Origin of the sequence: Plantibacter flavus (assembly GCF_900177615.1) — a bacterium.
Lineage (GTDB): Bacteria > Actinomycetota > Actinomycetes > Actinomycetales > Microbacteriaceae > Plantibacter > Plantibacter flavus.
The window spans coordinates 1-173885 of sequence record NZ_FXAP01000007.1 but is presented as its reverse complement, the minus strand read 5'-3'; the positions used below and the strand labels follow the sequence as shown (position 1 = coordinate 173885).

At 64.4% G+C, this 173885-nt stretch carries 183 protein-coding genes; 70 read left to right on the top strand and 113 right to left on the bottom strand.

Features of this window, described 5'->3' with window-relative positions:
* From B9Y95_RS20815 to B9Y95_RS19045, 10 genes are all read left to right on the top strand, one after another.
* Positions 1 to 190 (top strand): hypothetical protein (locus B9Y95_RS20815; protein WP_200811446.1); only part of this gene is annotated, 190 nt, incomplete at its 5' end.
* A 152-nt stretch (positions 191 to 342) separates the two neighbouring features.
* On the top strand, positions 343 to 789 hold the full coding sequence (locus B9Y95_RS19085) for a hypothetical protein (protein ID WP_085514243.1): 447 nt from the start codon (positions 343 to 345) through the stop codon (positions 787 to 789).
* 124 nt (positions 790 to 913) lie between these two features.
* Positions 914 to 1930: a hypothetical protein gene (locus B9Y95_RS19080; protein WP_085514242.1), complete on the top strand. Its 1017-nt coding sequence runs from the start codon at positions 914 to 916 to the stop codon at positions 1928 to 1930.
* A gap of 107 nt (positions 1931 to 2037) precedes the next feature.
* Positions 2038 to 4257: a relaxase MobL gene (gene mobL / locus B9Y95_RS19075; RefSeq protein WP_085514241.1), complete on the top strand. Its 2220-nt coding sequence runs from the start codon at positions 2038 to 2040 to the stop codon at positions 4255 to 4257.
* A gap of 149 nt (positions 4258 to 4406) precedes the next feature.
* A complete protein-coding gene (locus B9Y95_RS20810) occupies positions 4407 to 5045 on the top strand; it encodes a hypothetical protein (RefSeq protein WP_085514240.1) in 639 nt (212 codons plus the stop codon).
* 91 nt (positions 5046 to 5136) lie between these two features.
* Complete coding sequence (locus tag B9Y95_RS19065) at positions 5137 to 5463, top strand: hypothetical protein (protein ID WP_085514239.1); 327 nt, start codon at positions 5137 to 5139, stop codon at positions 5461 to 5463.
* Positions 5464 to 5613: 150 nt separating this feature from the next.
* A complete protein-coding gene (locus B9Y95_RS19060; protein ID WP_085514238.1) occupies positions 5614 to 7386 on the top strand; it encodes an AAA family ATPase in 1773 nt (590 codons plus the stop codon).
* Positions 7387 to 7472: 86 nt separating this feature from the next.
* Complete coding sequence (locus tag B9Y95_RS19055) at positions 7473 to 9761, top strand: hypothetical protein (RefSeq protein WP_085514237.1); 2289 nt, start codon at positions 7473 to 7475, stop codon at positions 9759 to 9761.
* A gap of 160 nt (positions 9762 to 9921) precedes the next feature.
* On the top strand, positions 9922 to 13929 hold the full coding sequence (locus tag B9Y95_RS19050; RefSeq protein ID WP_123539833.1) for a type IV secretory system conjugative DNA transfer family protein: 4008 nt from the start codon (positions 9922 to 9924) through the stop codon (positions 13927 to 13929).
* Between the two features lie 117 nt (positions 13930 to 14046).
* Positions 14047 to 19608, top strand: a complete 5562-nt coding sequence (locus tag B9Y95_RS19045; protein WP_123539834.1) for a hypothetical protein — start codon at positions 14047 to 14049, stop codon at positions 19606 to 19608.
* 399 nt (positions 19609 to 20007) lie between these two features.
* On the opposite strand, the gene B9Y95_RS20565 is transcribed toward B9Y95_RS19045, so the two are convergent.
* Positions 20008 to 20589: a hypothetical protein gene (locus B9Y95_RS20565; RefSeq protein WP_143736592.1), complete on the bottom strand. Its 582-nt coding sequence runs from the start codon at positions 20587 to 20589 to the stop codon at positions 20008 to 20010.
* Between the two features lie 30 nt (positions 20590 to 20619).
* Here B9Y95_RS20565 and B9Y95_RS20560 point away from each other — a divergent pair, with 30 nt between their 5' ends.
* The 3 genes from B9Y95_RS20560 (at position 20620) to B9Y95_RS19035 (ending at position 23029) form a co-directional block, all read left to right on the top strand.
* On the top strand, positions 20620 to 21936 hold the full coding sequence (locus tag B9Y95_RS20560) for a hypothetical protein (RefSeq protein WP_143736591.1): 1317 nt from the start codon (positions 20620 to 20622) through the stop codon (positions 21934 to 21936).
* Between the two features lie 99 nt (positions 21937 to 22035).
* Complete coding sequence (locus B9Y95_RS20555; protein WP_143736590.1) at positions 22036 to 22380, top strand: hypothetical protein; 345 nt, start codon at positions 22036 to 22038, stop codon at positions 22378 to 22380.
* A 106-nt stretch (positions 22381 to 22486) separates the two neighbouring features.
* On the top strand, positions 22487 to 23029 hold the full coding sequence (locus B9Y95_RS19035; protein WP_159453466.1) for an HU family DNA-binding protein: 543 nt from the start codon (positions 22487 to 22489) through the stop codon (positions 23027 to 23029).
* Between the two features lie 82 nt (positions 23030 to 23111).
* Here the strand turns inward: B9Y95_RS19035 and B9Y95_RS19030 are convergent, their stop codons facing one another.
* From B9Y95_RS19030 to B9Y95_RS18990, 9 genes are all read right to left on the bottom strand, one after another.
* On the bottom strand, positions 23112 to 23405 hold the full coding sequence (locus tag B9Y95_RS19030) for a hypothetical protein (protein ID WP_085514233.1): 294 nt from the start codon (positions 23403 to 23405) through the stop codon (positions 23112 to 23114).
* Between the two features lie 13 nt (positions 23406 to 23418).
* Positions 23419 to 24138 carry a hypothetical protein gene (locus B9Y95_RS19025; RefSeq protein WP_085514232.1) on the bottom strand — a complete coding sequence of 240 codons (720 nt, stop codon included), beginning with the start codon at positions 24136 to 24138 and terminating at the stop codon, positions 23419 to 23421.
* A gap of 47 nt (positions 24139 to 24185) precedes the next feature.
* Positions 24186 to 24575, bottom strand: coding sequence for a hypothetical protein (locus tag B9Y95_RS19020; protein WP_085514231.1), 390 nt, complete (start codon positions 24573 to 24575; stop codon positions 24186 to 24188).
* 76 nt (positions 24576 to 24651) lie between these two features.
* Entirely contained in the window at positions 24652 to 25212 is a 561-nt protein-coding gene (locus B9Y95_RS19015; protein ID WP_159453465.1) for a pyrophosphohydrolase domain-containing protein, read from the bottom strand.
* Between the two features lie 99 nt (positions 25213 to 25311).
* Positions 25312 to 26166 carry a hypothetical protein gene (locus B9Y95_RS19010; protein ID WP_143736589.1) on the bottom strand — a complete coding sequence of 285 codons (855 nt, stop codon included), beginning with the start codon at positions 26164 to 26166 and terminating at the stop codon, positions 25312 to 25314.
* 143 nt (positions 26167 to 26309) lie between these two features.
* Entirely contained in the window at positions 26310 to 27014 is a 705-nt protein-coding gene (locus B9Y95_RS19005; protein WP_085514228.1) for a hypothetical protein, read from the bottom strand.
* A 26-nt stretch (positions 27015 to 27040) separates the two neighbouring features.
* A complete protein-coding gene (locus tag B9Y95_RS19000) occupies positions 27041 to 27499 on the bottom strand; it encodes a hypothetical protein (protein ID WP_085514227.1) in 459 nt (152 codons plus the stop codon).
* Positions 27496 to 28614: a hypothetical protein gene (locus B9Y95_RS18995; protein ID WP_085514226.1), complete on the bottom strand. Its 1119-nt coding sequence runs from the start codon at positions 28612 to 28614 to the stop codon at positions 27496 to 27498. The genes B9Y95_RS19000 and B9Y95_RS18995 overlap by 4 nt, the downstream gene beginning before the upstream one ends.
* A 91-nt stretch (positions 28615 to 28705) precedes the next feature.
* Positions 28706 to 28996 (bottom strand): hypothetical protein, encoded by a 291-nt coding sequence (locus B9Y95_RS18990; RefSeq protein ID WP_085514225.1) that lies wholly within the window; start codon positions 28994 to 28996, stop codon positions 28706 to 28708.
* Between the two features lie 316 nt (positions 28997 to 29312).
* Here B9Y95_RS18990 and B9Y95_RS18985 point away from each other — a divergent pair, with 316 nt between their 5' ends.
* Both B9Y95_RS18985 and B9Y95_RS18980 read left to right on the top strand, forming a co-directional pair.
* Positions 29313 to 29543, top strand: coding sequence for an SOS response-associated peptidase family protein (locus B9Y95_RS18985; RefSeq protein ID WP_085514224.1), 231 nt, complete (start codon positions 29313 to 29315; stop codon positions 29541 to 29543).
* 2 nt (positions 29544 to 29545) lie between these two features.
* Complete coding sequence (locus B9Y95_RS18980) at positions 29546 to 30094, top strand: hypothetical protein (RefSeq protein WP_085514223.1); 549 nt, start codon at positions 29546 to 29548, stop codon at positions 30092 to 30094.
* Between the two features lie 33 nt (positions 30095 to 30127).
* Here the strand turns inward: B9Y95_RS18980 and B9Y95_RS20550 are convergent, their stop codons facing one another.
* Positions 30128 to 30766 (bottom strand): helix-turn-helix domain-containing protein, encoded by a 639-nt coding sequence (locus tag B9Y95_RS20550; protein WP_159453464.1) that lies wholly within the window; start codon positions 30764 to 30766, stop codon positions 30128 to 30130.
* A 291-nt stretch (positions 30767 to 31057) separates the two neighbouring features.
* Here B9Y95_RS20550 and B9Y95_RS18970 point away from each other — a divergent pair, with 291 nt between their 5' ends.
* Positions 31058 to 31642 carry a hypothetical protein gene (locus B9Y95_RS18970; RefSeq protein ID WP_085514221.1) on the top strand — a complete coding sequence of 195 codons (585 nt, stop codon included), beginning with the start codon at positions 31058 to 31060 and terminating at the stop codon, positions 31640 to 31642.
* Between the two features lie 9 nt (positions 31643 to 31651).
* Complete coding sequence (locus tag B9Y95_RS18965; RefSeq protein ID WP_085514220.1) at positions 31652 to 31942, top strand: hypothetical protein; 291 nt, start codon at positions 31652 to 31654, stop codon at positions 31940 to 31942.
* A gap of 44 nt (positions 31943 to 31986) precedes the next feature.
* Here the strand turns inward: B9Y95_RS18965 and B9Y95_RS18960 are convergent, their stop codons facing one another.
* The 27 genes from B9Y95_RS18960 to B9Y95_RS18835 form a co-directional block, all read right to left on the bottom strand.
* The gene (locus B9Y95_RS18960) at positions 31987 to 32202 is read right to left on the bottom strand and encodes a histone-like nucleoid-structuring protein Lsr2 (RefSeq protein ID WP_085514219.1); all 216 of its coding nucleotides are present in this window, start codon (positions 32200 to 32202) and stop codon (positions 31987 to 31989) included.
* A 19-nt stretch (positions 32203 to 32221) separates the two neighbouring features.
* Positions 32222 to 32605, bottom strand: coding sequence for a hypothetical protein (locus B9Y95_RS18955; protein ID WP_085514218.1), 384 nt, complete (start codon positions 32603 to 32605; stop codon positions 32222 to 32224).
* 377 nt (positions 32606 to 32982) lie between these two features.
* Positions 32983 to 33507 carry a DUF6611 family protein gene (locus tag B9Y95_RS18945; RefSeq protein WP_085514216.1) on the bottom strand — a complete coding sequence of 175 codons (525 nt, stop codon included), beginning with the start codon at positions 33505 to 33507 and terminating at the stop codon, positions 32983 to 32985.
* Positions 33504 to 33743, bottom strand: a complete 240-nt coding sequence (locus B9Y95_RS18940; protein ID WP_085514215.1) for a hypothetical protein — start codon at positions 33741 to 33743, stop codon at positions 33504 to 33506. Before B9Y95_RS18940 ends, B9Y95_RS18945 begins: the two co-directional genes overlap by 4 nt.
* Positions 33740 to 34216 (bottom strand): hypothetical protein, encoded by a 477-nt coding sequence (locus tag B9Y95_RS18935; protein ID WP_085514214.1) that lies wholly within the window; start codon positions 34214 to 34216, stop codon positions 33740 to 33742. The genes B9Y95_RS18940 and B9Y95_RS18935 overlap by 4 nt, the downstream gene beginning before the upstream one ends.
* Positions 34213 to 34542 carry a hypothetical protein gene (locus tag B9Y95_RS18930; protein ID WP_085514213.1) on the bottom strand — a complete coding sequence of 110 codons (330 nt, stop codon included), beginning with the start codon at positions 34540 to 34542 and terminating at the stop codon, positions 34213 to 34215. The genes B9Y95_RS18935 and B9Y95_RS18930 overlap by 4 nt, the downstream gene beginning before the upstream one ends.
* 56 nt (positions 34543 to 34598) lie before the next feature.
* On the bottom strand, positions 34599 to 34919 hold the full coding sequence (locus tag B9Y95_RS18925; protein WP_085514212.1) for a hypothetical protein: 321 nt from the start codon (positions 34917 to 34919) through the stop codon (positions 34599 to 34601).
* On the bottom strand, positions 34916 to 35671 hold the full coding sequence (locus B9Y95_RS18920) for an N-6 DNA methylase (RefSeq protein ID WP_085514211.1): 756 nt from the start codon (positions 35669 to 35671) through the stop codon (positions 34916 to 34918). The genes B9Y95_RS18925 and B9Y95_RS18920 overlap by 4 nt, the downstream gene beginning before the upstream one ends.
* Before the next feature lie 85 nt (positions 35672 to 35756).
* Positions 35757 to 36974, bottom strand: a complete 1218-nt coding sequence (locus B9Y95_RS20545) for a helicase associated domain-containing protein (protein WP_143736588.1) — start codon at positions 36972 to 36974, stop codon at positions 35757 to 35759.
* 983 nt (positions 36975 to 37957) lie between these two features.
* On the bottom strand, positions 37958 to 38566 hold the full coding sequence (locus tag B9Y95_RS18915) for a type II toxin-antitoxin system PemK/MazF family toxin (RefSeq protein ID WP_159453463.1): 609 nt from the start codon (positions 38564 to 38566) through the stop codon (positions 37958 to 37960).
* A 68-nt stretch (positions 38567 to 38634) separates the two neighbouring features.
* Complete coding sequence (locus tag B9Y95_RS18910) at positions 38635 to 38949, bottom strand: hypothetical protein (RefSeq protein ID WP_085514209.1); 315 nt, start codon at positions 38947 to 38949, stop codon at positions 38635 to 38637.
* A 15-nt stretch (positions 38950 to 38964) separates the two neighbouring features.
* Positions 38965 to 39537 (bottom strand): hypothetical protein, encoded by a 573-nt coding sequence (locus B9Y95_RS20805; RefSeq protein WP_085514208.1) that lies wholly within the window; start codon positions 39535 to 39537, stop codon positions 38965 to 38967.
* Positions 39538 to 39657: 120 nt separating this feature from the next.
* Entirely contained in the window at positions 39658 to 42633 is a 2976-nt protein-coding gene (locus B9Y95_RS18900) for a UvrD-helicase domain-containing protein (RefSeq protein ID WP_085514207.1), read from the bottom strand.
* Between the two features lie 100 nt (positions 42634 to 42733).
* Positions 42734 to 42982: a hypothetical protein gene (locus B9Y95_RS18895; protein ID WP_085514206.1), complete on the bottom strand. Its 249-nt coding sequence runs from the start codon at positions 42980 to 42982 to the stop codon at positions 42734 to 42736.
* Positions 42983 to 43154: 172 nt separating this feature from the next.
* Positions 43155 to 45095, bottom strand: a complete 1941-nt coding sequence (locus B9Y95_RS18890; RefSeq protein WP_085514205.1) for an AAA family ATPase — start codon at positions 45093 to 45095, stop codon at positions 43155 to 43157.
* 126 nt (positions 45096 to 45221) lie between these two features.
* Positions 45222 to 46910, bottom strand: coding sequence for a hypothetical protein (locus tag B9Y95_RS18885; RefSeq protein WP_085514204.1), 1689 nt, complete (start codon positions 46908 to 46910; stop codon positions 45222 to 45224).
* A gap of 94 nt (positions 46911 to 47004) precedes the next feature.
* Complete coding sequence (locus B9Y95_RS18880) at positions 47005 to 48237, bottom strand: AAA family ATPase (RefSeq protein ID WP_085514203.1); 1233 nt, start codon at positions 48235 to 48237, stop codon at positions 47005 to 47007.
* Positions 48238 to 48578: 341 nt separating this feature from the next.
* Positions 48579 to 49067, bottom strand: coding sequence for a hypothetical protein (locus B9Y95_RS18875; RefSeq protein WP_085514202.1), 489 nt, complete (start codon positions 49065 to 49067; stop codon positions 48579 to 48581).
* A 245-nt stretch (positions 49068 to 49312) separates the two neighbouring features.
* A complete protein-coding gene (locus B9Y95_RS20915) occupies positions 49313 to 49459 on the bottom strand; it encodes a hypothetical protein (protein WP_170169583.1) in 147 nt (48 codons plus the stop codon).
* Positions 49460 to 49740: 281 nt separating this feature from the next.
* A complete protein-coding gene (locus B9Y95_RS20800; RefSeq protein ID WP_159453462.1) occupies positions 49741 to 49896 on the bottom strand; it encodes a hypothetical protein in 156 nt (51 codons plus the stop codon).
* Positions 49893 to 50168, bottom strand: coding sequence for a hypothetical protein (locus B9Y95_RS18870; RefSeq protein ID WP_085514201.1), 276 nt, complete (start codon positions 50166 to 50168; stop codon positions 49893 to 49895). Before B9Y95_RS18870 ends, B9Y95_RS20800 begins: the two co-directional genes overlap by 4 nt.
* Positions 50143 to 50529, bottom strand: coding sequence for a hypothetical protein (locus tag B9Y95_RS18865; RefSeq protein ID WP_085514200.1), 387 nt, complete (start codon positions 50527 to 50529; stop codon positions 50143 to 50145). The genes B9Y95_RS18870 and B9Y95_RS18865 overlap by 26 nt, the downstream gene beginning before the upstream one ends.
* A gap of 237 nt (positions 50530 to 50766) precedes the next feature.
* A complete protein-coding gene (locus B9Y95_RS18855) occupies positions 50767 to 51354 on the bottom strand; it encodes a hypothetical protein (RefSeq protein WP_085514198.1) in 588 nt (195 codons plus the stop codon).
* A gap of 106 nt (positions 51355 to 51460) precedes the next feature.
* Positions 51461 to 51859 (bottom strand): hypothetical protein, encoded by a 399-nt coding sequence (locus tag B9Y95_RS18850; RefSeq protein ID WP_085514197.1) that lies wholly within the window; start codon positions 51857 to 51859, stop codon positions 51461 to 51463.
* Between the two features lie 41 nt (positions 51860 to 51900).
* On the bottom strand, positions 51901 to 52884 hold the full coding sequence (locus B9Y95_RS18845; protein ID WP_085514196.1) for a hypothetical protein: 984 nt from the start codon (positions 52882 to 52884) through the stop codon (positions 51901 to 51903).
* A 21-nt stretch (positions 52885 to 52905) separates the two neighbouring features.
* Entirely contained in the window at positions 52906 to 53211 is a 306-nt protein-coding gene (locus B9Y95_RS18840) for a hypothetical protein (protein ID WP_085514195.1), read from the bottom strand.
* Positions 53212 to 53290: 79 nt separating this feature from the next.
* Positions 53291 to 54358, bottom strand: a complete 1068-nt coding sequence (locus B9Y95_RS18835) for a hypothetical protein (protein ID WP_085514194.1) — start codon at positions 54356 to 54358, stop codon at positions 53291 to 53293.
* Positions 54359 to 54611: 253 nt separating this feature from the next.
* Between B9Y95_RS18835 and B9Y95_RS18830 the strand changes: the two genes are divergently transcribed.
* On the top strand, positions 54612 to 55022 hold the full coding sequence (locus B9Y95_RS18830; protein WP_123539837.1) for a LysM peptidoglycan-binding domain-containing protein: 411 nt from the start codon (positions 54612 to 54614) through the stop codon (positions 55020 to 55022).
* 63 nt (positions 55023 to 55085) lie between these two features.
* On the opposite strand, the gene B9Y95_RS18825 is transcribed toward B9Y95_RS18830, so the two are convergent.
* From B9Y95_RS18825 to B9Y95_RS20795, 27 genes are all read right to left on the bottom strand, one after another.
* Positions 55086 to 56576, bottom strand: a complete 1491-nt coding sequence (locus B9Y95_RS18825) for a DEAD/DEAH box helicase (protein WP_085514192.1) — start codon at positions 56574 to 56576, stop codon at positions 55086 to 55088.
* A 472-nt stretch (positions 56577 to 57048) separates the two neighbouring features.
* Complete coding sequence (locus B9Y95_RS18815; RefSeq protein WP_085514190.1) at positions 57049 to 57396, bottom strand: glutaredoxin family protein; 348 nt, start codon at positions 57394 to 57396, stop codon at positions 57049 to 57051.
* Positions 57397 to 57520: 124 nt separating this feature from the next.
* On the bottom strand, positions 57521 to 57835 hold the full coding sequence (locus B9Y95_RS18810; protein WP_085514189.1) for a PDDEXK family nuclease: 315 nt from the start codon (positions 57833 to 57835) through the stop codon (positions 57521 to 57523).
* Complete coding sequence (locus tag B9Y95_RS18805) at positions 57828 to 58313, bottom strand: hypothetical protein (protein WP_085514188.1); 486 nt, start codon at positions 58311 to 58313, stop codon at positions 57828 to 57830. The genes B9Y95_RS18810 and B9Y95_RS18805 overlap by 8 nt, the downstream gene beginning before the upstream one ends.
* A complete protein-coding gene (locus B9Y95_RS18800; protein ID WP_085514187.1) occupies positions 58310 to 58816 on the bottom strand; it encodes a hypothetical protein in 507 nt (168 codons plus the stop codon). The genes B9Y95_RS18805 and B9Y95_RS18800 overlap by 4 nt, the downstream gene beginning before the upstream one ends.
* A 15-nt stretch (positions 58817 to 58831) precedes the next feature.
* Positions 58832 to 59260, bottom strand: a complete 429-nt coding sequence (locus B9Y95_RS18795; protein WP_148071503.1) for a hypothetical protein — start codon at positions 59258 to 59260, stop codon at positions 58832 to 58834.
* A gap of 212 nt (positions 59261 to 59472) precedes the next feature.
* A complete protein-coding gene (locus tag B9Y95_RS18790) occupies positions 59473 to 59757 on the bottom strand; it encodes a hypothetical protein (RefSeq protein ID WP_085514185.1) in 285 nt (94 codons plus the stop codon).
* Between the two features lie 107 nt (positions 59758 to 59864).
* Positions 59865 to 63092, bottom strand: a complete 3228-nt coding sequence (locus tag B9Y95_RS18785; protein ID WP_200811445.1) for a hypothetical protein — start codon at positions 63090 to 63092, stop codon at positions 59865 to 59867.
* Positions 63093 to 63198: 106 nt separating this feature from the next.
* Positions 63199 to 64857: a DNA primase family protein gene (locus tag B9Y95_RS18780; RefSeq protein ID WP_085514184.1), complete on the bottom strand. Its 1659-nt coding sequence runs from the start codon at positions 64855 to 64857 to the stop codon at positions 63199 to 63201.
* Positions 64858 to 64983: 126 nt separating this feature from the next.
* On the bottom strand, positions 64984 to 65391 hold the full coding sequence (locus B9Y95_RS18775; RefSeq protein ID WP_085514183.1) for a hypothetical protein: 408 nt from the start codon (positions 65389 to 65391) through the stop codon (positions 64984 to 64986).
* 37 nt (positions 65392 to 65428) lie between these two features.
* On the bottom strand, positions 65429 to 65725 hold the full coding sequence (locus B9Y95_RS18770) for a DUF4190 domain-containing protein (RefSeq protein ID WP_123539838.1): 297 nt from the start codon (positions 65723 to 65725) through the stop codon (positions 65429 to 65431).
* A 209-nt stretch (positions 65726 to 65934) separates the two neighbouring features.
* On the bottom strand, positions 65935 to 66840 hold the full coding sequence (locus B9Y95_RS18765) for a hypothetical protein (RefSeq protein WP_085514181.1): 906 nt from the start codon (positions 66838 to 66840) through the stop codon (positions 65935 to 65937).
* Positions 66837 to 68033 (bottom strand): hypothetical protein, encoded by a 1197-nt coding sequence (locus tag B9Y95_RS18760; protein WP_143736587.1) that lies wholly within the window; start codon positions 68031 to 68033, stop codon positions 66837 to 66839. Before B9Y95_RS18760 ends, B9Y95_RS18765 begins: the two co-directional genes overlap by 4 nt.
* Before the next feature lie 182 nt (positions 68034 to 68215).
* On the bottom strand, positions 68216 to 69325 hold the full coding sequence (locus B9Y95_RS18755) for a tyrosine-type recombinase/integrase (protein WP_159453461.1): 1110 nt from the start codon (positions 69323 to 69325) through the stop codon (positions 68216 to 68218).
* 38 nt (positions 69326 to 69363) lie between these two features.
* On the bottom strand, positions 69364 to 69891 hold the full coding sequence (locus B9Y95_RS18750) for a hypothetical protein (protein ID WP_085514178.1): 528 nt from the start codon (positions 69889 to 69891) through the stop codon (positions 69364 to 69366).
* 994 nt (positions 69892 to 70885) lie between these two features.
* A complete protein-coding gene (locus B9Y95_RS18745; RefSeq protein ID WP_085514177.1) occupies positions 70886 to 71512 on the bottom strand; it encodes an aminoacyl-tRNA hydrolase in 627 nt (208 codons plus the stop codon).
* A gap of 51 nt (positions 71513 to 71563) precedes the next feature.
* Positions 71564 to 72148, bottom strand: coding sequence for a hypothetical protein (locus tag B9Y95_RS18740; RefSeq protein ID WP_085514176.1), 585 nt, complete (start codon positions 72146 to 72148; stop codon positions 71564 to 71566).
* A 190-nt stretch (positions 72149 to 72338) separates the two neighbouring features.
* A complete protein-coding gene (locus B9Y95_RS20530; RefSeq protein WP_143736586.1) occupies positions 72339 to 73265 on the bottom strand; it encodes a hypothetical protein in 927 nt (308 codons plus the stop codon).
* 230 nt (positions 73266 to 73495) lie between these two features.
* Positions 73496 to 74059, bottom strand: a complete 564-nt coding sequence (locus tag B9Y95_RS18720; protein WP_085514172.1) for a hypothetical protein — start codon at positions 74057 to 74059, stop codon at positions 73496 to 73498.
* A 307-nt stretch (positions 74060 to 74366) separates the two neighbouring features.
* Positions 74367 to 74762, bottom strand: coding sequence for a hypothetical protein (locus tag B9Y95_RS18715; RefSeq protein WP_085514171.1), 396 nt, complete (start codon positions 74760 to 74762; stop codon positions 74367 to 74369).
* 304 nt (positions 74763 to 75066) lie between these two features.
* Complete coding sequence (locus B9Y95_RS18710; protein WP_159453460.1) at positions 75067 to 75837, bottom strand: CPBP family intramembrane glutamic endopeptidase; 771 nt, start codon at positions 75835 to 75837, stop codon at positions 75067 to 75069.
* A gap of 22 nt (positions 75838 to 75859) precedes the next feature.
* Positions 75860 to 77794 (bottom strand): DHH family phosphoesterase, encoded by a 1935-nt coding sequence (locus B9Y95_RS18705; RefSeq protein ID WP_085514169.1) that lies wholly within the window; start codon positions 77792 to 77794, stop codon positions 75860 to 75862.
* A 113-nt stretch (positions 77795 to 77907) separates the two neighbouring features.
* Positions 77908 to 78489 carry a hypothetical protein gene (locus tag B9Y95_RS18700; protein WP_085514168.1) on the bottom strand — a complete coding sequence of 194 codons (582 nt, stop codon included), beginning with the start codon at positions 78487 to 78489 and terminating at the stop codon, positions 77908 to 77910.
* Positions 78486 to 79184: a hypothetical protein gene (locus tag B9Y95_RS18695; RefSeq protein WP_085514167.1), complete on the bottom strand. Its 699-nt coding sequence runs from the start codon at positions 79182 to 79184 to the stop codon at positions 78486 to 78488. Before B9Y95_RS18695 ends, B9Y95_RS18700 begins: the two co-directional genes overlap by 4 nt.
* Positions 79181 to 79603 (bottom strand): hypothetical protein, encoded by a 423-nt coding sequence (locus tag B9Y95_RS18690; RefSeq protein ID WP_085514166.1) that lies wholly within the window; start codon positions 79601 to 79603, stop codon positions 79181 to 79183. The genes B9Y95_RS18695 and B9Y95_RS18690 overlap by 4 nt, the downstream gene beginning before the upstream one ends.
* 75 nt (positions 79604 to 79678) lie before the next feature.
* A complete protein-coding gene (locus tag B9Y95_RS18685) occupies positions 79679 to 80944 on the bottom strand; it encodes a replication-associated recombination protein A (RefSeq protein ID WP_327083107.1) in 1266 nt (421 codons plus the stop codon).
* Between the two features lie 70 nt (positions 80945 to 81014).
* Entirely contained in the window at positions 81015 to 81518 is a 504-nt protein-coding gene (locus B9Y95_RS20795) for a hypothetical protein (protein ID WP_159453459.1), read from the bottom strand.
* Between the two features lie 322 nt (positions 81519 to 81840).
* On the opposite strand from B9Y95_RS20795, the gene B9Y95_RS20790 reads away from it, so the two are divergent.
* The gene (locus B9Y95_RS20790; protein ID WP_159453458.1) at positions 81841 to 82392 is read left to right on the top strand and encodes a nuclease-related domain-containing protein; all 552 of its coding nucleotides are present in this window, start codon (positions 81841 to 81843) and stop codon (positions 82390 to 82392) included.
* On the opposite strand, the gene B9Y95_RS18675 is transcribed toward B9Y95_RS20790, so the two are convergent.
* The 8 genes from B9Y95_RS18675 to B9Y95_RS20525 form a co-directional block, all read right to left on the bottom strand.
* The gene (locus B9Y95_RS18675; protein ID WP_085514163.1) at positions 82389 to 82742 is read right to left on the bottom strand and encodes a hypothetical protein; all 354 of its coding nucleotides are present in this window, start codon (positions 82740 to 82742) and stop codon (positions 82389 to 82391) included. The genes B9Y95_RS20790 and B9Y95_RS18675 overlap by 4 nt on opposite strands.
* Positions 82743 to 82971: 229 nt before the next feature.
* A complete protein-coding gene (locus B9Y95_RS18670) occupies positions 82972 to 83622 on the bottom strand; it encodes a SufD family Fe-S cluster assembly protein (RefSeq protein ID WP_143736585.1) in 651 nt (216 codons plus the stop codon).
* Between the two features lie 43 nt (positions 83623 to 83665).
* Complete coding sequence (locus B9Y95_RS18665) at positions 83666 to 84142, bottom strand: hypothetical protein (RefSeq protein WP_085514161.1); 477 nt, start codon at positions 84140 to 84142, stop codon at positions 83666 to 83668.
* 59 nt (positions 84143 to 84201) lie between these two features.
* Complete coding sequence (locus B9Y95_RS18660; protein ID WP_085514160.1) at positions 84202 to 84681, bottom strand: hypothetical protein; 480 nt, start codon at positions 84679 to 84681, stop codon at positions 84202 to 84204.
* 318 nt (positions 84682 to 84999) lie between these two features.
* Positions 85000 to 85422, bottom strand: a complete 423-nt coding sequence (locus tag B9Y95_RS18655; protein ID WP_234994178.1) for a DUF6283 family protein — start codon at positions 85420 to 85422, stop codon at positions 85000 to 85002.
* Positions 85406 to 85891, bottom strand: a complete 486-nt coding sequence (locus tag B9Y95_RS18650) for a hypothetical protein (RefSeq protein ID WP_085514159.1) — start codon at positions 85889 to 85891, stop codon at positions 85406 to 85408. The genes B9Y95_RS18655 and B9Y95_RS18650 overlap by 17 nt, the downstream gene beginning before the upstream one ends.
* 178 nt (positions 85892 to 86069) lie before the next feature.
* The gene (locus B9Y95_RS18645; RefSeq protein WP_085514158.1) at positions 86070 to 86531 is read right to left on the bottom strand and encodes a hypothetical protein; all 462 of its coding nucleotides are present in this window, start codon (positions 86529 to 86531) and stop codon (positions 86070 to 86072) included.
* 126 nt (positions 86532 to 86657) lie between these two features.
* Entirely contained in the window at positions 86658 to 87068 is a 411-nt protein-coding gene (locus B9Y95_RS20525; protein WP_143736584.1) for a hypothetical protein, read from the bottom strand.
* 2534 nt (positions 87069 to 89602) lie between these two features.
* On the opposite strand from B9Y95_RS20525, the gene B9Y95_RS18625 reads away from it, so the two are divergent.
* From B9Y95_RS18625 to B9Y95_RS18610, 4 genes are read left to right on the top strand one after another with little or no spacing between them, the layout of a single operon-like run.
* Positions 89603 to 89902, top strand: coding sequence for a hypothetical protein (locus B9Y95_RS18625; RefSeq protein WP_085514154.1), 300 nt, complete (start codon positions 89603 to 89605; stop codon positions 89900 to 89902).
* On the top strand, positions 89899 to 90246 hold the full coding sequence (locus B9Y95_RS18620) for a hypothetical protein (protein ID WP_085514153.1): 348 nt from the start codon (positions 89899 to 89901) through the stop codon (positions 90244 to 90246). The genes B9Y95_RS18625 and B9Y95_RS18620 overlap by 4 nt, the downstream gene beginning before the upstream one ends.
* 38 nt (positions 90247 to 90284) lie before the next feature.
* Positions 90285 to 90920, top strand: a complete 636-nt coding sequence (locus B9Y95_RS18615) for a DUF2510 domain-containing protein (RefSeq protein ID WP_085514152.1) — start codon at positions 90285 to 90287, stop codon at positions 90918 to 90920.
* Between the two features lie 36 nt (positions 90921 to 90956).
* Positions 90957 to 91610 (top strand): PDDEXK family nuclease, encoded by a 654-nt coding sequence (locus B9Y95_RS18610; protein ID WP_085514151.1) that lies wholly within the window; start codon positions 90957 to 90959, stop codon positions 91608 to 91610.
* 86 nt (positions 91611 to 91696) lie between these two features.
* On the opposite strand, the gene B9Y95_RS18605 is transcribed toward B9Y95_RS18610, so the two are convergent.
* Entirely contained in the window at positions 91697 to 92182 is a 486-nt protein-coding gene (locus B9Y95_RS18605; RefSeq protein ID WP_143736583.1) for a hypothetical protein, read from the bottom strand.
* 225 nt (positions 92183 to 92407) lie between these two features.
* Entirely contained in the window at positions 92408 to 92959 is a 552-nt protein-coding gene (locus B9Y95_RS18600; RefSeq protein WP_085514149.1) for a hypothetical protein, read from the bottom strand.
* A 39-nt stretch (positions 92960 to 92998) separates the two neighbouring features.
* On the opposite strand from B9Y95_RS18600, the gene B9Y95_RS18595 reads away from it, so the two are divergent.
* Together B9Y95_RS18595 and B9Y95_RS18590 are read left to right on the top strand one after the other, a co-directional pair.
* A complete protein-coding gene (locus B9Y95_RS18595) occupies positions 92999 to 93421 on the top strand; it encodes a hypothetical protein (RefSeq protein ID WP_085514148.1) in 423 nt (140 codons plus the stop codon).
* Positions 93422 to 93742: 321 nt separating this feature from the next.
* Entirely contained in the window at positions 93743 to 94006 is a 264-nt protein-coding gene (locus tag B9Y95_RS18590) for a hypothetical protein (RefSeq protein WP_085514147.1), read from the top strand.
* A gap of 99 nt (positions 94007 to 94105) precedes the next feature.
* On the opposite strand, the gene B9Y95_RS18585 is transcribed toward B9Y95_RS18590, so the two are convergent.
* From B9Y95_RS18585 to B9Y95_RS18560, 6 genes are all read right to left on the bottom strand, one after another.
* Entirely contained in the window at positions 94106 to 94474 is a 369-nt protein-coding gene (locus B9Y95_RS18585) for a hypothetical protein (RefSeq protein ID WP_085514146.1), read from the bottom strand.
* A gap of 604 nt (positions 94475 to 95078) precedes the next feature.
* Positions 95079 to 95408 carry a hypothetical protein gene (locus B9Y95_RS18580; RefSeq protein ID WP_085514145.1) on the bottom strand — a complete coding sequence of 110 codons (330 nt, stop codon included), beginning with the start codon at positions 95406 to 95408 and terminating at the stop codon, positions 95079 to 95081.
* A 387-nt stretch (positions 95409 to 95795) separates the two neighbouring features.
* Complete coding sequence (locus tag B9Y95_RS18575; RefSeq protein WP_085514144.1) at positions 95796 to 96125, bottom strand: hypothetical protein; 330 nt, start codon at positions 96123 to 96125, stop codon at positions 95796 to 95798.
* 174 nt (positions 96126 to 96299) lie between these two features.
* Positions 96300 to 96530, bottom strand: a complete 231-nt coding sequence (locus B9Y95_RS18570; protein ID WP_085514143.1) for a hypothetical protein — start codon at positions 96528 to 96530, stop codon at positions 96300 to 96302.
* Positions 96531 to 96857: 327 nt separating this feature from the next.
* Complete coding sequence (locus tag B9Y95_RS18565; RefSeq protein ID WP_085514142.1) at positions 96858 to 97340, bottom strand: hypothetical protein; 483 nt, start codon at positions 97338 to 97340, stop codon at positions 96858 to 96860.
* A 129-nt stretch (positions 97341 to 97469) separates the two neighbouring features.
* A complete protein-coding gene (locus B9Y95_RS18560) occupies positions 97470 to 97874 on the bottom strand; it encodes a DUF3846 domain-containing protein (RefSeq protein ID WP_085514141.1) in 405 nt (134 codons plus the stop codon).
* Between the two features lie 317 nt (positions 97875 to 98191).
* Between B9Y95_RS18560 and B9Y95_RS18555 the strand changes: the two genes are divergently transcribed.
* Positions 98192 to 103015, top strand: a complete 4824-nt coding sequence (locus B9Y95_RS18555) for an LPXTG cell wall anchor domain-containing protein (protein WP_085514140.1) — start codon at positions 98192 to 98194, stop codon at positions 103013 to 103015.
* A gap of 421 nt (positions 103016 to 103436) precedes the next feature.
* Here the strand turns inward: B9Y95_RS18555 and B9Y95_RS18550 are convergent, their stop codons facing one another.
* Together B9Y95_RS18550 and B9Y95_RS18545 are read right to left on the bottom strand one after the other, a co-directional pair.
* Positions 103437 to 104081 (bottom strand): RES domain-containing protein, encoded by a 645-nt coding sequence (locus tag B9Y95_RS18550; protein WP_159453457.1) that lies wholly within the window; start codon positions 104079 to 104081, stop codon positions 103437 to 103439.
* A complete protein-coding gene (locus B9Y95_RS18545; protein ID WP_085514138.1) occupies positions 104078 to 104869 on the bottom strand; it encodes a hypothetical protein in 792 nt (263 codons plus the stop codon). Before B9Y95_RS18545 ends, B9Y95_RS18550 begins: the two co-directional genes overlap by 4 nt.
* 152 nt (positions 104870 to 105021) lie before the next feature.
* Between B9Y95_RS18545 and B9Y95_RS18540 the strand changes: the two genes are divergently transcribed.
* The 3 genes from B9Y95_RS18540 to B9Y95_RS18530 all read left to right on the top strand — a co-directional run bounded on the left by B9Y95_RS18540 (position 105022) and on the right by B9Y95_RS18530 (position 106903).
* Positions 105022 to 105486: a hypothetical protein gene (locus B9Y95_RS18540; protein ID WP_085514137.1), complete on the top strand. Its 465-nt coding sequence runs from the start codon at positions 105022 to 105024 to the stop codon at positions 105484 to 105486.
* Between the two features lie 119 nt (positions 105487 to 105605).
* On the top strand, positions 105606 to 106178 hold the full coding sequence (locus B9Y95_RS18535; protein ID WP_143736582.1) for a hypothetical protein: 573 nt from the start codon (positions 105606 to 105608) through the stop codon (positions 106176 to 106178).
* A gap of 86 nt (positions 106179 to 106264) precedes the next feature.
* Positions 106265 to 106903 carry a hypothetical protein gene (locus tag B9Y95_RS18530; protein ID WP_085514135.1) on the top strand — a complete coding sequence of 213 codons (639 nt, stop codon included), beginning with the start codon at positions 106265 to 106267 and terminating at the stop codon, positions 106901 to 106903.
* 43 nt (positions 106904 to 106946) lie between these two features.
* On the opposite strand, the gene B9Y95_RS18525 is transcribed toward B9Y95_RS18530, so the two are convergent.
* Positions 106947 to 107504, bottom strand: a complete 558-nt coding sequence (locus B9Y95_RS18525; protein WP_085514134.1) for an SLOG family protein — start codon at positions 107502 to 107504, stop codon at positions 106947 to 106949.
* 367 nt (positions 107505 to 107871) lie between these two features.
* On the opposite strand from B9Y95_RS18525, the gene B9Y95_RS18520 reads away from it, so the two are divergent.
* The 6 genes from B9Y95_RS18520 (at position 107872) to B9Y95_RS18495 (ending at position 112336) form a co-directional block, all read left to right on the top strand.
* Positions 107872 to 108270 carry a hypothetical protein gene (locus B9Y95_RS18520; protein ID WP_085514133.1) on the top strand — a complete coding sequence of 133 codons (399 nt, stop codon included), beginning with the start codon at positions 107872 to 107874 and terminating at the stop codon, positions 108268 to 108270.
* 61 nt (positions 108271 to 108331) lie between these two features.
* The gene (locus B9Y95_RS18515; protein WP_085514132.1) at positions 108332 to 109585 is read left to right on the top strand and encodes a ParM/StbA family protein; all 1254 of its coding nucleotides are present in this window, start codon (positions 108332 to 108334) and stop codon (positions 109583 to 109585) included.
* Positions 109586 to 109657: 72 nt separating this feature from the next.
* Complete coding sequence (locus B9Y95_RS18510; RefSeq protein ID WP_085514131.1) at positions 109658 to 110338, top strand: hypothetical protein; 681 nt, start codon at positions 109658 to 109660, stop codon at positions 110336 to 110338.
* A gap of 9 nt (positions 110339 to 110347) precedes the next feature.
* Positions 110348 to 110845 (top strand): hypothetical protein, encoded by a 498-nt coding sequence (locus tag B9Y95_RS18505; RefSeq protein ID WP_085514130.1) that lies wholly within the window; start codon positions 110348 to 110350, stop codon positions 110843 to 110845.
* Positions 110846 to 110887: 42 nt separating this feature from the next.
* Complete coding sequence (locus B9Y95_RS18500; protein WP_143736581.1) at positions 110888 to 111313, top strand: hypothetical protein; 426 nt, start codon at positions 110888 to 110890, stop codon at positions 111311 to 111313.
* A 207-nt stretch (positions 111314 to 111520) separates the two neighbouring features.
* Positions 111521 to 112336: a class F sortase gene (locus B9Y95_RS18495; RefSeq protein ID WP_159453456.1), complete on the top strand. Its 816-nt coding sequence runs from the start codon at positions 111521 to 111523 to the stop codon at positions 112334 to 112336.
* 102 nt (positions 112337 to 112438) lie between these two features.
* Here the strand turns inward: B9Y95_RS18495 and B9Y95_RS18490 are convergent, their stop codons facing one another.
* The 10 genes from B9Y95_RS18490 to B9Y95_RS18445 form a co-directional block, all read right to left on the bottom strand.
* Positions 112439 to 112948 carry a hypothetical protein gene (locus B9Y95_RS18490; RefSeq protein WP_085514127.1) on the bottom strand — a complete coding sequence of 170 codons (510 nt, stop codon included), beginning with the start codon at positions 112946 to 112948 and terminating at the stop codon, positions 112439 to 112441.
* 647 nt (positions 112949 to 113595) lie between these two features.
* Positions 113596 to 113793, bottom strand: coding sequence for a hypothetical protein (locus tag B9Y95_RS18485; RefSeq protein WP_085514126.1), 198 nt, complete (start codon positions 113791 to 113793; stop codon positions 113596 to 113598).
* 28 nt (positions 113794 to 113821) lie between these two features.
* Complete coding sequence (locus B9Y95_RS18480; RefSeq protein WP_085514125.1) at positions 113822 to 114301, bottom strand: hypothetical protein; 480 nt, start codon at positions 114299 to 114301, stop codon at positions 113822 to 113824.
* A 136-nt stretch (positions 114302 to 114437) separates the two neighbouring features.
* On the bottom strand, positions 114438 to 114737 hold the full coding sequence (locus tag B9Y95_RS18475; RefSeq protein ID WP_085514124.1) for a hypothetical protein: 300 nt from the start codon (positions 114735 to 114737) through the stop codon (positions 114438 to 114440).
* Positions 114738 to 114959: 222 nt separating this feature from the next.
* Complete coding sequence (locus B9Y95_RS18470; RefSeq protein ID WP_085514123.1) at positions 114960 to 115493, bottom strand: hypothetical protein; 534 nt, start codon at positions 115491 to 115493, stop codon at positions 114960 to 114962.
* 49 nt (positions 115494 to 115542) lie between these two features.
* On the bottom strand, positions 115543 to 115812 hold the full coding sequence (locus tag B9Y95_RS18465) for a hypothetical protein (RefSeq protein WP_085514122.1): 270 nt from the start codon (positions 115810 to 115812) through the stop codon (positions 115543 to 115545).
* Between the two features lie 341 nt (positions 115813 to 116153).
* Entirely contained in the window at positions 116154 to 116666 is a 513-nt protein-coding gene (locus tag B9Y95_RS18460) for a single-stranded DNA-binding protein (RefSeq protein ID WP_159453455.1), read from the bottom strand.
* A 353-nt stretch (positions 116667 to 117019) separates the two neighbouring features.
* On the bottom strand, positions 117020 to 117367 hold the full coding sequence (locus B9Y95_RS18455; RefSeq protein ID WP_085514120.1) for a hypothetical protein: 348 nt from the start codon (positions 117365 to 117367) through the stop codon (positions 117020 to 117022).
* Positions 117368 to 117369: 2 nt separating this feature from the next.
* A complete protein-coding gene (locus B9Y95_RS18450) occupies positions 117370 to 117717 on the bottom strand; it encodes a hypothetical protein (RefSeq protein ID WP_085514119.1) in 348 nt (115 codons plus the stop codon).
* 201 nt (positions 117718 to 117918) lie between these two features.
* Positions 117919 to 118290, bottom strand: coding sequence for a hypothetical protein (locus tag B9Y95_RS18445; protein ID WP_085514118.1), 372 nt, complete (start codon positions 118288 to 118290; stop codon positions 117919 to 117921).
* 138 nt (positions 118291 to 118428) lie between these two features.
* On the opposite strand from B9Y95_RS18445, the gene B9Y95_RS18440 reads away from it, so the two are divergent.
* Positions 118429 to 118935, top strand: coding sequence for a single-stranded DNA-binding protein (locus B9Y95_RS18440; protein WP_085514117.1), 507 nt, complete (start codon positions 118429 to 118431; stop codon positions 118933 to 118935).
* Between the two features lie 79 nt (positions 118936 to 119014).
* On the opposite strand, the gene B9Y95_RS20520 is transcribed toward B9Y95_RS18440, so the two are convergent.
* From B9Y95_RS20520 to B9Y95_RS18415, 5 genes are all read right to left on the bottom strand, one after another.
* Positions 119015 to 119614, bottom strand: coding sequence for an HAD domain-containing protein (locus tag B9Y95_RS20520; protein ID WP_143736580.1), 600 nt, complete (start codon positions 119612 to 119614; stop codon positions 119015 to 119017).
* Complete coding sequence (locus B9Y95_RS18430) at positions 119611 to 119967, bottom strand: hypothetical protein (protein ID WP_085514115.1); 357 nt, start codon at positions 119965 to 119967, stop codon at positions 119611 to 119613. Before B9Y95_RS18430 ends, B9Y95_RS20520 begins: the two co-directional genes overlap by 4 nt.
* 16 nt (positions 119968 to 119983) lie before the next feature.
* A complete protein-coding gene (locus tag B9Y95_RS18425; RefSeq protein WP_085514114.1) occupies positions 119984 to 120382 on the bottom strand; it encodes a hypothetical protein in 399 nt (132 codons plus the stop codon).
* Entirely contained in the window at positions 120379 to 120777 is a 399-nt protein-coding gene (locus B9Y95_RS18420) for a hypothetical protein (protein ID WP_085514113.1), read from the bottom strand. The genes B9Y95_RS18425 and B9Y95_RS18420 overlap by 4 nt, the downstream gene beginning before the upstream one ends.
* Before the next feature lie 61 nt (positions 120778 to 120838).
* Positions 120839 to 121156: a hypothetical protein gene (locus B9Y95_RS18415; protein ID WP_085514112.1), complete on the bottom strand. Its 318-nt coding sequence runs from the start codon at positions 121154 to 121156 to the stop codon at positions 120839 to 120841.
* Between the two features lie 615 nt (positions 121157 to 121771).
* Between B9Y95_RS18415 and B9Y95_RS18410 the strand changes: the two genes are divergently transcribed.
* The 9 genes from B9Y95_RS18410 (at position 121772) to B9Y95_RS18370 (ending at position 132846) form a co-directional block, all read left to right on the top strand.
* Entirely contained in the window at positions 121772 to 122860 is a 1089-nt protein-coding gene (locus B9Y95_RS18410; RefSeq protein ID WP_159453454.1) for an ATPase, T2SS/T4P/T4SS family, read from the top strand.
* Positions 122853 to 123968, top strand: coding sequence for a type IV pilus twitching motility protein PilT (locus tag B9Y95_RS18405; RefSeq protein ID WP_085514110.1), 1116 nt, complete (start codon positions 122853 to 122855; stop codon positions 123966 to 123968). The genes B9Y95_RS18410 and B9Y95_RS18405 overlap by 8 nt, the downstream gene beginning before the upstream one ends.
* 42 nt (positions 123969 to 124010) lie before the next feature.
* Entirely contained in the window at positions 124011 to 125474 is a 1464-nt protein-coding gene (locus B9Y95_RS18400) for a type II secretion system F family protein (protein ID WP_085514109.1), read from the top strand.
* Positions 125474 to 125953: a prepilin peptidase gene (locus B9Y95_RS18395; RefSeq protein ID WP_085514108.1), complete on the top strand. Its 480-nt coding sequence runs from the start codon at positions 125474 to 125476 to the stop codon at positions 125951 to 125953. The genes B9Y95_RS18400 and B9Y95_RS18395 overlap by 1 nt, the downstream gene beginning before the upstream one ends.
* A 185-nt stretch (positions 125954 to 126138) precedes the next feature.
* Positions 126139 to 126639, top strand: coding sequence for a hypothetical protein (locus B9Y95_RS18390; RefSeq protein ID WP_085514107.1), 501 nt, complete (start codon positions 126139 to 126141; stop codon positions 126637 to 126639).
* 113 nt (positions 126640 to 126752) lie between these two features.
* Positions 126753 to 127571 (top strand): hypothetical protein, encoded by an 819-nt coding sequence (locus tag B9Y95_RS20515; RefSeq protein WP_123539842.1) that lies wholly within the window; start codon positions 126753 to 126755, stop codon positions 127569 to 127571.
* On the top strand, positions 127568 to 129130 hold the full coding sequence (locus B9Y95_RS18380) for an RCC1 domain-containing protein (RefSeq protein WP_123539843.1): 1563 nt from the start codon (positions 127568 to 127570) through the stop codon (positions 129128 to 129130). Before B9Y95_RS20515 ends, B9Y95_RS18380 begins: the two co-directional genes overlap by 4 nt.
* Positions 129131 to 129169: 39 nt before the next feature.
* On the top strand, positions 129170 to 132076 hold the full coding sequence (locus tag B9Y95_RS18375) for a hypothetical protein (RefSeq protein WP_085514104.1): 2907 nt from the start codon (positions 129170 to 129172) through the stop codon (positions 132074 to 132076).
* A 2-nt stretch (positions 132077 to 132078) separates the two neighbouring features.
* Positions 132079 to 132846 (top strand): hypothetical protein, encoded by a 768-nt coding sequence (locus tag B9Y95_RS18370; protein ID WP_085514103.1) that lies wholly within the window; start codon positions 132079 to 132081, stop codon positions 132844 to 132846.
* Between the two features lie 320 nt (positions 132847 to 133166).
* On the opposite strand, the gene B9Y95_RS20785 is transcribed toward B9Y95_RS18370, so the two are convergent.
* The 4 genes from B9Y95_RS20785 to B9Y95_RS18355 form a co-directional block, all read right to left on the bottom strand.
* Complete coding sequence (locus B9Y95_RS20785; protein ID WP_159453453.1) at positions 133167 to 133304, bottom strand: hypothetical protein; 138 nt, start codon at positions 133302 to 133304, stop codon at positions 133167 to 133169.
* A gap of 40 nt (positions 133305 to 133344) precedes the next feature.
* A complete protein-coding gene (locus tag B9Y95_RS18365; RefSeq protein ID WP_085514102.1) occupies positions 133345 to 133971 on the bottom strand; it encodes a thermonuclease family protein in 627 nt (208 codons plus the stop codon).
* A gap of 83 nt (positions 133972 to 134054) precedes the next feature.
* A complete protein-coding gene (locus B9Y95_RS18360) occupies positions 134055 to 134756 on the bottom strand; it encodes a hypothetical protein (protein ID WP_085514101.1) in 702 nt (233 codons plus the stop codon).
* A gap of 57 nt (positions 134757 to 134813) precedes the next feature.
* The gene (locus B9Y95_RS18355) at positions 134814 to 135482 is read right to left on the bottom strand and encodes a hypothetical protein (RefSeq protein WP_085514100.1); all 669 of its coding nucleotides are present in this window, start codon (positions 135480 to 135482) and stop codon (positions 134814 to 134816) included.
* A gap of 155 nt (positions 135483 to 135637) precedes the next feature.
* Between B9Y95_RS18355 and B9Y95_RS18350 the strand changes: the two genes are divergently transcribed.
* Entirely contained in the window at positions 135638 to 136231 is a 594-nt protein-coding gene (locus B9Y95_RS18350; RefSeq protein ID WP_085514099.1) for a hypothetical protein, read from the top strand.
* A gap of 633 nt (positions 136232 to 136864) precedes the next feature.
* On the opposite strand, the gene B9Y95_RS18340 is transcribed toward B9Y95_RS18350, so the two are convergent.
* Together B9Y95_RS18340 and B9Y95_RS20780 are read right to left on the bottom strand one after the other, a co-directional pair.
* Positions 136865 to 137296 carry a hypothetical protein gene (locus B9Y95_RS18340; protein ID WP_085514097.1) on the bottom strand — a complete coding sequence of 144 codons (432 nt, stop codon included), beginning with the start codon at positions 137294 to 137296 and terminating at the stop codon, positions 136865 to 136867.
* A 63-nt stretch (positions 137297 to 137359) separates the two neighbouring features.
* Entirely contained in the window at positions 137360 to 138382 is a 1023-nt protein-coding gene (locus B9Y95_RS20780; protein WP_085514096.1) for an ATP-grasp domain-containing protein, read from the bottom strand.
* A gap of 292 nt (positions 138383 to 138674) precedes the next feature.
* Here B9Y95_RS20780 and B9Y95_RS18330 point away from each other — a divergent pair, with 292 nt between their 5' ends.
* The 6 genes from B9Y95_RS18330 (at position 138675) to B9Y95_RS18310 (ending at position 143026) form a co-directional block, all read left to right on the top strand.
* Positions 138675 to 138998 (top strand): hypothetical protein, encoded by a 324-nt coding sequence (locus B9Y95_RS18330; protein ID WP_200811444.1) that lies wholly within the window; start codon positions 138675 to 138677, stop codon positions 138996 to 138998.
* 53 nt (positions 138999 to 139051) lie between these two features.
* Positions 139052 to 140032 (top strand): hypothetical protein, encoded by a 981-nt coding sequence (locus B9Y95_RS18325; RefSeq protein WP_143736579.1) that lies wholly within the window; start codon positions 139052 to 139054, stop codon positions 140030 to 140032.
* Positions 140033 to 140196: 164 nt separating this feature from the next.
* Entirely contained in the window at positions 140197 to 140370 is a 174-nt protein-coding gene (locus B9Y95_RS20775; RefSeq protein WP_159453452.1) for a hypothetical protein, read from the top strand.
* Positions 140371 to 140432: 62 nt separating this feature from the next.
* Positions 140433 to 140879 carry a macro domain-containing protein gene (locus B9Y95_RS18320; protein WP_085514093.1) on the top strand — a complete coding sequence of 149 codons (447 nt, stop codon included), beginning with the start codon at positions 140433 to 140435 and terminating at the stop codon, positions 140877 to 140879.
* A 126-nt stretch (positions 140880 to 141005) separates the two neighbouring features.
* On the top strand, positions 141006 to 142364 hold the full coding sequence (locus tag B9Y95_RS18315) for a hypothetical protein (protein WP_143736578.1): 1359 nt from the start codon (positions 141006 to 141008) through the stop codon (positions 142362 to 142364).
* 482 nt (positions 142365 to 142846) lie between these two features.
* Positions 142847 to 143026, top strand: coding sequence for a hypothetical protein (locus B9Y95_RS18310; RefSeq protein WP_143736577.1), 180 nt, complete (start codon positions 142847 to 142849; stop codon positions 143024 to 143026).
* A 12-nt stretch (positions 143027 to 143038) separates the two neighbouring features.
* Here B9Y95_RS18310 and B9Y95_RS18305 read toward each other — a convergent pair whose 3' ends face one another.
* Complete coding sequence (locus tag B9Y95_RS18305; RefSeq protein ID WP_085514090.1) at positions 143039 to 143431, bottom strand: hypothetical protein; 393 nt, start codon at positions 143429 to 143431, stop codon at positions 143039 to 143041.
* A 121-nt stretch (positions 143432 to 143552) separates the two neighbouring features.
* Here B9Y95_RS18305 and B9Y95_RS18300 point away from each other — a divergent pair, with 121 nt between their 5' ends.
* Positions 143553 to 143825 (top strand): hypothetical protein, encoded by a 273-nt coding sequence (locus B9Y95_RS18300; protein WP_085514089.1) that lies wholly within the window; start codon positions 143553 to 143555, stop codon positions 143823 to 143825.
* A complete protein-coding gene (gene dnaE, locus B9Y95_RS18295; RefSeq protein WP_234994177.1) occupies positions 143822 to 147118 on the top strand; it encodes a DNA polymerase III subunit alpha in 3297 nt (1098 codons plus the stop codon). The genes B9Y95_RS18300 and dnaE overlap by 4 nt, the downstream gene beginning before the upstream one ends.
* 36 nt (positions 147119 to 147154) lie before the next feature.
* Here the strand turns inward: dnaE and B9Y95_RS18290 are convergent, their stop codons facing one another.
* The 4 genes from B9Y95_RS18290 to B9Y95_RS18275 form a co-directional block, all read right to left on the bottom strand.
* Positions 147155 to 147670: a hypothetical protein gene (locus tag B9Y95_RS18290; RefSeq protein ID WP_085514088.1), complete on the bottom strand. Its 516-nt coding sequence runs from the start codon at positions 147668 to 147670 to the stop codon at positions 147155 to 147157.
* Between the two features lie 914 nt (positions 147671 to 148584).
* Positions 148585 to 149481 (bottom strand): hypothetical protein, encoded by an 897-nt coding sequence (locus tag B9Y95_RS18285; protein WP_085514087.1) that lies wholly within the window; start codon positions 149479 to 149481, stop codon positions 148585 to 148587.
* A 662-nt stretch (positions 149482 to 150143) separates the two neighbouring features.
* Entirely contained in the window at positions 150144 to 150356 is a 213-nt protein-coding gene (locus B9Y95_RS18280; RefSeq protein WP_085514086.1) for a hypothetical protein, read from the bottom strand.
* Between the two features lie 208 nt (positions 150357 to 150564).
* Complete coding sequence (locus B9Y95_RS18275; RefSeq protein ID WP_143736576.1) at positions 150565 to 150777, bottom strand: hypothetical protein; 213 nt, start codon at positions 150775 to 150777, stop codon at positions 150565 to 150567.
* Positions 150778 to 151104: 327 nt separating this feature from the next.
* Between B9Y95_RS18275 and B9Y95_RS18270 the strand changes: the two genes are divergently transcribed.
* Positions 151105 to 151941: a hypothetical protein gene (locus tag B9Y95_RS18270; RefSeq protein ID WP_143736575.1), complete on the top strand. Its 837-nt coding sequence runs from the start codon at positions 151105 to 151107 to the stop codon at positions 151939 to 151941.
* 166 nt (positions 151942 to 152107) lie between these two features.
* On the opposite strand, the gene B9Y95_RS18265 is transcribed toward B9Y95_RS18270, so the two are convergent.
* The gene (locus tag B9Y95_RS18265) at positions 152108 to 153139 is read right to left on the bottom strand and encodes a replication protein RepA (RefSeq protein ID WP_143736574.1); all 1032 of its coding nucleotides are present in this window, start codon (positions 153137 to 153139) and stop codon (positions 152108 to 152110) included.
* A gap of 433 nt (positions 153140 to 153572) precedes the next feature.
* Between B9Y95_RS18265 and B9Y95_RS18260 the strand changes: the two genes are divergently transcribed.
* Together B9Y95_RS18260 and B9Y95_RS20770 are read left to right on the top strand one after the other, a co-directional pair.
* A complete protein-coding gene (locus B9Y95_RS18260) occupies positions 153573 to 154346 on the top strand; it encodes a ParA family protein (protein ID WP_085514082.1) in 774 nt (257 codons plus the stop codon).
* A gap of 307 nt (positions 154347 to 154653) precedes the next feature.
* Positions 154654 to 154794, top strand: a complete 141-nt coding sequence (locus B9Y95_RS20770; protein ID WP_159453451.1) for a hypothetical protein — start codon at positions 154654 to 154656, stop codon at positions 154792 to 154794.
* A gap of 14 nt (positions 154795 to 154808) precedes the next feature.
* Here B9Y95_RS20770 and B9Y95_RS18255 read toward each other — a convergent pair whose 3' ends face one another.
* Complete coding sequence (locus tag B9Y95_RS18255) at positions 154809 to 156257, bottom strand: helix-turn-helix domain-containing protein (RefSeq protein ID WP_143736573.1); 1449 nt, start codon at positions 156255 to 156257, stop codon at positions 154809 to 154811.
* A 330-nt stretch (positions 156258 to 156587) separates the two neighbouring features.
* On the opposite strand from B9Y95_RS18255, the gene B9Y95_RS20505 reads away from it, so the two are divergent.
* A complete protein-coding gene (locus tag B9Y95_RS20505; protein ID WP_143736572.1) occupies positions 156588 to 156917 on the top strand; it encodes a hypothetical protein in 330 nt (109 codons plus the stop codon).
* A 206-nt stretch (positions 156918 to 157123) separates the two neighbouring features.
* Here B9Y95_RS20505 and B9Y95_RS18250 read toward each other — a convergent pair whose 3' ends face one another.
* Positions 157124 to 157372, bottom strand: coding sequence for a hypothetical protein (locus B9Y95_RS18250; RefSeq protein WP_085514080.1), 249 nt, complete (start codon positions 157370 to 157372; stop codon positions 157124 to 157126).
* 271 nt (positions 157373 to 157643) lie between these two features.
* On the opposite strand from B9Y95_RS18250, the gene B9Y95_RS18245 reads away from it, so the two are divergent.
* The 12 genes from B9Y95_RS18245 to B9Y95_RS18190 all read left to right on the top strand — a co-directional run.
* Positions 157644 to 158189: a hypothetical protein gene (locus tag B9Y95_RS18245; protein ID WP_085514079.1), complete on the top strand. Its 546-nt coding sequence runs from the start codon at positions 157644 to 157646 to the stop codon at positions 158187 to 158189.
* A gap of 115 nt (positions 158190 to 158304) precedes the next feature.
* Positions 158305 to 158703, top strand: a complete 399-nt coding sequence (locus tag B9Y95_RS18240) for a hypothetical protein (protein ID WP_085514078.1) — start codon at positions 158305 to 158307, stop codon at positions 158701 to 158703.
* 150 nt (positions 158704 to 158853) lie between these two features.
* A complete protein-coding gene (locus B9Y95_RS18235; RefSeq protein ID WP_085514077.1) occupies positions 158854 to 159339 on the top strand; it encodes a hypothetical protein in 486 nt (161 codons plus the stop codon).
* A gap of 121 nt (positions 159340 to 159460) precedes the next feature.
* A complete protein-coding gene (locus tag B9Y95_RS18230) occupies positions 159461 to 161680 on the top strand; it encodes a DNA topoisomerase (RefSeq protein WP_085514076.1) in 2220 nt (739 codons plus the stop codon).
* A 184-nt stretch (positions 161681 to 161864) separates the two neighbouring features.
* Positions 161865 to 162731: a hypothetical protein gene (locus B9Y95_RS18225; protein WP_085514075.1), complete on the top strand. Its 867-nt coding sequence runs from the start codon at positions 161865 to 161867 to the stop codon at positions 162729 to 162731.
* A gap of 51 nt (positions 162732 to 162782) precedes the next feature.
* Entirely contained in the window at positions 162783 to 165077 is a 2295-nt protein-coding gene (locus B9Y95_RS18220) for a hypothetical protein (protein WP_200811443.1), read from the top strand.
* Positions 165078 to 165118: 41 nt separating this feature from the next.
* Positions 165119 to 168481, top strand: a complete 3363-nt coding sequence (locus B9Y95_RS18215; protein ID WP_085514074.1) for a hypothetical protein — start codon at positions 165119 to 165121, stop codon at positions 168479 to 168481.
* Positions 168482 to 168690: 209 nt separating this feature from the next.
* On the top strand, positions 168691 to 169071 hold the full coding sequence (locus tag B9Y95_RS18210; protein ID WP_085514073.1) for a hypothetical protein: 381 nt from the start codon (positions 168691 to 168693) through the stop codon (positions 169069 to 169071).
* Positions 169072 to 169212: 141 nt separating this feature from the next.
* On the top strand, positions 169213 to 170508 hold the full coding sequence (locus B9Y95_RS18205; RefSeq protein WP_200811442.1) for a hypothetical protein: 1296 nt from the start codon (positions 169213 to 169215) through the stop codon (positions 170506 to 170508).
* A gap of 46 nt (positions 170509 to 170554) precedes the next feature.
* Entirely contained in the window at positions 170555 to 172381 is a 1827-nt protein-coding gene (locus tag B9Y95_RS18200) for a phage tail tip lysozyme (protein WP_085514072.1), read from the top strand.
* Positions 172382 to 172446: 65 nt separating this feature from the next.
* A complete protein-coding gene (locus B9Y95_RS18195; protein ID WP_085514071.1) occupies positions 172447 to 173331 on the top strand; it encodes a hypothetical protein in 885 nt (294 codons plus the stop codon).
* A gap of 1 nt (position 173332) precedes the next feature.
* Positions 173333 to 173885, top strand: a 553-nt coding sequence (locus tag B9Y95_RS18190; RefSeq protein ID WP_143736571.1) for a hypothetical protein, incomplete at its 3' end; no start/stop codon positions are given.

Below are 173885 nucleotides of genomic sequence, written 5' to 3'. Positions count from 1 at the left end.
GGCGAGGGTGCTGTCGGTTGACGGCCTCGACTACCGGTACCTCGTGCTCGTCGACGTCCAGGCGAAGTCCTCCGACGGCCTCGGCACTGCAGTGCGGGTCGCCACGATCTTCCTGACAGTGGATGGAGACGGCGCAATCTCCGACGTCAGTGGATACGCGTCGATGTCACCCGCTCGCAGCTCAGGCTAGGGGCGACCCACCTTCATCGATTCCGCGGCCGCCCGGTTCCTTTGGAACGGGCGGCCGCAGCCGTCTGCTGATAGTCTTTTCCTCATACACGAGGAAAAACGAACACTGGGCGCTGATGCTGGCCCAGCAGAACTACTCGATCAGGAGATGACATGGGACCGCTGAAAATCAGACCGAGCACGAACACCCGACTGAAGGGGAAGGCCGTCCCGATCGGTGTGGTCCTACTGACTCGAACCGTCACGCTCGTCGGGTTGATCTTCGCCTACTACGTCCTCGCGTTCTTCTCGGCCGTGCAGATCGTCCCCATGACGATGGGCTTCGTGAAGGCTGGAACGGGCGTGACCCTCGACATGCCGGTGGAAACGGTGCTGTCAGCGTGGATCGTCCCGGCACTGTTCCTCGTCGGGCTGCTCTTCGCGTTCGTCCTGTTCCTCATGCGCGGCCTGTGGCGACTCCGGAAGCGCGCCGTCCAGGCCGTATCCCGATGGGCTCTCGGTGAGGCGCCCCCGGCTATGGGTGAGGCGCCCCCGGCTATGGGTGCGGCAGAACTCCGACCCAAGAGCCCACGTACCAAGACCAGCACGAAGGCTGCTTAGGCAGCCGCGCAGAGCGACCAGGAGACGACAGATGAAGATTGCACCCCTGCGGACCAACGATCCGTGGTTCGGCCGAATCATGAAGGATGGCCAGGTGGCCTCGGAGTCCCTGCGAGGAGTCCCAATGGAGAGCACCGTCGAGGTGGAGCTCGTGGAGCTGTTGCACGGTGGCCCCGAGGAGAACTTCCGACCGTACCTACATCTCCGCGGCGAACTCACCTCGGTGGTTCCGGAAGTCGAACTGCCCTACGGCGTCGACGAGCTGGTTCTGCGACGAGGTTCGGGACTCCCGATCGACGCGTTCTACAACTTCAACCCCCGACAGCTCGGCGATCTCGTCGCCAAGGGGTACTTCACCGACCAGTTCCGCGTCCCTGAAGAGATGTCGGGGATCCCCTGGGCCATCCCTGGTTCCGCAGACTTCATGATCGTCGCACCAGAGCTGGAGGATCAGCCACCCCTGGTCTTCATGACCGTCCACAACCAGAGCGAGCTCGACCTCGACGAGCAAAACAGCGGCTACGACCTCTCGTCGTACTTCCCGAACTACGAGCAGGCCCCGGTCGTGGCTGCCGAGGTGTCACGGCAGTCCGAGCCGGCGCGAGGGGGATCCGCCCACGACATCTTCAGCGACGTGCAGTTCGAGGAGTATCGACCAGGTGCGATCGCGCCAGAGCGGTCGCACGACGGAGGCGAATGGCGCAGCGACGTCCCGGCGGGAGTATTCGAGCGCTTGGTCTCCGAGATCCAAGGGAGTCGTGTCGACGAGGCGTTGACGGAGGATGCCGTCCTTGCGGTCGAGGCGCCGTCGCCTGGTAGTGCTGAGGAGCTCTACAACACGATCGTGGCGCCCGCCATCGAGCGAGCGCGGTCGGGCGAGCTGTACCGCGCCGAGGAGACGGCCGACACGATTCAGGAACAGCCTCAAGAACCCGCGGCGGGGGGCGAGCTCGCTGTGGACGAGAACGGCTTCCTCGACCTGGGCGAACCGGATCCCGAGCTCGCCCCACTGCCCATGGAATCGGCTGAGACAGCTCAAGCTGCTCGACGGACGGCCGCCGTTCGCTCTGCTCGGATTCGCTCCGAGCTGCTGGAGGAAGAGCCCCTCGAGACTGCCGCTGAATCTCAGCACGACCTGTAGGCCGCCGGCATCAGACCGGCACGCGACGAGGGGTCCGATCGAAGCATCGCTTCGCATACGGGCCCCTCGTCTTCGAATCACCAGCAAGCTGAACGGGAGGCACGCACATGGGTCTGAAGCAGGACGTCGTCGTCGTCAACGAATTCACCATCCCACTGCCCTCGAGCAATGGGAAGATGCGAGGCACCCGCGGCGGGACCCCCGGTGAGTTCGTGAGCCGGTACATGGCGCGGGAGCTGGCCACGGAGTCACTCGCACCCATCCGACGCCAACGCACCGACGACTTCATCATGCGTTACATGGCCAGAGAGGCCGCTACCGAGAGCGTCTCCGTACGCGATCGCGGGACGCTCAAACGCAAGATGACCGACGCTCAGGGACAAGGTGGAGTTGCGTTCGGTTACGGGCAGGTCTCACTGTCCCATGACCAATTGCACGCAGCGAGTGCAGACATCCAGCGCCTGTTCGAGAGTGGGCACACCGTCATGAAGACGGTGCTCTCGTTCGATCAGGAGTACCTCCGCAAGCACGGCATCATCCCCGAAGACTTCGTCTGCGAGAAGCGCGGCGACTACCGGGGCCACATTGATCAGATGAAGCTGCGCTTGGCCGTGATGCACGGTCTCACACGCATGGGTCGGACCCTCTACGACGATCTCCGCTACGTCGGTGTCATTCAGGTCGATACCGAGCACGTGCACTGTCACCTGGCGATGGTGGACGCCGGCCGCGGCTCGATGGCCACGGATGGAACACAGCGAGGCAAGATCGGTGACCGTGCGAAGAGCTTGCTGCGACGCGGGGTAGACGCTTGGTTAGACGCCAAGCAGGTCGTGCGCCATCTCACGAGCGCCATCGGATACGAACGACGCAACGTCACGACCTTCGTCAAGCGCTGGGCACACCAACAGATGCTCCGTGAGTCGCTGCCGCAGTTCCTCCTGGCTTGCCTCCCCGAAGACCGGCGCCTCTGGCGCGCTGGGACAAATCACGAGGCTATGCGCAAGCCGAATCGAGTCGTGCATCAGATCGTTCGAGAAGTCCTTGATCGTGACGGTTCACCCATGACGCAAGCGATGTCCGAGGTCCGGGCATATGCCGATCACCGACGGGAGGCGGAGAGCCTCAGTCAGGAGCAGTGGAGCCGTCTCGTGTCGACGGGGGAGGACCGCATCGTCGAGCGATCTGTGAACGCGGTCTATGGACTGCTCCGCGCGCTGCCCGACGACGCCCTCCGGGTACGCACACCGATGCTCGACGCCATGGGAGCAGACTACGAGGTCATCGCGAAGCGGGCACACGCCCAGACTGACGACGATGACATCATCGGTTTCGGCTTCCGTCTGCGGTCGTTCGCCTCCCGACTCGATCACCACACGGAGCAGCGCCAGCACTATCACGAGATGTCCCGGGTGTGGGAGGCCGCTGATGACCAGGGACAGGCTGCAGCCAGCTCCCGTGCTCTCTATGAGCTGTACCTCGAGGAGGAGGAGTATCACGCGAGGTGCGCGTCCAAGTACCGCAGCTTCCTCAGCTTCACCCCACCGAGCGCGACCTGGTACCAGGACTGGCAGGAGGTCTCTGAGTACGGAGAGCGGGTGATCTCCCTCGAATCGATGAGGCGTGACCAGTCGCTGAGGCGAACCAAAGACGAGGTCGAAGCCGAGCGCATCGGTCGCGAGGTCTATGGGCAGGCCGGCGGCCGCTTGGTTGCACGAGGGGATGCCAGCGCGGTGCATGTCTTGGCTGAACGAGTGCGCCGAATGCGCGCGAAGTATGCAGGCATGGTCGAGGACCTCCGTGTGAAGCTCGCGGGCAAGGGGCTTCGTCTCGCCGTGACGGGCGACCCTGCGTCTGGGCGAGACACTGCAGAGGTCACCGCTGCTCCCGAGTACCCGTTCGAAGAGGTCAAAGGTCTCGACCTGCACCACATGCGGTACGACTTTGCCGAGGACGTCGCCGTCGGCGATCGAACGTTGCGAGCGTTCAGGCAGGCGAGCGAGAAGCGCACCGCTGCTTTGGACGCCGCGGTCGCTTACCTCGTCGCATCCGGCCAGAGCGACTCGGTGGCGGAACTGCCGGTCTCCGACGTTCGGGCAATGGCCAATCTCGCCCTCACGATGACGGACGACGGGACGGGCATGCTTCCCAGTCATGTCGCCGAGCTCGCACGCGAGCGCGCAATCCTCCGCCGGAGCCGGACGGTCCAACTTGACGCCAACCTCGCCGCGGAGTTGGCCGCCCAGGTCGACGAGGTCGTACTGCTGTCCCACCCGGAATCTGAGCCGGCCGCAAGCGTCGCCACCATCGTGCCGGAACGAGACTAGTCGGGCCCGGAAACATTCATATTTGCTGATAAACCAGGCTTATGGTACTTTTGCCACATCTTCTACTGATCGATTCGGTGGAAGTACCAACCACTCAACCGGGACCGCGAGCCGATCGGCTCAGGACCACTGCATCAAGGGGGAACGACATGGTCGACATGCGCAAGGAAGTTCACGGGGCGAATTCGTTGAAGGATGTCGACCTCGTCGTCATCAGCTACGACAACCGCGTCGCCAGCAAGGACGGTGTGGTCACGACCCACTACCTCGACGTGCGTCTGCACCCCGAGGACAAGCGGGCGAAGGGGCAGACGTCCCTGGCTCTGGTGTCCAAGAAGGACGAGAAGTCGCCGACCGGCTACAACAACTCGAGCCGCTACACCGCCAGCCAGTTCGCGTCGATCTCGGAGGCCGCCGGCGCCAACGTCACCGACCTCACCGACAGCGCGGGCACGGTCGTCGGCAAGATCTACGGCGTCAAGGCGGATCTGCTCATCAACAACGGCGAGCTGATCGCGAACTCGAAGACCCTCGCACCTTCGGAGCTCTCCGTGGAGCCCAACGCCGCCGGCCAGGACATCCGGACTCAGATCTTCGCCAGCATGAAGGCCGCCAAGGACGCGAAGGCAGCAGCTGCCCCCGCTGTCGCCGCTGAGGCCGCGCCGGCCGAAGCGGCTTCCGCGGCGCCCGCGAAGCCGAAGACCGCTCGCAAGCCCCGCGTCGCGAAGCCGGAACTCGCCACCGTGGCCGCCGGCGCCCCCGCCGCGGACCAGCCGGAACTCGGCTAGCAGGGGCCGAAAGACCCCGCCGCCCGACTCACCTCGGGTGGCGGGGTCTTTCGCGTATCCCCACCAGATCATTACGAACCGAAGGAGCAACGTGGACATGACCGACCATCGAGAGGAACCGCCTTTCCGGCTCAACGTTGGCGAGATGATCGCTCACGGTCAGCTCGAGGCGGGGGCAAGCGTGACAAACGCCTCGCCACTCAACGCCGTCGCGGGGGTGCTGGAACACGCCGAGCAGGGTCTCACTGAGACCGATGCGACTCGTGATGCTCGCATGGATCGCTTCCCAGAGCTGCGTGACGTCACGATTCCGACGGGAAGCGCTCTCCGATTTCCCGAGCTCTTCGACGAAGTCGAGGGGGATCGCCCGGGCGATACCGGTCACCCTCCGGTAGATGAGTCCGAGATCGACCACTGATCACGCAGGGACTCAATAGGCCATCCCGCACGGACACCTCCGCCGTGGGATGGCCTATTCTCTTGCCACGCCGAGACCGCGTGGTACGCTTTGCCTGGTTTATCAGCTAAAACGAGCGCTTCGGGGCTCCCAACTGAAGAGGCAGGCCGAATGTTCACGGAGACCACGCTCAACGAGCGCTACAGGACCTTGGCCGAGTTCAGCACGGCACTCTTGCCGGCCGAGCGGGAGATCATCGGGCGAGACTACGAGATCGCACAGCTGATGGCAGCTATGAGCCGTCCAGAGTTGTGCAACGCTCTTCTGCTCGCCCCTCCGGGGTCCGGCAAGACGGCGCTCGTTCAAGCAGCGATGCTCCAGGACATCAACCGCAGCTACCGCGAGGTCGATCTGGCACGAATGATCGCTCGAGTCGACAACGCCGATGAGATGGCGGGACAGATCAAGTCGCTCTTCGACGAGGCCGAGCGATACTGCGCTGAGGAGGAGCGCGAGCTGGTGCTCTTCATCGATGAGTTCCACCAACTCGTGCAGCTGAGTCGTGCCGCGGTCGAAGCGCTGAAGCCGGTGCTGGCCGCATCAGGTGCCCGCGGTATCCGCGTGATCGCGGCGACGACGAACGATGAGTTCGACGAGTACATCAAGCCGAACCAGCCGCTAGTCGAGCGTTTGCAGCGCATCATCGTGAATCCGCCGGATCGCGCGACGACGGTGGCAATCATGAAGGGTATGGCTGCGCGATACGACGTCGCCGACCAGTTCTACGACGACCACATCTTCGAGCTCATCCACGAATACACCGAGCGTTACGTCCCTGCCGCCTCTCAGCCTCGCAAGTCGATCCTGGTCCTTGACGCCATGGTCGGCTGGTACAAGTTCCAGGCGCGGCCGCTGGACCGGCAGCTCCTCGCGGACGTGCTCATGGAGTCTGTCGGCGTCAACGTCGCCTTCCGCATTGACGCGGCCAAGATCAAGGCCGATCTGGACACGAAGGTGTTCAGCCAGGACTGGGCGACGTCGACCGTCGCCCGTCGACTCCAGCTGTGCGTCGCAGACCTGCAGGACAAGACGAAGCCTGCCTCCTCATTCCTCTTCGCCGGCTCGACTGGTGTGGGGAAGTCCGAGCTCACGAAACAGCTCGCCCAGCTGATGTTCGGCGACGCCCGCGAACACCTCATCCGATTCGACATGTCGGAGTACGCCAGAGACGAATCCCTCGACCTCTTTCGCAAAGAGCTGACGAGTCGGGTCTGGCACGTGGGACACGCGGTCCTGTTGTTGGACGAGATCGAGAAGGCGTCACCGCTGGTCACCCGCATGCTGCTCCAAGTGCTCGATGACGGCCGCCTCTCCGACGCGAACGGACGGCAAGTTTCGTTCCTGAACACCTACATCGTGCTGACGACGAACGCCGGTTCGGAGATCTTCAAGACCATCGCCCAGTACAACGTCGATGACACCGGATCCGGCGCCGAGCTCAAGGACAAGATGAAAGAGATCCGGCGCTCGATCACGAGCACGCAGGGGGAGAATCGCTTCCCCCCTGAGCTGCTCGGCCGCCTGGATGCGATCGTCCCGTTCCAACCCCTTTCACGAGACACCCAGCGCACGATCGTGACGTCGAAGCTGCGTGCATTCGTGCAGGAGGTGTTGACGAAGCACAACACCAAGGTGCTCATCCACCCCGACGTGATCGAGTATCTCGTGGAGGACAAGTCGGACACCGACTCCGACGCCGGCGGTGCACGAGCCGCGATCGCGCGCCTCACCGACGAGGTGGCTACGGGGGTAGCGGAGTTCATCAACAAGCACCCGCGCCAGCGATCCGTCTCCGTTTACATCGACGGCGTGCTGAAGAGCGCGGAGAAGACGCTCCTGAAGAGCGATGCACGAGTGATGGTGGCACTGCCGCCGAGTAGCTGAATCAGTCGATGAAAAACCGACCAGGATACCCCTCAAAACATTCATGTATGCTGGTAAACCAGGAGATCAGGGAGAGGAACAGACCAATGGCATTCGGTCGTAACAAGAGCAAGGGGTCGACCGCTGAGGCGTCGATCGACACTGCAGACGGTGCGCGCAACGCGTCGGCATCCACCCAGCAGAAGCAGAAGAAGCGCAAGCCAGCGGAGCTCCTCTCGAGCGTCGTGAACGAGAGCGCCCCGGGCGCGGCGATCGACCTCCTGAAGGGGAACGACGCGTTCGCGCTCCCCAACGGCACCGCGTGGGTGGGTCTGCTGTTGTCGGCTGACGCCATCGGCGGACTCAGCATGAAGCAGAAGAACGACGCCACCAAGGGTTCGATCATCGAACTCATCGCTGCTGACAAGATCCAGGTCGTCGCGACGAAGGCCATGCTCGATGACGAGTTCCTGGGCATCGTGCCGACGGTCGACACCCTCGACCGCATGAGCGAGTACCGCCTGCTCACGGATGCCCGGTACTTCTGGGCGGTCTTCCACACCTCCGGCGGCGAACTGGCCGCGGACGCCATTCAGGACACGTCGGCCTCATATGCCGAGGCAGTACAGCTCTCTCGTGGTGAGACCAGCCTCGCGGCTGTGCTCCCCGAGGTGTGGGCTTGGGGCGGCGGCAACGTCGAGCCTGAGCTGACCTCCGTCGTCCCTGCTGAGGCGGAGCTCGCGCTCGTCGGCGCATCAACGCCGTCCGCCAGCTCGGCAACGTCGACGCTGGCGGACGACCCTCTGGGGGATGTGTTCGCCCTGAGCGGGGGAGAGACCTTCGGCGGCGGCGATGACGAGGTCGACTACTCCGCTCTTGCGGCTGACGACGCCAGCTCGGGTGACGACTCGCACGACTTCGAGCCGTTCGAGGCGCAGTTCGAGACCGAGGGCGTGGGGTTCTCGTCGACGGATGAGAACGACGATCTCGACGCGTCCTGGAACGTCGACCTGGAGACAGGAATCGTTGACGGACCCGCTCTGACGGCGAGCACGGAACAGCCGTCCGGAAACGAAGAGGCTGCCGGCTACTTCCAGTACCTCGAGCAGAACCGCGATCGCGTCGTCGACGAGGACGAGGTGCGGGACACCATTGCTCGTCGCTTCCTCAGTAGTGACCTCGACCTCGTCGTCGACCTCGCGGAGTTCGAGCGCACATTCACGACATCCGCGGCCGCGATCACCCTGGAGATCACGAACGACCCCACCGACTGGCTCGGCTCTCAGGTGGCCCAGCTGAGTCGGCAGGCCAACGCTGAGCTGCAGCAGGTGCACCAGGCCAACGCCGACCAGCTCCGCGAGCTGTTCGTTGCCACGATGAGCATGCACGTCGAGAAGACGATGACGCTGGTGTCGCCCGAGATCCCCGGCTCGCAGTTCGCCAACCTGATGGACGGGGCGAAGAAGGACTACGACGCGGCTCGCCTCGCAGGCCCGCAGGAGATCTCCAACCAGCGGCGTGAGATCACCGAGCGTTTCAATGCGGCAGCAGACAGCCGTGCAGAAGCTGCGGCGGCGCACGCACGCAGCGTCTACGAGGACAAGAATCGGCCGAAGCTGGAGCGCGACCTCGCCGAGGCCGGACTCGAGGTCGATCGACGCCTCGAGGAGCGCTACGAGCACGACCGCCAGACGGTCCTGGAGATGCGGCGCAAGGAGGCCAACGTCCACATGGACGTCGGTACGACTCAGATCTTCGAGGTTCTGCGGGAGCGCCAGGATGTCCTCCGCGAGGGCGAACGAGAGCTTCTGGAGCGGTGGAACAACCGCCTCATCGCGTTCATCGACGAGAACCGTCAAGCAGACATCGCCCGCGCGATGGCACTCGCCCAGGAGCTGAGCCGTGACCGGTCTGTGGCACAGCTTCGCGAGGAGCACACGGCCAGGCTCAACGAGATGCGTAGCGAGCGAGAGGACTTCGAGCGTCGCCTGAACGAGGAACTCACGCGGGTCCGACAGGAGGCTGTCGCCCAGCTCACCGCTCGAGAAGCCGAATGGGGTGGGGCCATCACGCTGGAGAAGGAGCGCACCCGTTCGAGCAGCGCCGTGGCCGAACAGTTGACCGCGCAGCTCTCCGCGCTGGGGGCGCAGTACGAGGCTCAGTACGCCGGCAAGATCACGACGCTCGAGGCTGACAAGCTGTCTGCCGCACAGGAGCTCGAGCGTGCGGCTGCGAACCAGAAGCGGTTCAACAGCACCCTGATCACGCTTGTCATCGTGCTCGGCATCGCAGCTCTCGCCGTGGGTGTCATCCTCGGATGGTCCTGGGGCGCGTCGCAGGCTCCCACAATCTCACAGAGCGCCCCGGCCGTGGTTTCGGCCGTCAAGTTGCTCTGATCTGACCGACGACGCGATCAGGGTCCCTGATCCCCTGGTCGCGTCGTCTACCCCAACTGCAGGGCACGTCATCCTCATGGTGACGTGCCCTGCAGTCTGCGTATAGGGTGGTTCATATTCCCTTGTAAACGAGGAAAAACGATAGGCATGGTGCGTAACAGTGGCTAAGAAGTCGACTCACCCGAAGGCATCCAACTGGGAGAAGCTCTCGGGCCGCACCGCGGAACAGACCCTCCGCAACCGTGACGTGTTCGAGGACCAGCAACTGGACCGGTCGAACATCGACGGTCTACAGACCAGGACGAGTCGCACCACGGTGTCCCTCATCGTGGCGGGAGTCGTCGCCGTGCTGACGTGGGGTGTGTTCTCAGCCGTGGCCTTGCTCATCGTTGTCGCCGGACCGATCTTCAACAGCGGCGGGATCAGCGGAACACCGGCCTACTACAAGATCGCGCAGGTCAACGGCTCAACGGTCTTCCACTGCTACCAGATCACCGACGCCAACGGTGAGGCGATGCTCGATCAGCCCTGTTACAAGACCGAGGAGGAGGCCATCGAGAATCCGCCGGAGTGGTGGACCACGATGCAAGCGGCCGCCAGCGAACCGGACGGGGTCGACGGCGGCGCCAAAGTCGTGATGGCGCCGGCTTCCGACTTCCCGGGACAGCTGCTGACGTTCGACATCTGGAAACTCCTCGTCTCAGCTCTCGCGGGGCTGCTCACCTTTGGGATCCTGCACCCAATCCTGATGCGCAACCTCGACGCTCAGAACCTCATGAATGACACCCAGGACATCAACCAGTACCAAGGTGACCAGCACATCGCCCTGCCGAACGAGGTCATGCGGAAGTTCGACTGGTTCCCCGACGCCGGCGCGCACTCGAGCGTCCAGCTCAGCTCGATGATCAGCCACGTGATGATCACCAACAAAGGGCTCCGGAAGGTCGACCTGGCTGTCCGAGCTGACAAGGATCTTCTCGACGACGACGGCGACGTCGAATACCTCAAGGGTGAGATCCTCCGGGATGAGAACGAGGCCGCCATCACCCGATCGATGCCGATGATCGACGAGGCTTTCGGCGACGCACTCTTCGACGCCTCGGGGATCCCGGAGGGGAAGACGCTTCGGAAGACCTACGACACGAGTGTCATCCCGTACAACGCGGACGGATCGGACCGCGACAAGCTCGGCAAGTTCAAGACGGTCGCGGACCTGATCAACAGCGATTGGACGATGCCTGAGTACGAGGTGCAGCGCCCCGGAGGCGCGTACCTGGTCGACACCGCGCCGGTGAACACCATGGTGCTCGCCATCACCCGCGGTGGCAAGGGGCAGACCTACATCGAGCCGGTCATCGACATGTGGCTGCGGGAGAAGCGGCCCAACAACATGGTGATCAACGACCCCAAGGGTGAGCTGCTCGTCAAGAACTACGTGGCGGCGACGATGCGTGGCTTCCAGGTCGTGCAGTTCAACCTGATCAACGCGATGAAGACCGACATCTACAACCCACTGGGGATGGCAGCCGACGCCGCTCGCGAGGGTGACGCCACCAAGTGCGCGCTGTACGTCGAGAACATCGCCGACGTGTTCTTCCCCATGGACGGCGGCGAGGACCCCGTGTGGCCGAACGCCGCGAACAACGCCTTCAAGCGAGCCGCCTACGGCCTCATCGACTACTACCTCGAGGAGGAGCGTGAACTTCGCGCCTTCGCCTCACGAACCAATATGGACCCGAAGATCCTCGACCGCCGGCTCGACGAGATGTGGGGGACGGTGACGCTCTACAACTGCTACCAGCTCTTCGTTCAGCTAACCGCCAAGAAGATGAAGAACCCCCTGAAGCTGCTGGAAGCGCGGGCGAAGCGAGGCGAGTTCGGAGACCCGCAGGGCGACGACTTCCAGGAGGACGAGTACGAGGCGGAGCGCGAGGTCGCTCTGCGGAAGGCGTTCCTCTGGGAGGACAAGGACGAGTTGGACATGCTGACGCTCTTCTTCAACGCGACCGGTGGGCTACCGCAGAACTCGATGCGCACCCTCGTGAGCAACGCCGACAACGCCCTGCGCGCCATGGGTGCCGCGGAGAAGATGCTCGCGTCGGTCTACGGGATCGCGATCACCGCCATGTCCTTCTTCACGGACCCGACGATCTCGACGCTGACTTCCGGCGCACCGTCCCAGAACGTGGATCTCGGGGGACTGTCCTTCCCTCGGCGGATGGGTGTCCGGTTCGGGATGAACTACCTCAAGCGCGACCACCTCATCGGGGCGCAGGTGAAGTGGGATGCGTTCGCGGACGCCGGCTTCGAGACCAACCTCGGCGCCGACTTCGAACACGAGGACATCGTGTCGCGCGAGGGATGGGCGCGCTACTACTTCCAGGGCAAGTTCGCCACCGACGTCGCATACCTCCGTCTTCGGCTCGTGAACGCTCAGACCGGCATGCTCATCCGCACGTTCCACTTCCGATTCACGAAGGACTACCAGACCTCCCTCAACGGTCGGTACTTCATCACCGACCCCGTCACCAGCGAGAAGATCGTGAAGAACGGTCTGCTCGTGGAACTGCGGCGCGACGAGGCGTCCGGCAAGTTCGTTCCGGCTCACACGACCTACCCACAGATGCGTCTGACGAACATCACCGCGGGTCTGCCGGAGAAGGAGCTTGGTGAGGCGCAGGCGATCATCTCCAACATGGTTCGCTATTCGGAGAAGCCGAAGGTCGTGTTCCTCGTGACGCCGCCGCACCTGATGAAGTACGCGAAGCTCATCCTGATCCTCGTGAAGCAGCTCGTCGACCTCAACTTCGACAAGTCGTACATGACCAAGAGCAATCAGAAGCCGCTCTACAAGACCCGGTTCATGCTCGACGAGCTCGGCAACCTTCAGTCCGAGGGTCACGGAATCTCCGGCTTCGAAACGATGCTCTCGATCGGCCTCGGCCAGGAGCAGCAGTTCACGATCATCCTGCAGACGCTGCAGCAGCTTCGCGACGTCTACGGCGAGTCGGTCGACAAGATCGTCCAGGGCAACACCTCCAACATCGTCTTCCTGAAGAGCACCGACGACTCGATGCTCGACACTCTGCAGAAGATGTCGGGCACCACGCACCGGACGTACCGCGATTCGAAGACGGTGACCAAGGACACCGAGCGGATGATCAAGGGGCTCAACGTTGAGGGCAAGGTCTCCTACACGATGAACACGAAGGAGGAGCCGGTCATCAGCTACAACGACATGGCGTATATCTCCGAACGCAACAGCATCGTGTTCCGCGCCGGCGACTCACCCGTGTGGAACCGAAACGAAACGATCCTGCCGATGTCATGGCGTCTGTTCAAGGACACCATCGTCCACCCGGGCCACGAGTACACGCTGCAGACCATCCCGACACTCAGCTCGGCCCTGGACTTCGATGTGCGGCTGAACCAGCCGGACTTCGACAAGATGCTCGCCAAGCGCATGCTGCAGGCGGAGAACGCCGTGGGCTGCAAGGTCATCTACCAGGAGGCCTACGACTACAAGGACGTCGACATCGCCCGGCTCGATCCTGACGTGTACAGCGACGAGGTCATGGAACTCGTTGACGCATCGCTCCGCGAGAGTGTGGCAGAGGAGACGGGACTGGACGCGGAGGAGGTCGACCTGGACGATGCCCCCGAGGGCTTCTACGCGAACGGTGACTGGGAGGCAGATCTCGAGATGAAGGCTGCTGCTCAGGCGGCACAAGCCGACGCCGCCGTTAGGCAAGCCCTGCTGTTCGCTGGTGGACAGATCAGCCGGGAGATGCTCGTCCGGGCCGACGGTCGCGCGCTCGACGGCCCACTCGACCGTGAGATCGCCGAGGCGTACAAGGCGACGCGCTCCTACATGGAGCGGGACTTCGCGCACTTCAGCGTAGGTAGCGGGGGTTCTCTCCGATCGGCCGACGGTCAGACCTTGTACATCGACAAGCTCGATGAGTCCGAGTCACTGCGCCAGCTGAATGCGGCCGCCAAGGACCCGGGTGCGCGGGTGTACAGCGAGGACGATCTGCAGAGCCTGGTCGGCTACCAGGTGACACCGGAGTTCTACGAGTTCCTGGCTTCGCTGGACGGCTGGAGCTCGGTCGCCGGCGGCGAGTTCGAGCGCGCCATGATGCTCGCAATGCGCGATCGAGACGTTTAGAATCGCCTGATTTACCAGCCAAAACCGATATAGTGAGGGGGATAGCAACACTTACCGAGGCCGGTTTCAACCAGCCTGAACCAAGGGGGAACTCCAATGGATCCACGAAGCCCGGGGATGCGCCGATACCTGTACGAGCACCTGTTCCAGCAGACGATCGAGCGCACACAGGACGCGACGGGGAAGGTCATCATGGTCTCCGCCGCTCGAGACCTGCGATCGAAGGTCGAGCAGCGGCTCGCAGCTGAGGGTCGCTCGATCGCGGATGGAGACCTCGGCATCCCGCCGGTCCTCCGGGCCATCGAGGAGACGATGCAGGAGAACGTTCGGGGCTACCCCGGCATCTTCGCCGACACGAGCCCCGCGTCTCCTGCCTACGTGCAGATGAAGGACGCATTCTTCGATATCGCAGGGTTCACCCGCAAGGGCGCGGACGGCGTGACAGTCGTGCAACCGAACACCGGCGTCGCCGGAGCGCGACTGCCCGTCTCGCCCTACGACCAGCGATGGGCCGTCCGGAGCACGATGAAGCAGGCGGGGTCGCAGCCTCGGTACCTCCTCGACAACGAGATCGAGCAGTTCGCAGGAGGGGATGTGAGCCGTCTCGGAGAGCTGCGGACGGACCAGCTGCGCATCTACTCCCTGGGTGAGGACGGGAAGCCCGTCGAAGCGGGGGAGGCCTACAGCCACGACGACGCCAGCGGCATCACCGAGCTGATGTCCCGGATGAGCGAGCAGGAGTACCGCCATGTACGCAGCTGGGTCATCGAAGGCGCACGCAACCAGGACGGGTCGCTGAACCCCCGACGATTCATGACGGCCGATGCGCTCGGCCGCTCAGCTGCAATCCTTGACGAACTCCGCGCCCAGGGAGTCGGGTACACCGTCAGTCGCGATCGGAACCCCGGTCAGATCAAGGCCGAGATCGAGGGGACCAAGATCTCGGTGCGGCTCACGGAGCTGCGTGAGAACGAGCACTTCGTCGGCCGCGTCTACGACGATGGCGTCTCAACCTACTACTCGACGAACGTGAAGGCAGACGGGTCCCAGAAGACGCTGCCCTACACTCCGTCGGCATCCGAAGCGGTCGCATTGCTGCGGGTCGCGCAGGGTAAGCCCGTGGAGCGCTTCGACGGCAAGGGGTTGGTCGGTGAGGTCGGCGTCCACACGGAGGTCGAGTGGAGCCGCCAGCAGGGGCGTCGCGTTCCGGTCGAGGTTCAGGACGCATACTTCACGAAGAACGACCGAGCGTCGATGTCCGTCGTGGGCGACTTGCTCGTCGACGGCAAGATCCCCGAGCCCGGTGCGAAGGTGCTCGTTCGGCGTTCGGCCAGTGCACGGACAGCAACGGCGCGTTTCTTCGCCGATGCAGAGCGCGGCGAGGAGTACCTGCTGGAGTCAGTCACCAGTGCACGTGAGAACCTCGCCGCGTCGCTTGAGGTCGACCGTCTGGTGCGCGAGCACGAGGAGCACGCCGAGGCAGCGGCCGCCGGTGAGTGGTTCCCTGAGTTCAGTGGCGATGCTGAGGTGTCAGCCATTCAGCGCTCGTACTGGGATGTTCTTCGAGGGGCGCAGACGACGCTGCTTCGCTCCGGCGCAACCGAGGAGGAGTACCAGGCCAAGGTCGGTGTCATCGGCGAGCTCCAGGTCGATTCGGACGAGTCACGTGCCATCCACGACCTGCTCGTGGGCGACCTGGCCTACGTCGGCTCGGGCGAACAGAAGGTACGCGATCACGCGGCCGATGTCGTCGACGAGCTCATCGGATCCTTCGAGCAACACGATCACGTTCTCCTCGATGGAGAGATCGTCACCCGACGCTTCGACCCGGTCCGAGTCGCGAAGCACATGACGAGCGAGTTCGGGACCTGGCGCAACAACGCGAACATCGTCGCAGCGCTGCGTGTCACGGGCATCACCGGCGACGAGCTGATGGGGTCCAGTTTCTACGCCACCGCTGTCAAGGACCGCCTGGTCCAGTTCAACCGGGATGCCTCCGTCGAGCCGAACATGCACCCGGATCCCTTCGTCAGCGCCATGGGTGCGGTGATCGGTCTAGCCATCGAGCGCAACGGTGGCCACGTGACGAGCCTGGAGATCGACGACCAGGGCATCGCCTCGTGGACAGCCGAACGATTCGGTCGCACGGGCGCCCGCGAGGTGGTCCAGGGCCAGATCGGTCAGTTGTTCGGTCGTGGTGAGCACGGAGAGGTCGTGACGCGGTTCGCCGGCGGCGACAACTACCTGTTCGTCCCCGGCTACGAAGCGCGCATCTCTTCACAGCGGGCTGGCGAGGAACTGAGCGTCGAAGAGCGGACGCTGCTCCGCGGCTACGAGCAGACGATGACCGATCAGATCGAGTACCAGATCGCCAATGACATGCTCGTCATGCGCACCGAGGTCGGGGAGCCCACCTCGCTGAACAGCGTCTACCGCCGTCTCTACGACGTGCGCCACGAAGCCGACTTCATCGAGCGTTCAGCGGCGGAAGGTCTCGACGAGCAGTGGGTGAACGCGATACTCGCCACGGAGGCGCGTCGAGTCCGCTACCCGAGCGAGATCGCATCTGGCTCAACTGTGCACGCTGCGTGGCGCGCAGAGAACTCCGCGCAGGCGGCGGACCCGGCCAACGACAACCGCTTCGACGCGTGGGTCCTGACCGGTGGTCGCAACATGGCGATCATGACCGAAGAGGGCGACGGATTCTTCGACCCAGTGATGACCAACGGCGCTGTCTACCAGGGCATCACCCGGTACCTGGTCGAGGGTGCAACGGTCGACGCCTCGACAGGGAAGATCATCCAAAGCACAGACCTCGACGACCGCGCGCCGCTCATGAAGCTGCCGGAGACCGAGATGATGAAGTTCGACCCGTACGACCGTCAGCAGATGTCGGCCTCGAACCTCTTGAACGCGGCCGCCGTGACCGAGCCTGTTGGAGTGGCGATGATGACCTTCGGCGGATGGACCGCTGATGACCCGATGGTCGTCAGCAAGGACTTCGCTGAGAAGCACGCGATCCGTGGCGCCGACGGCTCCGCTCGTTCGTTGGTCCCGGGCGACAAGCTCAGCGACATGCACGGTAACAAGGGCGTCATCTCGCTTGTCGTCGATCGCGACGCAGTCGCGGGGGAGGACTTCGACGCAACCGATCAGAACATGAACTACGCCGTCCAGGTCTTCAAGATGAACCCCGAGCTGGACGTAGTCATGAGCCCCTTCTCCGCCGTCTCGCGGTTCAACGGGGGTACTGCCCGTGAACTCATGCAGGAGCCTGGCGATTTGGCGCTCCCGTGGAAGGGGACGACGAAGGACACGATGGGCAAGATGCGCCTCGTCGTGACCCACAAGGACGTCGAACGCGGCACCCGCGTCTACGACGAGGCTGCACTGCGGGAGGGGCGTGGCCGCAAGGCGTCGAGTCAGCTCGCGTGGGCTCTGGGGTCCCAGGGATGCGACCAGGTGATGAGTGAGTTCTACGGACCCAACAACTCGGCGGTGGCCAACTTCCGCGAGATGCTCGTGACGATGGGCCTCGACATGGAACCGGACGGCACGATGCGCGTCGGCTACGACGACATGGCAGAGGGTTCCGAGCGTCGGCTGTTCCCGATGCCTGAGTTGGAGATCACCGCTCGGGGGACGCTGAACGCCGGCAAGATGAAGGCTGACTTCGGTCAGTTGATCGGTGATCGCGGTGGCGACCTGGAGCTGCCCTTCCCACTCCGTTTCCCGACAGGTGAGCGGATTCCCACGGCCACGGACACCACGTGGAAGCTGCCGGTGATGAGCTCGCACCTCCGCAGTGGTCAGGATCTCGACGACGGGCAGAGCACGGCGCACGACTACACGAACCAGTACCTGGCCGTGTACGAGATGGCGACCCGGTACCGCTTCGCCAAGGACGAGCTCACCCGCAACGGCGAAGCGCTCACTCCCGATCGCCGTAACGCGCTCGAGGCGCAGGTCGCGGAGGCTCCGCGGCGTGCACAGGCCGCGTTCGACACGATCACGGACGATCTCAAGCACAAGCGTTTCTCTGGGAAGCGCAACGTGTTCAAGGAGGGGCTGATGTCTTCCCGCCTCCCCAACTCGGCCACGGCAGTCTGGACGAGCGACCCTCGTCTGGATGTCGACCAGCTCGCTGTTGGGCCGGCCATGGCCGAGGCTCTCGGGTTGGAGGACAACGACTACGCGCTCGTCTGGCGTGACCCGGTGCTTCGTGACGCCGGCGTGCGCTACCTGCGGGTGCGCGTTGACGAGCGCCTCACCGGTGTGGCCATCAACCCGGTCATGGACAAGTGCTTCGACGGAGACTTCGACGGAGATTCGGTCGCCGTGGTGCGGTTGACCAGCGACGCTGCGCGAGCCCAGGCGATGCAGAAGCTGACCGTGGAGGCCAATCTCCTCGACCTCGGACAGTTCGGTGACGACATGCTGCACCCGCTGGCGATGCAGGACTCCTTGGACGTGAAGGTGAGTCAGTTCGTGGCACCAGAGCTCGCTCAGCAGTTCGCGGACTTGAAGATGCGGGCCAACGAGGTCCAGAGTGACCTTGAGGAGGGCAGCATTGACCAGGCGACAGCATGGGAGCACCGACACGAACTCGTCGGCAACCTGTCTGACTACTACCGGGAAGCGATGCAGGGCCAGTACGGTGACGCGATCCTGCGCTTCGGCGAGGCCGGCGACCACGTGAAGAGCGTGATCGAGGCGTGCATCGATACTGGCGCCAAGGGTTCGATGAGCAAGATCGGCGACTACTGCCGACACCTGGGCGTCGACCCAGTCACGATGGTCGATCTCGGCGACACGCAGCACACACGCGCTGAGGACGAAGGCGTGATGATGGCGACGGCGGTGAAGTCGCACGGAACCGGTATCGCAGGGACCTTCTCCCAGCGCGGTGTGAAGGCACTCCGCAACGGCGACCTGAAGGCGGTGCTCGAGCTCACGTACCCGGTGACCCAGTCCGTGCTGCAGGCGAAGCACGACCCCGAGGAGGCCCGGCAGAAGTACAACATGCTGATGGGCCCGGCTCGGGCACTGTGGAAGGGCCGCAAGCTGGAGGTGTCGCCGGGCGCGGATGGCAACCGTGAGTGGATGGTGGCGCGCGACGACAACGGACAGGAGCTCCAGGCGGACACGGAGACGTGGAAGGCCCAGTTCCTGGACCTGTACACGGCGAAGGATGGTCTCAACGTGTCGGTCAACACTGGCAACGTGGACAAGGTCGCGGCGGCCCTCACCGGACCGACTGGCCTGATCGTTGACATCGAGGACCCCGAGGACAAGAGCCTGGAGGGCCTCGGTTCGACCATGGACCGCCTGGCCTACGGTGGCACCTTCGATGATGTCCTGGCCGCGGCCACGGCGCGAGAGAACATCTTCTCCGGATCGGAGAACGGTCACTTCGCACCGTACGCCGTCCGGAGCAACCAGCGGGCGATCTCCGATTGGGAGAAGGCGACCGAGGCGGGTCTCGAAGTCGAAGCACCTGACGTGAAGCTGCTCGTCAACCGCGACGTGCTGTCGGCCCATGACGCTCGCGCTCGTGCACGAGGCGAAGGGCGCCGATCACCGGTGGCGACGACGGTTCGTGCCCCGCGGGCTCGCCCGGTCTTCACGGCCGCAGCTGCGGACACCTCCTCCGAGTTGGTGGAGGACTTCCAGCCGTAGGCGCGAGAAGCAAGAACCCCCTGTCGAGGTGACAGGGGGTTCTTGTGCGTTCAGCCCGAGGCCGAAAATTCGCAGTATTGACTGATAAACCAGTAAACTGCGAACGTCGGCACGGCGTCGACTGAGGCGTATGGAGGCATGCTGATGGCAGACCAGAGTCGCAAGTTGAACATCCCGATCTACGATGCCGAAGTGGCGCCGGAAGGCGCTTCTCACGGTGACGATGTTCTCGATGCGGAAGTAATCGAGCCGAGCCCAGCACTCGGTGACCGCGTGCGAACGAGCTTCTCTCAGGGCGCCCGTTCGGCCACTCGCGCGGCACGCAGTATTCGCGACAACGGAGTGCGGGACACGCTCTTCACCCAACCGGCAGACGCCGTCCGTGATGCAGCCGGCCGTTCAGGCGAACGCGTGCGTGAGCGACAGGATGGGCGGGCCCGTCGCGACGAACAGCACCAGGCGACCAGGGCACAGGCTGCCGAGGAGAAGCAGGCCCGCGCTGACCGCGCGAAGCTCGAACGAGAGGCCCGCGCTGATCCGCTCACACGACTGAAGCTCGACACCGCGCGCGCCGGCGAGCAGTACATGGCGAGCCTCGTGCAGTCGGGCATCCTGGGTGTTGCTGAGACCAAGCAGACGCAGCGTAAGCAGCTGAGCGGTATGCATCAGGTATACGCGTCCATGATGGTGCTCCAGTGCGTCCAACCGCTCCAGCAGGGCATCAGCACACAGACGGTGGCATCGGTCCTCGGTATGGGTGCGTCGATGTGGATGCTCTCGCCCAACTTCCGCACCCAGCTCGGGTCCTTCGCCGATCAGATGGGCGACGTAATTCGTGAGCGCATCGCCAACAGGGGTGACAAGAAGGACGGGAAGGCGCTCGGCAAGCTGGACAAGCTCGCGAGCAAGGGTCGTGCCGACCAGCTGTCGTCGAAGTGGCAACGTCGCCTGGACAAGATCGCCTTCGCCGAACGTGGCCACCGCCTACCGTTCACGGCCGAGAGCGCAGCCATGACCGAGGTTGCCCTGGCCGAAGCCGCCTACGCCGACATGCGTCGACCGGGCGTGGATCCATCGTCCGTGCGTGACCGCTACGACTCGGCACTTTCAGCCCTCTACGAGTACGTCGACGACGACGGGATCCGCCGCGAGGACGTGTCCCGTTCGATGCGCGTGATCGTCGGTCAGCGGGTGGCACGAGAGCCGCAGCTCGCGAGTGTCTTCAGCGAGCTCGGTCACGGTCGATTCGCCAAGAGCGAGCCCAGGGAGGTGTTCCTCGAAGGAGGTGTCGAGCGCGCGACCGTGTGGACTGGTGACTTCGTCGACTCCTACGAGGGGCGGACTATTTCGTCGGGGTCGTTCCGTCTTCGGCCGCCCGCGAGCATCAGCGAACACCGGGTGCTCATCGCAGAGACGCTCGCGGCCGAGATGGCCACAGCGACCTCCGTCGGCGAGCTGAATGACGCCCTTTCCCAGTACGTCGTGGCGTCGTCGGCGTCAAAGTACCCTGACGTCGTCGACCAGCTCGAGGACCCGGCCACGCGCACGCGCTTCTCGAAGGCGCGAACGATGTTCGCGTCGATGTCGGACGATGGCCTGTCGGGTGAGGAGCAGCGTTTCGCGTACACGGCCGCGTACGTGGACGCCGTTGAGACCACTCATCGATTGAACCCCGAGATGGGTGCTCAATGGGCCGCTCAGTACGGGGAGAACTGGCGCGAGGACGTTGCCGAAGCGATCCGTCGGTACAACGACCTCGGCGCACAAGCGGCCAGCGGATCCGGCACGAACGGAGCTCCGCAAGCAGCGCGCGCCACCCCGCGATCGCCAGGTCCGTCGACGAGCGGAGCCCCGCGGCGGCCGAGCGCTCGTCCGGCAGGTGCGGCGGGCACGAGGCAGGACCCCTCGCCCGAACGGGCACGAACTCGAGGGGCGGTGGAGGAGATGGTGTACGCCGGCGACGTGGAGGACGCTCTCCCGGTTGACGGCATCATCGACGGCGAGTTGGTGGGGGACATCGGACAGCTTGGAGCGGGTGCCAACCGGCGCGCGATCACGTCGGCGCCAGAGCGGGCGGCTGGCCGCGAACTGGACGTTGCCGGTTCAGCTTCGGCGCAGCAGCAAGCGCAGGAGGCCATCACAGGAGGGGCAGGGAAGGTCTCCTCAGCCGCCGCATACGACCAAACGGTCGCCCTGACAGGCACCGCGTCGAGAGTCCGTCGTGCGCTCGTAAACCAGCACTACAACGAGGTGGAGACCGGCGGCTTCACCGGCTTGGGTAGGGATGACGCTACACCTCTTCAGGATGTGGACTTCAACCTGGGGTGATCAATTGTCCACCCACTAGGATCACGGGTGAGACCGCCCTAGAAACTGCTTTACAACCGCACGTACGAGGGTAAACACCCATTTAGGAAGGGGTACAACATGGACATTACGGGGCTTCCCAGCGAGGCAGAGGTAACGTCGATGTTCGGTTTCGTGACAAACGAAGACCGGGAACGGTGGAACAAGATGAAGGCGGCATCTGACGAGCAGATGGAAGGCGCACGGAACGGTCTGACGGCGAAGGGGCTGGCATCCCAGTCTGCAGCTCCGATGATCGGTATGGCCGAGCGCTCCATCAACGCACAGATGACCGGCGAGGCCAACGCCCAGCGTCGCGCCGAGCGTGATGGGCGCAAGGAGCGCGTCGAGCTCACCGAAACACGGACCCGGTTCTTCGAGAACGACGCACCCGCGTCGTCACCGGATCGCGAGATGGGCTACTAGCTCACTCGCGCAACACAGCCACCGGGGCACCCCAGCCGGATTGCTCGGCCGGGGTGCCTCGCACACGACTGACAGCAAGCAGAACCAGGTGGAGACAGGACAAATGATGAAGAGCGCAGATCGCGAAACAGGCGTTGCTGACGCAACCGACCCAGAGGGAGTCCCCGACATCGTGGACGAGTCGGAGGAGAACGAGGACGGTGAGTCGACAGACGAGAACGCCCGAGCTCCGCGCTTGGCCAAACGGCAGCTTCTTGCCCGAGTAGCCCACGAGACCGGGATCCCCTACAGCGTCGCAACGAAGCTGTACGAGGAGATGATCGCGCAGATCCTCGCCTCCGTCGGCGAGGGTATTCCCGTCACGCTGACAGGCTTCGGTCGCTTCTACGCGCAGGGCCACAAGGGTCACCGCGTCCAGTTCGCGGACCAGGACGGCTCGACCAAGGTCAACAACTACGCCGTCTTGAAGTTCTCCGCCACGAGCGCGGTGAACCGCAAGGTCTACCGGAAGGTCGGACCCAGCATCAACGACGAGACCCCCGCGCAGCAGCGGCGGCGTGAACGGCGCGAGCAACGCGCGGCCGAAGCGGCCGAAGCAGCCGCGAAAGCCGCCGCCGAGGCAGCGCGTCGCGAACTCATGGGCGAGTAGCGGCGCTTCTGGCGACACAGCCGTGCGGAAAGACGAAGCCCCGAGGGAGTGATCCCTCGGGGCTTCTCGGTGTGCGGTGCGCTCAGCCAGCACTGACGCTGACGCCTGACCTGATGACGAACGGGCCCTCGTAGCCGCCCCAGGACGGCGCTGGGTTCGACGGGTCTGCTCGGTGTCGTGTGATCGCAAGGAGGTTCGCACCATAGTCCTGGAGGAAGGCGCTGTCGGGCCGGCTGACGTAATCCGTGAAGAGGCGGAGCATCTCGGCCGCCGCATCCTCGAGGGATTGACCTGTCCTCGGAGCGACGGTGAGCTGAACTCTCGCGTCCAGGACCGTGGTCTCGATCTGCGAGGGCTCGTTCGTGGTCTGTGTCACGTTGATCTCCTGTTCAGGGTTCGGAGGTGGACCCGCTGGCGCTCCTCGCAGCAGCCCACTGATCGTGAAGCGGGTGGTGGTGCTTGAGATGGGCTGGCGCTCTCCGATACATGTCTGAGTGCGTGAGCATCGTGTCGCCCAGGATGGTTCCCGGAGTGGTGCCGGGTCGGTACACGCTCGTCGGTGAGACACCGTCGAGCCGGCCGACGACGAAGACCCGGTTCGGCGAATGGGGCCACTGGTCCTCGTAGGCGGTCCAGAGCTCCTGGTACAGCGGAAGCAGCTCATTGAGCATGTTCACGTCGGGCGATGCCACCCAGACCTCGTCCCGAGGGCGGAGAAGGCCGGCGTTGCGAGGTGAGTCAGCGGGCTCGTAGATGCACGGGAAGCCGTCGGGGAGCCTGATTGACGATCTCAGGTGCCGCTCCAATGCCGCAGCTCGGACGCGATCCTCCCAGTGAGGCGAGGAGCTGAGCAGCAGCTGCTCGAGCACCGGCCGGTCGGCATCGGCCGCGGCCGCGAGCACCGGGTCCTCTCGCATGAGCCGCCGCACGTCATGGTCGCCCATGCGGTATCGCTGCGAGTATGGTCCGTCCGCGGTCGTGGAGCCGATCGGTACCCCCTCGATCGAGCCCACTGCCTCGACGCGGAGGCGATACGTTCGAACGGCTTCGACGACGGCGTCGCGAGCAGTCGTGAGTTCGTCGACTACAGGGGCCTGTTGGGAGTTCATGCGTCTGGTGTCCGATTCTGAGGTTGATGGGTGAGCGTGTCCAGCGCTCATGCGGGCGCGAGGTGCGTGTGTCGTTGGAGAACCAGAAGCTTCGCTGCGCACTTCGCGATGCAGGTGATGGTGGCTCGAGTGATGCTCTCCCCAGCGCCGGCGGCGACCGAACGGTTGAACGGCAGGGTGGCACGGAAGCGAGTGTCACCTGGCCAGGCCCGCAGTTCGACGAAGGTCGCGGCATCCCAGTCTGCGAGCGGGATGCTGTTGAGGTTGCGATCGTTTTCGAGGGCGGCGGTGAGGCGCTCGAGACTGAAGACCTGGTCGACGACCCGGATGGTGTCGGCGGTGACGAACTGACGGTAGTAGTCCTCGTGGGACACGACGCGGTCGTGCATGTACTGCCGGCGGGTGAGGATCTGAGTCTGCAGCGAGTGATCGGGCATGAAGGGCTCCTGTGAGGAAGACCCGAGTGGTTGCGCCGGCCTGGGGCCGCGCAACCACTCGGGCGAGGGTGGGGTACTAGTGCGTCATGTCGGGGTACAGCTGGAAATAGACGCCGGCGACGTCCGGCGCGACGTAGTTTGGCCCCTTCAGCGACTTCCCGGCAGGAGCGTTGTCGAGCTCCCACCCGCGGGAGCGGACGGGGAGGCCGTCGGCACCGAGCTTCGACATGTTCGCGCGGTGGATCTCGTCGAAGAAGGGGGTGGCATCGATTCCGGCCTGGTTGAGGACCTGGATGGCGCGTCCGGCGATCACGTTGAGCGAGTACGCCGCGACACGCTCGTTCTGCGCATGGAGGTCCTGCTTGAGACTTCGCAGGCGGCCGTCGTTCGCGGCGAGATAGCGGGAAGCGAGCACGCGCAGCGGCCGTTCCGGGTTCGGGGTCTGCACGGCAACGCGCAACAGCTCCGGGTCTGCTTCGGCACCCATCTCGACGAGGGTGCCCAACGACACGTAGACCGTGTCGATCAGCGCATCGATGACCAGCGGTGTGCTGTTTCGCTGCAGCGCGTCCCGCAACTCCTCGATACCTTCCTCACGGATGAGGGAGAGACGCAGAGCGATGCGATCTGCGGGCAACGGGCGGGGGGGAACCGATGCTATTGGGGTGTTCGAACCGGTCATGGAAGAGGGCGACGGAGCGCTGCATCGGCAGACAGTAGTCGAGCATCTGGGCGGTCATGCGATCTCGCTTTCGGAGTTGATGGGCTGGTCTGGCGCTCGGTGCGCAGGAGGCTCGGCCACGAGGTAGGACCTCATCGGTCGTGCGCGGACTGATACCAGACGCGTTCCAGGGAGGCCGTCGACGGCCGGTGGCGCGTATGGCGCGAAGGGGTGAGGGGTGTCACAGTCTGTGCAGCTCGCACCCGGCCGGCTGGAGCCGTCGTCGGCGAGGAGCGGGTCGACATCGATCGGGTACAGCAGAGCCGAGGTCAGCGCCGCCGTGAACTCCATCTGACCGTCGTTGGGGAACCGAGGTTGCGACATGTTCCGCATGGACAGGATCGCCGTCGAGCTCGAGTCGTGCTCGACATCCGTGGCGTTCTCGTGGCGAGCTCTGATCACGGTTTCGTGGGCGCCGCCTGGACTCTCCCGGGTCTCGAGCTCACCACCGATGATGACGGCGAGGAGCGATGAGTCGTTCTGATGCTCACCCACGAGGTGCACTTCGATGAACTGGGAACCGCGCCCTTGGGCGTAGGTGTAACACTTCGAGACGGGAACAACGTTCAGCTGGTGGCCGTACTCGGAGGAGTAGTAAGCCAGGCGCTGTGATTCGAGTTCGCGGATGGCCGTCATCATCCGAGGCGTCGGGGTGAAGACCGCGGCTTCCTCCCGGCTCACGTGGCGGATGCCGCTCCGCAATTCGAACACGTCGCGGTCGAGCACCGGGCTCCAGCGCCGGCGCACGACTCGATGGATCGATCGAGCGTCCGGGCTCAGATCTGAGATGCGCGCGAGCGGGTACTGCAAGGGGAGTGCGAGATGGTTGATGGGGGCAACCGCTACTGCGGTTGGTGCGGGACTAGTCATGCCGTGCCTCCTGGGCTCAGTCGGTGTGCAGCGTGGCAGCGTCGGAATGCTTGTTGGAAGTGTCACCAGATGCTGGGTGTGCGGGGTCGTTCGAGCGCTGGCACGGGAGTGGGGTTACCACCCCCGTGCCAGCAGGGCCGAGCTCAGACGAAGTCGGCTGGAGCGTCGGCGGCCGGGGAGCCGTCCTGGAGCATTTGCCCGTGGGGCATGTCGATCCCTGGCAGTGCGACTGATGCACCAAGGCCTGTGGCCTGGCTCGCGGCGAGGATCTGCGCTTCGATGTCGGCTCGCGCCTGACCGGTGATGGTCTCCGCGGCCCTCTTCATGGACTTCACCGCGAACTCGGCGTTCGACGGGGCGGCCTCGATCGAGGAACTGTGGGTCCTCAGAGCGTCGCGAATTGCTCGAACGCCGCGCTTGCCCTCGATGGCCTCTTCGAGCTGAGCGAGGGTCTCCCTTGCTCGCTCGAGGAGATTGCTGACCGTCCCCGACACTTCGTCCAAGCTGGCTTGGATCCTCGGCGCGTACCGCAGCCGGGCGACGAACGGGGTCGTCTCAGTCCTGCGGATCGTCACGGGGACACCCGTTCCGATCCCAACGGACGACACGAGTGCTCCCCACTGGGCAAGACTCATCTCGACTTCGACGAGAGATGTGCGCGGGAACGTGCTGTCACCACCGAGGCGGCGGTGTCGGGAGGCCGTCGAGATCGTGAGCGTCACCGACTCCTGATGGAGGAGGTCGCTCTGGAACAGCACCCGACCGGTGCCGTGGCTTCGGCTCGCCGACGCGACACCGAAAGCCGGGTGGGTCTCGACTGTTCCGTCGTGAGGATCCTGCTCCACCACGACAGGGACCTCCTTGTCTCGACCCGTCACAGCGAGACACCCTCGGCGAGAACGCGATGCTCGACCGTCTGGTCAGGACCCTGCGTGAACTTCAGGATCATCGCGGAGCGCTCCGTCGAAACAAGAGCGACGACGTCGTGCCAGTCATCACCCCCGGGCGCCTCAGTCGCACGCTGCCCGTCGAGCACGTAGGCAGCGTAGTCATCGTGACCGATCACGCTGCCCATCGTCCTCTGGAGCGCGATCGGGATGTGGGTAGCCGGCCGCTGAGGCATCACGTCTGGACTCGGCTCATTGAGCCAGGACCGCAGCGCGCCTATGCCACTTTGGACGTGGCTGAACCGTTCACGCATCTGGGTCAGCTCGGCATCGCTGTACGCGTGTCGCACGTCGATGGCGCCGAGCTCGCGCGTGTACCCGCGCTCGGCGAAGTCGACGAGCGCTCGGACCTCGTCCAGCTCGAGCTGGGGGAGTGTGTTCGTCATGCTGCGCGTCCTTTCGTCTTCGTCGATTCGTACTTGTTCAGGGCCTGGACGTCTTCAGCGCAGCCGCCGGCGCGGACCATGGCGGCGAGATCCTTCAGCTCACGCGGAAGGGACTGCTTCGCCTCGGAGTGCTTGATGATTCGCTCGTACAACTCGAGCGCTTCATGCGCGGCCTCGACCGAGTCCTGCTCCTTGAGAAGGTCCATGTCGTACACCGGCAGGAGTGGGGCGTTCTGCACGACACCTCCCTCGACGAGCACGTATGCCCGACTCGGGTCGCGTCGCTCGACGGCGGCCGGCGTCGTCTCGTACTCCCGCCAGAGGCGCACCGTCAGCTCCAAAGCGAAGCAGGTGTAGAGGAAGTGGACGTCGAGTTCGCGAAGGTCCCACTCCCAGGTGTCTGGACCGAACAGCTCTACGCCTTCGGAGTCGCTCAGCCAGTCCCTCGCCTCCTGCTCCGTGTCGCGGTGGAAGGCTGCGTCCGCGAGGATGCTCGCAGCTCGGGAGGCAGGGGTCTGCTCGGGGATTGGCAGGCCGAAGTACTCGAGTTCTTCAGCATCTGCCGCGAGTTCGAGGTTCGGAGCGGCTCCCGATGAGCGCAGCTCAGTCAGGTACTCCTCGAAGTCGACGCCGTTACGCGCGCACACCGTCCTGGCGATCGCGACGATCTTCTCGTACTCGGCTTGCGCGTCGTCACCGATGTCCTCGTGGTCGCGCAGGTGGTCCTTGACGCTGGCCAGGAAGGCGGCTTCGCTGTAGTGGCGGACGTCTCGCGATCCGACGAGCTTCTGCGCCCAGTAGGCAGCATCAATACAGCTGGCCCCGTCGGAGTAGTAGCCTTCGCTTCCACGGCAGTCGAAGAAGTCGAGCATGTCGTTGATGCGAGAGAAGACGAATCCATCGGCGATGTCACCGACTGTCACCAGGTAATTCGGCCAGGTCACGACGCCGAAGGACCAGATGTTCGTCCCGGGTGCACCAACGTGCATCTGGCGGTTGAGGCCGTCGTCGACCGTGACGGTCAGGACGTGGTCCTTCGTCTGTTCGAGGAACTCCGCGTAGATACGCGCATAGGGGTTCTCAGGCGCTGGTCGGGTTCGGGTGACTGCCGTCATGTCGGGGTTCGCTTTCTCGCAGGTAGTGAAACGGAGGGCTCCGCCGGCCGAGAACGTCAGGCAGGGAAGGGCGGTGTCGAGATCCGTCTGGCTACCGGACGAGGTCGACGATGGGTTGCGGGAGCTCGGCGTATCCCGTGAAGCGGTTGAAGCCACCCGTGAAGTCACGGCTGATCGTCGCCGTGCGGTACATCGCCGTACTCGCCTCGCTGAGGTGGGTGTCGGTGCTGACGTATGCGACCTTGCCCGTCACGGGACTCGTGACGAAGCCTGAGCATCCTTCGAAGGATCCGTTCAGGCGGAGGTTCCGGAGCTCGATCTCCAGGTCGGGGATGATCTTGACGATCGCGTTCTTCAGCTTCGTCATGGTGAGGATCGTCACGATGGGACGCCTTCAGAGTCTGTGGGGTTCGGTTCAGGCTTGGTCTGAGCAGCGACGCGCTCGGCGGCCCGACGCTCCCTGATGGTCTTCCGCTGACCGGTCGTCAGCGGTGTGTGCGCGAACGTCGTAACTCTCCCGCGTGTTTTCGCGGTGGTATGTCCATCAACGGGGCAGAGGATTGATCCCGTGCAGCTGTCTGCGATGGGTTTGCGATGGGTCATGAAGGGTCCGTTCGGCGACAGGTTCGTTCAAGGGCAGTGGGGGTGTTCGCGCACGACGCTGGCGGGCCGGTTGAAGCTGGACCTAGGCTGAGCGCATGTGCGGGAGATACGTGGTCGCGGATGAAGTGCACGACCGGATGCCGGCCTGCTTCACCCCTGATGGGTACGACGACTGGCTCGGTGACCACCTGGGCCCGGAGGAACTGCTGCAGCTGTTGGACAGGGAGAGCTTCGCCGTGGCGCACGACCTAGAGCACTACGAGGTTTCGAGGGACGTCAACAACGTTCGCAACAAGGGTCCCCAGCTGATTGAGCCACTGTCGTGAGTATGTGTAATCCGGAGCTCATCGCATGCCAGATCAGCACCGTCACAGAAGCGATTGGGTCCTGGAACTGGAACAGCTTCTTCGCCACCGTTATCGCCACCACAATTGGTGGAGTCATTGGCCTTGCGGCAGTCTGGCTCGGATTCTGGTTGCAAGAGCGTCGCCGGTATCGGGAGAGACTGGACGGGCACGTCATAGGAATTCTCGAGCAGTTTCTGAATCACCACGAGTTGGTTTTCACCAGATACGCCTCTCGGAACGAGGGTGGCATGCGCGGCAAGCTTGGCGTGGCTAGTCGTTCCGCGTTTGCTGAGATCGATTCGCGTCTTCAGATTTCAGAGGTGTACGCGAGGCCGCGCGACCGAGCTGTGATCTCGTTCGCGAGGACGTCTGTCCGGTTGATCGACCAAGTCGACGTTCCCTTCCTCCGCGCTATTTTGCTGAACGGTGTCAGAAACAGCCTGGGTGATTGGCGCTCGGGGGAGATCACTCGGGATGAGGCGCAAGACTCGCTCGCCGAGCTTAGGATCAAGATTCGGCGGTATCGGTGACATTGAAGCCACGCGTGCCCACCGGATCGCCGGTTAGGCCGTGGCGTTTGGCGCGAGCGACGGTCCCACCTGCGGCCGCCTAAAGGTGACGCAGCGGTTAGCCATGTCGAGGGTCGACTCCCAGCCCAGACCCACATACCCGAGCTCGAAAGACCGGATCGCGTCGTCGAGAGCCTCCGCATCGTCCAGCTGGGGGCTCACCCAGAAAACTCGGACCGCTGCAATCTCTCCCTGTTCCGTTTCAAACGAGATCGTCGCTTTGGCGCCCCACATCTCAGGTAGGGCCGCCCGCATTCCTTGGACCCGAGAACGGCGTTCACGCCGTGCGGTGAGGCGTTGGGATCGACTACGCCGATTCGATCGTGTCTCGAAGACAGTCGGGACGCCGAGTGCTGACCAGATTGCTGCTGCAGGCCCTTCCACTGCCTGGTGGTGGTGTCTCTCGGCTTCGCTTGTTCTGAGTATGCGGCGGACGGTGGATCGAGGGAGCTGGAGACGCCTCGAGATGTCCCCGGCCACCATGGACTGTTGAGCGCATGCAAGCACCGCATCCTGCATGACACGCTCGACAGTCTGTTCCGCGCGGAACACCGCTCTGTACGCATCTCGAATGGCAGCGTGCCCGAGTTCGCTCATCGCCATCGCCACAGACGCCTCCGACTGCTCTTCCATGCGAGGAACGCTATCGCGAATCGGCGTACCCGAGTTGTTCTGCGAACTGTGGCTGCAGAGCGCCTCGCGATCGTTTGCGAACGCACCACTGGCGGAGTCGTCGTGTCGATACCCCACATCGAGCCGTATCGTTGTGCAGCGTCGACGGGGCCACCTGAATGAGACCGTTCCGCTCGGCGTTGACCTGCAAGGATAGATTTGTGCCAGAACATGTCTTGACATCCTTGCTTGCGTATCTCGACATCGGGGGATTCCGAAGATGAATCGTGAGACGTTCTCAGTGGTTCACGCATGAGCCCGTGTGATCCGGATCTCATCGCCTGCCAGATCAGCACCGTCACAGAAGCGATCGGTTCCTGGAACTGGAACAGCTTCTTCGCCACTCTCATAGCGACCGGGCTCGGTGGCGCATTGGGTGTTCTCGGTATTTGGCTCGGATTCCGCTGGCAGAGGCGCCAGCAGTACACGCTCACGCTCGATGATGCCGTGGTCGCGATCCTCCAGCACCTCCCGTCGCAGGCCACTGAGATCAAGCGTGCCCACAATGCGAAGATCGATCACTTCGTGAACATGGCGTCGCATACATCGCCGCAAGAGGAACCGCCGGAGGCCGACCATCTCACGATGATGATGTTGCTGGAGGTTGCTCAGGTACGCGCCCGCCGGGGGGATCAAGAGATCATGCTCGACGCCCTCCGTTCTTACGATCAGATTCGAGGCTCTCTCGACAGCAAGCGCCAGATGCAAGCTCTTGGCGTGCTGGGCGGAGCCCTCTCCCGGTGGCGGTCCGATATCTGGACAGCTGAGGAGGTGCGGGCCTCGATCGGGCGAGCCGGTCAGCTGGCCATGGATCCGAACGAGACCGACAACTCGTAGGCTAGGTGCGTGAAGGTTGTAGCTCCGGTTCGTGCTCGCTCAGTTGTCGACATCGAGGTCTCGGGCGAGGACGTCGAAGCGCTCCGCGCGGATGTGGTCGCCCTGACTCCGGTCGGACACCAGCTGGTGCAGGTTCGCGGGAGGGGTCGAGTTGACGGGCTCCTGGTCGGCACGGCGTCGTTCCGCTCGGTGGTCGTTGAAATGCTCGAGGCAGAGGGTCCGGACTACAGTGCGGCACTTGCTCGCCTGATGGATCTTGCCGGGACCGAGCGGACGGTTCTATCGGTGCGCGTCGCTTAACGTCCCAGTGGGACGCGGCGGTAACCGCGGGTAACGAGCGCTGGCTAGGGGCGGCGTCGGCGGGTACGCGGGATGACGACGCGGCGGCCGGCCTCAACGAATGGGCGCAGCTGCTCGCGCAGCTCCGCGGCGGTTTCCTCACGGAGGTCGATTTCGAAGTTGCGGCCGTCGATACCGAAGCGGACGGTGTCGCCGGCTCCAGGTGCGATCTCTGTTCCGTCGATGTCGTCGACGAGCGTGACTACGGTTCGCTTGGCCATCTCCCCATCCTCCCAGTGATCATGCCTGTTCTGCCGGAGCAACGCTCACGTGCTCAGAAGCCAGGTTGCAGCTTCCCTGCTCGACGTCGGCGAAGCAGCCGTGGATGTGCAGGGGAGCGATGCAGGATGCGGCGCCCGTGCAGGTGATGAGGTCTGCGGACCTCGGCTCAGGCGTGACGATCGCCGCGGCGAGGATCGCCTTCCACGAGGTGAGATCGCGCGGGTACTCGCTGAGCCACAGCTTCTCGCCGCTCTCTTCCTCGCCGCGCTTCCAACGGAGGAGCGAGTGTTCGGCCACCATCTGGGCCTGGCTGTCGCTGTATCCGAGGGTGGCGGCCATCCGGAGGCCGGCGTTGACGTTCACGGGGTCGACGTTGACGCCGGTCTTGAGTTCGGGTCGCATGGTGGTTCTCCGTTCGTTGGCGCGCGGCTGATCGGCCGCAAACGCTGGATGGACTTACGGTCGTGAGTCATTGCTCGACCCGCCTGGATGAGACGCGTCGTAGCTCAGGCTGAAGTGATCAGCGCGATGTTCTTGTCGGTTGCTCCGCGCGCATGCTCTTGAGCTGGGGGTAGGTGAGGTCCATGACGGCCTGCGAAGCCACCTCGTAGGGTGCCGATGGGTTCAGGCGTCGGTACGTCTCGACGTCGACACGAAAGTGCTCGACGCGGTCGCTCTCTTCGTTGCTGCCAGGTGTCATCTGACGTCCTTCCTGAGTCCCGGGATGGAGCTCGACCTGTCCAGTGGTCGTCCGGCGAGCCGCCCGGAGAGTGTCCACCTCAGCGACGCTCAGGTAGCTCGTTGTAGATCCTCCAGCACTCGACTTCGTACCCGATCGTGTCGAGGTCCGTCCGCTCGTCAAGCGCGTCGAGATCGGCAGCGAGGCGTGCGAACGCGTCTCCGTCGCCACTGAAGACACCAGGCGGAATGACCACGACGCGGATCCGCCGGCTCTGACCCATGAGGTGCCACACGGGCAGCGCGCCCGCTGCCCAGAACGCGACGAAGACGGCCACTACGAATGCACCAAGCCAGATACCACCGAAATATCCGACCATCATGGCGAGGGCGGTCATGATGGAGAGTGCTGTGAACGACGTGCAGAACGACGCGAAGGCCAACCGCCGTCGTGCTGCGTCGGAGAGTCCGGGTCGGTCCACGGTCAGGGTGACGTGGATCCGCCGAGTGAACATCGCGATGTAACCGGGCGTGACCTCGAGGCGGCCCCATCGCGCGTAGAAAGAGTTGCCCCGACCGGCCATCGTGGCGATCGGCAGGCGCCGAAGATGCGTCTGGCGCTTCATCGGGTTGTGTCCAGCTGCTTGCGGATCTTGGCGTCGAACATTGATCCACCGGGACGTCCCAGCGCGTGCTTCCCGAGGAGAGCAGCGGCGACGGCGTCGGCGAGGGACACCTGCAGCCGTTTCCCCGGTGCGGCGGGGAGGGGTTCGATGTACCACTTGCCTGAGCGGTCGTATCGGACGATCTCGCTGCCGTCAGCCGTCCATCCGTGGATCGTTCGGTCTGTGTTGGTACTCATGACGCTGACCCTTTCAGTGGACGCGGGGAGGCGTTGAACTCGCCGGCGAGCCAAGCGTAGGTCGACTCGTCGGCATCGGTGCTGCAGGCGCAGGCCGTGTGGAGACATCCGACGACGTTGCGGTGTTCGGACCAGGGATGGCCGCACTGCACGCACGTCGGTCCGTCGTCCGCGACCATCGTATCCAGAGGCTCTGACGCGGAATCGTGCGCAATCAGGATGGCTCTGACCTTGTCGACGTCGGCGGCGGCGAAGAATGCTCCGCGGCGGGGGAAGAGTTTTCCGTGGACGGGCATGGCCTCGAGAGCGTCAGTGACGGTTCGCTGGGCGCGATCGCGATCGCCGGCGAGAGTGACGAGCGCCTCGGCGGACGATTTGATCGTTGCGATCTCGTCCGCGGAGAGCCCACCACTCCCGTGGTCGCTGACGATGTCGCGCAGGCGGTCGCTGACGTGGCGGGGAGAGCTGGTCATGGGCGTGGTCCGTTCTTGGGGTCTCGGCGCTGCTCTCGGACGATGAGCACCATCCACCCGAGGCCGGCCAGGGTGTGGAAACGGGGGGTGTCGAGCAGTGCATCTCGGAAGCGGTTGGCGGCGTCGAGGTACTCGGGCTTCTCCGGCGCATCGGCCGAGGCGCCGAAGCGCAGCGTGTAGAGGTTGCGATCGACATCGACGCGCCGCAGCATCGCCCAATGCAGGCGCTTCCACATCCAGCTTGCGAGCGACAGAGCCATCCACAGGAGCAGCGCGATGATTGCGAGCCCGGGGATGATGAGCAGGCCGATCCAGAATTCGCTCACGGGGAGCCTCCGTTCGTAGAGATGGATGCTTCGATGGGTGCTGCGTGACAGCCTTCTCAGCTGCGCAGCAGCTCGACGACTGACTGGGAGAGGTCGTCGTAGGTGGCGAATCGGTTCGTCCCACCGGTAAAGTCCCTGGTGTGCTTGGCCGAGCGGTAGAGCGCTCGTGTGGTCGCCATGTTGTTGCGGTCGGTGCAGATGTAGGCGATCTTGCCCGTGCGAGGGTTCGTGACGAATCCGGAGCATCCCTGGAGGGAGCCGTTGATGCGGACGTTCTTCAGCTCGACCTGCAGCTCGGGGTCGAGGCGTACGAGGTCGTTCTTCAGCTTCGTCGCGGCGTAGTTGCCGCGGATGGGTGGTCTCTTCGTCTCGCTCACGCGGCACTCCGATCTGGGTCGTCAGTCATGGGTGCAGGGGGTGCTTCGGCGGCTGAAGACGCTGCCGAGGTCGGCGTCTCTCCAGCGCGTTGGGTGGACCTGTGGGTCCGGAGCTTGGTTTCCCAGCTGCCGAGAACATGCGCCGGCGTAGGCCAGACGTCGAACTCCTCGAGCGTGAGGGTGTTGCCGTGGACGACGACGGCGGGCATGTGCAGCAGCGTGAGCGCGACGTACGTCATGTGCACCGCGGTCTGGTCCAGATCGACGGCCGTCACATGGACCCGTCGTTGGTAGTTGAGTCCAACCGAGTCCATCGCCTCCGCGAATGCGACGATCATGCCGCCGCTGCCGCAGGACGGCTCGTGGAGCGTGATGAAGGGCTGGTTATCGAGGGCCGTTGTCTGCTCTCCGATGGTCATCTTGGCCAACAAAGATGAGACCGAGTAGGGAGTGAAGTACTGCCCCAACGACTCGTTGCCGAGGTCGAGGGACATGTACAAGTGGCCAAGGTGGTCGCCGAATCCCTTCTCGAACTCGAGGATGAGCTCGGCGATCATCTGCGGGAACCTGGCGACTTCGTCGTCCGAGTAGCTGGCGAGGATCTCCGCGTGACGAGACTCGCGGGCGTCGTGCCTGTGCAGGTCGACAGCGTTCCGGAACGTGATGGCCGTCAGCTCGCAGAAGTCTGCGAAGACCTGGGGGACGCGTCGACGGCCGCCACCGGTGTTGGCTTCGAGCAGCTTCTTTAGCATGAGGAGTCCTTCGTGTTTTTCGGCGCACGAAAAGACACCCCTTCGGTGTGAAGGGGTGTCTAATCAGTGCAGATTCGTTGGGGCTCTACGGCTCAGTCAGGTCGTCAGGTCGCCATCCGGGCGCAGCCGCATCGATCATGGCGACTTGGGCCTCGCTCAGCAAGCCAGCTTTGTGTCTGCTGCGCTGGTACGCCAGCCAGTTGTACGGATGGCCCGCCGTTGCCCGGGGAAGTTGCCGATGTGCGGCGTAGAACTCCACGACTTCGTGGAGGGAACGGGTCCATGTAGCCATGAGCTTCGGTTCATCCCACCCGGGCACTGCGCGTCGCAACGCGTCACTGCGTTGTCGACTCAGGTCCCCGGTCCGCAGATGTGCTCGCTGGCGCCGCAACCATTGCTCCAGTTTGAGCTCGGATCTATCGCTCTCAGCGGCACGGCGCGGGAAGTGTCCATTCGTGGAAACGAACGTCACCAGCGAGTCAAGGGCTGTGGACCAGTCGATGTCGGCTTGAGGTCTGTGCCAGCCACGAGAGAGGACATTGTCGAGCGCCCTTTTGCGCGTATGGTCGAGGTTCCCCATTCTGAAGAGGTCCTTCTGTTCAGCGAGCCAATATCCGGGCGTCTCAGGCATCCGATTCCTGGGTGGGCGTTGTCCGTCGTGTTCGTTGATGTACGCCTCGAGTTGCCCGAGTCTTTCGTGGAAATCGGACGTCGCTGCGATCTCGAATGCGAGCATGCCGCTGGTTGAATCCCAACCAGGAAGTTCATCGGAGATCGCCGCGCGGACAGCCGGGTGTAGTTTGCCTTCGATCAACTGCGTGCGCTTCTTCGCGAACCATCGAGCCATGCTCAACTCGGCGCTGTCTTCCGCTGTGCTGAACGGTCTGTGGTTGTGCAGAGCGATGAACTCAGCGTATGCCGCAGCGCGGGGTTTGTGTGTTGCAACGTTTGCGGTCAGGACGTGAGGTCGTGGAACTTGTCGGCCTTCACCGTCTTCTGTGGGCACCCATCGTGGGCGACCCACACTCCGGGCTTCGATCCACTCTGGAGCGATGTCGTCAAAGGAGGTTTGGACTGCAGGGTCGAGTTCACCTCTATTGCGGGCGCGCCTGAGCACCCGCATCCACTCGTAGAGGCGCGCCTCTTGTGCTGAGACCAGACGCGCATTCCCTGGTTGTCGACCATGTGTGCGTGTGAAGTCGACCCAGTCGGCGAACCTCAGGAGACTGGATTGATGGCGGACGGTGAGGTGGTCGAATGCGCCAGCCATCTTCCGATCGATCAGGGAGTTCAACGCGCTCATGCCGGGTGAGTGTTCGATCCAGCTCCGCTCAATTTCGACGACGTCGGACGGCGAGTCTCTTCGAGATGGTGATCGCCGGCTGACCACCTCGGTCGTAGCCGTCTTCGGTGGGCGACCACGCCTAGGGGTGTTCGCCCACCCGCTTACCGCGGCATCGAGGGCTGCGATTACCGCCGGGTGCAGGGCCCCGCGACGAAACTCGGAGCGCATGCGAGCCATCCATTGGGCGAGGCGACGTTCGATGTCTTCATCATCGAGGGGGGTGTTTCTGGGTGTTCGCCCGTGATGAAGGGTGAATGCTAGCCACTGCGCGAGCATCAGTAGGCTGGATCTCTGTGTAGCAGAGAGCCCTTCGGCTGGCCACTCGGCGTAGCCGAGCGTGAAGGACCCAGCAGTCTCCGGCGGAGCCGCATGGATGATGAGCGGGGTCTCACGCCGGGGCGCGGCCGAGCTTGCGGGCTGTGTTGGGGCAATCCTGGTGCGCCACCAGGGGGCTTCAGCGTCGAGAATCTCTCGAAACTCGGGGTCTACGGCCCCGCGCGTATCGGCAAGCTGGAGTGTCAGTAGCCAGGAATGAAGGCGGCGCTCAGCGTTCGGATTGGAACGATGTCCGCGTGGATCGACCGCGTGGATCGAGACGAACTCCGACCACTCTTCGATTCGGGACCGGAGGCGCGTGAGAGATTCCTCCGATCGTCCACGGGTCCGCGCCCAGTCAGGCGCGACCTCATCTAGAAGTTGTTGATCCTCGGCACTTAGGCTGCCCTGAGAACGCAACTCGTGTACTTCTCGCATCCACCTGTGGAGCACCTGTTCGTCGAGTTGGCCTCCGTCTGAGGTGGGACGGTGACCGTGCCTATCGGAGAAGTACTGCCAGGCAATGGCGCGAGTCCGTAGAACTGACTTGGTCAGATCGTTGCCGGGCGCATCCATATCCGCATTGTCGCAGCCCCGCCCGATCTTTTGCGAGCGGGGCTGCGAAGCTAGGCCTTGAAGGGACTCCCGTGCAGTGCCTGAGCGACGTCATGCATCGCGGATGGGTGCGCCTGCGAGTTTTCGTACAGGTCCCGCCAGGCGTCCGCGGCGATGGCTGTGAGCTCGAGCGCCTTGGACAGCGCTTGGATGCGCTGGTCGACGGTGTTCCCGGCGAGGGCATCGATCTCCTTGGCGATGTTGATGCCGTGGAGCTTGATGTGTTCCTCCCACTTCCGGAACGCGTTGTGCGTATCTGGATTGCGACCGATGCTCATCGACAGCGTCAGGGCCGCGTCGATCTCTCGCATGTGGGTTGCTGGGACGGATCCCATGTGTCGGAGGAGTCGCGAGGCGTCCACGGTGTGGACCTGCTCGACGAGAGCCATGGTGTGACCGTTGCCGTCGTCGACGGGGATCTCCACATGTGTCGGCCCGCTGCGCTTGCGCGTGGCCGTCGACAGGTACACGATCAGGGCGAAGCCAGCGCTGGAGTTCATCACGTTGTTCGAGACGATGATCGCGGGGCGGTTGCTCCAGATCTCCGTTCCGACGGCGGGATTGCCGGGGTCGGCGTTCACCATCCAGATGTCGCCGCGCCGATGACGCAGCGACGGCACGACCGTCCTGGGTGATTGCTTCGATGCGGCCGTTCTGACGAGGTCCGATGGCTTTGGTGGACTCGTGGTCATGCGGTGCTCACCTCCGTCGGGGCGTCGAGGTCATCGAGGTACATGTCGATGCCTCGGTCTGAGAGAACGTCGCGGAGAGTGTCCACGTAGTCTTCTGGGCGCGGGTGTTGCGCGGACACTCCTTCGGGGTAGTCCGCGGCGGCTGCTTCGAGATCTGCCTCGATCAGCGCCTCATTGGCGTCGCTGGCGACCGAGTCACCGAGGTCCCCGGAGCGGAGAAGGTCGATCAGGCGCGCGGCTCGGGTGCGATCGCTGAGGTGCAGGCTGTTCTCCAAGCTGGAACCGTCTTCGATCAACATCAGGTGCTTCATGGTGGCCTCCTCGGCTCAGATGGTGCAGTAGCTGCCATCGGCAGGATCGCGCGTGGCTTCGACGAGGTACAGGCGGCCGCGGGTCGGCGACAGGGCCATCTCGATGGCGGTTGAGCACGTCTCTTCGTCGGCGGCGAGGAAGTACTCTTCGTCGTCGGTGAAGATTCCGGCGCGGTCCCTCAGTGCGCTGAGTCGTTCCTCGGCGGTCCCGTAGTGCTCGATGCTGAGCTCGCCGGTCCCGAAGTCGGTGAAGGCGCTGTACATGACGAGCGGTCCTACATCGACTTGCGCTTCGCTGAGGTAGCAGTTGATGTCGGCGCCGGCGTCGACGAACAGCGCGACGACCTGGGCGGTCGCGGCGTCCGCATCGGCGCCGCCGAACGGCGCGCGGACGTCGTCGACGTCCGCGGATGGGACCTCATCGTGATTGCTCAGGAGCAGGTCCACGATGGCCGATCGTCGGGCGGATGCGTGCTCGAAACTCGCGTCGAGCACGACCTGTTCCTCGTCGAGGACGAGTGCTCGGTATGCCGTCTCGTACACACGGGTCGGGCCGGTGCCCCGCTTGTCGATGGTGTTGACAGTCACGAGGGTCTCCTTGGATTTGGGGGTGGTTCTGAGGGTGGAACAACACGGAGGGCGACCTTGATTGGATCGCCCTCCGTGTTGCGGGTGTAGTGGTGTTGCTTGCTATCGACCGACCTGAGGTCAGGCGGCCGCCGCGGTGAACGCGGACGCGTCTGCGAGGGGGTTGGGGCCGTCGCCGGCCGTCTCTCCTTCTGCTTCTGCCTCCAGGCGCGCGATCGCCTCTGTGAAGCCGGCCAGTGCCTCGGTGGCCTGGTCGTCGGTGATGGTGATCTCCACCGATGCATCCGAAGACGCGGCCATCATCACGGCGATCGCCGCTTCGACTTCGTCGTCCGACAGAGCGTCGGTGTCGACACCCTGGTCGCGCAGCGTGGTGAGTGCGTCGCGTTTCTCGAGGGCGCCCACGATCAGCTCGTAGTCGCTCTCGATGCGGGGCTTCGGCACCGTGCCGTAGGAGAGCACGTACATGCTCTTCATCGCCCGGGTGAAGGCGACGTAGAACATGCGCTTGTCGGCCTCCTTCATCGACGCGTCGTACTTGTGCACGACCACGACGTTGTCGAACTCCAAGCCCTTGGCGCCGTGGATGGTGCTCACGACGAGCTTCCCCTTCGCGTTGAGGTTCTTCTCCTTGCGCTCACGGTTCTTCTGGTTCATCAGCGACTGCTTGATGCCGTTGTGACGGATCTCGTAGCCGAGGACGTTCTCCTGGAGGCGCTCGAAGAACGCATCCGCGGACAGCTGGCCGTGCTGGTACAGACCCACCCACCCGTTGATGTCGGGCGCGCTGGCAACCCACCACTCGGACGTCATCTTCGCCACCGCGCCAGCAGCCTTGTCGGCCTGCCGGGTGAGCTGGGCGAGGTTGTCGTTGATCCCCTTGTGGATCACGAACGCGGCGTCCGCCGGGTCGACCTGGAGCACGTCGTTCCAGAACAGCTTGATGTACTGGGAGAACACCGTGGTCGGGTAGACACGGCTGCTGACGAGGTTCGCCACCGCCTCCTGGGGGAACATCTGCTGCAACTTCTCCTCGATGATGGCGACTTCCTGACGTGAGTACGCCAGGAACGCCACCTGCTCACCACGAGCCAGGCTCGCCTCGATGTACGGACGCACGTCGACGGCGATGTGGCTCGGCAGGTCCCCACGGAACTCCGTGAGTCGCTGGTAGTGGAGGTAGTTCAGCTTGACCTTCTCCCGGAAGGAGGTTGCCGTGGGCACGAGCAGGGAGTTGGCCTGCAGGCGCAGCTGCGCAGCGAGGTTCGCCTCGATGTCCGCGAGGTGCACGTTGGCGAAGTCCAGGATCTCCTGGTTGCTCCGGTAGTTCGTCGTCAGCTGGAACGTCGAGAAGACGCCCGACTCCTCCAGCGCGTTCAGCGCCTTCGGGTTCGACGCACGGAACTCGTACAGCGTCTGCGATGCGTCGCCGACGATGAACATGTTCTCGCGGTGCTTTGCGACGTACTTCAGCAGGTAGATGAACTCGAAGATCGAGTTGTCCTGCACCTCGTCGATGATGAGGAACTTCGACGAGACGTTCGGCGGCTCGATCATCGTGTCGATCTGCTGGTACGCGATCACGATCTCCAGCTCGAGGCAGGTCTGGCGGATGCGGTTGAGCATCTCCAGAACCTCGGTCTGGTACTTCTCGACGAACGCGTTGAGCAACGTCATCGACCCCGCGGAGAGCTTGTCCACCTCCATCATGACCTTGCGGAACGAGCGACCGATGTCGCTGGTCGGGAAGTAGATCTCGATGCTGTTCAGGATCGTGTCGATCGAGGACAGTTCGTGGGTCGGGTGGTTCAGCGAGTAGATGTCGTGGATCATCCGCGCGATGGTCATCGACTTCACGGCGGGGTTCTTCTCCGTGATGTTGTCGGCGGCCGCGTTGGTGAACGAGAGGACCGCGATGTCGGCCGGGTTGACGCCCTGTGAAGCGAGGTGCTGGATGCGCCCCAAGATCACAGTCGACTTCCCGGTACCGGCGCCGGCCTGGACGAGCGTCAGCGGCTCCGGGGTGGAGATCGCTGCGCGCTGCTGGGCGGAGAAGTGGGCCGGCATGACCCAGTTGGTGGACTGGCCTGCCGGCGGGACGGACAGCTGACCCTTCATCGTGCTCAGGTGCTCGAGCGTGTGCGACATCAGCAGGTTGAGGTTCTGCTTGCTGAGGCTGTTCGCGACGTCGGGCGCGCAGACGCTGTTGATCGTCGTGTGGATGGCACGGTAGGCCGACAGCGAGATGTTGTACGTCTCGAGGTAGCGCAGCTGAATCGCGAGGTGGTTCAGCGTCGTGGAGTCCGGCGTGCCGTTGGCGAACAGGTCGCTGATGTGCTGGGACAGGAGGTCCGCGACCTCTTCACCCTCCCACACGGCGGCGAGACGGCAGATGCGCTCGTGGACGTCGTAGTTGGTCATCCACTCGGCCAGCTCGTCGGTGTCGACGAAGACGCCTGCGGCGCGCGCAGCGAGCCACTGGGTGGCATCCTTGATGAACTCCTGCGCGTCATCGAGCGGCGCGAAGCTCCACCGAGCCATCGTGAACTCGTCGCCGGCGCCGAAGGCGCTCTGCCCCTTCGGAGGAGCAGTGGAGACCATGCGAACGCGATCGGAGCCCGAGTTCTTGGCCAGGACGTAGATCTCCATGCGGTAGAGGATGTTGAGGTCCTTGACGATCTTGTCGCCGCTCTCGTCCTTGTGGAGGGTCAGCCCCTGCGGGGTCAGATCCAGGAACACGTCGAAGTCGAGTGCCGTCGCGTGGGCGGTGACCTCGAAGCGGTCGGTGTCGAAGGGAACGGCGTAGCTGAGCCCCTTCGCCGCGTTGTGCTCGACGGAGTACTGCGCGAGTGGGTGCAGTGGGACCGTGAACTTGGTGACGCTGCTGCCGGTGCTCTTCGTCTTCGTGGTGACATCGGCAGCGGACATGGTCGCACGGCTGGAGCCGAGCGGGTACGAACCGGGACGGACGCCCTTGTTGAGCAGACCAACACCCTTCCCGGAGCCAGTCAGCTCGCTGCTGAAGTACTTCGGAGTCAGGGCCTTGACCGCGGGAGCGGAGGACAGTGCGGTGAGGTCATCGAGCTGAATTGGCATCGCTGGGCTTCTCTCTGGTTATTTGTGCCCGAGGGCGTGATGGCTGTGCGTATGGGGGGCGTGCTGGTGGTCTCAGGGGTGAGCCAGCGGGGGCGACGCCCTAGTCGGTGTCGTCGCAGTCGTTGCACGGGGAGGGGAGCCCGCAGTTCTGGCAGATCATCGGCAGGACGCGATCGACCATGTAAAAGCCGAAGGGCATCTCCTGCTGGTACCGGTCGCTGCAGGATTGACACAGCGGGATACCGGACTGCCAGGTGCCGCGAGGATGCTCCGCTGTGCCGTGCGCAGGGCTCGTGATCGTGGCGACGACGGCCGCGAAGGGCACGTCTTCTCCGTGAGCGTCATCCATTGCGCAGATGCGGAAGCTCACTCGTTCAGCGTTGTGACGCTCCCGAACTGGGGAGGAGAGCGTCGAGCCGGATGGGTAGGTTCGGTCGAGCATGGAACTCTCTCTTTCTGCTCGGAAGTGACGGTTTGGTGGGGCGAAAGGTGTCGCCTCTCGCCCCACCCGGGATCTGCTACTACTCGTCGACGGGCCCCTCGAGGTCCGAGGCGATACCCGACCCGGTGCTGCCGGGTGTGGTCGGTGCGCTCGGGAATCGGACGGCCAGGACCGCGTCTTCGATGAGCGTCCGAGCCGCCTGCTCGGCCGGGCGCGCTCCCTGGTCAGGCAGGTACGACGCGGTGACGGCGGCCTCCAGCACATCGACGTCGATCGGACGAGCCACCAGTGCGGCGGTTCGAGGATCGGACAGTGCGATGCGGTCGAGCTCCCGCTCGTAGCTAGCTACCAAGATGTCCGTGAAGGTGTCTCGCGACAGCGGTGCGAACGCGATCAACTTCGAGAAGCGACCCAGGAACTCAGGCTCGAAGTGCTCCTGCAGCGCCTTCGTCAGCTCTTGGCGGGTGAGCGGCTGGCGCTCGGGTGCCGTCGAGAATCCGACGGGGTTCTTGCTGATGGAGTCCCGAGCAGCGTTCGTTGTCGCGATGATGATCGTCTTGGAGAAGTCGACCACCTTGCCGTTGGCCATCCGCATCCAGCCCTCGTCGAGGGCCGTCAGGAACAGTCGGTGGATCACCCGGTGCGCCTTCTCCACCTCGTCGAGCAGGATCACGCGGTAGGGGTTTGACTCGAGGGTGTCGAATGGCAGCTCCCTGCTGGACTCGCTCCCCGCATACCCCGGGCCCGAACCGATGAGGCGCGATGCATCGTGCTCCATGTTGTACTCACCCATGTTGAGGATGATCGGGGGCTGGTTCGTGAGCTCCTGGGCGATGATCTTCGACGCTTCGGTCTTGCCGACGCCCGAGGGGCCGGCGAACATCCACGCCATGGGGCGCTTCCGGGGGAAGGCTCCGAGATCGTCACGCCGCAGCGCATCGATCAGCTCAGTGACGATCGAGTCCTGCCCCTTGATGCGGTCGAGCTTGGACAGGACTCGGGCCTCGTCGAAGGGTTCCTTGGTGGCCATGCCGGTCATGAGACGGACGGCCACGGACCGGAGCTTCGACTCGCCCAACGGCAGAGTCGTGACACTCTGCAACGCGGTCGCGACGGCGGCGTTGTTCGCCGCCTGCGCAGTCGCCAGTGCGCTCGAGTGAGCGACCACCGTGTCGGCCATTGCCCGGTCGAGCAGGGTGAGCGCGTTATCGGGACGGTGCGTCGACGCGCGGGAGTTCTCGTCGGCGATCACAGCCACCTTGGTCAGAACGTCATCCGAGACCGAGACCTTGTTCTTGTAGTGCGACAGGAACCCGCCTCGCGCTGCGAACAGGACGTCGATCGTCTGCTCGCGGGTCAGCTCGTCGACGACGAGACGGGAGAAGCGACGCGCGAACGCGGGGTCGTCGTCGAACGACTTGGCCTCGTTCATCGTGGTCGAGCCGATGAGGCGCATGTCGCCACGCGCGAGAGCCGGCTTCAAGATCTGGGCGACCTTCTTGTAGATGGGGTCGTGGCTGTCCTGGAGCATGTGGATCTCGTCGATGAAGAGGATGGCGTTGTTGCGCTTGTCCGTCGCGAAGTCGACGAGGGCTGCGACGCGTTCCTCGAGCTGCCCTACGACGCCCGCGCCAGCGACGAGGTTGCTCAGTGGCAGTTCGTAGACCGTACTCCCGGCGAGCTGCGCAGGGATGAGCGGGCTCTGAACGGCGATGCTGCGGGCGATCTCTTCGACGATGCGGGTCTTTCCCACGCCGGCAGGTCCGACGAGCAGAGGGTTCGGCTTGGCCTTGCCGATGAGGACGGAGATGCTCTGAGCGATGAGCGCGTCACGGAAGAGGGCCGGCGTTGCGCCCTTGAACCGCTCGTTGTAGTCGATGAGCATGTCCGAGATGTCGGTCATGGCGCCGGTGATCCCCGACATCGGGGGCAGCCCGGGTGAACCGGGCCCGCCGAATCCGCCCATGCCACCGTTGGTGTCGTCGTCGTCGCTTGGGTTCGAATAGTTCTGGAGACCCATGGTGGTCGATTTCCTCTCGTGAGTGAGACTGCAAACAGCCCCGACTCGGTGCTCGTCCTCCGTGTGGAGGGCCGAGCGACCGAATCGGGGCTGTTCGCTGGTCTTGGCCGAAGTGGCCGGGTCAGGTCAGGCGACCAGACCGATGAGTCGCTGGCCGATGGCCGGCTCGATGTGTCGCATGGTCTTCGCGAACGACGTGGCGGAATCCACGATCGAATCCCAGTCCATGCTCGAGCAGGGTGCGTAGTACAGGTTCCGCGGGTGCTCGACCCGCTGAACCGGCGGGTCCCACTCGAAGTCGGTGACCATGAGCGAAAGTCTGCGCTTCCGCGTCTCGGACGCGTTGATGTAATCCCAGACCTGCTTGAATTCGGTGGCCCCCGTGACCTTGGGCACCTTCCGGAACTCCTGCCAGATCCTGGTGATCGACTTGTCCTTCGTTCGCAGCACCACCTCTTGCGAGAGGACGTGCGAGAACGAGTTGAAGTACAGGTCGACGTTCAGACGCTTCGCCAGCTTGATCAGCATGAAGACGGCCTGCTGGTAGTTCGCCTCGGAGATGGAGCCCGAGGTGTCGATGAACGCGTGCAGATCCGGGAGGAAGTGCGTCGACGTGATCTTGCCCGGACGGTTGTAGTCGTCGGGGTCGCGGCGGTTAGCCTTCGCGAAGGATGACCTGGTCTTCTTGAACACGTTCATCGACCGCGACACTTCCTTCATGTGCTTCAGCACACGGAGAAGTTTCGTGAGGATGTCGATGGTCGTCGGGGGCTGCTTCTTGAACGTGATCTTCGCCGACCGAGCGTTCTGCTGGTTGCGGGCGCTCTGAGCGGCCGTGGCCTTCGCCGCAGCCTTGGCTGCGGCACGGGGGGCCGCGGTGAGTTTGCTCAGTGACTTGTTCGAGATGACCTTTACCGGCTGGGCGATCGACAGGTTGATCAGTCGCCACTCGTTGTCGACCTTCTTCGGCGTCGCCCGCCCGTGGGCTTCGACGTTGACGAGGATGATGGTGCGCGGGAGGAAGAGCTCCGAGATTGTGAACGGCAACGTACCCACCAGCTGTTGTGCTCCCCAGTTGGCACGGTTCTGCTGTTGGTACTGCATCAGCATGTGGACGATGACGCGCGCGAAGGAGAACTCCTCGTTACCGTCCCAGTCGTTCGCGCGGAGCACGTAGCCCTCGACGAGCTCGACCAGGTTCGTCTGGGCGAAGCGGTTGAGGAGGTTCACCGTGTCTGCGGGCAGCACCGCGGATAGCGCCGAGGTCTGTTGTGCGAGCCACACCTTGAAGTCGTCGAAGTCGGCCGAGGACTGGAACCAGAAACCGAGCGCCTCAGGGGAGTAGGTGTAGGCGATGCTGGCGAGCAACGCGCCGTCGTCCTTGGCGTTCCCGGCCAGAAGGTTCCTGGCCGCGGGAATGATGTCGTGCGCGGCGGTGTAGATGGTCTTCGGGCCGGGATTCGGCATCCGATGCGCATGCGCGGCCTGGACGACGTACATCTCATTCACGAGCAGGCTGGTGTTCTGGTCGTAGTTCACGAGTCCCTGCGCGAGCAGGGACATGATCTCGGCTTCGGCCTGCGGGTTGACGCTCGCTCCGACGGTCTGCATCAGTGTGGCGAGGATCGAGTCTTCGTCGCGGCGGCGGTTCTGCTGGTCGACGATCGTCACCGATCCACCATTCGTGAGCGGCTCGAAGAAGGGCTTGACGATGGAGTCGCGGATGGCCGGGATCGGGTCGTAGTCACCGTTGATCGGGAGGGCGTGAACCGGGCTGAGGATGGCGGGCTTCTGTCCGCTGAGTGTGAGCGTCACGGCTCCTCCTAGATGTCGTGTTGGAGTGGAAGGGATGGGTGCAACCAGAGGGTCGCCGGCGTTGCGCGGCGACCCTCTGGTCGTGAATGGCGGATCAGGACATGAACGCGCTGATCATCATCTGCGTGGACTTCCCGACGTCCGTGGTCGTGCCGAACAGCACGGAGACGTTGTCCTCGTCGAGCATGGACTGTGCCGCGAGCTGCACGAGGGTGCGGTTGTGGTCACCCTGGAGCGCGTCCGTGTGCTGCGCGAGCTGCTCGATCAGGACCTTGTTGTTGGCACGCTCGAAGAGGGCATAGACCAGCGAGCCGGAACGCTCGTTGTCGGTGAGCGACAGGATGAGCGCCTCGAGGTCGGTCACGGTCGACGCGGCCTTGAGGTCGGCGTAGCAGTTGGGCTTCGGCGCGGTGAGGGACTGGTTCTGACCGGTGTTGCCAGAAGTGATCCCGGAGGCCACCTCGGACAGGAGGTGTGCGGCGAAGTCCGTGTTGCCGATGTGGGCGACGATGATGTCCGAGAGCAGCGTGGACTCGGTGCCGTCGTTGATGACGGTGGTCTGCAGGTACTCGAGCAGCTTGTCCCTCGGCACCACGTTCAACCAGCGGCTGATCCCGTGGATCGTTCGGGGCGTGGTGAGCTGCAGCATCTCCTCGCCGGCGTCGAGCAGGTCGCTGTAGGTTGCGGCTGAGTCGTCGTCGGGGTCGGTCCCGTCCACGAGGACCGTGGTCGGCAACCCCTTGGCGAAGACGAGGTTCGGGAACTTGATCAGGACCGCCTTGACCCACTCGTTGATCTCGCTGCCGAGGATGCCGATGAGCGTCTGCGCATCGGGCTCGACACGGTAGACGGCGAAGCGGCTGAGCGACGCTTCGTCGAGGGTGGTGACGTTGCCCTTGTCGTTGCCGGCGACCACGATGCGCAGGTTCTTCGGGAGCGGGGACGATCCGATCTTGCGCATGGTCGGCAGCGAGAGGGCTGCCGATGTCACATCGCTGGTGGACCGGTTGATCTCGTCGAGGAACAGGATGGGCCACTCGCGCGGGTTCGCTTCGGCGTACTGGATGGCCTCCTGGATGACCTCGTGCGGGTAGAACACCTGGCGGTAGCTCTTGCCGTCGGCGGTGGGCACGAGACGGCCGCCGGTCAGGTCGGCCTTGTCGGCGAGCTGGTTGCACGCCAGGGTGAACGCCTTCGTCCCCATGCTCATGGCGAGGGTGTCGACGAATGAGGACTTGCCGATGCCGGGCTCGCCCATCATGGCGGGAACGGCGCCGACTTCGAGGTCGTACTTGAGGATGTCGCTGAGGGTGGCGTCGAGCTTCATGAGCGGGATTCCTTGTCTTGGATCGAGTGGCTGAGCGACGTCGGGCGATGCCCTCGTTGCGACAGTTGGGTTTCGGCTCGTCGGACACCGAAGGCATCGACGAACAGGGGTTCTGGGTTTCAGATTTTCGGGACGCCGACGGACGCCGCTGCAGACGAAGGGCTCTTCGTTCGGCGTCGTGCCGGGCAGGGCATACGCCCCTGGTCCGGCCGTCGCAAGATCCCCCGGCTGCGCGCTGCGCGGCCGCTCTGGCCCCCCCCGCCAGGGCCAGAGCGCATGACCTCTGATGCTCACGCAGTGGTGGGCGCCGCAGATCTCTGCGGCGCCCGTTCTCGGTCGGGTTACTCCTTGGGCGGGAACACGACCCCGGCCGCGCGAGCGAGGCCATCGTGGTCGGAGTGCTTGATCTCGACGACCTCGTAGACCGTGTAGCTGGTTCCGCTCCTGAAGCTGGCGAGGCTCTCCGCCACGAATGGGGGAGGTACCCGCACATCGGCCTTGTTCAGGCCGGCCGCGCGGATGACGGCGGCTTCCTGGTTGGCGAGCTCCGCCCGCTGGATCTTGGCCTCATGTGCGCGTCGAGCAGCGTCGACGCTGGCGTTGTATCCAGCGATGTGCCGGGTGTTGAGGTAGTCGCATCGGGCCTGAGCCGACTCGGGGGTGGAGAACCATCCTTCGTCGACCTGGATCTCGTCTTTGACGACCGGGTAGTTGTCATCGTCGCGGTAGTGGTACCGGCTCTCGATGACGTGGACGATCTTGTCGTCGAAGTCGTCCGCGGTCTCGATCGGCGGTTCTTCGAGGACCGCTGTCGCAGATGTGTCTGGCATGCTGCCTCCTGGTTTCGGTGGGGGTGAGACGGCGGCACCCGTTTTCGGGCGCGCCAATGAGCCCTCCGCCGAAGCGTCGGGCTGAGGGATGTGGCACGCCGGGGTTGGCGCGCGTCAGTGACCTAGTTGGTCACTGCTGCGACCATGTTCTAGGAGGTGTGCGCAGTGCAGCGTGGGTCGCACGGACGGTGAGTCCCGAGCCCCATCCTGCATTCGTCGCGGTAGATGCCTTCGCCTTTGTCGGTTCAGCCACGGTCGGCTTCCTCACTGCGTCGCTCGTCTTCCTTGAACGCTCGGAGAAACTCCGGCGTATCTTCCCTACCCGCGAGGATCAGCTCGTGGATGAGGTCGTCAAGCTCGCGCTGCGACAGGTCACGTGGGCGTTCAGCCATGTCCATCCTTCGAACTGTTCGGGTTACCGTGGTGCTCGGGGCAGAAGTCGCGGGGCTTGCCACCCGGGTTCTTCACGGCGACAGCCCATCCCTGTAGCCGAGCGGCCTTCCGCCCTTCGGCGGCACTGACTGATCGAATACCGGCCGGCTGAGTGCCGTGCGCATGCGGCCCATCACAGGCGATCGTCACGACGGCGATTCTCCAGAGGCTTGCATTGCGTTGAGCTCCGAAGTCACGAACGGCCGTCACGAAGCGCCACCCGCTAGTTCAACGACGGTCTCTAGACCCCGTCGACGGGCCATTCCTCCACGGTGAACGATTCGCCCGGTCGTTGCGCGGCGAGTAGGGCTGCGTCGGCGCGTTCCTGTGACGAGTGCACTGACTGAATGTCGCCGTTCCCGAACGGGTCGTCTCGCAGGAGTATCCACACGCTCATTCGGCAATCCTTCCATGACGCTCCTGATCCGGGTCGATTGGTTTGCGAACGGACGTGAACATTACGCCGGGTCGGGCATCCTTCGGTGGCCGGTCTTCGCTCCGGAACACCCAGCGCCCGTTCCTCCGGGCGAGCAGGCCGCCGTGAGAGGCGTCCCAGTGGATGCCCTTGTCGTTGTCGAGGCCGGCGAAGTCAGCTGCCTCGCGAATCTGGTCCGTTCCGAGCACGATGACATCTCCGTCCTGTTCAGCGACGCGGAGCTTCTGAGCCACGGTGTCCCTCCTTCGTTGAATCGATCGGTATCGGGGTCACCAGGCCGTGCTGCAGAGCGACTGTGACTGCACCCGTCGCGAGCGCGGCGATGATCCCGTCCACATCTGCCTGGTACTCGGGCAGGGTGACACCGCTGGCGAGCACGAGAAGTCGGACGTTGCTCTCGATTTGCTCGCTCACGAGGCGGTGGAACTCAAGTGAGTCCATGGATTCGAATGAATCGCCCTCGTCGTAGTCGTGCATCCAGCAGCCTGAGCAGCCGGGGTCGCCGTGACCACCGCAGACCGTGTGCCCCGGCTCCCAGTCGTCGATGTAGTCGTCATCCTCCGGCGCGCCGGTCGGGTCGATCTCGCGAGCCATGCGCAGCGCGATGTCACGCCTTGTCCTAGCCACGATGTACCTCCGAGTCGCACGCTTCGCTGTCGACCAGACCGAGACCGGGTGACCCCTGGGACGGCCGCTGGTCGGCGCGTGCCACCTTGTCCACGATTCCCATGAGTACGCCGTAGTCCGGGTGTTCCGGCGACCCGACTGAATCTCCGTCCTGCAAGTCGTAGAGCACGTCGATCTCGGCATTCTTGAGCGAGATCCGAACACTCATGACTCGCTCGGCTCATCTCGAGCCAGCAGGTTGAGACACAGCCCGCAGGTGACTTCGATGGGGCTACGGGTCGTCCGCTTGAACGATGTCGCCCCGTTGCCGTGGAGACTGGTGGGCGCGTCTCCAATCCAGTGCACTGGTCCATCGGTCGTTGACTTGGGCGCGGTTATGCCAGCGGGCGCAGGCAGCCACGGCCCTCGGGTGACGAGGCGCCGGTGGGTGACCCGCGAGTCCGTATACCAGTCGCGTTCCGTGGATGCTTCGATCTCACCGGTGCCGTTTGGTTGCCCCGTCTCCCACTCGATCGCGGCATCGTTCGCTCCCGTGAGTGGATGAAGTACGGTCAGCGGCAGTGCGCTCGATTCTTCGTGGAGGGTGCCGCGGTTCGGGTCGACGGTCGCGCCCGCCTCGTCTTGAGCCCAGGGGACCCCCTGGAAGCAGACGTTCCCGTCTTCGTCCTCCCAGAGGATCAACGGGTCGCCGGCCGCGTTCAGCGCTGTGACGAAATTCGTCGTCGACGATGCCGCGTATACGGTCGACTCGAAGTACGCGTTGATCTCATCGACGGTGGTCAGGGTAGTCATGATCGGTGTCCTTCGTTCGGCATCTGGGTTGAGGGTGTTGTACCGCGGGTGCGTCGATATGGGGGTTTGGCCACGTGACCAGCCGTCGCCGTCTGCGATGCGTGGCTCAGCCGTGTGACCGCGTCTGGTTGGTGCGATCGGTGATCCACGGTGTGAGGGCGGTGAGCACCATCTGTCGCTCGACCTTGTCGATCAGCACCTCTGCGCTGACGTATCGCTGCAGCCCGACGTTCTCGACGCGTTTGACGATGGCGTCGACGCTCGGACCGAGGGCTTCGCCGGATCGGCCGTCGTGGCGATAGGTGACGCGGACCTGCTCCTCCAGACGCAGGCCCGGAATCGCGTCCAGCGCGGCACGTGCGCGCGAGCGGTACTCCTCGTGCACCGTGTCGGTGTTGATGGTCCAGCAGCCGTAGTCGTCCCAGGACCCACGACCCATCTCGTCGTCGTGGATAGCCTGGGCGACGGATTCCACGATCGCTATGAGGTGTTGCTCGGTTGTCATCTGGTCTCATTTCGGGGTCGGCCAGATCGGCAACCCACGGGCTACCGTTCTGAAGTGTTGCGAGCTTCTTCGTCAGCTTTGTCGCCGAGACGTCGGGCCACGAGGGCGACTGCGGCGTTCAGCAGCAAGGGCAGACCGTTGCGCATCTCCTCGTGCTTGTCCCGGGGAGGCAGCAGCTGAGATGCGGCCTCGTAGACAAGCCAGGCTTGGACGCCGTCGTCGTAGACGGCGTCAGGCGCCACATCCCGCATAGCCACGAGGATCGGACGCAGTCGGTTGTACAGCACACCGAGCGTTGAGAACTCGTATCGAGACGAGTCGCCGCGGAAGTCGTCGAGGGTCTTCTCGAGTGGGCGTCGGGTCATGAGCTCGAGGATCTTCTCGATGTTCGGAACATCGGGTCGCTCGGACGACATGTCGAACCCTGTCGTCGGTGCTTCAACGGCATCCTTGGCGAGCGACGCGTAGAGCGCCTCCCAGGCGCCTGGCGTGAAGTCCTGGACAGGGCGTCTGTCGTCCGGAATCTCAGACCTGGTGAAGGTGACCCAGTGATCGAGCAGGATCTCGTACCAGCCGTGCTCGTGGCGGAGCACTCGTTTGGTGCTGGCGATGGGGAAGTCCCAGAAGTTCGCCGGCAAGGGGAGCGCGAGGTGGTATCCGTTCCCGCTCATCGACAGCTCGGAGTAGAGGCTCGGAATCCCGAGCAGCGCAGCGGCGACTTCCGGTGGGCAGCTCGGCTCGATGTCCAGCACGACGAAGCCATCGGTCTGTGCTCGCAGGTAGAAGGCGTTGTTGGCGGCGTTGGGGAGGAAGCTCGTCATCTCATCGAGAGTGACCAGGCACTGATCGCTGATCTCATGAGCGCCCCAGATCGGGCCACCAGCCATGAGGTTACGCATGTTGATGGGCATCTTGTCGCTGTCGGAGACCGTCCACCGGGCGACATCGGCGATTGCCCCGATGAGGCTGTTGTCGTAGAAGGCCGGGAACGCCGCGTAGAGATCTGCTGTGGTCGTGTTCGGCATGAGGAGCTTTCTCGGAGGTTTCTACTGGGAAGCGGTGAGGGTGATCGTGCGCTCGACGACGGAGTACTCGCCCGGTTCGTGGTCGGCGATGCTGGCCATCACCAGCGGCTCGAGCTCGTCGAGCTGTTCGATACCGGCAAGGATCGCCTTCTCATCGTACGGTTCTGCACGTTCACCAGCCGAACCGGTGAGTCCGAGGGCAGTGAAGTCCGCGGCGGGCAGTTCGTAGCTGGTGACGATCACTTCGGTCATGTGGACGGTGACCATGCCAGACACAGTGGCAGGAGCGATCGCATTCGCGGCGGGTGTACCGATGGGCGTCGTCATGGGATTCCTTCGTTGGGTTGGGGTGAGTACGCAGAAGGGCCCGGGGCGAATGCCCCGGGCCCTTCTGCGCTGGTTGGTTCTAGCCCTGGTACGAACCAGCCCCGACGAGGCCGGCGACGTCCCAGGGGCTCGATCCGCCGACCGCGGTGGGCGCCGCCGCGGGCGCGGCCGCGTCGAACGCAGATGCGCCACCGGATCCGTTCTGCGCTGCGGCCTGCTCGGCGAGCTGCTGCTGCAGACGAGCGATCGTCTCCTCGGGCGACTCGACCGGGGCAGCGACGGTGGCGGCCGCCGGCGCGGGAGCCTGGACCGGAGCGCTGACGGGGAACTGCTGAGCGGCCAGTGCGGCGGCCGGTGCGGCCTGCGGGAACGCCTGCGCCGCCGGTGCAGTCTGCACCAGGGGCGCGCTCACCGGGAACGACTGCGCTGCCGGCGCCGGGAACGTGCCCTGGGCACCCGGCATGGGTGCCGCGTAGCCACGCGGGTCGGCGACGGTGTTGGCGGGGTACTCCACCGGCGCAGCTGCGACGGCTGCCTGCGGCGCGGCGGCGCCGGCGACGGGGCCAGCCGCGACGCCCGTGACCGGCTTGACGTCTCCGTGGACGACGATGCCGCGAGCAGCCAGCTGGGCCGCGCTCACGCCGGAGGCGAAGTACCGGAGCTCTTCGTGGAGGACGACCTGCTGCAGACCGAGGCCACGCTTCTCGAAATCACCGTTCTTGAAGATGTTGATCACGATGGTGACGTCGAGGCCGCTTGCGAGGTCTCGCTCGAGGACGACCTGGCGGTACTGACCCTCGTGCTCCGGGTCCGGCTCGAGGATGGTCGGCAGGTAGGTCGACTTGCTGTCGAGGCCGAAGCCGGGCTTCCCGGCGTTCTCGCCCTTCTTCACCGGGAAGATCTTCTCGTTGACGAACTGCTCTTCGAGGGTCGGGTTGGTAGGGTCGCCGGGGACGACGCGCGCGTTGACGATGTTGATCGTCGTGTGGGGGACCTTGGTCGGGTAGAGCGAGCCTCGGCTCTTGGCCTGCTCGATGCTGCGAGCCAGCGCCTCACCCTCGACGAGGCTGGCGAGACGGGAGAAGGAGATGTTGCCGCGGACGAGGACCTGCTGGCCCTCACGGAGTCGCTCTGCGGGGATGCCCATGATGAGCCTGCTTTCTTTGAGGTTTCTGCGTGGTTTCTTGTGGTGGGTGTTGCTGCCCCTGCGGGACCTGCTTGGTTCCTAGGGTATCTCGGATTACACTGGGAAACGAGGAAAAACGACTGTTGCGCGTTGTTCTCGATCACCAAGTAGACACCGCGAAAGGGCGTCCCGAATGGCCGGCGAATCGAATACCGAACCACGGCCCTCCGGTCGTGCTCGCACGTACCTCGGGAAGGGGTTCGGTCGAGGCCCGATGATCGCCGGTGGAGCATCTGCGGCCGTGCTGCTGGGCGTCCTGTTGGTTGGTGGCCTGGGCGCCGCGAACACGATGTCCGCGATCGCGGATGCCCGTGCCGCACAGGCTGTGCCGACTATGAGCGTGAGCCCAACACCGGACACAGACGATTCGGTAACACCCCCGGATCGCGACAGCGATCAGAACCCGGTTCCAGAACCGGTTGATGAGATCTACGTGATCCAGGAGGGTGACACCCTCACAGACCTGTCTGCGCGGTTCGGGATGAGTATCGACTACATCGCCAACTACAACGCGGTGCGCGACGTGAACGTCATCTCCGAAGGGGCAGTGCTGCGGGTACCGTTCATCTACATTCCTCCAGCACCCGACCCGGCCTCCGCCGACGCGACGCCGGCGTTCGGCTGACACATCGCTCTCGCAGAGACCCCCTCGACTCGAGGGGGTCTCTACGCTGTTTCCGGACGCGTTCTAGATGTTGATCAGGTCCAGATCGCCGAGGAGTTCGCGGATGTCGTCAGCGACGTCGAGCACTTCGACGCGGACCGCGTCGAGGAGACCAAGCTGAACGAGGTGCTTACGCTCGAGCATCCGAGGCATCTTCTCGTCGCGCGTCCCCTTGGTCACCAGTCGCCAGATCTGCACCGGGTGCTTCTGCCCCATGCGCGCGAGACGGGCGTTGGTCTGCTGATAGTGCTCGAGGGAGTCGGGAAGCGAGTACCAGATCAAGGTGCGGCCACCGTCCTGGAGATTCAGGCCGTGTCCCGCACTTGCGGGCTGAACCAGCATGACCGGGATCTGCCCTGCGTTCCAGGCCGCGATCATGCCTCGGCTTCCATCGAACGCCCTGACGTCGTGCCCTGCAGCACCGAGATGCCGCAGGAGCTGCTTCAGGTCCGACTTGTAGCGGTAGGCGATGAGGACGGGTGATCCCCCGTTGTTCCGAACGAGGTAGTCCGTCATCGCCAGCTTCTCCTCGTGGATGACCGCGTAGTTCTTCTGGTCGTCGACGTACATCGTGCCCGAGGCGAACTGCAGCTGCTTCCCGTAGAGGATCGCCGCGTTGTCGGCGGTGATCGTCAGGGTTCCCGGGTTGTTCGGGTCGGGGCTGGCGAGGTCCAGCACCAGGTCCCGCGTGAAGTCCTTGTATGCCTGGAGGGTGTCGCTGTCCAGAGTGACGTTCACGATCTCGTTCGACACCTCCGGCATCGGGATGCTGGTGTTCTGGGCGCTCATGACCTTGTGCCGCACCCGAGCGTAGATCTCATCCTCGGCCCCAGGTCGAGGTTCCCACCGGCGGACGACGTTGTTGACGATCAGGGCGGGCTTGAAGAAGCGGTCGACGTACTCCTGGAAGGTTCGCCCGAGGGCGAGGCCACCGTCCAGGAGGAACATCTGACTCCAGAGATCAATCAGACCGTTCGGTGTCGGTGTGCCGGTGAGCTCGATGAATCGCACCGTCGCCGGCGCGACAATCTGCAGCGCCTGGAAGCGTGTACCGGTCGGGCTTTTGAGCGTCTGCGACTCGTCCACGATCACGGTCTGGAACGGCCATTGGATCTCTTCCTGCCCGTTCACCTGCATGCGGGGCATGTTCTTCACCAGGTCGTCGATGAGGTCGACGTTGATGAAGTACATCGTGGGCGGTTCGGAGAAGATGGCCTTGTAGCGCTCGAGCCGCTTGGCACGACTGAGCTTCTTGTCCCGCTCGTTGACGATGAGACTCCGAACGCGCAGCGGGAAGCCCCACTTCACGATCTCGTCGATCCAGGTCGACCGGGCGATGTTGATGGGGGCAACCACGAGAATGTGGCCAGCGGGTCGAATCCGCGCGAGCGCCGTCAGGGTGCTGAGCGACTTCCCTCCGCCCATCGTGAGGAAGATCCCGCACTTCGCGTGCTGGACGATCCACTCGCAGACGATGTCTTGGTGCGGCAGCAGGGTTGGCATGGTGAACGCCATGGTGAGACTCCTCTCTGAGCGGGGGGGGGGGCTTCGGACGTTGTGACGTCAGGACTGTCTCGCAGGCGTGGACGCTTGTCCCATGCGTTTGAAGTCGACGATGTCGAGGGGGTAGTCCGATGGCCAAGGGAAGACCAGCGGGCACGGGATGAGTAGCGGATCCGTCGGTGGCGCGGGGTGACCTGCGTTGTGGAACTGACGAGCCGTCCAGTCGATCGCCACTGGTTCCCCGGCGTGTGCCGGCTGAACGACCGTGAACCAGTGCTCTCCCTCTGCGGCGGATTCCGCTCGCACCAGGACGCCGTCGAAGCCGAGCTCACGAGCGAAGCGCAGGAAGCGCTCGCTCATCTCATCGCAGTCTGGGGACTCCCATGACTCCTCGTTCGGGTACAGGAACGCCCACCCCTGAGCGTCGCGGTCGTTCGCGAGGAACTGTGTGCAGAGGTGGGCGATCTCGACCGAACCGGCCGGCTCACTCCGGGACAATGTCGATCAGGAGGCCGGCGTCTCGGAAGCGGGCGATCGTGCCGAAGATCTTGTCAGGTCGGGCACCGGACCAGGCGTCGTCCTGGTCGAGGTCGTCGGTGACGACGACGACCGGCATCTGGCGTCCGTAGTTCTCGATGACGTGCTCCAGGGGCGTGAGACCCCCGAACTCGTCGCGGGGCGCGGTGTCGAGCTCGACGTTGATCTCCACGAATGGCAGACCCTTGTTCGTGAACTGACGCTTGGTGCTCGTGCATGCGGGGCAGTCGTTCTTGCTGAACACGACGGTCGTGAGCTCAGCGGTGTTGGTGTCTGTGCTGCTCGAAGCAGGCATAGGTGTATCCCTTCTGTGGGTCTGCAAACCCGTGGTTGTGGTCGGCGTGGTGGACCGTTCTGTGCCACACCAGTGGTGCGCCGCCTGGCGCCGTATCGGTTCTGTCGCGATTCTGCGGGTGGCTCTACGCGACTGCGCGGAGGGTTGAGGAGCCAGACGACGACGCCAGCAGCTCGCTGATGAGTTCCTCGACGAGTTCTCTAGAGTCGATGACGCGCACGTCAGCGCCGGCCACGCGCATCTCGTTGAAGCGGACCAGCTGGAGCTTCCGCGGCTTCTTCCCTAGAGCCTTCGTCTCAACGAAGACCGTGCGCCCGGCGAGGATGACGATCCGGTCGGGGACGCCGCTGATCGAGGACATGAACTTCAGGCAGAGGCCGCCGCTCGCTCTCACCCGGCTGTACAGGTACGACTCGACGTAGTTTTCGGGCTTACCCATGGACATCCGTCACTCGCCCGTCGACGGCGGAGGGTCCTGCGTCGGCCGGCAGTCGGAGGCTGCGGAGGTACGCGACCTCGCTCGCATCGAGGACGTGGCCGGGGCTCAGCCAGTTGGCCGCGTCGGGTGATCCATCGAGGTCGCCGACCGTGGTGGGATCGGTGTTCTGGTTCGGATCGTTGAAGGCTTCGCCTGACCAGACAGTGGCACCCAACCGCTGGATCTCGATCCGACCGTCGGCGAGGGAGTCGAAGTTGATGACCGTCGTGTCCTCTTGAGTGCCCGAGGGAGAGACTCGGATGCTGAGAATGGTCGCGCTCTCGTCGTTCTCGAAGTCGACCCACCCCATCTGTTCTGTGGTCGTCGCGGTGTTGATGGGCTGCGGCTGAGCCTCGAGTACCTCACCGGTGTCGAAGACGGTCAGGCGGGGGTTCTTCGCTCGGGAGAGCTTCGCGGATTCGTGGTCAAAGGGGCTCATGCGAGGGCCTTTCGGATGGCGTCGGCGAACTCGGAGGTGAAGGCCAGCAGCGTGTCTTCGTGGCGTTCGTAGACCTTCACGTCCTCCTTTTCGGAGTCGGTGAGAGCGTCGTGGTTGGCGATCGTCTCGTCGTAGCGAGCGAGGAGATCAAGCAGCGCGCGCTGCTCGAGGGCCGACACGCCGGGCACGTTTTGGAACTCGTCGAAGTACCCGCGATCGATGGGCGCGGCCATCAAGCTGTCGAACAGCTTGGGCAGACGATCGATGACAGGCTTGACGAGCGGTGCGAAGCCGGCAGGTGGGAGCCCTGACAGTGCACCGACTCCGACGACGTCGCGCAAGACCTCCTCGGGGCGCTTCGTGGCCATCGTGACCGCATTGTCTTGCGCGTCAGCCTGTGCTCGGGCGGTGATTCGGTTCAGCTCCTGGATCTTGTCCAGGGGTTCGAGGTCGCCATCAGCGAGCACGGTGCTGATCGTGGCGAGGGTTCGATGGAGAGTCATGGGATCTCTTTCGGGTCAGGTCGTCGTGGTGGCGTATCCGGGGATAGTGGCGACGTCGGGTGCCTCGTCCTCTTCGTGCTGCGGGCAGACCGTGGTGAGCATGTCCGCGGGGACGAGTCCGCTGCACTCATCGACCGAGCAGACCTCGACGGGCTCGCCGTTGTGCTCGATGCCGAGCCGGTCGGCGATCGCCCGCCAGTGGACGAGGTCTTCAGGAGTCTGATCGCCGATGCCGATGGGGCTTAGCTTCCCCCAGTGCTCATCGATCCACTCCAGCGGCTCCGCTCCGGGCCACTCCGTGTTGGACCCGAGTGCTGCGGCCGTGAACTCGCCGAGGTCGGCGTAGCGCTTGACGGTCTCGATGCCGTCGATCGGTCCGAAGGCTCTGCGGTAGCGCTGGAGTTCGTGGCGCACCGAGGTGATCTCGGCCTCGATCGTGGCCAATGTCCTCACTTCCTCGGACCAGTCGTTGCTGCGGTCTTCCGCCATGCAGCTGGCGATCACCCCAAGCTCGGCTTCAGCTCCGTCGAATGGTGGCGGACTGGCAGTCTCACCGTGTGGAGAAGTGGTGCTCATGGAAGGGTCTCGCTTTCTGCGATGGAATCTGGACAGTTGGTGAGCTGGTTCGTTTCGGTCGTGTCTGCCAGCCGGGCTGACTAGATCCGCTGAATGGTTGGCGCCGTGTGCTCCTCTCCGTCCCAGTTGTTCCAGTCGATGCGCACGAGCGGGTCGTAATGCCCGGTGACGGCACCTTGGAACACCAGGTCGAGGAACTCGCCTGTGCCGTTGCGGTCTGTCACCTCGGTGATGTAGGTCAGGACTCCGGCCGCGACGACCGCCGTCTGGTGAGCCAGCGGGGCGGTGACGACGACGGACGATCCGATGAAGGGGAGGACATCACCGATGTCGTTGATCTGGGTCTTCTGCTGCTGCTTCTGCATCGGGGGCTCTCAATCTCAGGACGGGTGTTTGGATGGTGCACGAAGGGGCCCTGGCTGGGTTGCCAGAGCCCCTTCGTGTGGCGATTGCGGCCTGTGGATTCGGGCGACTATGCGGCGATGCCGTCTTCTGCGAGCTCGTCGTCTTGAGACGACGACTCAGCGAGCACGTCGCCCGCCACGCCGGCGTCAGCCGCGCTGTTCTTCCAGTTCTTCTCGTAGGTGCTGGCCAGCATGTCGAGGTAGACATCCAGGTCCAGGCACCCGAGCAGGTCCCGGAGCCTGTCCTCACCCATGCACAGCAGATCGCCGTTCTCGATGAGGATGTTCCACGCCGGGTCAATACCCGTGATCTTGCGTACGGCGACGTCCTGATCCTCGGGCAGCAACACTCGGTTGTTCGTCTGGGCGTCTAGTCGGTCCCTGGCGAAGCCATTCGCCTTCAGGATCCCCATTGCCACGGGATCGGTGTGCACCGGCGCCACACCGTCGCGGCTGCGACGGATCTTGGACGCAGCATTCACGACCCAGGCACCAGCGGCCCGAAGCGATACCGCCCCGGGCTTGCCCTCGTGCACGATGAACATCCGGTTGTAGTGCTGGATGGTCCGTGGGTTCACGACGGTGTCCTGGTCGTCGCTCGAGGGGTCGACGGGGTCCGACGCGAACGGGATCGTCACCTTGCCGTTGGAGGCGACAACGACGTTCTGGAACAGGCGGGCTGCCAGTACAGGGTCGCTGTCACGTGCCGCCTCGAGCAGGAGTTGCTTGCCGAGACGGCGGTCCAGTGGCTCGGCCAGGCTGATCGGGTCGGTCCTCCAGCTCGGCACGTATGCGCCGGCCGCGTAGCGGAGGTACCTTGCCAGCGCCCAGTCGAGCACCGCCGGGTGGGCGAGGCTCTTCGTGGGCTGTGGCTCCTGGTGGCACGCGAGTGTTCCACCCGATGCGGAGACGATCTTCGCTTCCCACACCGGCGTCGAGTCGTCCTCGGGGACCTCGAGCTCCAGACGGTTGTTCGAGTCCTTGCTCACGATGATCAGTGGCTCGGGCTCGATCTCCACGTTGATCAGCGCCTGCTGCTCGGCGAGCACACGGTTGTTGGTCTCCTCGTCGAGGACCGAGTAGAGACCGTCGGTATTCGTGGAGATGATCCGGGCGCCGGCCAAGGTCTGCGCCTGGCCAATACGCCAGGAGAAGAGTTGACCGATGATGCGCATCGAGATGATGGCGTTGTTGACCCGGATCGGGGTCGTGTGCGTGGTGTCACCTGCACCGGATGCCGAGTTCAGGATGAGCTTGGTCCCATTGCGGAGCACACCCAGGTGGGTCTTCTCCTCAGGGCTCAGTCCCGGTATCTTCATCTCTCGCCCATAGCGGTCCTTGTCGGCGAGGATCTTCGCGTAGCGGTCCTCACCGAGGTCCGCGTTGTAGAACGCGCTCATGTTGCGGAGCATGTTCGGGTAGTAGCTGGTGAAGTCCTCGTGGATGGCGCGGGCCATCGAGGTGAACGCATACTTCGGCTTCAGCTTCGTTGAGCCATCGACCTTCTGCTCGAAGAGCTCGGGTCGCGGCTTCGCGGGCTTGTATCCGGCGCCCACGTACTGCTGCTCGATGGCGTCGAGCTGCTCCGGGGACGGGTTCGCACCGAGCGCCGCAATGGCTTCGGAGCGAGCGGTGAGCGCCTTGATGGTCGCCTTGGCTGTCAGGACCTCACCGTGTTGCACCACTCGACCATTCGGCAGCGTCACACCACCCTTGGTGGTGCGCACCACGAGCGGGTCGGGGTATGCAGCCTTCACGTCGGCGAGCAGCTGCTCGTTCTCCGACCAGGCGAGGAGCTCCTCGCCGTAGGCTCCCCAGTCCGCCTCGGCGCCGTGAATGCCACCGGTGGAGAAGGTGGCGAAGCAGGTCGACGGCGAACCGTCTGCGTGGAAGTACGGCAGGTTGTTGGGCGCCTTCGGGATCTCCGAGAGCACATGCGCGCGATCGCCGTCAGGATAGGTGTCGGCGTACTCCTCCGAGGCGTTGAAGTTCTTCCCCTCGATCGACTTGTAGTACGCGTAGACGAGGTCGAACTGGGCTCGTGCCGCAGGATCGCTGACACCGTCGTAGAAGAACGTTCGGCACTCGTCGAGGACGTTCACCCGCTCGATGCCACGCTCCTTGGCGACCATCTCGGAGGGGTACATGAAGCTCACGCCCCGGATGTCGTTCAGGTGGCCATACGGGCTCAGGATCAGCCCCACGAGCTTCGCTGACGACGAATCCGGCGTCAGGCGCCCCTTCCTCACAGCCTTCGGGCTGATGTTCGGCGCGGAGGAGAACTTCGATCGCTCGTAGATCGTCTCCGGGTACTCGTCGATCAGACCCTTCTTGAGGTCGAACGCCGACGAGAACGTGGGGTGCTGGAACAGTTTCGCGAGTCCCACGACGTCAGACACGTTGTAGGCGAGCAGGTCGTAGAGATCCCGCACCGTCTCCACCGTGGCGTTGTGTGCACCGAGCTTGTCGCTCTCCATGATCTGTCTCCCGAGACCGCCGAGCAGACGCTTGAGGCCGACGAACTGCTGCGCCTCGTTGAGGCGCGCGGCGTCGATGTGGCGACCCGAGTTGATCATCGCCTGGCGGATCTTGTTCGGAATGGAGTTCCAGCGCTTGCCCTGGGCGACGGAACCCTCGACGAGGTAGCGCGGCATGTACGAGATGTACGTGTCCTTGAACAGCTCGTCGTTGTGGGTTCGCATGATGCTGGCCTTCGGCGGCTGGAACCCGTAGTCGGCGGCCTGCTTCTGCGCGAGCGCCTTGGGCAGGTGGCTGAGCGCCTCCAAGAAGTACGCCGCAAGCATCGTCGTGTCGTAGCTGAACGAGTTGTAGCCGACGAAATAGGGGTGCCGCAGGAATGGATCGTAACCGGGGTCGGTGTCGCAAACCGGGCGGAGATGGTTGGTGAATTGCGACTTCGAATCGGGGTCGTTGACGGAGTCTGCGTCGCTCACTCCGAACAGCTGCGCGAGCGCGTAGTTGCCCAGCCAGGTCGAGAGGTCGTGGAAGTTGATCGTGCGCTTCAGATCATCGACTACCTGGAAGGCCGGGTTTTCGGCGATGATCCTCTCGGCGGCGAGCTTGGTGCTGAACGGATGCGCGCGGAGCTCCTCGGTCAGCGACGAACCCTCCACGGGATCGACCAGGAAGAACACCTCCACCGAGTTGGTGCGGGGCGAGTAGGCGCACAGCGAGAAGACGTTGTTCAGTGACTCGATGTCGTAGTAGAGGAAGTTCGCCGTCTTGGCGGTTACGGCCTGCTTGATCGGGTGGGGTGCCTGCGTGGATTGCGACATCTGCCGGCTCCTTCCTCTGGTGTCTTGGGGTGTGGGTCTCGGGCATGCGGATGCACGCCTGTGCCGGGCGCACCGATCTCTCAGTGCGCCCGGTTGGGGTTGGTTGCTACGTCGTGGATCCGCCTCCAGGTGCCGACACTGCGCCCGCCGCTGCCGGCGGGGTGTTGGTCCGCTGCAGGCCTCGATAGCTCGATGACAGCGGGTGCACGGTGGACTTCCTCAAGGGATCACTGCCCGTGTACGCCTGGTTCATCCAGTCTTTCAGGTCGAAGCGTGCGGTGAGGGGTTCAGGGCTATCCATCATCTTCCCCGGTCGCACCTGCTGGCGCTGATCGGCGCAATGCCAGAGCGTCGACTTGTGCACGATCGCCAGCAGATCCTTCACGAACACGATGCGTCCGATCGGTGAGCCGGACGGGTTCGTCTTCGCGAACCATGCCTTGTACAGGTCGTAGAGGTAGGCGAAGGGGACGAGGTCCCAGACGAATGCTTCCTCGAACTCGGTCCAGAACGAGCGCACCGGGTCGTTGAAGCCCTTGTACTCCTCGAGGACGTTTTTCGTTGCCTCGGGCTCCGAGAGCGTGTAGTAGTTCATGTGCAGCACGCGGTGGAGCACGTACTGCAGCACGTCGTCGCGCCCGACGTAGTCGTCCTTGATGTAGCGCTTCTCAGCGCCGGTGAAGCTCTTCGTGAACGGCACAAACAGCTGCCGCCGATAGAACGACTCGGACTTGTCCTTGATGCGCGGGAACTCGTTCAGGCATTGGACCATGAACCCCCAGAACTGATAGGCGATGGGAGTCTTGTGCTTGCGGTTGATGGAGATGACGTCGTTGGTGATGATCGCCTTCAGGTTTGCGGCGCGGTCGATGAAAGTTCCGACGTCGTTCTCGTCGACGAGGATCGCGCTTGCCCGAGTCAGCGGCTCCAGCAGGAACTCCTTGCCGAAGTCGCTGATCGGGATCGATGCATAGCTGGCGCTTCCGACCAGGTTCCTCATGAGCTCCACGAGTGTTCCCTTGCCGTTGTTGCCGAGCTCGGAGAAGAACCAGGCGCTCTTGTTCCAGCGCACGTGCGGCCGAACGATGGCCCCGAGGATCTCCCAGAGCAGCACGATGATTTCCGGGTCGTCCGTGAGCGTGTGCATCCAGCTCTCGACCTCCCAGGTTTCCCCGTCGGGTGTCAGGATCCCCGGGGAGAGCGCCCCCTGGACGTAGTCGACGCGGGCCTTGGAGAGGAACACCATGCTGGGATCGAACGGCTTCAGTTCCTTCTTCCGGTAGTCGAAGACCCCGTTGTTGACGGCGATCATGTCGCGGTCGGCGCAGCGTGAGACCCTGGGGGCTTCCTCACGAAGAACGGTCATGACCTCTCGGGACTCGTTGATGGTGAGCTCCCGGTTGTACAGACGCGCGATGCTGCGAATCTGGTCCTCGCTCGTTGCGTAGATTCCCTCGTCCTCTCCGTCGTCGACATAGATCGCGAGCAGATCATGGTCCCGATCGGTGTTCTTACCCGAGGGGGCGATACGAACAACGCGGTGCAGGGAGATCAGGATCTCAGCGACCTGGGAGAACGTGAGGCGCTTGAGCAGGTTGATTCTGTGCGATCCCGTTCGCCCGCTGTTCTCGAGCGCGAAGAGCGCGTTCGTTTTCGCCAGGAGAGACTCCTCGATGGCTGCCGGCGACGGCAAGGGATTTGACTTGATCGAGGCGAGGTAGGTCCGGGTGGCCTGGATGGTGATTTCATTCTGCGTGGTGGCCATCGTTCACCTTTCCGGGTGTCTGTGGAGGGTTTCTCCTCACGGGGGATCGCGGTTGGTCCGAGCCGATCCGGGCGCGACAAAGCAAGGCCGCACCCCGGTGTAGGGGTGCGGCCTTGGTGTCTTCGGTCAGATGCCGTCGTCCAGCTGTCGGCGGAACTCCTCGACCAACTGGTCGAGCGGTCCAGACGGCACAGGCGTGAGTTCGAGCTGCTGCTGCAGGTGCTGCGCGGCTCGCGAGAGAGCGGCTCGTCGACCGTGAGCGTCCAGGGGATGAGGGTTCTGCTCTGACAGGGCGAAGATCTCCTCGAGCGCCCGCCAGATGTGCGGATCGGTCGGGAAAGCGCGATCGAGCGTCAGCCAGATCCGCTGCCTGTGGAAGTCTGCGCAGCCACAGTCCGCAGCGTGTGTTGCCTCCGGCCGAGCGGAGTCGACTCTGGACCGGCTACCTGCATCGGGATCGTTCTTGCTCAGGGGTTCGCGGTCCTCGGACAGGCCAGCGTTGTCGGACCACTCGTCGTCGGGGTGGTCGGCCATGAGCGGCTCGCTTTCTGTCGGTGATCGACGGGTTCGGTCAGAAGAACTGTGGGGCGGGAAGAGCTGCGTACGCCGCGATCAGCATGATCACGAGCGACAGCGTTCCGGTGGTCAGGCTGATGTAGGAGATCCAGAGCGCGGCGATCGCCAGACGACGTCCTCCGAGGTCTCGGTTGCGCAGGCGCAAGAGGGCTACGTGTGCGAGTGCAGGTGCGATGAAGAAGCCGATGACGGTGATGAAGCCGGTCGCCGCGAACACCAAAGCGGTGATGGCGAGACCGCTCATCGGAGCCCGTCTGGGAACGCGTTCTCCGGCGTCGATGAACAGACCCATGGTGACCAACTCTCTGCAGACGCAATCAAGGTGGCCAGCTTCGCGCTGGGGCGGCTAGGTCGGTATCGACCAGCGAGGGTGGATCCGGAGCAATTGAGCTACAGCGGTGTGGAGAAGTCAGGTTGAAGACTTCGAACCACCACCCGGTGCGCGCTTCGCGCGCGCCATGTTGCTCATCCGTCAGGGGCGTGTCCGCCGAGGGGCGGACACTACAAACCGATCACCGTGAGGTGATCCAGGGTTTCCGTGGTTTCAGCGAGTAGGGCCTTCAGCCAGGCACTCATCTCATCGAGCCGAGCATCGACGTCGTCCTGTGCGGCGGCGAGTTCGCTCGAGGTGGCGTTCGCGAAGCGTCCGCCTGTTCGCACGGTGTACTCCTGGATGGTGGCGACTTCCCCGAACTGTTGTCGGCGAGCCATCGTCGCGCTGATGGACCGAAGGCTCAGCGGGCTGTCGACGGGGTGACCGTGACGGTTGATGGAGGGAAGGAGCGTCGTGGCATCCTTCCAGGCCCTGTCCACATCCACGCCGCAGTCGTGTGACGACTGTTCGACGCCGATGGGGGAGACCACCCTCGTAATCGCAGCCTTGTTGAACCATGGCGTCAGGTCACCGACGACGCGCAGCCAACGGGTCACAGCGCACGCGGCACATTCGTCCGCGGATTCGGAACGCTCGACAGCTTGGCCGCAGATGGACAGGTGAGGGGACACCGTCACGTCGTCCGTCGTGACGTCGACGGCTTGCTGGCGGTTCATACCGAGCACACCGACGAGCACGATGAGCCATCCATCGCGGCGTCCTCGAACAGCCTCTTGGAATCCGGTGGGGTAGTGGTACTTCGGGACCTGGGCGAGCGCTCGTGACACAGACGCCCAACCGTCGCCGTGCCTCAGCGCTGAGGACACGGGAGCTTCTGAGGCCACACCGACGGCAGAGTTCTGCTTGTGGATCACGCGCCGGCGCCGGATCTGGGTGGCGGCCGCCGCGGGGAATGCCTCGAGGAAGGCTTCAGTAGTCGCGCCGGACGTCGGGAGAGGCGCGAGGGACATCGACACGCACCAGTCGACGAAAAGCTCCCAGTCGCGCGCCTCTCTCGAGGTCAGCTGTGTCATTCCTTCGGGTCATCCCCCTCGTCGGAGTCCTTCTTCTTCGTCTTCGAAGAATCGACCACGGTGTCGTCTTCTTCTGACTCGATGACGCCCTCCTTCGTGAGGATCGCGACACGACGCGCGAACCCGAGAGGATCGGTCGATGCCAGCTTCGGGAACGCGGTCTGAACGGCTTCGATGGCGACGTCGACGTAGTCCTGTCCGGCGACGCTGCGGACGCCGTACACAACGGACGCGGTGAGCCACCCTGGTAAGACCGAGTCCAGGAGTCCGAGGCGGGTCTTACCCAGTGTTCCGGCGCGGAAGTTCAGCTGTTGGTCGAGGATGAACTGTGCGGCGTCTGCAACGAGGTAGTCGGAGTGAGGCGTCTTCGGCCAGGAGTAGTTGCGCTTGTACAGCTCTCGCACGCGCTCGAGCCGGCGACGGAAGGATGCATCTGTTTCCGGGAGTTGCTGCGCTGGTACAGCCCAGCCCGGGTCGATCGCATCGAGCTGTTCGATCTGGATCGCGTCGAGGGCGAGGTCCCGTCGACGGAGGCGGTAGCTGTTGAGCTCGCGGTGGAGCTCTGCCTCCCCATCGTCAGGGAGAGCCTCTCCGTCTGGTTCGGGTAGGCGACCGAAGGCTGTGACGAAGGTCGCGAGCTCTGTCGTGAAGTCCGCGAACTCTAGATCAATGCCCGAATCGACCACGATCTTGTAGTCGCGCCACCCTGGTGCGAAGCGGTCGAGATCGCCGCTCGCGATGACATCGATCTCCCCTTGGATCGTGCGACTGAGCCAGGCATTGAGCTTGCGTTCTTCGGTGCTTGCTCTGCGGGATGCGCGAGGTAGGTGGCCGAACTCGTTGATGAAGGCACTGATTTCTTCCGTGCGCTCGCGCCACTCCTTCGCCGCAGCAGCGGACTTCCTCACACCAGGTGCTCGCCAATCCGGCGCCACGGAGTCGAGGGTGGCGCGTTCGTCCTCTGGGAGCTCGCCGGCGGTGTCACGAGTGCGCTGTTCGCGGAGCCACTGCCCCAGAGAAGTGATCCAGATCGGGTAGGAGCCGTCCTGCTCGAGCTTCTTTGCAAGTTGCTTGACGGCGTCGTCGAACTGGAGCGGGTGGAGGATGACGAGCTTGTGCTCCTTCTTCAGGTTGCTGTTCTCCAGCCACCCGGGGAAGGCGTCATCGAGAATCTCCGCGACTTCTGCTGGCATGCGCCCGTTGCGAAGGCGTGTCATCTGTCCGTCCCACCACGCGCGCAGTTTGCCTTCGGACTCAGGCACGTGGTTCGCGTAGTGTCGCGGGATACGCCCGGTGGTCTCAACGATCTGGCGCACCGCGATTGCTCGCTGGCGGTAGTCGTCATCGGTCATCGGGGACATGTCATCCTCATCTTCTACAGCCCTATCCTCGTTACAGCGTTCTGCCGCAACGGATCGTGCTCGCGGCGGTAGATCTCTACCGTCGAAGCGCTCTTGTGGTCAGTCTGGCGCATTACTTCCTGCGGCGAGGCTCCGGCGCGGAGCGCCTGGGTGACGAAGCCTGCTCTGAGCGAGTGTCCGCCGAAGCGCTTCGCGTTCATTCCGGCGGCCCCGAGGCGTCGCTTCACGACGATGTTGACGACGTCCCCGCTGATGGACTTGGCTCCGATGTGGCCGCCGCGCCGGACTGGTCGGAAGAGGCCGGCCTTCGGGTCGAGACGGTCGAGTTCGGGTGTCGGCCCATGACACAGGTGTGACGCAGAGTCCGAAGTGCGCAGGAGCGTCATCATGTCGCTGCGGGACGCGTTCTCTGCCACATCGAGGACACGGATCCAGCGGAGGAATGCACAGGGGGGACAAGTGAGCGGGTTCTCGCCGTAGGGGAGACCCTTCACCGATCCACGACCCTCTTGATCTGTCTTGGAGGTGAGCAGCCGCACGTGCAACCCATCTTCACTGTGGATCGTCACGTCCCCGATGGTTCGCCCGGCGATCTCGCTGCCGCGGAACGCACCGGCGAAACCCATGACCATGAGCGCTGCGTCGCGGTGGCCGATGATGCCGTCCGGGTAGCTGTGGATGTCGATTGCGGTGAGGACCTTCTTCAGGTCAGCCAGCAGGAGAGGCGCCATTCGTCGGGGAGGACGGACGTGACCTCGACGGATGCCGGAGAGCGTGTCCTTCACGGCCGCCAGCGCACCTGGCGCGGGGTAGCCGGCGCGCAGGTGTTGCATGTTGATCGATGTGACCCAGCGGGTGATGGTGCTCGGCGCGTACGCATATTCACCCGAGGCGCTCAGGAGCGCGCCGCGGTCTGTGATGTACGCGGCAACCGTGGTGCCGTCGGCAGGTAGAGCGACCTGGTCGTGGACCTCGCACCATCGCACGAAGGCGGCCCAGTCGCTGCGGTAGGCACGAGTCGTGTTTGCTGCGCTGGAGTTCGCCTGGTGGGCGGCAATGCCAGCGAGAAGGTCATCTGGGATGGGTGCGCTCTGCAGGGACGGCGCAGTTGCGCCTGCGGCCACGATGGTCGTCGTCGGCTGGTTGCTCGTGGGATCGATCATCAGGTGAGCTTCGGGTGATGGAGGACGTAGGGACCGATTTTGCCGATCGTGAGGGAGTCGAGGTAGCTCTGCTGCTTCACGGAAAGAGCGCCCTTGCCGGACGCAGACTTGTTGAAGATGTCGAGCAGGAACTGGTGCTCCTTCGTCGTGATGACGCCGACAGCTTCGAAGTGCTTGACCAGAACTCTCGAGAAGTACTTCCCGTCGAGTTGGGTGGGTGTCCCGTCCAGAATTGCCAGACGGAGCTTCGAGATTCGGCTCAGGATCTCAACTTCGTCGTTGAGGTCACTGCGGAGGAAGTTGTTGATACAGGAGCTCCCCACCGGCGCAATCTCCCGCCCGTTGAGTCGGTTGCCGATGGTGAAGAGCATGCGCAGGCGTGCCTGCCCGCACCGACACACACCCTTCAGCGCGACACTCTCCTCGGCCCCGATGATCTCCCACTCCTTGCGGGCTTCCATCCAGCTCCCTGCTTCGGAAGCGTCCACGACGGCCGAGCGCAGGCCGTCGAAGTTACCGGCGCTCACGAGGACACTCGGCTCACGCGAAACGGACCCAGGACGCGCGGAGGAGTGGTCCGTACGCAGGCCGGCATGAGGCTCTCGCTCATCCATCCGTTCACACCAGCACCCCGAATCGTCGATTTCGACCTCAGAATCGCGGAAAAGGGGTCTTCTCCGAATAGTTCTGATAATCGCGTTTATCGGTACCAGAATACCATCGGGTTGAAGTCAGATGTGGCTGGAGGTACAAAAACACAAGATGCGGCAAAAAGCGGACGAAGCACCGGGTGCAGAAGCCCACGGTTTCGAAGCTGCGTGTTGCTCGGAATGCCAGTCGAGTGCTGCAATCGGGTCCGACTCACTGGCGTCGGGGAGTGCGGTTGATGTGGCCGCATGGTGTCCGGTCGGTCGCAGACGGAGCTTCGCCCAACCTCAGCAGCAGGCGGCCGCTCCGCTCGTCCAGGCTGGTCGGCGGACACCGCTTTGACCGCGAGGTCTGCTCTCGAGTTCGCGTGGACTGGGTACGTGCTGATGACCATCGAGCGCTGTTGTACCCGAGTAGGGAAGTGAGGTTGGGTACAACCCCGGGAGTGCTAAACCACTGATCAGCTCGCCAAATGGGGAGACCTCAGCTCGAATGCGTGTACCCAACTTTTTCGGCCCATATATGAGGTTGGGTACAGGTGTAGGGGCCTTCTTCCTATATTTTTCAACGAATAGACGTAACCCTGTACCCCATGTACCCACCTTTCCCAGGAAGCCCACACATGCGCATGTGCGCACACACGTGCATGCAAAGCGAAAATCGAGAATCGTGGGTACAACGGGTACAGATCATCAAAATCACTGGTCAGGAGGAACAATTGGTTGAATCGGTGCGTTACGCACTTGGTTACGCTGTTCAGCGTTGCGGTCTCGGATTGCGTCCTTGATCAGGCACTCTTCGTCCGCACGCTACCGACCCGGCTGTACCCGGCTTCGACGGGTTGAGTTGGGTACAGCCGAGCTGGCCGGCGCGTCAGAACTGCAGGCCGACCCGAACGGTGGCGGTTCCCGCCGGGATCTCTGTGAGCCCGTTGTCACGGACCACTGCCCATGAACCTGGTTCACCGGTGTCACCGCTGAACGGGCACGTCACGAGTTCGAGGCCTGGGTTTTCTACCCACGAATGGACGAGCTCGGACGGCATGGTGAGCACCCACACTCCGAGCGCGTGCGCCACCTGCGCAGCGGTCTTCCCGGTCGTCATGGCGACGGTGGCGTTGATCTGGACCTGCGGCACGATCGCACCCGGAAGGGTGAACGTGGTCTGCTCGCGGGCCAGATCGAGTCCGGACACCTGCAGTCGGCTGATCGGCGGCGGGCTGTCCGCATAGACGATGGGCGCGAAAGCCATGGCCACAGCCTCTCCGACGCCGATCTCAGTCCGGGTGAGCGCGACAGCTCGGACGCGGTCGAGGTCTGCCGGGCGCTTGGCTCGGCGAACGCTCTTGGTGAATCCGGCACTGAGCCAATCGCTCCAGGGGGCCCCTGAACGGTCGGCGCCGGCGCAGGCGAGTGCCGAGGCGAGGGCCGCGGCTGCGATCGTCTCGAAGTGATTCGACGGGAGAACCACGATGGGCTGCACGAGGTTGTCTGGGTTCATGGTTGGGCTCGCAATTCGATCGGAGAGCATCTCCCGCGGTGCAGGGGGTGCTCACGGCAGGCGTTCGGGGATCGGTGGGATGTGGATCACGTTGGTAGCTCCGCATCCTCCGGTGGCGGCTGTGTGACCCGCGCGATTGACGAGCTTGCAGCTCTGGTGGCTCACGTATGCGGAACCGCCCGAAGCGTCATCCGCGATCGACCAAGTCACGCCTCCGAGCAGAGTGCTGTCCCACGTCGTGCCGGTTCGGACATCCCAGCTCTTGAGCACGCCATCCTCCGATCGAGTGACGAAGGAGGCTCGGTGTTGGTCGAGGTCAATCTCTACGAACGGTCCGCCGATACCGGTGATTGAACCGTCCGGCAGAATGACGTCGTTGGCCCGGTCAGTATCCGAGTAGACGACCTCGAAGTCTGCGCGATGGGTGCCCCCGACCACGAAGAAGGCGACGACGCTGGGCACGAAGATGAATGCCGCGACGCCCTGGCAGATCTGTCCTCGGCGCCGCTTGAGCTTCGAGCCGGTTGGTTCACCGCCGAAGAAGAAGAACACGATCAAGCAGATGACCGCGACGACAAACGCGATGATCATCAGGGTGGCACCGTCCGTGGTGACGGTGTTGTGAATCTCGTTCATGATTGCTCACAGTTCCTTGGATGCGGACGCATGGACATCGACTGCACGGTTCGCGGTTCGGCACGAAAAGAGTCCCCCGAGGAGCGGATGCTCCCCGGGGGACTCTCGGTCTGGACGCGCCACCCGATGGTGACGTGGTCCGATTCTCAGCACCACCGATGGTGGGTGAGAGGTTTGTGCGCGGGATGGCTCAGCAGGGACGGGTTCCGCCGGCGCCGTTGTCCGTCCAGCAGTTGCCGTCCGGGTTGCCGCCGGGGCCGATCTGGCCACCGCCACCGCCACCGCCACCGCCACCGCCACCGCCACCGGAACCGGAACCGGAACCACCGCCACCGCCGGAACCACCACCACTGCTCCCGCCACTAGAGCTGTCGGAATCGTCGTAGTTGTTGTTGCTGTTGTTAGCGGCTTCTTCGGCTGCTCGGCGAGCCGCCTCTTCGGCAGCTGCGGCTTCCGCAGCCACGCGAGCGGCTTCGGCTGCCTCGGCCGCGACGCGGGCGGCTTCGACTTCCGCGGCAATGCGCTTGGTCTCGTCGGTCTGGAATCCGGCGAAGTCTGCCACAAGCACGGCGCGTGCGGTGTTCAGCGTCTTGGCGGCCGCCTCGGCGGCCTTGGTGGTCTTGACGATTGCCGCCGCCTGGTCACGATCGGCGCACTTCGCGGCGATCGTGATCTTCTCGACTGCTGGCGTGGCGTCAGCGACGGTCGCGATGAGTTCGGCGCCGCTGAGACGGCCCTCGACGGGTGCGACGGCTGCCACAGCAGCCACACCGTCGCTGGCGGGCACGGCCTTGATCTCGGCCACTTCCTCCACGGCGGGACGCGTCGAGGCGTAGTCGCGGCTGGTACCGCCGTTCTTCGGCAGCACCGTGCTCTTGACGGCTTCCAGTGCGGCATTGGCGTTGACCACGGAGGCAGTCGCGCGCTTCGCGATGGACTTGCCGTTCTCGACGGCGACTGCGCACTGGCGCGCGGTCTCACGATCGCTGGCGCCGACAGAGATGACCGTGATCGTGCTGGCGAGGACGAGCACGCCGGCTGCGAGGAGAGCGAAGCGCTTCTTGCTTGACCGAGGCGGCTTCGTGGTGGTGCTCTTGCTACTGACTTCGTCAGACATGGTCATCATCTCCTTCTGGAGCTAGGTGTTGGTGAAGTGGGGAGTTTGGTCGATTCCTGGCAGACGCATCGGCAGCATCGCCGCGGGCTGCGTAGGGGTAACAGGTCGGACATGGTCTTTCGAGGGCGCCGGCAGTGAAGATCTCACACTGGCGGTAGCGGTCGACCGCATTGTTCTGAGAGGAGCAAGGTTCGGCACTGCGCTCCTCGCAGGGGCTTGCGAGCGGCTCGTCAGTCGCCGAAGCCGGGGCAGGTCACCCAGAGGCTCCCGTCGGCGACCTGACCCTCTTCCTGCGCGATCGCGAGGGGAGGAGTGACGTCAGGAATGTAAGCCACACCTGCACGAAGGGCCGCTTCGAAATAGGACGAGCTCGAGAAGGAACCGGACACGATCGCGCCGGCCTCCGGGTTCTCGGTGAAGTACTGGGTGGCGAAAGCGAGCGCCTTGTCGTAGCCACATTCGTCGGGCTTTGGTGTGACGAGTTTCGCGTCGTCAAACAGGGTGACGGTGAGTTCACCTGAGAGGTGGTTTCTCGCTTGAGCCTCGTCGCTTGGCGCGACCCGGAAGGTGCGCGGGTCGATGACCGAGAGCACCTTGATGTCGACGGCATCTTTCGCCGCCTTCTCAAACGCCGCTTGCCCATCGGCGCCCGACCGAGAAGCGGACGCGCTGGGCGCGGGCGCTGCGGTCTCCGTGTCTCGATCGACGGCCGGACCAGCACCGACACAGCCTGTGAGCACAAGGGCTGCGGCCACCATGATGGTGGTAACGCGGGCCTGCTGGGCGATCTTCATGGCGGTACCGAATCTCTCTGTTTTTGCGCGTATACGAGCCTCTTCTCAGTCTTCCATGGACATGGCCCTCGAACGGGTGCAATCACAGAATCGAGCGAGGTCACTCCGGCAAGCAGATCGGCTGGACGGGGCGTCGTGCTTCCGGCGCAAGCGGGCGTAGGGCTACCGCCGAGCCAGCGCCTACGCCGGAAGGTTCAAGGAAAAGGTGCGAGGGACCTCGCCACGATCCGCCGAGGCAGTTGTGGAGAGATCCCTCGCGGGGTACCCGGGGGGCAGCCTCCGCGCAGGGAGGCTCGGGGAATCGGAGTTACCGCGTGCGAGAGGCAGCGACGACGGTAGACGGCGCGAGGTGAGCCTGGGTAGCTCTGCGGGCGGATGCCTGCGCAGCTGCCTGCTCGGCCTGCTTGGCGCTCTCGACGACGTAGATGACGTCGATGCCATGGCGGACGTAGTTGCCCATCTCGACGCTGTAGGGGCGGATGACGAGGCTCAGGTAGCCCGAGACGTCGTTCATTTCCGCGAAGAAGCGTCGAGACTTGGTCTCGAGCTCAGCTTCGGTCCGGCCTTCGAACTTGAAGCGGTGGTAGAAGCCCTCCTCGAGGGAGGGGAACCCGCCGGGCGTGACGCTGGAGAGCTTCACGTCGAGCTCACGGGGAGCCATGAGCTCACCCTCGTCGTTGTAGAACGTCGTGCTGATCTTCATGGTCTCACCTCGTCTCATCCTGTTTGAAAAGTGTGTCTGAGGAGACTACCGGCCACAGCCAGAAAAGCACTCCTCAACCACACACCCGGGTGACCGGCCGACCCGGTCACCCAAACAGAACAGTCAGGCACCGATCAAGTCGCCGCGGCCCCGCCGCCGGGACTCGGTCGCCTGGAACTTTGACTGAATCAGCGGGGAGCAGCGCCCCCGCTCAACACACGGCGCGGTGGCCACCAAGCCGAAACCCTCGCTGAGACCGCCAACGGGCGGAAGCTCTCAGCGAGGGTTCTCGAGCACGGAACGGCTACCCAGCCGGATGTCCCGTGCTCTTTTCGACCTCTAAACCCTCGGCCCTGTATCGCGCTGGTGAAAGAGCGAACAGTACGAGCCCGGTCGCCACGATGAGGGCCACCACGACTGCCGGGCGGCTTATACCTTCGATGAATGATCTCGGAACGAAGGTGCTCGTCATGTTGAAGATGACGTGCATGATGATTACCGGCCAGAGGCGCTCTGTCGCCTCGTAGACGGCCGCCAGCACCATCCCCAAGGGGATGGTCAGGGCGATCTGGACCAGGTTGCCATGCAGGAGCGCGAACACCATGGACGTAACGAAGGCCGACGCCAAGGGGGGCCAGTGGCGGCGCAAGACCGGATAGGCGATCCCTCGGATCAACGACTCCTCGCCGAGCGGAGCAAGGAACAACGACGTCAGCAGCAGTAGCCAGATCGGCCCCGCCGCCTTCGCCGCATTGGCCGCATCGAACGCCGGAGACCCGAATGTGTCGTAGGCGAGCGCAGCGGCCGTCTGGCCGAGGAGCCAGCACACAACGAGTCCGAAGGCGGCTGCGGCCCAGAAGCTGATCGATCGAGCGCGGAACTGCGGTGGCGGAGCCAGGGGAGTCCCCGTGCGGCGCCACCGCAGCGCGAGGGCCAGGATGAAGACGGCGAGGTTGGAGATCGCAGCTCCAGCAATCGCGTCGCCGGTGAGTACCGTGCCCAGCAGCGCTGTCGCGACGTAGATCGCGAGCGACCCGGCCAGGACGAGGACAGTCCTGGCCCAGGCTCCGGTCACTGGTCTGCGCGCTGCTCCTGGCCTACTCATCGTCGACAGTGCGCATGTCGTCGATCATCCGCTCGACGACCGCTTGAACGGACTCGTTGCCTCGGAAGACGTTGATGGAGAAGCGCACGTGCAACCGGATGATGCTCTCACCGGGGACGTGACTCTTGGCCAGCTGCTGCAGTTCCTCCAACCGATCCGCTGCGTTCCACCAGAGCACCTTCATCCCGATCGGGAGGACGATGCGCAGGTGTTGGTCGTCTGAGCCCAGGAGTTTGATCGAGCAACGCGCGAGGTCCACCACGATTTCGACATCGGGCCGAGGGAATCCGTGGCCGTACGGCGCCAGGGAGTCGATACCCTTTGCGAGGTCCATGAGCTCATCGACGTCGGTCAGCCCAGCGTCGCAGTCGACCTGCGGTCCGAGGACGAGGGCAGCGCTCTCTGCCGCTTCGAGCTCGCCGCTCAGGAGCATTCTGGCGTAGATGCCACCGGCTTCCTCCTCCAGCGCCTCGGCGAAGCGGCCGAGCTGTGCGAGGTTTTCCAGGCGAACACCGCATGCACTCTCATGCCCGATGGCGAAGAAGCCGAGAGGCGTCATCGTTGTGATGATCGGGAACCAGAACGGAGAGCGTGCAGATCCGCTGATCGGATCAGAGGCGTTGCTCGGCCGATGCACGACGAGCGTTGGCCGAGCCGTTTCGCGCATGATGTGGGATGCGATGAGACCCAACATGCCGGACGGTGCATCTGTGAAGTACACCCCCTGGTCGGCAAGTGGTTGGTCCTCCGTCCAGATCTTCTCCAGGTACTCGCCCGACAGCTCCTTCCGCAGTTCGTTGGCGTCGATGACGTTCTTCGCGTGCTCGTACTTCTCAGCAGTCGTCGGTGCCATGAAGACCCCGAAGGCGTCGTGCATCGATCCCTCTACTCGCCGAATGGCGTTGAATGCCGGTGCGAGGTAGAACGCGTAGAACTCCTCGTTCAGGTCGGCCAGGCTGCGCAGCTTGCCGGCGGCGAACATCGGCTTGCCGTACGGGTCGACGAGCTGCAGACCGTTCTCATCCAGGAGTGGCTTGCGGTGCTCCTTGAAGGCCTGCATCATCAACGCGAACCCCTCGAAGGCCGAGACGAACGCCGGGTGGTGAGGCTTGGACCGCAGCAGCATCATGAGGATGCTGTTCTCGATGTCGTACTTGGTGTTCTGGTCGTCTTCGGCGATTGATACGTGGAGCATGCGAGCCAACGACAGCGAGTCGCGCACCATCTGCCGATTCTCGAAGAAAAGCGGCATGACGTCGGAGACTGTCCCGATCCCCGCGAACAGCTTCAGGAGCGAGATGCTCCCGAGGTGGTGGGGCGCATAGCGCTGCGCGTAGGCGACAAGCACCTGGTGCAGGACGTAGGCCCCGCAGATCCCGGGGTGTGCGTAGTCCTCGACGATTCGCTCAGGGTTCACTGCGAAGTCGGCGGCGCTTCCCGGCGGCAGCTCAACGTGGTGATCGGTGACAAGCGTGCGCAGACCGAGGCGACGGGCCTCCTCGATGCCCTCGTTGCTGTTGATGCCGCCATCGCAGGTGATGATCGCACTGGCGTGGGGGAACTGGTCTCGCAGTTCGCGGACGGCGTCGACGGAGATGTCGTGCCCACGTCGATAGTCAGGCACGTAGAGGTGGACGTTGAAGCCGAGTTCGTTGAGACCAGCCCACCCGAGAACGCCCGAGGTCACACCGTCCATGTCGAAGTCGGGGAGAACGACGAGCTGTTCCCCGGAGAGGCGGATGCGTTCGAGCTCTGCCGTCATCTGCTCGACGTCCTTGAGCTCCGCGTGGAACGGATCGTTGATCTTCTGCAGGTAGTCGTCGGTCCAGCCGTTCTTTCGGCGGAGGACGCTGAAGATGGATGTGTCCTGGTAGACGCCGAAGTCGATCGGTTCGGCGATGGTGCTGGTGATTCCGGGGTTGTTCATGTCGCTCCTTCGCGGAAGATCAGGGTGGGGACTGGTCCAAGACTAGGACCGACGAAGCCGTCGTACTCACTCGTTTATGAACAGATACGACGGCTCGCGGGTGCTGGATCCAGCTAGCTTGCGCCCGACACGTGCACGATGGCACGCAGATACGCCCCGTCGGGACCCATGCGCAGTCCGCGCTCGGGGGTGTCGATGATGAGCACAGGTCGCCGCGCTTCCTCGAGCTGCGTGTAGACGACCCCCATGAGGGAGCCGTGTGTGAAGTCGAGGTGCGTCTCGTCGATGTCGACCATGGCGGGGATGAGGACGACATTCGCATCGATGGCGCCAAGCTCGTCGATGGTCGTCAAGTGCTGACCTCGTGAAAACGCGTGACCCCACGTCGAGCTCACGGCCACAACGTCAACGGCGGGTACGCCGTCCACCATTGACTCATCGACGGGATACTCTTGCCCGAACTCCAGTGACTTGTATGGGACGCCGGCGTCCTTGAATGCTTGGGCGACGCAGCGACCGGCCGTCGAGGAGAGGTCGATGAGCCCCAGTTCGATGCCGCGTGTGTCGATCAGCTTCGCGATCGTCTCCTGCAAGAGGTGCGTCGCAGCCCGAGGGTCAGCGAAGACCGCGACCGTGAACTCCTTCTTCGGAACGGACTCTGGCGTGACATCGGGTGCGTTCTCTGCTGTGGTCATTGCTGACTCTCACTCTCCTCCGGGAGCACTTCCCGGATGTTGGTGGTGTAGTTGACGGTGATGACCTCGCCCTTGATGGCGACGGGTTCGGAGCTGCAGTCGTGCGGCAACCCGAAAGTGAACGACTGGTCGTGGAGGAAGTCCTCGATGGTGCGCTCACCCCTCTCACCGAGCGCATCGAAGTACTCGACCTTGTCGATGCTGATTGCGAGGTCGACGAAACCATCTTCGTCCATCAGTTTGCTCGCTGCCGCAGGGGTCAGCGGGAGCGTGACGGCAGGCTCGTTCGATGCCGTGACCGCCGGCAATTCTTCATGGGCGGCACCGTCGGCGTCGATCCACACCGCGGTGTCGTTGGTCTGGCGCTCCGCCCAGGCCATGGCGTCCAGGAGGCAGCTTCGCTTGTCACAGATCCAGACGGAGGCGTGTGGTTCGTTCGGGACGAAGGTGCCGGCTTGCCGCAGATTCGTCACGCGTACCTGCGTCGCAGGGTTCCGAGGATGGTCACAGCGCGCCCAATCCTTGGACGCTCCCTCGATGAGGGCCTGTCGCTTCTCGCCCCCATCCGTGAACCAGTCGCCGAGACCGAGGAGCGTGTTGAGCTCGCGCACGTCGGTCTTCCACTCATCGACGTAGTCACCGGGCACCTGCACCCGGCGGCCGTCGGACAGTGGCGCGATGACCGGGTGGCTCATGCCGCCGCCTGGTGGGCCACGTGCCGGAGCTCGAGTGGGAACTCCGACCAGTCGCTGTGGTCGACCTCGGGCGTTCCGATGAGTCGCCACAGATCCTCATCCGAGCCCACGAGGATCACCGCTTGATCGGCGAGGGCGATGGCGCGTCGTTGCTCGCTGAGGAGGATCCCGTCTGTCGGGTCGTTCATCAGGTCGATGTCGGTGACCCCAGGCTGGTCGGTGAGGAGCTGGACGAGGCATGCCTGGTCCTCGTCCCACTGACGAGCGAATATCGCGACGGTGTGTCGAGGGAACGCGGCTCCGAGGACTAGACGGGTGTGCTCGATGCGCAGCTCGTCCGCGTGGGCCTTCGCTGTTCGGAACGCCTCCTCTGCCGCGTGGCGGCGGTGCGCGATCTCATCGATGGGTTGGCTGGTCATGTGGAGCTCCGTTCTGGCCGCCGCTCGGGAGATTCGAGGTCGGCGTTGACGAGTTGGCAGAGGGGTTGTGAGGGGTCATGGGGTCTGATTTCCCGTGATGCGCGCGATGGCCTCCATTCGGGCAGTGATGGTCTGCTCGAAGCCGTTGATGGTGGGTTCGTAGTACCGCGCGCTGGAGGCTCGACTGGGGAGGTAGGCCTGGTTGACGAGTCCGTGTGGGAAGTCGTGCGGGAAGAGGTATCCGTTGCCGTGGCCGAGGGCCTTGGCACCTGGGTAGTGGGCGTCGCGAAGGTGCATGGGCACCTCGCCAGTACGGCCGGCGCGAACATCCGCGAGAGCGATGTCGATGCCCATCACCGCCGGAGACTTCGGCGCCATGGCCACCGCAAGCGCCGCCTGGGCAAGATTGATACGCGCCTCGGGCATGCCGATGAGCTGCACCGCCTGGGCTGCTGCGACGGCAACCGGGAGAACTGAAGGGTCCGCCATGCCGACATCCTCGCTGGCGTGGACGACGATGCGTCGAGCGATGAAGCGAGGATCCTCGCCCGCCTCGATGAGTCGTGCGAGCCAGTGCAGGGTCGCTTGGGGATCAGATCCGCGCATCGACTTGATGAAGGCCGAGATCACGTCATAGTGCTGATCACCGTCGCGGTCGTATCTGGAGATCGCGGTCGGGGCGACTGTGAGCACGAAGTCTATGTCAACGTTCTGCCGGTTCTGAGCGACCGCGGCTTCGGCGACGGTTTCCATGAGCGTGAGCGCCTGTCGCGCGTCGCCTGTCGCGTGACGCGCCATGGACTGAATGGCGTCCATGTCGAATCCGACGCAGCCGTTGAGACCCGCTTGGGCATCGAGCGCCGTCATCATGACAGCGACGATGGCAGCTTCGTCTAGCGGATGGAGGGTCAGGAGCACGGAACGGGACATCAGCGCCGAGTTCACCGAGAAGCTCGGGTTCTCGGTCGTCGCCCCGATGAGTGTGATGAGGCCCGACTCGACGGCAGGCAGGAGGACGTCCTGCTGAGCCTTCGAGAATCGATGGATCTCGTCGAGGAAAATGATCGACCGCCTGTCGTTCATGTCGAGTTCGGTCTGGGCGGCAGCGAGTGCCTTCCGCACATCTGCAACGCCGGCGGAGGTCGCCGACAGCTCGATGAAGCGGCTGCCCGTCTCGTGGGCGATCACGCTAGCGATCGTCGTCTTCCCTGTACCGGGCGGCCCCCAGAGGAGCACCGATGTCGATGCTGTGGAAGCGTAAGAGGCGAGTCTCATGAGCGGGGCACCCGGGAATATCAGGTGGTCCTGGCCAATGATCTGATCAAGGGTGGTTGGGCGCATACGGGCGGCCAGGGGTTGTGGGTTCGCAATCATGCCGGGTCCTCTCAGGTAGCGGTGGTTCGCCGAGGCATCAGTCGTCGAGCCCGAAGTCGCTCAGATCCACGCGCACGCTCCGACCCTTCGATATGTCGGTCACGTCAAAGACACAGGCGTCGTCTGGACCAACGCTGTTCCTTCCGAAGACGTTCATCCAGACGCCGCGGACAACGTCGACTGGCGACGTGTCGGTCGATTCGTCGGTGATCGTCCACGAGACCCAGAGATCGGAGTCGGTCTTCTCGACGGCGTCAAGCCCGCCGTGGGATGTGGCGATCAGCAGCACATCGTCGGCGCGATACTTGACCGGTCCGAACTCAGTTTCGAGGGTCATCTTCGAACCGGAAGGCGCGCTGGGCGTCGGTCCGAGAATCGCCGCCCTGCCACCGTGCAATCCGATGAGGAACAGTGACTCGCCGATCTTCCTGCGCGTGGCGAGAAGTGCCGCGACGCTCGAGCCAAGCACGGGCGTCGCGGCCCGAAGCTCCTGGATCATTCGATCGTTCGTTTGCCGGGAGATGTTCTTGTTCTGGTCCATGGTGGTTCTCCGTCTTTCAGGGCCCGGAGGATGTCCGAGACCCGGTCTGTACGCGGATCGCGTCGCGATCGCGTTGAGTTCGTGCGCCCTTGGGGGTGTGCAATTGCCCGGCTGGACCGCGTTGGAGCTGGCGAGCACAGGGGTTGGTGTCTGCGCGGTACGGCATGCTCATCACATGACGGTTGACGCGGGTGGTGGAATGGCAGGCGGTTCGGCTCGGCGAGAGCACGAGCGACGGACGGCGCGTGACAGAGCCGCCGTCGTGGCTGCCGAGGCAGCTGTTCGAGCTCGTTGGGGGAACGGATTGGTCGGTCGGGTCGCAGTGGCTCTCAGCGTTGACGATCGGCCGCGGCGCAGTACGGAGGTTTGGTCGATTGGTGCTGTTGGCGAGGAAGTGGTCGCCGCAGCCCTCGATTCAGTGTCCGAAGTACGCTCGCTCCATGATCGGAAGATCCCCGGATCACGTGCGAATATCGACCACATCGTTGTCACCCCGGCAGGTATCTGGGTTGTGGACGCGAAGCGATACGTCAACAAACGTCCGGAACGGTCCCTTGAAGGCGGCTTGTTCGGGTTCGGTGCGACTGAACACCTGAAGGTCGACGGGCGCCGAAGCGACCGATTGATCGACGGAGTGATCGGACAGGTAGGGCGAATCTCTTCGGCAGTCGGAGGCGACGTGCCGGTCTCGGCCACCTTGTGCTTCGTAGACGCCGACTGGCCATTGTTTGGCGGCGGGTTCAGTGTTCGCGGCGTTCGGGTGAGCAGCCCCCGGATGCTGCGGAAGCAGCTCACCCGTGAGGCGACGGCATCGCCGATGTTCGACGTCGATGCCGTAGCGCAGCGCCTCGCTGCGGACTTCCCACCCGCCTAGGCCGGGTCTGGCCGATATCCCGCGATCTGATCACGTAGCGCGAAAGTTGCCTCGATCTGGGCTCTCAGCAAGAGGGCGATCTCTGCGGTGACGTTCTCCGCCTGGTCTGCCTCCTCGATGAACATGTGGGCGAGACCGACATGGTCGTTCTGATCGAGCTCGGGTCGCCACCGAGGCTCGAATGCTCCGTCGATTGGATTGCCCTGCGCTCGGGCAACGTCAATTGCCTCTCGCGCATCATCCTCTGTGGCGTACGGGGGAAAGCTCGGGTAGCCCAGCACGTCGTAACCCTCCTGGTGCACGATGCGCCAGGGATGGGTGGCGGAGGTGGGTACGTCGACTGTTGGCATGCTGTGATCCTTCGCTACTTCTGGTCTTGGACGGCTGCGCGTCTCTGCTGGGTTCGAGTGCCCTTTCTGGGCTTCGGTACGTGGGGTTGTGCGGCACTTGAGCTGCCCAGCGCCCGCATCGCTGCACTCAGCGGCGGGTTGGCCGACGGCCGGAAGCCCTCGACGGTGTAGTGGCGCTTCTTCTGACCCATCGAGGGCTTCCTTCCATGCGGATTGTCGGTGATCCCGCTCAGCGCGGGTTCAGCGCAATGTGGCGGTGCAGTGGTCTGCCGACGCCCTCGAGCAAGGCGGTGATCCACTCGGGGAACGTCACGTAGACGAAGTCGAGGGACTGGATCTTGTCGAAGAGCATCATCGTTGCCTGTTGGTGCGTGATCCCTCGGCTCTGGAGGTAGAAGAGCTCCTCGGGGTCCAGCACCGCCTCTCCACCAAGCGTGTGCAGGATGGCGTCGGGATCCGACGCGAGCCCCATGGGGTCCTTCGCGACCATGTACTCGTGGGGCCACAGGTGCAGGTCTCCCGCGGGAGTCGCGATGACGGCTTGCTGCGGGTACAACTTGACCCCTGCGTCGGTCATGAAGCCCCCGTCGTTGAGGTCGTGACGGCGAGCACGCCACATGCTCAGGAGGGGTAGCTCGAACTGCGTGTTGATCGGCGTCTGAGGGATCTCCAGAATCAAGATCCAGGCGCCGTCATCAGAGATGCCCTTGTCGCCGGGAAGGTACATGGACGGTTCGAGGCCGGCGGAAGCGATCTGCTCCCAGGCGAACTCCGCCATCTGCTCGCGTGTCGTTGCATCCCATTCGAGCCATGCCGGAGATACCTGTGTGCGTCGTGCATCGAGGTACTTCTTCGGCCCCTTCTTGCGTACGCGCGTCACGGTCGAGTCCCTCGGGTGACCCCCTGGATGCGCAGGCAGCCGGTCACGCGAGCGAGCCGCTCTTGCGAGCGATGGCTACCCAGCGCTGAGCGTCTACCGGCTCGAGACCGAAGGAGCGAGCGACGGACTGGACGGGGAAGTCCCCGACCAGTCGTGCGAGTCGGTAGATGATCGCGAGGTTCTCGAGGTGCTCGAGCGTGGGCTCGGCCCGCACCTTCTCTGAGACTGCGCGACCGTTGGACCCTCGGAAGTAGCTCTTGACCGGCGCGCGACCGGCGAGTTCGTCGTTGGCCTCACTCAGGGCTGAGCGGAGGGCGTCGCGTCTGACGGCTCCGAGTCTCATCTTGCCGAGCAGTGTCGGGGTGACGGCGATGACGGGGTGCTCGATCCCCAGGTTGTTCGTGGTGTAGACGCCTCGGCGGCTGTCGTGCGCGACGCGGATCTTGACCGAGGGGCGATCGGGGGTCGCGGGAACGGTGAGGTTGAGCAGGGGCGGGGTGGTGATCGTCGGTTGAGGCATCAGGTGCCCTCTCTGTGATGTAACCGCGGAAGTGGAGGTGGTTGCCCGGACGGGGTGTCTCAGACGTGGGCTGGGGTGATGACCTGTTCGGGGCTGGTCAGCTCGCTCGCGAGGCCGTAGATGTCTTCGAGTTCGATGGAACGGGTCTCGCCGGATGCGTTGACCGCGACGGCGGAACCGCTGAGGAAGCGCATCTTCTCGTGGCCGACTTCCAGGAAGATCGCGACCTGGCCCGCCTCGAGGTGGGAGGCGATGAGCTCGACGAGCGTCTGGTGCTGGTCGGGTACGGAGATGCTCTCGTCCCAGTCGAAGCGTTCCCGCACGGCGTCTTCGTCGAGTGACGGCCAACCCATGTCGCCGAAGAGTGCGATCGTCCCGGTGACGACGTCGCGGTCGTCGAGCACGAGTGCGGCGCCGTGAGCGCGGTGGTCGAGGAGGTTGGGCGCGTGGATGCCGTAGGTGGCCAGCTCGGCGCGGAGTGCTGCGACGTCGCGGACGCGGAAGTGATTGGTGCGGGCCGTGGCCTCGAAAGTAGACATGGATGCTTCCTGTTTGGTGAGTCAGTGAGTGGGTTGTTCCTCAGGCGCGGTCGTCGGCACGGCGCTCCTGCTTGTCGAGTGCTCGGTTGCGACGTCGGCGCGAACGTGAGCGGGTCTCGGGCGGGATTGCCTCGCAGCAGTAGCACCCGACGCGGTCGATCTTCGGGCGAACGTGTCCGCCTCGCTGGTCGCGGTGGTCGCGGCTCATTTCAGTGACCTCCTGGGTCGATAGGTTCGATGGACTGGTCGGGGTTTGGCGGCGCGCGGGCGCGACGAAGCGCCGCCGGTTCGATGACCGACGGCGCTGCACTGGTGGCGCTATTCCGGGACGTCGCCGCGAAGGCGGAGGATCTTGTCGATCACCGCACGGGCCGAAGTACCGGGTGACCCCTCGTCGACCAAGCCATGGGCTGCGGCTTCCGCGCCGCTGGCGAAGAGCGGCACGTCAGTCGTGTATTCCATCGCGGACACGTCAAGTTCACCCGAGAGGACGCCGAGGCGTGCTGCGAGCAGGTCTTGTGGATCACGATGTCCGAGCCACCCTGAACAGACGTGCTGCTCGCCGATGGGCTGGTGGCAGAGGAAGACTGCGGCAGCCTCTTGGTCAGCGATGTCGCCGTCGTATCGGGGGAGCTTTTCGTACTCCGTGCGGTCCCAGATGCCAGAGCTGACCTCGCGGCGCCATGGGCACGAGGCGCAAGGTGTCTTTCGCGGCAGGGCCCCGTCAGCCACGGTGATCACGGGCGACGACGACCTCTGCGGCGACCGGCTCGAGCTGCAGCATCGTGTGGAGGCTCACGGTGATGCGACCGTCGAAGACACGCTGCCAGCCGTTGGTGGACTTGCGCCAGAGCAGTCGTTCTGAGCTGCCGATGTGGCTGTTCGCGACGACGAGATCCGCATCGAGCCAAGGCGGTGTCTCGACTTGGGCCTGGATCAACCGCCGCACGTGTGGCGAGATGCGCTCCTGGCTTGCGATGACACCCTGCTCGATCGCGCGACGAAGAGCCGCCTTGCGCGTCCCGTTGGATGCTCCATTGCCGATCGAGACTCGATAGGACGCCGCCTGATTCGCGGAGCGCTGTTCGTTGGTGATGTACCAGTTCCCGATCACACGCTCGGCGGCCTCTGCTTCAGTGATGGTCTGGGCCTGCTGCCACCAATCGTCAGGGGTTCCGACGAAGACAGGGGCTTCGGTGCTGTCGGTCATTCTCCTGGTCCTTTCTGCGCAGTCGCTTGAGCGACAGCGATAGTGCGTTGTTCGGTGACAGGCTCGTTGAGCATGGCGGCAGCACGCAGGCTGAGTCTGCCAATCGAGGGGTGGAGAACCATCGCTTACGAGCGTGCCACGAGGGCGGATGGTTCGGTGGTGTCGTGAGCGCGGTGCTTCACGAGAGGCTGGCGGTGAAGAGCTTGACCAGATCGGACACGCGTCTCTTGCGATCGCGCAGCGCCAGGTAGCTGGAGCGTCGCTCTCGATACCGGGTGAGGTGCTCGTCGCAGCACGAATCGGTGGCTGCCGGTGTCTTGGCCACCTCCGCGCCAGAGACGTAGCGACGTTCGTCGAGCTCTTTGTCGATAAGTGCGGAGAGCACCATCGACCGCTCTGATCCGGTCAGGGTCAGCGTGCTCTGCGTGGAGCTTTCGTCCTCCGAGCGCAAGTCGAGCTGTGCGTGAGCCGCCGCGGCCGCGAGGAGAGACTCCACGGATGTTCCGTCGCTGAGCACTGATGCCAGCATGTACTCGATCGTGGGCTCGGTTGGAGCTGCTCGACCAAGGGAGTCGGAGTCTAGGGAGTCGGCGTACCGCGTTCGGATCAGGTCGTTGACGATGGTCTCGGGGTCTTTCATGGCACTCCTCTGGTCGTGGTGGATGAACCTCCGCGCGCCCGACGTGGGCGGGTTCCGGTTGGGGCGGCCGGCGCGTAATCATTTGCGAAATGAATGCGTGAATCATTTCCGTGCTCGCAGCCGGGATCAGACGAAGGCCGGCCCGTCAGTCCGGGGTTGCACGACGAGCAGGCGCGAGTCTCGGTTGAGGTATCCACGGACTCGAGCGGCCTCCTGAAAAGACAGCCCCGAGACGCGGAGGACAACCGGTTCGTCACCGAGCTGGATCGCGGCTGAGATCAGTTCCTCGAGGCGCTCCGTCTGGCGGTCGGTCGCCACGAACGCTCTCGTCCTGGGTTCGAAGGACCACCCCGTCATCGTCTCCAGCATCTGCACACGCACTCGTTTGGCGAGGTGCTGACGTCTTGGGTGCTGGGCCGCCGCATCGGCACGATCAAGTGCGAGCTTCCGCGCCTTCCGCTCAACACGACGGTGGTCCCACAGTCGTCCGCCGGCAGCGAGGAACTTGGCCGCCTGACGGTTGCTCTTGCGAGGCATCGACAATGTCCCAAGGTCGGGGACCTGAGGAAGTTCTCGCCGCGGGGTCCGCTCTTCGCGGCGACCTCGATTCTGGCCCTTCGACATGACTGGATCTCCGTCCTGGTTCCGCGTTCTGCGGGTCGTCCGATTCCTGATCTCACGGAACCGTGAGGGACATCGAAACGACCCCCGGGTCGGCATCGCCGACCACCCTTGACTTGGGTGCCCGGTCATCATCAGAGGCGTAGCGAAGCGAAGCGATGACCGAGCGCCCTCAGCAGTTCAGATGAACTCCGCAGCAGCCTTTGGCGGTTGCGGATCACCGGTTCATCCGGTGGTCTCTGACGTCGTCCAGCGGAGGAGCAGCGCGGAGGAGATGGTGGCGGCAGCCCGGACGCGCGGAGGGCGTGGGCACCCTCGAGACATCCCCACAGGGATGACGAAGAGGGCCAGGAGCGAAGCGACGCAGTATGGGCCCGAGGAGCGCAGCGACGAGGGTGAGGAAGACCCGGAGACCGAGCGAAGCGAGAGGCTCAGGGGCGCCCGAAAAGCGTGTCGGCTATGCCGACCACCAGGCTAGATTCCGACGAGCGCAGCGAGGATGGAAACGACGACTGGTGCCACGCTCCCTTATGCCCTTTTCCTTTCTCCCACGCATTCGGAGCTTCAGCGGAGAATCGGGGTCATAATTGCGGCCTCATCGGGGGTAACGGTGTAATTTCACATTCTTGAATCAGCTGCATGGATCGAAGATTCATTGCTTGCGGCTGATTCAAGCGCCTCCGTTGGCCCCGGATAGACGGGGTTGGGCTGAATCATGGTTTGGAACGAAGTGGCACCATGATTCAGACCTGGAGCGCAGCGACGCAGAGGTTGGATACCGCTCTTGTATCCGACCTCGCTTCATCCCCGTCGCGACCGTGGGCACACGGTCGTTGTTGCTCTGCAGGCAGCGCGGAGCTCGGCTATGCCGTGCTCCTTTCCTTGGCAGCTTTCACCCGCGGCATCGCCGCATCATCGGGCGCGACGCAGGAGCGTCCGAGGGCCTCGCGACAGCCGTTCACGGCGTTCATGATGTTGCGCGAAGCCTCCGTGGAAGCATCTGCTTGGCGACGACTGTCGACACCTCTTCGGTCGCTCGGGTGGATGCCTGAGTGGGAGCAGCAGCGCTGCGACCTGGTCACCCGATCGTTGCCACCGCGAGGCGCGGGCGAAGCCTCTGTGCTCCCTGCGCCGAGTCACAGAATCGGCTACCTAATTCGTCCCTGGATCCGTCCCGGAGGCGCTGAAACCTCCGCAGTTCTGACTGCCCGTTCTCTCACCGACAGGTCCTTGGCCCCATCGATTTCGGAACCCGCGCCACTGTTGCACTCTCGATCCGCGGGTTCCGAAATTGTGGCGAACCGCCTGTTGCTCTCTCGGTCCCCTCGGCTCGAGATTCGGCACGAGTGTCGAATCTGGACGCTGCGCTCCATGCCGACGGGGCGTAGCCCCCGAGGACGGCTGTTGCTCGATCGGCTCCGCCGCGGCGACGGCCAGCAGCTGGTTCACCAGCAGTCGGCCGTCGCCCTGTTCCAGCTCACTCCTGCGGACAGAGGACAGCTCTGCTTCGTCGTTGATGCAGCCTCCTCGAAGGGGGCGGGGAGCGGCCTGTCGGCTTGCGCGCTCGGCACCGAATTGAGGGACCGGCCTGACACAACACCCTTGCTCGTTTGCTGGCGCTCGGGCGACCAGCGACGGAGGATCTGCGGCTGCGACGAAGGAGCGGAGCAGAAGACGACGGAGCTGGGGAGCTCGCGCGACAGCAAACGTAGGGCCCTCGTTGGCAGCGTGAATACGCTCCACGCTCCCGCCCCTCATGGCCCCTTCCAGGCGGTGGATCCGGTGAGCATCACCGGGAATCTGTGACCAATCCTTGGTCACGATACGGTCACCTGTGACCGGCTCCGGGCCGGATACGGACCGGCCCTGCAACCGCGAAACGAAGCAGCGGGCACGCAGTGACCGCCTGTTGACCACTCCGCGGTCTCGCTCTGGTCACCACTGCATTCCCGAGCGGCATCGCGAGGGATTGGGGCAGTGGTGACCGAATAGGGACCGGCTGTTGGTCACCTCGTGGCCGCTTCTTGGTCGATGCCGCAGTTGGTGCGCATCGGGGGGTGCTGATCGGGCCGGAACGGGCCGAGCTGTGGGTGGAATCTGGTCACCTGGCGGCGTCCGTTGCCGGATCGGGCGCGACGGGTACCCTGGAGGCGCGACGACAGTGACATTCGGGGGGGGGCGCAGTGGGACTGATTCACGAGCTGGGTGCGGGGATAATGCTGACGCTCGGACTCTTGATCGCCGCTCTGACGATCTTCATCGCTCTGGGTCTCGGACGTCAGTACAAACGCATGCGACAGAGCCTCCCTCGGGGGAAACGCGCTCGCGCAGACGCTGAGCTCCGTGTCCGGCTGCGCGAGGAAGGCTTCTCGAAGTACGAGGCCGAGGATGCAATCGAGACAGCGAGGTCCCACGATGATGTCTGATCCATCTGAGGAAGGGCACCGCGGATGCTGAACCGCTACATGCTCGCTCGGCTGCTCGGTGGTTTGCTTGGCCTCGCGGCGGGATATCTCGTCTGGCAGCTCTTCTGGGACACTGTGCTGTGGGAGCTACCGCACGACGCGCTCAATACCGCTCTGACCTCCGGCGCCCTTGTGAACCTCATCAGCATTGCTGCTGTGGCGCTGATCATGGTTCCGGGTCTGGCTCTTTCTGCGCTGGCCGAATTCCTGACGAAGCGGCTGACGCGGACATCCGCATCCGCGGACTCGATGGTTGATCAGCCCGAACGAGACGCCTCGCAGTGACTGACTCCTGGCTCCTCATCCTGATCCCGATCGGCATCGTTCTCGTGATCTGGGCAGCGGTGCAGTTCCTCGTCGGCAGCAGGCGAGTCGCTATCGGAGTCCTCGTCACCATGGTCCTGGTCTACATGCTCGGCGTCTGCGTCATGCTCTTCGGCGCGCCGCTGCTCGCGCAGCTCGATCCACCAGCGGATGACCTGACAGCGCCGTCCATCGGCGGCGGCATCTTCCAAGCGTTCGTCGGTATCTATGCCGCCGGACCGGCTATCGTCACGGCGCTCGTTCTTCTTGCCGGCTACTGGGTCATGGCCAAGCTCTCGCGCCGAGCCGGTCGAAGCGCTGAGTAGGAGGGTTGGCTCCACGCCCGTTCGCTAGGCTTCCGGCTATGTCTGACGCTCCTCCTCCTGGTTGGTATCCCGATCCAGAGGCCGACGGCATCGACCGTTGGTGGGACGGAGCCGCCTGGGGTCCGCGCAAGGCAGTGACCTCCATGGAGGCGCGTCGCCGAGCGGCGCGTGAGCTCCAGGAGGAGGAACGTTGGCGGGAGGAGATCGAGCGTGAGCTCGATGCCGAGGATCAGCGCAGCGCGACCAAGAAGAAGGACCGCGGGAAGCGCCCTCGTCGGGAGATCGTCTTCGGCGTCCTCGCAGCGGCGGCAGCCGTCATCATCGGGGTCGGCATCGTTGGAGCCGTTGCCCGCCAGGCGGCCGCGCCGCAGCTGTCCGCCGCATGCAGCAACGCGATGATCGCCGCAGAGAACGAACCGTCCGAGAGCGAGGTCGCCCTCCTCGCGACGTTCGACGAATGTGGCACGGCGGAGCAGTGGATCCTCGGCATCCAGGAACACCCGACGGCCGGCTCGTTCACGTCGTACTCTCGCGCCGAGGCGATCGACTTCCTCGACCTGGCTTGCGTCCGACGCGTCGACGCGGTGGTGTGCATGGACGCCGCCGCTCAGGGTCACCTGACGTATGAGCTCGATGACCCGCGTCTGGTAGAGCTGCAGACCCCTCGCGGCTGAACGCCGCGGTTCATGGGCTGTGAAATGATGCCACCCATGACCGAGAAGCCAGAGGACGCGTACGAGTACAGCGACGCAGACGGCGTGGTCGCCATGCGTCGGCGATTGGCGGACGGCTCCTTGGGGGACCCGCTTCATGAGCATGCGCAGCATGTGGAGGAGTCGCTGGTCGCGGCGCTCAGCGGCGACCCGGAGTTCCTCGGCACGCCCCTCCTGGTGATCGGTCGCGGCGTGCCGACGATCCCTGGGGAGACGATCGACCTGCTTGCTCTCGACGAGTTCGGCATCCTCCATGCCGTCGTGGTCGAGGAGGGGCCGGTGACGCTCGGGGCCGTCCAGCGGATCCTTCGACAGCGAGAGTGGCTCTCCGAGGTCACCGAGGAATCCATCCGGGAGATCTTCACCAGACATCAGCCGAAGTCGCTCTTCGACGAGGCTGTGCTCGTACGCCTCGGCACGATTCCGCGCTTCCTTGGCAGCGGGATGCACCGCCCAGTGATCGTATGCAGCAGATTCAACCCGTCGGTCTCGCTGGAGCTGAATCTGCTCGAGGAGGAGGGCGTCTCCGTCGCGATGATCGCGCTGCAGGAGTGGGTGGATGGCGATGACACCGTGCAGACGCGCTCGGTCTTCACACCTAGCCCGGTGTCCTACCTGGAACCCGACGATGAGGCAGACGTCGGCGATTGATGCTCGGCTGGCCTCTGCGGCGGCTGATCGGAAACGCGGAACCCCGCTGTGCGAACTGCGCAGCGGGGTTCTGTCAGCAAGACCGGCTAGAGGGACAACTCTTCTTCCGGAACACCGAGCTGATGACCGAGGTGCTTGGCACGGTTCCCGAGTTCGATGTACGCCAGTTCGGTCCAAGTCTCGCCCTGAGACGTCGCGAGACGGCTCGTCTGTAGCGACTGGACGGCAGCGCGCAAAGCCTTGATGGACTCTTCGGGTTGGTGGAGGCGCGAGACGGTCGAGAGGTTCAACCAGATGGCCGCTTGCAGAAGTGACAGGTTCTTGCTGGGCTCGTCGAGCAGTTCAATGGTCGAGTCTGCCGCGTGCCGCGCGATCACGCTCCAGCGAAGCCCTTCCGTGAGCTCATCCTCGAGGAAGTAGAGCGTTCCGAGGTTGAAGGCGACCGACGCGAGCACATTCATCCTCGGGTAGGTGCCACCCATCATCCGGATGTCCTTCCTGAGAGCCTCCGCATCGGTGCTCAGCGCCGCCGAAGGCGGGAGGTCAAAGTCGGTCGCGTACCGGATCGGCACACCGCTGTGGAAGGCGCCGTGGTCAGCCCAAGATGCGAAGAGTTCGTCAGAGTTCATACGCGCACGCTAGCGCGCCGACCTCCGCGCGGGAAGACGCTCCATCACCCAGTTCGGAGTTCGCAACGTAAAGTGTCGCTCCGAACAAGAATTGGCGTCTATCAGGTGAATCTTCTTAGGTGTTCGAGGCATCATCGACGTGAGGCTCGACCGTCCAAGCGACCGAGATCACTGCGACCCCTTCAGCCCCAGCGACGCAACCGCCTCGCGCACCTCTGCAGCGAAGCGCGCCCGGAAGTTCCCCAGCGGGAACGGGATCGCCTCGTCGTGCAGCAGCGGAGCCCCTGCCGCGACGAGGGCCGGCGCCAGCGCTCGGAACGTGGGCGCGTGGCAGATCACGATCCCGTCAGGGGCGAGGTCGAGGATCTCGCGGGTGCGCGCCGGCGCGTGCTCGAGGAGAGCCCGTCGGCGATCGCCGGAGGAGAGGTTGTTCACCGGGAAGGGCGCGAGGTCGATCAGCCAGACACCGTCATCGCGCAGCCGCGTGAGCCACGGCGTGCGGTCGTCACCGGTGGTGACCTTCGCGCCGTAGAGCGCGAGAATGACACCGCGGAACAGGTTGTCGGCGCGAGAGACCATCGGCGCGTAGAAGAAGCGGCGCTCCGTCGCCGCGGCCGCTCCGGAGTCGGGCGCCGACTCGGCAACCAGAAGGAGCTTCACGTGGGCCGGCTTCCACTGCAAGCGGAGCTGCTGGTACCAGGGTTCTTCGGTGAGCGTCACGGCCTCAGGGTATCGATGCCGCTCGGGATAATAGGGCTCATGCCCAAGTTCGTCACGCCCGTCGCTGTGCTCGCTGCAGTGGGCCTCCTGCTCACTGGCTGCTCCGGCGGTAACGCCGGCGACGGCCGCCCGTGCGAGACCGTTCCGCCAGAGCTGCTGAGCGCGATCGCCGAAGGAGCCAACGACGGCCCGGCGATCACGCCGGTCGCAGCCGGCGCCGTGAAGTCCGCCGAGCGCAGCGACGTCTACATCGTCGCCATGAGCTTCACCGTCGATGGCATCGAGGATGCGCAGGTCGGCACCTGGGGCATCGGTGGATCACTCACGCCTGGCTCCGGACCGTTGGTCGCGATCGACGGCTTCGCGGCCGAGTTCACCGTGTGGCCGCACCAGATGAACGGCGAGGAGTTCTCGGTGACCGAGGACGGCGTCGACGAGGCGAAGGCCTGCCTCGAGGGCTGAGCTCGGCGCGAAGCATCTCTGGCCTTGTGGATAACTCAGCGCCCGGCCGGGACCAATCAGCGAGACTCGACCCATGATGACGCCGCAGTCCATCAGGGACCGATACGCCGAGTTCGTTGCACGACAGATCGCAGGTGGAATCGAAGACCCCGCAGGTCTCCTCGAGGGGTCGCTCGACGTGCTCGACGACATCATCGCGGGACGCGAGACGGTGCTGGCTGCCCGTGGTCGACTCGGCGGCCATGACCACCCCGTTTCGACGCCCGTCAGTATGGTGGATTGCACGGGCCGGGGGTCGGCCCGTGCAGAAATGGGGGAACCATGTCCAATGCTCGAACCAAGGTCCACCGCGTCCTGACGACGTTTGCCGTCTCCGGAGCGCTGCTGGTCGGCGGTGCTGTCACGGCGCCAGCCGCATCCGCGATCGAATACGTCAGGGTCACCGGCGACACCTTCCTCGTGTGCGCACTGAAGCGCGCGCAGAAGATCAACCAGCTGGAGAAGCTCGGCTACGCCGTCGACGCCGGCGGCTGCTCGCAGATCCTGACCGTGCACGTCGCGAAGATCGCGTACTGGAAGAAGTAGCAAGCAACGACGGCTGAGCTTCAGCTCAGCGACCAGAGGGACGAGCCCACCCTGTATCGGTAGGCTCGCCCCTCTGCGCGGTTCACGCGAGATGGCGGGCTAGAACGCCTGCTTGTCGAAGCCCTCCGGCGCCGAGTGCAGCGGGTCCTCCCACTGAAGCCCACCGGCCACGGCGCGCGCCAGCGTCTCAAGGTCGGTGCCGAAGTAGCAGTACCCGTGAATGGTGTCGATCTGCTGGTGTGGTCGCATCACGACGAGTCGCCAGTTGTAGAGCATCTTCCAGGCCTCGACGACGTAATCGTCCGTCTCCTGCAGGCGGAAGCCGTTGTCGATCCGGACGATGCGCCCGGGGTCGATGTCGGGATCTCGATGGAGAGCTGACTCCAGCTCGTCGAGCACCTCACCAGAGGATCGCATCGCGAGTCTGATGGTGTCGGCGTGCGCGTCACGCTGGGATGTCGACCTCATCGGACCACCGTATCCTCCGGTCGACTGCAACATCTTCGACACTATGCGCAATTGGATCGCTCCGGCCAAGGCGCCCGGGCACCCAAGCCCCACGGGCAGGCGTCCAGCGGGGTTGTACACGCCATACTTACGGCTAGGGAGGCAAATTCGGCCTCCGGGCACGGAAAAGTGCCTCAAACGGGCGTTTTCTTGGGTCACCGTCAGCGCCAAACGGTACGATGGACCCAGCAACGCAAAAGACCCCTGTTGGTAGATCGCCAATGGACTTGGGTCAGCGACAACAAGGGTCTGAGCGGAATTTCGTGGTGGAGATTCGCTTTGATCTTAACCCTTCTCACTGGGAAGACGTCAACTCGTCTGCCCGGGAGAAGGGGTGTCGTGCGGTGCGGAAAGGCCGATCGTGCCTATCAAGAGAATCCCCCTGAAACCTGTGAACCCCCGGACGCCGATGCGTCCTGGTGAGATCAGGATCGTCATCCGCCCGCGATAGCGAACGGATAGACCGACGCGCGTGAGCTCGTCGGTCGAAAGAAGAAGACCCCGAAGCGCGTAATGCGCTTCGGGGTCTTCTCGTTGGGACTGGTGCCGTCGACGGCAGCTCGTCTCAGAAGTAGTAGCCGCGGATGACACGAACAGCGTCGAGGCATTCGTCTGCCGAGAGGGTTGCGAGCACCACGCCGCCATCCGAGACCAGCTCGATGTCGTCGGCACTCTCCGTTCGACGGGTCACAGCGATGAATCCGTGGGGGATGCCGACCCAGGCGTGAACGGCGTCCTCTTCGGCCGCGCTGTTGATGACGTCCTGGAGCGTCTGGGCGAGGCCCAGTGCGTCGCCGTCGTGAAGGGTCATCCCCAACGAACGGATGGTCAGGTCGACGCCGACGAGTCCGTCGGCAGCGTTCTTGATGGTGGTGGTGCTGGTGTTGACCGTCATGGCGGCCCCTTCTTGCGCATGCTGCCGCGGTAGATGTGGTCTGTGGAATGAAGAGAGCCGCACGTAGGAGCATCTGCTCGCACGTACGGCTCTCGGTGTTGCGGGTGATTCAGACAGGGTCGCCGGCGGTGCTTCTCGCTGGCGGAGGAGTGCGTGCGGATCGCTTGCGGCTTGGCTGCGGGACGCGGGGGAGGCGTTGGGCGGCTGCTTCTCACGGGATTGCGCACGGTCGAGTTCTTCGGCGACATCGCGGCTGGCCGCGGCGACCCTGTCGGTCTGTGGTCGAACCGGTGACGGCTCGAGGTGGATGGGTGGGATGTTGGAGCCGATGCCCGACCGGTATGACCAGCCGATCGGGCACCGGAGTTCGGTGAGAGGTGGGGTTCCTCAGGCGGCGACGGGCAGCTCGACCTCGAACGCTTCGATCGCCTTGACAGCGTCGCGCAGCTGACCGTCCGTGAGCAGGGCCGTGACGACACCGCCGAGCAGCAGCTCGGTGTAGTTCTCGTCGTCGGCGTCGCGACGCAGGGTCAGGACCGCGTTCTGGGTCGGCATCTGCAGCTCGAGGTCGTTGTCGAGCGAGCGCTCCATCATGCCCATGAGGCCGGCGAGCGTCGTGGCTTCGCCGAGGTCCATCGAGATCTTCACGAAGTCGATCGAGAGTTCGACGGCGGAGGTGGCAGTGCTCGAGGGCGCAGCGATGATGGCGATGCTCATGATGGTTGCTCGATTCTGCGCAGCTCAGCGCGTTCGGATTCTTCTGTCACAACCGGCCCCGGATCGGCTGTGCCGATCCCTTCTGTCGGGAGGTCTAGCTACAGGACGAGAAGACCCCCGCTGCCAGCGACGGCGAACGGGGGTTTCTCGGTTCAGTGGCTCGGAGCGAGCTGGTTAGATGCGGGTCTCGTCGACGAGGAGGATGAGGCTGTCGCCGGGATCCTGGTCGCCGGCGCGCTTCCACACCGCACCCGCGACGGGCACGCAGAAGAGCCAGACTCCGTCGGCGCGCAGGCGCCACAAGCCGAACTCGGCCGCGGACCCACCTCGATAGATACCGGGGACCAGCGCGCGCGGTGCTGCGGCACCGTTGCACGGCGCGGTCGTGGTGGTGGACGTAGGCATGGCAGCTCCTCGGTGGGTTCAGGATCAGATGAAGGTGACGCGGCCGTCCGCGTAGCGGAGCATGTAGTGGCCGTCGGTCGTGATCGTCACGAGGACGTTCTCGCCGGTCTTGGTGCGGTGCATTCCTGCGGTCATGGTGCTGTTTCCTCTCTGAAACGACGATCAACGACCTGAGGGGAAGTCCTTCTGGTCACAACATGTCCCGGAGACGGCTTCGCCGGCTTGGTTTCGAACCACGGTTACCAGTGCTCTCGGCGCTCACCCTCGGCGGTCAAAGCAATGACCCCTGTCACCATGCGGCGTCAGGGGTCATGTGGTGCGTTCGGGCTAGAGGTCGGCAACAGGAAGCGTGACCTCTTCGTGGAGGCTGATGCTGACTGTCTTGTACTCGCTCGGAAGCTCGACCAGCGCTGCGACCGCCGCACGGCCCTCGTTCTCGTCGATCCGCGTGTGTACGAGGATCACGGTCTTGAGACCCGGGAGGGCCTGACCGAGGATCGTCCTGCTCTCCACGAGTTCGTGCATGAGCGGCGCCATCGACGCCGATGCGCGCGATGCGTCATCGAAGATGATCGCCTTCGCCCCTTGCAGGCCCGGATCAACGTGAACCGGGCCGCTGTCGCGCCTCGGCAGGGCGAGGATGTCGCCGTCCTGCCAGGCGCTGACGATGACGTAGTCCGATCCACGCGACACCAGCTCCGACTGGAGGTCCGCGAGGGCACCTCTCCCAGGAGGCGTCGAGACCACGAGGTTCGAAGGGTTGACCGCTTGGGCGGCGACAGCAGGATCGAAGAAGGTGAAGGGTGCCATGGGAGATCTCCTGTGTGGTCGAGAGGATTGCTTGGTCAGAGATGTTCCCGGAGGCGGCTCCGCTGGCTCGGTCTTGGGGGGGGGCTGCAGTCGTCGACCCCGAGGTCCGGTTGCTGCCGAGGAACCGCGTCAGCTCACCGGGTAGCCGAGGCGAGCCAGAAGCTCGATGGCGCTGTCAGGTACGTCGGCTTCGGAGTCACCATCGTCCATGTCGACTGACGCATCGATGCCCATGAGTACGACGTCACCGACGATGAGATCGCCGGGTTGCAGCGGAACCGCGAAGTGGTGGATGAGCCGGATCGCGATGTCGTTGCGCGGCTTGCCCTTGAGCTTGCCTTCCTCGTCGAGGACCATCGACAGATCCGGCGCGATGTCAAGGATCTCGATGAAGCCGCCGACGGCTCGCTGGAGTGTGAGTAGCGCGTCGGAGGTGGGGACCTCGATCAGCTCGAGTCTCTCGTCGGTGGTGATCCGCAGCGCCTTCCGGGTAGCGGCCGGCGCAGCGGGGGACGTGTCGTGTGGCGTGTCCATGGGGTTACCTCTTTCTGTCGGAGGTCATCCCGGCGCCAGCGCTGCTGGGGCTCGTGCTCTCGTGTGAGAGCCCGGTTGCGCGAACGCTACTGGCTGAGGTCGAGCGAGTTGATGCGCCCCGGCTCGTTGAGACATTCGGGCGTCGACCTCCGGCTGGGCGCCCGTGCGCCCGACAGGCGTCATGTATCGGCGTTTTCCCTCATAAATCAGGCGAAATGCTCTCTCAGTGCCTTGAATCCGGTTAGGCTGGGCAGGTGCCCTGGCCGCCGCAGAATCCACTCGGCGACCGGGCTCGTTCACAGTAGAGAGGGGAACAGATGCGCAACCAGAAGCTCGGTGCCGCAGATTCGAGTTCGAGACGAGGCGCGCTTCGTCGTGTCGCCAAGGGCGGAGCTCGTGCGGCGCTGGCCGGCGCTCTGGCCCTCGGACTCGCTGTCACCGGATCCGTCTCGGCGTTCGCTGCCGATGGCATCGGCGGCGGAGGTGTCGGTGGCGGCGGCGGTTCCGGTGGTATCGCGAGCGAGTACTGGCTCTACACCGGCGACACCTTCGTGAACGGCAGTCCCGCCCAGGGCTGGGGTCAGACCTCGATCGACACCTTCGCGACGGCCATGGAGTCCCAGGGTGGGTGGGCAACCGGGGTCGGTGGCAACCGCACGGGCATCAACCAGGCGTGCGGGACCGCGATCAACCAGGCGATCGCTCGCAGCAACGGTGCCGCATCGCAGGCGCGCGTCATCCAGGTGGGTGTCGCGCTCGACTGGAGCGGCGGCACCGCGTGGATGGGCTGGGGTGGCAATCAGGGGGCCATGGCCGCCTGGTACCAGGGCCTCACTGAGCGCAGCTACTGGCAGGCGATGCTCCCGGCCTACGACGCATCGGCTCAGGCCGCCGTCTACAACACCTTCATGGCGAACATCCCGCCGAACCCGCGCATCGTCTGCGTGGCTCTGAACAACATCGAAGCCGTCCCGGAGTACGACCTCGCCGTCTCGACCGACAAGGTGGGTGCGTTCGCGCTGGCGGGTACGACGACGACGGTCCGCGACACGATCAACACCAGCACTTCATCCTCCATCCGCGAGAACATCACCGCCACCGTGCGTCTCAACTGGGGTGGCGTCGAAGGAACGCGGAAGAGCGCGACCAAGAACGTCGTCGTCTCCAACTCGGGATCCACGCTGTCACCGACCTTCGCACCTGCCGACCTCGGATGGACGAGCTGGCCCTCGGGCAAGTTCTGGTTCGACGTCAGCATCACCAAGCAGGGCAAGATGAAGGCGGCCGTCAGCCACGCCGGCGAGAACGACGCACGCGAGAACTGGGCCGTCGGGCCCGTCGCTCCGACGAAGCAGCTCACGAGCGGCAACCCGGCTGATCCGCTGAAGAACGCCGAGGTCCTGGCCTCGGGCATGTTCTACAACGCCGAGATCACCGCGAGCACGAACGGGTTCACGAGCTCGATGTCGATCACCGACACGATCGGGACCGACAAGGTGTGGATCGGATCCCAGACGGCGGACGTTCCATCGGCCGCCTACATGGTCGATCCCAACGGCGCGAAGGTCGCTGGCGCTACGGTCACGGTCACCCGCTCAGGCGGCAAGGTCATCGTCGAGGGCACCGTCACCAACATCCCCGACACGTTCCAGTCGCGCCAGTACAAGCTCATCGTCCCCACGTTCGTGCTTCCGACCGAGACCGACTACATGGTCGCCGACGACTCGAAGGTCTGCTACACCGCGGCGAAGAACAGCTGCGCGGCGGGCAACAGCGCTCAGATCCGCAAGGTGACGCCGAAGCCCGACAAGGTGTGGCTCCTGGACCCTGAAGGTGGCCTGACCACTTCGGACCCCGGCCAGACGAACCAGCAGGGCGCCGACAACAAGGTCTTCCTGATGGGTGACGAGGTGAGCGCCGTGGTCAACGGCCGCATCCCGGCGAACCTGGCCGAGAACCTCTCGACCTACAAGATCATCGACGACTGGACGCAGGCCGGTCAGTACGTGGACTTCAGCGACAAGTCGCTGGCGAAGGTCTACGCCGAGACAGCTCCCGGATCGGGCAGCTGGGTGAGCGTCACCAATCAGTTCGACATCGACATCACCGGTACCGTCACGACCGCGACGGCGAAAGCTAGCTACCTCGCTGCGACGAAGGGCCTCAGCGCGGATCGGAAGATCAAGCTGATCGTCTCGGGGGCGTTCCGCACCGACTTCGACACCGCCGGCGAGGTCGTCTCGCTGGTCAACGCCGGCTCAGAGGTCTGGAACAACGAGACCATCGAGACCAACGAACCGCCCGTCTACACCTGGACGCCGAACCCGAACAAGCAGGTCCTCGGCTCGGGCGATGAGTCAGGCGACAGCACGCACGGCGACATCAACGGTTCGACCGTGTGGCCTGGGCAGAAGCTCGAGTACTCCATCGGCGTGGACCTCCGTGTCCCCGCCGGTACCGCTCGCGGTATCAAGAGCCTCGCGGTCGAGGACGTGTACGACCCGTACTTCACGCCCGACAAGGGCTCCATCGAGTTCTGGGACTCCCGCGATACCGCGAACCCGAAGCCGATCCCGCGGAGCCAGTACACGCTGGTGGTGGACGAGGAGAAGCACATGTTCACCGCGACCTTCACCGACGAGTGGCTGGCGAACAACGTCAGCACTTCCGGAGCGAACTCCGAGTGGCTGACGCAGGGGTGGCTGACGCTGCGCTTCACGGGCACCGTCAAGAAGGACATCGCCGAGGGCAGCACCGTCGTGAACCAGGCGTTCCAGATCGTCAACGACGCTCGGACCGGGACCGAGATCCCAACCGTGGAGATCCCGACCCAGACGCCTGACAAGGAGAGCCTCAGCTCGGAGCAGAACGACATCGACGGCAAGACCGTCGTCAAGGGCGATGTGATCCTCTACCGCCTGACGCTGGACGCGAACCCCGGTCGCGATCAGCTCGCCTACAACGTGCACAAGCTCGGGATGGTGGACGACTTCGACGAGGACTTCCTGACGCTCGACCCGGCGGCGATCCGCGTCACCGAGAAGACAACGGGAGCCGACGTCACCGCGCAGTTCAACGTGCAGGTCATCGACGGCGTCGCCTACGTCTTCGCGAAGCAGACCGACACGACGAGCATCTTCGGCGGAACGATCGCCGGCGACCCGCAGCCTGCAGACCTGGCCGCATACGACCAGGCGCCCATCCTCCCGCTCGAGCACCCGATCATCGACCAGTCGCTGCTCGGGAAGCAGTATTGGATCACGCTTCCGACCGTGGTGACCAAGGAGCAGGACGGGTACGTCATCGAGAACCAGGCGCGCCAGAACATCCAGAACACCTACAAGGCGACGAAGATCGTCTCCAACCCCCTGAAGGAGATCGACCCCAGCAAGGACGTCGTCATCTCGGACGATGGCGAGGAGACATCGGTCGACGCGACCGAGATTCCGATGTACTCGGAGTTCAACTACCGGCTGAACAGCTCGGAGATTCCGGGCAACCGGGCGTACGCAGCGAGCCAGTGGTCGATGAGTGACACCTTCGACCGAGCTCACGATGAGTACACCGGCGTCTGGGCGATCTACGCGAACGCCGACGTCTATGACGGCACCACCCTGCTCGCAGCAGCGGGGGAGCTGCTGCAGGACTCCGCTGGACGTGAGGGGGCTGCCCTGAAGGGGCTCTTCGACGTGACCTTCGATGAGTCGAGCTACACGCTCAGCGTCACCGCGACGCAGAAGTTCCTCGACCTCGTCCAGACCCGCAGTGACCTCGCGGCCGCGTTCTCCGTCTACACGAAGATGGTGCGCATCGCACCGTCCGACCGTGTCGAGAACACGGTCTCCGAGAGCTACAACGACGTCCTGCGCGAGTCGAACACCGTCTGGACGAACACCATCGAGCACCCGTCCGTGGAGGTGAAGAAGTTCACCCTCGACGAGGGTGAACAGGAGGGCGATCGCAACGACGTCGACGAGGCGTACCCGCTCTCCAAGGAGCAGCTGGCCGACGAAGTGCTTCCGGAGGATGCGGCGGCAGACGCTGTGGCGAAGCAGCACGGTGTTGAGGTGGGCATCCGCTTCAGCAACACCGGCGATGTTCCGCTCACGAACGTCCAGTTCGCCGACATGACTCACGACGGCCGCTACGGCGACGTGGAAGGGCTCGTCTGCGCGATCCCCGACAACGCAGCGCCAGGCATCCCCGGAATCATCCAGGGAAACGAAGCCGTGGGAGCAGACGAGGACGGCCTCGTGTGGGTGCTTCCCTCTGCGATCACCGAGCTGAAGGTCAAGCAGACGGTCGACTGCAAGGGCACGCTGCGGGGCATGGAGCCCGGCATGGTCCACGGTGACACCGTGGTCGTCACTGCTGACTCCATCTTCTCCGCGACCACGGTGAAGGCCGAGGATGCTTGGTTCGCCGCGGCAGCCTCAGCCCCTGCGCTCGAGATCGTGAAGTACACGCTCAGCGAAGGCCGCGACGCCGGCGACCGGAACGAGTCCAAGAACGCGCTGGTGCTCACACACGACCAGGCGAAGAACGGTGTCCAGATCGCCTTCGACGTCACCAACACCGGCGACGAGCGGCTCACCATCACGGGCTTCGAGGACCTCACGGACGAGAGCATGACCGGCAAGGTGGAGGACATCCACTGGCTCGACCCCGTACCAGAAGCAACCGACGCTGCCTCTGACCCGGTCACCACTGATGACACCACAGAGACCGAACCCTCTTCGGGCGAGGGATCATCAGAGCCGGCGAAGCCGGTCACGGTGGAGATCGCTGGACAGCGCTACCTGGCTCGTCCGATCAGCGAGCTGGTCACCCTGGCCGCTGGTCAGAAGGCGCTTCTGGTGGGCACGCTCACCGGCGTCGAGCCGGGCACGTCACACGCGGACACGGCAACCGTCACGTCCGTTGGCGCCTACTCAGGCACGGAGGTCGTCGACAATGACAGCTGGAACGCGTCGCTGCCTGCGATCCCGCCGATGGGTGGAGCCGTCACCGGTGACCCGTTGTCGCTCGCGAGCTCGAGGCTGTGGCTGTTCGGCGGCGCCGGCGCGCTGTTGCTGGCGGCCGCGGTGCTCGGCTGGGGTATCCGTCGGCAGGAGATGCAGGCACGGGAGACCGGCCGGTGACTCTCGCACAACAGGCGATCGTGATGTGCGTGCTTGCCGTTCTCCTCCTGGCGGCCTGGTTGGTCCTGATGCTGGTCCCCGAAGTACGGGCACTGGTCATCCCGGCGGAGATGGAGTCCCGACTCCAAGGGCTCCTGAATCAGTGACAGTCAGGAGATGAGAAAGACGAAACCCCCGCTGCAAAAGCAGTGGGGGTTTCGTCTACAGTGTCACGTCTATTCAGTTGTACAGGTCGGTTCTTCTCAGGAACCGACCCAGGTTCGTCCCTGTGGCGAGTGTGGCACGATCAGATCGCCCGTGGCAAGGGTCGGAGACTCTCGTCCATGCCGACGACAGAACCCCGCTCTCGAAGGAGCGGGGTTCTGGTGTTCGTGGGGGAACGAACGGAGGCGACGCTACCACTCAACGCCGAGCTGCTCGTTCACACCCTGACGACGTCGTACGACTTCAGGTAGTCCACGGCGTCCTCGACGAGCCAGTTGGCCTGATCGTCCGCCAGCGACACCCACAAGCGCGGACGTTTGGGAAATGCATCCAGGACCTTGACCCGGAGGAACAGCGTCACCATCGGCTCGTTGGTGATCGACGACTGGTGGTACAGCCCGTCGATGTCTCCACCGAATTGCGCGAAGATCGCCTGTGCCCACGCTTGGGTGTTCGCCTTGTCGTCCATCATCATCGACGCGGACGCACCGTTCTGCACCGGCCAGGTGGAGGTGAGGTCCAGTAGCTGCAGCTCGCGAGACGGTTGCCAGGCGGCGATCACCGGGCCGTCAGCATCGCGATCGATCATCCTGGACTCCTGGAAGACCTCGGCGAAGGCGGTGTTCGCTGTCGTCGCCGTGTACATCACACCGGCACCAAGGTGATGCTGTGCAGGCGGCGGGTGCGGGTCGAATCTCATTTTCGGCGCCGGCCCCCAGTGGCGAAGCTCGTTCCATTGGGACGGGTGAGCGTTCTTCGTACTGAAGATGCGCCAGAGGACATCACCGAACGCCCTGACGTGAGCTGATGGATTGATCGTGAGGGACGCGGGCGGAACGGCCGGGACCTTGCCACCGTTCACGACAGCAAGTACCCGTCGAGGATGTCCAGGACGGCCTGCTTGTCGCCGCCCTGCTGCAACCAATCACGCGGCGTCACCCGGTTGTCGTCGATGTGCAGGCTCCGCTGAGGTGTCGTCATGAATCCCTGGACCGTCGCCGCGTGCATCCCCTTCGGGATCGCGGAGATGATCGCAGCGAGGTGGGGCAACGCTGCGGGCTTGGTCGAGTCCGTGAACTGCCACGCTGGGTAGAGACGCTTTGCTCCGACCTTGATGCTGTACAGCTGGTCCTTGCTCTGACGGTGTCGGACGCTCGACGCGTCGATACCGAGCATGTCGGCGACCTCCTCGGTGCTCATCGCGTCTGCAATCACGCTGAGCCGGGTCTTGCGCTCACGCGCTGCGAGGTCACCGCGAGCAACGCGAGCCTCCACCTCAGCCAGGCGCTCCGCGGTCATCGTTCCGGATTCGACCAGGAAGCGAGCCTGATCCTCTGTCATCGCACCGCCGGCCGACGGGCGCGTCTCGATGATCTGCGCCGACTCGGTGAGCAGGGAGAGGATCAAGTCTTCACTCAGGCCGCGTTCGTTGGCGGCTGCCACGAGGATCTCAACGCCGTGGCGAACGCCCTTCGTGTTCATCGTCAGCGGGGCACCATTCATGACGTGCTTGTAGAGCAGGTGGCTGGACCCGGAGGGGGTGTGCGCGAGGATGTCGCGGAACTGCCCGGCGCTGGTGGTGGTCTCACGGATTGCTCCGCCGGCCTTTGACACGATCGAATGATCGGTGGAGGCTGTTTGCTTCGACATGGTGACTCCTTCTGGTGTCTCGAACATCGGATGCACTCTCAATCTTACTTCGGATTCTGCGTGTAAGGGGTGGATGGCGGCTCAGATTCTGAGCCGCGAATGATCCGCAACCCAGGGTTGCGCAACGGTGGGTTGCGCGCTAGCGTGGACTCATGACGACGACTCCTCCGGCGGCTACGCCGCGCGACGGCGACTGGCTCGCCGCGCTCTGGTATCGGGACTGGACCGGCCGCGACGCCGCCGAGACGGACGCCGCAGCAGCGCGCCTGGAGGGCGCCGGACTCGCGCCGATAGACGTCCAGGAGGTGCTTCGCGATCTGGGGACAGGTCGCTCCGCCTCGAGCTACGAGGCACTGGATGACGAGGGGCAAGCCCTCATCGCGATCGAACTGGACACGATGGCCGCACTCCTGCGTGAGATTGCAGCCGAGTTCCGCTCAGACGCGATCCGGCGGATGGCCGAGGAACGTCCGATCGCCGTCATCGCGACCCGCCTGGGACTCACTCGTCAAGCCGCATCCCGGTCGGCGAATGCCGACCCGCGTGGGCTCACGACGTTCGTCTCGAGAGCGATCGCCGACGCACGCAAGTCATTCAACAACGGGGGAATCCTATGAGCACGATCAGTCAGCCACACCAGCACCCGGCCCAGATGCACGGCAGTCCCCGCTGGCTCTACGTGGGCGGCGTCCTCCTGCAGATCTCCACGGCAGTGTTCGCCGTCGCTGGTCTGCTCATGCTGCTGATGCCGGGATTCGAGACAGTGAGCCTGTTGCTATTCGCCGCGGCACTGGTGTCCTACCCCGTCGGGGGACGGCTGCGAGCTCGATCCTGGTGGCACGTGTCGTGGCGAGCGCAGAAGACCGCGGTGGAGCCACTCTGGATCCCGGTGACAGCCGACGTCGTGACCTTCGCACTGATCGCCCTGCTGGTGATCATCGTTGGCTCCTTTGGCACGATCGCGCTTCTCTCCGCTGGGGCGTTGGTCGCCTACTTGGCCGGCGGCCAGGCGATGCTGCACCTGTTCATCCTTCGGCACCCGGAATCCTCGGTTCGCTCACGCCGCATGAACCTCGTCCGGACTTCGGTCTTCGCCGCCGGCCTGGTGGCGATCATCGCGACGGCGCTCGTGACGGCGCGGCCGACTGAGCCGTCGCCAGGCGGCTTCTGGTTGCTGATCTACGTCGCCGCGATGGTCTTCGGCATCGTCGTGCAGCACTTCACCAGTGGTCTGCGTGGCACGCTTCCCTCTGCTCCGAAAGGGGAGGAGATCGTGGCGATGGCCCCAGGAACCAGCGAGAACCGGTGACCCCAATGGGGCTCGCGACGCTCTTGTTCTCGACCCTACGATGATCAAGCGAGCGGGGGTCGCTCTCGACACGTCTGGAGTTCAACATGGGAACGCGTCACAAAGGCGTCTCGAGGAGGCGGGCTACACTCATCGCCATCCTCTCCTTCGCTGTCGGCATCGTCGGTGCGACAACGTCGACAGCCGCAGGCGGCTTCCTCCAGGATCTTGCAACGGATCAACGACGAGCGGCCGAGGTCGACGCCTTCGGCAGTGCATCGTGTCCGGATGAGTGGCGACCGTCTCGGCCAGACGCGGAGAACCTCGACATTCTCGTGCGCGCCTCCCCGGAGGACTGTTGGACGAGCAGCGTCGCCGTGGGTGAATCCAAGACGGTCGACGTGGTCGTACGCTACAGCAACTACACCAAGGACACGATCAAGGATGTCAGCCTCCACGGCTGGATCCCTGACGGCGTAACGCTCGTAGCATCCTCGACCTACCTGAGCAACACCACGAACCCGAAGGGGTACCTGGTTGCAAACGACTCGATTCTGGTCGATGGCGTCAACATAGGTGACTACGACCCCAGAGGCGTCGCGTATGTGAAGTACACCATCCAAGTCACCGAAGACTATGCACCCGTCAACTGCGGACCCAACATGTTCTCTGCCGCCATTCGGCAGAGCTATCCATCTGGCACGGTCTGGTCCACTGCCGGGGTGATCACCAAGCGCGAGTGTTGATCACACGCAGCTGAGATCGCCCGGGGAATGGTGCGCAGACGCCTCATCTTCCTGAGGGGGAGAGCGCGCTGGAAGCGCGCCGGGAGACGACGGTGGGAGAGATCTGGAAGATCGGGATCCCCTGCTTCTCGGCGAACCTGACAGCGTGACCCGTGCCGCCAGACGAGCCATCCCAGACGGCGAGCAGGAGCTGCGCCGGGCGAATCATCCCCTCGTTGCGCAGCTGCATCGCACGCGGCGAATACTCGTCCGCGTAGACGTTCCTGAAGTCGGCACGGGCCACCTGCTCGTGCCAGAATTCGACATCCGCGGCCGCCGGCCACTGCGACGCCTGGGTCATCACGGGGATCTCCGCGACGAAGCTGATCCGGCCCGGGAATCGGTCGCGCATGGCCAGGATCGCCCTCGACCAGATCGTGTCAGCCCCGAGAGCTAGACCGGAAGACAGTCTCAGGTGCCGGTGCTGCGCGAGCCCGGTCGTGATGATGTGCTCGAGCCATGCCTGCAGCTCCACGTAGAACGGGTGAGTCAGGTCGTAGCCGGCCAGCTTGTTCGGCCGGTGACCCGTCAGGGCGATGTGGAAGGTCTCGTCGGTGGTCATGGGGCTCCTCGAATGGTGTCTACCGTCGGCGTCGACACAGCGTCCACACCTTCGGACGCCTCCCGAGGCGGCTCGGGCCGCCTGCTCTTGTTAGGGGTATCCCTGAGAGAAGAGGGGCGAGACGCGGCCGGGCGCTGTCCAACCCGTGGCCGGAAGGTGGACAAGCCGCGGACAGCCGTGTGGCGGAAACCGTGTGTGACCTGGGATTGGTCAAGATACGACACGCATCCGGCCAGGAAGTGACCAGAACGTGACCGAAAAGGGGTCATGTCACTTGTTTGGGGGATTGGTGCGCATATAAGCTCGTTTTCGAGCCAAAACGTAACATCACATCGAAAACACAGCACACATGAGAAAGGGGCGCGCTATGGCGAGGAGCTCCACCGAGGAGAACTCGGAACGCAAGCGGATCAGCATCCCGAAGGCCGACGCATCGGTCTTGGACTGGTGGTCCTCGCAGACGGACCCGGGTCTCTCGATCCGACTTCTCATTCGCAGTGAGATCGAACGCAACGGTTACGGCGACGTCGCCTACCGCCCTGTCGAGCAGCTTCCGCGTCGCGGGCGTCCAGCTCTCGTGGGCGAGGAGCAGACCGGCAACACCGGTATGAGCCTCTCACACCCCGAGGCCCCCGTCACCCAGCACCCACAGACGCAGCAGCGCCCGTCGATCGCTCCGTCGATCGTCGCCCAGCGAGAGCCTGCCCTGGTCGCCGCTGGTGCTTCAACCGGGGGTTCCTCCATCGACGACATCATGAACGGCTAGTTCCGTTCCTCAAGATCAGCGCCATCACACACTTACAGCACGACGAGGGGAATCCATCAGCATGAGCAAGCACAAGATCACCGGCGGTATCGACGTCGGCAACGGCTACGTCAAGGCGGCACTGCGGGGCCTCGATGGCCGGGCCGAGAAGTTCGACATCCCGTCCGGGGTGGCCCTCGTCACCGGCGCCGTGGACCTCCCGACGCCTGACAGCGCAGCTTCCGACGTGCTCGCTGCAGGCATCTTCAACGAGCTCGACGTCACCTTCGCCTCCTCGCTGGTTCCCAGCACCCACCGCCACCTCTTCGGTCGCCGCGCCCTGAAGGCTCAGACCCCTCGCTTCGAGGAGTTCGACGTCGTCTCGGGCATCAGCAAGGCCGAGCAGTCCCTCGCCAAGGTGCTGATCCTCGGCCTGTTCGCAGGGAAGGCTGTCAGTGACCACGTCGCCAAGACCGGCTCCTTGCCCGACGAGACCCTCGAGGTCGAGGCGCGGGTCGCGCTCGCGCTGCCCATCGACGAGTATCGCGAGCACCGCTTCGGGTACCAGGAGAGCTTCAAGGAGGGCGTCCACCTCGTGACCGTCCTGAACTTCGAAACGCCGGTCATCGTCCGCATCATCTTCGTCGACGTGCAGGTCGCCGCCGAGGGGGCGTCCGCGCAGTTCGCGATCCGTCAGCACGGTGTCACCCTCATCGACTCGATGCTCGAGGACGTCCGCGCCAAGGGGCAGCCGCTCGAGGGCATCACCGGCCAGGACATCCACGACGCCACGAGCACGGTCGGCATCGACATCGGTGAGGGCACCGTGAACTTCCCCGTCTTCTCGGACGCCAAGTTCAACGGCGACGCCTCGCGGACCTTCGACAAGGGCTACGGCACGGTGCTCCTCAACTCGCTCACGCCGCTGAAGCGTGCGAAGCTCCCGTTCAACAGCAGGAAGGCACTTGCCGACTACCTGCTGTCCACGCCGAGTCCCCTGAAGCGCGCCGAGCACGCCAAGGTGGCGGCGATCGTCAGCGAGCAGGCAGCACTGTTCTCCGAACAGGTCGTCGAGGAGTTCCGGAAGATCCTGGCCGAAGTCGGTCGTGACACCGAAGTCGTCTACGTCTTCGGTGGGGGCTCCGGCTCCGTCCGTGAGTTCCTGCACCCGTTGCTGCTCGAAGTCGTCCCGGAGGGCACGCCGGTGCTGTTCCTCGACGTGAGCTACTCACGTCACCTCAACCGAGAGGGTCTGCTCATCGCAGCGACTCTGGTCGAGGAATCCGCGAACAAGGCGGCCCCTGCGAAGGGTGCCGCGAAGCTCGTCGCAGCCTAAGAGTCGTCGCCGACACCGTAGCCCTCCGTGGCTGCGGTGTCGGTGGTGCGCCACAACGAGGGGGGAATCCACATGAGCAGCATCACATCCTGGAGGCTTCGGGCCTCCGATCCCGCGGAAGAGCTTGATCTCCTCCGTGCTGACTACGGCCACCAGTCGCTCACCGATCGGGAGCTGCTTGCAGTGGACCTGCTCACGCAGCTGCAACATCAAGAGCTACACCACGGCCCGACGCGACTGCAGTACAGCGCGGACGACCAGGTGCAGATGATCAGCACTGATCTGGACGTCGCAACAGACGTCCGCGTCGACAGCTTCCCGGCCGCCGGCGCCCAGTACGCCGTCGAGCAGGGCTTCATCGCCGAGTTCGACGGGGGAGTCACCTTCACTGCCGCTGCGTGCGACTGGATGAACCCCCTGCGCGTGGCCGCGGGCTGGCTATCGCTCAGGACACCAGTCATGAGCCTCGTCGCCGTCGTCGGTGGCACCCGCCACACTGAACTCCGTCGTCACGTCGGCGGATTCCGCGTCATCAGCACTCGCCCTGGCCTCCCGGCCTACGAGGTGAAGTACCGATGGCTCGTGCCTGACCCAGTTGTCGAGGAGGCCCTCACCTCCGGACTGCTCGCCCTTGCTGGCACGACCCTCAGCCGCACCGAACTGGCAGCTCAGCTGCCGGACAACTTCCGTGACTTCGCCCTGGCCGACCCTTCCGGGATCGATGGCGTCGCGGACCTCGAGCAGAAGAACTAGGACACGATCATGACGACCACCACCACCGCACGCTCCACCATCACCCTGCAGATTCCGGTCGAAGTCCTGGACTCGCTCGACGAGGTCCAGGACTTCCTCGAAGACCGGCTGATCGGCCGAATCCCGGTCCACCTGCAGTCCCTCGTGTTTGCGGCCAAGGACGCGGACACCCGCGCGATCGTCCTGGTCGACGAGGCCGGCCAGGAGCCCGAACCCGGTACGGAGTCCGACATCACGCCGGCGGAGATTGCCGCCATGGAGGCGTACGACCTCGAAGCGAACACCCCGGAGTGGCTGGCGGATGAGGAAGCTCACGCCAAGCGGACCGACTGGGAGCGAGCACAGCACGCTCGGGTTGAAGGTGAATACAACGAATGGCTGACCCACTACGCGTCGGCATTCGACCAGGCCCGAGGCGCTTGGTGGAGGAACCGCAACGCGGAGCTTCGCAGCGAGTACGACCGCGACAGGTCCGACGTCGTTCCCACCAGCGATCTCGACAACTAGGGAGACAAGACCATGGCAACTGAACCCGTCATCACTGTGCAGGTGCCGCTCGCGATCGCGAACGCTCTGGACGACGAGCTCGAGTACATCTACGAGCGCCTGATCGGCATCGTCCCCGAGAACATCGAGGCGATCGTCGAGGCCGTCAGGAATGCCGAGCCTCGCAGAACGATTCTCGTGGGCGAGGACGGGCACCCGATGAGTCGCTCGGACTGCCCCGATCAGGAGGCAGAGGATCCTGAGCCGATCGAGGACTTCGACGCGCTGTTCGACGACCCGGCGTGGCAAGCCGAGGAGGCCGCGGCCGAGCGTCGCCACGAGTGGGAGGTATCCCAGCGTGACCGCGTCGACGCTGAGTTCGTTGCGTGGCTGGACGACCGCGCGGAGCAGTTCGAGGCGCAGCGAAGCGAATGGTGGAACGAGCGCCATCGTCAGCTGCGCGCCGAGTACGAAGCTCGCAACAAGTAGGAATGAAAGGGGCGGGACATGGTCAACGTCGAAGCACCGGAACGACCCACCTGGGCGGGCCCAAGCGCCACATCCGGGTTCACACCACCAACCACCAGTTCCGCCCCAGCTTCCACCTCCGAGCCACGTGGACCGAAGGTTGCGACGGCGGCCGTTCCTCCAGCACGGAGCCCTCGGCGTCGTCCGCGGCACCGCAGGAGCATCGCGATGGGTGCCATCGCTGCGGCCCTCGTCCTGGCCGCCGGTCTCATGCTCTGGAAGGGGCTAACACCCGAGAGTGTCGAAGCACCGCTCCCGGCTGCAGAGTTCGAGATCCCCGCTGGCGCCCCGGTCGTCGGACCGACCGGTGACGAACCAGTCGATGTCGGTGGGGACACGATGACGGCTGCGGACATGGGACCGGACACGCTCTTCATCCCGCAGTTGGGCGTCTACATGCCAGTGGAGGCCGACGACAGCTTCGTGCCGAGCAAGTACGAGGGCTTCGACACGTTGAAGGTTCCGAGTGACGCAACGCACGCCGTCCGATTCGCGGGTGGGGCGCCGATGTACGGAGGTCAATCGGGTGTGACGATGATCGCGTCACATGTGAGCACGTCCACGGGTTGGGGAGCCCTGCGGTACCTCTACCAGCTCACCGGTGGGGAGATGATCTACACGAAGGACAGTGCCGGGCAACTGCAGAGTTGGCAGATGACCGCGATGCGGGTTGAGGATCACACGGCCTTCCCGCAGGACTACTGGTCAGCGGAGGGTGCCCGCCAGCTCGTGATCACGACCTGTGGCGGCGCGGTCAACGCACAACGGCTGTTCACCCAGAACATCTTCGCGATCGCCGTTCCCGTGGACCCGCTGCCGAAGACCGCTGAGCAGCTGCTCAGCGAGGAGGTGGTGACGCACCTGGGCGACATCGCGGTGCGGAAGCACGCCGAGGCGACAGCCGCGGCCGAACAGGCTCGTCTCGAGGCGGAGGCCGCTGCAGCGGCCGACGACGCCAGCGAGGACGAAGAGGCCGCCGAGTGAGCGATCACTCCTGACCAGGCGGCGGCCTGCAAGAAACGAAGCCCCGAGGGATCATTCCCTCGGGGCTTCTTCTTTTCTGCGGCGGCTTGGGCAAGGTGCGGATCAGGGGGTGGAGATGAGCTCCGCCGGCCAGGCGGCGGTCATGTAACCGTCGTGATACTCGCCAGCGATGGCGCGTACGTTTGCAGGTCTGGCATCTCGCGACGAACCGTGCGAACCACTCACCTCGTCGTACACGGTGCGCCACGAAGGCCCGATGTCGGGCACGGCCAGGAACAGCAGCTTGTCGTCACGCATACTCCGGGTAGCGATCACTCGACCCGCGTAAGCCCGACCTCGAGCGAAGGCGAAGTCTCGCCAGTGCGACCAGTCGGCATCAGGGCCGAGCTTGATCGCGGGTAGCACCGTGGTGAGGGCGATGACAGCCTCGCGCTGCGTGTCAAAGAGTCGGTCGAGTGCCGCGGCAAGGGGCACATCCCACTCCGCGGCCCCCGCGTGGTTGACGTCGAGATGCAAGGAAGCACGGTACCCGAGGGCCGCTCGGTCGAGCGTGATGTCGTACCGCAGCGTCGGAGTCGACCCGGCCGCGTACAGGGTGAACAGATGGGTCATGAGAGGTTCCTTCAGTCGGATGTGTGAGCTGGGTCGCTCGCGTGAACTGCGTCGGCCGGGGGTCCTTGGGGTGTCGAGGACGTTCGACGAGTGATCTCGGCCTGGAGCTCCTCAGTCGAGAGAGGGGTCAGCATCTGTCGGATGACGGCTTCGCGGCCGGCCAAGAAGCCAACGAGCTCCCGATCGCAGCGGTCCCCGGCCGGCTCGGCTTCTTGAAGCAGCAGCGCGGCGTTGTCTCGACCCTCCGCTCGGAGCTCAGTGGCGGAGATTCGAAGTGCCGAAGCGAGTCTCGCGAGCGAACGGTCAGTCGGTGCCGCGATCCGGGGTTCACTGTTTCGATAGCGGATCCCTGACAGAGCAATGCTGACCGCTCCGACACTGATTCCGGTGGCGTCAGCCAACTGCTGGATGGTCAGACCCGACTGTTTCTTGATCCGCGTGAGGACTACGCATTCACTCGGAATGTGGTCACTTGATCCCGCCGTCGACGACGGTGCTGGGAGTGATTGAGTGGACTGGGAGTGGTTCATCGAGGGTCACCTTCTCTTGGGGATACTCGTGCGGGATGGACATGAATGCTGCGTAGTTGCCACGCGCGCACCTGATCGGGGGAGACCAGGGGCGCACGCTACGACGGCGCAACGGTGTTACTCGGGGCTCTTGATCACCTTCTGCCTGCAGACCTGGTTCGCGGTGTGCGTCCTGGCGTGGCGACACCGGCTGATGCCGTCCGCGTATCGCACGTTGTTCAGCGGGTGCGGGATCGTGCTTGTCGTCGCGAGGGCCCTCACCACCGGGTCACGGGTGCGCTTGTCGGCGTCGTACAGATCGGACAGCTGGACCATGGCGGACTCCTGTTCGGTGGTCGGTGTCTCAGGCGGCCTGTGCGGCCGGGGAAGGAGCAGCTGCGCGGTCTCCTCGCAGTGACGGGTCATTGACGTCGAACAGCGCCGGGACGGGGCCGATGACGCTGCGGAGGATGGTGTTCTCGGCGCGCAGCAGGTCGAGCTCTTCGTCTCGGGACATGACCGGCGCTGATGCTGGTGTCGCCGGCGTCGTGGTGGCCGCCGCGGGTGCAGGCGTAGCAGCAGCACCCGTCACGACGGTGACTCTCGGGGCAGCGGCCGGAGCAGTGTGGGTGGCCATGGCGTCCGTGCCGATGCGGTTGAGGCGATCTACGACTCCGTGTCGCTTCACTTCCTCGAGGATCAGGAGCCGGATGGACGTGGAGACGTCGACCTGGTTCTCCCACCACGTCTGTGTGGTGATGTCAGACGCCGGGATGTTGATGCGCTTGCGCACGGGAGGAACGCGCCCTTCGCGGACGGTGATGTTGATGGTGGTCAAGGACATTGCGGTCTTCTCTCTTGCTGAGGTAATTGGAGGTGGCGGTGGAAACCGAAAACCGGCGGCACGTCGGGGGTATCCCAGCGCGCCGCCGGTTGGGCGTCTTGATTTCAGTGGTGATGCAGTGTGGTGTGGGTAGCGCTCAGCGGACGTCGGTGAGCATCAGCTCCCTCTCGGCCGCTTCGAGTCCCGAGCGGAACTCGCGCACGGTTCCGAGGTGGCCGCATCCGTTCCGGTTCGCGCAGACGATTGGATCGTCGTCCTGCAGTCCGTCGTCCTCGTCGACGACTCGGCCGGGGAAGGCGTCGTCGGCCGGCTGGGACGCCATGAAGTCGAAACCGTCGTCCTCGACGATGACGTTGATGGTCGTCTGGATCGCGAAGCGCTGCGACTCGAGGCAGGACGGGCAGCGGATGCCTGCCAGCTTCTGGGTGTTGGCCATGACGGGCTCCTTCTTCTTCGCGGTGAGCGCTACTGCGAGTAGCCGCAGACGGGGCAGGTGTGGGGGCCGACCTTGAGGAATGCGGCGGGGATCATCGCGACGTTGTCGCAGTTGGGGCAGTCCATGAATTCTTCTCCTTGACGGGTGGTGGCTTTGCGGTGGGTGGTGCGGCGAGCGTGGTCTCGCGGATGTTGCTGTGGTGCGGGAGGTGGCCGGCAGCGCTCAGGCGCCGGTCCAGCCGCAGTCCTCGCTGTTGAGGCAGCGCGCGGTGTTCTTGTGGTCGCCGACGCGGTAGCCGGTCGGGTTGATCGCGCAGCTCGGGCAGGTGTCTCCGCTGAGCTCGATGACTGACTTGCGACCCTCCGCGATGCGGAAGCCGGGCAGCCAGCCGGTGATGCGCAGCTGCTGCCCGTAGATCGGGCTGATCGTGTGCAGCACGGCCTCGATGGCGAGCTTCAGCTCGATGTCAGCTTCGGTGGAGATCCGGTCTTCGATGTAGTCCTCGACTGCCTCGCCGATCTTCTCCGCGGGCTGCGCAGCGGGGACGTTGCTCATGGTGCGGGCGTCGAACATCGCCAGGGACCACTTCACGGTCTCGTCGATCGTGTGGTCGAACTGTTCCCGGACGACGACGCTGCCGAGGTAGGCGGCGAAACTCGCCAGTGGGACGACGTACTGGGCCGAGCGTGCAAGCAGCGGGCGGACGTTGAGGGTGTCGTTGGAGCGCACGGCGCGCTCAGCGGTGAAGATCGACATGGTGGTTCTCCTGGTTCAGATCGAGGGGTTCGTTCGGTGCGTGGATGTCTCAGAGGCCGCTGACTCGCCAGTCGTAGAGCTCTTCGCGCTTGCTCTCCGGCAGATCGGGAACCAGCGTCAGGTGTCGAGTGCCGCGCGCTGGGCGGAGCTCGGTGACGGTTGCAAGCGGTGCGGCAGCCACTGCGGCTGCAGCGCGGGCTCGTGCCTCTCGCTGGCTCTTGACCTGCTCGAAGCGGGCCAGCAGCACGACGAGGCCGATCACGGCAACCGCGAGGAGGATCAGGAGGATCCAGCTGTACATCGGGCTCAGGTTGAACATGTCGACTCCTCGATTGATGGATTGGCGTGGTTTCGTTGGACAGGAATTTCTCTTCTGTCACCTGCTTTTCCGACACGGCTTTGCCGTGTAGCTCTTCCCGAAGATGTCCTCGTCTGACAGCCGTTCCCGACCGCGACCAGCCGGAAAAAGCAGAAGCCCCGCCCGGAGCATGTGCTCCTGGGCGAGGCTTCTCGCTATTCAGTTGTTGATTCAGTCGCGGCCGCATCGGCTGCTCGCTGAGCGTTGAGTCCTGAGCTTGATGTGCGTCTCTATGTGACGTTCATCGTTGGTGCAGGATCGGTGTGCCTAGGCGACGACTGACGCTTCTCGCTTCGACTCGATCAGGCCGTGGGGAACGGGCTGGTGTTGTCGTAGTTCGTGGCCGGTGCTCCGCTCGCGGCGATCTCCGCCTGGAGGCGGGCGATCGTCTGCTCGGGGGTCTCGGCGACGGCCGGAGCAGCGGGAGCCTCGACAGCCTTACGGGCCTGACGTGCGTCCGTGACGGACTTCGGCTCGAGGAACTGCGGGAAGCCGTCGACCTCGATGGTCGGAGACGGGAAGACCGTCTGGCCGTCCTTCTGGTAGGGCTGGCACGCGATGCGGGTCTCGATGGCGATCAGGTCACCGGTGTGCACGCGGTCCCAGGCGCCGCGACCGGTGACGGTCTTGGCCAGGAAGATGCGGACGGGGATGAACTGGGTCTGAGCCTTGCGGTCGTCACCCGTGCCCGAGACGAAGTTGTCGTCGACGGCGAGGGTCGTGAGGAGCACCTTGCTGCCGTCGTTGTTGGGGAACTCCTTGATGTCCTGCGAGACGCGGCCGACGAGGGTTCCACCGTTGAGAGGGTTCGACATGTTGTATCTCCTTGTTGAGTGGTGGTCAGCGACGTCTGTCGTGACCGGAGTATTTGGAACGGACGAGAGTCTTCTCTCCGTCATGATTTCCCCCGAAAGCAGCTGTGCTGCTCTGGGTTCGGTGGTTGTTCGCGGCGCACACACGCTGCGGAGGATGTACTTCCTGGGTTGGTTGTTGAGATTGAGGGGAGTCCCACGGGACTGCTCTCGGCGCACCGGCTAGGTCGGTGGGACTCCCTCTCATGCTTTGAAGCACCTCTCATCGCTCTTCCCGGTCAACGCTTCGCGGAGACCCGAGCGGATCGCCATCAGCGATTCGCCCGTTCTTGATCTGTCTCTTCGGCGTCGCGCGACTAGAGCACCCGGCCCACGAAGGCTTGGAGTTGGAACGTGCCGACGAGGACTTCCTTCCCAGTCAGCTCCACGATGCCGAGCTGCACGAGGGCGTCGCCGACGCCTCGCATGTTGGTCCAGTTGCGGATGAGTACCTCGTCGTCTGCGAGCTCGGAGTGCTCCGCTCGCGCTTCGCTCTCGCGAACCGTGAGTACCGCCGGACCGTCGAGGCGGTTGTCGTCGAACACGGCAAGCACCTTGGCACCGGGCATGTGCTCGAGGCGGCCGGTGATGACGGCCCCGCTGGTGAGGTGGATGCTGACGTTCTCGTCGATGACCCGCGTCGGGGTGAGTGTTGTGTCCGTCATGATCAGGCCACCTTCGCGAGCTCGCGGGCGACCGACTCAACGGCTGGCTTCACCCGAACCTCGTATGCACGAGAGCGGAACGGCCCGACGTTGACCGCTCGGACGATCTGGACGACACCGGACGCTTCGAGGGAGGCGGCCAGTCCGGTGTGCTCGCTCCAGTCCTTGATGAACACGGTGTCCGCGTGGGTGCGGAGGCCCTGCGACTCCAGGTTGGTGGTCAGGATCTCGGAGAGCCCGTCTGCGGAGCCGAGTACGAGTGCGTGGCGTTCAGCGTCGTACATCAGGTCTCCGGTGAGCGTGATGGCTGAAAACTCGACGTCGAGGTTCTCCTTGATGGTTGCGATCATGGTGGGACACGTCCTCTCTGAGGTGGTTCATGGCGTTGGTGGTCCACGAGCAGATCGAACGAGCGATGCGGCGCGGGGCGAGGAAGGGGTTCTGTCCTTCACAGGCATTTCCGCTGCGACTGTGTCGCAGAGCTCTACTGCACTGACGCCGGCGGGTGCGGCACGTCTGAGTCCGCGCGCTTTCGTTCGGCCGGCGCGGATTCAAGCGCTGAGGGGCATCGCAGCGGTTGGGGCGGGGAGGAGCTTCAGCGTGCGCCCGGCGTCCTGAAGGACAATGGCGCAGCCGTTCCTGAACAGCTCGCTGCGGTCGTAGACGCGGCCGGTGCTGGCTAAGTCGATGCGGTGGTCCCCCGGCGGCTCATGGTGAACGACGACCACGCGCGTCACCGATGAGGTGTCGATCGCGCGTTCGGCAAGGCCAGCGACGGTCAATCGCATCTCACGGAAGCGCTCTGCTTTGACGTGGTCACCGTCGGCGTCGGCGACATCCGCGTTGGCGGCCAGGAAGATCGTCAGGTCCCGCACCTCTTTCGGAGTCGGCATCGGCAGGCCCGAGTGGGTCACTGTGATCATGGCGTTTTTCCTCGTTTTCGTGGATAATCGAACAATCAGGGATCGAATGAGCGCAGATCGGGTTCGTTCATACGGGGAGTGCCATTCAGGCGCTCGGACGAGAAGGTCCTCGTCAGGACGCAACGGAAAGGCACACCCATGGCAGGAGAGACGGTCATCACCGTGGTCGGAAATCTCACGGCGGACCCAGAGCTGCGATTCACGCAGAACGGGCTGGCGGTGGCGAACTTCACGATCGCCTCGACCCCTCGGAACTTCGATCGCGCAGCCAATGAGTGGAAGGACGGCGAGGCACTGTTCTTGCGCGCGAGCGTTTGGCGTGAGTTCGCAGAGCACGTCGCCGGCTCACTCACGAAGGGGAGCCGTGTCATCGCAACCGGCCGACTGAAGCAGCGGTCCTACGAGACGAAGGAAGGCGAGAAGCGCACCAGCATGGAGATCGAGGTCGACGAGATCGGCCCGTCGCTGCGATACGCCACGGCGACGATCAGCCGCGCGCCGTCCGGAGGCGGTGCTCAGCGGAGTGGGGGAGTTCCAGCTGCCGAGAACCAGGGTTGGGCTGCAGCCCCGGTCGGCCCCGGCGCACCGGCCGCGGGCGATGCGTGGAGCACCCCGGGCGGATACAGCGACGAAACGCCGTTCTAGACTCCGCTCTCTCGAACACCCCTGCAGACCGGCTCACGCGAGCTTGGTGCGCAGGGGTGTTCGTCTTGATGTGGGTGGGTCAGGCGAGGCCGGCGAGAGATCGCAGCAGAGCGAGTTCGACGGCGTTGATACCGATGTTCGTCGCAGGTGAGATCAACGCCACGCGCGGATCGCGCAGCAGCTCGGGTGCGATCTCGCCAGATCGAACGGCGGCGTTGATGTCATCATCGATCCAGATGAGCAATGGATTCGGCCCGGCCTGAGTGGCAGGGTTTTTCTGCAGCCAGCGCTCGATGGCAACGAGCTTCCACCATGTCGCGCCACGATCGCGGTACTCGTGGACGGTGGCGAACATCCGGTCCGCACCGCCCGTGAGATGCCCGGCCCCCAGAGCCGGCGCCAGCCCCTGGGACGCCTCCAGCCGCCAGGACGAGTGCCACAACACCTCGACATTCGATGAAGCTTTGGCACGCCGACCACGCGAAGCATGACCCACACCTTCACCTCCGAGCTCGAGCAGCGTCTGCACGACAGGGGTGGCGATGACACAGGATGGTAGCCCGGCAGGAGAGGAGTACTCCCATCCAGTCTCGCGCTCGTGGAGATGCGGGTCATCGGGGTCGACCATCGGGCAGAGCACGCCGTCGACGTCAAGAGCGACGGTGACGCGGGCACTCATGCGGCGCGCAGCAGCGGATTGTCGTGACGGAGAGTGGCTACTTCTCCGATCATGATTCGCACCGTGGCATCGGCGCAGAGCTTCCCCCGCAACATGAGGAGCAGCGCGGCCGCCGCATCGTCGTTACGCAGGCGCACCACCGCTCGAGCTGAGATCTCCGCACGTTTGGAGACGGCAAGAAGCCCATGGGGCTTGTGGCCGAGAGTCTGGAGAGCGTGTCCGACGTTCAGCGTTTGCACCTCCATGCTGTTCTCGATGCTCTCGCTGCTGGCGTGAGTCCCCTCGGACAAGGGGTGGTCGACGACGACGGTGTACTTCTGGACCCGACGGAATGGGACGAGGTTGCTGAGCATGGGGTGATCTCCTGGATCAGTCAGTGTTGCAGGTGTTGGAGCGAATCGCCCGGAGCGCCGCCTCACAGAGAGCACAGCGGAGGGCACGCTTTGGCGGGGTGACGCCGAAGCGCCCTAGACCCGAGATGATCTCCGGTCTCATGTACTGGTAGCCGCAGATTGCGAGCCAGTTGAAGTCCCAGCGGCGCTTGGGGTCCTGACTGCGGACTCGGCCACCGAGGACATGCCATTTCGGATCGCGATCGGGGAACCGCGTGGACCGCTGCACTGGCCATTCCCACCAGACTGAGCGACCGGCGCCGACGTACTCGCGGATTTTCTGCACGCGCGGCCCCTGGTGTGCGTCGATCGTCACGGGATCGATGTCGTCGACCGACGGTAGACGCGTGAGCGCGGCGCCCTTGACCGCCTTCATGACGCATCCGTCAGGCGCAGGGTGCTGCCGACATCGAATGTGCGCACTGTCCCGCGGACGAGCTGCGCCTCGGGGACGATGATGCGGTGACCGCCGACCGGGTAGGAAGGGTGACTCGAGGCAACGACGATGCACGTCCATGAGCTGTTGTGGCGCTTCACAGGGAAGACGCGATCCTCACCTCTGGAGTGTGAGTACGACTCGTAGGGGACGACGACCATCGCGCGGAACGATGGCAGGTCGTCGCCGAGATCGGGCAACTGGATCATCAGGTCCTGGATGGGCCCGAGGATGTTCACGGGAAGCTGGGACAGCGCGTGGTTGGTGGACCCAACGGGTGCCGCGGCGAGTCGTGCGACTTCCTCTGCGGGGTCCTCGAACAGGGTCTTGAACATGGCACGTCCTTCGGTTTGTTGGTGCTGTGACTAGTGCTGGAGGCGGCGGGACCCGCCTGCCTCAACGGATGAGGACCCGGGCGGTGACCGTGATCTGCTTGAACACGGGGTCGTAACGCTCGTTCGTGATCTTGATGACACCGGCGGTCGCGAGGACGCGGGCGATCGACGGGAGCGATTCCGTGTCGGTGATGAGAATGCTGCCGGCGGGCGCCTTGGCGGCCACCTTGTAGACCTCATCTCCAGAGAAGACGGCGAGAGTCTCCTTCGTTGCCGGGTCAGCGATCCGCAGACGATTCGCGCTTGCGTTCCATTCGACGGTGACGTCTTGGACTCGAGCGACCTGAGCGCGCACGGTGGTGAGGTTCTGAGCAGTCATCAGCGGGAGCCTTTCGAAGCCTGGGTTGTGGTCTTGGTTCACAGGAGTTCCCGGCCACGACGTGTCGTGGCATTCCCTGCCAAATGACCGATGAGGTACGACTCGGTCGTCGATTCGGACGCCTCCGTTGTGTCCGAATCGAAGAAATGCCTGTCCGGTTTCACGACACATCTCGTCTGGCGGAGAACTTGGCGAGGAAGTCGTCGATAGGCAGTTCGACCCACGGCGCACAACAGTCATTTTTGCACATTTACGTGGATAAACGGATAGTATGAGGCTCGCCCTGATCGACCCCAATGGAGCCGATCGTGTCCCGTTCGGACACCGCCCCACTCCACTCGAAAGGTCGCCATGAGCAATAACTCCGCCCCGCAGGCACCACGATCACTCTTCCCGAGGACCGCGACACCACCTCAACCCCAGCAGGAGTCGGCTCCAGCGGTTTCAACGGCTCCTGCGACCCAGCGTCCCGAGCCACGAGTGATCCCGTCGTCAGGGCCAAGCGCCGCACCTGCGTTCGCACCACGCACCTCGCCTCGGCCGGTGCCCGTGACGGCGCACGACCGGCCGGCGCACGCTGCGACCAAGCATGCGGCCCCGATGCATCGTGAGCTCATGAAGCCCCTGAGTGAACTCATCCCTCGACGAGGAGCCATGGAGTTCAGGAGGGTCTTCGAGGACCTCGTCGCGCACGGCGTCTCCGACGTGCACATGACGCGTTCAGGTCTGGAAGGGACGTTCACCGTCGAGGCGCGCGTCGACGGGAAGAAGCAGCTCGTGCATACCTATGAGGGCACCGAAGCGCGGACCATCACGAACCTCATCAAGACCGAAGCGGGCATGACCACCGATCCCACGATGGTGCCCGAGGACGGAAGCTACAAGCTCCCCATCGACGGCTATCCGTACCGAGCTCGCGCTGTGGCCCTCCCGACGTTCGACGGCGGAGAGCGGCTGGTCTTCCGGCTGCCACAGACCGGCCCGCTGCGGAGCATCGAGGATCTGGGATTCACAGCCGAGAACCTCGCAGCGACGAAGTCCATCCTCGACATTCCGAGCGGAATGACCCTGCTGGCCGGTCCGACAGCTGAGGGCAAGAGCACCACGGCGTTGAGCATCCTGCAGTACCTCCAGGAGATGAACAACGGTGTCGTCTTGACCCTAGAGGACCCCGTGGAGCGGGTCATGCCCAACATGCTCCAGATGGAGGTCAAGGAGGAGGTCGCAGGCGCAGGTTTCTCGGACATGATGCGGTATCTCGTCCGAGCGGACGCGGACATTCTCTTCATCGGTGAGATCCGCGACCGGCTCACGGCCACGGCAGCCGTCGAGATCGCGAAGGCCGGTCGACGTGTCATCGCCACCGTCCACGCCACCGACAACGTCGGGGCGTTCATGCGGATGGTCGGACTTGCTGATGACACGCCGTTGTCGGTCCTCGAGTCGATCAACGGCATCATCTCGCAGCGCCTCGTGCCTCGGTTGGTGCGGGGAACCGATCGCTTCTCCGGTCGCTACCCGATCCACGAGGTGACGACCAGCACCGATGTGCTGACCGACGCCCTCGTAGAGAACCACTCGCGCGCGGCCATCCGCGCAGCTGCAGCGCCGACGTCGACGAGCTTCAAGACCACGGTCGCCGAGCTCGTGAACGACGGCATCACCACCCTGGCCGAAGCTCGAAAGACGGTGCGCAATGTCTGATCAGATCGCGAAGTTCTCCCACATGCTCGACACCTACGGGGGTCACAAGGCGTCGGACATCCACCTCACCGAGAACCGCGGAGCCTACTACGTGAAGGACAAGGCGACGCGGAAGATCGCGAATCTGCCGTTCGACAGTGGGTCGCTGCTTCGCTCGCTGGTCGAGGAGACGATCCCTGGTGGAATGCAATCAGTCCTGGACCAGGGTCAGGCCGACGCGTCATTCGACGTCGGAGGCGCATTCCGAGGCCGGTTGGCCGTCCGCCAGGAACTCGGCGGGGTGTCCTGCACGATGCGTGTGATCTCTCGCATCATCCCCACCCCCGAAGAGCTCGGGCTGCCGAAGTCGGTGGTGAATCTGATCGGTCGCCCGTCGGGCTTGGTGCTCTTCGTCGGGCAGACCGGGTCGGGGAAGAGCACGAGCATCGCGGCGATGGTGGACCTGGTCGCCCGTACCCAGCCGTCGTCGATCTACACGCTCGAGAAGCCGATCGAGTACGTCTATCCAGAGGGGATGGCGCTCGTCGTGCAACGTGAGATCGGAACACACGTGGAGTCGTTCGCGAAAGGCATCGAGAACGCCAAGCGTTCGCACCCACGCATCATCGTCGTGGGCGAGATCCTCAACACGGAGACCGCTCGGTCGGCCCTGCTGGCGGCGGCCTCTGGTCACCTGGTCATCAGCACCATGCACGCCGGAACCGCCGGCGAAGCCGTCGACTCCTTCGTCTCGATGTTCACCCCCGAGGAACAGGGCCTGATCCGAACGCAGCTCGCACAGAGCCTCCTGGGCATCATTGCGCAGACTCTCGTGGCCAAACTGGGCGGCGGGATGGCCCTCGCTCAGGAGATCGCCTTCAATACCCCGACCTTCGCTGAGCTGCTGCGTGGTTCCGGCAACCGCAGCAACGACACGAAGTACATCCAGCAGCTCCTGCTCGGTGGCGGCCAGGCCGAGGGCATGGTCTCGATGGAGCAGGCCCTGGCGACGCTGGTGAAGAAGGGTGACATCACCATCGACTCGGGCTACCGAATCGCTCGTGACAGGCCCGCCTTCGAGGAGAAGCTCCAGCTCGTCGGCGTCCGTGTACCGGGCGTCGCGGCATAGCTCGTCGCAACCACTACTCGATCCACCACCAGGGGAGTCACGATGACCGACACATTCACGCTGAACACCGAGTCCGATGAGACACCGGCGACACCATCGACCACAACCACAGACGAGCAGTTCCCGTCGTCACCGAAGGTCTGGCGACCGGGCGGACCGACCGCCTCTCTCCCCGGTCGATCCGACGGCGCGACCGGCCCCAAGGCGACAACGAAGCTCGGGAGGGGGAAGCAGTCGAAGAAGAACGCGCCGAAGTCGTCCGAGGCCGATCGTCCGGTGAAGCTGCTGCCAGAGCCCAAGGCGCCCAAGCCGCTGAGCAAGAGCGCCCAGAAGAAGGTCGATCGTGCTCGCTTGATCAAAGAGCGCGAGGCCGACGCTGCGGCTGTCCGGATCAACGGGTCCGACGAAGACGTGGAGATCCCGAAGAAGCCCTGGTTGGTCATCTTCAACGGCAAGCGAGCGCGTCCGGATGAGGTCGCAGAGACCCTCACCGACATGGCGTCGATGCTCGAGAACGGTCAGTCGGAGCGCCGCGTCGTGGAAGCGCTCGCTCAGCAGTACGGCAACTACGACATCGGAGAGGCGTACGGGCGAGTCGTGATGCTGCTCGACCGCGGAGTGACGCTGGGCAAGGCCATGGCGGATCAGACCGACGCGTTCCCGCCCGTCGTCCGCGAGTTGCTCGCTGCGGCCAAGATGCCGAAGGACATGCACCGCAACCTCAGGCAGGCCGCGATCATCGTCATGGAGGCCGACAACATCAAAACGCAGATCCGGAGCGCGCTGTTCAAGCCTGGGATGCTGGCGTTCTTGGCTCTCGCGTTCACATTCGGTGCAGTCCAGTGGCTGCTCCCGATGACGATCGTCTCGTTCACCAGTATCGGTATGGAGACCCCACAGCTGACGGTGACCGTCATGGCCATCGGTGAGTACCTCAAGTGGGCGATCGTGGCGCTGATCGTGATCGTTGTGCTCTGGCAGATGTTCTGGATCCTCATCGGCAAGAGCAATGAACGGGTCGCCACCTTCATCGACCATCTGTCGTTGAAGGCTCCGATGATCGGTGAGATCACCAAGATGAGCGTCGCCGCGCGCTTTTGCGACGTCCTCGCGGCCTGCCTCGCGGTCGGTATGTCGGAGATCGAAGCTCTCGAGATCGCCGGCCGGGCCTGCGGGAACCGTTCCATGCGCGCCTGGGTGGAAGACCACGTCGGCCGGCAGCGCCTCGGACTGGTGACCTTCTCCGATGTGTCGAAGACCGAGATGCTGCCCTGGAACTTCCGGAACCGAATCGAGACAACGACGTCGCTGACCCGACGCGTCGAGATCCTTCGTGAACTCGCGGAGACGTTCCACTTCAAGGCACAGAGTCGCCTCACCCGGTTCGCCGAGCGCGTTGGACCGATCAGTGAGGGCATCGTCATCGTCGTCATCATCTGCGTCGTCATGCTCATCGTCAGCCCGATCATCAGCTTCGTGCCGACCATGCTCGAGGAGGTTGGTTGATGCTGGAGCTGCTGACGGCTGGACAGGGCTTCCACATCCCCGCGGTGACCGTCCTCGTGATCATCTTCGGGATGCTGCTGCTCGCGGCATATGACGTGTGGAGACGGGAGGTCGAGGACATCGCTGTCGTCGCACTGCTCGGGTTGGCGACGATCGGGCTGCACGTGGAAGGCGTTACAGGTTTGCAGTGGCTGAACGCGCTGCTCGTCGCAGCCATCGCGTTCGGTCTCTACCTCGAGCTCGGCCAACAGGGAATCCTCGGCGGCGGCGACGTCAAGTTGTCGATCGTTCCGGCCTTCGTGTTCGGCGCCCTGCACCCGATGATCGGCCTCTGGTGGATAGCCAGCACGATCCTGATCCACCAGACGTTCTTCGCCATCAATGCACGCGTGAACCGCACGAGGACGGGGATCCCGCACGTTCCCGCGATGGCGGTCGGGGCCCTCGTGACGTCGCTGATCTTCCCGGCGACAATCTGAGGCGACACAGCTTAAGTTCTTGTTGATAAACAAGGAAAAAAGACACTAGACTCACGACGAGCCAAGATTGTCTTGCTCGCACGGTAGGTACATCTGATATGGCTCAGCCGAAAGGGTTCGTGACACGGAAATCCCCGCGTCGCCCTCTCTGCACCGAGACCCCTCAACACAAAAGGAAGTGGCACATGGCCAAGGCAACCGCAGACATGATCGAGATCTCCGACGTCAACGCACTCGGTGCGACGCGCACCGCGAAGAGCGTTCTCGGCGACAAGAAGGGTCTCTCCACGAGCATCCCCGAGGCGCTCGGCGCGATCGTGCTCGGCATGATCCTCCTCGGAGGCGCGGCGTTCGGCGTCGGAGCGGCCATCAACTACGGCCAGGACTCAGGCGCGGAGAGCGACCTCGAGTCGGTCAAGGCGGCGCAGACGCTCTACCAGGCCAAGAACGCCACCTACGGCACGAAGGCTCAGCTCACGAGCGGTTCCGACCCGGCGATGGCGAACTCGGACAAGGGCAGCTGGGACGTCGCGGTGACTGCGAACAACTTCTGCGCCATCTCGAAGTCCAAGGGTGTCTCCGGTACGACGTACTGGATCACCGCGAAGACCGGCAAGGCTGTCACCACGATGCCGACGGCGGCCGAAGCCGGTGTCGCGTGCCCGACCATCCCGGCCAAGCCGTAGTCAACGCAGCGGGCTAACCAGCTGGGCCGCCTAGTGAGTAATCGCTAGGCGGCCCAGCTGAGTCGTTTCCAGCAGGTGTAGTTCAGGCAGCAAGGTCAGCGGATGGGGATCCAGTGAAGTTCATCAACAAGTCGGGTGGCCGCCCGGTGGCACAGTTGCTGGCCGAGAAGAGCGGCGCGGGAAGCGGCATCGCCGAGGGACTCGGTGGCATCGCGCTGATCATGATCGCGATCATGGCGCTCGCTATGGGCGTCACGTCCGACATGAACGCCGTGCAAGGCATCTCGGTCAAGGCCGAGCGCCAGACCTACCTCTCGAACCTCGTCGCCGACAAGCGCGGCGGATCCACATGGGGCACCGCTTCGGCGCCCACCACCGAGAAGAAGGTGCTCCCCAACGGTCGGACTGTGGATGTCACCATGTGGCGAGACGTCACCCCCACGGGAACCAGCCTCACCGCCGTCGCTGCCACCAGCCAGGGCGCGGATGCCGCGAACTGCACCGGACCCACCGCGGTACAGAAGAAGGGTTGCGTCTACGCGACCCGCTTCCACGCGAACGGCCTCGACGGCGTCGAACCACAGTCGATCGTCCGGAAGGACCCGAGCACGACGTCAGCACCCGTCGGCACTGTCGACCCACGTGTCTCAACCGCGGATTCGATCCCACAGGGTGCCACCATCGCATCCGCATCGGACCATGTGGCGACTGTCTGGCGGTATCTGATCAACGCCCAGTCTCTCGAGGCCAGCGGCGAGATTCAGATCTCGCAGGCCGGGAAATTGCTCGCGCTGATCCCCGTCGACGCCAAGGCCAGCAACTACTTCGGCACCTTCTCGGTGACGCTCGACGTCCCAGTCACCGTCACGGTGACTCAGGGCAACGTCGTCGTCCAGACCATCTACATCTACCGCACTGGAGGCACCGCATGAACCGCTCGATGATGGACGTGCTCAGCGAGAAGAAGGGCATGGCGCTCGAGCTCGGGGTCGTCGTGATGGTGATGGCAATGCTCCTGGCGGCAGGCGCGGTCATCACGAACTTCGGTATCCTCTCGCGCCAGGCCGCCGAGCTGCAGGCGCTCAACCAGGAGGTCACCAACCGAGCGGAGCGGTTCGTCAGCGATCTCAACGAGGATCTGACGAGCACCGTGACACCGAGTTCTGCCCGCCAGTGTTCCACCTTCCCGGCCATGTGCACGCAGATCATCGGCTTCACCCCCTCAGGTGATGGCGCGAGGATCGTGCTGCGTATCCAGGCGGACTCCGTGTCGAAGGTCGGACAGACCGTCACCAAAGACGTGACGATCCTCTCGGAGGAAGTCACCCACGTAACGGCGATCGATGACACCGGCAAGCAGACCTGGGCACTCTCTGACGAAGGCCTGCGGTTCAAGGTGTGGAGCCTCGCGGAGGGCAAGCCCGCCGCCGTCAAGACGGGGGATCTGTCGGGCCCGGCTGCGGACAACCGCTGGGTGAGCGTCGATGACCGCGCCGGGATCGACAGCAAGGGTGCGCTCTGGCTTTGGGGCAAGAACAACATCGGCCAGGCCGGCGTCGGTTCGACCAGCACTCAGCCGGTGATGCCGCAGCGATTCGCAGCCGAAGGGACGAGCTTCCGATTCGTCGTCACTGACGACGACCGTGGCTATGCGATCGACGCGAAGGGCAACCTCTGGGCGTGGGGCAAGAACACGAAGGGCCAGCTCGGCCTCGGGCACGCGAACAACGTGCTGAGTCCGACGAAGGTCCCGGCCGTTCAAGTGACCTCTCTCGCTGTCGGCCAGGACAATGCGGTCGCGTTGACGACCAGCGGTGAACTGCTGACTGCTGGCGCAGCTCAGCGGGGCTACTCGATTCCGGCCGGCTCTACGTTCATTCCTCTGGAGCCCGGCGCGACCTACAAGGCCGTCGCCTCTTCCTCCGTGAACGGGGGAGTCGCGGTGATCCGTTCTGACGGCCGCCTGATCGTCAACGGGAGCACGTCTGTCGCACCGGCGTCGGTGAAGTTCAGCGCCGTGTCGCGCGGCGCGCGGGCCGGATATGCAATCAGTGTTGAGGGTGACCTCTACGCGTGGGGAGATGGAGCGTTCGGTCAACTCGGGCTGGGCGCCGACAACGTGAAGCCGTCCTCAGCGACGAAGGTGATGCCGGGGACGAAGTTCATCGATGTGCAGGGGAATGAGACCAGCGCATTCGCCATCGATACCAGGGGTGGTCTGTACTACTTCGGCAAGTCGCCATCGGGGTACGTCGGCGGAATCGACCTCCCTCAGGTGTTCGTCCCCACCAAACTGCTGCCCGACGTCCAGTTCCGATCGGTCGCGGCGAACAACGGTGACACCGTCGTGAGCCTGCTGGACATGAAGGGCAACATCTACAGCCTCGGAACCGCAACACCGGGTCTCTGGGCGACGAACTACCAGGGCTCAAGCGATCAGCCAATCCGCATGCCACTACCGGATGGTTTTTCCTCGAATACGTGGAAATAACACACTATGCTAGGCGGCGGAGAGGGGAATCCAATGAGGATGAGACAGCGCACCACACGTGAGGTCCTGCGGGACAAGGGGGGCCTGTCGACGAGCATCATCGAGACGCTCGGTGGCATCAGCCTGAAGATGATCGGTACGGTCATGGTCGGCGGTCTGCTCGTCGGCTTGCTCGGCTTCTGGGCGATGTCAACGGCCAGCGCGAGTGCGTCATCCGGCTTCCAGGCTTCCAACCTCGGATTCGAGAAGGCCGTCTCCAGTTCTGACGTCGTGGTCGGCATCAGCGGTAACCGTGTCGGGCTCCTGAAGGACGTCACGGGCGACAAGTGTGAGGTGCAGACCTGGCAGCCGGGGAGCAACACCGGCAAGGTCACGCTGAGGGTGGATACGACGACGGTCGCCGGCGTGTGCACGTCGTCGACCCCGCTGATCGCTGCAGGCAAGGGCAGCACCACCAGCGAGCCGCTGTTCGACATCACGCAGCCGGTCCTCACGTACACGAACCTCGGCGGTCGCCAGATCCTCTTCAACGACGTCGGCGTCGCCACTCTGGCATCCGGCACGAAGCCTGCCGACGTCCGAAGCATCGACTGGGACGACACGCGTCCGTACCAGGTCGAGCTCAAGCTGCAGTCGGCGGACAAGGACACGGCGAAGACGACGAAGAAGGCAACACTTTCTGCGTTCACGAACGTCGACAACGTCACCCAGGCGACCGACGATCTCCGGTACGTCCCCTCTCCGAGCGACGACCCGATCCCCGGACCACTGCGGATCCGGGACGTTTCGCGTTCCACCACCACCGGTGAGGTCATCGGAGGGGTTCGCGAAGGCGTCTCCGTGACCTTCACCGGCGCCGTTTGCCCCACTGGGCCCACCAAGGTGAACATCAGCTACACCCAGCAGAGCCCCACCACCGCTCCCGCTCGGAACACCGTCGTGAACGCGGTCCTCACCGGCGCTGACACGACCGTGCAGTTCGACGGTGTCGCCAACGGCTCGAGCGGCGCCATCGACGCCGTGGCCACCTGTGTCACCGACGGAATCGCTGAGCGCGCAAACACCCTCTACACGCAGCCGATCCCGGCTACCCAGCTCACGGTGGTGCAGAACCCGGAGGAGAACAAGCACGACCTCGCCTGGACGGCAGTATCGAGCCTCCCGACGTCGTTCGCGGTCTCGTGGCTGTTCGGCGCGGAGGACCGCGGCGTCATCGCAACGACTTCAGATCTCACCGCACAGTCGACCAACTCGTCTGGATACAACTACGGGACCACCAGCACGTACACCGTCGTTGCCTCGGTCGGCGAGGTGACTGGCCCGCCGGCATCGGCGACCATCAGTACAGCCGTCCCGGCGCCGGTAGCCACGAAGATCACTCCCGCGTCGACCGGAGCGAGCTGGACGGTCGTGACCTGCCCGTTCGGGACGAAGGCTGAGTATGCCTCGAGGTACCACCAGCAGGTGGGCACCGACACCAGTGTCAACTGGGGAGCCAAGAGCGCCTGGAGCACGACGCGGACGCTCACCGGAGTCACCACCCCCGGCTACGGCCGCACTACCGTGGAAGTCGACACGCGCTGCCTGGCTCACTACAGCGGAGTCGGCTCGACGACGGCGACCAGCAGCGCCGAGTTCTACCAGCCTGAGGCAGTCGCTCTGACGGTCGACCGGTCGACGGCCATCGGAACGGTCTTCAAGGGCGGCCGGGAAGGCGCCCAGGTGTCATACACCGGCGGGCGCTGCTACAACGGCACGAGCAGCAACGTCGAGGTCGCATGGCAGCCCAGCATGCCCACTGGACAGAAGAAGGTCACCGACATTCGCGCCCTGGTTCTGACTGCCTCGGCTCAGACAGCGGACCTTGGGGGAGTTGCCAACGGCGCTGACGGGTCGATGTCAGTCAAGGCGACTTGTTCGAACGTGACGAGCGGATCGGCGACGAAGGCCTCTGCCTACACACAGCCGCTACCCAAGCCGGAGCCGGTCGTCGACCAGCCTTCATCGATCGGTCAGCGGGTCAGCTGGCTGGCCGTCTCCTCGCTGTTCACGACCTACAACGTCCAGTGGACGTCCACGAATGGGCTCACCGGTGTCGAAGGAGGTTCGGACACGACCTCACTCTCCTACATTGCCCGGCCTGTAGCGGGTTCCGTCTACGGCCACACCGCGACGTACGTGGTCACACCGACCGTCGGCAACAACACCTCGGAGGGCTCCAACAGCGCATTCACGCCCTGGCCGGCGACGTCGCCTGCGACATCACTTTCCTGGACGGCGAATGGTGTCAGCGCAGGGACGTTCAACTGGACCAACGGAGCGGCGTGCCCTGCCGGGACGACGAAGCACTCGAGCAGCATGCTCAACCTGAAGTGGAACACGGCAGCCGTTGGCGTCTGGGCTGAGTACAAGGTCAGCGCCTTCGCGCTCAACAAGACGACCGATCCGTCCGGGACGGTCAACCTGCAGGGCTACCCGTTCCAGTACAAGGTGTCGTCGAAGTGCGTTTCGGCGTGGAGCGAGTCACAGTTCGTCGATACCCAGTCACCGACGTTCTACAACACCTGGACGACGCCTGCCGCACCGGTCTACAACGCGTACACGGGTTGGAAGAAGGTCGAACAGCCAGCCGGCTCGATCTACGACATCTGCCGCAACCACGGCACGTCGTCCTGCAGCGTGAGCGCTTACGGCAACTCGATCCAGCTCCAGTACAAGACGTTCTGCCCGACGGGTTCGTCACTCGGATCGAACAACGTGCACGCACGATCGTGGGCCGGGTCACACTTCGATCTGCCGATGAACTCATGGGACGGCTGGGAGACCGGTCGCGTGAACCAGCACGTCTACTACCAGGCGCAGTACGCCTGCAAGACGCCGTGGGGTAACCAGAGCCCACTCTCGCCGGCGACAGCAGAGTACGCCGTTCTCGTGCGGGGGTGGTAGGGATGCGGGACATTCTGAAGCGTCGGCGTCCGTTGATCATCGTGATCAGCGGCGCCGCCGCGCTGGCGATCGCCGCTGCTGCCGTGACGGTCTCCGTCGCCACGAAGCCGGCCCCCGCCGAGCTCACCGGCAAAGCCGGCGAGCGTGCAGCCGCGGCCGCGGCCGACGACTGGGCCGCACTTCCACTCGATGAAGACGGGAATCCGATCGGAGAGCCAGAGATTCAGCTCGATGAGAAGGGTAATCCCATCATCAAGCCAGGACTCGCCGAGGAGAAGCGATCTGCGGACCAGCCGTTGCCGTCGGTGAAGATCTCTGACGGTATCGGTGTCCTCGACACCACGGCGGACACCGCGGGCACGCTGCAGCTCCTGCTCGAGGCGAACAACCCCGGCGTGAAAATCGGGAGCGATGCCTGTCTGCTCGACTGGGCGGCCACGCAGCTGCCTGCATCGACGGACGCGTTCTCGGGGGTGTTGGAGGTCTGCGGTCGGAAGGCAGCCGTGATGTACGGGGGCTACTCCACCTCGGTACGCGATCTGAACCTGCATGCGCTCTACGCGCCCGAGGAGAAGGAGCGGACGGCACTCGGCAAGGTGCTGTTCAAGAACGATCGGCTCGCCTATGCATCCGTCGCCACCGGTGACGGCAAGGGAGTGCTTCTGGTTGTGACAGCCGCCACAGGCCCGAAGGATTCGACTCCCGATTCGATCACCAAGGTCGACCCGGTCGTGCCGAAGCAACCCGACGTCCTCCCAGCGGCACCCTAGTCAGGAGCTCAAGCGAACGGCCGCATCCTGCGCTCATCGAGCGTGCAGGTGCGGCCGTTCGCTTTCTCGCGTCATCCGGCCAGTCGACAGTCTCGTCTCCGGAAATGAAAAAGCCGCACCCCGCGCTCTGAGAGCGAAGGGTGCGGCTTTGTGAGTGATCTGTTACTCCGAGTCCACCTGCTGCTGAATCTGCTGTTCCATCCCCTGACGGGCCAGGCCGGCCGAGCCGAGGAACAGGAGCGCAAACATCATGGCGAACGCGATAGCCGGGACACTGGGACGTCGTCGAGGTGTTGTCATTGGAGTCTCACGCCTCAAGCCTACTGAGCATCCTCGAGCTGCTGTAGCTGCTGCTCGTTCATCGCGCCTACGACGCCTGCGGCGCCCACGATCACGAGGGCGAGCGTTGCAGCGAAGGCAACGCTCAGGACGAGGACACTGATGCGATTCTTCTTCATATGGGGTCTCTCTTTCTGCGGAGGGTGTTGTTGGCGTTGGTCAGCGTCCGATGTCGTCGCACAGCGAGTGTTGTCCGATCCCGGCCTCAGCGGCGCTCGTCTCGGCGGCGGAGTACGCCGCGTAGCGCGTGGGCCGCGGGGCACTTCGCGGGTGCCACGCTTCTGCGTAGCCCTGTGTCACCATCTCGAGCGCGAGGTCGGTCTGCGGCTCGTCCACGAGCTCAACGTAGGCGAGGGTGCGCCCAAATCGATCTGTCCTGTCTGCGAGGGGGTCGTAGACGATCGAGAGTCGAGTGCTTGAGCCGATGAGGTCCTCGAGGAACTCGGCGGCCGCATCAGCGCCGCACTCGGCGGGGACCTCGCTCATCTTGTTGAGCTCAGGGGTGTCGATGCCGAGTAGGCGAATCGTGTGCTCGGTCTGAGCATCGTTGGTGGCAGGGAAGTCCGTGCTTGGCTCGACAGCGATCGTGTCGCCATCGACGACCCGGATGAACGTGGCCACCGTGACCGAGACACCATCGGAGGCCGATGGGGGAGCGGTGAGCTCCTGCTCGCGACCACTGTCCACGGCGTCGTTGACGAGGCCGCCGGCGAACTGGCAGCCCGTCAGGGCGATCGCCAGGCTGAGGGCGGCGACGAGCGTGGTCGCCTTCTTGATCGTGTGCATGACTTGGACTCCTGCGTTGGTTCAATGGTGATGAGTTGGACAGAACGCGACCCTGCCCGGAGATGGCCAGGGTCGCGTTCCAGTCAGCGGTCGCTTTTGCGCTCGAGGAAGCCTGCGAACAGATGCTCGATGTCCTGAACGTGATCGGCAACGGACCGCGCGAGCACCGCGAGTTCGCGCTCCGCCGCCTCGTCCGAGGGGGACCACTGTGCCAGCGCGAGCGAGCTGAGGAGGTTCGTGCGAATCTCCTCAAGGTTGCGGTCGTCTGGATCAGCGACCTCGTCGCCGTCGGCGGTGAACGGTTCGTCGAAGAGGGCGAGCTCGCCGAGGAAGTCGATCGGTGCGCTGGCGTCCGTCGGCTGGTCGCCCCAGGACAGTCCACCGCTGACGAGGAGAACCCGGGTTCGGTAGCCGAAGGGGACGTCGATGATCGCCACCTCCGGGTTATGGCCGCCGAAGCTGCCGTCGTCCGTGAGGGAAAACAGGGTGTTGAAGAGGGCGTCGAGGAGTTCCCGGGCGATCGCCTCGCGGGATCCGGGTGTGAGGTCATCCGAGTCGTACGCGACATCGAAGGCGTGAAGCTGCTCCTCGGTGAGTGTGTCGTCGATGAAGACGCCGAACGTGTGGTCCTCACGGAAGGCGATGATCTCGATGACGTCGTTGATCACGGCCGGCGTGACTCGGGTGAAGAGGACGGCGTGGTCGTCGACGGGCGCTTGGACCCCGTTCGCATCGGCGCGGTAGACAGGGGCCGAGGCCGCTGAGATGAGCATGTCTGCTCCCATGGTGGATCTCCTTGCTGGTGGCGGGTGAAGGTGGGGGTGTTGGCGCCGAGCGCTGGACTACTTGATCCAGCCGTCAGCGGCCTCGTCGAAGTACGCGACGGGGACACGGTTCGGTGCGGCGCTGCGGAGCATCCTCTCGATGTCGGCGCGTGCGACCTGAGTGCCGCCGACGAAGGCAAGCCAACGGTCGCTGTCGGTCAAGTCGGTGCTCAGGGTGGTGTCCGTGGAGATGCTTTCGCCGCGGGCGCCCGCCTCTGGGTTCCACGCCCAGTTGTGTGCAGTGGCCTGCAGAGAGTGGCGCATCGGAGGCGCTTCGAGGCCGAGCCTCTGTGTGGACTCCAGCCAGATCGCATGATCGAGGACCTTGCGCTCGTAGCTCGATTCCCAGCCGTTGCGCACGGACTCCTGGAACAGCTCGAGGAGGACGTCGACGACGGCCTGATCGGCGAGGTCCTCGCCGGCGAGCGACTCGGGCAGGACGAAGTCGTTGAAGTCACAGCCGACCTGGTGGCTGATGGCCGTGAAGGCGCCCGGTGAAAACGGATCCGGGCTCGGTTCGTTGATGTACAGCAGCCAGCCGATCGGCGCGCGGAAGTCCGCGCCGAGCCCCTCGTGGATGAGGGAGACCTTCCAGGCGCCGCGCTTGATCGCGAGCACCGCCAGGTCAAGGAGCTCCTGGGGGAGCGTGCGGTCGGGTACAGCCGCCGGAGAGTTGGATTCCGTCATGAGTGGACTCTTTCGATTGGGAGAGATGTTCTAAGCACACCCCCGAGGCGGTTTTCCACCTACGTTTTTCCACGTATTCCAGCTTAAACGATGAGCGCCACAGATCTGTTCGAGTATGCTGATGCGCTACAAGCAAGCCAGCAGAGAGGTGCCGCATGAGCGACGAACAGCAGCCCAGCTTCCTCAGGGGGCTTCCTCCGCGGGGTGCCCAGCCCACCGTCGCGGCGGTTGAACGTGAACCGGAGCGCGACGAACCCGTCGCGACGCGCGGGTGGCGACCCAACAGGCTGGTGCTGTTCGTGGTCGCGGGCTTCGGACTCGGTCTGATCGCACTGTTGGTCGTCGGATTGGTGATGATCAACAGTGCGACATCGACCGCCGGCGCTGAGGCGACCGGCTCCGGGTCAGCGGTCGTGGAGGGTGCTGAACCAGGTGAACCAGCCGCCGGGGAACCGGCCCCGGACGCGACGGCCGCCGTCGAAGGTCACGAGGTCAGCGCGGAGCTGTGTGCGGCCCTGCAGAGCGCCGTCTCATTGAGTGGCGCAGACCTGACGTCGACCGAGGTCTCACCGGAGCAGCTCGCCGCGTTCGCCGGAGTCGCAGCGATAGCGAGCCCAAACCAGAGCAGCTATCAAGGGTTCGTGGATCTTCTCCAGGACCCCGCGAGCGTTCCGTCAGAGGCCGATGCACAAGCGTTGTCGGCAGCTTTCGCCCAGGCGGCACAGGCCGATCTCGTCACCTGCGCGTAACGGATATCCCTACGAGGAAGAAGCCCCGGATCTTCGGATCCGGGGCTTCTTCGTGCCCCTCCATCTAGTAGGGGAGCCAGGTCGCGATCAGATTCAGCTGTCCCTGAGCGCCCGGCGCCAGTCGTTTGCGGATCGCCGTGGAGGCCAGCAGATCTGCGCCCGGCTGTCCAAATGGGAACAGTGACTGCCCCCACGCGACGACGGTGGGAATTCCCGCGTCGCGCGCGCGCTCGGCGCAGCCCCAGGTACCGCGTGACGTCCCCGCGAGGGGGCTCCCGGGGGTGAGTGCGTAGCCGTGCGACGGGAGCACGATGCAGAGGTCGGCGCCGAGCTGGACCATCTCTTGGTAGCGACCTTGGACGGCACCATGACAGCTGGCGTTCACCCGATCCCAATCGGGGCAGGACGACGCGTGCGGGGCATTCCCAACGGGATGGGGCTCAGCCACCATCCCCATTCGACGGGTGAAGTCAGTGACCTGTGAGCCGGCGCCGGGTGTCGCAGCGTGGACGAGGACGGAGCCAGCATGGCGAGCCTGAAGCAGCGAGATGGACGCGTTCATGACGTCCTCTGCTCGTTGCACGTTCGCCCAGGCGCGACTGCCGGTTGTGAGGATCCTCACCGCCGGCGCGGTCATGCCGCCACCCGCAGCCTCTCCCACAGAGGAAGACCGGTCTCGTCGAGCTCGGCTGAGAACTCAAGGTGTGCGCCGGGCTCCTCGACGTGGGTGCCGAGGGCGACCCACCCCGTTCCTGGGGCCGGGTCGTGGCGATCACCGAAGCCGATGGCGAGCCATGCGGGCGACACGCCGAGGACGCGGGAGAAGGCTTGGAACTGCTCGGGCGAGGCCGCCGATCGGCAGGTCGTCAGCAGCTCCTCGCGAAGGGTCTGCCCGAAGCCGGCGTCGCCGAAGTCCGCGAGAAGGCGACCCATGGACGTGGTGGCGAGCCGCTCGCTGAGGGCTTGCTCGAGGCGCGCTCGGTATGCCGCGTCGGCGGAGCGCCGCACGACTTGGCTGACGCGATCGGTGTTGGTGAAGATGGGTGCGATGCGTGACGTCGACACGATGTGGTCTCCAGATCAGGTAGTGGCCGGCCCGATCGGGATGATCAGGCCGGCCGGTTGGGGTTAGAGCGTGTAGCCGCGGTCCCGGGCACGGAGGAGTCGCTCGGCGACGGTCCACGGGTCGGACGCGTACAGCCCCGAGTTGGAGATGCCGTTCAGCTCGATGACGACCGGCTCCCCGGTGGCTGCGTTCTTCGCAACGTCGATGACGACCGTGCCGCTATGTGCGCTAGCCACCCGGCTTCCAAAGCTGAGGAGCTCATGGAAGATGTCGGGTCGGTCCTCGACGGGGGATGGCTCGCCCTGTTCGAGGTGACCTCGGATTCGACGCATGCGAGAATCGAAGGGTCGGTTGCTCTGCCGGTCCAGAGGCGTGAACTCCTCCACGCAGCCTGCGCCTGACACCACTTCTCCGTCGATGATGAAGAGCCTGTATTCGAACTCGAGTGCCAGTTCATCCTGGACGAACAGTGCGTCACGCTGACCGTCGAGGCGGATGTAGGTCCAGTCCATGGCGTCCAGGAGTCGGCGCCGAATGACCTCGGGGTCGTTGTCGAGCTCGATCGACCAGATGCCGTTCTTGTGTGCTGCCACCTTGACGACACCTCGGGCGACGCCGTGGTCCCGGTGACGGGTCGCGAGCCACTGGATGATGTCCGTGTCATCGTCGATGCCAATGGAGCCGAGCATCATCGCCCGGCCGCCGAACTGCTGGACGATGGGGTGGTTGATCTGTGTGTCGATGGCGTGGTGGCCACCTTCTTCGTCTTGCGTGACGGGTCCGAAGCGCCGCGACATCTCCTCGGATGTCCACGGGCGGTCGTGAGTGCCGGCTGGCTTGGCAACGAGGTTGCCATCGGTGGCCCACCAGGCGGCCGACAACCGACTGGCGTCTTCCCAGAAGTTTTCTTGATCCTCGGCAGGGCAGAGGGGGCCAAGCATCTCGGGGGCGAACCGTTCGATGTCTCGAAGGATGAGCGCGGCGACCCGGCTCTTCTCGACGGACCAGTCCGCGGGGATCCCCGGATACGGACGAAGGTCCCCGGAGAAGAGCTGCGGGGTGCGGGTGATGGCAGGCGCAGGCATGATGGCTCGCTTTCGGCGCCGGCGGCGCGGGATTCGGTTCGGATGCACGTGACCAGCACCTGAGTGCCGTGGCGTGCCGGAGGATCTGGACTCGGAGTCCAAGACCTCTCCCGTCCACGGCTCTGCCGTGACCCGGGACACGCCAGCCGCTGGGCGGCAACGCGTGGCACAGATATCACCGAGACCTCTAGGATAAGCTGAGAAACCAGGAAAAACGACACATTGAGCAGGAGCCACAATGAGCGACCGGATCAGCGGAGACACCCCGGGGCGAGTCCGAAAGGCTGTTCGGATGCACCCGGACACCTTCCAACGGGTCACCTACTGGGCGAGCAAGCGTGAACTGTCGGAGAACGAGTACCTCGTTGAGGCGATCGAGGAGAAGATCGCTCGCGAGAACGGCGACTACGACCTGCCGACGCTCGAGATCGCGCGACTGAACCAACTGGTCGACGAGCTCGGGGCCCTGTCGAGGAACACCGCGAACCTGGAGCGCGTCGTCACCGGCGGGTTCGACTCCCTCCTTGGCCTGACGCGCGGCGACAGCTACCTGCTCGACGCGGAAGCGGGCGACCTGGATGTCCCCGACACTGCAGCAGCAGTGGTCGGTAGCTGAGCCGGCACGCCAGAGACGAGAGGTAGCAGACGATGGGTTTTCTAGACGACGCGATGGACGGCTACAAGCCGACCACGCCGGACGATGTGCTGATCACGATTCCTTCCCTGCGAGATCCGAAGAGCGCTGCCTCCAACGATGCGGTAGAGGTACGTGATCTCGGACAACATGGCGGGGCTGCCGAGGCTGCCGCCGCCGTGACCGACGCACACGGTGCCGCAGCGGGCGACGCCACCGACGCGGATCCGCAGCCGCAGCGCGATGACCCTGACGATGGCGAGCACACGGACTCCACGGAGGAGGCCGTGGCGGCGAGGGCACCAGTCCCGGTCGTGGTCGATGAGTCGCAGAGCGCTCCTGAAACGGGGGACGAAGCGATGGACGTTACCGAGGCGGCCGAGGAGACTCAGGAGCCGCTGGACGAACTGAACTCCACCTCTGGTGACTCCGCACGGATCGAGCCGAGGGTGAAAGAGCTCGGTAGCCAACCTCGAGTCTTTCAGCGCATCGGCTTCTCTTCCGGAGACGTGGACGTCTCACAGGTGGGCCGCTTCCCCCAACCGCTGATCGATCACCTCAGGGCGTCTCTCGCTCCTTCCGTGGGAGCAGACTTCGCCCAAGCGATCTCGTCGACTGCCCTGCTGACAGCGTTCATCTCGGCGAAGACGGGGTTCGTGCTCGAGGTTGATCCGAATACCGCAGTCGCGATCGACGTCTTCCGACAGGTGGATCCGCGGCTGCTGTCGGTCGAGGATCGAATGGAGGCGATGGCGTCGGACATGGCGCTGATGTCGACCCAGCTGCTGAAGCACGTCGAACAAGCCAAGGCGAGCACACAGATCATCGAGGCGCTCGAGTATTCGAACGCCTACATCATCGCTGACCGGGTGGCAGGTATCTCCACCAACGACACCGACGAGCACACCGTTGACGTGACGCAGAAGCGCGTTGTCATCGCCCGCGACACGATCCGCAAGAGTGCCGCAGGGCACCGGAAGATCGAGCGCGAGCGCAGTGGTCGGAGGATGGCATGAGTACACCCGTCAGTGACGCGCGCTCACTGCCGTTTGGGGTGGTGAGTCTCTCCGAGCTGCGGCGCAACAGCGCAGGTGCACGAGGCCCAGGCCCGATCGTCAAGCTACCGAGTTGGGAAACGCCCTCGCCGGCGTCGCGACAGAGCTTCGATGAGGTGTTGGCCGTGGACACCACAGTGGTCGCTGGAGATGCGGGTCAACACCCCAACAGCGCCCGGCGAGCCGTTCTGGTGGCGAGCATCGCGGCCGTCGTCCTTGTCCCAGGCACGGTGATCTACCTCGGCCTGACCTGGTCGAGCTGGAACCTGCTCGGGCTCTCGGAGTTGCTCCCGTGGTAGCGACGGGCACATCTGCGCCACCAACCGTTTCCGTCTCGCGACACACCGGCGACCTCTTCGACATGACCGCCGACGCCATGGTGAATCCCTGGAACCGCAACTTCATTCCTCGTCCACTGCTCTTGGCACGGGGCGTCAGCGGCCAGCTGAAGAAGCTCACCGGCGCGGGGCCCTGGGATGAGCTCGCCAAGCTCGGGATCATGCCACTCGGAGGCGCGGCGGCCACGTCGGCCGGAGACTGGACGAACGTCGAGAACCTCATCCATGTAGCTGGTCTGAATTGGCGCTGGAGAGCGACGCCGACGAGTGTCGCAAGATCCACCCGCAACGCGGTCCTGTGCGCGCAGCAGATCCGAGCCCGAACCCTGCTCATGCCTCTCATCGGGGCAGGGACCGGGGGCCTGACAGATGCCCAGTCGGAGTCGGCCATCCATGCCGGGCTGGCAGCTTTCCCCACTCGGGTGAACGCCGCAGTCCACGTGTACATCGTGTCGCTGCCGTCCGCATGAACCCGGACGCCGCCAGTTGCTCGAAGGCTACAGATGCATAGGAGTCAAACACCCGATAATGCACCTTATGACAGTTTAACGATTTAACTAGTCCAATAGTCTCGCTTCGGCGTGTAGAGTGCAGGCATGACCTCCACACCAGCTCCTACTCCCGTCGTCCGCATCAAGCTCGGTGAAGATCGACCGGCGCCGTCACCCGATGCGCTGGGGCGAACCCGGATCGGCTTCCTGCCGGGGTTGGCCCCAGTGGATCTGTGGGAGCGTGGTCGCGGTGTTTGGAAGGCGAGCCTCCCGAATGTCGCGGCTGCGGAGCTCGCTCTGCTGGTCGCCAACGGCGTCGTTGTGGCGGTCGGAACGATCGACGGGGTGTTCTTCGTCAGCGGCGGCCGGATCGCGATCAACGGGGAACCCGACCCGCTGCACCCGCTCATTGGTCAGCCAGACCCGCTGGCGAACGGGTCACAAAACCCGATCGCCTACGGGATCGTCAACACCGTTCCTGCCGTCCCTGCCGCGGTGCAGCGCTCCTACGAGGCAGTACTGACGGATGCGATCGACGTCCTGACAGAAGCGGCGCGTCTACGCCGACCGCGTCTGCAGCCCAGCAGCACCGGTCGGTGGGAACCGCATCCGGACGACAGCGAACCTTCTGACTGGGCCGAGTTCGTCACGCTCGCGTTGGCGGGCGCGGCCGCCAACGTCGGAGGTATCGAGACTGCGCTACGAGGCCGGCCTGGATCTTGGGAGGCCGCCGGCGTTCGCTCGCTTCTGGAGTCCACCGTCGGCACAGATGAAGGTGAGCTCATGCGGCACCGCACGGCGCCCGTTCACATCACCCTGAACATCGATGAGATCCTCACCGAACATGGCGACACGTGGCAGCAGTACGACGCAGCCGCGGACGAGATCGGCCACAGACTGGACGAAGCAGCGGTCGCCAATCCGGAGATTCCCGCAGAGGAGTACGTGTGGGTTTACGACACGCAGGTCGGTGCCGATCCAACTCCTCGTTCTCCGGAGGCACCGGCATGGTCCTGGGATGCCTGGCAGAACTTCGCAACCCGCAGCGGTGCGACACCGGCTCAGATCGAGAACATCAAGGCGGGTGCCCAAGATGGCACCGGTGGCATCAACGTCCTGTATGTGGCGAAGAGTGACGTCGCAGGAGACGATTTCGTACGGCTCAGCGATGAACGGGATGCTCACCTCGAGGCCATCGTCGCGGTCCAGGACGAACTCGACAAGCAACGTGATCGCGAGTTCGCCAGCTACGCAGAAGCTCTCTCTGCACGCATTGTCGAACTGGCGAGGGAGACCGTCACAGCTGAAGTCCATGTACACCTCGATGGAGAGAGCTCCTCTGCTGGGGCGAACGAACCGGTCGTCCACGAGTGGATCCGGTCAGCCGTCGAGGCCATCAGTACCCCGGCGGACCTCCCGGGCACGCCGCTGGAACGCCTTCCACTCCAGCAGGCCAGCGCTTGATCCACATACGCCGCAGGCCCTGCGCCGACGCGGAACTGTGACGAGGCGCTGGATGTCAGCTCGGAACCGCCGCTTGCGGAGTTGGTCGATCGGGCACCCGAGGATACTCGTTACGCGTAGAAGTGACCGTCGGGGGCCATTTCGCTCATTGCTGTGATCACACCACGAACCCGTGCTTCACGACGAGCTAGCTCAGCCTTGTCATCGATAGGCCATCCCCACGCGGCGCCCTCGACAAGGTCCCGGAGTAGCCCGAGCCGTTCCCATCGCGTCTGATTCTCAGGAAGGGGTATCCACGGCTCCAACGTGCCGCTATCCATCTGCATGGGTCGTATCATTCCTCAGACGCCCGACAATCCATCGTGATCGTCTGCTCATTCGCCACCGTCGCCACCGGCGTGCTCCTTCTCACCGCATGTGCAGCATCTATGCCGGCCGCCCTCGACGATTGCATGCAGGTTGTCGCCGATCACACGGGGACCATGCAGAGCAACGCCGAGATCCCGGACACCGTGAAGAATCCTGCCGGCGCCTTCGACTGGAAGGGCTCCTACAACGGAGGCACGTTCGCGTGCGCGAGCCCCGATGGAGACCTGCTGACGAGGGCGATCCTCTTCAAGGATGACGGCACCGTGGAGACCCTGGTGACCCGCAGCTCCTGAGGGACGCGTGTCTCAGCAGACGTCGTTCACCGAGGCCATTAGACCCTTGACCGACTGCGTGAGGTCGTAGTCACCATCGGTCGCCTCGCGCTTCCCTTCGGCGATCTCGGAGGTTGCATCCGCCGTGGTTCTCGCCGCCTCGGCCAAGCGCTCGAACTGGCCGCCGGCGACGGGATCGGTCAGCTTCAGACCGGGAGCGTTCTTCTCGGCAGCCGCGGCGATGCCGCTGAGCCCGGACGCCACATCACGGAGATACTCGCTTGACGCTTTCGGCTGGCCGGTTGGGAAGTCCGCCGCAGCTTGCTGGTAGTCCGAGCAGGCGTCCGCCAACTTGACCGGCTCCGCTTCTTCCGCGCTGCACCCCGTCAGGCCCACGCACGCGGCAACGACGAACCCGATAGCCACACTCTTCGATCTCGTCCCCACGGGGCAACGATAGCGCGAGCAAGATCCGTCCACCGCTCCCCTGGCACGTGGCGTACACTCGCTGAATCGATAGAACATATGTTCGATGGTTGGAGGGGTGATGGCGACGGTGGTGGATGCGTCCGTATCGGTCGCCGTGGCACCCTCGGGAGCCCCCGAATCGTTCGTCTGGGACAGATTCGAGTACCGGGTCGTCGGCCAGCCGATCGCGCTGTTCACCAGAACCGCCTGGTGGACGGGAGCGGCATCTCCTGCCCGCATCGACCAGGAGACCTGGCGCGTGGATGCCATCCGCGACGAGGAGGAACCCACACGCTACGACCTGCGCCGCGACGCCGAAGGCGGGTGGACGCTCGCGGTCGCCTGGACGTGAACTTCCCCCACCTCCGCGTGGCCTCGAGTCTCTCAGCGCACTACGGCGTCACCTCCTCCCCTGCTCTGGCCGGCCTGGCTGCCGAGGACGGGGCCTGGTTCCTCGCCTTGACGGATCGTGACGGGCTGTACGGGGCACCGAAGCATGTCGGGGCGTGCATCGCAGCAGGCCTCTCCCCCGGTCTCGGAACGGATCTGCAGATCGTCGACGAGCACCACGGGAGCATCGGCCGCGCAGCGTTGCTGGCTCACGGCGGCAACGAAGGCCGTGGGTTCGCACAACTCTGCCGGGCGGTCAGCGCGGCACACGCCCACGGGAAGACGGTTGCCCTCCCTCGTACCCAGCTCACCCGGCTCCTGGAGGATGACCCACAGCTGACCGTGCTGCTGGGGCCGGACTCCGACGTCGGACAGGCGATCGCCCGTCGCGACGGCGCCGGCGCCCGCAACGCCCTCGCGCGTTGGATGAGCGCGGTTCCGGCCGGCCACCTGGTTCTGGAGGTGGTGTGTCATCTCACCGAGGAGGGGCCTGGTTCACTGGCGCCGGCGACCCGGATGCTCGGGCTCGCCGAGTCCTGTGGCCTCCCCGCGGTGCTGACGAATGCCGTGCGGTACGGCCTCCCGGATGAAGCCGCGACCGCTGACCTGGCGGACGCCGTTCGTCATCTGAACCCGCTGCGGGATCTCGTGCTCGGGGAGCAGCTGCAGGTGAACGGGCAGGCATGGCTGAAGCCGGCGGTGCAGATGCGCCAGATCGCGGCCATGGTCGTCGACGCTGGCTCGCATGACGCTGGCGCTGTGACTCGCCTGCTTGAAGAGACCGAGCGAGTAGCACAGCGCTGCGCCTTGGACCCCACCGGTGACATCGGCTGGAAGCGGCCGCGGATGCCCGAGGCCTCCGTGATCGGGATCTCCGGCGATCCAATGCAGGCGCTCTGGGAGCGGGCAAGAGCCGGCGTCGAGGAGCGATACGGCCGCTCCGACACTCCCCCACTCGAGGAAGCACACCAGGCACTCGTGCACGAGATGCACATCGTGGAGCAGCTGGGCATGCCGTCGTACTTCCTCACGGTGGCGAAGGCGGCGGACATCATCAGGGGCATGGGGATCCGCATCCAGGCGCGCGGATCCGGCGTCGGCTCAGTGCTGAACTACGCGCTGCACACGTCCTCCGTGGAACCGATCAGTAACGGTCTGATCTTCGAGCGGTTCCTGGCTCTCGAGCGACCGAACATGCCAGACATCGATCTCGATGTCGAGTCCTCTCGGCGCCACGACGTGAACCACCGTCTGGTGAAGGAGTTCGGGCCTGATCGAGCGACGCTGATGTCGATGACCAACGCGTACCGATCGCGGGGTGCCGTGCGAGACGCCGGCCTGGCGCTGGGCATGGATGAGCAACTCGTCGACGTCATCGCGAAGCAGATGTGGCGCTTCAACGCCCGCGAGTTCCGAGAGGCGCTGCGAGAGAAGCCTGAGCTCGCCGGCCTCGCCGACGCCGTGCGCGAGTCGCGAGAGCTGGACCTCCTCGTCGACGTCACCGAGCGGCTGGACCGACTCCCCCGACACGTCAGCATGCATCCGTGCGGGATCATCCTGTCCGACCTGTCACTGCTGGACCGCACCCCCACACAGATGTCAGGCCTCGCGCCTTTGCAGATGTCGCAATTTGACAAGCATGACATGGACAACATGGGCCTCATCAAGCTCGACGTCCTCGGCGTGCGGATGCAGTCGTCCATGGCGCACGCTGTCACCGAGCACCACCGCATCAGCGGTGAGCAACTGCAGATCGACGCGCTGCCGCTGGACGATGAACCAACCTACGAGCTTCTCAGGTCCACCAGGACGCTGGGCGTGTTCCAGCTCGAGTCCCCGGGCCAGATGGAGCTCGTCGGCAAGCTGCAGCCCGAGGTGTTCAACGACCTGACGGTGGAGATCTCACTGTTCCGGCCAGGGCCGATGCAGAACAACATGCCGCTGCAGTACCTCCAGGCGCGGCACGGGGAGGTCATGCCGGACTGTCTGCACCCGCGGTTGAAGCCGATCCTGCGGGAGACCCGCGGAGTCGTCGTGTTCCACGAACAGGTGATGCGGATCATCGACGAGCTCACCGGCTGCGGCCTCGGTCATGCCGATGTGCTTCGCCGGCAGCTTGCGGACCGTGGGCGCCTCGACGGCATCGGGGCGTTCGTCACGGCGAAGGCCGCCGAGCGCGGCTTCCCGCCGGCCGTCATCGCGAAGGCATGGACGATCCTCGCCGGCTTCGGGTCCTTCGGATTCGCCAAGGCCCACGGGGCAGCGTTCGCGCTTCCGACGTACCAATCGGCGTGGTTGAAGCGGCACTATCCGGCTGAGTTCATGGCGGGGCTCCTCACGCATGACCCCGGCATGTGGCCGAAGGACCTGATCCTCGCAGAGGCGCGCCATCTCGGCGTTCGCGTACTGCCGATCGACGTGCAGCACTCCACCCATGAGTACCTCGTCGAGGCGGACCCTGACGGTCAGCTCGGCGTACGAATGGCACTCGGCGAGCTGAACGGATCGAGCCACAACGAGCGCGATCGCATCGTCCGCCACCAGCCGTTCTCGTCCCTGCAGGACTTCAGGGATCGAGTGCGGCCGCGGCGTACGACCATGGAATCACTGGCGCGCGTCGGCGCCCTGGACGCCTTCATCGACTACGAGTCGAAGCGCCGACACGAGCTTCTCGCTCACCTCTCGTCGATCTCTGCGAAGGCCCAGTACGTGCCCGACACGCAGCTGGCGTTCGACTTGGACCTGCCCCTCCCCGACCGGTCGTCGGTGACCTCGCTCGAGCTGCGCGGACGGACGCAGACCGACCTCGAGCTGCAGGAGATGCGTCTGGCAGTCAACCGCCACCAAATGGAGCGCTTCTACCCGCTGTTTCGAGAGCTCGGCGTGACGCCGGCGCGGAATCTCGGCGGGCTCCCCGGTGGCACTGACGTCATCATCGCAGGCGTCCGTCGAGCGACCAACACTCCCCCGATGCGCGGTGGCAAGCGTGTCGTCTTCGTGTCTCTCGACGACGGGAGCGGACCCGTGTCGAACGTCGTGTTCTTCCACGACGTCCAGGAGCAGATCGGCTCGGGTGTGTTCCAGACCCAGTACATGCTCGTTCGCGGCAAGACACGGCGCTCAGGGGCGCGGGGCGTGTCAGTGACAGGCGATGCCGCGTGGGACCTGCTGCACGTCCAGCGCGAGCATGAGGAGCGCGGCGCGACGCTGGCGGAGGTCACGCCGCTGCGTCGTCGGACAGCGCAGTCGGCGTGACAGAGGCGGCGAGGCTCTGCGTGACCGGAACGAAGGTCAGACGGCTCCGGTCTGCTCGGCGGCCGCAGCCTTCTTGTTCTTGATGTGCTTGACGATCTTGTAGGTGGCAACGCCGGCTGTGATCGTGGCGGCCGCGACGCCGACGACGATCGCGAGCTGCTTCCAGTCGATCTCTCCGTCGGCGTCGTCGGCGACCAGGGAGGCGAGGTACTCCTCCTCGGCGATCCGGTAAGCGGCCTCGCGGGCGATCTTCAGGTCCAGTTTGTGTGCTTGGTAGCCCTGACGGGCCTGTTCGATCTGCTCAGGCGAGGTGTCCAGGTGGCCGAGGATGCTCTCGTCGAAACGGGTGTAGTAGCGCTGCCGGTGGGCGAAGCCCCCGTATCCGTTGTCGTAGTCGATGTACTCGCCGAACCGCTCCCCCTCCGGCGTCAGGTGATACTTGCCGGGCTTGCCTGTCAGGTAACCCTGGTTCGTGAGTAGGAAGTTGATGACCTCTGGCGGCTGAAACGAACCGATTCGCCGGCCGATGTCGGTTGCGTTGATGGTCGCCATGTGTTCGCGGTCTCTCGTCGTCTGGTTGAAGCGGGGACATCAGCATAGAGCCACCTGCGGTCGCGATACGCTCGTCTCATCCTCGGTTGCATGGCTTTGCGAACTTGGAGCTCTTCACGGAGAGCAGAAGAACCCCCGGCGTGGTAACCGGGGGTTCTTCGCTTTGGCGGCCCTGTGCGCCCCGTAGGCGCCCGCTTGAGGAGCCGGGGCGGCAAGCGCCAGGGGAACGGGTCTCGCAGCCGACGAGAGCCTTCCTGGACCTTGCCAGCGTGATGGAAGGGCCGAGCTTGGTCGCTGCCTGCACCAGTCTGAACCTCTCACACTCCGGGAAACGCCTGAGCTTAGGTGTGCGAATCGACGCCGATTTGCTCTGTGGTTGCGTTAAGAAGATGTTGATCTGAACAGGTGAACTACAGGAAAGAGATACAGGGTGCGCGTGCGAGATATGCCCACTGCCCTACTCCCGACTGGGATCGCAAGGGTTCGCCTGATGCCCACCCGCCACCGAAAGACCCCGGTAGCGCCACCAAATCACCCCACCACCGCCACAAGATGATCCCGATTCGCCATCGATTGCACCCACGTTTGACCGGTGAAATCTGGGGTCAATGCGTGGCGGTGACCGCTGAATCCTGGGGTTCATGGGCGCCACGCATTGACCCCAATCCTCGGACTGGGTCAATCCGGTTCGAAACGTCGACGCTGAGCGCCACCGATTGACCCCACCACCGTCGTTCCACAGTGCTGGAGCGCCACTAGATGACCCCATCTGCGCCTGGAATCGCAGCCATGCGGGACGTGCGCCACCAAATGACCCCATCGCAGCAAGACAAGCGCACCGCCACCAAATGACCCCAAAATCGCGCGAAATTGGGGTCATTTGGTGGCGGCGGTGTGGTGCCTCCTGCGTTGGTTTAGGCGGTGGCGCGCCACTCGGCGCCGGCCTCCTGGGCCAGCTCGTACACGCGCGGGATGCATCCGACGTCGTCGAGAATCGCCAGCAGATCCTCCGGACTCTCAGCGATCCGGTGCTCGCTGCTATCGATACCGGCGGAGTAGTCCCGCGCGAGGTCGCCGATGGCCGTGTCAAGGCCGGCTTGATCGACGAGCCATGCGCTGAAGGCGCTCTCAACGGGCGCCGACGCGACCGGTACTTGACGCGGGGCGACGGCATCGCCTGCAACCAATTGCTTCACCCTCAGGGAGAGCGCCTCAAAACCTGGAGGCCGGTGCTGGTCTGCTTTCGGCCGGGTGTGCCCGTGTCCGACAGATCGACGAGCGTAGTCGTACTCAAGTTTCGGCAGCCCGATCTTGATGTTGGGACTGCCGACTTCACGGGGACCGAGGGGCAGACCGAGCGCCGCGGCTGCCCAGATGAGTCGCCCATTGCTCACGTAGGAGACGATGCCGTTGAGAAAGTTCTCTGCGAAGTGCTTGGCGGAGTAGCTTCCGACGGCAGGCTTCGTGCCGTCAGAGACTGGACTGAACATGCGAAGCACATCAGAGATGAGCGCCAGCTGGGCGAAGTCGACCCGTCCACCGAAGCTCCAGGCTCGACCCATATCGTTCTGACCGGGAACGGTGATCCCGTGCTCACGCAGCACCGGAACCTCTTCTCGAGAGCCCACGATCGGGTGCTCGGTCAGCGTCCTGATCAAGTGGCGCGCACTGAGCCGAGGCCCGAGGAGCCCCTGCGCCTCGGGCGCAGTCAGCTGTCGTAGGGACGTCGTGTAACTCACGCCGGTGAACTTCGCCCACGCGCGCGCGTCAGCCTGTAGTTCACGGTCCGTCTGGTGGTTCGTTGATGTCATCTCGATCTCTGTATCCGGGCGTCGCAGCCCACGCGTTGCATGCCCTGAACAGGAGAGATTGCTCTACTCAACAGACATTGCAGTCTCTGGATCGGCAACCGTTGTCCTCAGTGTCTTCGCCGCGTGGGAGCTCGAACTCGGAGAGGGGCGGACCAGACCACCCGTGCACCCAGGGTAGCGGTGCTGCGTGCCGGACGCCAGGGTGCGGAGCGGAGCGTCTAGTGTCAGACCGCCACAGGATGACCCAACGTGGCCCGTGATTGTCTGACGATTCGACGGCTAACTACGACCCTGAGGAAGCTCTTGTGGTCCCTTCCATCTCCGCTCGTCGTGTGATGCGCCACCGAATGACCCCGCGCGCGCCGCCCGGACCAGCTCGGACACTCGCGCGGTTGTGAACGCCCAACGTAAAGTGTCGTTTCGTGTTCCCGACGACACTTTAGGTTGCATCGGTCCTCGCGGGCGGCGCTGTCTCATCCTTTGAGCGGTCTCGACCGACGCGCCCTTCGAGGACGCTGAGCAGACCAGGCAATCCCCGTTACCTCGTAGCCGCGGTCAGCATCTGTCGCAGCTAGCGCATCTCCAAATCTAAGAGGCAGCCTGAGTGGCGGCTGTTGAAAGGGAGCATAGAGCTCACCCACATGCTCCAGTAGCCGGTTCGACTAGTCGGTCGGAGCGCTCAGCCATTCACGAACGATCGATGGCGGCTGCCCCACGCCCGCAGCGATGTCTTCGACTGACACGCCGTTCCGATGCGCCATGCGGGTCATTTCGCTGCGTCGCCTGGCCCACTTCAGAGCACGTTCCTCAGCTTCGAGGAATACCTCGTTCGTGTCACGTACCCCATCGATGAATGCGGCGTCCATGTCTGACATCAGATGACCCTTCTATCCATTGCTCGCATGCCCCAGTTCATCCTCAGATCCGCGGAATCACCCGGGCATGTTCGGAGCGACACTTTGTGTTGGAAACGCCGGCGACACTTTACGTTGGAAACCCGCCGATTCAGCGGGGCCGCGGCGACACTTTGCGTGCGCGTTCAGAGCGGTAGCCGATCTCATCGAGGATCTGGGTCTGCCACAGCTACTCAGGTTCTGGTCCCAGCCATTCCTGAATCATCGTCAAGGGAACGCCAACGGCGGCGGCGAGATCGTCCGGGCGTACTCCGTTTCGGTGGGCGAGACGCGCGAGGTGACTTCGTTGGCGCACCCACACTTGCGCCTGTTCTTGCTCGGCGAGAACGACCTGGTTGGCGTTGATCACGCTCCTGATGAAGGCGTCATGCAGTTCGGACATAGAGCTCATCCCTCTGGATCGGCGACCATGCCCCCCAACGCCTTTGCGGCCTGGGAGCGCGGATCGAGTACGGGGGCACAGTCTGCACATTCAGGCTATACGGGATCGTGTGTGAGACGCCAGGGCGCGTGGCTGGCTCAACGGCCGTCGGCCGCGACCGGATGACCTCGTACCCGAAGCCGACCGCAATTCCGCGGATTGGCGCGCGGGACCCAAGCGGCGCCGAACTACACCTCTGCCCAGCGGCGACCGCCGACCGATACATGTGGGCTTCACTATGCTCCAGAGATGCGGGGGAAACATGATCGGCAAGAGTCCGACGAGGAGATGCGCGATTCCATCAGGTTGATTGTGGGCGCCAAGGTGCAGTTCGAGTCGATGGACGACTTGCAAGAACCGGTCGAAGGGTCGATTCTGGCACTGGAGCGGCCGCTCACCTCGCGCTATCCGATCGACGCCATAGCCGTCGCTCACCAGGTGAGGGCGGTCGACAACCTGCAGCAGGTGTTCGGGCTCATGGTCGATGAAGAGAACTTCGAGATGAAGGCGTATCCGTACGCGCTCTACTCGCTCATTCGCACGACGATTGAGGCCGCTGCGACGGCGCTCTGGGTGCTGCAGTCGTCACGCAAGTCGACGCGAGTGTTCCGTGGGCTCCAGCTCGCCTACCGCGACGTTCAGGACCAGCTTGAGTTCAACCAGTACGTCCTGGATGAGAATCGTGTCCAGGGTGTGAGGCAGTACACCGAGACGGTCATAGCGCGGCTCATCGAGCTGAAGGATGCGGTCGGAGACCTGCGACAGAAGGAGCTCGGCCGGCCGCCGCGGTACACGGCCATCCTGGCGTCCGTCTCGAAGCGTTCTGGCGGCCCGAAGGTCAGCGCGACGTATTCGCTGAACTCTCCGCTCATTGTCTGGAAGATCAGCAGCGCCTTCATCCATGGCAACGAACAGGTGACGCGGAATCTGAGCGACGTGAAGCAGGTGACGGACTTCCGCGGCGGCATGGCGAACTTCGAAGTGACACCGAGCTTTCGGGTCATAGCCCAGTCGGTCCAGAGCTGTGTCGCGCTCCTGGCCGAGCTCGAGGAGCGGTACCGCTATCTCGCGACCCACAACTATGCCGGCCGGCGCGTCGATGCGGAACCCGGCGCCACCGATTGACCCCACTCCCTTGACTCCCCAGGGGTTGGTCGAAGCGCGCCACTGATTGACCCCACCGCGGTCTCGAGACCGCCACCTTTTGACCCCGGGCTGGAATCGAACCCGAGCGCCACCGATTGACCCCATTGGGAGACGAGATACCGCCTGGCGAGGACGTGAGCGGAGGCTACTGTCCGATGCGTCGCAGTGGTTTGTTGGAAGGCACGTGGGTGAGCGATGGCCGGAGCAGCAGGAAGTCGTCGTGGACCTCAGCGTTCAGGGTCGGGTACACGATCATCACCTCGTGCAGCGCCTTGATGAACGCTGCCTTGAACGCTCGAACGCGGGCGTACTGGCCACCGAACTGGTTGTTGAGGTCCACCCACTTGATACGGGTAGGACGACGCAGATAGAACATCCGGTGGGTGGCCCACATGTAGATGTCGATACGGAGACTGCTGCCTCCGAGGGCACGGAGGGCCTTCAAGTCCACAGGCACCGGGGCGTTCACGATGGACTGGAAGAACTCCTCTGACAATCGGACCTCGGAGGACCAGAGGCCTGTCGCCCCCTCCCCCTCCTTGTTGGCCCACCAGAGCTGGACGCTCTTCGCGATCTGGAAGTACTCCTCGACCGTCCCGTGCCCCGAGTCCGTGACGGCCAGGCCGTCGACAGAGATCTGCGCGCCAAACAGCGCCTGCAACTGCGCTCGGACGAGGTTCGCGTTCCGGCCGCTGTAATCGACGTCGAGCTTGGCCAAGAAGGAGCGCATGCTCTTGCCCAGGTCGATCACCGGGCTTTTGGTCAGGAAGGCTTCAGTCGACAAATAGGTCAGAGCGAGGCGCGGAAGCAAACCGAAGGGGTAACGGTCCTCTCTGGTTCCGTCCTTCTGTGTCACTAGTGCAGGTCGAATCGTGAGGCGGACGTCGCCGTTGCGCCGTTCGTAGTATGGAATGGTCCCGGGGTTGCGCTGAGGCAGTGAGACCTGGGCGAAGAGACGGGCGGAGAAGCCGATGTCCTGCTCGTCAGTTCCGAGCTCGCGGCCGGTTGCGAAGTTGACCATCTTGGCACGGGAACGTGGGACTCGGATCGGCGGCCACTGGACGGCGTCGTCCACGATCTCGAGGTCTCCCGAGGTTGACTCGATTGGCTCGTCGGGGTCGGCCGGTGATGCCTGCATCGCAGCGCTCATGGCGACTATTGTCCAGTGCGCGCGCACACTGGACACGGAGGCTCCCCCGCGTGTCTTAGAGCCGGGGTTACGGGTGATGACCGTTATTTATTTCCTGCATTAATGCAGGGATGCACACAAGCCACCTTGCAGACACGCTGGACCGCGTGCCCGACCGCTGGGCTCCAAGACCGTGTCAGCGGGCACCGGTGGGCAAGCGTCGACGCGCTGAGACCGCGGAGCCTGTCTGTGCCATTTAATTCTTTCCTGCAATAATGCAGCCATGGCAGCACGCCGCCATGCAACCGGCCCCCAAGGCCTGGGGGACTGCAACAGGCACGGAAGGCACGGGGGAGGGGCAGGCGGCGGCATGTCGTGGCCGAGTTAACGCCGGGCCTATGCAATGCTGTGCCTCAAGTGCACGTGCGAACCCCGTGTTGGTCGCAGCGCCCTAAGTAAAAATCCCCTGGTAGGAGAACAGATGTCACCCAAGAAGATCGCGGTCGGATCGAAGAAGGGCGGTCCTGGCAAGACCACCGTAACCGTCCGTCTCGGCGAAGCCTTCGTTCGCGCTGGGAAGCGGGTCCTGGTCGTCGACCTCGATTCCCAGGCGAATGCAACGACGTTGCTCGAAGTCGAGGGGGAGAACAATCTCTTCGACGTCCTCTTCTCAGGGCGACCCGGCGACATCCTGGATGCCATCTATCCCTCGTCCTTCGAGGGGATCGATGTGGTGCCAGGCTCTGCATCGCTCACTCGTATCGTCACGGAGACATTGGTGGCCGCCGAGATGCGTCTCAAGACCGCCGCTCACGGGGTCGACGAAGAGCTCTCGGCCTACGACTACATCCTCATCGACCTTCCGCCCGCAGTGGACCGACTCACGCTCAACGGTCTGGTGTACGCCGACTTCGCTCTCGCTGTCGCCGAACCCACATCGTTCGGCTTGGAGGGAGTCATGCGCTTCCTGGAGACCGTGGAGGACGTCAAGAGCCTGCCGCACCTCAATCCGGAACTGCAGCTCGCCGGGATCGTTGTCAACAAGTTCGACGGCACCAACGAGCATCGGGCCGGAGTCCAGGATCTCCTCCACGCTTATGGCGACGTCCTCCTCAAGCCCTACATCCCGCTGCGCACAGCTATGCAACAGGCCGAGAGCCGGCGGATTCCGCTCAGCACGATGAAGACTGATGGGTCGAGGGTGTTGGAGCGACACTTCGACCAACTCTCCAAGAATCTCGCCGAGAGGATCTGACATGGGCACACTGCCAGAACGTAAGCCGCTGAAGCCTCGCTCCGATCGGCCCCCATTGCAGCGGCAGCCAGACAGCGGACTTGCGGAGATCCTGTCGCCTCGGGATGAGTCGGAGCTCGCCAGTCGCCTTCGATCAACCTCCGACCACGTTTCCGAGCCCGCGTCCCCAGCGAGCGAAGCGGTCACGTCGAACGTCGGTGCAACCGCCGCTCGCTCCGTCGGCACGGGGGAGACAACGACCAGCGCAGCCAGTGATACCCCGCAGCTCCCGACCCGCAAGCCCGGGCGGCCGCGTAAGAAGCGCGTCATGCTGCAGCTGTCGACCTCGATGGAGAAGGACCTCCGTGACACGGTCGAGCGTTGGCGCCTCGAGAACAACATGAGCGTCGTCGATCTCATTGACGAAGCTGTCAGGGAGTACCTCGGTCTCGAGCCCTGGTCAGACTAGGCGTCGACGAAGTCCTACCAAGGCAGGTCCACGAGAAGGCCGTCATCAGCAGGGTGGGGGAGTGGTTCCTTCCGGGTCTGGCGCCGCAAGCGATTGATGGTCTCGCTGCCGTAGAGATTCTCCGGCGACCAATCGTCGAGCGGGTCGCTGGGCGTGAACGCGGGTAGCTCGACGCGGACAGCGAAGAACTCGTCCTGACCGTAGACGCGCTGCGATTGGACGCGTTCTCTGGCCGAGGCGTAGTCGGCCCGGCCGTCCCATCGGATCGGAAAGCGCGGGAAGAGCCTGTGCTTGAAGGGGACCCGCGACCCGTGCAGCGGTCGACCCCGCGAGTCGAACATCTCGGGGCGGGTCTTCGGCGCCTGGCCCTGTCGCCGCCGCTCGTGGTCCAACCACCAAGCGTGCAACTCTCGATCCTGGGCATACTTCTTCGCCCGCGCTTTCAGTCGGCCCAGGACACCCAGCCGCCGTGCCGCGGCAGTTCGGAGATCCCGGGCTGCACGTACCCACGCGCCCGAGATGAACCGAGCCAGCTTCAAGGAGCGCAAGCGCGACAGTAGGCCGGCCGCGTGCATCTCGCTGATACCCACGAGCCGGGCCGTCTCTGCAACGGTCAGCTGTTCATGCTCACCCAGGGTCACCCAGAGTCGAGCACCCAGTTGACCGAGTCCACCGCGGTAGCTGAACACGTCGTGACGGATCTGCAGTAGCTCCGCCTGCAGCTCATCCAACACCCGTCGCCGTTCAATGAAGAGGTGCTTCGCCGAGCGAGAGCGGGGGGTGGCCTCATCGGATCCTTCAGAGGGTAGTGCTCGGTCCAGTTCTGAAGGTGTGGAAAGAGCCCGATGCGGGGCCAGTCTCCAGGTCGGCGCCTTGTCGTCGAACCCGCCGTCGACGCGTACGAGGAGACCGCTCGTGCGGAGGCGTTCGAGGTGCTCCCAGACCTGTGGTGAGGACACTCCGACGATCTCCGCGATGGTTCTCGTCGCGGCCGCGACCTCAGTGCGGCCCGTGTGCAGGGTGAGCCAGGCGATGGCGGTGAGGATGGCGCGTTGCATCGGCGATCCGTCATTGCCGCCCCATCGCCCCGGCTGCACCCGGAAGCTCGTTTGGAGGTCGGTGATCGTTAGCAGCTGCGCCGCGAGCTCGTCGACGTCGGGGGCCGGCTCCGAGGTGCCAGCACGGCGCAGCGGCACGAATTCGTTCAGCGCGTGGATGTCGACGGCACGATCCCAGTCTGCGGCGAGCTTGGCAGCGGTCTCGTGCTGGGGTCGGCGTCGGCGGCCGTGCGTCGTGCGTCGGGTCCGATAGTGCTCCAGCCCTGGGCTGGTCTGCACCGCGCGAGCGACGTCGTCGAACGACCATCCTGCGCTGAGTGCCGCAAGTAGGCAGATGAAGGCGTTCACAGACGGGTCTGGGCCCCCACCGACCAGCTGGAAGCGGGCGACGTTCTTCGCCGGCATCTGACGCGGCGAGGCATTCTCCCGGGAGTCTCCTGAGGTGATGGGGGAGTGAGGTTCCGGCTGCAGTGGGGGAGCGAGAGCTGCGAGGCGATCGGTCAGCGCCTCAAGTTGATCCTGCGAAACCGCAAGGGAGGGAAGGGCCAGATCACGGACGTCCCCGGCCAGGACGCGCGACATTGACCCATCGCGGTGCGGCGCTCCAGGTGGCCGGGCGGAACCGGTGGCGGGATTCGAGAGCATGCCGAAGTCGAGAGTCGAGAGCAGGTTCCTCGCGGCCATGCCCAGTGTTCGCATGGTTTCGCGCTCGATACCCAGCGTGCGCATCCAGACATGACGACCACCGGTGGCCGAGGACTCGCAAAGCACGTGAGGAATGTGGAGATCTCCGAGCAGCTGCACGAGGCGGTCGGCTTGGTCCTGGGCTTGCTCCACGAGCTCCGGTTGAACGCGAGAGGCACCGTCCTTCACATCGAAGTCGAAGCAGGCCAGCTGGTAGCGGTGTTCATCGTCGGCGAGATGAACGGTCCACGGTCGACCGGGCATCTTGGCGGCCAGAGGGTACCGCTGTTGGTAGCTGTTGGCGCCGTCGCGAAGGGCGCCCGTGGACATCGTCTGCACGTGCGGGCGAGGGCTGATCGTCTGGGTCAAAGTCCACGCTGAAGACACGTCCGACACGCCGAAGACGGCGTTGTGGCTGATGTCGCGTGACTTTTCCCGGTCGCCGGGTACTATGGAGCTACCTCCTCGTAGGCGCGAAAAGACCGTCGGTCCTTCGTGTGGTGGTCCGATTCAGATCAGTGGCCTGGTAACCGAAATCTGAATCACAAGCTTCCTGGCCCGGTGCGCAAGCACCGGGCCGGATCTGTTTAAGCGGCTGCCGTGGACGCCACCTCCGTGCTGGAGGTATCGATCGTGAAGATCGGCAATGAGCCGTTCTGCTTCCTCAGTTCGTCAGCAAGGCGCTCGAGGTACAGCGAGAACGAGAGGTTGCCCGACGCGAGTGCCGCTTCGCGGAATGCCTCGTAGGTCGTCGGGTCCAGTCGGATATCGGGCCTGCTCGCCTTGACGCCGGCGGCAAGGCGGTTTCGCTTAATCCCTGCGTTAGATGCTGACATGGTTCCATAGTGGTGGCTTAAGGCCGGAGTTAACGGCAGGTACGTGCGGTGTGTCGTGGCGAGTCTAAGCGCAGATGTTCCCCTCTTCGGGGGGTTTTCATTGATGGCCGTGTCGTGACCGGCTGGTGACCAAATGGTGGTCATCAACGGCCCGCTGGGTGACCAGTTCGCGGTCAGGTGAGCGCGCTGCCGGCGACGAGCTCCTCCGTGGTGGTGTCTTCGGACGCTGCTATATTCACTGGTTTACGAGCGAATCCGAACGGAGCCTGCGATGAGCGAGACGATGTACCCGACGCGACAGAGGTGCAAGCGCTGTGCGCGGAAGCTCGGCGGTCCAGGTGTGCCCGTCTACTTCGGCCTGTACTGCACTCCGAAGTGCGCCGGCCTCGCCGAGCTCCACACGGACGCCGCCGCGGCGCCGCGGGAGTGTAAGACGGAGCGTGGTGGCCGCTGGGAGTTCAAGCGGCGCTACCGCTCTGCAAGCGAGCTGCCCAACAACCTTCGGGATGACGTCTCGGTGTCCACCTACCCCTGCTCGCATTGCGGGCATCTGCATCTGGGGCACAGCCGCATCAACCTCGCGAACGAGACGCACCGAGTGCTCGGCGATCGCACCGCCCTTGCGGACCTCTTGACGAAGGCTCGGGGACACGCGACGCTGAAGCAAGTCGCGGAGGTCGCCAAGATCCGACCGATCAGGCTCAAGGAGCTCGAGGATCCGACAACGGAGAAGGTCGACTTCAACGCGCTCTTCGCCGTGCTGGCCGTATACCGGATCAAAGTGGCCGCGGTTCTGAAGGAGCGCGCTGGGCGTTGATCGTACGAGGCGGTTGTGGCCCGTAAACGAATCAGTGCGGTGGAGAAGTGGGACTGCCACACTCGGAGGAGCCGCCAGCTGTTGGCGTGCCGTAGGTGACGATGCGGAAGAATCCATGACACATGCGCGGTTGCTCAAGACGTCGATGGAGCGCAAGGTAGGCGCTCTCCTGCTCGTACTTGGCGCGGCGGCTGGACTTGCACTTCTGGTCGTGGCATTAGTTGGTACGTTCCTCGCTACCCCGATTGCGGAGAGCATCTGGGCGACCCAGGGAGCGATGCCACCAGAGCAGCTTTCGGCCGCCGTGATAGCCGCTGTACAGAGCCAGTCGCTGGCGGTCGTGGCACTCATTGGAGCGACGATCGCGGGCGCCGGCGCCGCACTCCAGGTCCTTGCTCATGATGAACCAGGAGTAGCTGGGCTGGAGTTCGCCGGAAAACTAATCGTTGTGGGTGCTGCGATGTTCTCGCTGCTGGCTGTCTGCGGCACCATCCAACCGGAGTTCTGGAAGTAGTCCGCCTGAGCGCGGGATTCACCGGAGAGTCGACATCTTGGTGTCGACGATTGTGTCCCCCAGCGCTCACCGGCAACCGCGCTTGCCTGGCACAGTAGGCGATGGGGTGCCGGGACGCGGCGTCCGAGCAGAGTTCCATGGGGGAGATCGATGTCAGAGCAGACGAAAGACACAGAGCACAAGGACCCGACTCCGAGGTGGCGGAAGCTCGACTTCTGGGTTCTCGGTGTGGTCCTCATCGCTGGAGTAGTGGGCTGGCTTATGGTCCCGTACTTCGGCGAACAGGTGGAGCTCGCGTTGAGTCTTCGACCGGAGACTGAGGATCTGTCGCGCGCTGAACTCAATGTGCTGGCTCCGGCTCAGATTTTCGCCTGCTTCGCTGTGGTTGGGGTGATGGTTGCAGGGGTTGGGGCGGCTCTGCAGGCTCTGACACATGGCCGTCCTGCGAGGAGCCGCACAGAGTATGTCGGCAAGCTCCTCGTTGTCGCCGCCACCGTCTTCACGCTCGTGGGGGTATGGGGAACGCTCGTTCCGGAGCTTCAAGGCCTCGTTTCTGCAGGGGTGATTACGGGTGCTGTGGCGCTCGCCCTTTTCGCACTCATATTCGGAGTCGTTGAGCAGAGCCGGATGAAGTAACCCGCTGCAAGATCACGATCCGGGCGTGCCGCATGCTCCGACACTCGATCGCTGCAGCTCTTCACTTCTGCTGTAGTATTTCCTCATAAACGTGGAAAAACGACGCATGTGGGGAGTCACAATGACACTGGCCATCCTGACGGAGAAGCCATCGGCGGGGCGTGCATTCGGCGCAGCGCTCGGGGGCGCGCAGGGGACGTTCAACGGTGAGTCCTACGTGATCACCTCGGCCCGCGGACACCTGTTCGAGCTGGCGCAGCCAGAGGAGCAGCTGCTGGGCGGAGGTCCGTCAGAGGCTGCCGCGATGAAGGCTTGGAACCTCGGCACCCTGCCGTGGGACATCTCGAAGTTCGCTTGGAAGCGGGTGCCAATCAAGGGAGCATCGGACACGATCAAGCAGGTCCGGTCGGTGCTGAGCAAGGTCGACGAGATCGTCATCGCGACGGACCTCGATCCGACGGGGGAGGGCGACGCGATCGCGTGGAACATCATCGACGAGCTGAAGCTTCATGGGAAGAAGTTCTCGCGCATGGAGTTCACCGACGAAGCGCCGGCGTCTCTGCAGAAGGCGTTCGTGAAGCGGCGTCCGATCGTCTCGATGATGGACGAGGGCGACTACCGCAAGGCGGACTTCCGCAACAAGCTCGACTTCCTCACCATGCAACACACACGAATCGCCTCGTTGGCGGCCGGCCAAAACGCCGTCCTCCGCCAGGGCCGCCTCAAGTCCGTGATGGTGAACCTCGTGGGTGCCCAGCTGGCGGCGCACACGAACTATGTGAAGATCCCGGAGTACCAGAACCGGTTCCGGGACGAGAACGACGTGCTCTACATCAACCCCGAAGAGCCGCGGTTCAAGACTGAAGGAGAGGTCCCGAACGTCTACAGCTCGTCCAAGGTCGTTCTCGACAGCCGCACGGACAAGACCACGGCTCCGAGGAAGCTGCTCGACCTCGCCGGGCTGTCCGCACGCCTCTCCGGAAAGGGCGTGAAGGCTGACGTCGTCCTGGCCACCTACCAGAAGATGTACGAGGACCAGGTCGTCTCCTACCCGCGCACGGAGGACAAGACCATCACCGTCGAGCAGTTCAACGAGCTGCTCCCGTTCGCCAACAAGATCGCTGTGCTCGTTGGCGTCGACCCGGCCTTGCTCACGGAGCGATCGCCCAGGAAGACACACGTGAAGGACTCCGGGGCCCACGGCGCGAACCGCCCCGGACCGAAGGTCCCTGCGTCCATGGCTGCTATCGAGGCGAAGTACGGCCCCGTCGCACCGTTGATCTACGAAGAGCTCGCGCGTTCGTACCTGGCGATGCTGGCGGCCGACTACCGTTACGAGGCGCAGGTGGGCCACCTCGAGTCCTACCCGCAGTTCATCGGGAAGGTCAGCGTCCCGAAGTTCGCCGGATGGAAGGCGGTGTTCTTCGACGCCGACGACAAGGACGATGACGAGAACACGAAGGGGCTCGGAACCAAGGCTGACCCCCTCGTCTTCGAGATCATCCCACCGCGCCCGGAGCACCCGTCGATGAAGTGGCTGATGAAGCAGCTCGAGAAGCGCGACGTCGGCACCGGCGCGACGCGCACGAGTACGTACGCGGACGTGACCGGCACGAAGGCGAAGTACCCGCTTCTGAAGGACGCTCGTGGCAAGATCACGATGTCTGAGTTCGGCGACATGAGCTACCGGCTCCTGCCCGGGACCCAGATCGGCGATCTGACCACGACTGAGCAGGTCTACGGCGTCATGCGCGACATCGCAGCCGGTACGACGTCGACCGATGATGCGTTGGCTGTCGTAGCGGACTGGGTACGGGCGGACATCGTCACCATGCAGCGCAACGCTGCGACCATGCACAAGGATCTCGGTCTCGCCCCGAGGGCGGCCGCAAAGGAGAAGATCGAGGGCGTCTGGGCGAAGACGGGTCAGCCGGTCAAGTTCGCCAAGGAATGGTCCGGGCACGTGTTCACGGACCACGAGCTGCAGGAGCTGCTCGCCGGCAACGAGATCACCTTCACGGCCATCTCAGCGAAGTCCGGGAACGAGTTCCAGGCGAAGGGTTCACTCGACGAGCAGGTCATGGAGAAGGGTGGCAAGAAGTACGCGTTCGTCGGATTCAAGCCCGACTTCTCCGCCAAGGCTTCCGGTGGAAGCGCCACGCCACCACGCGCCTGGTGTAGCCATGTCTTCACTGCCGCCGAGATCAAGGACCTCATCGGCGGGAAGAAGATCTATATCGACGACTTCATGAGCAAGAAGGGCGCCACCTTCGCGGCGACGGTCAGCTTCGGTGTCGAGAAGGGCAGTGGCACGAAGAAGATCATCCCTCACTTCGGCTGAGTAGACCGAGGCACAGAGACCCCCGTTCGGCAGTTGCCGGCCGGGGGTCTCTCGCATTACCGGCAGGAGCCATCAGTCGGCATAAATGCTGGTTTTCCAGCCGAAACGAAAGACCGCGCGTGGCACAGCCGACTAGAATGATGCGGGGCGGACGAGCGCCCGACGATGTCAGGAGGCACTCACTGTGGCCAAGATCAACTACAAGATCCCCAGCTCACTGGACCGATCGTTCCTGGACCACGAGATCTCGCTGAGCGGCGGTGGCTGGCAGGTCAAGCCCATCCCGGTGAAGGTGCTGTTGTTCTGGGTCGTGTCGATCTTCGCGATGTTCTGGACGCTGTCCACGACGTTCCTGAAGAACGCCGACTGGTGGATGCTGCTCCTGATTGGGATCTGGTGGCTGGTGGCGACCACGCTGCTTGGCAGCTACTCGAAGACGAAGGAAATGAAGCTCAGCAGCATCCCCGCCCTCCTCAGCTACATCGCACCCTCGGCCCGCCGTGTCGTCACGCGCAAGGGATCGGATCCCAGCAACTTCTACTCGATCGTCGGTATCGACGGTATCGACGAATCGGGCTTCATCACTTGGGGTGACGGTTCAGTGGGACAGGCGTACCTCACGGTGGGGGCGGCGTCCGTGCTGGTGTTCGATCAGGACCGCATCTCGATCCTCAACCGGGTGGACGCCTACTACCGGAAGGTCGACACGACGGCCGAGTACATCTGGGTGACCACGAAGGAACCGCAGCGGATCTACCGCCAGCAGGCCAACCTCGAGCTCCGCAACCGGCGCCTCGCAACCCGGGACCCCGATCTGTTCGAGCTGATGGAGGAGCAGCACGCCATCCTGCGCGACTACGTCGGCAACTCGTTCACCTCCATCCACCAGTACGTCATCATCAAGGCCGACAACCTCGAGGCGCTCCGACGGGCGCACAGCGTGCTCCGCGCCGAGACGGACGAGTCGTCGCTGATGGTCAAACAGCTCACCATGCTCGACGGGGCGGACTGCAAGGAGATGCTCTCAACGATCTACACTGGCCCACGCTGACGTACCGTAGACTCGTTTCTGTTGGTTTATGAGTAAAAAAGGCGGTAGACAGTGAGTGACACGAATCGCGGGGGCGCCCAGCTCAACAAGAGCGCCACAGGTACGAGCGACCACTCGCTGCCAGGCCACGCCAGTCCGTCCAGCCGAGGTGCCGCCCTGCCGTTCAGCACCGCCACCGGTGGGTTCGCAAACCTGCGGCAGGCCGCTCTCGCTGCGGAAGCGGAACAGCGCGCTCAGAAGCGGCAGGGGCATGAGGCAGATGACCCGTACGCCGGACTCAGCCCGAAGGAGCGTCGGATCGCCAGGCGCGCTGCTCGCCGACTCCGGGGGACCTTCGAGGACTACCCGCACCTGCTGGCGATCAAGCCGCGGGAGGGCTACGTCTTCAGAAGCGACTACTACGACGTCGACGGGAGCGCGGCGTGCGTCCTGGGGTTCTTCCACGACGAAGCTGCACGTGACGACTTCGGTGCCTTCTGGGGCATCAATCGGATCCCGGCCAACCTCGGCGACGGCGTTAGTGTCGTGGTCTTCGAACAGGTCCGTCGGATGGGGGAGAAGTGGATCGACGATCGCATCTCCACCTCGGACCGGATCGGCAAGCTCGAACAGGGGGAGCAGAACGCCTCAGGGACGGCCAGCACGCGCCGCAAGGCTGAGAAGGTGTCGTCTGACATCGACATCGCCACGGCCGAGATCCAGGACGGCGCGAGCTACCTGCACGTTCACAACCGCCTTCTCGTGAAGGCTCCGACATTGACGGCGCTCGAGGAAGCCGTCGACCGGATCAAGCGTCTCTACATCGATCGATTCGGAACGGTGTCCGTTGCCGCCTACCCGGGGGAGCAGCGCCAGGAACTCTCCGCCCTGACCCGAGCGAACGACAAGAAGCGCGGCCGAGGTCAGCACTTCACCTCGGTCGAGTACGCCGGATCCCACTCGCTTGTCACGAACGGCCTGAATGACCCTTCCGGCGAGTACGTCGGCTCGATGCTCGGTGACGTCAACACGTCTGCCGTGCTCTTCGACGTCAACGCCTACGAGCGCCATGTCGTCGTCGCAGACTCTTCGCTCAACACCGTCCTCGGTCGGGCGCACGTCCCCGACATGTGGGGGAGCAAGATCAGCCAGAGCGCCATGCTCAACAATGGCCGCGTCGTGCATCTCGTCCTCGACGGCGCCGATCTCGACAAGCTTGGCCCGAAGTTCAGCGCGCTGACGGCGAGCCTGAACATGAGCTCGGGTGACATCAACATGTTCGAGATGTTCGGCGACCGGGAGGAAGAGCTGTCGATCTTCCCGGCGCACCTCGACAAGATCGTGCTGATGGCCGAGCAGGCCTACGAGACCACGGACGACGATCGCTCCATCATCCGCGGATCCCTCAAGGAGACGCTGACGCAGTTCTACATCGACAAGGGCATGTGGTCGCGGAACGCCAAGACGAACCGGAGTCGGCTTCGCCTGGTTGACCTGGATCACAGGCATGTGCCGCGCCTGCAGGACCTCGTCTCGTACTTCGACACCAAGTACCGGGAGCTGTCGATGAGGGCAGCTCGCGACGACGAGGCTCTCCACGCGTACAACGTGCTGCGTCTGGTGTTCACCGACCTGCTCGACAACAACGGCGACCTGTTCAATACGCACACGAACGACGCCATCGATGGCGTCTTCGAGGCTCGCCGCGTGGTCTACGACTTCTCCAAGCTCCTCCGCCGCGGCCACGGCATCGCTATGGCACAGCTGGTGAACACCGTGGGCTTCGCCGTCGACAACCTCTCGCTGGGTGACACGGTGATCATCCACGGCACCGAGCACATCGCGGACCGGGTGAAGGGCTACATCCACACCCAGTTCGAGCGCCTGTTCGCACGCGGTGGCCGGGTTGCGTACCTGTACAACGACGTCGAGAAGATGCTCGCCGACGCCAGCTTCAACCGCTTCGAGCGCGCCGACTGGACCGTTCTCGGGCCGATGGGTGACAAGACCGTTGCTGACTACCAGAAGCACCTCGCGCAGGACATCCCGCCGGACCTCGAGCGATTGGTGACGACGAAGAACCGGAACCTGGCGTACCTGCGCCGCGGTGTCACGAACGTCGTCTTCTCCTTGGACCTGGCGCTCGGTATGAACCCAGCGCGGGCAGCACACCGTGAGCGCATCGAACGCGAGCGCCGACTGCAAGCGCCGGCTGCCGCCGCAACCTCGGGAAGACGTCCCACGGCAGCTGTACCGAGCCCTGAGCCGATCAGGCAGCCAGTGATGCGGCCGCGCACGCTTCCAGGAGCGGTGGGCACCAGACCGGCACCGATTGATCCGCCGACGCGCCTCGCGCGAACGCGATGACCACACGACTTCGAAGCACGCAGCAGGGGGAAGGACGCACGATGACGGAGACGAAGATCGCCAGAGGGGCCCCGTTGGGTCTATGGGCGTTCCTGCGAGCAGGCCGCCCGGACACAGCGGTAGGTATCGACCCCACGCAGCGCTCGGGCGTCTCCGCGGCGCTGCGCGGCTGGAACCCGAAGCGTCTGCTCGCGCTCACCTTGATGCTCGTGCTCAGCCTGGCTGGCATCGCTGGCGTGTTCAGCAGCAGCTCGGCCAGCGCCAAAGAGGACGACGTGATGAAGTACTCCTTCTACAAGATCGCGTCCTCGACCACGGCATTCTTCTCCACCGTCCAGGAGCCTGGTAGCGACAAGAGTTTCAGCGAGCCCTGGGCACAGGTCATCGCTGACCCCGGGTCCGCGGGATCGTTGCTGGGCTACGCCGACCCGAACTTCTCCAGCGTCTCAGGATGGCTCGCATCCAAGCTGTCCGGCTCGTCCGACGCGATCGGCTACGAGACGCTGCTCGTTCGCGAGAGTGACGACGACACAACCGGGTACAGCGGCTCCAAGTTCCAGGGCATGGTCGACTACGCCTACTTCGGTGCAGCACTGAAGGGCATGGGTCTGGATGGCACGAGTACCGGACTGTCGCTCGGGTTCATGAACACCGCCGCGGGCGGGCTGATCATGGTGCTGTACATCCTCGGTGGCGCGGTGGACTTCGTCTTCAACGCCTTCCTCAGTCTGCTGTCGTTGCTCAACCCGTTCAAGCTCTTCTACCAAGGCGTCTCGGCCATCAACCCGGAGTTCGCCGACGGCATGGTCGGCGGGGGCAACGCTGATGTCGGTCCGCTCAGCGGGCTCGCGAGCTGGATCGGAGGCTGGTACCAAGCGCTGTCGGCCCTGTCCTGGCAGGTCATGGTCCCGATCTTCATCGGCGTCCTGCTCTTCTCGCTGTTCATGTTCAAGAAGATGGATCGCGGGGGAGCGTTCAAGAAGATCCTCGTCCGAATCGTCTTCATCGGGCTTGGCCTTCCCCTGCTCGGGTCGATGTACACGGGCATGCTCACCTCCGTGACCGACGGTGGCAGCGATGGCAACGCCGGCTCCACGCGCGTCGTCATGAGCACGTACGTTGATTTCGAGAACTGGGCCACGAACAGCCGTCTGGCGATTCCGGCCGGCGCGAAGATCGAGTGGGACACGGCGCGAGCGCAACCGAGCGGCGCTGCGCAGGCGAATGTCCGGAACACGGCGTTGGCGATCAACAACCAGACCCACGGACTGGGGCTCAAGGCGATCGTCTCCTCGGGCGCCTACGACGCCACCTGGTCCAACCAGATCCTCGAGGGCAAGGCCTCTGATGCAAGCACTAGGACCCAGACGTACGGCACGACAGTGGACATGCTGGCCCGATTCATGAGCAACGCTCAGGTGTCGGCGGCGTCCTTCGAGACCACGGCCAAGGGCGACCTGACGCAGTCAGCGTTCTACGCGACGAACGCTGATGGGGCCGTCAAGGACTGGTTTGAGAGTCTCGAGAAGGACTCCAAGGCCCTGAACAGCGCCGACGCTACCCCGGGCGGCAATCCGCTGATCTCCGTGACCGCTGGCCAGGGGCTTCGCGGCAACTCGATCACTGGTGGGCGGGCGTTCACCTCCTCCACAACGGGGTGCCTCTACACAGGGACGGCGATCGCCCTGTCACAAGGGTCACCGCGGGCGTGCAACCTCTCACCCCTGGCGATGTTCAACTACCTGAACACCGACTTCGGCTCGACCTCGATGACGATGTACTCCTCATCCAACGTCCAGAGCGAGGCGACCCGGTCGATCCACAACTCGGTCAACCAGGTCGGCACGGGAACGATGAGCTTCCTCTACTGGTTCAACGCGGTCGTCCTGCTCGGGTCGTTCGTCGTCATCGGCTTGGGCTACGCCTTCGCGCTGCTGTTCTCCAGCATCCGGCGATCGTTCCAGGTGGTCACCGCCGTTCCGTTCGCAACTCTCGGAGCTCTGCCGGCAATCGCCAAGGTCGTCGTGTACAGCGTGGCGCTCATCCTTGAGGTCCTCATCACGATCTTCGTGTACAAGATGGTCCAGGAGTTTCTGACGTCGCTGCCCCAGCTGATCGAGATGCCGTTCTCTTGGGCGCTCAACGACGGGGCGGCGGGCCCCATGGCCACGTTCGTCGTGTTCCTCACGAGCGGGTGGGCATTCCCGCTTGTAGTGACGCTGCTGTCGATCATCGGTGTGATCGTGTTCACGGTGACGGCGATGCGCCTGCGGAAGATGTTCGTGAAGGCGGTCGAGGAGACGGTCACCAAACTGGTCGAGAAGTTCATGGACACCCAGGTCGGCATTCCCGGGGGCGGCGGCAAGATGGTCCCCGCGCTGGCCGGCGGCCTGGCGGCAGGCGCAGGTGCGGCGGCCGCGAACCGCATGATGAGCGGCGGTAGCAAGGGTGCATCGGTCGACGCAACGCCGAAGCCCGGTGCTGGGGGTGGCCCCGACGGCATCCAGACCGCCGGTGGGCTCACACCTACTGGTCCGGGCCCGGACGGCGACGGCGGGCAGCTTGAGATCGACGGCGGAGGCCAGCTCGAGATCACCGGCGGCGCGGAAGGGAACGGCGATCCTGGATCGTCGGATGGCCCTCGCGCGCTCGAGTCAGGTACGAGCACATCAGTCGCGGATGAGGTCGCTCTCGGACGAGCCGTCGATGCCAACGGTCTCTCGAAGCAGGGTGAGACGCGAGCCCCACAGGTGGAGGGCGACGCGATGAGTGTGGCGTCCGACTCGATGGAACAGTCCGCAGCGGGTTACCAGGCTGCGGACGCGAAGCGTCTCGCTGCTGGCACGGAGGGTGCGAAAGCAGCCGGGCATGCAGGCGTCGCCGTTGGCAAGGGCTTCGCGGGCGATGCGACCGGCGCGGCCGAATCTGGCGGGCGCGCTGTCGAGCACGGTGGTGCGGCCGTTTCCAAGGGCCACGAAGCGAAGCAGGCCGAACAGGATGCGGGGAGGAGCTCGCTGGACAAGCCAAACCAGAAGCACGCGCGGAAGGCCGCGCAGGCGCAGCAGGTCTCGCGCGTTGGCGGAACGGTCGCCAACGCGGCAGGTGCCGCGAGAGGGACGTCCGGAACGACGGCCGTGCCAGGCAGCGCTGGCACCTCGTCGCCACAGGTCAACACGCCGAGCGCCCCCGCCACCCCGAGACCGGCACAGCGTGCACCGCAGGCACCCCGGAGCACACCCGCTGCACCGACCAGGGCCTCGCAGGCGCCCAGGACAGTGCGTGCACCGCGGCCCCAGCCGACTGGCAGTGGTTCGGCTACGACGGTCCCTGCAGCACCTCGTCCGGTGCGGCCGCCAAGCACCCCGCCTCGGCGGCCGCAGCGTCCCAGCCCTCGCGACGAGTAGGCGCTCCGAGCCCTGAAGCCGTGCACCCCTTTCATTGAACCGGGTGCACGGCTTCTGTCTTCTTATCAGGTGCGCTATATTTGCTGGTTTTCCAGGAAAAACGGTCCGTTGAAACTTGCGATGTGGGGTGCCGCTGAACTAGGGTTTTCGAAGGGTGGCATCCACCCGCAGACGACCGAAAACCATCTAGCTGATAGCGAGAACACTCCATGAACACGCTGGCCAATTCCGGGATCGCATCCGCTGTGACCTCGAACCTCTCTCTCCCCGTCGCGGCGTGGGACGTCGTCTCGTTCCTCCAGAACGCCATGTCCTACGCGAAGGTCGTCGGTGGCGCACTCATCTCCCTGCTCGGCCTGATCGTGATCATCGTTGCGGCGGTGTTCATCGTGAAGAAGTTCTTCGGGAGCGGCGGCCAGCAGGAAAAGTCGTGGGTCATGATCGTGGTGATGCTGATCATCGGTGGAGCGCTCATGACCGGCGGCATCGTCCTGCTCACGACCATTGCCGAGGGTGGCCAGACCACGATCGAGGAGCTCGGCGGCGGCGGCTTCATCCTGCTGCAAGGCGCCCTCGGACTGGCTAGCTGACCACAACACCTGGGGGCAGCGAATCGCACGGGGGCGCGCGAAACGCGACGGGGCCGGTGGCAGATGCCGCCGGCCCCGTCTTTCGTCCTCACAAGCGCTTCGCGCCCCGCGTCACCAACGATTACGAGAAAGGCCCGTCCCATGAGCTTCAAGGATTCCGCGAAAGGTGTCGCGACGGCGCTGCGCCTGGATTCTCATCACGCGATCGAGCGCTTCGGCGTCTTCTTCGGGGCCCTCGTGTTGACCTCAGTGCTGATCTTCAGTGGCGCGTCAGTGTCCGCCGTGACGAACGTCAACGCACAGATGGACAGCCGCACGTTGTACACGCCGAGCTTCGCGACGTCGAAGACCCAGCTCGCCGGCGACGTCGACGGTGTCTTCGTGAACTCGGATCGGACTCGTGCCATGGTGCTCATGCGTTTCAAGGACGCGAGCTCCGTCTCGGCGAACGCGCAGAAGTACCAGGCGTTCCTCACCGGATCCTCCGTGGACCTCGTGGACCAGGCGCTCAAGACCGACATCACCGGACAGATCGTCGTCTTCGGCTCAACCGGCTACATGGCAATGGTCCTGGACAGCTCAGGGCCTTTCCAGCAGCAGATCCTGAATCTGACGATGCGAGCCAACTCCGAACTCGTCTACAAGCCGAGCGAGCAGCGCAAGGTGCGCGAGGATCTCAAGGGGCAAAGCACCTTCTCTGAGTTCGACCAGTGGCGTTTGTTCTTCAACCCAGGAGCCTCAGGAGCCACGAAGTCAGAAGCCCTCGACGCGCCTACCTTCGACGCCGGCGCCGTCTACTCCGAGCTCGTCGTGGCGTCCGAGGAGAAGACGATTCGGGCCGCGATGGACGAAGAGCTGAATGTCATGCGTGCTGACCTCGCTCGGATCGGAGAGTACGAAGCCGAGTCTCGCCGAGTGAGCGTCGACGGCGTGTTCCTCACGGCACCCGTAGCGCCTGCCCAGATCGCAGGCGACGTGGTCACGGGCGAGCCGGGCATCGGCGACACCGAGTCAACGCTCGCGCTCGAGACCGAGTGGGTGAGCCCTCGCGGCTACGACTTCGATTGGCGTGCAGGCAGCGTGACGAAGGGCTATTTGGGCGATCTTGTCGATGAGGGTGAGTCCTATGTGACGTACCTGGCCGACAAGGCCTCGGCGGGCAAGGACGCGGACAGTCAGGGTGTCCGTGTCAACGACATCGAGTGGCAGCTGTCCAATGGACGGCTCCTGAAGGACTACGGCACGAGCGACCGGGCCATGCAGCCGCTGTTCGAGATCCGCAACGGGCTGTCTCAGGCCTACCAGGACTACTACAAGCACAAGCTCGACTACCAGACGAAGTCGTACACGGACCTGCTCGACCTCGAGGTGGGGCTGCTCAACGTCCGCGCAGGGGCGTCCAACAACAGCAGCCAGAAGGCGCTCTTTACCTACTGAGCTCCACCCACGTTTCACCTGACACAGACGATCGAAGGGACGCCGCATGGCTGACAACCTCGGAGGAGCTGGCGGACTCGCTGCTCAGGGCGCCGGCGATGACGCGCAGGCCGCGATGCACCTGAACACGGAGGCGGCCACGGCGTCGGCGCAGCAGGCGAGGTCGAAGCACGATGCGGCATCTCCCCCTGGGGGGACGCCGGTCGACGGGCGCGGCGCGGGTGCGCCGACGGCGAAGGACGATCCTGCCGAGGGTGGCGAGGCGAGTACGTCACCAGAGCTGGGCGCCGGCGGCACGTCGCTCGCGGCTGAGGATCCCGGTGACGCCAACGGACTGGACGACAAGGTCGGCGGTGCGGGCAAGGTCGCGGGGGCTGCGGCGGCCGTCCCGGTGGCGGCCGTGACCGGCCAAGCCCTCGTGCTGATGATGTTCATCAACTATCTCAAGGGTCTGCTCTTGAGCCTGGCAGCCGTCGCCGCGAACCTCTGGAACATGGCCTTCGGTCTGCTCCTGGCGGGCGCAAAGGCGCTGAGTGGGGGCGTTCTTGGCTTCGGTGCGCTCGTCAGCGGGGCGGTTGGCGGAGCCATCAGCGCGGCGACGGCTGGTGTCGCTTCAGTCGCCGTGACGGCGACAGTCGGAGCGATGTTGGTCGCCGGTGCCGTGGCCGGAGTGTCGGCCGAGAACGACCTGGCTTTGAAGGACGGCGCGATCGACTGCCGCCCGGTCGCGACCAACGCACTCAAGGCTGTCGACGGGTCCGACACGAACGTCGACGCGACGACACTTGCGAACGCGAAGACCGTGTACAGCGTGCTGAGTGCTTGGGGTATGCCCGACGCGAATGTCGCGGGCATCCTCGGAAACTGGGATGCAGAGTCGGGCGTCGACCCCACGAGCGTGCAGAACATCTTCAACGCACCACAACAGATGACCGACGAGAAGAAGACCGCGGCAGGCGACACGGACAACGGGATCGGTCTCGGTCAGTGGACGTTCGGGAGGAACCAGGCGCTTCGCACGTACGCGTCAGGGCACGCGAAGGACTGGTGGACGCTGGAGTCCCAGCTCGGCTTCATGATCTCCGCAGCCGAGGGTGGCAACGCTGACATCGTCAAAGGGATGATCGCGGCCGCCCACGGTACTCCCGGTGAGGCAGCGCTCTACTTCCACGACGAGTGGGAAAGGTCGGCGGACACGCCAGCGATGGCCGCTCGACGTGCCGAGAAGGCCAACAAGTGGATGGGGATGTTCAGCGGGTGGGAGAAGAACCAGTCTCTCGCTGATTCGATCCTCGCTCAGGCGGGGACAACGGTGGGTGGGGCCAACGGGTCCCGTGCCGAAGCGGTGAGATCCGAGTGCATCGGTGTCGGCGCAGCCGCCCTGACGATGAAGGAAGGCGGGCTCAGCCTCGACGAAGCGACCCAGCTCATGGCGCTCTACCGCGTGGAGGGTGATGCGTTCCTGAAATCTCGCTACGGCGCCGGCGGCCCGGGCGATTGCGGCAACGGTGACAAGGCGGACAACTGCGTGGGGTTCTCGACCTACTTCGTCAACAAGTTCACCACGTTCCAGCAGTACGCCCGCGGCGACGGGATCGACACAGCCGGTTCGATGGCCACCATGATGGGCAAGCCGCTGACCACCACCCCGACGGTGTACTCGGTCGTTTCCGGACCGGCTTCCGGACCTGAAGGTCACACGTTCGTTGTGCTCGGGATCGAGGGTGACCAAGCCGTCATCGGAGAGGCGATGTGCGGCACGGACCATGCGGGGACCCGCGCGCGGATGATGCCGATGTCGGAACTCACGAGCGGCAAGTGGAAGTTCGTCGACGTGTCGGATCTGATGACCGGTGAACCCGCAAGCGCCTGATTGGTCGTCACATATAGACTGGTAAACCAGGCGAAACGATGACCGGGCAGACTAGGAGCACAACCATGGCGAGCGAGAAGGTCCGGCTGACGAAGGCCGACATGGACGCGAGGTTTACGGCCAGGCAGGAGCGGAACAGGAACGCACGGGCTACGAAGCTCACCGGCGAGGACCTGGAGGCAAGGCTGAAGGATCGTCGCTCGGCAAAACTGCCGCGTCCGGTGAATCCTGGCCGGCGCTCCAAGCGGATTTCCGTGATGCTCGGAGGAGTCCTCCTGCTGGGCAGCGCCGTAGTGGCGCTCAGTGCATCAGCCAGCGCAGACGAGTTCAGGCACGCAACCGAGACCACCAACGCTCAGATTGCCGCCGCACAAGGTGATCTTCGAGCGATGCCTACAGCGGATGACCAGGGGGCCTCGAACTTCACCGCCCAGCTGGACGCCCAGCTGGGCGAAGCTGCAAGCAAGGCAGAGGTCGTGGCTGCGTTGCAGCAGGGTTTTGCCGACATCCTGTACCGGGGTAACGGTGAGACGACTGCCAACGGTGCACCGAGCGCAGCGTTCCTCGAGTCCGTCGAGCACCGGCGCCAGCTTGCGCCGTACTTCGTGGCGAAGGCCCTGATCGCAGATGATGCTCTGGCATACGCACCTGGCTCGGCCCTGCCGTTCGGCGACGGCGAGATCGATCCGCGATTTCCTTGGTACACCGACGTAGAGCCCGGGAGTAACGGTCGGATTATCGCCGACCCGTCGACGTCATCTTGGTCGGTGGCCGCCGTGGTGTCATCGGGGACGCCAGGCGTCATCGAGGTCACCTGGCTGGACACCAGAACAGAGACGGGCGAGCTCCTCGCGTGGGCCACGGCGAGCTACTACGCGGACTCGGGTGCATTCGGTGGGCTGGTCACTGGCCAGACGACAATCGGTGAGCGCGGATCGGCAGGTGCCTGAGATGAGCGGCAGAGCGAAGACGAAGATCTTCCCCCTGATGGCGGCGATCGCGCTCGTGGTCACCTCGGCCGTCAGCGCTATCGCCCTGGTCGGGCTGCAGGCAGACCAAGACGATCGCAAGGCGGTGCTGACCGGTGTCCAGAGGGAAGTCACGCAGGCGCAGACCACCATGGACCAGCTTCAGGCGTCAGCCTCGCTCGAGAACTTCGGCGCAGAGTCGGGTCGCGTCAGGCGGGACACTGACACCATCGCGGATTTGGTCGACCGCTCGTTGACCTGGGACAGCAACGCGAGCTACGTGGAGGCCCGCGAGAGCACGATGCGCACCTACGGCCTCGTGGACGGGGACAGCTTCATGGTGGCCTTCCTGCCGCCGGCGCCGGTCAATCGGGACGACGCTGGCAATGAGTATCCCTACATCGACGCGGCCGGGCTCAACTCGCAGGTGGGGGATTTCAAGGCGAGGGTGCTGTCGGTTGACGGCCTCGACTACCGGTACCTCGTGCTCGTCGACGTCCAGGCGAAGTCCTCCGACGGCCTCGGCACTGCAGTGC

Bases quoted from the DNA above. Each gene is read 5' to 3' on its own strand.
- B9Y95_RS18360 (WP_085514101.1), bottom strand. From the start codon at position 134,756: ATGGGAGCAGACATGCTCATCTCAGCGGCCTCGGCCCCTGTCTACCGC.
- B9Y95_RS18425 (WP_085514114.1), bottom strand. From the start codon at position 120,382: ATGAAGGCGGTCAAGGGCGCCGCGCTCACGCGTCTACCGTCGGTCGAC.
- B9Y95_RS18850 (WP_085514197.1), bottom strand. From the start codon at position 51,859: ATGACAACCGAGCAACACCTCATAGCGATCGTGGAATCCGTCGCCCAG.
- B9Y95_RS18650 (WP_085514159.1), bottom strand. From the start codon at position 85,891: ATGACCGACAGCACCGAAGCCCCTGTCTTCGTCGGAACCCCTGACGAT.
- B9Y95_RS18440 (WP_085514117.1), top strand. From the start codon at position 118,429: ATGGCAGGAGAGACGGTCATCACCGTGGTCGGAAATCTCACGGCGGAC.
- B9Y95_RS18275 (WP_143736576.1), bottom strand. From the start codon at position 150,777: ATGTCCGAACTGCATGACGCCTTCATCAGGAGCGTGATCAACGCCAAC.
- B9Y95_RS18780 (WP_085514184.1), bottom strand. From the start codon at position 64,857: ATGGCCACCACGCAGAATGAAATCACCATCCAGGCCACCCGGACCTAC.
- B9Y95_RS18390 (WP_085514107.1), top strand. From the start codon at position 126,139: ATGGCCAAGGCAACCGCAGACATGATCGAGATCTCCGACGTCAACGCA.
- B9Y95_RS18445 (WP_085514118.1), bottom strand. From the start codon at position 118,290: ATGATCACAGTGACCCACTCGGGCCTGCCGATGCCGACTCCGAAAGAG.
- B9Y95_RS18480 (WP_085514125.1), bottom strand. From the start codon at position 114,301: ATGTCCTTGACCACCATCAACATCACCGTCCGCGAAGGGCGCGTTCCT.
- B9Y95_RS19060 (WP_085514238.1), top strand. From the start codon at position 5,614: ATGTTCACGGAGACCACGCTCAACGAGCGCTACAGGACCTTGGCCGAG.
- B9Y95_RS18995 (WP_085514226.1), bottom strand. From the start codon at position 28,614: ATGACGGCAGTCACCCGAACCCGACCAGCGCCTGAGAACCCCTATGCG.
- B9Y95_RS18615 (WP_085514152.1), top strand. From the start codon at position 90,285: ATGTCTGACGCTCCTCCTCCTGGTTGGTATCCCGATCCAGAGGCCGAC.
- B9Y95_RS20795 (WP_159453459.1), bottom strand. From the start codon at position 81,518: ATGGACCAGAACAAGAACATCTCCCGGCAAACGAACGATCGAATGATC.
- B9Y95_RS18840 (WP_085514195.1), bottom strand. From the start codon at position 53,211: ATGACGACGCCCATCGGTACACCCGCCGCGAATGCGATCGCTCCTGCC.
- B9Y95_RS18380 (WP_123539843.1), top strand. From the start codon at position 127,568: ATGAACCGCTCGATGATGGACGTGCTCAGCGAGAAGAAGGGCATGGCG.
- B9Y95_RS18355 (WP_085514100.1), bottom strand. From the start codon at position 135,482: ATGACGGAATCCAACTCTCCGGCGGCTGTACCCGACCGCACGCTCCCC.
- B9Y95_RS18210 (WP_085514073.1), top strand. From the start codon at position 168,691: ATGAACACGCTGGCCAATTCCGGGATCGCATCCGCTGTGACCTCGAAC.
- B9Y95_RS18510 (WP_085514131.1), top strand. From the start codon at position 109,658: ATGAGCAGCATCACATCCTGGAGGCTTCGGGCCTCCGATCCCGCGGAA.
- B9Y95_RS18205 (WP_200811442.1), top strand. From the start codon at position 169,213: ATGAGCTTCAAGGATTCCGCGAAAGGTGTCGCGACGGCGCTGCGCCTG.
- B9Y95_RS18825 (WP_085514192.1), bottom strand. From the start codon at position 56,576: ATGGCGTTCACCATGCCAACCCTGCTGCCGCACCAAGACATCGTCTGC.
- B9Y95_RS18250 (WP_085514080.1), bottom strand. From the start codon at position 157,372: ATGTCAGCATCTAACGCAGGGATTAAGCGAAACCGCCTTGCCGCCGGC.
- B9Y95_RS18505 (WP_085514130.1), top strand. From the start codon at position 110,348: ATGACGACCACCACCACCGCACGCTCCACCATCACCCTGCAGATTCCG.
- B9Y95_RS20560 (WP_143736591.1), top strand. From the start codon at position 20,620: ATGACCGAGGTTGCCCTGGCCGAAGCCGCCTACGCCGACATGCGTCGA.
- B9Y95_RS18545 (WP_085514138.1), bottom strand. From the start codon at position 104,869: ATGTCGAAGCAAACAGCCTCCACCGATCATTCGATCGTGTCAAAGGCC.
- B9Y95_RS18410 (WP_159453454.1), top strand. From the start codon at position 121,772: ATGAAGCCCCTGAGTGAACTCATCCCTCGACGAGGAGCCATGGAGTTC.
- B9Y95_RS18290 (WP_085514088.1), bottom strand. From the start codon at position 147,670: ATGGCGACCATCAACGCAACCGACATCGGCCGGCGAATCGGTTCGTTT.
- B9Y95_RS18565 (WP_085514142.1), bottom strand. From the start codon at position 97,340: ATGGCACCCTTCACCTTCTTCGATCCTGCTGTCGCCGCCCAAGCGGTC.
- B9Y95_RS19055 (WP_085514237.1), top strand. From the start codon at position 7,473: ATGGCATTCGGTCGTAACAAGAGCAAGGGGTCGACCGCTGAGGCGTCG.
- B9Y95_RS19080 (WP_085514242.1), top strand. From the start codon at position 914: ATGGAGAGCACCGTCGAGGTGGAGCTCGTGGAGCTGTTGCACGGTGGC.
- B9Y95_RS18460 (WP_159453455.1), bottom strand. From the start codon at position 116,666: ATGTCGAACCCTCTCAACGGTGGAACCCTCGTCGGCCGCGTCTCGCAG.
- B9Y95_RS18715 (WP_085514171.1), bottom strand. From the start codon at position 74,762: ATGAAGATCAGCACGACGTTCTACAACGACGAGGGTGAGCTCATGGCT.
- B9Y95_RS18570 (WP_085514143.1), bottom strand. From the start codon at position 96,530: ATGCCTACGTCCACCACCACGACCGCGCCGTGCAACGGTGCCGCAGCA.
- B9Y95_RS20505 (WP_143736572.1), top strand. From the start codon at position 156,588: ATGACGACCACCGGTGGCCGAGGACTCGCAAAGCACGTGAGGAATGTG.
- B9Y95_RS18865 (WP_085514200.1), bottom strand. From the start codon at position 50,529: ATGGCTCGCGAGATCGACCCGACCGGCGCGCCGGAGGATGACGACTAC.
- B9Y95_RS20530 (WP_143736586.1), bottom strand. From the start codon at position 73,265: ATGTCTGACGAAGTCAGTAGCAAGAGCACCACCACGAAGCCGCCTCGG.
- B9Y95_RS18910 (WP_085514209.1), bottom strand. From the start codon at position 38,949: ATGAAGCACCTGATGTTGATCGAAGACGGTTCCAGCTTGGAGAACAGC.
- B9Y95_RS20525 (WP_143736584.1), bottom strand. From the start codon at position 87,068: ATGCCTCGCAAGAGCAACCGTCAGGCGGCCAAGTTCCTCGCTGCCGGC.
- B9Y95_RS18240 (WP_085514078.1), top strand. From the start codon at position 158,305: ATGACACATGCGCGGTTGCTCAAGACGTCGATGGAGCGCAAGGTAGGC.
- B9Y95_RS18350 (WP_085514099.1), top strand. From the start codon at position 135,638: ATGAGCGACGAACAGCAGCCCAGCTTCCTCAGGGGGCTTCCTCCGCGG.
- B9Y95_RS18695 (WP_085514167.1), bottom strand. From the start codon at position 79,184: ATGAGCCACCCGGTCATCGCGCCACTGTCCGACGGCCGCCGGGTGCAG.
- B9Y95_RS19000 (WP_085514227.1), bottom strand. From the start codon at position 27,499: ATGACGAACACACTCCCCCAGCTCGAGCTGGACGAGGTCCGAGCGCTC.
- B9Y95_RS18525 (WP_085514134.1), bottom strand. From the start codon at position 107,504: ATGACCACCGACGAGACCTTCCACATCGCCCTGACGGGTCACCGGCCG.
- B9Y95_RS18805 (WP_085514188.1), bottom strand. From the start codon at position 58,313: ATGAGCCCCTTTGACCACGAATCCGCGAAGCTCTCCCGAGCGAAGAAC.
- B9Y95_RS20545 (WP_143736588.1), bottom strand. From the start codon at position 36,974: ATGAGCGCGTTGAACTCCCTGATCGATCGGAAGATGGCTGGCGCATTC.
- B9Y95_RS18400 (WP_085514109.1), top strand. From the start codon at position 124,011: ATGACCGACACATTCACGCTGAACACCGAGTCCGATGAGACACCGGCG.
- B9Y95_RS18430 (WP_085514115.1), bottom strand. From the start codon at position 119,967: ATGCTCAGCAACCTCGTCCCATTCCGTCGGGTCCAGAAGTACACCGTC.
- B9Y95_RS18760 (WP_143736587.1), bottom strand. From the start codon at position 68,033: ATGCCAGCAGAAGTCGCGGAGATTCTCGATGACGCCTTCCCCGGGTGG.
- B9Y95_RS18970 (WP_085514221.1), top strand. From the start codon at position 31,058: ATGAGCCCGTGTGATCCGGATCTCATCGCCTGCCAGATCAGCACCGTC.
- B9Y95_RS19020 (WP_085514231.1), bottom strand. From the start codon at position 24,575: ATGCCCGATCACTCGCTGCAGACTCAGATCCTCACCCGCCGGCAGTAC.
- B9Y95_RS18485 (WP_085514126.1), bottom strand. From the start codon at position 113,793: ATGGTCCAGCTGTCCGATCTGTACGACGCCGACAAGCGCACCCGTGAC.
- B9Y95_RS18590 (WP_085514147.1), top strand. From the start codon at position 93,743: ATGTCCAATGCTCGAACCAAGGTCCACCGCGTCCTGACGACGTTTGCC.
- B9Y95_RS18560 (WP_085514141.1), bottom strand. From the start codon at position 97,874: ATGGACACGCCACACGACACGTCCCCCGCTGCGCCGGCCGCTACCCGG.
- B9Y95_RS18215 (WP_085514074.1), top strand. From the start codon at position 165,119: ATGACGGAGACGAAGATCGCCAGAGGGGCCCCGTTGGGTCTATGGGCG.
- B9Y95_RS18895 (WP_085514206.1), bottom strand. From the start codon at position 42,982: ATGGATGACGCTCACGGAGAAGACGTGCCCTTCGCGGCCGTCGTCGCC.
- B9Y95_RS18315 (WP_143736578.1), top strand. From the start codon at position 141,006: ATGACCTCCACACCAGCTCCTACTCCCGTCGTCCGCATCAAGCTCGGT.
- B9Y95_RS18320 (WP_085514093.1), top strand. From the start codon at position 140,433: ATGACCGCCGACGCCATGGTGAATCCCTGGAACCGCAACTTCATTCCT.
- B9Y95_RS18580 (WP_085514145.1), bottom strand. From the start codon at position 95,408: ATGACGGTCAACACCAGCACCACCACCATCAAGAACGCTGCCGACGGA.
- B9Y95_RS18475 (WP_085514124.1), bottom strand. From the start codon at position 114,737: ATGGCCAACACCCAGAAGCTGGCAGGCATCCGCTGCCCGTCCTGCCTC.
- B9Y95_RS18470 (WP_085514123.1), bottom strand. From the start codon at position 115,493: ATGTCGATCTTCACCGCTGAGCGCGCCGTGCGCTCCAACGACACCCTC.
- B9Y95_RS20550 (WP_159453464.1), bottom strand. From the start codon at position 30,766: ATGGAAGAGCAGTCGGAGGCGTCTGTGGCGATGGCGATGAGCGAACTC.
- B9Y95_RS18810 (WP_085514189.1), bottom strand. From the start codon at position 57,835: ATGGGTAAGCCCGAAAACTACGTCGAGTCGTACCTGTACAGCCGGGTG.
- B9Y95_RS18665 (WP_085514161.1), bottom strand. From the start codon at position 84,142: ATGCCTCAACCGACGATCACCACCCCGCCCCTGCTCAACCTCACCGTT.
- B9Y95_RS18830 (WP_123539837.1), top strand. From the start codon at position 54,612: ATGATCGCCGGTGGAGCATCTGCGGCCGTGCTGCTGGGCGTCCTGTTG.
- B9Y95_RS18705 (WP_085514169.1), bottom strand. From the start codon at position 77,794: ATGAACAACCCCGGAATCACCAGCACCATCGCCGAACCGATCGACTTC.
- B9Y95_RS18540 (WP_085514137.1), top strand. From the start codon at position 105,022: ATGACGACGACTCCTCCGGCGGCTACGCCGCGCGACGGCGACTGGCTC.
- B9Y95_RS18660 (WP_085514160.1), bottom strand. From the start codon at position 84,681: ATGTCTACTTTCGAGGCCACGGCCCGCACCAATCACTTCCGCGTCCGC.
- B9Y95_RS18800 (WP_085514187.1), bottom strand. From the start codon at position 58,816: ATGACTCTCCATCGAACCCTCGCCACGATCAGCACCGTGCTCGCTGAT.
- B9Y95_RS18900 (WP_085514207.1), bottom strand. From the start codon at position 42,633: ATGCCAATTCAGCTCGATGACCTCACCGCACTGTCCTCCGCTCCCGCG.
- B9Y95_RS18610 (WP_085514151.1), top strand. From the start codon at position 90,957: ATGACCGAGAAGCCAGAGGACGCGTACGAGTACAGCGACGCAGACGGC.
- B9Y95_RS18945 (WP_085514216.1), bottom strand. From the start codon at position 33,507: ATGAAGCGCCAGACGCATCTTCGGCGCCTGCCGATCGCCACGATGGCC.
- B9Y95_RS18985 (WP_085514224.1), top strand. From the start codon at position 29,313: ATGTGCGGGAGATACGTGGTCGCGGATGAAGTGCACGACCGGATGCCG.
- B9Y95_RS18960 (WP_085514219.1), bottom strand. From the start codon at position 32,202: ATGGCCAAGCGAACCGTAGTCACGCTCGTCGACGACATCGACGGAACA.
- B9Y95_RS18555 (WP_085514140.1), top strand. From the start codon at position 98,192: ATGCGCAACCAGAAGCTCGGTGCCGCAGATTCGAGTTCGAGACGAGGC.
- B9Y95_RS18375 (WP_085514104.1), top strand. From the start codon at position 129,170: ATGAGACAGCGCACCACACGTGAGGTCCTGCGGGACAAGGGGGGCCTG.
- B9Y95_RS18740 (WP_085514176.1), bottom strand. From the start codon at position 72,148: ATGAACGAGATTCACAACACCGTCACCACGGACGGTGCCACCCTGATG.
- B9Y95_RS18875 (WP_085514202.1), bottom strand. From the start codon at position 49,067: ATGCCAGACACATCTGCGACAGCGGTCCTCGAAGAACCGCCGATCGAG.
- B9Y95_RS18880 (WP_085514203.1), bottom strand. From the start codon at position 48,237: ATGAAGCTCGACGCCACCCTCAGCGACATCCTCAAGTACGACCTCGAA.
- B9Y95_RS19045 (WP_123539834.1), top strand. From the start codon at position 14,047: ATGCGCCGATACCTGTACGAGCACCTGTTCCAGCAGACGATCGAGCGC.
- B9Y95_RS18595 (WP_085514148.1), top strand. From the start codon at position 92,999: ATGCCCAAGTTCGTCACGCCCGTCGCTGTGCTCGCTGCAGTGGGCCTC.
- B9Y95_RS18395 (WP_085514108.1), top strand. From the start codon at position 125,474: ATGCTGGAGCTGCTGACGGCTGGACAGGGCTTCCACATCCCCGCGGTG.
- B9Y95_RS20555 (WP_143736590.1), top strand. From the start codon at position 22,036: ATGGACATTACGGGGCTTCCCAGCGAGGCAGAGGTAACGTCGATGTTC.
- B9Y95_RS18625 (WP_085514154.1), top strand. From the start codon at position 89,603: ATGCTGAACCGCTACATGCTCGCTCGGCTGCTCGGTGGTTTGCTTGGC.
- B9Y95_RS18495 (WP_159453456.1), top strand. From the start codon at position 111,521: ATGGGTGCCATCGCTGCGGCCCTCGTCCTGGCCGCCGGTCTCATGCTC.
- B9Y95_RS18785 (WP_200811445.1), bottom strand. From the start codon at position 63,092: ATGTCGCAATCCACGCAGGCACCCCACCCGATCAAGCAGGCCGTAACC.
- B9Y95_RS18195 (WP_085514071.1), top strand. From the start codon at position 172,447: ATGGCGAGCGAGAAGGTCCGGCTGACGAAGGCCGACATGGACGCGAGG.
- B9Y95_RS18815 (WP_085514190.1), bottom strand. From the start codon at position 57,396: ATGCCTGCTTCGAGCAGCACAGACACCAACACCGCTGAGCTCACGACC.
- B9Y95_RS18530 (WP_085514135.1), top strand. From the start codon at position 106,265: ATGGGAACGCGTCACAAAGGCGTCTCGAGGAGGCGGGCTACACTCATC.
- B9Y95_RS18765 (WP_085514181.1), bottom strand. From the start codon at position 66,840: ATGACACAGCTGACCTCGAGAGAGGCGCGCGACTGGGAGCTTTTCGTC.
- B9Y95_RS18675 (WP_085514163.1), bottom strand. From the start codon at position 82,742: ATGCCAACAGTCGACGTACCCACCTCCGCCACCCATCCCTGGCGCATC.
- B9Y95_RS18230 (WP_085514076.1), top strand. From the start codon at position 159,461: ATGACACTGGCCATCCTGACGGAGAAGCCATCGGCGGGGCGTGCATTC.
- mobL (WP_085514241.1), top strand. From the start codon at position 2,038: ATGGGTCTGAAGCAGGACGTCGTCGTCGTCAACGAATTCACCATCCCA.
- B9Y95_RS18370 (WP_085514103.1), top strand. From the start codon at position 132,079: ATGCGGGACATTCTGAAGCGTCGGCGTCCGTTGATCATCGTGATCAGC.
- B9Y95_RS18285 (WP_085514087.1), bottom strand. From the start codon at position 149,481: ATGACATCAACGAACCACCAGACGGACCGTGAACTACAGGCTGACGCG.
- B9Y95_RS18935 (WP_085514214.1), bottom strand. From the start codon at position 34,216: ATGACCAGCTCTCCCCGCCACGTCAGCGACCGCCTGCGCGACATCGTC.
- B9Y95_RS20780 (WP_085514096.1), bottom strand. From the start codon at position 138,382: ATGCCTGCGCCTGCCATCACCCGCACCCCGCAGCTCTTCTCCGGGGAC.
- B9Y95_RS18775 (WP_085514183.1), bottom strand. From the start codon at position 65,391: ATGGCCGACCACCCCGACGACGAGTGGTCCGACAACGCTGGCCTGTCC.
- B9Y95_RS20810 (WP_085514240.1), top strand. From the start codon at position 4,407: ATGGTCGACATGCGCAAGGAAGTTCACGGGGCGAATTCGTTGAAGGAT.
- B9Y95_RS18845 (WP_085514196.1), bottom strand. From the start codon at position 52,884: ATGCCGAACACGACCACAGCAGATCTCTACGCGGCGTTCCCGGCCTTC.
- B9Y95_RS18770 (WP_123539838.1), bottom strand. From the start codon at position 65,725: ATGGGTCTGTTCATCGACGCCGGAGAACGCGTTCCCAGACGGGCTCCG.
- B9Y95_RS18490 (WP_085514127.1), bottom strand. From the start codon at position 112,948: ATGACCCATCTGTTCACCCTGTACGCGGCCGGGTCGACTCCGACGCTG.
- B9Y95_RS20770 (WP_159453451.1), top strand. From the start codon at position 154,654: ATGCTGCAGCTGTCGACCTCGATGGAGAAGGACCTCCGTGACACGGTC.
- B9Y95_RS18515 (WP_085514132.1), top strand. From the start codon at position 108,332: ATGAGCAAGCACAAGATCACCGGCGGTATCGACGTCGGCAACGGCTAC.
- B9Y95_RS18330 (WP_200811444.1), top strand. From the start codon at position 138,675: ATGCACCCGGACACCTTCCAACGGGTCACCTACTGGGCGAGCAAGCGT.
- B9Y95_RS18955 (WP_085514218.1), bottom strand. From the start codon at position 32,605: ATGCGACCCGAACTCAAGACCGGCGTCAACGTCGACCCCGTGAACGTC.
- B9Y95_RS19085 (WP_085514243.1), top strand. From the start codon at position 343: ATGGGACCGCTGAAAATCAGACCGAGCACGAACACCCGACTGAAGGGG.
- B9Y95_RS20800 (WP_159453462.1), bottom strand. From the start codon at position 49,896: ATGAGCGTGTGGATACTCCTGCGAGACGACCCGTTCGGGAACGGCGAC.
- B9Y95_RS18270 (WP_143736575.1), top strand. From the start codon at position 151,105: ATGCGCGATTCCATCAGGTTGATTGTGGGCGCCAAGGTGCAGTTCGAG.
- B9Y95_RS20915 (WP_170169583.1), bottom strand. From the start codon at position 49,459: ATGGCTGAACGCCCACGTGACCTGTCGCAGCGCGAGCTTGACGACCTC.
- B9Y95_RS18720 (WP_085514172.1), bottom strand. From the start codon at position 74,059: ATGAAGATCGCCCAGCAGGCCCGCGTTACCACCATCATGGTGGCCGCA.
- B9Y95_RS18200 (WP_085514072.1), top strand. From the start codon at position 170,555: ATGGCTGACAACCTCGGAGGAGCTGGCGGACTCGCTGCTCAGGGCGCC.
- B9Y95_RS18235 (WP_085514077.1), top strand. From the start codon at position 158,854: ATGTCAGAGCAGACGAAAGACACAGAGCACAAGGACCCGACTCCGAGG.
- B9Y95_RS18690 (WP_085514166.1), bottom strand. From the start codon at position 79,603: ATGACCAGCCAACCCATCGATGAGATCGCGCACCGCCGCCACGCGGCA.
- B9Y95_RS18405 (WP_085514110.1), top strand. From the start codon at position 122,853: ATGTCTGATCAGATCGCGAAGTTCTCCCACATGCTCGACACCTACGGG.
- B9Y95_RS18745 (WP_085514177.1), bottom strand. From the start codon at position 71,512: ATGAACCCAGACAACCTCGTGCAGCCCATCGTGGTTCTCCCGTCGAAT.
- B9Y95_RS18255 (WP_143736573.1), bottom strand. From the start codon at position 156,257: ATGCCGGCGAAGAACGTCGCCCGCTTCCAGCTGGTCGGTGGGGGCCCA.
- B9Y95_RS18325 (WP_143736579.1), top strand. From the start codon at position 139,052: ATGGACGGCTACAAGCCGACCACGCCGGACGATGTGCTGATCACGATT.
- B9Y95_RS18855 (WP_085514198.1), bottom strand. From the start codon at position 51,354: ATGACTACCCTGACCACCGTCGATGAGATCAACGCGTACTTCGAGTCG.
- B9Y95_RS18420 (WP_085514113.1), bottom strand. From the start codon at position 120,777: ATGTTCAAGACCCTGTTCGAGGACCCCGCAGAGGAAGTCGCACGACTC.
- B9Y95_RS18245 (WP_085514079.1), top strand. From the start codon at position 157,644: ATGAGCGAGACGATGTACCCGACGCGACAGAGGTGCAAGCGCTGTGCG.
- B9Y95_RS18465 (WP_085514122.1), bottom strand. From the start codon at position 115,812: ATGTTCAACCTGAGCCCGATGTACAGCTGGATCCTCCTGATCCTCCTC.
- B9Y95_RS18585 (WP_085514146.1), bottom strand. From the start codon at position 94,474: ATGAGGTCGACATCCCAGCGTGACGCGCACGCCGACACCATCAGACTC.
- B9Y95_RS18280 (WP_085514086.1), bottom strand. From the start codon at position 150,356: ATGTCAGACATGGACGCCGCATTCATCGATGGGGTACGTGACACGAAC.
- B9Y95_RS18890 (WP_085514205.1), bottom strand. From the start codon at position 45,095: ATGGGTCTCCAGAACTATTCGAACCCAAGCGACGACGACGACACCAAC.
- B9Y95_RS19010 (WP_143736589.1), bottom strand. From the start codon at position 26,166: ATGACTAGTCCCGCACCAACCGCAGTAGCGGTTGCCCCCATCAACCAT.
- B9Y95_RS20785 (WP_159453453.1), bottom strand. From the start codon at position 133,304: ATGAAGAAGAATCGCATCAGTGTCCTCGTCCTGAGCGTTGCCTTCGCT.
- B9Y95_RS18260 (WP_085514082.1), top strand. From the start codon at position 153,573: ATGTCACCCAAGAAGATCGCGGTCGGATCGAAGAAGGGCGGTCCTGGC.
- B9Y95_RS18645 (WP_085514158.1), bottom strand. From the start codon at position 86,531: ATGAAAGACCCCGAGACCATCGTCAACGACCTGATCCGAACGCGGTAC.
- B9Y95_RS18300 (WP_085514089.1), top strand. From the start codon at position 143,553: ATGGCGACGGTGGTGGATGCGTCCGTATCGGTCGCCGTGGCACCCTCG.
- B9Y95_RS18790 (WP_085514185.1), bottom strand. From the start codon at position 59,757: ATGCAGAAGCAGCAGCAGAAGACCCAGATCAACGACATCGGTGATGTC.
- B9Y95_RS19025 (WP_085514232.1), bottom strand. From the start codon at position 24,138: ATGAACTCCCAACAGGCCCCTGTAGTCGACGAACTCACGACTGCTCGC.
- B9Y95_RS18455 (WP_085514120.1), bottom strand. From the start codon at position 117,367: ATGACGGACACAACACTCACCCCGACGCGGGTCATCGACGAGAACGTC.
- B9Y95_RS18310 (WP_143736577.1), top strand. From the start codon at position 142,847: ATGCAGAGCAACGCCGAGATCCCGGACACCGTGAAGAATCCTGCCGGC.
- B9Y95_RS18700 (WP_085514168.1), bottom strand. From the start codon at position 78,489: ATGACCACAGCAGAGAACGCACCCGATGTCACGCCAGAGTCCGTTCCG.
- B9Y95_RS18415 (WP_085514112.1), bottom strand. From the start codon at position 121,156: ATGACTGCTCAGAACCTCACCACCGTGCGCGCTCAGGTCGCTCGAGTC.
- B9Y95_RS18920 (WP_085514211.1), bottom strand. From the start codon at position 35,671: ATGCTAAAGAAGCTGCTCGAAGCCAACACCGGTGGCGGCCGTCGACGC.
- B9Y95_RS18685 (WP_327083107.1), bottom strand. From the start codon at position 80,944: ATGCGCCCAACCACCCTTGATCAGATCATTGGCCAGGACCACCTGATA.
- B9Y95_RS18520 (WP_085514133.1), top strand. From the start codon at position 107,872: ATGGCGAGGAGCTCCACCGAGGAGAACTCGGAACGCAAGCGGATCAGC.
- B9Y95_RS18450 (WP_085514119.1), bottom strand. From the start codon at position 117,717: ATGATCGCAACCATCAAGGAGAACCTCGACGTCGAGTTTTCAGCCATC.
- B9Y95_RS19035 (WP_159453466.1), top strand. From the start codon at position 22,487: ATGAAGAGCGCAGATCGCGAAACAGGCGTTGCTGACGCAACCGACCCA.
- B9Y95_RS18575 (WP_085514144.1), bottom strand. From the start codon at position 96,125: ATGAGCATCGCCATCATCGCTGCGCCCTCGAGCACTGCCACCTCCGCC.
- B9Y95_RS18980 (WP_085514223.1), top strand. From the start codon at position 29,546: ATGTGTAATCCGGAGCTCATCGCATGCCAGATCAGCACCGTCACAGAA.
- B9Y95_RS20520 (WP_143736580.1), bottom strand. From the start codon at position 119,614: ATGAGTGCCCGCGTCACCGTCGCTCTTGACGTCGACGGCGTGCTCTGC.
- B9Y95_RS18835 (WP_085514194.1), bottom strand. From the start codon at position 54,358: ATGGGCATCCCCGCAGAGCGACTCCGTGAGGGCCAGCAGGTCCTCGTC.
- B9Y95_RS18535 (WP_143736582.1), top strand. From the start codon at position 105,606: ATGCTGCTGATGCCGGGATTCGAGACAGTGAGCCTGTTGCTATTCGCC.
- B9Y95_RS18365 (WP_085514102.1), bottom strand. From the start codon at position 133,971: ATGCACACGATCAAGAAGGCGACCACGCTCGTCGCCGCCCTCAGCCTG.
- B9Y95_RS18940 (WP_085514215.1), bottom strand. From the start codon at position 33,743: ATGAGTACCAACACAGACCGAACGATCCACGGATGGACGGCTGACGGC.